Raw genomic sequence first — 230,686 nt, 5'->3', positions numbered from 1 at the left:
AAAATCAATTATAGAGCTGGCAAAAGTCACTAAAACATCAGTGATTGCAGAGGGTATTGAGCGGTTAGAAGAGCTCACTCTACTCGAAAAACTGGGCATAGTGCATGCACAAGGTTTTCTGTTGGCAAAACCCGCTCGCCAACCCCCACGTGCATTAGAAGCCAGTCAAGTCACTCAATTGAACTTACGTTCTCAAAGTAATCATAACGAAATGTCGATGTCGGTTGGGTGTTTAGCGCAAATTGAAGATGCAATAGGGCAAAGTACGCGCTGTAAAGACGCTCATAAACGGTTTGAACAGAATAAATCACTGATGAGCCTAGCAGTTATCAATGCGAAACAACAGCCTGTTGGGTTGTTGCATCGAGATCAGCTGACAGAAGTTTTTGCTGCGCCTTATGGTCACGCATTGTATGCTAAAAAGTCGGTTGTTGAACTGATGGATAAGCAGCCCCTTGTTGTCGATGAAAACGCCAAGCTTGATGTCGTAAGTCAGCAGATCACAGAACAAGAATTTGATATTCGACGCCATATTATTGTTACGAGAGATCTCAAGTACCTAGGACTTGCACCGCTGCGAGATATTTTAAAGCACATAACCGAAGAAAAAATACGTCATGCTCAACATGCAAACCCTTTGACTATGCTACCAGGCAACGTAGCCATTAATGAAGCAATTGAACAACGTTTACGCAGACAAAATACCTTTTCATTGGCCTATGTGGATTTAAATCATTTTAAGCAATTCAATGATTTATATGGTTATGCAAGCGGTGATAGTGTGATCAAGTTATTGGCCGATGTGACGGTTCAAGTGTGCGATCAAAGCAGCTGTTTTGTGGGGCATATAGGGGGAGACGACTTTATGGTGGTATTTGATGGTGATGATGCTGAGCGCTTATGTCATCAGATAATTAATCAGTTTGAGTTGCAGTCGAAAGCATTTTTTACATCTGAGCATGTTGAAGCTGGGGGGTATTGGGCGACAAATAGGGAAGGCCAAAAGCAATTTGTGCCTTTATTAACACTGTCAATCGGGTTAGTCAGACCTGATTTAGAAAGTTGTAATAACAGCCATCAGGTAGCTGCATTGGCGACGGATGCCAAAAAAGAAGCGAAACGCTACCGCAATAGTTATTTGTTTGTTTGCAATCGTCGTAAACCAGCGGCCCCGGTAGTGAGAATAAAAACGACAGTACACGAGTGTTCCGTTTAAATAGCTGTGTCGTCCTTAGAATGCATGATGACAGTTGATATATACTTTAGTAGGTAAATTCGATTTTTTATTCAATGCAGTCGATAAGCCTTGAGTAAATGTGACCTAACGTGTAGCTTAAATGAAAACAATTTTGGAGCGAGCATATGGGGAGATTCATATGGCTTTGCCTATTGTGTAGTTGGGCTAATACATCTTATGCGGTGTCGACTTTATATGTAGCGAAAGAGCAGCGCGTGCTTTATGACCGCGATTTATATTTGTATGAGTTACTTGATAGAGCATTAATTGCAGCGCAATTTGACACGAAAGTAGAGCATATTCAAGTTCACCCGCATCAACAGCGAACTTTACTTGCTTTAAGCCGAGGAGAGGTGGATTTACATTGGAGTATGACCAGTCCTGAACGAGAGCAACTGGCGATTGCTATACAGGTCCCGTTATTTAAAGGTTTTATTGGTAAACGAGCGCTATTGGTGAACCGTGCGCATTTGTCACGCTTTGAAAAAATACAAACAAAGGCTCAGTTAGCAAAATTGACCGCTGTTCAAGGGCATGACTGGCCTGATACGAAAATACTGGCATTTAATGATTTACCAGTACGGCCTATGTCTAAATACCAAGCTATGTTTGCTATGGTAGCGCGTGGTAAAGTTGATTATTTTCCACGCTCTTTTATTGAAGTAGGATCTGAGCTTGCTGAGCGACAGAGTGATGACCTCGTTATATTGCCCAATTTATATTTGTATTACCCGAGTGCATTTTATTTTTTTGTAAGTAAAAAGAAACCTGAGGTTGCTGACGCCTTGAAAAAAGGATTGGCGTTGATGCAACAAAATGGTGAATTTGACATGCTATTTGAGCAGTATTTTGCCGCTAAATTTAACGCATTACCAATGCAAGATGCACGAGTAATAACGTTGAGAAACCCGTACTTTGAAAATAATTAAACGTGCCATATTAAAGACAATAAAAAAGGAGGCAATTGCCTCCTTTTTTGAATATCTATTTCATTAGCACAGTAGTGATTCTGTCAGTACTGGACGAATTTCTTTAACCACTAGTTGGCAAAGCTTAGGTGAGCCACAAATAACGTTACCACTTTGGTTATAACCTGCACCACCAGCGAAGTCCATTACCATACCTCCCGCTTCTTTAACGAGTAGTTCACCTGCTGCGGTGTTCCACGGCTTTAAGCCTAGTTCAAAGAAACCATCAACACGACCTGCAGCAACATAAGCCATATCTAATGCAGGTGAACCTGCACGACGAATGTCAGCTGTATGAATAAACAATGTTTTGAACGCTTCTGTGTATGCGTCTAGGTGATGTTTTTGTCTGAATGGGAAGCCAGTGGCTAATACAGAACCTGCAATTTCGTTACTTTTAGTAACGCGGATGCGGGTATTGTTTAATTGTGCGCCTTGTCCACGTGATGCTGTGAATAATTCACTACGAATAGGATCGTAGATAACAGCTTGGTCTACGCGACCTTTTACTTTTAATGCAATTGAGACTGCAAAGTGAGGAATACCCTTGATGAAGTTAGTTGTGCCATCAAGTGGATCGATAACCCATTGGTAATCTGCATCAGAACCTGTAATTACACCTAATTCTTCACCCACTAAAGAGTGATCAGGGAAGGCTTTTAAAATCGTATCGCGGATGATCGCTTCAGCGTCTTTGTCGATGTTAGTTACAAAGTCATTGCTGCCTTTTTGTTGGGCTTCGACTTTTGATAAATCTTCACATGCACGTAAGATCACTTTACCTGCATTACGCGCAGCGCGTACCGCAATGTTTAACATTGGATGCATAGCATTACCTTTGGGTTGTAAAAGAACAGTATTATTTCAAGCCGGCGTATTTTAGCGACTTTTGATACAAAGTAAACAATAATTGTGAAATTAAATTGATGGTTTTTTGTACGCCCATGATCTTGTGGAACTAATTTTTTTACTGCGGGTTTTACTATGGAGCTGTTCACAAGCTGTGATAAACTCCCGCATTATTTTTCTCAGGGCTTATTAACATGGCATTAGAAGACATTCGCATTGTATTAGTAAATACATCTCACTCAGGCAATATTGGCTCAGTCGCACGGGCGATGAAAACAATGGGATTATCCAAACTCTATTTGGTAGACCCTGCTTGTGAAGTTGATAGTCATGCGAGTGCTTTAGCTGCGGGGGCAACTGATGTGCTTGGTGCTGCGAAAACCGTCAGTACGTTATCAGAAGCCATTGATGGTTGTGCATTAACGATTGGTACCAGTGCACGTTCGCGGACACTGTCATGGCCAATGGTAAACCCTCGTGAATGCGCCGAGAAATTAGTTCAAGAGTCAAATACAGGCCCTGTAGCCTTGGTTTTTGGTCGAGAGAATAGTGGCTTAACAAATGAAGAGCTACAGCTATGTAACTTCCATGTGTGTATTCCAGCAAACCCAGAGTACAGCTCTTTAAACTTAGCTATGGCAGTACAAACGTTAACATATGAAACACGTATGGCATTTCTTGCCACCCAAGATGCGGTAGTTGAAGAGGACGACGTAGTTTATCCGAGCGCAAAGCAAATGGAACTATTTTATGAGCATTTAGAAAGTACGCTCAATGAAACTAATTTTATTGTAAAGCAGCACCCAGGTATGGTTATGACTAAATTGAAGCGTTTATTTAATCGTGCACGTCCTGAAGATCAAGAGCTTAATATTTTGCGTGGTATTTTAACCTCGATAAATAAATCGACACAAAAATAACCATTGTGAGTAGGCTGTTCAGTCGAACACGATTTGCACAAGATAATACTTGACTAAATTACTCGGGTAATTACAATGTGATAATACTTGAGTACTTTGGTCGGGTATTTGGGCAATACCTGTGATTAGACTGGTATTACAAGTGAGTAATACTTGACTATCTTAGTCAGGTAATTAAAATTTGCGCTTTGGTAATCAAGCTCGGGGGCTTTATGAAATTAACATCGAAAGGCAGATATGCGGTAACAGCAATGTTAGACGTTGCGTTGCATACTAAAGCTGGTCCAGTCCCTCTTGCTGATATTTCTGGTCGTCAGGAAATATCTTTATCTTACCTAGAACAATTATTTGCTCGATTACGTAAACATGGGTTAGTGAGCTCAGTACGAGGTCCGGGCGGCGGCTATTTACTTGGTCGTGATGCGCAAGCAATCTCTGTAGGGGATGTGATAAATGCGGTCGATGAGTCAGTCGACGCGACACGTTGTCACGGAGAAGGGGGCGGTTGCCAAAGTGGGATGCGATGTTTAACGCACACACTGTGGTCTGATTTAAGCCAGCGTATCGAAGATTTTTTAAAAAACATTTCCCTTGCCGAATTAGTCGCGAATTCTGAGGTGCAATCTGTTGCATTACGTCAGGATAACAGCGTCAATAGTGCGATGAAGCAATTAGACAATATTCAAGTGAGCTGTCAACTTTAAGGTTGGCGTCAAGCGGAGAAACAAATGAAGTTACCGATTTATTTAGATTATGCAGCAACCACTCCGGTTGATCAGCGTGTTGCCGATGAAATGATGCAATGCCTGACAATGGAAGGGAATTTTGGCAACCCAGCATCTCGCTCGCACCGTTTTGGGTGGCAGGCAGAAGAACTTGTTGACCAAGCGCGTAATGATATCGCTGATTTAATTAACGCGGATCCGCGTGAAATTGTATTCACTTCTGGCGCTACAGAGTCAAACAACCTTGCAATTAAAGGTGCGGCTAACTTTTATCAGAAAAAAGGTAAGCATGTCATCACGGTAAAAACCGAGCATAAAGCGGTTATTGATACATGTCGTGAGCTTGAGCGACAAGGGTTTGAAGTAACCTATATGGAAGTTGAAGAAAATGGCTTGCTTGACCTTAAAAAGTTAGAAGCGACAATGCGCGAAGACACTATTTTAGTGAGCGTAATGCATGTAAATAACGAGCTAGGTGTTATTCAAGACATTGCCACTATTGGTGATATGTGCCGTGAACGCAAGATTATGTTTCATGTTGATGGCGCACAAAGTGCAGGTAAAGTTAAAATTGACCTGAAAGAGTTGAAAGTTGATTTTATGTCTTTCTCTGGTCACAAAGCATACGGGCCTAAAGGTGTTGGTGCACTATATGTTCGCCGTAAACCACGTGCTCGTCTTGAAGCACAAATGCATGGTGGTGGTCATGAACGCGGTATGCGCTCTGGTACTTTGGCAACACACCAGTTAGTTGGAATGGGCACAGCATTTCGTATTGCAAAACAAGATTTCGAAAAAGATCACGCACACATCAGTGCGCTTCGTCAGCGTTTGATTGATGGTGTGATGGGTGAAGATGGCATGGATGAAGTTTACTTCAATGGCTGTATTGAACAGTCGGTACCAGGTATCGTAAACATCAGTTTTAACTTTGTTGAAGGTGAGTCTTTGTTAATGGCCGTTAAAGATATTGCGGTATCATCAGGATCAGCCTGTACTTCAGCGAGCCTTGAGCCTTCATATGTATTAAGAGCATTAGGTCGTAACGATGAACTTGCACATAGTTCAATTCGTTTCAGTATTGGCCGCTTCACAACAGAAGAAGAAATCGACTATACCGTCAAGCTAATGAAAGAGTCGATTGGCCGCTTACGTGAAATGTCACCGCTTTGGGAAATGCATCAAGAGGGCATAGACCTAGACAGCGTTGAATGGGCACACCATTAAGCATTAAGCAATTTTTGTTTGTAGCTTAGTGCTATGAGCATATAGTGAGGAAAGTATTATGGCGTATAGTGATAAAGTAATTGACCACGTAGAGAACCCACGTAACGTAGGTTCTTTAGACAAAAATGATCCAAATGTTGCAACTGGTATGGTTGGTGCACCAGCATGTGGTGACGTAATGAAATTGCAAATCAAAGTATCTGATGGCGGTATTATTGAAGATGCTAAGTTCAAAACGTATGGCTGTGGTAGCGCCATTGCGTCTTCATCATTGGTGACTGAATGGGTTAAAGGTAAATCGCTAGATGAAGCTGCTGAAATTAAAAATACCGATATCACTGCTGAGCTAGAATTACCACCAGTGAAAATTCACTGTTCAATCCTAGCAGAAGATGCAATTCAAGCAGCAATTGCTGATTACAAAAGTAAACAAGCAAAGTAAGAGTAAATAGTTATGGCAGTGACATTAACAGACGCGGCAGCAGATCGAGTTAGAACCTTTTTAGATAATCGTGGCAAAGGGCTAGGTTTGCGTGTTGGCATAAAAACCACGGGCTGTTCAGGTCTTGCTTATGTACTCGAATTTGTTGATGAGTTAAGTGAAGGTGATGAAGTTTTCGAACACCAAGATGTGAAGGTCATTATTGATGCTAAGAGCTTAGTATATATTGATGGCACAGAACTAGACTACACAAAGGAAGGGTTAAATGAAGGGTTTAAATTCGTTAACCCTAACCAGAAAGATGAATGTGGTTGTGGAGAAAGCTTTACCGTTTAACTTATTCGTTTTACGGATGTAACATACCTGAAGAAATATTTTTGGGTATAGAGCCCTACTTTGGTGGGGCTTTATTGTATTTTAGCAAAGCCTTTTATAAGTGAATAAGTGATATGCGTTACTTTGAGTTGTTCGATATTCCAGTAGCCTACGATGTTGATTTAGTTAAAATTAATAAACAGTATTTAGATTTACAGCGTGTTATACATCCTGACAAATTTGCCGGAAAGAGCGAACGTGAAAAGCTACTTGCAGTGCAAAAAACAGCTGAAATTAACGATGCATTGGCTGTGTTAAAACACCCTCTGAAGCGTGCTGAATATATGCTTAGCGAGCGTGGCGTTGATATTCGAGCGGAACAACAAACATTGCAAGACCCGCTCTTTTTAATGCAGCAAATGGAATTACGTGAAATGCTCTCAGAGTTACCTGATAGCAGTGATGTTGAACAAGCCATTGAAGACTTCGAAGTTGAAATTGACGCATTAGATAAACAATATAGTGCGCAGCTATTTACGCAATTAGCCGATGACGCCAATGAAAGTGCATTGCAGGAAGCTGCTGACAACATTCGTAAACTTAAGTTTGTATTTAAATTACGTGACGAACTCGCACGTATTGAAGACAGTTTATTTGATTAATTTTACAGGCTGACCTTTTCGAAGGTGAGCTGCAAAGTGAAGAGCATAATGGCCTTATTGCAAATTGCTGAGCCGGGGCAGAGCGCGGCACCACATGAACATAAACTCGCGATTGGTATAGATTTAGGAACTACTAACTCATTAGTTGCTACGGTACAAAGCGGTGAAGCTAAAACGCTGACTGATGTATCTGGTGCAGCTATGTTACCTTCTGTGGTTAGGTATCACCAGCAGCAGATCGTTGTTGGTCAGCAAGCTCAGCAGGCATCTGTTGAAGACCCAACTAATACCTTAATTTCAGTGAAGCGTTTTTTAGGTAAAACGTTAGCAGAAATCGAGCAAAGTTACGGTCAGTTGCCTTATGAGTTTATTGAGCAAAGCGGTAACGTTGCGATTAATACTGTCGCCGGTGCAGTTAACCCAGTTCAAGCATCAGCAGAAATACTCAAAACATTGAATCAACGTGCAGTTGAAAGTTTTGCTGGTCAAGATATTCTGGGCGCAGTGATCACGGTGCCGGCCTATTTTGATGATGCACAACGTCAAAGTACCAAAGATGCAGCTGAACTTGCTGGGCTCAGTGTATTAAGGCTACTAAATGAACCTACGGCAGCTGCAGTGGCTTATGGCTTAGATTCAGGCCAAGAAGGCGTTATTGCGGTTTATGATTTAGGCGGCGGAACGTTTGATATTTCTATTTTGCGCTTAAACCAAGGCGTTTTTGAAGTCTTGGCAACAGGCGGTGATTCTAGTTTAGGTGGCGATGATTTTGACTCTATGCTGGTGTCATTGTTTAAATCAAAAGTGGGTATTGATGATTTAGACGCGCACGAATTACGCTTATTTATGAACAAAGCCAAAGCATGCAAAGAAGCGCTTAGTGGTTATAAAACGGTTAACGTTAAATTAGATATTAGACAGCAAACTCACACCGTAGCAGTGACACAAGGCGAATTTGCAGAATTAGTAATGCCGTTGGTGAAGAAAACCTTACGTGCTTGTCGTCGTGCTGTTAAAGACGCCGGTGTGACTAACGAAGAAGTACTGCAGGTTGTCATGGTGGGTGGCTCGACACGGATGCCGGTTATTCGTGAAAACGTGGAAAGCTTTTTTGCAAAACAGCCATTGACCTCTATCGATCCAGATAGGGTGGTTGCATTAGGCGCGGCTATTCAAGCTGATATTTTAGTCGGTAACAAGCCTGACTCAGATATGTTGCTATTGGATGTATTACCCTTGTCGCTTGGTCTAGAAACGATGGGTGGCTTAGTTGAGAAGATAATCCCGCGAAATACCACAATTCCAGTCGCGAGAGCGCAAGAGTTCACCACCTTTAAAGATGGTCAAACGGCGATGTCTCTGCATGTACTCCAAGGTGAGCGAGAATTAGTTGATGATTGCCGCTCTTTGGCTAAATTCAGCTTAAAAGGCATACCGCCAATGGCTGCGGGTGCAGCTCACATTCGTGTTACTTTTAAAGTGGATGCGGATGGCTTACTGAGCGTCTCAGCCACAGAAAAATCAACTGGTGTCCAAGCTGACATCCAAGTTAAACCTTCGTTTGGTTTATCTGATGATCAAGTTGCTCAAATGCTCAAAGACTCAATGAGTAACGCCAAAGAAGATATGCAAGCGCGTATGCTAAAAGAGCAGCAAGTAGAAGCGCTCAGAGTACTTGAAGCTTTGGAAGCCTCTTTGCTAACAGACAATAATTTATTAAATGAGCAAGAACTTGCTGATTTACGTGAAGCGATGACGAAGTTGACAAGCATGCGTGAGCAAGCAACGTCACCGGATCAAATTAAGAGTGCCATTGAACATGTTGATGCCGCAAGTAGCGAATTTGCATCACGTCGTATGGATGTATCAATTAAACAAGCACTGCAAGGGCAGTCTGTAGACGAGGTGTAATATGCCACAAATCATCTTTTTACCCCATGAAGAATTATGTCCTGAAGGCGCGGCTATTGAAGCACCTAAAGGGGAAACTGTATTAAACGTGGCATTGAAAAATGGCATTAGCATTCCCCATGCATGTGAGAAATCGTGTGCATGTACCACTTGCCACATTGTGGTACGTGAAGGGTTTGACTCATTAGATGAAAGTGACGAATTAGAAGATGACATGCTGGATAAAGCATGGGGATTAGAGCCCGAATCTCGCTTAGGGTGTCAGGCTATTATCACGGATGAAGATCTGGTGGTTGAAATTCCCAAGTATAATTTAAACATCGTAAATGAAGATCATTAATAGTTAGGGGCTGTTGATCTTTTAGGTTCATTTTTGCAGCAGTTTGATTGGCTTTTATACAAGGCAGAGGCTGCGTAGCATGGTTATTCCATGTGAGTCAGCCGATAACATAGTAGAAAAGCCAATCAAGCGCTGCCTACTGGTTCTTTTGAGCGCCCTTTTCTCTTTGTTGCTTAATATTCGCTTAGATCACTAAGCCACACATTAAGCGCCGCGATAAAAGCACGCTCAAAGAGAACAAAAATAGAACAGCAAAGATCAACAGCCCCTAGTCTCTGTCATTTATTATGATGAAAACCGTAGCCCATGAGCTGCGGTTTTTTGTTTGTAGCACTATAACTATGACATATTGACGGTCATAGGTAGATTGAAGGAATACCCGAATGCAATTGCTTCTTGAACATGAACACTCTTTTATCAATGGTACATCTTATCAAACGACTAATATATTTACCGTATTAAATCCGGCGAATCAAAATGTCGTGAAAGTGGTCTCGTCAGTGGATGAGAAAGGCAGTCAATTAGCTTTGCACGGTGCACAGCAAGCACTGAGGCAATTACGGTGTACGTCAGCTATACAGCGCGCTGAGGTTTTGAAGAAATGGTATGCTTTAATTTTGTCGCATGAACAAGCTTTGGCTGAGTTAATGGTATCTGAGCAAGGCAAACCTTTGCATGAAGCCATAGGTGAAGTACGTTATGCGGCGAGTTTTGTGGATTGGTTTGCACAAGAAGCAACGCGCAGTTACGGTGAAGTTATCCCAGCACCGGATGGTAAGCACCAATTAATGACGATAAAGGAAGCGGTGGGCGTGGTACTGGGCGTAACGCCTTGGAACTTTCCGTTAGCAATGATCACCCGTAAAGTCGCGCCAGCGTATGCCGCGGGGTGTAGTTTTATATTAAAGCCTTCGGAAGAAACGCCATTAAGTGCGATAGCGTTAGCTAAGCTCGCAAATCAGGCTGGTATGGAAGCTGGTGCTTTGCAGGTTTTATTAACGCAAGAACCTGCAGCGCTTATCGCTAAATACTGCCAGCACACAGCGGTTCGTAAGTTAACCTTTACTGGCTCAACCACAATCGGGCGAATTTTATTGGCACAATCTGCTGCAACGGTAAAACGGACATCCATGGAGTTAGGTGGTAATGCGCCTTTTATTGTATATAAAACAGCAAATATTAAAAGTGCTGTGTCTGGCTTAATGACTGCGAAGTTTCGCAATAACGGACAGGCATGTGTGGCAGCCAATCGGGTGTTAGTTGAACAAAGTTGTATGGTGCCCTTTATAGAGGAGTTAACTGAGGCGACGAAGAGGCTACGGGTAGGTGAGGGGATGGACCCAGCTACAGATTTAGGCCCTTTAATTACTTTAAAAGCGAAAAATAAAGTCATGGCACTGGTTGAGGCAGCTCTTGGCCAAGGAGCGAAATTACATTATAAAGGAGATGAACTAGGCGGCTTATTTATGTCACCTATTATTTTGACTGATGTATTGCCAGAAATGGATATTGCGCGACAGGAAATTTTTGGACCGGTTGTAACTGTGATGTCATTCGTAGATGAACAGCAAAGTGTGGCATTGGCGAACAATGTAGAGGAGGGGCTCGCGGCGTATTTTTACTCACAAGATGTTGCGCAGATCCACCGAGTGTCACGAAGGCTTGAGTATGGCATGATAGGTATTAATGAAGGGATGATCTCTAATTCAGCCACACCGTTTGGTGGTATAAAGCAGTCTGGATTAGGGCGTGAAGGTGCAAAACAAGGACTAGATGAATACTTAGAAGTGAAATATCTTAGCCAAAAGTTTGATTAACGCAAATTTTGCAATGACTTTCTATTATTTTAAAAGCGCTGTAAACTTGTTCGCCTGTTTATATTTTGTGGTCACATATGGTTGTTGGGAATACAAGAAAAAAAGGGCACTTACCGCTACTCGTTGTACTTGCAGGAGGTTTAGGCAGTCGTTTTGGTGGTAACAAGCAGATTGCAGAAATTCCTGGTTTAGGGCGATCTATCATGGAACTCAGCATTATCGATGCGCATAATGCTGGGATCTCTGAAATTGTATTAGTGATCAATGCTGCAATTAAACCTATTGTACAGGCGCATATTGTCCCGCGCTTGCCGCAATCATTAACAATCCACTTAGTTGAACAGTGCATTACCGATGTACCTACTCAGTACTTGGAATTAGTCGATAAACGGAAAAAGCCTTGGGGTACCGGCCATGCTTTGTTAGCAGCCAGAGCCTATATTACCAAGCCTGCCATTGTAATAACTGCGGATGATTATTATGGGCCACAAGCATACCATCAATTAGTCGCGCATTTTGCTAGCACATGTGGTGATGAGCAGCATATGGCTATGGTGGGATATCCGATTGGACTCACGCTGTCGAATCAGGGCGGAGTTAATCGTGGTTTATGCAAGCTGGATCGAGGCTCACTTTCATCCGTGGTTGAATGTCTTAACATCAGTAAACAAGGTAGTAAGCTTATTGGTGAGTGTGCGGGTCAGGTTACCGAGATTAGCAAAAGTACACTTGCCTCCATGACATTTTGGGGGATCACACCTATACTCATGATGCATTTGGCGGACGGGTTTTCACGGTTTTTAGATATTCATGACAACGTTGTCAAAAAAGAGTATTATCTGCCAGATTGTATTCAAGCCTGTATATCCTCGAATCAAGCTCACGTAACGGTTTATTCAGCCATGGATCATTGGTATGGCATTACATTTAAAGAAGAATTAGACACAGTGGCAGGAAAATTAAATGAATTACGTCAAGGATGAGGGGATCTCAGCCGCTTCAGAAACGCAGTTAATTAATGAGGTACGCATGAATAATACTGCGATAGCGCAATATTTATCGCAACAGTTTGGTTTAAACAGTGAGCTAGCTGTCATGAATCCGATTGGCAACGGTCATATCAATACCACAATGTTATTAAAAGATGGTCGGCGAGCGATAGTCGTGCAAAAGCTCAATACCGAGGTTTTTCCAAAACCAGAGCAGCTTGTTGAAAATGCTCGAGCAATAGAACAGCACTTATCGATTAAATCTGAGAAGGGTGAGTACCAATTAAATATAATTAAACACTTACCAACTATCGATGAAGGTTATTTGGTTGTACATAATGGTGATGTATGGCGTGCGTTAGAGTTTATTGGCGGCAGTTATAGCGAAGATGTGGTCAATAGTGCTTCTAAAGCACAAACAGCAGCGAATGCATTTGGTCAATTTGCGCAAGCTTTAGAGGACTTTAATGCGAGTGAACTGCATCATGTGATCCCTGATTTTCATAATTTAGCAAAGCGTATCGAGATGTTTGAAGAAGTGCTTGCACAAGACAAGCATAATCGAGCGCATAGCTGCTTAGCTGATATAGTATTTTGCCAAAGCCAATTTGACCTCGCCGATGAACTAAAAGCACTTTCTGGCGCTATTCCGCTGCGACCTTGTCATAACGATACTAAAATTAACAATATGCTGTTTTGTAATCAAAATGATTCAGGTAAAGCGGTTATTGATTTAGATACTTGTATGCCAGGTTACTGGTTGTTTGATTTTGGTGATATGGTGCGCACCTTTTGCTCTCCAGAAGCTGAAGATTCGACAAATTTAAATCGTGTTAAGGTAAGAGAAGATATTTTTGAAGCGATTGTAAAGGGTTATGTAACACCTTTGTCTAGCTTGATAACTGAACAGGAAAAACACAGTTTTTTATTAGGTGCTAAAGTGATGCCATTTATGATAGGCCTTCGTTTTTTAACCGATTATCTAGACGGCGACAATTATTTTGCAACGAAGCATGAAAACCATAATTTAGAGCGGGCTCAAAATCAGTTTACGCTTTATCAAGATGTGGTCGCGAAAGAGTTGACATTACAGAGTATAATTACTCAAAATTAAAAAAAGCGCTTCGGCGCTTTTTTTAATGTTTACCTGATTTGCTGGTCGCATCAGCTTACCCGTAATATATGGTCAAATGTAGTGGTAATATCAAAGGATAATAATAATGAAAAAATTTAACCGCCGTGATTTTTTAAAAGCAGCGAGCGCAACCGCCGCTGCAAGTGTGGTGGCTGGGTGTGCGCAAAAAAATCATACCTTACCAGAATTACCACCAGCACATGGTCAGTCAGTGATGGGGCTCGTTGTACCAAAAATGCCAATTGTTCGAGTTGGCTTTATTGGTGTTGGGCAGCGGGGTTATGGCCATGTGAAGCGTATGAGCCATATTGAAGGCACAAAAATTGTTGCGATCTGTGACACACATGATGCGGTTTTGGAACGTTCTTCTTATTATTTAGAGGAGAAAGGGTTGGAAAAGCCGTCGTTATACACAGGAACTGAGCACGCCTATCAGCAGATGCTAGCACGTGATGATATAGATATAGTGATCATTTCTACACCTTGGGCATGGCATGCACCGATGGCCATAGATACTATGAATAGCGGAAAACACGCATTTGTTGAAGTTCCTCTGGCATTGACTGTCGAAGAGATGTGGCAAATAGTCGACACAGCTGAGAGAACGCAGAAAAACTGTATGATGATGGAAAATGTCAACTACGGTCGCGATGAACTCATGGTTTTGAATATGGTTAGGCAAGGCCTATTTGGCGAACTTTTGCATGCAGAAGCGGCCTATATTCACGAGTTGCGCTGGCAAATGAAAGAGATTGATCATAAAACAGGATCATGGCGTACGGCATGGCATGCGAAACGAGATGGGAATTTGTACCCAACGCATGGGTTAGGTCCCGTGTCACAGTATATGAATATTAACCGTGGCGATCGTTTTGATTATCTAACTTCAATGAGCTCACCAGCATTGGGGCGCCGCGCATATGCACAACGTGAATTTTCTGCTGATCATCGGCGCAATCAGTTGGATTATATTGCGGGAGATATGAATACAACGATGATCAAGACAGTTAAAGGGCGCAGCATTATGGTGCAACATGATACAACAACACCGCGACCTTATTCTCGTCATAATTTGATTCAGGGAACGAATGGGGTGTTTGCTGGTTTTCCTAATCGCATTGCTTTGGAAAAAAATGGCACTAAGAGTTATCATGCATGGGATCACGAGATGGGATCGTGGTATGAGCAATATGATCATCCTTTGTGGCTGAAAATGGGTGAGGAAGCACAGCGTAATGGGGGCCATGGTGGTATGGATTTCCTGATGTTTTGGCGTATGATTTACTGTTTGCGTAATGGCGAGCCACTAGACCAGGATGTTTATGATGGTGCTGCATGGTCAGTGATATCGCCATTATCAGCAAAATCGGTAGCCGATCGAAGTAATGCAGTGGATGTACCTGATTTTACTCGGGGAGCGTGGAAAACGGCGAAGCCATTAGGTATCGTGAACATTTAAACAGTGTAGGGTGAAAATACCAATGACATATCATTTCAGAGCATACTTCGGTCTTGTCATGATGTGTTTATTGAGTGCTTGTGCGTCACGACCAAGCACTTCGGCGCTTTCCGTCATTGTTGACGATTATATTCAAGTGTACGGAGAACGTACTGATTTTGTACGCTTTATCGATTTTTATGCAACGGATGCCAAATTTGAGGATATGGTATATGGTCATACTGCATCCAATAGAAAAGCAATAGCAAATTTCTTTGATTGGACAGCAAATAAAGTAATAGTACTTGATAATAAAGCCGTTTTGGTGGTAACTGACAAACTTATAGATGTGCATTCAAAACACGTGATTTTGAGTGGGTATTTTAATCGTTTTCGTTACCAAGGCAATGAATTGGGCCCATGGCGGTTTTTGATCAAATTACAATTTGGATCTGACGGTAAAATTTTATATCAACAAGATTGGATAAACTACACGCCAAAGTCGCAATTTATGACGGGTGTTAATTTAAACCACCCATAGTAGTGGTCGCTAAAGAAGGTTACGACAGCTACAATAACTTTGTTTATGCCCCTAGAGAGAATACCAATGAAATTGTCAGTTGAGATCAGTAAGTACCCGCTTCACAACGATTACATTCCTTTTATTAAAGACTTTATTGAGCGCTTGAATCAACATTCAGGACTAAAGGTGATAACAAATAATATGTCAACGCAGGTCTTCGGAGATTACGATGACGTGATGCAAGTCCTGCAACGAGAAATGAAACGTTCATATATAGAATACGGAAAAATAGTCTTTGTATGTAAATTTATTTCGGGTGATTTGTCAGCCAATGATTGAATTTATAAGTAAAGCATTTTCAGGTTTTGTTGCGATGTCATACTGGGAATATATTGCGGTCTTTTTGTCTTTGGCTTATTTGCAATTAGCCATCAAAGAGAGTAGCTGGTGTTGGCCTGCCGCGTTTATTAGTACGTTTATCTATACAGTAATGTATTGGAATGGCGCATTATTGATGGAGTCTGCACTGAACTTTTATTATATGATCATGGCTGTAGTCGGTTGGCGAATGTGGCGGAAAACCGCAGAACAATCAGTGGTGCCAATTGTGTCTTGGTCGCTTCAGCGGCACGTGAAAATTATTATTATAACGGCAAGTGTAGCAATATTACTAGGGTATTTAACAGACACGTATACCCATGCAGAACTCGCATATTTAGATAGCTTTACAACGTGTTTCGCCGTTGTGACAACATACTTGGTGGCCAAAAAGGTGCTTGAGAATTTCCTTTATTGGATTGTGATCGATGCAGCGTCGATTTACCTTTATTTTGCGAAAGGTTATTACCCAACGTTAGTGTTATTTGTGTTTTATACCATTATGGTTTGCTGGGGCTATAAGCGCTGGTATGACGAGCACGAGCAACGTGAAGGGAAGTCACTACATCAATTAGAATATGACTGATAAGTATCTCAGAGCCCAACTGGAGGCGTTATTACCTGGTATACGAATTGATAACATTGTTCGCCTGCATAAAGGCTTCAATAATGATAACTTTTTGTTCAGTTCTGATCGAGGGGCATTGCTGATGAAGTGTTATAGAGGTGGCTTATCACAGCCTTTGTTAGACGCACAACATGCGCTAGCCGCACAAGGAATTACGCAAGCTGTGATAGCTTATAGCACAGAGGTGCATACTGCGATATTTGAATTCTTTACTCAAAAAAAACCATTTGTAAATCTAGATGAAAAAATAGTGAGGAGTTTAGTTAAACTTCATGAGTACCAAGGCTTTTTGGATCACGAGAAGCTGGATATAGTGCAACAAGTTATGCAACTAGACATGTGTCAGCTTATGTATGCAAAGGAGCAATGTGATAGGGCTGTATCAGTCATTAATTTACTGCCAGAAGATTTGGCATTTTGTCACAATGATTTGGTATATGACAACTTAATTAATGCAGACACCGGCGCGAAGATAATTGATTTTGAATATGCACAATACAATGATATTTATTTTGACTTAGCGGCATTGAGTTGTAGTTTTGATTTAGGTGAGATTGAGTGTGCGGTATTGCTACAGCAATACTACATGTTGCGTAATATCCATATGCCTGAATATGCGGGTACGAAATTAAAAGCTTACCAAATTGCGTATTTATTACTAAGCATCAATTGGTACCAAAACAAGGGAGCTCACACACATGCAAGCCCCTTAGAGAATAAACTAATGAGTCTACTAGATTAGATCCCGCCTAACCTTTGCGCCAGTTCTTTGTATTTTTCAACATCTGTTTTATCAAAGATAGGCTGACCATCAGCATCGTTATCTTTTGCGACAAGTAAATTCTCTCTAGCAAGTCTTTTTACACGCTCAACTTTTACGCCTAGAAATTCAGCAACTTGTTCAGTGGTCATCGGGGTCATAATAATAATCCTCTTGATATTTTTTAAGCACAATGCGGTTGTTGTTATCGAGTTACGACTTTATTGCACATTGCTCGATGAACATAAAAGGCATGTTACATCGACGAAGGTATAACTAAGCATAGTTAAATATCGTGTTTTTTGTGCAATGTATAGTGTTTTTTTGATTTTTAGATTAAAAATTAAGCATATAGCTCACAAACGCTAGTATTTAGCTATCGATAGCATTATTATAAACGCGATCAAAGAATACTGTGCTGCTCTCGTGGTGAAATGGATATCACGTGGCCCTCCGGAGGCTAAGTTGAAGGTTCGATCCCTTCCGAGAGCGCCATTGTATTTTGTTTTTTCGTATCATCCCCATTGCAATGTTGAAATCAGTGTTTCAAACCGTCGGTAGCTGAATCCAGCCCTTTAATCTATACCGGCGAAAATACGTTAATTTATCTAAGCAAGCGTGCTGTCTGCGTTTTTATTTACGCTTCTGTCACCATGTGAATATCTTTACGCTTGATATGATTGTATTTTACCCAGCTCAAAATGTATGCTTTAGTTAATGTGGTGGCAATTCTTAAGCGTTTACATTTTTTGAGCGAGTAACATGCAGTATTTAAAAACAGTTATTTATGTGGATAATGTGGAAGAGGTACTTGATTTCTATTATCAGGCGTTTGGCTTAAATGCGACGGAGTTAACTGAGTCGGCTGATTATGGTGAATTGAATACCGGAGAAGTTAAGCTCGGGTTTGCAAGTCATCCTTTTGCGCAAGCGCAATTTAAGCAAAGTTATATTCGAGCTCAGCCAAAGCAGCCTGCATTGGGGTTTGAATTAGCCATGCGATGTAAAAATGTGAGTGAGAGTTATGATAAAGCAGTGAATGCGGGCGCGGAGCCTTTAATGCCACCTTGCAATAAGAATGAGCACACACAAGCTTATGTGCGTGCTATTGACGGAACACTTATTGCGCTAGTCAGTGAGTGCACGCGCTAAGCCGGTAGGCTCAATCTCAAGACACACATTCTCATCGTTCCAATTTAGGCCTAGTAGTGCTTGGTCTTCATTTAAGTCTTCTACCCACTCATCTAGAAATTCATCAAGTGCGATAGGGGTTGGAGTATAACCTTGCCATTCATCTTTACATTGGTTTTGTGCTTTCTCTGCGCTATCCCAAACCAATAACACATCAGTTGTTTCAAATTGGTTTGATTCACACACAACCACACCACCATCGTCAGCCCCAAGTGCCCATACTTGAGCGCCGAGGCGAACTTTTTCAACGAAGGTGACAAGTTCTGATTCAATTTCAATGTCGCTCATGGTGTATACCTTATTAAATATGTTTATTTATGTGCGAGGATCGCTTTCTTGTACGCCAACACGCTCATTTTGATTCTTATGAAAGTGTAATAGGGCGGCAAAAGGATTTAGATCGGTTAGATCTCTAAATATTATCCAGTCTAGCAGGCAGTATAAACTGATCTGCAAGTACTGGCAGTCTAAAAATTCATTTTTAACACATTGTTCATTTAAGTCAGTTAATACTTCGCGAATACGCTCTCGCTGTAAGTTAAAGAACAGTACATCACTGTTGGTATCAAGCCCAGAGCGCTGAAAAATAAGAATTTCCACGAGAGAATCATTACATGCATTGATATTAGTCAATTGATTCTCTTGCCACCAGGTAAGCGTGGGCAGCGCATATTGTGTCGTTAAATAACGAAAAATGACGTTAGAATCGCTCACCTGGATATCACCATTCACTAAAAATGGGATTTTTCTAGCTGGGTTATGTTCGATAAGTTTAGCTCTACCTTGTACAGAAAAAATATCGAGATGGATATATTCAATATCGAGCTTATGTAAGGCAATAAAGAGTCGAATACGTCGAGCATAGGGAGATGAGTCTGAGCCAAAAAGTTGCATGGTAATGTTCCTTTAAAATATTCACAAAAAAAGCCGCATTTAGCGGCTTACTCTAATGTGCAACAGCTTTATTCAGTGCGACTGGTTACTTCTAGCAAGTGGTAACCAAATTGAGTCTGTACAGGACCTTGCACATCGTTCAGTGGTGCCGAGAATACCACAGTATCAAATTCAGGTACCATCATGCCAGGGCCAAATTCACCAAGAGCCCCACCATCTTGTCCTGACGGGCAGCTAGAGTATTGTTTTGCTAGTTCAGCAAAGTCTTCACCGGCAGCGATTCGTGACTTTAGGTCTAAACATTCCGCTTCACTATCTACTAAGATGTGCCTTGCGCTTGCAACTGTCATAACTTCTCCATATTTCGCTTGTGATTAGTTTTTATTCAGAATTTATTCTAATACAGATGTATTAAAAACTCACGATATCATTGTAATGCTTTTTCAACTGCACTCACCATTTCGTCTGATAAAGGCTTAGTGCGACTGTTAAAGCGAGTAATTGATTTTCTATCGGCGGAGACAAGGTACTTGTAGAAGTTCCACTTTGGTGAACTTGTTTGGTTTCCAAGATGTTTAAAAATAGGGTTAGCACTATCCCCTCGTACATCAGATGTTGCAAACATATTGAACGTCACGCCGTAGTTTACAAAGCAGACTTTTGCAGTATCTTGCTCATCGTCTTCTTCTTGAAAAAAATCGTCCGAAGGAAAACCAAGCACAACCAAACCTTGGTCTTTATACTTTTTATGGAGCTTTTCTAAATCCTCAAATTGGCCCGTAAAACCACAATTGCTGGCTGTATTTACGATAAGCAATGGTTTGTCTTTAAACTGGCATAAATTGAGGGTTTCTTTAGAACGCAATTTTCTTAATTCAACGTTAGTAAAGTCATCACAAGTAGAAGACAGCGTATAGGTGCTCATTAAGAGGCTGGATGCAAGTAGGCTCAGTTGCAGTAGTTTGTTAAGCATTGGCTTTCCTTTGTTAGTTGAACTTGCTTATGATACGTCAATAGACCTTAAATTGATCAATTTTATTACACTATGAATATACGAGTTGCTCGCGAGATAGATCTACCTGCTATTGTGTCAATTTATAATGAGACAATAGCCAGTCGAATGGTCACTGCTGAGACCGAGCCTACGACGGTTGAAGCGCGTAAAGCCTGGTTTTTTAGCCATAATGTTGAACGTCCACTTTTTGTGTATGAAGAGGCGGGAGAGGTGCTAGCTTGGCTAAGCTTTAAATCATTCTATGGTCGACCTGCTTATATTGGAACGTGTGAACTGAGTATTTATATTACCGCGCATACTCAAGGCAATGGACTTGGTACAACATTACTGCAATTTGCTGAACAGCATGCAAGGAATATTGCAGTAGATACATTACTTGGGTTTATTTTTTCTCATAATGAGCCCAGTATAAAACTGTTCGAGCGACAAGGTTATAGCCGTTGGGGAGAATTACCCGATATAGCTAAAATGGACCAAAAACGCTATAGCTTAGCTATATTTGGTAAACAATTATCTTTACCTTAAATCGCAAGTATTAAAATTCGACTACACTTTTGTGTGTTAGAACACGGAAATAGAAATAGACTATGTCGAATAAAGTACTAATTATAGACAGTAACAGCGTGCTTGCGATGCGCTTAAAAGTACTCTTTGAGCTGTTAGGTGGGGAAGTAGAACATATTCATTACAATATGCTCGATGAAGGTGTTCAATTCTCTAGTTATGATGTCATCGCGATTGCTCATGGGATCCCCAGTGACTATTTAACGGTTTTATTACCCTTAAAAGAACACTGTAAGTTAATTCTTTTAGCCCCAAAGCCTGATAACACTGAACATTTAGAGGTCTTTAGTCAGTTTAATAAAGCTTTGCCTAATGGTATTGTGATTTATCCGTTCTTTGCAAATAAGGAAATCACACATTTGCTAGAGCGGGTCTTAGAAGTGGGGGCCAATCAGCGTTTAGTCTTGCCAACTGTGCTGCTGGTGGATCACGCAGATGACCGCTTAGATGAGTTAGCGACTAGCTTAAGAGGGGCTCAATTGGTGGTATTTACAGCATGCTCTTTAGAAGAAGCTGTTACTGTCGCAGAAAAACAACATATTGATTTATTGATCAGTGACTTCAATCTTCAAGTGGGAACGGGTGTTGAGATATTCGTACAATTGAAAACACTGAACCCAAACTGTCGATGCCTACTGTTTACATCCCGAGCGAGCCAAGTTGATATGATGGAAGCAATTCGTCAAGGGGCTGAAGATGTCTTAACTAAGCCCTTTGATGAAAGTGAATTATTACAATCATTGCATAAGCTTTGGCAAACTGAGTTGCTACGGCGGCATAATCAAGAGCTTGTTGAACGATTGCAAGAAACCGTTGATGCATTAATTGAGCGCGACAGCTTATTGCGGGTGATTTATAAACATACACCGGATCCCATTGTATTATTTAAACGAAATGGCGCCATCATTGAAGCAAATGATGCTTCGATGCGGTTACTTAAATTGTCACAAAGCGAGATACAAGCGCGTTCTATCTATGATCTGTTTGCAACAGACTGTACTGACACATTAAAAGTAGCAATTAAGGAAGTTGGTATCCAGCGACATTTTAATTGTGAGTTAGTTTTGCCGCAAACATCGGGGGATATCCCCTTGATGGGCACGTTTAATGAAATTGACCACCATGGAGAGATTGCTTTTGCTGTTATTTTTAAAAATGTTGCGCATTTAAAGAAAAAACAACAAGTGCTTGAAGAAGCTAAAGAAGTTTTAGAAGCTGAAGTCCAGGCACGCACAGCACAACTGCAAAGTGCAAAAGAGGCCGCCGAAGCTGCGAATTTAAGTAAATCCGAATTTTTAGCGAATATGTCTCATGAATTACGCACGCCTATGCATTCAATTTTGAGTTTCGCTCGATTTGGTTTAGACAAGTTAAATTCTGGAGAGGCACCACTTGAAAAGCTACAGAAATACTTGTCGAGGATAGAGACCAGCGGTGAGCGACTGCTGCTTTTGTTGAACAATTTACTGGATTTATCTCGTTTAGATGCTGGGCGCTTTCCATTTAATCCCAGTAACCATAATTTCACAGGCATTTTGAAAACAGGCATTGATGATGTTGCAGGGAGCGCCTTAGCAAAGAAAATACAGGTCGAATTAAATGTGCCTGAAGCACCTATTTTATTGTATTGCGATCAAGAGCAAATAAATCAAATAGTCCGTAATGTGCTAGGAAATGCGTTGAAATTTAGTCCTGAGAATAGTCAAGTGATTGTTGATGTTACGCTTTCAGATAATAAGGTAAACGTTGCAATTAGTGATCAAGGAATGGGAATTCCTGACGATGAATTAGAGCAGGTTTTTTCTAAGTTTGTGCAAAGTAGTAAAACGAATAGTGGTGCTGGTGGTACAGGTTTAGGCCTGGCGATATGCAAAGAGTTTGTGTTGCTTCATAAAGGCTGTATTTATGTCAATAACAACGCATGTGGTGGTGCAACTGTGTTTATTGAATTGCCATTAAGCCAACATTAAACAGTTGAAGTAGTTAGCAATCACGAAAATCACGACTATAACTAAAGTTAGTGACAAACATACAAAAGGAATAGACATATGGCCCTTCAGCGTATTTTAGCCGTCGATGATGAACCGTTTAATTTAGAAATACTGGAAGAAATTCTAGAAGACCTGAATTTTGATTTGCTGACAGCCAGTAGCGGACCTGAGTGTTTAGAGATCATTGAAACATTTGACCCTCAGGTAATATTGCTCGATGTGAGCATGCCCCAAATGAATGGATATGATGTTTGTCGGGCGATCAAAGCGAATCCGGAGACTCACCATATTGTGGTTATGTTTGTTTCTGCAAGAGGTTCTGTCGAAGAGCGTATGGAAGGGTATGCTGTTGGTGCTGAAGATTATATCGTTAAGCCATTTGGCCAAGGCGAGCTCAAAAGTAAGCTGATGAACTTAAGTCAAATGTTATTAGATAAAGACATATTGGAACAGCAAGTAGAAGATGCGACATCAACCGCATTTGATGCAATGGCTACCAGTAGTGAAATGGGGCAAATCGTTAATTATATCGAACAAATTTCACAGGTTGATGATGTTTCCACATTAATTAATGCGATGATAAAGTGCTTATCTAGTTTTGGCTTGAACTGCAATGCTGAGGTGCGAGTTGATACACAACGTCACCACTTTGCCACCAGTGGCTTATGTTCACCAATTGTGGTGGAGTTATTTGATATATTAAAGTCAAAAGGACGCCTTCATGAATTCACCAGTCGTATACTGGTAAACTACGATTTGGTGAGTGTTTTGATTCTAAATATGCCTAGCGATGAAAATAAGCATGGTCGTATTCGTGACCATATTTGTTTTTTGGTTAGTGTGACAGAGCAGCAGCTACTTGCAATTATGACGCGCAAAGAACTTAACACACAAAAAGACAATTTAGATAATGCCCTCACAATGATCAATGGTAAATTTAAAAGTCTTATGGGTATGCTTAACACAAACCGGCGACAAAATGAGTCTGTGTTTAGATCACTACAAGAGCGTTTTGAATCTAAGATCCCGACAATGGGTTTAGATGAGGACCAAGAAATTTTCATTTTTAGTAATGTAGATGAGGCAATTCAAAATTCAGTGGCGCGTGAGGAGGCGATTGAAATGGTGCAAAGCGCTTTTAAAGAGATTGAAGGGGACTTATCATTATTAACTGATAAGTCTTAGCGCTATGCGTCTCGAGGCAGGCCTTTTTCAATAATCCTTATCAGGCGTGCTTGTTTTCGCTCGGTATTAACTTGTTTTTCATTCTGCTGGGAAATAGCCCACTCAATATGTTCTTGTACGAGCGGCGATGAGTGCTGATGCCGCTCAGTTAGTAGCTGAATGATAGCGGGGTTGTAGTCTGCATTACCCAACCCTACTGCAATATTACGGAGCCAGCGTTCATGCCCAATACGTCTGATCGGGCTGCCTTCAGTATTTTTTAAGAATGTTGCTTCGTCCCAAGAGAATAAGGTTATTAGATCTTGGTCTTTGATATTTTGACGAGGGTGAAAGTCTTGTTCATCAGTGAGTAGGCCAAAGCGGTTCCACGGACAAACTAATTGGCAGTCATCACAGCCATAAATTCGATTACCTAATAGTGCCCTATACTGTTCTGGGATTGCGCCTTGTAGCTCAATTGTAAGGTAAGAAATACATTTTCGAGCGTCAACCACATAAGGTTCAACGATTGCGCCTGTTGGGCATAAAGTGATGCAGGCATTACATTTTCCACAGCCTTCAGATTCGTTGGGATTATCAATGGGTAATGGGATACTGACAAACAACTCACCTAAGAAAAACCATGACCCAGCTTTTTTATTGATCAGTAAACTATTTTTCCCGCGCCAGCCAAGCCCCGCTTTTTCAGCAAGTTGGCGTTCAAGGACTGGTGCAGAGTCGACAAAAGGTCGGTATCCCAATTGTTCAACTTCACGTTCAATTTTTTGGCCTAGTTTTTTTAACCTGCTGCGCATTACTTTATGATAATCGCGACCGAGCGCATAGCGGCTGATGTAAGCTGTTTGTTTATTATTGAGCGCCTTGGCAAAACTGGCATCGGGAGGTAGATAATTCATTTTGACTGAGATGACGCGTTGGGTACCTGGCACAAGTTCCGCAGGGCGTGCTCGTTTCATACCGTGTGCGGCCATATACGCCATTTCCCCGTGGTACCCATTGTCTAACCAACGCTGCAACTGCGCTTCATGTTGGCTGAGATCAATGTCAGTGATACCAACTTCAGCGAAGCCAAGCTCTACGCCCCATTGCTTAATTTTTTTTGCGAGTTCAATATAGTCAATATGAGTGATAGTCACAGGAAATCGATCTTGGAAGCTAAATACCATGGTAATTTACCACAGTTTGCGTATACGGCCCAGCAAGTAAAGGACAATGAAGGTCAGGCTGCCAGCGAGATAGGCATTAGCTTATCGCACCTGATGGAGCGAGCCGCAGATGCGGTATTTTCTTTATTTGATCATGAGTTGCTGAATGCTGAACGCATTCTTATTCTTGCGGGTAAAGGAAATAATGCCGGAGATGCCTATTTATTGGCGCGTTTACTTCATATGACGGGCAGAGTCGTTTCGGTGATGAGTCTGTTTTCTCCGCAGTTATTAACTGGAGATGCACAGAGTGCTTATGAGAAAGCTGTATCCGCTAAAGTGCCTTTTATAGCAAACTTTGCTGAAAGAGGCAGCTATGATGTGATAGTTGATGGTGTTTTTGGCACGGGTTATTCTGGTGAATTGAGTGCATCAATCAAGACGATATTTGATTATTGCAATTGTAGCTCGGCAATGCGTTTAAGTATTGATGTGCCTAGTGGCATTGATGCGTCTTCTGGAGTGGTCGCTGAGGGCGCTTTTGAAGCCACAATTACGATGACTTTCATCGCGTTAAAACAAGGTATGTTGACAGGGAGAGCAAAACATTTTTGTGGAAAACTGCTATTTGCACCCCTTGGCATTGCGGAAATTTTTTCAGCACGTGTAAAAGCTGCCGTTCATTACAGTGCTCAGCAAACCTTTATGGCGCAGAGGCTAAATCGGGACCCAGATTGTTATAAAAACCAATGTGGTCATGTTTTACTCATTGGTGGGAATAAAGGGATGGGTGGCGCGATTCGATTGGCTAGTGAGGCATGTTTAAGAGCGGGTGCAGGTTTAGTGAGTGTATTAACACACGCTGATAATGTCGCATTGGTACAACAAGGACGTTACGAACTTATGGTTCATGGAGTGAGATCATTGAACAACGAGCAAGAAGCAATTGATAATTTATTTATCAAAGCTGATGTGTTGGTGGTAGGTCCAGGTTTAGGACAAGATGCATGGGCACAAACGCTGTTTAAGAGGTGTTTCGAATTTGAGCGGACGATCGTATGCGATGCAGATGGACTTAACTTATTAGCAAATACTCAGCAGCGTTTTAGTGATAGCGTGATCACACCGCATATTGGCGAAGCCAAGCGACTGATAGAAAATGATTCAGACATAGAACTGTCGGATAGATTCACGACAACGTCATTTTTAGCGCATGCATATCACAGTACGGTTGTACTCAAAGGTCCAGGCAGCATAGTTTATCACTGTGGCCGTATGAATATTAACCGTTCGGGAAGTTCAGCAATGGCCAGTGCTGGGATGGGGGATGTGTTATCTGGTATAATTGCGGGCTTACTTGCACAAGGTATGGAGAAATTTGCCGCAACGAGTTTGGCTGTGTATATTCATGGATTAGCAGCAGAAAAAGCGGCAACCGATGGTGAAAAAGGACTACTTGCCAGTGATTTATTTGAGCATATTAGACGTTTACTGGGGTGAACATGAATGATGTTTTTTGCCTACATTTAGCTGATGAAGCGGCAACGGTTAAAATGGGACAATGCTTGTCTCAAGTAATAAATAAAGGGGCTGTATTGTTCCTCCATGGTGACTTAGGTGCAGGGAAAACCACACTAAGTCGAGGTATCGTTCAGGGCTTAGGTCACACAGGTAAAGTGAAAAGCCCAACATATACGTTGGTTGAACCCTATGAGCTCAAAGATGTCTCAGTATATCATTTTGATCTATATCGACTTGGTGACCCAGAAGAGTTGGAATATATGGGGATTCGAGATTATTTTGCTGAAAGTGCAATTTGTATTATTGAATGGCCTGAAAAAGGGGTCGGCTTTATTCCAACCCCAGATTTAAATATAGAGATGAAATATCAAGATCAACAGCGCAGCGTGACAATTACAGCACAGAGTGAGCGCGGTAAAAATATTATCAGTAATTTGGAATAAAATGAGACGCTTTGTACATCATATTGTAGTGCTATGTGCTTTATTACTGTGTTTTATGAACAGTGCGGTAGTGTTAGCTAAAAATAAAATGGAAGGCGTTCGTGTATGGCCCTCACCAGATAGTACCCGAGTGGTTTTCGACATGTCGTCTAAGCCTGACTTTAGTTATTTTATGCTGAAAAACCCGTTGCGCTTAGTCGTTGATTTGCAAGGTACGCAGCAGGCAAAGTATTTACCGACTGTACCAAAAAAACATAAGTTAATTAGTAAATTGCGCTACAGTAAGCCAAAGAAAAAGAACAGTACACGAGTGGTGTTTGAACTAAGTGGTGCGGTTAAGCCTGTGATTTTTGCGTTGGCACCGACAGGGCCTTATAAAAATAGATTAGTTGTCGATTTATATTCAACAAATACAACTTCACGCAGTGCTGATAAAATCAATGCAAAGAAACGTACCCGCGTTGCTGACAGAGATATTGTCATTGCGATTGATGCAGGACATGGTGGAGAAGATCCTGGTTCGATAGGGCCCTCGGGCACGTATGAAAAAAATGTAACATTACAAATTGCCAAAAGGATTGCCCGATTAGTTGATAAAGAGCCAGGAATGAAAGCGCGTTTAATTCGTACAGGGGATTACTATTTAAAGTTAAATACCCGAACGGCACGAGCAAGAGAAAAACGCGCTGACTTCTTTGTCTCGGTACATGCAGACGCATTTTCGAGTCCTGGCCCTAACGGCACTTCTGTATGGGTTTTGTCATTGCGACGCGCGAATTCTGAAATAGGTAAGTGGTTAGAAGATAAAGAAAAGCATTCCCAATTATTGGGAGGTGCTGCTGGGCTAATTAAAGACACTGCTAATGAGAAATATTTGGCAAAAGCTTTGTTAGATATGTCGATGGATCATTCTATGAAAACAGCATTTCAAGTGGCTGATGAAGTTGTAAAAGAGTTAAGAAGTGTTTCTAAATTACATAAAAAGAAGCCACAAGCTGCTAACTTTGGTGTACTAAAATCACCAGATATACCTTCTATTTTGGTCGAGACTGGTTTTATTTCTAATCCGCGAGAAGAGCGGAAGTTGAATACGGCAGAGCATCAACAAAAGCTTGCTAGCGCTATATTTGTTTCTATTCGTAATTACTACAAACGAAACCCGCCAGATAATTCCTTATTTGCAAGTTTAAAAAATAATACACCGGTTAAGCATAAAGTGAAAAGAGGAGAATCTTTGAGTGTGTTGGCGAGTCGTTATGGCACCACCGTGACGGCCTTGAAAAAACACAACCGTTTGAAGAAAAATACCTTATACATTGGCCAAATTCTGACTATCCCAAAAGCGTAGAGTATGAGTATAGAAATCCTTCCAGCCCGTTTAGCGAACCAAATAGCCGCCGGTGAGGTGGTTGAGCGTCCAGCGTCAGTGGTTAAAGAGCTGGTTGAAAATAGTATAGATGCTGGCGCGACCAAAATTCATATTGATATTGAACGAGGTGGTCATAAGCTCATTCGAATTCGAGATAATGGTCAAGGGATCTATAAGGATGAGCTAACATTAGCGTTATCGCGACACGCAACCAGTAAGCTAAAAAGTCTTGATGACTTAGAGTGTATATCATCGCTGGGTTTCCGCGGAGAAGCGCTTGCATCGATTAGTTCGGTTTCACGGCTGACATTAAGCTCTAAACCACAGGAACAAGAAACGGCGTGGCAAGCATTTGCTGAAGGCCGAGATATGGCGGTTAAAATCCAACCCACGGCTCACCCCGCAGGAACGACCATTGAAGTGAAAGACCTTTTCTTTAATACGCCAGCTCGTCGTAAATTTTTACGAACAGAAAAAACAGAGTTTAGCCACATTGACGAGTTACTCAAACGGATAGCTCTGAGTCGATTTGATATTTCATTGACGTTAACCCATAACCAAAAGGTTGTGCGGCAATACCGTGCTAGAGAGAGCGCACACGGTGTTAAACGGGTGGCGCAAGTTGCTGGGAAAGAGTTTGAACAGTGTGCATCATTTATTGAGTCAGGTTCAGATGGCTTAAAACTGAATGGTTGGGTTATGCCTGTCGGCAGTAGTAATACCACGCAATACAGCTATGTAAATGGGCGTATGATGCGCGACAAACTGATACTGCATGCTATTCGACAAGCTTTTGAAGAGGTGGTTGGTGAACTGGCTTTGCCGGGGTTTGTGATTTATGTTGATATTGATCCACGACAGGTGGATGTCAACGTACACCCGGCCAAACATGAAGTACGTTTTCATCAGGCGAGATTAGTGCATGACTTTATTGTGCAAGCGATTAAGCAAGTTGTATTGCCCGCTGACCAAGCAGGGTCTTTGGAAGGCGAACAGGTTGGATTGGGTGATGAACCTTACGCTATGCAAACGCAGCATCAAGAGGATGAACAGCACCAAGCATATCGTAGTTCGCTGCAAAGCGTTAATGAAACGAATGGCGATTACGCTGATTTAGTGGGGAATCACAATTCTACAGACATGAGTATGAGCCAAAAGGGCTCAGAAGGTAGTTATCGTTCTGGTAGTGAACGAGGAGCAAGCGGAAAAAGTGATGAGGCGGGTTATGTCGCTCATTCTACGCAACCACAGCATAACGCTCGGAAATATAATGCAAATCAGCTTTATCAGGGGTTATCTCATCAACAGGCCAGCTATTTTGATAATGTTGTTGAGGTAGCAGAGTCAACGGTAAATTCCGTTAAGCCAATTTCTTGGTTGAGTATGCCCAATGGTGCGGTGTTAATTAAGCAAGGTAGCGATATCTGTATTTCGCACTTTGAATATGCTTTGACGATTTACTGGCAAAAAGTCATTGAGCAGGATGCTGCATTGTTGGGGAAAGCGTTGTTATTACCCGTTAGAGTTAACTTGGAAAAAGCGGACCTTGCAAAGTTGCATAACCAAAGTTCATGGTTAACCTTATTGGGGTTTGAAATTTCATTGTTTGAGCAATATGCAATGATAAAAAAAATGCCAATGAGCTTATACAGTGTTGATGTCGCAACATTTATGACGGAGCTATTGATTGGCTGTACAGCAGGCTCTGAGTCATTAGAGCAGTGGCTTGAATGGCTCAATAGCCATACACCCACACGCTATTTTGAATCGGAGCATTTTGCAAAGATTCAACCTGCAGTAGAAAAAAATACCGAATGTTTGGCGCGTATTCAGGAAAAAGCAGTTAAAATAGATCCCAGTATATTTTTGACGTTATTACAGCAAAGGTCTGAGAGTGAGTAATTTACCGGTTGTAACACTAATGGGCCCGACCGCCGCTGGAAAAACGGCGTTGGCCATAGCACTATGCCAACATTTAGATACACAAGTGATAAGTGTTGATTCAGCTTTGGTTTATAAAGGCATGAATATTGGCACCGCTAAACCTAACGCTGACGAATTATCTCTTGCGCCACATCACCTGATTGATATGTTAGATCCACTCGAAAGTTATTCTGTGGCCGATTTTCGTCGTGATGCGATTGAAAAAATCGATATGTTGCATAAGCAAGGAAAAGTACCTATCTTAGTTGGTGGTACTATGATGTATTTTAAGGGATTAATTGAAGGCTTATCACCATTGCCAGAGGCTGATACCGCAGTACGTAGAGAGCTAGAAGCGCAAGCAAAAGCGCATGGATGGGCTGCTTTACATCAAGAATTAACCAATATTGATCCTGATGCAGCAGCAAAAATCAGTGAAAATGATTCTCAGCGTATTAATCGTGCATTAGAAGTGTATAGGTTAACTGGGCAAACGATGACCGTTTTACAGAAGCAAAAACAGCCTACATTGCCGTATCAATTTCACCAATTCGCGATTGCACCACATGATCGTAAAGTATTGCACGGGCGAATAGAAAAAAGATTTAATATAATGTTAGATCAGGGGTTTAAAAATGAAGTTTTGACCTTATATCAGCGTGGAGACTTACACCCAGATTTACCATCGATACGCTGTGTTGGCTATCGACAGATGTGGGAGCATTTAGCGGGAAACTGCGATCATGACGAAATGGTATTCAAAGGGATTGCGGCAACCAGACAACTTGCGAAGCGCCAACTAACTTGGTTAAGAAGTTGGCCAAATGTGAATTGGTTAGAGACTGATGATCAAGAAAACTTGCAACGCGTACTAACTTCGCTAAGCTAATAGTAGTTGTTAAATCAATCTGTTCCGATTTGATGACAGCGAAATTATAATAACACCTAGAACGAAGGAAAAGAAAATGGCAAAAGGCCAATCGTTACAAGACCCATTTTTGAATGTCTTACGTCGTGAGCGCATTCCTGTTTCAATTTTTTTAGTTAACGGCATTAAATTACAGGGTAAAATTCAATCGTTTGACCAGTTTGTAATTTTGCTTGAAAATACAGTAAACCAAATGGTTTATAAGCACGCTATTTCTACCGTTGTGCCAGCGCGCGCGGTTAATTTTCAAAGTGCGCAAGGCAATGAAATTGCTGAGCAAGGCGATGAAGGTAGCTATCAATAAAAACTAGGAGCGTAATGCTTGTTTGACCGTTATGAAGCCGGCGAACAGGCAGTTTTAGTACATATCGAATTTCCTAATGAAGGAGATCGTGAAGATCTTCATGAATTGGAAATGTTGGTATCTTCTGCTGGTGTTAGTAGTTTGACGGTTGTGCAAGGCAGCCGTCAATCACCACATGCCAAACTATTCGTCGGTACGGGTAAAGCAGAAGAAATAGCTGAAACTGTCAAAATCCACAATGCAGACGTCATCATATTTAATCACCAACTCAGCCCTTCGCAAGAACGAAATTTAGAACGTATCTGCCAGTGTCGAGTGTTAGATAGAACGACGCTGATTTTAGATATTTTCGCCCAGCGTGCCAGAACGCACGAAGGTAAATTGCAAGTTGAGTTAGCTCAACTTCGTCATGTATCAACGCGATTAATTCGAGGGTGGACTCACTTAGAGCGCCAAAAAGGTGGTATTGGTTTACGAGGGCCAGGAGAAACTCAGCTGGAAACGGACCGTAGATTATTACGCGAACGAATTAAAAGTATTCGTAAACGCTTAGATAAAGTTGCGACTGTTCGAGAGCAGGGGCGCAGAGCGCGTACGAGAAATGAAGTGCCGACAGTCTCTTTGGTAGGCTATACCAATGCAGGTAAATCGACTTTGTTTAATCATATCACGGATGCTGACGTTTACGCTGCGGATCAATTGTTTGCAACACTTGATCCGACACTCAGGAAGCTACATATAGATGACATAGGTTCAGTGATATTAGCTGATACCGTTGGCTTTATTCGACATTTACCACATGACTTAGTTGCTGCGTTTAAGGCAACACTTACTGAGACGAGAGAAGCTGATTTACAAATTCATGTGATTGATGCGGCGGATAGTAGAAGAAAAGAGAATATAGAAGAGGTACAATCTGTTTTAACAGAGATTGAAGCAGATGAAATCCCGCAGTTATTAATATATAACAAGATAGATTTGTTGGATGATGTAAGGCCTCGAATCGATCGAAATGATGAAGGCATGCCGATTCGAGTATGGTTATCAGCACACAGCGGTGCTGGTGTTGAGCTACTTTCGCAAGCTATTTCAGAATTACTTGCGAAGAAGATTTTCTCAGAAAGTTTATGTATTCCAGCGAGTTTTGGGCGTCTACGTGGCGCACTGTTTAATCTCAGTGCGGTACAAAAAGAGAGCTTCGATGAGCATGGAAATTGGTTAATCGATGTGAGAGTACCGCATGTCGACTGGGAAAAGCTCAAGAAAGAGCAAGGCTCAGAGATAGAAAATTTTATCATAAAATAAAATTTTCACATTAAATTACAGTTTTGCACGCATTTTTGTATGAGATGCGTTCTATATTTGTTAGATTTATCTTAATTCATTTTAATTACAATGGAGTATAGCTATGGCCTGGAATGAACCGGGTAATAATGGCAATGATAACGACCCATGGAAAAACCGTGGTGGACGAGATCAGGGCCCACCTGACCTAGATGAAGTATTCCGTAAGTTCAGCAATAAATTTGGTGGTCTATTCGGTGGCAAATCCGGTGGCGGCGGCAATGGTGGCATTGGTGGTGCAGGGATTATTTTTGTTTTATTTATTGCGGCGCTTGTTTGGGCGTTGAGTGGAATGTACACCGTTAAAGAAGCTGAACGTGGCATAGTGTTACAATTTGGCAAATTTGATCGTATTGCTGAACCTGGTTTACGTTGGAAAATGACATTTATTGAACGTGTTATTCCGATTAATATTGAAGCGGTACGTTCATTATCAGCATCCGGCTTTATGCTTACAGAAGATGAAAATGTTGTGAGCGTTGAGTTTGAAGTGCAATATCGAGTGATGGATCCAACACTATATAAATTTAGTGTGACGGACGCGGACCACAGTTTACAGCAATCATTAGACAGTGCGCTTCGTTATGTTGTTGGTCATTCACGGATGGATCAAGTATTAACAACGGGTCGTGAATTGGTTCGTCAACGAACCTGGGATGAGCTAAACAAAATCATCGAACCCTATAACTTGGGTATCTTAGTCACAGATGTGAACTTTAAAGATTCGCGTCCACCATCAGAAGTGAAAGATGCTTTTGATGATGCAATCGCAGCACAAGAAGATGAAGAACGTTTTATTCGCGAAGCGGAGGCGTACGCACGTGAGATCGAACCAAGTGCACGTGGTCGTGTTACACGTATGACGCAAGAAGCTGAAGGTTATAGAGAACGTATTACTCTAGAAGCTCAGGGTGAGGTTGCTCGCTTTGAAAAGCTGTTACCTGAATATATTGCAGCGAAAGACGTAACACGCCAGCGTTTGTATATTGATGCAATGGAAGAAGTTTTAGGAAATAGCACTAAGGTGTTGGTTGACGTTGATGGGGGTAACAACATGATGTATTTACCACTAGATAAAATTATGAATCAATCAACGGGCACTAATCCAATGACCTTACCAAGTCAGAATGATATTAATCAACTTCGCAAGACCTTGGGTCAATCTCGTAACAGCACCGTGAATAGCAGTAATGATCGCTATACACAAGACAGATTCAACAATGGGAGGTAATCGCAATGAAGAACTTTAGTGTTGTGCTATTACTATTAGCGGTGATCATGTCTTTTTCATCTGTATTTGTGGTGACTGAGGGACAGCGAGCCATTGTTTTGTTGTTTAGTAAAGTACAAAAAGACAGTGATGATACAGCGGTAGTTTATGGGCCAGGGTTACATTTGAAAGTCCCATTCTTTAGCCAAGTTCGTCGTTTAGATGCGCGTATACAGACACTTGATGGTGCGCCAGATCGGTTTGTAACCAGTGAGAAAAAAGATTTGATCGTTGACTCGTTCGTTAAGTGGCGTGTTAATGACTTTAGCTCATTTTACTTGCGTGCTAGAGGGGATAAGCAGTATGCAGAAACCCTCCTTAAGCAAAAAGTAAATAATGGCTTAAGAACGAATTTTGGTTCTCGTACAATTCGTGAAATTGTTTCAGGTGAGCGAAGTGAGCTAATGGCTGAAGCATTGGTGCAAGCGTCTGAAAGTGCGCAAGAGCTGGGTATCGAAGTGTTAGATGTACGCGTTAAGCAAATTAACTTACCTAATGAAGTGAGCAACTCTATTTATCAACGTATGCGCGCAGAGCGTACTGCGGTGGCAAAAGAACACCGCTCTGAAGGTCAAGAAAAAGCGGAGACGATTCGTGCTGAGGTTGATCGCCGAGTGACGGTTATGCTGGCTGACGCAGAGCGAAATGCACGAGGCGTGCGTGGTGAAGGTGATGCCACAGCCGCTAAAATTTATGCGGATGCGTACAACAAAGATCCTGAATTTTTTGGTTTTGTCCGTTCTTTAGAGGCATATAAAAATACCTTTAGAAATAAAAATGATGTGATGGTGTTATCACCAAAAAGTGATTTCTTTAATTACTTAAAAGGGCCAAATGTGCAGTAGTACAAACTGACCTGAATAAAAAGCTCTGATTTTTTCAGAGCTTTTTTTGTTTTTAATTCAATGAGTTTTGCATATATAAAATTGAAAGAAGAAAAAATAATCTAAACAAGGTGATCTTGACCATGGTTTTCTGGTAAAATCTGCGCCTAATTTTTTCTAAGTGATTTTGCAATGGGTAAAAACGTCGTTGTATTAGGCACCCAATGGGGTGACGAAGGTAAAGGTAAGGTTGTTGACTTACTTACAGATAAGGCTTCTCTTGTTGTACGCTATCAAGGTGGCCACAATGCAGGCCATACATTGGTCATAAACGGTGAAAAAACCGTTTTACACTTGATCCCGTCAGGTGTGTTACGTGACAATGTACAGTGCGTTATCGGTAACGGTGTAGTTTTAGCGCCAGATGCGTTAATGAGAGAAATTGGCATGCTAGAAGAGCGTGGCGTACCAGTACGTGAGCGTTTGTTGATCAGTGAAGCTTGCCCTCTTATTTTGCCTTACCATGTAGCTTTAGACCAAGCACGTGAATTAGCGCGTGGTGAGAAAGCCATTGGTACAACTGGTCGTGGTATCGGTCCAGCATACGAAGATAAAGTTGCCCGTCGTGGATTACGTGTTGGTGACTTATTCAACCCAGAGCTATTCGCTTCGAAATTGAAAGAAGTTCTTGAGTACCATAACTTTGCCCTTGTTAATTACTATAAAGTTGACGCAGTAGACTTCCAAAAGACATATGATGATGCAATGGCTGTTGCTGAAATCCTAAAAGCAATGGTTGTTGATGTAACAGAATTACTTGATCAAAAGCGTGCTGCGGGCGAACACATCTTATTCGAGGGTGCACAAGGTACATTACTAGATATCGATCATGGTACGTACCCATATGTAACATCTTCAAATACCACTGCAGGTGGCGTTGCTACAGGCGCTGGTTTTGGTCCGTTAAACTTAGATTACGTACTTGGTATTGTAAAAGCATATACCACGCGTGTAGGTTCTGGTCCTTTCCCAACTGAACTATATGATGGTTTAGATAAGCAAGACCCTGTAGGTAAGCATTTAGGTGATAAAGGCCATGAGTTTGGTGCAACGACGGGTCGTTTACGTCGCACTGGTTGGTTTGATGCTGTTGCGATGCGTCGTGCAATTCAAATCAATAGCATTACCGGTTTTTGTTTAACCAAGCTTGATGTATTAGATGGCTTAGAAACAATTAAGATTTGTACTGGTTATCAGCTAGAAGATGGTACGGTAACAAATATCACACCATTGGCTGCTGAAGGTTATGACAAAGTAACGCCAGTTTATGAAGAAATGCCAGGTTGGACTGAGAATACATTCGGTGCAACGTCAGTTGAACAGCTTCCAGAAGCCGCTGTTAACTATGTTAAGCGTTTAGAAGAAATTACTGGTGTGCCAATTGATATTATTTCAACTGGCCCAGATCGCGTAGAAACCATGGTTTTACGTAACCCATTTGGCGAATAAACTTCACCAAATAAAAAAAGCTGCTTTTGCAGCTTTTTTTATACCTAAAATTTGATTGTTGGTATAGTCTTTGTATAAATATTTGAGTATGTGGTTATTGACGGCAAGGTACTTATGTTGAAAAAGTGGTGTAGTCTGAGCTTTTTACTCTGTTGGCAAGTGTATGCCGCGCAAGAACCAATTGAAGCGGTGCCCTTATATACACAAGCTGAGTTAATCGAACTCATAAAGAAAAATCAGCATTTACAGCGGGTAAAAAGCGATGAATGCCAATTAGTGCAAGATATCGAAGCAAGGGCTGAGACAATGGCGTTGCCTTCATACCAGTTCTTGTATGGCGATATGCTGGCATATGCAGTGTGTGTTGATAGAGACGTGGAGCTTGGCTTATATTACATGCGTAGCGCAGCTGAGCAAGGTTTAGCATCTGCGTTAGAGCAACTGGGTCGGTACTATGATGTGGGTCAGTTAGTTCAAGCAGACAAGGCAATGGCGATTACCTATTTACGAGAAGCTGCTGCACAGGGCAATTTAAAAGCGCAATTGCGTTTAGTCGGGCTATTTAATCAAGGGCATGGTAGCCCAAGAGATTATGAAGATGCTTACCGTTGGTTGTTTCATTCTGCTGTAGCAGATAAAGCCCAGCACAAGAAAATTGAGCGGGCGTTGAGTCAGCTTGCGCAGAAAATGCCACAGAGTGTCGTACGCCGAGCTCGATTACCTATGTGAGTATGAGTAAGCTCAGAAAAATCTAGCAATTATGAGATGTCTTCTGTCATATTTTAGCTTTCGATACTGGCTTGTTCATTCGTCTCCTTATTGATGCTTGGCTCTTTTAATATGGTCATTTTTGGAGGTTGCATCGCCACAATTTTCTCTCCTTCTTCAGGTGCTTTTTTCATATCCATAATAAAAGGTCTGATCATCAGAGGATCATCTTCTTTACTTCGCTCTGAAATTATAAATAGAGGGATTGCTTCTTTATTAACCTCAAGGTATTGATCCCAAGTGAACTCTTCAGACAATCGGGTGGCACTTACTTTACCTCCTTTCGCAATGAGGCTACTTAGTCGTGCATAATTTCCTTGTTCACCAAATAATATTTGCCGAGATAAAAAAGTAGCACTGTCTTTATTTGCTTTAGCGTGGTTAGTTGATGAGCGCAATGAAAATACGCTTTGCTCATTTAATAGGTGCGAAAAGTATTGCACTCCTAGCGCATTGTGGTGTCTGTTAGGTGAAAGTGCGATAACAGATTTTAGTTTAGTGAGAGGTAAGTATCTTTCAGCATGTTCTGACTGTGGGTTGCCGTAATAACATGGTAGTCCATCCATTCTTGCCATTTTACAGTTTTCCCAGGCAGGGTCTGATAGATGGACTTCAATGTTTTGATCCTTAAGACCACAAGCTATAGCTCTTGCAACGTGATTAGCCCCAATGATGAGTAAAGTATTAGGGCTAGGCTGTCGCACACCAAGTAATTTAGCCAAAGGGGTCGCGGTGAGGCTTTGTAAAACAACCGTGACAATAATCACCGTAAAGATCAATGGTACGATTTTATTCGCATCAGCGATACCGGATTCGTGCATGCTTAGAGCAAAAACAGATCCGACCGCAGCAGCAACAATGCCCCTGGGGGCAATCCACGAAAGTAGCAGGCGAGACTTGAATGGTAAGTCACTATTAAATGTTGAAATTGCAATACAGATTGGACGTGCGATAAATAGCACAATGGCTAAAAATATAAAAATATTGATATCTAACAGCATAAGGTCGCTGATCTGAAGTCGGGCGGCAAGCAAAATAAATAAACTAGAGATTAAGATCATCGATAGATCTTCTTTAAACTCTAATACAGAGTCGATTTCTAAATCATCTTGATTAGCAAGCCAGATCCCAAATACGGTGACTGCGAGTAATCCAGATTCATGGCTAAGAAAATTTGATAGCGAGAAACTAAAAAGTACGAGGGCCAAGATCCCAAATTTATGTAACTCATAAGGCAGCCACTCCCGCCTAATAAGTAAGCTTGTTAGCCAGCCGCTCACTATCCCAACGCTTAAACCGACGCCTAATGTGGTAAACAATGCAATCAATGTATGACTTAACACTTCTCCTTTACCCACAAAGCTAACCGCTTCAAATACTAATACGGCAAATAGCGCGCCAATAGGGTCGATCACAATGCCTTCCCAACGAAGGACTCGGTCAATATCTTGAGTTGGGCGCATTGCATTGAGCATTGGCGCTATAACCGTGGGCCCGGTCACTACGAGTACTGCACCTAACACACCTGCTACACGCCAGTCTAAATTTAATATAAAGTAACCACTGAGTGCGATTATTATAAACGTAGCAAGCATGCCGATAGAGCAAAGGTTCCGCACTATTTTCCCTATGCCTTTTAGCTCTCTAAAATGTAAAGTTAATGCGCCTTCGAAGAGAATTACGGCAACGGATAAAGAGACAATTGGAAACAGTAAATCGCCAAGCAAGTCGTCGGGGCTCAGTTGGCCAGAAATTGGACCAAGTAATAAGCCGACAAGTAACAGAAAAAGTATGGCTGGGACTTTAAATACCCACGCAAGCCACTGCGCAAAAACAGAACATAATGCGATTCCAGCAATATAAATAGCTGACATATCTTCTCCAGCTGACTTTAACTTCAGCAAAATTAATCATCAAACTTGCTAGCGGTTATAGCATAGTTAAGTGAATAGAAAACAATTTGATATTGTTTTTTTGAATAGATTCCTCCCTTTAACAATAGACCTTTTACTCGCACTTAGTAATGAAAATTCAAATGAAAATGGGGTTAAATGTATATTCAACTCAGGTGCAAGGTAAAGAAACGAAGATTTAACTATAAATAGGGACTAAGCCGTAGAGGGACAGCTGATTTTAAGATGAGTTTTTATCAGTTTGATATAGTTTCTCGTGATTTTAGCCGTTAACCAAGTTATAACTATAGGTCATTTGGTCGCCAGGCCTATGCTTTAGGGGAGATAGTCCGTAATTTTGGTGCAAAGCCATTATTAATTTGGGCGTTATTTTTTTGCATAAGGTCTTCATTACAAATAATAAACCGCTACAGTTAATTGATAAGTATCGGATGTAGCGTATTCAAAATTAGAGAAAGTATAATCATGAGCTTAATTACGGAGTTATCAGCAGAGGCTGCGTCGGCAGCAAAGCAATTGGCATTATTAAGTACAGAGAAAAAGAACACAGTCTTGTTAGATATGGCAGTAAGTCTACGACAGGAGCAAGCTGCTATTTTACTTGCTAATGAAGCTGATTTATCACGAGCAAGAGATAATCAATTACCGAATGCCATGATAGATAGACTCACCCTGACTCCTGAGCGGATAGAAAGTATGGCGCAAGGTATAGAAACGATTGCTGAATTAGAAGATCCGGTTGGGCGCTTAAGAGAATTTGGCACCAGACCAAATGGTATTCAAATTAATAAAATGCGCGTTCCGCTGGGTGTAATATGTATGATTTATGAAGCTCGGCCTAATGTGACAGCTGACGCGGGTGCGCTGTGCTTTAAATCTGGAAATGGCGTTATTTTACGTGGTGGTAGAGAGGCTTTAGGCAGCTCTCAAGCAATTGCGTCGGTAATGCATGACGTGTTAATACGACACGGACTACCTGCAGCCCTTATTTCGATTGTCCCAGACTCAGACCGAGCCTTGCTTATGGAGCTTATGCAACAAAAAGGACTGATAGACTTGATCATCCCAAGAGGTGGAGAGGGGTTGATAAATTTTGTGACGGAAAATAGTACAGTACCTGTTATTCAACACTTCAAAGGGGTGTGTCACTTATACATTGATAAAGCTGCTGATTTAGAAATAGCATTGAGCTTGGCTATAAATGGTAAGACACAAAGGACAGGTGTGTGTAACGCATTAGAAGCGATTATTGTTCATGAAGCCATCGCCACTCAGTTTATGCCGATGCTTGCCAGTGCTTTTGAGAAACAAAAGGTGAAAGTGAATGCTGGTGCGTCAGCAGCAAAGTACTTTAAACAGGCGGTAGTGATTAATGATGATGAATTTGGACAAGAGTATTTAAGTTTAGAAGTTGCCATTCGTATTGTCCCAGACTTTGCTGGTGCAATTGCACATATAGCACAGTTTGGCAGCAATCACACAGAAGTAATTTGTACTGAAGATAATACCGCGGCAGTATTGTTCCAAAGAAGTGTCGATGCATCGGTTGTGATGGTTAATGCGTCATCTCGTTTTTCCGATGGGGCAGAGCTTGGACTAGGTGCTGAAATTGGCATTGCCACTACAAAATTGCATGCGTACGGGCCAATGGGTTTAGAATCATTAACAACTGAAAAGTTCTTAGTTACAGGAACTGGGCAAATAAGAGAGTAGTTTTGAATAGTAGCTAAAAGGAGTTAGCTTATATTGAAATTTAAACGGAAAGTGGTGGAGCTAAGCAGGATCGAACTGCTGACCTCCTGCGTGCAAGGCAGGCGCTCTCCCAGCTGAGCTATAGCCCCACATTCCGTCAAAAGACGAAGCGAAATTTATAGCGTTTCTCTATAATAGTCAAGCGATTTCAATATTAAAAAATTGATATTTTTTACGTGAGCTTTGTTAGACTGCTATAAGCAGTTAATGGAGTAGATAATTTTGACTAAAAATCTGTTTGTTATTTTCAGTTGCATTGTATTAATGTTGGGTTGTAGTAGTGCACCAAAAGAAAGTTACAGTATCGAAAAACAAGTTTTGCATACTAAGAAATCTAAACAAGGTGATGAACTCTTTGCGTTCATAGTCACTGTTGCCGCAACTCCCATGATGAAAGTGAATAGCCAAAAACCAATGACGCGTAGAGAGTTAAAACGTTTCGCAGAGCATGAGCGAGTAGAGGACTCACCAGCATTAAAGTTAGCGCTTGAAGAAGAAGCCGTGACGTTGCTAGAAGCTGAACTTGAAACGCAGCAATATTGCCAGAGAGGGTACGAAGTGCATCAGGTATTTTGGCGAAATAGAAGTGTACAATTACGTGGTGCGTGTTCATGAATAAAGAACAGGTCAAGTTAAAAGCTTTATTGAGTACACTGAGTATTGAATTCAAAAGTTATGAGCATGAACCGCTACCTACTTGTACTGACGCACAGAGATTAGGGCTTAAGCGTTCAGGAGTGCAGATAAAAAACTTATTTTTACGTGATAATCGAGGTAAACAACATATTCTTTGTTTGACTCGAGCACAATTGAAAGTCAATCTTAAAGCGTTATCTAGCCAACAGAAGTTATCTCGCTTAGGGTTAGCATCACCAGAAAGGTTAGACAAATACCTAGGTGTTAAACCGGGTTGTGTCTCGGCTCTGTCGTTGGTAAATGATATTAACAATTCAGTAGAATTGTGGTTAGACAGTGGTTTATTGAATGAATTAGAATGGCAATGCCACCCATTAGAAAATGATAAAACATGGGTGATACAGCAATATGATTTGTATACATTTTGGCGTCATACAGGCCACTACCCCAAAGTGGTTGATATTCCTTGTTTATAGTTTTTATGAATCAAAAGAAGACCACATAGGCACAAAACAAATAAATTGATTATAAAGGCATGATACCCCAAATGTTCTATGACTAACCCTGGGAAATAAGAACCAAGCGCTCCTCCTGTATAATAAAACGACACATACGCACCATTGGTTACCGAAACGGGCGCTGTACTCAATACATTTGCTAACGGTGCCGCTGTAGCATGGATCATAAACATACACGCGCAGAAAAGTGTAAAAGCGCTGACAAAAATGCTGATGCTAGTCGTATCTAATAAGATAATTGAGCCACTATATACTGAAAAAATAACAGTTAGAAATAGCCAGTTATTGTACAGGTGGCGTTTTAGTAGTGGAGTAGTAAGTGACAATATAGCACCTACAAAATAGCCGCTATAAATCCAACCAATAAGCCGACTATCTATAATACTGAACTGTGTTGAAAGTATAAATGGGAGGTAATTTAGTAATGCGGAGAAACAGAAAAACATACAAAAGACAGCTAGGTACAACCTCAATAGAGTCGGTTCTTTAAGTGGTTTTAAGTACTCTCTAGGTGATGAAATACGGGGTGTGTGTTTTTCAAAAAGATGTACATTGATTGTTATCGCGAGCACGGTTAAAGCAGCGGCAATAACATAATAAAAACTTTCCCAACTGTAAAAACTAGCAAAGTTTGCTGCGAGCATCCGACCGAAATACCCTCCTATAATCGTACTGGCAATATAACGAGTCATATTTTTATGCAGCGTTTTACCTTGATACTGCTGACCAATATAGCTTGTCAGTGCTGTTAAAATAGCAGGTAAAATCAAGCCCTGAAGAAATCGTGTGAGCAACAGTAACTCAAAGTTTGGGACGTAAACGAATATGATGCATGTGGCTGCCAGCATCAGCATTGCATATTTCAGTATGTGTAAAGCATTGTGATGGGCAAATAATAGCCCATAAAAGATAGGGGCTATTGCCAAAGGGAGCATAGTAATAGACATTAAACTGCCACTGCTGGCAACACTCACCCCAAATTGTGTGGCAAACACCATGAGTAATGGTTGGGGAGCGTACAGTACAAAAAATGTAAAAATTGAGCAGCAAAGTAGCAATAATATGGGCATACATAAACCTAACAATTAAGTCGGTGGGGGAGTGCTCTCTAAAAGCATTGAGTGGCTATGATAACTTTAAATTAAATAGTAACCAATTAGTTGCGCTAAATCATAGTGTCAGGCATTGAACTTGTTAAATTATTGGCTGTGCCCAATATTGCAAATAAGCCGCAGAAAATTATATTTTGCGTCTGGTGAAAAAAATCAACTAGGTTAAAATATAGCGCATTATATTTTCATGGAGCATAGGATTATGGGGTCATTACAAGATCAGCTTTTGAAAGCAGGTTTAACATCAGAGCATAAAGCGAAAGTGGCTAAGTCTGAAAAGCGCAAAGCGCAAAAGAAAAAGAAGAAAGGGGCAACCAGCGACCCGAGTGATTTACAAAAACACATCGCGCAAACAAAATTAGAACAACAGCAAAAAGCTGAAGAGCAAAATGAGGCGAGAAAAGCTGAAATTAAAGAGCGTGAGCAAGTTGCACGGGTAAAACAAATCTTAGAGCATCATAATCAAGATAAAATCCGTGGTGAGCTAACATTTAACTTCACTTACAACAAGAAAGTAAAAGAACTCGATGTTGATGAGCCAACTAAAAATGCGTTATCAAAAGGGCGTTTGGCTATTTGTGTTTTAGAAGGGCAGTTTTTTGTTTTACAAGATGAACCTGCTAGAAAAGTTGCAGAGGTTGATGAGAAATACATCGTGTTTCATGTTGAAGATGATAGTCAAGGGCCAGATGAAAACGACCCATATGCAGATTATGAAATTCCAGATGATTTAGTCTGGTAATGCTTTAAGTCCCTGTATCTATGTTTCAAAGCGACATATTTTAATGCTGAGCTGTTAGGCCTTAACCTTTCTTGATAGACACAAAAGGCTGTAATTGAATGCTGCTGTGATGACCTTTTAACTTGATGTGTGCGTATGTGTAGTGAAAGTTATTGGTCTACACTATAAAAGATTTATCCGTTTATTAATAAAAAGAGTAAAGTTATGAGTAAGATGAAGCAAGTGATTATAGGGGCTGGTATCGCGATATTGACAATGGGGTCAGCGGGAGTAAATGCAGCTGACGGTGCCGCTTTGTATACAGCGAAAATGTGCCAAACATGTCACGGTGCAGAAGGGAAAGCACCTATTATGGGGATGTATCCAAAGTTGAATGGTCAAAACAAAGACTACTTAGTTGCGCAAATGAAAGACATCAAGTCGGGCAAACGTAATAACGGGATGTCTATGGCTATGAAAGCCATGGTAGCCAATGTGTCTGATGCAGAAATTGACGCGATTGCAGAGTATTTATCAAAAGTTAAGTAGCACTTAATTTAGTAAAAAATAAAAACCACCGCACGTCGGTGGTTTTTATTTTTAATTGAACAAAAGGCGCTAGTCATTTAGACTTCTAAACATCTATATATGGGTGTATTATTGAACGAAAAGGAACGTACATGTTTGAGCTACCAAAACTTGATCTTAAAGGTAAGGTAACTGAACAAGAGTGGCGGTTGAGAATTGACTTAGCTGCATGTTATCGACTGGTTGAGCACATGCGGTGGGGAGACTTAATCTACACGCATATGTCAGCAAGATTACCCGGTACAGATCACTATCTTGTTAATGCCTTTGGTTTAAGCTTTGATGAGGTCACTGCGTCTAACCTAGTGAAAGTTGATTTATCGGGTAATATTATTGATGACACGCCATTTGAAATAAACCCAGCTGGATTTACCATTCACAGTGCGATACATGAAGTTCGTGAAGATGCACATTGCGTGATTCATTTGCATACTAAAGAAACGATAGCTGTTGCAAGCTGTGAAGGAGGACTGTTGCCCTTAAGTCAGCACTCAATGTTTTCTCTTCCCTCATTGTCTTATCATGGCTATGAAGGGTTAGCAGTGAATGATGATGAAAGGCAACGCTTACAAGATGATTTAGGGTTAACAAACCACATGTTACTCGTCAATCATGGTGGTTTAACGGTTGGTCCCACTGTTGGAGATGCGTTTATGCGTTTTTATGATTTACAACGAGCGTGTGAAATCCAAGTGGCTATCCAGGCAACTGGACAGCGATCAGTACAAGTACCACAGCCCATTATTGACAATATTTATAAACAAGCAAGCGTAGTACATAGCGGCAGTACCGGAGGGCAGTTAGCCTGGCCTGCTATGCTAAGAAAGGCATATCGTCTTGACTCAGGCTTTGCTAAATAGGAGTTTACATGAAAGTTAATCGCGTCGAAGTATTTGATATTTATTGTCCAGAACGACCTGCTTGGACCCCTGTCTTTATTCGTATTCATACAGACGAAGGTATCTCAGGAGTAGGGGAGGCAGGGCTCGCGTATGATTTAGGGCACAGTGCTGCCGCTAGTATGATTAAAGAGATGGCTGAAGCTTTTCTGATCGGTCATGACCCATTTCAAACTGAATTACTCTGGTCGCGTATGCTTCGAGAGAGTTTTTGGGGATTAGGAGGGGGACCTGTCGTTTATGCAGCGATGAGCGCAATTGATATCGCCCTATGGGACATTAAAGGTAAGGCATTGAAATTACCTGTATACCAACTATTGGGCGGTAAGGTAAACCCTGAGTTACGAACCTATGCATCACAGCTACAGTTTGATTGGGATGATGAATTCAAGGCGCTTGTGCAACCTCAAGAGTATGCTGAAGCTGCTTTAAAAGCAGTCGCACAAGGGTATGATGCGGTTAAAGTTGATCCAATTATGTATGACAAGGCGGGTAACACGTATTATGACCGTACTAAGCTTATTTCACGTCCTGAGATGAAATTGTATCGGGCGCGTATGCAAGCAATACGTGAGGCTGTTGGTGATGAAGTTGACATAATATTTGAGTGTCATAGCTTACCAGGTGCAACCTCTGCGATTCAAATTGGGGAAATTGCACAAGAATTTGATTGTATGTTCTACGAAGAGCCGGTTAATTATCTTAATCACTCTTTACATGCAAAAGTGGCAGATAAAGTTGCTGTGCCAATTGCTGGTGGCGAACGTCTATATAATCGCTGGGGAGTTCGACCGTACTTTGAAGATCAAAGTATTGACGTATTGCAGCCTGATGTTGGCTTATGTGGTGGCTTTACTGAAACGAAAAAAGTATGTGATTATGCTGATATTTTTGATGTTCGTGTACAAGCGCATGTATGCGGTGGACCTGTTGCGACTGCTGCATCGCTACATTTAGAAACAGCGATTCCAAACTTTTTAATTCACGAGCACCATACCTATGCGATTAAAAAGTGGAATAGAGAGCTATGTATTCAAGACCCACAACCTGAGAAAGGGGTTTTCAAAGTATCAGAAGAGCCTGGAATTGGTATTGAGTTGAATGATGAAATCGTCATGCGTTCACAAAGGGTTGAAATTAAATAGCGATAGCAAAGTTTAAATAACGGGCCTGTTAGGCCCTTTATTTATCACAATCGCTTAGACGACCTTGATAGTAGGGTTGGTGTCTTAAAGCCATAATAGTCTTTGTAAGCCATTGCTAACAAGATGGTTATTAAAATAGCAGAGAAAGAATACACGATGTAACCGGATATCGAAAAAGAATAAAAGAAGAAAGCAATATCATAGTCTTTTGCATTTCGTAAATAATTTTCCACTAATGCAAAAACGCTGACGAATATACCAATAAGTTGTACCCACGGTAACAAGCTATCAGCAATGTTGTATTTAATTTTTGCTATTGGAAATAGTTTTTTAGATATTTCAACGCGATAAGTCATAGGTACTAGGACAATGACATCAATTACAAAGTGGGTACCAAAAATAATGCTGTTTTGTATTAAGCGATCACCATCCGATGACCTTAAATCAACTAGTCCAAAGCCAAAAATAATGAGCTCAGCCAGTGGTGATAGTGCGACTAAAACAATAATTGTGGCAATGTTAACATCACCAATTCTAAGAGCTAGAAATAAGGCCAATACACCCAGTGCAAACAGTGAATAGGTGAAAATAGCAGGGTCGTCCTTTACGATAAACAAAGTAACTATTGATACTGCATAAATCAATAGTAGTCGGTACAAGCTTTTCTCAGATTTCATCGTATTTAGCCACGTTTTTGACCGAGGTTACATTTCACTGGTTTGTGCGCTACGATTGGTTTCTCCGGAGCCCATATATTTGCGCCGCAGACTTTTTTACATAGATCTGTTGATAGTGTTTTCATCTTCGATATTCCTTCTAAAAAAGTTTAGCGCGAAAAGGTGGTTTTAAGTTACATAAAATCCCAAAATACTTAAATCAATCAGAATTACTGGTAGTATTGATATTTTTAAAATGAATAATATGTAACAACGACCTTCAAGCTTATAAGAATTTAACACTAAATAAACAAAAATAAAAATGAATTAATTAAACTTTTTTAGAAATGCCTATCTTTTTGATGAGCATTAATAAATATGTATTTAATCATTTGATTTTTTTTATTTTTTTCTAATAAGCTAAAGCACTACAATGTTAGCAGTGCTTTTATTCTGTCGGTAGTTGGTTAGGGGGCGCCAGTTTAATAACTGAATTTATCCATTTCTTGTTCTAATTTAGCCGTTAGCTCTTTGATGCTATCTGTTGCATGGTGAGCTTGCTGAGAAACGTTTGCTGTTTGCGAGGCGGTATCAGAAATAGTCACGATCCGTCTTGCAGTGTCCTCCCCTGCATCAAGTTGCTCTTTAGCTGCATGCGCAATTTGATGACTCATTTGTGATATTGCACCTAATGAGCTTGCAACACGACGTAACTCTTCGCTGGCTTCTTTAGACATAGTTACGGTTTTCTCACTTGTGGTAATACTCAATGATACTGAAGACTTGGCATCTTGCGTCGCTGTTTGAAGTTTACCAATCATAGTATGAATTTCTTCTGTACTCGTTTGCGTTCTTTGAGCAAGTTGCCTCACTTCATCTGCTACGACTGCAAATCCTCGCCCTTGTTCTCCAGCACGGGCGGCTTCAATCGCAGCATTCAATGCAAGTAAGTTGGTTTGTTCAGCAATACTCTGAATAACACTCAGTACATTGGCGATATTGTTCACTTCTTCATCTAGTAATTGGATGTTATTGCCGGCATTGTCAATTTGTTGCTCAAGCACTTCAATTGCCTCGGCTGCATTTGATGTCAACCTATCTGCATTTTGTCCCTGACTTTCAGCTTCTTGGACAGAATTAGCAGCTTGTTCAGCATGTTCCACTACCGTGTGGGCCGATGCCGTAAGCTCAGTAATTGCAGATGCAACCATTTGTGTTTCTTCGCTTAAGCTCTGTGTTAGCTGCTCTAGTTCATCTGAGCGTTTCTCACCATCAAAGCTCTGTACTTTAAGTGAATCACTGACAGTAACAATCCCCCCAACGACACCTTGTAAGCCTTTTTGCATATAATCCATCGCGGAAATCATACTGTCTCGATGCGCTGATAGCGTATTGATAGGTGATGTAAGGTTACCCCTAGAGACTTGATTGACGATCGTGAGTACATCATTTAGTTCACCGCCTAGCTTATTTGATAAGCCAATTCCGAATTTACTTAACGCAAATGTCAAAACCACCGCAATGATGAGTGAGAGTGTGAGTAACCATTGCGCGGTATTCCAGTACCTTTCATCGACTTCTTTATAACTGATGCCGGTACCGATATACCAGCCAAATTCAGTTGTTTTTTGTACTACAGAGGTAAGGTCAACTGTTTCATTATTGCGTACAGAATCCCAGTGATAGGTAATTATTTGATTGGTTTTTCTGCCAACAAGGCGTTCAACCATTTTTCCAATACTTTGCCCTTTGGCGTCTTTAAAGTCATTAAAGCTTGTGCCGTGTAATTGGGGATCATGTGGCGTTGCGATAAAATTCAGTTTTTCGTCAACAACATATACATATTCTGAATCATGATATTTGTTATTACGTAGCATTTCGATAGCGAGCTTTTTTGCGAGAGGTTCTGATAACTCGTTGCGCTTAACGTATTGCTCAAATTGCTCAACAATATTAACGGTGCTTTTCATTAGTTGATTGATGCGGGCAATATTATCGGCTTCACTTGCGTGACGTAATGATTGTAAGCCTAAAATTGCGACCAATAACAGTGAGAGAAAAAAAGCCGCTGCGAAAAATATTATTTTAATTCTTAAAGTAAATGATGAAAACACAAAAAACCCCTTTAAACATGCTTAGCTTTAACAACTATCATGTTTATCGTTATCATGTAAGTAAGATATAACGCATTTTTGGGGAAAATGAGATGATATTTACTCATAATCCCATAAAAATACGGTTACCTTGCATTGATTATGTTGACTTCATGCTCTGAAAGTAATCGGTATTCACCCGCTTCGAGTGTTGGATCAAGCTCGATGCCTGCAATATTTTCTCTATGTAATTCAACAACTTTATTACCAACAGCTGCTAACATTCTTTTCACTTGATGATACTTACCTTCATAAATAGAGAGGCGTAAGCTATAACTTGCAAGTTGTTCAACCAACGCTGGTGATGTTGGCATTTTTTCATTATGAAGTTGTACGCCATGGCGTAGCTGTTGTAATGAATCCTCGGTTATTACTTCTTTAGTTTCAACAAGGTAGGTTTTGTACTTTTGTTTTTTTGGGGACGTAATCTGATGCGACCATTCTCCGTCATTTGTTAGTAACACAAGTCCCGTTGTATCAAGATCGAGACGACCCGCAACATGAAAATCTTTTAAGTTTGTTTCATGTAATAAATCGAACACAGTTGCATGTAATTCGTCACTGTTTGCACACACATAACCTGCGGGTTTATTGAGCATAAAGTAGCGTTTTCCTAAGTACTTTATTTGCTCTCCTTGCCAAGTAATGACATCATCTTGAGTGATGGAATGGTCAAACTTAGTAATTGTTTCGCCGTTAACGGTGACTTTATTTTTTTTGATACCAGCTTTGACTTTAGTCCGTGGAAGCTCGGTTAGATGACTGACAAACTTGTCAATTCGACATGGAAATTTCATATAAACTCATTCGAAAATGTAACTAATGCTCTATTATACGATAGCTACCGACTCAGTTCAGTTTTTTCGATATATTTGTGGTATTAAATCGTAAATGTGAACACTTAATTGCCATTTGTCGGTCAGCTGTATTTGCAGTTGTTGAAATAAAGTGTCGCTGAGGTGCTGCTTTTGCTCGATAGTTCGACCAGTCATGATATGCGCTTGCACATGAACAAAACCGCACTTTTCATTACCAAGTTTGTATTGCTGAAATTGAATCAAGCGTGACTTTATCATGCTTGGGTCAAATAATAGCGTTGACGCAGCAGCATTATGTAGACTTTCTAATAGGTCATTGTCACAAATGGGCAAGTTATGAGAATGTTCAATGATCAGGTGTGGCATGATGACTTATTGTGTAGTTTATGCGTAAATGCCAATTATATTAAGTAAGTTAAGGAGCAAAGCCAAATGTTTAATTATAAACTGGTTGGGTTATTACTGTGCATTAGTACTTTATCTGCATGTTCAGATGATGCAGCGAAAGTAAGTCTAGGATTATTCACCACTAAAGATGTTGTTGTGTCAGCTCAGCAAGACCCGTTGGTCAGCGGCGTGACTTGTCATATTAGCCATGTTGAAGCAGATCTTGATTTTTCAGACCCCTCTGATATGTCTATTGCTTGCCGCCAAACAGGCCCAATAACTGCTGCGCAGTTACAGGAGATTGATTTGTCGAAAAGTGGTGAAATTGTCTTTAAAACTTCGAAAAGCATTTTATTTAAGTCACTCAAAGTGAGACGTATTTTTGACGCACCGACACGTAGTTTAATTTATTTATCGTATTCAACAAAAGAGACCAGTGGTAGTCACCACCATGCCCTGTCTACTGTACCATTGTACGGCACACAGGCATGGGAATGGGCAAATAAGGCAAAGTAAGTTATGTTGACACTTTTTAAATCACAACCATTATTAAGCGACTCAGAAGTTGAGTGGCTAATTGACACTTTTGTATGGGCATGTGAGCAGTTTGATGGCCAATATTTTATGACTGAAACTCAGATCATTGAGCCCACAGGCGCATTTTTTCCAGACCAAGTAACGAGTGTCGAACAGATGGCCAGTACCGTATTTAATCGAGTAAGCCATTATGCGGGCATGCAAGCATGGCCAATTAGTGTGGTTAACCCGCAACAACATATGCCGCAACAAAGTATGCCTATGTTTAGCTTTATTGATGAAATACGGGGTGAAAAAGCGAAATTAGTTAACCCCCCTGCACTGAATATGCAATTGTCTTATAACCCTAATCAGATCAATCAGCCACAAGATTTAGTTGCGAGCTTTGCTGGCTCGCTCGCCACTGTGATGATTTACCATCGAGGCGTGTTACCCCCAGGAGGTGAGGAGCAAATTGCCGCAGCAAGCGATGCGTTGGCTTGTTTTTTGGGGTTTGGTGTCATGATGAGTAATACGGTGTATCAGTTTAAGGGCGGATGTGGGTCATGTTATAATCCATATGCGAACCGTCAGGCAGCGTTGACTGAACCACAAACCGTTTTTATGCACGCGTTAATTTGTCATTTCAAACCTCAAGTTGATGGTAAAAAGCATTTGAAGCCTCACTTGCGCAGCGTTTACAAAAAAGCACAAAAGCAGTTGAAATTGTATATTAATGACACGCCAAACCCAATATTGTTGGCCCTTGAGGAGCAGCGTCATGCTCGCCTATCTTGATGAGTTTTTGCTGATAGCGATAGCGCATTTTTTTGCGGTAGCAAGCCCAGGTCCTGATTTTGCACTTGTGTTAAAACAAAGCGTCCAGCAAGGGCGCGCAAATGCTTTATGGACTAGTGCGGGGGTCGCACTGGGAATTCTTGTACATGTTACTTACTGTCTATTTGGTGTTGCTATTTTATTAGCTCAGTCAGAGACTGCCTTTAATGTTTTAAAATATGTCGCGGGTGCGTATTTAGCGTACATGGGGCTGCAAGCATTGCAGGCGCAAGCCAATACGAACTCTGTTGCACAGCCTCAGCATACTGCACATATTGAATCTAACTTTATGGCATTACGCCGCGGTTTTTTAGTGAATGCATTAAATCCTAAAGCAACCTTATTTTTCTTATCTTTGTTTACGTTAGTTATTTCCGCAGATACACCCAGTTATGTGCAGGCGATATATGGTGGCTATATGGCCATAGCCACATGGCTGTGGTTTTCTTTCTTATCGGTCATGCTAACTAAAGATACTGTACGGGCATTTTTTCACAAAGCGGGTCATTGGTTTGATAGAGGAATAGGCGTGATTTTAATTGCACTGGCGATTAGAGTCGTTATTTAATGAGTACTCAACAATGGAAATAGCGACTTATTATAATTTTGCGTTTGGCTCAAATATGTCGAGTAAACGACTGCTTGCGCGCTTGCCGCAGGCCAAAAAAGTGGGTGTCGCACAGTTGTATGGTTTTGAACTTAATTTTTCAATGTTAAGTACAGATGGTTCCGCAAAATGCAATATTCACCGAACCCATTCTGAGCATAGCGTGGTTTTTGGTGTGCTCTATGCCTTGAACGCGCAGGAACAATTGTTGCTTGATAATATTGAAGGGACTCGTTACGACCGAACTGAGATCTTGGTGCAGCTGATCTCAGGAGAACAGGTGAGCGCATATTGTTACATTGCAAATACGTTTATTGCGGATCAGCTGCCATTTGATTGGTATGTTCAGCATGTGTATACGGGCGCGTTGGAGCATGGCTTTCCGCTACCTTATTTAGAATACATTCAGCAACAGCGTAGTGTTGTTGATGTGCAAAAATGCCGTTCAGAGAATGAGCTTTCGATTTATAAAAATAAAGAAGTAAAAAATAATGAAACCTTTTAGAACGTTAGTCGCAACCGCTCTTCTGTTAGTGCAGAGCGAATTTGCAGAGGCGAAAGATCAGGTAACAGTGAATGTTGCCGATGTCGATAAAGCTGTTCATGCTGCGATGGCGCAATTTGATATTCCAGGTATTGCGATTGCTGTTGTGGAAAATGATCAGGTCGTATTGTCAAAAGGCTATGGTGTCAGAGATATCGTTTCGGGCGCTAAAGTAGATGAGTATACACTGTTCGGTATAGCTTCAAACTCTAAAGCATTTACTGCTGCTAGCATTGCTATGCTCATAGATGACGGAAAATTAAGTTGGGACGACAAAGTGACTCAACATGTACCTGAGTTTCGTCTGTACGATGAGTATGCAACAGCACATATGACTATCAGAGATTTATTAAGCCACCGTAGTGGGTTGGGGTTAGGTGCTGGCGATTTGATGATTTGGCCTGATACGGATAAATCAGTGCAAGATATTATCCAAGGGTTACAGCATATTCCTCCAGCTTCCAGCTTTCGTAGTGAATATGCATATAACAATTTAATGTTTGTTGTTGCAGGTGAAGTGATCGCTCGAGTATCTGGTGTAAGCTGGCGTGAATTTGTTGAGCGGCGCATTTTTAAAATATTAGGCATGCAAGCGTCGAAAGCGGGATTCTCACGTATCGAAAAGGATAATAAGAATTGGGCGACAGGTAATATCCCTGATAATGGCAAGCTAACGCCTTTTTTTGTCGACTATTTGCAAGACTTTCGTGGTGCCGGTGCAATTGCATCCAATGTAGATGATATGAGCAAGTGGTTGTTGACGCAATTAGCCGCTGGTAAAACACCACAAGGAGCGCAATTGTATAATGCCGAACATCAGGTGCAAATGTGGCACCCTCATATTATGAGGTTGCCCAAGCAGTCATCGTTTGATGCCTATCGTCAGCAGTTTCGAGGGTATGGTCTTGGCTGGGCTATCGAAGATTATTTTGGTTATAAAAAGCTAGGCCATGGTGGTGGGATCTTAGGGATGGTATCACAAGTGGCGATGATCCCAGAGAAAAAACTAGGTGTAGTGGTGTTATCAAATCAACAAGCATATCCAGCACTGACAGCGATAATCCATGAAGTATTTGAAGATGCTTTGGGGAGAACAGATAAAGATTGGGTTACATTATTAGCCACTGAATATAAGTCAGAGAAGGCGAAGTTGTACGCGGAGGCTGGGGTTGTTTCGCCAGCGGTAAAGCAAGCGCCATTACCGCTGCAATATTATACTGGGACGCTCACGAGCCAGTGGTATGGAGATGTTATTGTTGAATCACTGGACGGTAAGTTGCGTATCGATTTCACACATACCAAAATGTTAAAAGGCCAATTAGAACATGTTTCAGGCAATCAGTTTGTTATTCGGTGGGATGAGCAGCGCCTTGAAGCTGATGCCTATATTTATTTTCAACTGAATAAAGAGCAGACTGTCAGCCATGCCACAATGGAATTTGTGAATCCAGATATTTCGGATTTTAGCTTTGACTTTCACGATTTGAAGTTAAAGGCGAAATAAACTCGGGTCATTACACCAAAGTCGCAAAGTCCGGTGCAGGCGGCTTTGCTACACTGCATGTTAGAATATGAGTTGCTATCAAACTACTTAAAAGGAGCTAACATGCGTACAGCAGTGATCAGTCACCCATATTGCCGTAAACATAAGATGATAACTGAACATCCAGAATGTCCGGCTCGGTTAGATGCAATAGCTGATAGATTGTTGGCGTCAGGATTAGATATTGCTGTTGCACAAAAACAAGCACCTGCGGCAACGCTTGCACATATAGGCTTGGTGCATGATAGCGCGCTGATAGATAAAGTGTTGACGCAATTACCTACACAGGGTCTGAGTGAGTTAGATGGTGATACTTGGTTATGTCCGGATTCATTTAAAGCCATTGAGCGTGCTATTGGCGCAGGCCTTTTAGCTGTCGATGAAGTGTTAGCTGGTAATTTGGATGCTGCTTTTTGTAGTGTTCGCCCGCCAGGGCATCATGCTAACCAGCACACATCTGCTGGGTTTTGTGTATTTAACAATGTTGCCATAGCCGCTGCATATGCTAAACAACAGGGAGTAGAGCGGGTTGCGATTCTGGATATAGATGTTCATCACGGAAATGGCACACAAGATATTTTTAAAGCAGATCCAAATGTATTATTTTGCTCTTTGTTTCAATATCCTTTTTACCCAAATACAGCGATTGAAAATACAGATACAGTGTTAAATTCACCACTGCCAATTGCCAGTGATGGTCATGATTTACGTGCTTTATTTACTCAACAATGGTTGCCGAAACTGATTGAATTCTCTCCTCAGCTCATTTTTATTAGCGCGGGTTTTGATGCGCATTTAGAAGATGAGATGGGCAGCTTGAAGTTTATCGAGTCAGATTATCAATGGTTTACAGAGCAAGTTGTGCAATTTGTTAATGATAGTCATGCACTTGGTATCATCTCTTATCTAGAAGGTGGATATGATTTGTCAGCATTGGGGCGCAGTGCTGTCACGCATATTAAAGCGTTGGTTAATGGTTGAGTCAAAATAGAGAGATTACGAAATGCCTTTTAACAAAGGGAAAGCCTGAGAGGGTGAAGTTAAAAGTATTTTTTCAACGCAGCACTGACCTTCGTTAATAAGTGATTGTTGCACTAATTGGGTTAATGTGTCTAGGTTGATTGGGCTAACTAGTTGCTGTGATAAATTATAGCATTCGCCATTTTCGTATATCACAATTATATCTTTAAGTGTTTGTTTATCAATGTAATACAATGATATTTTCAAGCATTCTTCATTGTAAATAAAGTCAATACTCTCTGGAAAGCATAATATTAAAGGGTAGGATTTTATTGTCATTTTTTGTTCTTAATCAAAGTATGAATGATGAGCAACATTATACTGGTTCGGATTGCTAAAAAGCGAGACTGAGCTTATGGAAACTGATAACCGTCAATTACAAATTAAAGATATATTTTCTAATCGGTTACTCTCTTGTGGGCGAGACACACCTTTGGTTGATGCTGTAAAACTGATGAGAGCGGATAAAGTGAGTGCTATTTTTGTCACCGATAATGAGCGCATCGTTGGCATTTGGACGGAATCAGATAGTGTTAAATTGAACTTTGAGAATCCAACATTTTCTCTCACGCCGATAGGGGCATTGATGGCGTCGCCTGTGCACGACATTCGCATCAATAAAACCTTAGGAGAAGCGACAATCAAGTTTCACCAATTAGGGATAAGGCACCTTTTGGTGAAAGATGAAGATAATCAGGCCATAGGTGCGGTGTCTTTATCTGATATTGTGCGTAATCAGGGCTTAGATCACTACTTACATTTTCGATCGATCGCAGATCATTTTGAACGAAAAATTAGTGTACTAAAAAGCGATGACTGTATATCTGTCGCCATCAATGCAATGAAAGAAAAGCGTGATACTGCGGTGTTAGTGTTTAACGAAACACTAGCTGAATATGGCATTATTACACAACGAGATATCGCCTATATGGTGTTAAATCCTGACTGGCGAATGGTCTGTTGGCAACTAGCAAGTTACCCAATGTACTCTGTGACACCGGAAGACAGTTTGTTTGATGCCTACCGGTTAATGACATCTAAATCGATTCGGCACTTGGTTGTTAAAGATCCGAAAACAGAGTTAGTGATTGGATTGTTGGCACTTAAGAACGTTTTAACGGAAATTGAAACTGCTTATTGCAGTGAGCTTGAGAAGGTTTTAGCACAACGTGATGTTGCATTACAAAAATCAGAAAAGAACCTCTACTTAGCGAACCGCATCATTGATGCCTCATTAGATGGCATCATGATCACTCGATGTGATGGAGAGATCATTCAAGTAAACCCTGCATTTAGCATACTGACAGGTTATCAGGATTATGAAGTATTAGGTCAGAATCCGAGTTTGTTGAGTTCTGGGATACATGGTGCAGAGTATTACGAAAAAATGTGGATACAGCTTCATGATAAAGGAGTTTGGCAAGGTGAAATTTGTAACCGGAAAAAAAATGGCGATGTATATGTTGAATGGCTAACAATCATTGAGATCAAAGAGCCTTATAGCGAAGATGTTTTATATGCGGCGATTTTTAGTGATATTACCGAGCGTAAAAATGCAGAAGAAAAAATAGTAAGGTTGGCGTATTTTGATGAGCTAACGAGCTTACCAAATAGGCGTTTATTTCATGACCGCTTATCTATGGCGCTAGCCGGGGCGCATCGAGATAAGCAAACGTTAGCGGTTATGTTTATTGATCTTGATCGTTTTAAAGAAGTAAATGATTCATTAGGGCACAGTGCTGGGGATCAATTATTGATCCAAGTCAGTGAACGTATAAAGAAAAAACTCAGAGAAGGAGATACTCTGGCACGTTTAGGGGGAGATGAGTTTGTTATTTTGCTCACAGAAGTGAGTGATATTGACAGTGTTGTCGAGTTTGCAAATAAGATTTTAGAACAGTTGAGTGTGCCATTTGAACTGGGGGAAATATGTGTTACGGCTACCGCATCTATCGGCGCTGCAATTTACCCCGAAGATGGGTTGGACAGTGAAGCGCTACTGAAACATGCTGATGTTGCTATGTACCGTTCAAAAGAAATTGGTCGAAATTCTTTTCAATTATATAGGGCCTCAATGAATGCACGTTCGTTGGAACGCTTATCAATGCTTAGCCGGTTCCAGAGCGGACTTGATAACAATGAGTTTGAATTATATTTTCAACCATTGCAATGCTTAACAAGTAACAGGATCAGCAGTGTAGAGTGTTTACTGCGTTGGCATGATCCTAACTTGGGTATGATCTCACCAGCGCAGTTTATTCCGCTTGCCGAAGAATTGGGCCTTATAATACAGTTGGATAAATGGGTGATTAATCGAGCGTGTGAGCAAATGGCGTTTTGGCGATATCAGGGGGTAGATATTCGACGTATTGCAATCAATGTTTCCGCACAACATTTGTGTCAAGGGGACCTTACAATGACAGTTGCACATGCGTTAAATAAGCATAGTTTAAACGGTCGTTACGTGGAACTTGAGCTGACAGAGAGCAGCTTTATTAGCAACTTACATGATGCCAAAGCAGAGTTAAAAAAACTAAAAAACTTGGGGGTATCAATTGCTTTAGATGACTTTGGAACAGGCTATTCGGCGTTAAGTTATCTGACCAAGCTACCAATAGATATCTTAAAAATTGATGCCAGCTTTATTGCAAAAATCCCCGATGAATATGGCAATAGTGAAATTGTAAGCGCGATCATTGCGATGGCGAAAGCACTGAATTTACATGTTGTTGCAGAAGGAGTAGAAAAGCCAGAGCAACGTCAATTTCTACAAAAACTGGGTTGTCATACACTACAAGGCTTCTTGTTTTGTAAGCCTCTGGCTGCGACTAATTGGATTAATTTTTATAATTGCGCAAAGTTGACTTCATAAGAGGTGAACTTTCGAATATTGATCACTCCAGTGTCAAAGATTAAGTACTGTCCCTTGATCCCTTGTAACGTCCCACTGACCTCGGGGTTTTTGTCAAAGTTGAATGAGCTCACTTTTTTTGGGTATACGTCAACAGGAAATGAGAGGTCTACGATCTCTTCGTCGAGCAATTCAATGGCGGTTGCACCAAACAACTCGGCAAGTTCACTGAGTTTTTTCTGGATTTGTGGAATTAACTGTTCCGCTGCAGCTTTGAGATCGGCATCAACACTAATGCCTTTGAGCATGTTGCGCCAATTTGTTTTGTCCGCAATGAACTCTGCAAGTGCAACTTCTACCAGTCCTGATTGTAATCGGGTTTGTACTTTAAAAATCGGGAGAGCTTGTGTTGCGCCTTGATCTATCCAACGAGTAGGGATCTGGGTGTGTCGAGTAATACCCACTTTTAAACCTGATGTGTTGGCCAAATATACATAGTGAGGAGTGAAACAATTGTTTTCGCCCCACTCAGGCTCTCGGCAGGTTCCCTGATCATAATGGCAAGTTTCAGGCTTCATGATACACATGTCACAACTTGCGAGCTTTTTCATACATACAAAGCAATGCCCCTGAGAATAGCTCTTTTTGGTTTTTTTACCGCAATTGCTACAAAATATATTGCCTGTGTGGGTTAATGTAATATGCTTGCCGATAAACGGGTTAAGATCTATTAGTGCATCACCAACAGGTAATTGATACTGAATAGGATCTGTGAGTTGTGCTTTTAACTTACTCAAGGTACCTTGCATCTTTACGCCCCTAAAGATGTTATAAAAAAGCAATATTATCAAAGCGCAGGAGGGAGGGCCAACTTTCAGTTCGTTATTTATCGGAGCCAGTGTGAAAATGCATTAGCTAACATCTTCACACTTTTATATATCAATATTTTGCAGCTTCATCAGGATTAGGTAATGAAGATTGAATAAACTCACGCAATTCTTGATTTGATTTTTTAAGGTCAGCACGACGTAAGTACATCATATGCCCTGAACGATACCCTTTAAAACTTAATCTATCCCGCATTTTTCCACTGGGGTCTAGCTGCCAAAGAGTGTATTTAGCATCAAAATAATTAGTAGCGCCATCATAATAGCCAGCTTGAATCATCACATTCAAATAAGGGTTTTGAGCCATCGCTAATCTAAGTTGTTCACCTGTTTCATTATTACTGCGGTCCCAAGGGTAGACATCTCCAAACATATTATATTTAACGTCAGTTTTATAATTGAGCTCTTCTCTTAAGTAATAATTAATGGCTGGTGTAAATGAATGCAACCACGATGTCAGCTCTGGCCAATAGTCTGGACTGTCACCAGCATCTCGTTTATCAATACCTAAATAGCGCGAATCTAATCGGCCTAAGGTAAATCCTTTGCTCCTTAATAACTCTTTCCAAAAAGCGTCAGTGGGGATGTCTAGGTTATTTTGTGCTACGAACTTTTCAGATAGGCCACTGTATTTGGCTACCTGTGCTATGGTGCTTATTTTCTCTTTGGTACCAATAAAAGCGCCTTTGGCCAAAGCTGGTAAATATTGATTAATAGTATAAGTCTCTACCTCAGCTAATACTTCTAATAAATCTTTATTTTGTAAGCTGGGCTCCAATGCTTTGTGATACCACGCGGCTGCGGCAAAATACGGTAGGCGGTTAGCGGCTTTCATGGGGCCTTCGCGTTTGATGCCAATGTCAGTTGGTGATACTAAAACGACTCCATTAATATACATCCATTGTTGATTTTGTAATGCATGAGCTAACCCAGAAACACGGGTTGTGCCATAGCTTTCACCAATGAGAAATTTAGGTGAGCGAAAACGATTATGACGAGTGACAAAGGTGTTTAACCATTCACTGAGGTATTTAATGTCAGCATTGACCCCAAAAAACCATTTTTTCTGGTCCGCTTTGCTGGGCATAGTGCCATCTTTATTGGGGAGTACGCGAGAGTATCCGGTGTTGACTGGGTTTACGAACACAATATCTGCAACATCCAGCACTGAAAAAGGGTTGTCTTGTAAGCCATATGGCTGCACTGGGTACCCTTCATTATCTATTTTTAGAACTCTTGGCCCTGTATAAGCGATGTGCATCCAAACAGATGCAGAGCCCGGCCCGCCGTTGAATGAAATTAATAGCGGGCGTTTACTGTCATCTTTTACCTTGTCTTTTTTGTAGTAGGTATAATGTAATGTTGCAATGGGATGACCTTGTGTATTCCACACTGGCTGGGTGCCAGTGTTAACCGTATAATTTATTTTTTGATTATTAATAGTCGCTTTATGTTTAGTAATAATATGGCTATCAACATCAATAGCTCTGCTATTTTCAGTGGCTGATGCCACTGTGCTAATAAAGGTGACGATAAGCACCAATGCTTTAATGAGTTTCATATCAGTCCTACTTTTCACAATTGATCTATTAAATAAGGTTTGGGCCATTATTGCAAAGGATTTGAGTTTAATGGTGTGCTCAATGAGATTGTTGTAAGTAATAAAATAAGACTAGTTAAAAATGCTCAATTGATTGTAGTTTGTAACGTATTTGTGGTTTTTTTTGTAACAAAAATCGCGTATATTTACGACTTAATTATGTCGTATTAAAGTATTTATTTTCTTAAATTCTTGATCCGTTAAGTTTCTCTTAGTAGTAATAGAGCCTCATTCCCATGCAAAGAGTGTTAATTGTTGAAGACAGTAAAGTGGTGCAGCAAGTTCTGCGTCATTTGGCCAGCCTATATTTAGAGGTTGAGATAGATTTTGCTTGGTCTTTAAAAGAAAGCCAAGAATATTTAAACCAACATCAATATACATTGGCGTTAGTGGATCTCACATTACCAGATGCGATGGATGGAGAGGTTGTTCAACTGACATTAAGACAAAATGTACCTACCGTGGTTTTAACGTCTAAAATTGACGAATATAGTCGCCAACAAATGCTAGAACTGGGTGTGGTTGATTATGTAATCAAAGATAACCGAGACTCATACCTTTACGCCGTTAAACTGGTTTCGCGCTTGTTACGTAATCAAGGATGCAAGGCGTTGGTCGCAGATGATTCAATGATCAGCCGGGCAGTTATGAGGCAGATGCTGGAAAAGCAACTGTTTACTGTACTCGAAGCACAAGATGGTGAGCAAGCTTTGCATATGCTTAAAGAAGACTATGACATTAAGTTACTGCTTACGGATTATGCGATGCCAACGATGGATGGTTTTGAATTAGTGAAAGCTATTCGTAATAGCCGTGGACGTGATGAATTGGCCATAATCGGTTTATCAGGTGCGGGCAGTCATGGTCTCTCGGCTAAATTTATTAAATTTGGTGCTAATGATTTCTTAGCAAAACCTTTTATGAATGAAGAGTTCCATTGCCGCATTATGCAAACAATGGAGCAGCTAAATTTAATTGCTGAGATAAAAGAATATGCACACCGTGATTATTTAACAGGGCTTTATAACCGTCGGTTCTTTTGTCAACAAGCGGAAAAGTTATTTAAATCTAAACCTGAGCAATATATTTTAGCGTTACTTGATTTAGACTTATTTAAAAGCATTAATGATAAATATGGTCATGAGGGCGGAGATTCAATTTTAACTCAAGTTGCAGACTTATTAAAAAGTGCATTTAACCATTGTACGGTGGCGCGAATTGGTGGCGAGGAGTTTGCTGTTGTTTTACCTGGGAATAATATGCAAGTTGCAGAGCAAGCGATGAATGATTTTCGTCATAGGTTGGCAAAAACAGAGTTTGACATTAATGATGAAACCCTATTTTGTACTGTCAGTATAGGTTTGGCTTTTTGTAATTATGGCTCATTAAGCCAAATCATGCGTGCTGCGGATAAAGCCTTGTATCAAGCTAAGGCCCAGCAGCGTAATTGTGTTGTAGTGAACAGTTAATCTGTACGCACCAGTTCAGCCCAGCGATCTTAATAATGCACCTTACTGGTGCATTTTTTATGCAAATCATATTCCCTCGATAGTTAACTTAATGAAATAAAAAACAAAAAATTATTGGCATGAAGGTTGGATTGTTGTCACTACAGGATAAGCCTGTCCTAAGGGGACTAACAATGAAAATGATAAGTGCAATAATAAAACCATTTAAATTGGATGAAGTACGAGAAGCGCTGGCAGATCTGGGGGTGGAAGGGATGACTGTCATTGATGTAAAAGGCTTTGGCCGACAGCGAGGACATACTGAGCTCTATCGAGGTGCTGAATATCAGGTTGATTTTATTCCTAAAATTAAACTAGAGATTGCAACACACAGCGAAAATACACAACGTGTTGTTGATGTACTTACACGGGCTGCTCATACAGGGAAAATAGGTGATGGAAAAATATTTGTATACGAACTAGATCAGATTGTGCGGATCCGTACTGGTGAATTAGACGAAGAAGCTATTTGAGGACCAAACTATGGAAAACGCAATTATAGAACTTAAATTTTCGCTAAATACATTTTACTTTTTAATTTCAGGGGTACTGGTGATGTGGATGGCTGCTGGCTTTGCCATGCTCGAAGCTGGCTTAGTCCGCTCTAAGAACACCACAGAGATCTTGACCAAGAATATTGCATTATATGCCATAGCATGCACCATGTTTTTATTGATTGGGTACAATATTATGTATGTCGGTAACACGGAGGGTGGGGTAGTGCCTAGCTTTGGTGCTTTAATTGGTGCTGCGAGCGCTGAAGCAGATCATGCTTTAGAGGCCGACTTCTTTTTTCAGGTGGTGTTTGTTGCGACCGCGATGTCTATTGTATCGGGTGCTGTTGCTGAACGTATGAAATTATGGGCATTTCTTGCATTTACGGTGGTGCTGACAGGCTTTATCTATCCAGTTGAAGGCTATTGGACTTGGGGGGGAGGGTTTTTATCTAACTTAGGGTTCGTAGATTTTGCTGGCTCGGCTATTGTTCATGGAGCCGGAGCAGCAGCTGCATTAGCGGGGGTATTATTGTTAGGCGCAAGAAAAGGTAAATATGGTAAAAACGGTGAGATTTACCCTATACCGGGCTCAAATATGCCACTAGCAACATTGGGTACCTTTATTTTATGGATGGGTTGGTTTGGTTTTAATGGTGGCTCACAGTTATTCATCGCAGATAAAAATAATGCGATTGCGGTTAGCCAAATTTTGCTTAATACAAATGCAGCTGCTGCAACTGGCGCGATTGCAGCACTACTAGTGTGTAAGGCATTATGGCGAAAAGCGGACCTAACGATGGTGTTAAATGGTGCCTTGGCAGGTTTGGTTGTTATTACCGCCGAGCCAGCATCGCCGACCCCTTTACTGGCTTGTCTGTTAGGCGCATTGGGTGGTTCATTAGTGGTATTCAGTATTGTGTTTTTAGATAAGGCAAAAGTAGACGACCCTGTTGGTGCAATATCAGTTCATGGTACATGTGGCATGTTAGGTATTATGTTAGTTCCTCTTTCTAATTCAGATGCGACGTTTGGAATTCAGTTTATTGGCTTAATAAGTATTTTAGGGTTTGTATTTATTGTGTCGTATTTAGTATGGGCTTTACTAAAGAGCACGATAGGAATTCGTGTTGGAGAGGAAGAAGAAATCAATGGAATGGATCAGCATGACTGTGGTATTGACGCCTACCCAGAGTTTGTGAGTGTTCGCTCACAGTAACTTGCATCACGGTATCTCAAGATAACGGGCCTTTTAGGCCCGCAGTGTCTTTCAGGTCAGGTTAATCTGAGGTACTCTAGGCTTATCCACTATTTAACGCTCCCTCTAGTACGGTAGGCATGGCAGAAAAAAGCGCGGGTTCTAAAAAAAGCACTGATAAAACAGTTAAATCACCCAGTAAAAGAAACGTAAAAACGACAAAAGCAAAGCCTCGAAAAAAAGCGGCAAAAATGCCCTCTAAACACTCAACATTACAGCGTATTAAACAGCGCATTCTGAAAACAATCTGGAATCTAGTTTGGAAAGGCAGTTTGGCGTGTATTGTGATAGTTGCGTTTTATGTCGTGTATTTAGATGCCAAGATTACACGTCAGTTCGAGGGGAACAAATGGCAATTGCCGGTGCAGGTTTATGCGCGTTCAATGACGTTTTATCCCGACCAATACTTATCAGAGGACGAAGTTTTATGGGAATTAAAGCGCCTTAACTATTCGCATGTTAATCGACTCAATCGAACTGGACAGTATGTGCAACAAGGCCGCACGATTAAAGTACATCGACGAACGTTTAACTTCCATGATGGTGCTGAGCAAGCACAAATATTTACTTTAAACTTTGCAGGTAAAAAGCTTGCGAGTATTGTTGGTCAAGATGGTCGTAGAGTGAAATCGGCCAGATTAGAGCCAGTTCAAATAGCGCGCATTGGTAATGAAAGTAATCAAGATCGAGAGTTTGTTCCTTTAGATAAGTTCCCAAATATATTGAAGCAAGCATTACTTGTAGTCGAAGACCGAGACTTTTATGAGCATCACGGTGTGTCATTGTGGTCTATTATGCGGGCATTTTATACCAATATTAAAGTTGGCCGGACGGTACAAGGGGGCAGTACGTTAACGCAGCAGTTAGCTAAAAATTTTTACTTAACTCGAGAGCGCTCGATAATCCGCAAAATCAATGAGGCTTTTATTGCGCTGATCTTAGATTATCGCTACAGCAAAGATGAAATTTTAGAGGCGTATTTAAATGAAGTATATTTAGGTCAAGCATATAACCAAGGCGTTCATGGTATGGGGTTGGCGGCGGAGTTTTACTTTGCTAAACCAGTAGATGAACTTGAGTTTGATCAAATAGCCTTATTGATTGCGATGGTGAAAGGACCTTCATATTATAATCCAAGACGTTACCCTGAAAGGGTTCGAGAACGTAGAGATTTAGTGCTGCGTTTGCTGGTTGAATCAGGCCATATCACGACAAATGAATTTCGAGCGGCACTCGCCAGGCCAATAAAGATTCAATCGTTAAAAAATAGTTTGCACAAAAGCTACCCTGGTTATTTAGAGTTAGTGGATCGAGAGCTCAAAAGGTTACTTCCAAACCAAGAAATTATTCATGCTGGAGTGCGGATCTTTACTTATTTTGATCTACAAAAACAAACCGCAATGGAAGATGCTATTCGTGAAGGTTTGCCTTATTTAGAGCGACGTTTTAAAACAAAGCAACTTGAAACGGCTATGGTGGCAGTTAATGTAGAGAAGGGCGGTGTATCAGCTCTTGCTGCGGGTCGAGACGTGCGTTTTAGTGGCTTTAATCGGGTTTTAGACACTAAACGAAATATTGGTTCGCTGGTGAAGCCTGCTGTCTACTTAACGGCATTAGAACAACCCCAGTACAACTTAGGTACCTTATTAGAGGATGCGCCATTACAAGTCACAGATGAAGCCGGGGATACGTGGACACCTGAGAATTTCGATCATAAATTTCGTGGTAGTATGCCGCTGTTTAGAGCATTTAGTCGTAGTATCAATATCCCCGTTGTTAATTTAGGACTTGATATTGGCGTTCATAATGTGGCGAACTCACTTACAAAACTCGGCTTTGAAGGTCATGTTAGCCGGTATCCGTCTTTGCTATTGGGTGCCCTAGAGTTATCAAGCTTTGATGTAGCACAAATATATAGCACGCTTGCCCGTAATGGCGAATATAGCAAGTTAACCAGTATCTCGGCGATGACGAATGCATTAGGTAAAGTGATTTATGAACATCAAGTAGATGCCGAGAAACGTTTTTCTGATGATGCGAGTTATATGACGAAGTATGGTCTGAAGAGAGTGACAAAAGATGGCACGGCTCGACGCCTCAACGCGCATTTCCCTTCCATTCAACTTGCGGGGAAAACAGGTACAAGCAATGACTTGCGAGACAGTTGGTTTGCTGGATTTGACCATAATACAGTGACAGTGACGTGGTTAGGCCGAGATGATAACCGACCAACAGGTTTAACGGGAGCCAGTGGTGCACTTGAATTGTATATACGTTATTTAAAACCGCTTAACCCACAAGCCATTGCTGACAATCGACCAAGTGATATACGTTGGGCTTTTGTCAATGAACAGACAGGGAAACAAGCACCGCCAAGTTGTGGGAAAGTCATTCAGTTACCGGTGCGAGTGAGTGAATTTGAGCCAAGACCTAAGTGTTAGCTCTGTTGGGCTAAATAAATGTGCTTATGTTTTAAATTGGCTCATAGCACTTTGCAAGTGAGTTGCCATGGTCGATAATTTGTGTGCGCCATCTTGTGTTGCTTCTGCAGAAGTAAGTGTATGCTCCGCTAAGCTACTAATTTCACTAGAATCAGCAAGCGCTTGTTGGGTCGCGTTGGATTGTTGTTTAACTAGATCAGAAATTAAATGACCTTGTTTATCTATATCTATCATGCTCTGCTCAGCAGCTTGCAGGACTTGATTAGTTTGGTTAGCAGCGCTCACACCAAGTTCCATTTTTTCAACACTGTTGCGCATTTTACTTTGCGTGTCGTTAGAAGCACTTTGTAGGGAGCTAATAATGCTGTGGATCTCTTCAGTTTGTTGTTGTGTTCGCTTGGCAAGTGTACGTACCTCATCAGCGACAACTGCAAATCCACGGCCTTGTTCACCTGCTCGTGCTGCTTCAATGGCTGCATTCAATGCCAGTAAATTTGTTTGCTCAGCTATTTCGCTAATTGCAGCGCTGACTTTACTTATGTTTTGACTATCTTGTGCGAGCTTATCGAGTGCTCCGCGACTTTCTTCAAACTCTTGTTGTAGTTCAGTCATATGTTGCGCCAATTCAGTCGTATTCTTTGTCCCTTGTTTGACATGTTGGGCTGCGGTTGAGGCTAATTCGGTTGCATGTAGTGCCGATGTTTCAACAGAATCAGCAGAGTGCGCCATTTCACTTAGTGCTCCGTGAATTGTTTGGATCTTATTTTGCTGTTGGTCCACATCATCACGGGTATCTTGACTGATTTGGCTTAGCTGGTTTGTGGCTGTATGTAAATCACTGCTGGTAGTATTAACATCTTCTAGTATATGTACAAACGCATCAATCACTTTATTGTATTGTTCTACGATGATAGACATTTCATCTTTACCATGAGCTGTTGCTTTCGCGCTTAAATCACCATTGGCTGCTCTGGCTGCTGTGTGGGAAAAATTAGAAATGCTATCGGAAACAGCAAAATAAAAACCAAGCATTAAGTAAACAGCCATTAATAAGCTAACTAGCGCAGCAACAGCAACGGTGTTTCGTATCATTCGCTGTTGATCGAGCTTGTGCGTGAGTAATTCTTTTAACTGAGGTGTTGCTGAGTTAACGAGTGAGCTGACATCATCAAGAACGGTTTGATGAAAGCGCCTAAACTGATTTTGAGATAATTGTAAATCATCTGGTTCTAGGAGTTTATCTGTCACAGCGGCTTTATATTCATCTAAGCTTTTCTCAAGAGCATCAATATGTCGTTGTAATATTGTTCTTGTGCTTGGCATCGCTCGCAGTGCAACTTGTAATTTACTTTGTAATTGTTCATTAAAGGTGGGGAGCCCTTTATTGAGATTCGATAGTGCAATAAAACTATCAGGAGTGAATCGTCCTGCGCTGATGACTTTGTTTGCTTGCTCTGCTACTGCATTAATTTGTGACAGTAATCGAGGCGTTGATTCAACTAAAGTTCTATTTATATACGAGCGAGTTAAATTATCATCAATTGCCAATTTTGACTGGATTGATACGAGCTCTAAAACCGATGAATTTTCTTGAGCTGCAATTTTAAAGCCAGCCGCAGTGGCAACGCGTCGGTTATTTTCAGTACGCTCTTGCATTATATTTGAGAGCAATTTGGGGTAAATGCTTAAACCATGTTGTTGTTCTTTACTGACCCGAATTGAGTCTGACAATATATTTGTCAAAAAGAATAGGCTTAAACTCAATGGAACCAGCAAAATACCGAAAACTAAGCTAATTTTTGTTTTATATTTTAATTGCGCCATAAATTGTGTTGCAGGCGCGCTGAGCGTTCTTAATCCTTGCATATTGTTCACTTTTGAATGTTAAAAATATTCGAGAATAGTAGACCGTGTAAATGTTTATATTAGTTCAAAATAAAGTAAGTAGACATAAAAAAAGCCCTAATGGGCTTTAATTTAGTGATTTATTACGACTTTAAGTCGTGCACAGTTAGAGTTTTGCAAATACGCGTTCAGCTGCTGAAATGGTATTTTTAATATCTTCATCTGAATGCATTGTACTTACAAAGCCAGCTTCAAACGCTGAAGGTGCTAAATACACGCCTTCTTCAAGCATTAGATGAAAGAATTGTTTAAAGCGCTCTAGATCACACTGTGTCGCCTGTTGATAGCTCGTGACAGTTTCCGCCTCGGTAAAGAAAAAGCCATACATACCACCTGCAAAGTTTGTTGTGAGTGGAATACCTGCGGCATCAGCAGCTTGCTGAAAACCCTCGCATAACGCTTTACTTTTCGCTTCTAGCTCGTCATGCAAGCCATCTACAGATAATAGCTCCAGCGCTTTTAGACCTGCAGCCATCGCGATAGGGTTACCAGACAACGTACCGGCTTGATACACGGGGCCGACTGGGGCAATATAATCCATAATTGCCTGTTTACCACCAAAAGCACCTACTGGCATACCGCCACCAATCACTTTTCCTAGGCAAGTTAAATCAGGCTTGATGTTGTAATATGCTTGCGCACCCCCGAGTGCGACACGGAACCCGGTCATAACTTCATCAAAGATCAATACCGCACCGTGGGTATCACATACCTCACGTAAGCCTTCTAAAAAGCCAGCTTGTGGTGGAATGCAGTTCATATTACCTGCGACAGGCTCCACAATGATACACGCGATTTCATCTTTATATTCAGAAAAAATGGCTTTTACTTCTTCTAAGTCATTAAAAGAGACCGTAAGTGTATGTTTAGCAAAGTCCTCAGGTATACCTGGTGAATTGGGTACTCCCATTGTCAAAGCGCCAGATCCAGCCTTAACAAGTAAAGAATCTGCGTGGCCATGATAGCAACCTTCAAACTTTAAGATTTTATCACGTTGTGTGTACCCTCTAGCAAGGCGGATCGCACTCATGGTAGCTTCGGTACCAGAACTTACCATACGAACTTTTTCAATAGATGGTACAAGCGCTTTTACTTTTTCGGCCATGAGTATTTCGGTTTCAGTCGGCGCACCATAACTTAAACCGTTTTCGATCGCTTCCAGTACTGAGCGTTTAATTTCAGGGTGGTTGTGTCCCAAAATCATGGGTCCCCATGAACCTACATAATCGATGTAACGATTACCGTCAGCATCAAATGTAAACGGGCCTTCGGCTTTGGTAATAAATAAAGGCGTACCACCTACGCCATTAAATGCACGCACAGGTGAATTTACACCGCCAGGAATAGAAGCTTGTGCACGGGAAAATAAATCTTGGCTAATGGTCATTTTGAGTTCCTATTATTTAACTATTACGCTTGCGGCTAAACCAAGGTACATCGGCTTCATACTTGGTAATTTGGTTTTCAACACCGAGCGTTAACGCAAACAACGCCATTCTGATCAAGACACCGTTTTGTACTTGACGGAATATAGCGAGGTTGTCGTTATTATTGAGATCGTTGTCTAACTCATTTGCATCACTGCGGCTATCACGCGGCAGTGGGTGCATTAATACTGAGTTAGGTTTACAGTGCGCGTTATAAATGGCCTGGCTGATCCTAAAGCCACCGCGGTATTTGTTTGCTTCTTCTTGAGAAGGAAAGCGTTCTTCTTGAATACGCGTTTGATAGACGATATCAGCAGCTAAGTTACCTTCCATTTTTGACACGATTTCTATTTTATGACCTGCATTACTGACACTATCTAAAATGTAATCGGGCATTTGCAATCCATCTGGAGCAACCATGCTAAAGTGGATATCTTTATAATGACATAATAATTTTGATAAGGAGTGTACGGTACGACCGTATTTTAAGTCCCCCACTAACGCAATATGCATCCCATCAATACCACGCTCAAAACGTCCAAGCTCTCTATCGATAGTTAGTAAGTCTAATAATGCTTGGGTTGGGTGCTCATTGGGGCCATCACCACCATTAATTACGGGGACGTCTGAACCTGTTGCAAATTCTGACACTGAACCGGCGTCAGGATGACGCATTGCAACGGCATCGGCGTAAGCAGATATCACACGAGCAGTGTCGTATAAAGACTCACCCTTTGCCAATGCAGAGCTTTGCATGCCTGTTGTCTCTCGGACAATGCCACCGAGTAAGTTAAATGCAGTACCAAAGCTCACTCGGGTACGAGTACTTGGCTCAAAGAATAGGTTGGCTAATATAGCGCCCTCTAAAACACGCGTTCGCTTATGCTTTTTGGCATAAGGTTCCATTTGTTTTGCGACAGCAAAAATATGTTCAATTGCTTCTCGATCCAATTGATTCACGGAAAGAATGTTTTCACCTTGGAAACTTAACATGGGGTGGTTCCTAATCACAGATTGACAACGGGCTTGCGGCACAGCAAACCACCATGATAACGGGCATGCAGTCGCATGGTTATTTGGCGCGCCATTGTAACATAATTAAAGGCTTGGTTTGAGTACTGCGAGTAATACAATCGCAAGTAACATGAGCACAGGGAACTCGTTAAAATAGCGATAAAAGCGATCGCTACGTTTATTCCTATCATGTTTAAAGTCTGCGAGTAACTTAAAGCACAGACCATGGTAAAGGTATAGCACGATCACAAAGACCAATTTGTAATGTAACCACATGCTATGACGAAACCATTCTCGTCCGTATTCAACAATGGTGAGTACGCCAAAAACGAGCGTCAGTATGGCGAACGGTGTCACAAAAAATAAGAGGCGACGTTCCATTATTTTGAGCATAGCGCTGCATGACTTCTCTTGTGTCATAGCGTGATACACAAACAATCTCGGTAGATAAAAAATACCTGCAAACCATGCGATCATGAAAAAAAGGTGTAGTGCCTTATAAGTCAAAAGTAAGCTCATTGTGCCCTCAAATTTAAAGTAAGCTGTTTCGAGTGGTTAAAATATGGCGGATATGATCCCATCGTAATATCCCCATAATTTGTCGATTGTCTTTTTGGTTATAAATGTATACAGCGCCACTGCGTTTGTCTTTTAGGACATCAAATGCATCTGATAACGTCGCTTGACTGCTTAACCCTTGCAGAGGAATGTAAGAGATATTCATGTTTTGGTCGCTCATTAGATTGAGGTCGTACTCAGCTAACCGGTAACCATTTTCTTCATCAAATACAATGAGAGGGGTTTGACTATTTACTGCGCCAAGCGTTTCTTTTATCTGATCTTTGTCATCAGAGTAGAGTAATTTAAAGTGCTCATCCATGTCATCCATAATTCCGACTTTTTGTAGTGCTTCACTGGCAGGTGAAACTTGATACGGTAAGCCTTGGAAGTCAAGCTGCTGTAAAAAGATGGAGCGATTGCCAAACACTTGTAGTGCAGTGACATAGGCGGCGGAAATCACCAGCATGGCTGGTACAATGATTTCATGGCTTGATGTTAACTCCATCACCGCGGTTAAAGCGGCCAATGGCGCGTGTAATGTGGCAGCTAATAGTCCAGCCATGCCTAAAACGCCATATGTGCCACTGACATCGACACCTGGAGTAATAAATTGTGCAAAAAACGACATCAAAGTCCCCATGACAACGCCAAGCCCTATGACAGGGCCGATTAATCCCCCTGGTATGCCCAGCCCAATAGCAAATAATGTTGCAAGTAATTTGGCGATGAGTATGGTTGTGAGTAGCTGAATATTCTCAGGTGCATCAACAGCAATGGTAATAGCACTCATCCCAGAGCCCATGGCTTGGGGGACCATATAACCAATAAGGCCAGCAATTAACCCTGCTAAAAGTAACCTTGGTAACATGCTTAGAGGTTTAAATGTTTTTATTATGAGCATGAGGTTTTGATTGAAACTAAAGGCTACAGCACCAAGTATTACACCACATATAATTAAATAGGGATAGTGCCAAAAGCTCAATGGCGTGATGTTGATAAGCGCCAACTCAGAGCTGGCGCCAAATACAAACTGAGTGGCTAAGGCGCCTGTGACAGCCGCGAGCATAATGGGTACGAAAATATGTATTTTGTATTCCCTTAAAACGACTTCCATGACAAAAATTACAGCAGCAAGTGGCGTATTAAATGATGCGGCAATACCCGCTGCTACACCACACCCCGCAAGGGTACGAGATGCATTCATTGGTAAATGCAGTCGTTCAGCTAAAATACTTGCACCAGTGGCTCCCATATGAACGGAAGGGCCTTCACGACCAACAGAAAATCCACTAATAAGTGCGACGGCACCGCCAAAAAATTGATTTGCTGTGTTCCAAATTGGCATTTGTCCATAGTGATGTTTAATACGGTGTATCACGAAAGGAATACCTAGCCGGTAATGTCTAAAGCCAGTCAAATTAGCAAACAAAGCAATGAGTAATGCAGCAAACACCGGTAGTGCAACGCGTTGAAATTCAGGGAGTTGCGAGAAGTGATCTGGGGAGTCTAAGAAAGTAGACTGTATGAATATGATGGTCAGACGAAATAAGATGATCAGAATAGCCGCAATTAAACCAGCACATACGCCGAGTAAACACAGTTGTACAGATGTTTTGGGTTTGGCTAACCTACGCCGTAATGTATCCAGCGACATATCTTAATTCCATGTCATATTAAAGACTTAAGTCTATCAAAAAAATGTCACTTCGTCTTAGTGGCAAACCCAAATTTTGAGGGGGAATTTATATATTATGCTTGTTATAAATATTCACCTTAAGACTTAAGCTAGACATTGCCTTTGAGTCTACATTGATGTGGTGTAATTTTAATCAATTAAGGTACGATGACTATACTTGATTAAAATACTCGGGTATTAGATAATCCAGCTATAAAATGTACAAGGGTCGAATAGTATGTCTGAACAGTTACCAATTCAATTTAGTGATGCTGCGGCACATCGCGTAAAAGAGTTAATCGAAGAAGAAGAGAATCCTGAGTTAAAACTGCGTGTTTATGTAACAGGAGGCGGTTGCTCTGGCTTTCAATATGGATTTACTTTTGATGAAAAAGCCAATCCAGGTGATTTAGAAATTGAGAAAAATGGTGTGGTTATGGTTGTTGATCCCATGAGTATTCAATATTTAATTGATGGTGTAGTGGATTACACAGAGGGCTTAGAGGGAGCACGCTTTTTTGTGAGTAACCCAAATGCAACTACAACATGCGGTTGCGGTGCGAGTTTTAGTGTTTAGCTTTTCTAAGTTAGAGAAGAAGCCACGTTAATACGTGGCTTTTTTATTTTTTTGTCACGTAGATCATTAATGCAAAGAATGCTAATACAAAAGTGCTAAATGTTAGTATGTAGATAAATCCTCGCCTTCCTTTTTTCAGAGGAATATGGTTGCTTCTTAAAAACCAAAACCAACCAGCACATAATAAAATAGGTATTAAAAACAGTAGTCTAATCATAAATAATTCTCTATCATCAATTTATTCCTTAATCTGATTTTGTAAGTAATTGTTTTAAAAGTAAAAATAAATTATTTCATTTTCTGGTGCATTTTATAAAAAATTTGTTAAAGTTAATGCCTGTTAACGCTTGGATAAAAAGTCGGTAAAAAGTTAAATTTTAATTAGGTGTTAACAGAAATATAGTCTATACCTAATTTGGTACATAGGAACAAATGATAGATTTTCGTATCAAGCCTATGGTATACAGTACACCGCTGATGTGAGACGGGCAAATTTCATATTGGTATTAATTAAAGAAATCATCGAGTAGGAGATGTTTAATATGATGGGTAAAACTGTTTCTTCTGAAGAAAACGGTAAGTTAACTAAGTGGTTAAAATCGAAGCGTCACGAAAAAGGCCATACAATGCGTAGCTTAGCTCAAGTTCTGGGTACGCCACATTCTTTTATTGGTAAAATTGAAAACCAAGAACGTCGCCTTGATGTGATAGAGTTTTTACGCTACTGCGAAGCATTAGAAGTTGACCCTTATGAAGGGTTGAACTTAGTTAAAGAAGAAGACTAACATTTAACATAGCGTAAGAGGGTGCAAGGAACTGCACCTCAACTCTCTCATTCTTACCTATTTTTTGATGCATGATAAGACATTTCGATCTGAAACAATTTATTACGTATTATATAAAGCAATAATAGCGACGGTAATACCATTAATGCAGTAATAGCAAAGAAGATAGCCCAATTACCATGCAACCAATCATCAATGACTACGCCGCTATAACTCGACATCACCGTTCGTCCTAAACTCCCAAGCGATGCTAATAAGGCATAATGTGTTGCGCTAAATGCACGGTCACATAGCATAGAAATGAATGCAACCATTGCGACTAATGACCAAGCTTGTGTAAAACCATCGATGACAACTGCCATCGCATAAAGATGTTCTTGGGGGCCTGCTATGGCAATCCATGAGAACATTAAGTTGGATGCTGCCATTGCGATCCCACTGATGAATAACCCTTTTACAATACCGTATTTATGATTAAAAATACTGCCTAAAAATGCAAAAATAATGGTAATGACACCCGTCCCCAGTTTTGAGTATTGACCAATTTGGGTGTTGCTGAAACCAATCTCTTTATAAAAGACGATGGACATTCTCGCTAAAAATGACTCACCTATTTTAAATAAGAATATGAATAACAATAAAGCGAGCGCTGTTTTAACACCATTTTTGGTAAAAAAGCTTCTAAAGGGCTCGACCAATGTCACCGCAAACCAAGCGAATACTCGATTAAATACACTTTGTGAGTTGCCAAGTCTTGCTTGATATGCCAATTCCAACTGTTTATGAACATGATCTCTTTGTGAGCTAGGTTCTTTTGCAAACAGTGTAACCAACACTAATAAGCCCATAATAATGCCAAGCAGTAAGTAAATTTTTGGCCAATCAAAATAGGGAGAGTCAGCAAGGAAAAATGGAATAGCGCCCAGTAAAGCATATCCTGTCCACCAACCAGAGGTGGCCATTGCAGCAGCTGCGGTGGCTTTTTCACTCTCATTTTCAGGTAATATGTCAATTCTATATGCGTCTATAGCGATGTCATGTGTAGCAGATGCTGCTGCTATTAAAAAACACAATAGGGCGGCACTGAACAAGTTATCTTTTATAACAATATATGACATTGCGATGGTGGCCAGTGCGGTAATAACTTGGCATAAGGCAATCCAACTTCGGCGTTGACCTAATTGTGTCGTTAGAAAGGGGAGCTTGACACGATCGAGCAAAGGAGACCATAGAAAGTTAATGGTGTACGCACCAAATACAATCCCAAATAGACCGATCATACTTCGGCTTAAACCTTCGTCTTTTAGCCATGCGGACATGACTGAACCGATCAGAACCCAAGGGAAGCCACTGCTGATCCCTAGCATGAAAATAGTAATCAAACGTCGATCTTTATAATAACTTAAGTAGTCACTTAAACTCGCTTTGAGGATCATGTTTTATGCTTCTTTTAAATTAGAGTTCTATCGCTTTTAAGATTGCCACATCGTATATAATAACTGGTTTCTTTGGAATAAATGTATAGCCCAGTTTCTCATTGAACCCCGTTTCTACCTGCATTATTTTATCAAGTGTTTCGTACCCTTCAATCACATTACCAAATACAGCAAAACCCCAATCACGTCCCGGATTCAAGTGTTTATTGTTATCCATATTAAAAAAGAATTGTCTTGTTCCAGAATGCGGCTTGCTATCTTGATATGCCATAGCGACACTGTATATGTCGTTTTTCATGCCGTTACCACTTTCATTGAATATAGGAGGGCGTTCAAACATGCCATCGTACTCTTTGTCATAGCCACCACCTTGAATGACAAAGTCTTGTTCATTGGCCTCATCACGTTCAACACGATGAAATACAGAGCCTTTATAGTCACCATTAACAACGTAGGTGAGAAAGTTATTCACGGTAATCGGTGCTCTAGATCTATCTAACTCAAGAGTGATTACCCCTAAGCTCGTTGTGATTTCAACTCTAGGGAATAAGTTGTCTTTTTGTACAAAGCGGCCTTCCTTATTTGCAGCAAAAGATAGGTTTGAAAAAATAAAAATGGCGCAAGCAATGATTACTCGATTCATATTATTGTCCTTGTAAAAAATTGATAAGTTCTTGATCAGATACAATGCGAGTGATTATTTTCTGCGTCAAGTTATTCAATTGGCCTTCCACTTTTGCTTGTTCGTGTTTTAAAGGCCCTTTCAATTGTGATGTGCCGGTGTAACGTTTTTCAAAAGTACGTTCATTGTGTGATGCAAAGATCTGAAAATCAGCGGTTGCGTTACTTTCATGTTGGGTAATGCTTTCAGTAATCTTGCTATAAAAGGTATTGATTTGTAGAGCTACTTTTTTGTTTTCTGTGGTATCAAGCGTTGCACCATTACTGCGTAAAGCATCAAAAAAAATACGTTCTATTTTTATTGGTAAACTGGCATCAGGTAAATAAACAGCTGGCTCTTGATTGAGCACTTTAATGACAAAATTGGTTGTTCGATGATCAGAGACTCGTGCGTTTATGTGCGTATTGAAATGGCTGACTGCCTGAGCTGAGTAAGTTGGATTCAAAATGACAGACTTAGGCTGTGCTGTACATCCCGATAGTATAAAAACACCAATGGATATAAAGTAAGTTTTTAGCATGAATTAACCTCTTTTTGTGGCACTCAGTACGGTAAATTTTTTGTTGTTGCCGATAATTTTACAATTGCCAAATAGACGATGTAGCTTGTCTTGATAATCCAAATGTCGGTTACCGATAATACGCAATTCACCACCTTGCTTTAGCGTATGCTTTGCTTGTATAAACATTTGCCAAGCAATGTGATCAGTGATCGCCTGAGCTTGATGAAATGGGGGGTTACATAACACCAAGTCAACTGAACCTGGGGTGAAGTTGGTTAGGCAGTCATTTTGGTGAAATTCACAATTATCTATCTGTTCAGGTAAATTGTGCTGAATATTTTGTTTTGCACTTGCTACTGCCATCGCAGATTCATCAACAAAAATAAGTTTGGCATTGGGCATTTTTGCTAGAGTAAGTAAGCCAATCACGCCATTTCCACAGCCAAGGTCGATGACTTTAATTGGTTTTTTACCTTGAGGTAAATAGTTAGCAAAAAATCGAGCTCCGATATCGAGCGAGTCACGAGAGAACACATTGGCGTGATTAGAAATTGTGAAGTCGGTTTTTTCTAATGGCCAATCTGTAGGAAATTTATCATCGACCGGTTTGCAAGTGGTGTGTGTAAAGATGAGCCGTGACTTTTTTACTGCCAAACTGGTTGTGGGTGCTGATAAAAAGTGTGCAACGCTTTTTAATGTTGAGCTGTGTATTTCTTTTACTTTTCCAGCAAGAATGACTGGGATATTGGCTGGTAAATGACTTAACTGTGCGAGCTGATGTTGCAAAAAGCCCGCATTTTTAGGGACTTTCATTAGAATTAAGTCACAATCCAAAGGTAATGGCGCCAAACTATTTTGCAGGGTGAGGTGCGTCTTTGATAGCGTATTTTCAGCTAAATTATACTGGCAGGCTTGATGACTTACAAAAGAGTCTGACACCGTTGTCACTTTTATGGTTGGATGCTGTGCTATTAATGCTGCGGCCAATCCGCCGAAACTATCGTTGAAAATAAGTGCATGCTTTGGTGTTTCATAATTGGCGAAGGTATACTCTATTAAGTATTCATCAGCGGCATCCCAAGCTTGTAGACTGCGATTTTTTTGATCTAAAGGAAAACGGTGTAATGTCAGAGGGTGAGTACCCAAAAAAGCTTCTGTGGTCATATCAATAAATAGTAGCAGTCAAAGAGAATAAAGAGATGGTATCATGACATTGCAAAACCCTGAACAGCTGTTACCGAATGGATTTGACTATATTGCGCAAGTAATGAGTCACTCCAAAGCAATGTCCCTCTATACGTATTTGACTGAGATTTTGAATTGGCAACAACCTGAAGTCAACATTTTTGGCAAGCATCATAAAATCCCGCGTTTGCAGTGCTTTATTGCTGATAAGCAGGTTAATTACAGCTACTCTAATCAGCCTTTAGTTGTTGAAAACTGGCCAGAACCTTTAAAGGCGATGCGTCGACGGTTGCAGGAGCATTACGGATATAGCTTTAATGCCTTGTTAGTTAATTGGTATAGAAATGGTCATGACAGTATGGGGTGGCACAGTGATGATGAAAAAGAACTCGGGTGTCAACCATTTATTGTGTCTATTTCACTTGGCGCATCCCGAAAATTTACAATTCGAAATTCGCATTCTAAACAAACACAAAATCTGATGCTAGACAATGGCAGCTGCTTATTAATGCATGGACAGAGCCAAAGTCATTACCAACATGCTCTACCAAAACAAATGAAAGTGAATAGCGGGCGTATAAATTTAACCTTTCGCACAGTTGGTCAATAGCAAGCAAAAGCGTATAGTAGCCTCTAATCGCAACTTAAATGAAGGGCTTAGCATGTCCATGCAGCAGCAGATCCACAGCAAATTAGCCGACGCAATTGTTTGTAAGCACCTAAACGTCGTGAATGAAAGTCATATGCACAGCCGAGGTGAGGAATCTCACTTCAAGGTGGTGATTGTCAGTGAGACGTTTTTAGGCAAGCGTTTGTTGCCTCGTCACCGCCTTATCAATGAAGTGCTAAAAGATGAACTTGCTAATCATATTCATGCGTTATCAATTCATGCTTACACTCCTGATGAGTATAGCGAAAAGAATGGACAAACACCTGATTCACCAAGTTGTTTAGGTGGTTCGAAGTTTGATAACTAGCTGATCAGACCTGTATTTGTCTGATCAGCCATTAAACTATGGCAGTTTTTGAAAAATAAATAGGATTTATCATGGTCGTTAAGCCGAAAATTCGTGGTTTTATTTGTACCAATGCACATTCAGCTGGTTGTGCTGCTCATGTTCAAGAGCAAATTGATTATGTAAAAGCCCAAGGTCCCATTGCAAATGGCCCTAAAAATGTATTAGTTATTGGTGCTTCAACAGGGTATGGGTTGGCGTCCCGAATTACAGCAGCTTTTGGTGCTGGTGCAAAAACTTTGGGGATTTTCTTTGAGAAAGAAGGTACTGAGAGGAAAACAGCTTCAGCTGGGTGGTATAATACCGCTGCTTTTCAGCAGGCCGCGGATGATGCAGGTTTATGGTCAAAAAACATTAATGGCGACGCGTTCTCTGACGAAATTAAGCAAAAAACGATTGCAGCAATAAAAGCTGAAATGGGTAAAGTCGACCTTGTTATTTATAGTTTGGCATCACCACGTCGTACAGATCCAAAAACTGGGGAGGTGTTCTCTTCAACATTAAAGCCAATCGGCAAAGATGTTACGACGAAGAACCTCAATACCTCTCAACGTGCAATTGGTGATATTACTGTTGAAGCGGCAAACGAGGAGGAAATCGCGAATACCGTAAAGGTAATGGGTGGTGAAGATTGGGAACTATGGGTCGATGCGCTTAAAGAGGCAGATGTACTCGCCGAGAACTTTAAAACAACCGCTTATACATATATTGGTAAGGAGCTGACGTGGCCGATATACGGTCATGCAACGATTGGCAAAGCGAAGGAAGATTTAGACAGAGCAACTGCAGCGATAAAAGCGTCTACGGCTTCGATAAACGGTGAAGCTTATGTTTCGTCTTTAAATGCTGTTGTGACACAAGCCAGTTCTGCTATTCCAATTATGCCGCTTTATATTTCTGCATTATTCAAAGTGATGAAAGCGGATGGTACTTATGAAGGTACTGTTGAGCAAATTAATGGTTTATTCCGTGAAAGTTTGTATGGTGAAACTCCACGTTTTGATGACGGCGGTCACTTATTTCAAAATTACAAAGAACTGGAAGATGATGTTCAAGCTCGGATCCAAGGCATTTGGGATTCAGTTACCACAGAGACAATTGACGAATTAACTGACTATGTTGGTTATCATAATGAGTTTCTGCGTTTGTTTGGTTTTGGCATAGAAACGCTTGATTATGATCAAGAAGTTGACTCAATCGTAGCGATTAATCACCTATTGTAATGGCATGATTAATGAGGGCTAGGCGCTATTTTTTATAGGCCTAGTTCACTTATTCTACACTTTTAATAATATCTAGCTTTATTTTTGCACAAAACCCTTCTATATTTTTCATCAATTCGACTTTGGTCTATGTTGAGATAATCACAAGACCCATAACTACATAAAAACCATTGTAAAGACGTATTAATTTAATATTTCTCCTCGCATAGTCCGTAGGATTAATGTTAAAATCTCGGCAATATGTGAGAACACGACTACGATGCTTGTTTCAGTACTTGGACAGGTGGCTCTTTTATACCTGACGAATATGAGGCAACAAGCGCCGTGGTAATTAAAGATTTTTCAATTTCTTTCCGTTAATGTAATGCAAGTGCGTATGATCAACATAAAAAAAGGTCTGGACTTACCCATAGAGGGCGCACCTCAGCAAGTTATTCATGATGGCTCTGCCGTCAAACGAGTAGCTGTGCTAGGTGAAGAGTTTATTGGTATGCGTCCAACCATGCATGTTCGTGTGGATGACCAAGTCAAAAAAGGCCAAGTTCTTTTTGTAGATAAAAAGAATCCTGGCGTCAAGTTTACTGCACCAGCTGCTGGTGTAGTTAAAGAAATCAACCGTGGTGCTAAGCGTGTACTGCAATCCGTCGTGATTGAAGTGCAAGGCAATGAGCAAATCACTTTTGACAAGTTTTCGGCTGCTGAATTAAGCAACCTTGAGCGTGATAAAGTCAAAGAGGTGCTTGTTGAGTCTGGTCAATGGCCAGCGCTTCGTGTTCGTCCTTTTAGCAAAGTTGCGGCATTAGAGGCTAACCCTAGCTCTGTGTTTGTAACTGCAATGGATACTAATCCGTTAGCTGCTGATCCTGCTGTGGTCATCGCTGAAAATGTGGAAGCATTTGAAGCGGGTCTTGCTGTGGTATCTCGCTTAACTGATGGTAAAGTATTCGTTTGTAAGCAAGCTGGTAGTCAAGTACCTAGTTCGTCGCTTTCTCAAGTAGAAGTGCACGAGTTTGGTGGTTTACATCCTGCGGGACTGGTTGGTACTCATATTCATCATCTAGACGCGGTTTCTGCAAGCAAGCAGGTATGGCATTTAGGCTACCAAGACGTTATTGCCTTTGGTCAGTTATTTTTAACTGGCGAGATAAATGCAGATCGTGTTGTTGCCCTTGCTGGCCCTCGTGTGAAAAACCCGCGTTTAGTGAAAACTCAATTAGGAGCATCGCTAACTGATCTAGTTGCCGGTGAGCTTGAAGACGGTGATAACCGAGTCATTTCTGGCTCTGTGTTAGCTGGTAAAACAGCAGCCGGACCTCATGCTTTCTTAGGCCGCTACCATGTTCAAGTATCTGTTTTACTTGAAGGTCGCGAAAAAGAACTATTTGGTTGGATTGCCCCTGGTAGTAATAAGTTTTCTGTAACTCGAATGTTTATTTCTCACTTTACACCGAGTCGTTTATTTAAAATGACAACGTCTACGGGTGGTTCTAAACGTGCCATGGTGCCAATCGGTAACTATGAACGTGTTATGCCACTCGATATCTTACCAACACCTTTGCTACGTGACCTTATTTCAGGTGACTTAGATGGTGCGATTACCTTAGGTGCGCTAGAGCTAGATGAAGAAGATTTAGCATTGTGTACTTTTGTGTGTCCTGGCAAGTATGAGTACGGTTCAATCCTTCGTGATTGCCTGAATACTATCGAGAAGGAAGGTTAAAATGGCCTTAAAGAAATTTTTAGAAGACATTGAACCTCACTTTGAAGCGGGTGGTAAACATGAAAAGTGGTACGCTTTGTATGAAGCGATAGCAACTGTTTTCTATACGCCTGGTTATGTTAACAAAGGCGGCACGCATGTGCGTGATAACATCGACCTAAAACGCATCATGATTTTAGTGTGGATGGCTACTTTCCCAGCTATGTTTTTTGGTATGTTTAACATCGGTCATCAAGCAGCATTAGCGCTTGGTAACGGTTTTGAAATAGCCAACACATGGCAAGTCGCAATTTTCCAAGCGCTAGGCGGTGAGTTAACTGCACAAGCAGGTTGGGGGGCGAAGATGTTCTACGGAGCATGTTTCTACTTACCTATCTACGGAACCATTTTTTTAGTGGGTGCTTTTTGGGAAATTTTGTTTGCTTCTATTCGTAAGCATGAAGTAAACGAAGGCTTCTTTGTTACATCAGTATTATTTTCACTTATTCTTCCTTCAACCATTCCGTTATGGCAAGCCGCGTTAGGTATTACTTTCGGTGTTGTTGTTGCTAAAGAAGTGTTTGGTGGTACAGGTCGTAACTTCTTAAACCCTGCTTTAGCTGGCCGTGCATTTTTATTCTTTGCTTACCCTGCTGATATTTCGGGTGACACAGTATGGACAGCCGTAGATTCATTCTCGGGTGCAACTTACTTAGGCCAAGTAGCACAAGGTGCTGTTGATTTTAATAATATGGTTCTTTGGTGGGATGCATTTTATGGCTTCATCCAAGGTTCTATGGGTGAAACATCGACACTGGCTATTATGCTAGGTGGTTTATTCTTAATTTATGTGCGTATTGCGTCATGGCGTATTGTTCTAGGTGTTTTCCTGGGTATGGTTATCATGTCGTTGTTACTTAACTTAATTGGCTCAACAACAAACCCTGCATTTGCTATGCCTTGGTACTGGCACTTAGTGTTAGGTGGTTTTGCATTCGGTATGTTCTTTATGGCGACTGACCCAGTTTCTGCGTCTTTCACAAATAAAGGTAAATTCGCATACGGTGCATTGATTGGTGTAATGGTTGTGTTAGTTCGTGTGGTTAACCCTGCTTACCCAGAAGGCATGATGTTAGCAATTCTTTTCGCTAATTTATTTGCGCCACTATTTGACCACTTTGTTGTGCAGTCAAACGTTAAGAGGAGATTAGCACGTGTCTAGTAACAATGAATCTATAGGTAAAACGTTAGGCGTTGTTGTTGGTTTATGTTTGGTATGTGCGGTTGTTGTATCGGTAGCTTCTGTGCAATTACGTCCATTACAAAAAGCAAACAAAGCGCAAGATGTACAGCGTAATATTCTTGCCGCTGCTGGTTTTAATGATGTAACCAATGTTGAAGAAATGTTTGGTCAAAACATCGAAGCACGTGTTATCAATATGGAAACAGGTGAGTTCGTTGAGCAAGACCATACAACGTTTGACTTTGAAAGCACAAAGTTTGATGCAAAGCGCAGCTTTAAATTAGACAAAGCAGACGATAAAGCCGGCATTCAACGTATGACGGATCATTCACCTGTTTACTTATCTAAAGATGCAAGTGGCCAAGTATCGACTATTATTTTACCCATTCAAGGCTATGGCTTGTGGGGTATTATGTATGGTTTTATCGCATTAGATAAAGATACTGAAACAGTTAAAGCTATCAAGTTTTATAAGCACAATGAAACGCCGGGTCTTGGTGGTGAAATTGAAAATCCAAAATGGACGGCAACTTGGGCTGGTAAGTCTTTACCAATTACGTTAGTGAAAGGTACAGCCGGCACTGACAAGCATAAAGTTGATGGTTTATCTGGTGCCACACTGACTTCGGTTGGTGTAGGTAACACAGTCGATTTTTGGACAAGCAACAAAGGTTTTGGCCCATTCCTTGCGAATGTACGTAATGGAGCATTGAACTAATGGCTAATACAAAAGAAATGAAAGACGTCTTGTTTGGACCAGTATTCGCTAACAACCCAATTGCACTACAAGTGTTGGGTATTTGTTCTGCGTTAGCTGTAACTTCAAGCCTTAAAAATGCGTTAATAATGTCAATAGCTTTGACGCTAGTGACAGCATTCTCAAGTCTGTTTATCTCAATAATTCGTAACCATATTCCTTCAAGCGTACGTATTATTGTGCAAATGACCATCATTGCTTCTTTGGTTATCGTTGTTGATCAAACATTACAAGCGTTTGTTTATGCAACTGCGAAAGAGTTGTCTGTATTCGTTGGCCTAATTATTACAAACTGTATTGTAATGGGTCGTGCAGAAGCATATGCAATGAAGTCTCCACCACTTATGTCATTTTTGGATGGTATTGGTAATGGTTTAGGGTATTCAGTCGTGTTACTTACCGTTGGCTTTATCCGTGAGTTAGGTGGTTCAGGTACATTGTTTGGTGCTGAGATTTTACCTTTGGTTTCTGAGGGTGGTTGGTACCAGCCTATGGGTCTACTGATCCTGCCGCCAAGTTCTTTCTTCATTATTGGTTTCTTCATTTGGGTACTGCGTACTTATAAGAAAGACCAAGTAGAAGCAAAGGCGTAAGGGGAGAGAGATGGAACATTATATTAGTTTATTCGTTAAAGCGGTTTTCATTGAAAACTTAGCATTATCTTTCTTCTTAGGTATGTGTACATTCTTAGCAGTATCTAAGAAAGTAACCACTTCACTTGGTTTAGGTGTTGCTGTTGTATTTGTATTGGGTGTTGCTGTTCCAGTAAACCAATTAGTATATAGCGCAGTATTAGCACCAGGTGCGTTAGAATGGCTTGGTTTTCCTGAAGCAGATTTAAGCTTCTTGAAGTTTTTGACGTTCATCGGCGTAATTGCAGCACTTGTACAGATCCTAGAAATGGCTTTGGATAAGTTTTTCCCTGCGCTTTACAATGCTCTGGGCATATTCTTACCTTTGATCACTGTAAACTGTGCAATTTTCGGTGCGGTAGCCTTTATGGTTGAACGTAACTTAAATTTCACTGAATCAGTGGTGTTTGGTATTGGTTCAGGTGTAGGTTGGGCGTTAGCAATCGTATTGCTTGCTGGTATTCGTGAGAAAATGAAGTATTCAGATGTACCAGATGGTCTACGTGGTTTAGGTATTACCTTTATTACTGTAGGTTTGATGGGTCTTGGCTTCATGTCATTCTCTGGTATTTCACTGTAAGGTAGCGAGGAAAAATCATGCTTGAGGTATATTTAGGCGTAGGAATGTTCATTGCTATCGTTGTACTACTTGTTTTAGTCATAATTGCGGCTAAATCTAAGCTAGTAGCGAGCGGTGATATATTAATTAATATTAATGGTGATCCTGAAAAGGGCATCAAAACATCAGCTGGTACTAAACTACTTGGCGCGCTTTCAGACGCGGGTATTTTCGTATCATCTGCATGTGGTGGCGGTGGTTCATGTGGCCAGTGTCGCGTACATATTCATAACGGCGGTGGCGATATCCTACCTACCGAGCTTGACCATATTTCAAAAGGTGAAGCGCGAGAAGGGTGTCGTTTAGCATGTCAAGTGAATGTGAAGACAGACATGGATATTGAGTTAGAAGAGTCAATTTTTGGTGTTAAGAAATGGGAATGTGAAGTTATCTCTAATGATAATAAAGCAACTTTCATCAAGGAGCTTAAATTAGGTATCCCTGATGGCGAGTCTGTGCCGTTTCGTGCTGGAGGTTATATCCAAATTGAAGCCCCAGCTCACCATGTTAAATATGCTGACTTTGATGTACCTGATGAGTATCGTGGCGATTGGGAACGTTTTGGCTTCTTTAACCTTGAGTCTAAGGTTGATGATGAAACAATTCGTGCATACTCAATGGCTAACTACCCTGAAGAAGAGGGTATCATCATGCTCAATGTACGTATTGCTTCTCCGCCGCCAAATAACCTAACACTGCCTTGTGGTAAGATGTCATCTTACATTTGGTCATTAAAAGCGGGTGATAAGGTAACTATTTCAGGTCCATTCGGTGAGTTTTTTGCAAAAGACACGGATGCTGAAATGGTATTTGTTGGTGGTGGTGCTGGTATGGCGCCAATGCGTTCGCATATTTTTGACCAACTTAAACGTCTTAACTCTAAGCGTAAGATGTCTTTCTGGTATGGTGCTCGTTCTAAACGTGAAATGTTCTACGTAGAAGATTTTGATGGCTTAGCAGCTGATAATGAAAACTTCGTATGGCACACCGCATTGTCTGATCCACAACCAGAAGATAACTGGGAAGGTTACACAGGTTTCATTCACAATGTATTGTTTGAAAACTATTTACGTGACCATGAAGCGCCTGAAGATTGTGAGTACTATATGTGTGGTCCTCCAATGATGAACGCAGCAGTTATCAACTTGTTGAAAGATTTGGGTGTAGAAGAAGAAAACATCTTACTAGATGACTTCGGTGGCTAATTAGCACACTTAATTCTATAAGCATATGTTGAAATATATGTTAGCCCTCAAGTCATGGACTTGAGGGCTTTTTGTTTATTAGGGAGCTGTAATTTAATGAAAAGTATAAGTGGGATATTTGTATTATCGTTGGGATTATTTTTAGCTGGTTGTGATAATTCAGCAAGTCGCTCAGTCGAACCGCTTACGTTGCACGGGAATACTATGGGTACAACGTATAATATAAAAGTGTTTACTAGTGGAAAAGAAATTGAAGCGGGAGTTTTACAGCAGCAAGTAGACGACACGCTCATTGCTGTAAATGCATCGATGTCTCCTTGGGTTGAAAACTCTGAAATTAATCAGTTTAATGGCTTGGAAGCCAATAAATTTATGGCGATCAGTGATGATTTTAGAGCGGTTGTAGCTGAATCTATTCGGTTAGGTCAATCCACAAAAACACTCGATATCACCATGGGACCGCTCATTGACTTATGGGGGTTTGGTCCTGATAAGCGACCTACAAAAAAACCAAGTCAGGAACAACTCGATGAGATGCGTACACGTATTGGTGTTGAAAAACTCGTGCTTAATGAGCAAGGCCTTACCAAAACATTACATGGTTTAGAGTTGTCGTTTTCGGCAACGGCGAAAGGGTATGGTATTGATAAGGTCGCGATGTTACTAGAGCAGCAAGGCTTGAGCAATTATATGGTGGAAATTGGTGGGGAGCTGAGAATTTCAGGCACTAAAGCGGATAACCAGCCTTGGCGTATTGCCATTGAGCAACCTGATGCGCCGATGGGACAGCGACAAATTCATAAAATTATTGAACCTGGGAATAATGGTCTTGCAACCTCTGGAGATTATCGGATTTTTTATGAAATGGATGGTGAGACATTTACACATTTAATTGATCCAGCGACAGGGATGCCAGTGAAGCATGAATTGGTATCTGTAACCGTGCTGCATCCTTCAGCAATGACCGCTGATGGATTGGCAACCGCACTCACTGTAATGGGAACAGAACGAGCTAAGGCTTACGCAGAAAAACATAACTTGGCTGTATATTTGATAAGCAAAAGTGATACTGGATTAGTTACTTATGCCAGTGAACAGTTTAAACCTTATTTGTGAGTAAGGAATAACCGCGTTATAATGAGGGGTGTTTTATACCGTCGTCAGCTCAATAGTTGAGTTGTTTTTTTGTATTTTAAGAGGCCTGTGCAATGTCGCTGTTTTTACTTACATTTGGTTTACTGATTTTAATTGTTACGGCAATGGCAATCGGTGTGATTGTTCAGAAGAAATCTATGGCAAGTAGTTGTGGTGGCCTTGGTTCTGTTGGTATTGATAAAGCATGTGACTGCGATGATCCATGTGATCGACGCAAAAAGCGCTTAGCTAAAGAGCAAATTTGGAAAGAAAACCAAATTTTATAATATGCTAATAAAATGACGTTAGTAGCAGGTTGTTGCTAATTTTAATGCGAGCGATAGGCTCGCATTTTTGTATCTGAGTTTTGGGAGGAGGGGTTATGCAGAGCACATGGTATTTTTTGCGTCATGGTGAAATCGTCGAGCAAGGTATATTATGTGGCCGTTCTGATATAATTCTCAGTCCTCTCGGTTGGCAGCAACTAGAAGATGTAACGAAAGGTATTACCGCAGTAACGCAAATCTTCAGTTCCCCACTAGTTAGATGCAGTAAGTTTGCGACAAAAATTAGCGAACAAAGGCAATTATCTGCTGAGATAGTTGATGATTTGCAAGAAATGGACTTTGGTCTGTGGGATGGCAAGCCTTTTGAGTGGTTATGGTGCAATACTGATAAACCGAGCATCGGTGATTTTTGGGCTGATCCTTGGTCACATACGCCACAAGATGCGGAGTCTATGACGAATTTTCATTTACGAGTTCAAACTTGGTGGCAATCACAGCTAGCGATCCCAAACGATGAGTGTAGCTTGGTAATAACCCATGCAGGTGTTATTAAACAGTTGTTGGCTATGATTCTGCAGTTTCCTAGTAATAGCGTGAAACAGCTTAGTATTTTTGATGTTGGGTATGCTAGCGTAATAAAAGTGCAGGTGTACTATGATGAACAAGGTGTCGCTTGGCCTAAAGTTGTATTTTAGACGTCTAGACAGCATAATACGGTTGTTTGTTGGTACTTCTTGGGAATGAACTGAAAATGTTCAACTGTCCTCGCAACTGTAAAGTACTGTGAGTACGAAAGTCAGATACCAAGACCAACAATTTTCTCATGAGCGGGCGTACTCTGAGTTGTTCAATATGCTTCATAATACCCATATTTCAAATGATATGATGGGTTGTCCTTTATATTGCTCACCTTGATATAACGCGTACACTGCTGATTTATTCAATCGCTTGTTAAAGCTTAACTGATGCTAAAGGGGCACTGTGAAAGACGCTAAAAAGTGCCAAACGAAAGTTATTGAAGTACGTGATCTTGCGCTGAAAATTGATGATAATCAGATACTCAGTGATATTAACTTCTCGATTGATACAGGCAAGTTTGTTGGCTTAATTGGCCCTAATGGAGCTGGAAAATCTTCGTTGTTACGAAGCCTATATCGATATACAACCCCAACGACGGGAGAAATTGTCTTTTTAGGCAAGTCTTTATGCCATTACTCAAGACAAGACTACGCAAGGCAAGTCGCAGTGGTGTTACAAGAGATCCCAGACCAATTTAATTTGAGTGTTTTTGATGTAGTGGCAATGGGGGTATTACCTCACAAGTCATTATTTAGTGCTGTGAGTTTACAAGATAAATTAGCTGTAGCCAGTGCTATCGATAAAGTAGGTCTCAGTGATAAAACTCGCCAGCCATTTTCTTATCTTTCCGGTGGTGAAAAGCAACGGGTATTAATTGCGCGAGCGATAGTACAGCAGCCTGTGTTTTTGATTATGGATGAGCCAACGAGCCACCTTGATGTGAAGTATCAAATTCAAATAATGGAGCTTGCTAAATCACTCAACATCACAGTACTCGCTTCTTTTCATGACTTAAATCTTGCAGGTGCATTGTGCGATGAAATACTCGTTTTAAAGGAAGGTGCTTTAGTTGCACATGGAAAACCACTCGACGTGTTCAATGCACAATTGTTGGCGGATGTTTATGGCGTATGTGCATCGGTAAGTTCTGTGTCATGCCCTTATGAAGGCATCGAGCAAGTCCCACATATTCGGTATCATTACGGATATGCATTATGAAGCGTATCGTTACAATATGTGTACTGTTCTTTGGTTGTGTATTCAGTTTTTTTATGGCGCTGAAGTTGGGAGCAATTGATATTACGGGGGAGCATGTCTTTAATGCACTGTGGCAATATCAAGCAAATGACTTCTCACAAAAAATTGTGTTTGAGCTACGTTTGCCACGCGTTATTCTCGCATTTATTGCAGGTAGTGGCTTAGCATTGGCTGGACTCATTTTACAGACGGTGACTCGTAACCCTTTGGCTGATCCTTATCTTTTTGGTATTTCATCTGGCGCATCTTTTGGGGTTGTATTACTTTTCGCACTGACAGGCATTCAAGCTGGTCTTGCGCTTTCAGGGGCAGCGTTTGCCGGTAGCTTGTTGGCCATGACGCTCTTGTTGTTGATTGCAAAAGGGCGAGGCTCTGCTCAAGTAGAGGCGATGTTATTGGCTGGGGTTGCGTTGTCCTTCCTATTCAGTGCGTTTACAAGTTTATTATTGTATTGGAGCGATCCTCAGGCGATCAGCGCTATTTTATTTTGGAACTTAGGCAGTTTTAGCAGAGCCGATTGGCAGTGGCTATGGTTACCCTCTTTTGTGGTCTGTGCTTGCATGTTGGTGATGCTGCTGTTACGCCGTTCAATCAATGCCCTTTTACTGGGTGATGAAAGTGCTACGACTCTAGGTGTGAGCGTTGAAAAGCTACGTTTAGGTATGTTGCTGTTGAGTTCGTTGTTAACGGCTGTGTTAGTCGCAATGTGTGGTGGCGTCGGGTTTGTAGGATTGATGATCCCACATATTGTACGTTTTTTTGTGTCTCAAGCGACCACTTTAGGGCTGTTCGCAACAGCGTTGAGTGGTGGGTTGTTAATGATTTGGGTTGACGTTATTGCACGGGTCGCATTAGAAAATCAAGAGTTACCGATTGGCGTGATCACTTCAGCAATTGGCAGTGTCTTTTTCTTAGGTCTGCTGATGTTTCGAAAGCGGTCAGCCTAGTTGGGTTGTGAAATACATAATGAGAATAGACATATGGTAAAGCCATTAGATAATAAATTTTCAGCACAAATAAAACAAAAGATTGATTTAAAAACCAAACCACTCGGCGCATTAGGGCAGTTAGAGAGTGTTGCTTTTCAGCTGGTGAGTATTTTTTCTCAACACACATCAGATACTGAGTTTTTATCAAAAAAATGGGTTGTTATAGCACCCCAGTTAATCGTATTTGCAGGGGATCATGGTATTGCCTCACAAGGCGTATCTATAGCACCGAGTGAGGTGACGGGGCAAATGGTGGCTAACTTTGCAGCTGGTGGCGCGGCGATTAACGTTTTGTGCCGCCAATTTGGTTGGCAATTGAGTGTTGTAGATTGTGGTATTTTGAATGTACCAGAAGCTGATTTAGGGGTAATTTCTCAACGATTGGGCAATATAACTCAAGCATTCCATGAATATGAAGCTATGAGTGAATCACAGCTTGAGCAAGGTCTTAACCTTGGCGCGCAAATACTGATATTACAAAGTCAAAAAGGTGCAAATGTATATGCATTTGGAGAGATGGGAATTGGCAATACTAGCTCAGCGGCTGCTATTTTTTCCGCGCTTTCGGGATTGCCTCCAGAAGAAACGGTAGGAAAAGGAACTGGAGTGAGCGGTGAAGTTGTTATTAAAAAGCAACAGCTACTGGCGCAGGCGCTGGTGCTTCATGAATCGAAGCTCACCAATGCGCGTAACATTTTACGTTGTTTAGGTGGCTTTGAAATCTGTCAAATGGTGGGCGCTATGCAGCAGGCAGCACGGTTGCAAGCTGTCATTGTGGTCGATGGGTTTATTGCCACTGCTGCGGCCATGATTGTGATTGCGCTATCACCTAATGCTCAGCAATATATGATTTTTGCACATTGCTCAGGTGAGCAAGCTCATGCAAAAATGCTGGAGTATTTAAATGTAAAACCGTTACTCAATTTAGGTCTGCGTTTAGGTGAAGGTAGTGGCGCCGCCCTCACTTTACCCATTATGCAAAGTGCTCTGGCTTTATATAATGACATGGCCAGTTTTGAAGACGCGCAAGTTACTCAGGTTGTACAAGGTGAATAGGCAAGGATTGTTATTAGCGGTGAGTTTTCTAACGCGAATACCGGTAAACATTGAGATGCCGATTGCTGATAATGCGTTGAACGAAGCGAGTCGCTATTTTGCCATTGTGGGTGGTGCTATTGGTGCGGCATTGGCGTTATTGTATTGTGGGTTACAGTTTTTATTTCCTGATTCAATGGCGATTATCATCGTGCTTGCGAGCGGGTTAATATTAACAGGGGCCTTCCATGAGGATGGCTTTGCGGATGTATGGGATGGTTTTGGTGGTGGTTGGTCTGTCTCACAAAAACTGACCATTATGAAAGATAGTCGCTTAGGTACCTACGGTGCAACATCGCTGGTGTTACTCTTATTAGCTAAATATGAACTACTTATGTTGTTGGCCGATCATTGGCTATGGGTTAGCGCAGCACTGATTTGTGCTCATACGTTAAGCAGAGCAATGGCGACCAGTATTATTGGCAGGTTAGCTTATGTACAAGAAGATGCACAAAGTAAGGTTAAACCGGTTGCAAAAGCTTTATCTCGGCAAAGCCTAAAGGTTTTATATTGTAGCGCTGGTAGCCTTTTATTGGTGATGTGGTTAACTCAGTTGTTTTCTTCTATCGAGTGCTTGTTGTTGATCTGTGTGTTATGGCTTACTCGTTTTCTGTGTATTACCTGGTTTAAAAGTCAATTAAGAGGCTATACCGGAGATTGTCTCGGTGCAGCACAGCAAATCGCTGAATTGGTTATTTACGGTTTTTGCGTTCAGGTATGGTTATGAATGAAAAAATAGTATTGATGTTAGGCGGAGCTCGTTCAGGAAAGAGCCGTTTGGCCGAGCGCCAAGCAGAGCAATGGCTGCATAGTAATTTGGTATCCCAGTTAGTGTATGTTGCCACGGCACAAGTAAAAGATGAAGAAATGGCGCAACGGGTTAAACACCACCGCGTTTCAAGGTCTGAGGATTGGTCAGTGGTTGAAGAACCATGGTCATTACCTGAAGTTATAACGGATGCAGATAAGAACACCTGTATTTTAGTAGATTGCTTAACACTTTGGTTAACGTATGGTTTATGCGAACAGGGGGTGGACGCTTTTTTGCAACAAAAATCCGCGCTTTTAACAGCGCTGGAGAAAAGCCAAGCGCGCATTATTTTAGTGAGCAACGAGGTAGGACATGGCATTGTTCCCTTAGGTGAGCTGAGTCGTGTATTTGTCGATCAGTCTGGGTGGTTACACCAAGATATTGCACAGTTAGCGGATAGAGTTGAATTTATTATGGCCGGCTGTGCCTTACGCATTAAATAGAGATAAAACGATTGAAAACTTTGATGGTGCAAGGCACCACATCCGATGCTGGTAAAAGTACCCTTGTCGCGGGGTTATGTCGTGTTTTTGCTAGGAAACATCGTAAAGTCGCACCTTTTAAGCCGCAGAATATGGCACTAAATAGTGCAGTGACGCCATGCGGTGGGGAAATCGGTCGAGCACAAGCTCTACAAGCTGTTGCAGCGAAAGTTCCGCTTGATACGGATTTTAATCCAATCTTACTGAAGCCCAACAGCGATACTGGCGCACAAGTGATTATTCACGGCAAAGCCATTAGTAATATGGAAGCCACGAAATATCATGATTACAAAAAAGTGGCTATGCAGGCTGTTTTACAATCGCATACTCGCTTAATGACCTCATTCGATATGATTATGGTGGAAGGCGCAGGGAGCCCCGCAGAAATCAATTTACGAGAAAATGATATTGCAAATATGGGGTTTGCTACTGAGGTTCATTGCCCAGTTATTATTATCGCAGATATCGATAAAGGGGGCGTATTTGCACATTTGGTAGGCACGCTAATGTTACTCAGTGAGCAAGAGCAAGCCCTCGTAAAAGGGTTTGTGATCAATCGCTTTCGCGGAGATCTCAGCTTGTTGCAATCTGGCCTTGATTGGTTAGAAGCGCGCACAGGAAAACCAGTGTTAGGGGTATTGCCGTATTTACATGCATTAAATTTAGATGCCGAAGATGCGGTTGCTATGGATAATGTCGTCGAAGATAAACAGCTCACTATTGCTGTATTATTATTCCCTCATATTAGTAATCACACTGACTTTGACGCGCTGCGTCTACACCCCAATGTGGATTTGCGCTATATACGTCATACTCAACAGATTGGTAATGTTGATCTGATCATTCTTCCAGGTAGCAAGAACGTGATCAGTGATTTGGCTTTTTTACAGTCAGAAACTTGGTCACAGGAGATTAAGCGCCATTTACGCTATGGTGGTAAAGTGCTCGGGGTGTGCGGCGGGTTGCAAATGTTGGGTGAGTCCATCAGTGATCCGTTAGGGATAGAGTCAACAGTAACAGAAATTAAGGGGTTAGGATTAGCACAGTTCAAAACGGTATTAACCGCGGATAAAGTGTTGACTCAAGTCAGCGGAAAATGTCATCTAGATGACGAAAAGGTGAGTATTTCGGGTTATGAAATCCATTGTGGGTACAGTACTGGCCCTGCGATGTGTCAGCCTTTTTTATCTTTTACAGATCATCCCAATGGTTACGAGCATGATGGTTTTATTTCTGATGATAATCTGATGGTGGGTACTTACTTACATGGCTTGTTCGATAGTGCCTGCGCTGCCCAATCAATATTAGGCTGGGCGAGCAATGGCCAATTACAAAATACAATGTTTGATCTCAATACGCATCGCGAGGCACAACTAGAGCGTCTTGCTGATGTATGTGAACAATATTTAGATATACCAAAAATCACCGCCATAACATATGGTCAATAGAGGGCTTTATGAGTACAAATAAGCAAGAGAATACACAACAGTCGCAACAAGAAAGGCATGATAAGCACCAGAAACGTCAGCAGAAAGTAAAAGAAAGTGTTGATGCAAAAGTGGCGGCTGCACAAACAGAGCAAGGTATATTTCAAGTGATTACTGGCAATGGTAAAGGCAAGTCGACTTCTGGGTTTGGTACGGTAGCCCGTTGTGTTGGCCATGGTATGAATGCGGCAGTAGCACAATTTATTAAAGGTATGTGGGAGTGTGGAGAGCGCAACTTACTGGAAAAAGCGGGGGTGCCATTTTCGGTGATGAAAACAGGGTTTACTTGGGAAACGCAAAACCGTGTGACCGACACGAAAGCAGCACAAGACACCTGGATTCAAGCGAAAGCTTGGTTAGCTGATGACAGTATAGATCTGGTCTTACTTGACGAATTGACTTATATGGTGACCTACGAATATATTGATTTAGATGAGGTCATTACTGCAATTGAAAATCGTCCTAAAATGCAGTCAGTGATAATCACAGGCAGAGCGGCACATCGGCGTTTAACAGATCTTGCTGATACGGTCAGTGAAGTTCGCAACGTAAAGCATGCCTTTGAAGCAGGCATAAAAGCGCAAAAAGGGTTTGATTTTTAATGCAACGTTACAGCTCGTTACTTTTGATGTTATTACTCATCAGCCTTAATAGCCAAGCTGCTGAGGCAAAGCGTATCGTCGCTTTAGCGCCTCATATTGTTGAAAACTTATTCACGGTAGGCGCGGGTGATTTAATCGTGGGGACTGTTGACTACGCTGACTTTCCTGCGCAAGCAAACAAGATCCCGCGAATTGGTGGTTATAATGGCATTCAACTTGAAAAGTTATTAGCGCTTAAACCTGACCTAGTCATTGCTTGGCAAACAGGCAGTAAAAAAATTGATTTAGAGAAAGTAGCAAAGCTGGGCATTAAAGTGGTGTATAGCGAAGCCAAAGACATCAATAAGGTCGCAGACGAACTGCGTTTATTTGGTCAGTTGACGGGAAACGTTCAACAGGCAGAGGGGGCGGCACGTGCTTTTACAGCGCAATTTAATGCGATAAAAGGGCGCTACGCAGACACACTTTCTCTTAAAGTGTTTTATCAACTTTGGCCTGAGCCTATGATGACGGTGAATAAAAGCACTTGGATCCACCAATTATTGACGGTGTGCGGTGTAGAGAATGCATTTGCAAATAATGCCACTGATTACCCACAAATCAGTATCGAGAATGTGATTAAAGCAAGCCCTCAAGTGATCTTTGTCCCTGATGAAAAAACCAAGAAGCAGGTTGAAATGGTGGATTGGCATAAGTGGCCGGAGATCCCCGCAGTAGCGTATGACCAATTTATAACGGTGAATGCCGACTTATTACACCGTTATAGCACGCGTGTGCTTGATGGGGTGACAGATATGTGTGATAAAATTTTGGCATCAAAGGCTTTTTATCAAGCACAGGTGAAATAAGGTGATCAGCTTTGGTTGTACACTTTATAAAAGAAGGGGGTATTAATGAATAGCTGGCAAGCGTTACTGGCACATGAACAGGCACAACCTTATTTGCAAGAGACGTTGGACTATGTGGCTCAGCGTCGTGCGGAAGGTGTGATTGTTTATCCGCAGGAGCAGCATGTTTTTGAGGCGTTAAATGCCACCGCACTAGAGCAAGTCAAAGTCGTTATTCTTGGGCAAGACCCTTACCATGGACCGGATCAAGCACATGGCTTATGCTTCTCAGTACTACCAGGTATAAAGCCGCCACCTTCATTGGCGAATATGTATAAAGAACTCGCGCAAGATATTAATGGCTTTACGATTCCCCAACACGGTTACTTATTACCTTGGGCAGAGCAGGGGGTATTGTTACTCAATACCGTATTAACCGTTGAGCAAGGTGCTGCGCATTCTCACAAAAAGCTAGGGTGGGAGCGTTTCACCGATGCAGTTATCGCACACCTTGATGAACACACCCAAGGTACAATTTTCTTATTATGGGGTGCGCATGCCCAGAAAAAGGGCAAAAAAATTGATACTGACCGTCATCATGTACTGCATGCGCCTCATCCATCCCCTTTGTCTGCACATCGAGGCTTTTTCGGGTGTAGCCACTTTTCTAAAACGAATCAGTTGTTGGTAAAGATGGGTAAAAAACCGATTGATTGGCAAGTATGAAGAAGCTAGATAGGCTGATTTTTAGGTTTTTAGTATTAAAAAAGGCTCCTTGGGAGCCTTTTTTATCGACTTAAACCAAGTCTAAATCGTCTAAGTCTAGGTTGTCTGCAAAGTAGTCTAATTCCTGTAGTTCTTTGCGAAGACGCTGTTTGTCTTTCAGCGCTTCGATTTCACGCCACTTTCGTTTTTTACTTTTTTGAGAGGCACGTTTTTTTGTTTCAGGACCTTCTAGTAGTTCAATCATATCGTCTAGGCTATCCATGAATATCTCCTAATTGATTATTAACCTCAATAACGCGAGCTCAGTGTGCATGCCTGCACTACAAGCAACTTTGGTATATCACAACACGGCTAAAAATAAAACAACTATGTGTCATCTAGGTTAAAATAAAGTGACAGTTTGATGAAAGTCAAAATGATAGAATAAAAAAACGCTGCATAAGCAGCGTTTTTTTGAGGTAGATAAACTGGGTGGTTTATAGCGCTTTAAAGCGTGTCTCAAGTGTTTCTTGGGCATCTGCGAATGAACGAATGCCTTCAGCCAGTTTTTCAGTCGCCATGGCATCTTGGTTATGCAACCAGCGGAATTGGGCTTCAGTTAGCGGCGCAGGTTTAGCTTCCACAGGGTAATTGTTTTCTAGCAAGTATTCTTGTGCATCGGTTAGGTTGCCAAGTTCTTCAAGTAGTCCAGGGCTGATGGTGAGCTTGTCGCATCCGGTAAGTGCAATGATTTCGCCAGTATTACGGAAACTAGCCCCCATAACCACGGTTTTATAATCATGGCGTTTATAGAATTCATAAATACTACAAACAGATTGTACACCAGGATCGTTAAGTGGATCGGTAGGCTTCTCAAGACCATTCGCCACATACCAATCTAAGATTCGACCCACGAAAGGTGAGATTAAAAATACATTTGCATCGGCACAGGCACGGGCTTGGGCTTGGCTAAATAATAACGTTAAATTACACTTAATACCTTCTTTTTCAAGTTGCTCTGCGGCTTTAATACCTTCCCACGTTGATGCAATCTTGATCAGTATTTTATCTTTGCTCACACCCTCTTGTTCATACAGTCTTAACAAGGTGTTGGCTTTATTGATCATGGCTTGTGTATCAAAAGACAAGCGAGCATCCACTTCGGTAGATATATAGCCTGGCACAATCTCGGCTATTTCTTTACCAATCAATACTGCGAAGTAATCGCAAGCGAGCTCTAATTGTTGTCGAGCATCTGATTCGTTTGTTTTAGCAAAGTCCCATGCTTTTTGTAAATACGCTTGGTATGCAGGCATTTCACTTGCTTTGAGTAATAGCGATGGGTTGGTCGTTGCATCTTCAGGCTGATGCTTACGTATGGCTTCGATGTCGCCGGTGTCGGCAACAATGGATGAATACTGTTTAAGCCTATCTAGTGCTGATGTCATTAGCTGTCCTCATTCCTATTTGCAGCAAATATAAAAGTGTAATTCCGCTATGTTGCAATACTGTGATTAGCTTTAATAGGTCAATTGTCCGTATCTAAACAGATACAGACCAAGGTAAGCGCAACCAGAAGGAGCTAGCGGGTCATTACACGAATTTAGGGCTATCCCTTAGAGATTCAAGGGTTATTCAAAGCTTGAAGTCCTGCGGGGATAGTGTTGAAATTGACACTAAACAATTTTCAAGTCAATAGGCTAGCCATGATCACGGTAATATCTCCTGCAAAAAATTTAGATTTCGATACTCCTGCGCATATTTCACGCTATACACAAGGGCAATTACTCGATCATAGCGAAGAATTAATGGCAGTATGTCGAACCTTGTCGCCGCAGCAGATAGGCAGCTTAATGAAAATTAGCGACAAGCTATCAGGGTTAAATGCCGCGCGATTTAGTGAATGGTCGCAACCATTTACTGCAAATAATGCGAAACAGGCCGTACTGGCATTTAACGGTGATGTTTATACCGGATTAGATGCGACGAGTTTGAGTGATGACGCGCTTAATTATGCGCAAAACACTCTCCGTATATTGTCTGGCTTATATGGAGTATTGCGGCCACTGGATTTAATGCAGCCGTATCGTTTAGAAATGGGCACAAAATTAGAGAATAGCCGAGGGAAGAACCTGTATGAGTTTTGGGGCACGACCATTGCTGAAAATTTAAATGCAACATTGGCAGCGCAGCAAGCTTCTCAGTTGGTCAATTTAGCATCCAATGAATATTTTAAAGCCGTCAATAAAAAAGTGCTCAACGCGGAAATTATTACGCCTATTTTTAAAGATTGCAAAAACGGCCAATTTAAAGTGATTAGCTTTTATGCAAAGAAAGCACGAGGCATGATGGCACGCTACATAATCGAACAAAATATTACGAGCTTAGAAGCACTAAAAGCGTTTAATGTAGCAGGGTATTACTTTAGTGAAGAAGCGACGGTGAAAGGTAACGAACCTGTATTTCTAAGAGCGGAGCAAGCATGATAAAACACAGTGTCATAGTCATATTAATGTTGGTAGCGGTCATGGGATGTAATGCTCAATTTGGCACGTCAGTCTCCAATGGCACGATAAGTTGTGAACAAGCACATGCGAATTGTGTTAACTATTGTCGTGATGACACGTCGATACCTGGTGCGCAGCAAAGTAGCTGCCTAAATAAGTGTTTTGAAGAGCAGAACCGTTGCCGTGTATCCCCGAATGATCCGAATAACCCATCGGTGCCAACTGTGAGTTGGTAGTGTACTTGCCAAGTGGTGGTATAGAGTGAAATGAATAAAAATGTGTTGATATTGGCTATGTGCTAAGGGTTAATTACGACGGGTAATATTTTGTTAGTCACTATTGCAGCTTTAGTGGGGCAAGCTCTGAGTCCGTCAGCAGCATTAACAACTTTGCCAGTTGCTACACAAATGTTCGGGTTATTAATCGCGACGATTCCAGCATCGTTGCTGATGGCGAAAATAGGCCGTCGCTGGGGATTTAGCTTTGGCAATCTCATTGGGCTTATTGGCACATTTTTGGGTTATGTCGCATTGAGCCAAAGTGCATTTTTATTATTTTGTGCCGCGACGTTGTTAATCGGGGTGGGAATTGGATTTGCGACCTTATATCGTTTTGCAGCAATAGAATCGAGCGATAATCCCGCAACGGCAATATCTACAATAATGGCCAGTGGCGTCGTTGCCGCAGTACTTGGGCCCAATTTAGCCGTTTGGGTGACCAACCACTTCCCAAGCATCAATTATGCAAATGTCTTTATATCATTGAGTGGTTTGTATGTGTTAGCACTGTGTTTACTACAAGCCGTGACGTTTAATGAGGTAATTCGAACGCGCAGTGATGCAACCGCTAGGTCATTAAAAGAGATAGTGGCTCAACCTCAATTTATTACTGCGGTCGTGATTGCTATGTTGAGTTATACCATCATGAATTTATTGATGACGGCTACGCCGTTGGCGATGCATCGCCACGGGTTTGATTTGGCGGAGTCTGCATTGGTTATCGAGTGGCATGTATTGGGGATGTTTGTACCTTCATTTTTCACAGGTAAGTTAATTGAGCGATTTGGTCCAGCCAAAATAATGGCGGTGGGTGCATTGATTATTTTGCTGTGTTGTATAGTTAATTTACAAGGTGTGAGCCATGAACATTTTCTGTTTGCCTTGTGTTTACTGGGAATAGGATGGAACTTTATGTTTATTTCTGCCACACAGATGGTCAGTGAGACATATCACCCTTGTGAGCGAGCAAAGGCACAAGCAAGTAATGAATTTTTGGTATTTAGTATGGTGGCAATATCATCTTTAGGTGCGGGATGGCTAGAAGCTGTCGTGGGATGGCAAACGCTAAATATGTGGACAATTCCTATCATGATATTAGCGCTTGGTATTATATATTGGTTTAGTACTGTGCAGCAAAAGGTGCTTGAGGTAGCTTAAACACCTTTTGGTAATTGGCTATATGCAATAACAATGTTGTCTCTAAATGACAGGTCTAAATGTAATGACTGTGCCCTATATTTTTGACAAAAAGTCACAGCTTGACCTTCTGATGTAAGTAGTTGTGTTGCAGCGTGTTTTGTCAATAGTGCTTGCCATTTGTTACGAATATTCATAGGTAGCTGAGGTAGGTTATTTAAAATATCTTCAGATGCTTTAAATTCGCTTTGCATTGCTAAATTGAGCATGTCGTCATTGGCAGCGGCAAGCCAACTTACGTTATTCTTTCCGACACATACGATAGGCAGAAAAGGAGCCAATGCAGGGCAAACGTCATTTCGATATAAATCTACTTGCCAGTATGGCCGGGCAATATTGGCAAATTGGGTAAAGCTGGTGATGGGGCCAAATCCAGCATGAGATGACAAAACCATTTCGACTCTTGGCTTATTTGCATCGACCGTATCATTGGCCACATCTATATACCATTGCTCAATTATCATGGCATTTTGAAAATACTCGTCACGCAGTGAACCCCACACTTTTTTTATGTTTGGATACGCTTGCCCCTGTGTTTTGAGGTGGTTTAAAACGGGATGTTTTTTGTAGCTATTCTGGTCTTTTAACAACAAATACACTTCATCACGAATTTCTTTACAGCGACCAAGTGGGTATGGTTTGCCTGCAAATGTAGGGTATTTGGGCGCTAAGATTAAATCAGCCTGTAAACGTAACTGTGCAAGTGCACCACACAGTAAATTTAATTGGTGGCTAGAAATTTCCATATTTTATGTTGTCCTTAGGATTTTATATCATCATTTCAGCTGGCTAATATACCGCGTAAACAGTGATAAATAATAGTAAATCAAGATCTAGATCAACAAATCGCAACAAAGTTAATTTTACGTAATTAATGTGTTTGTTTTTTGTTTTTGTTGTTATTAATCTGCGCATCGAAGAGTAAATTAAAATTTATTCAAGATAATTTATTTAGCAGAGGCAAGTTATGAAATGTTTAAGGCGAACAAAGGACATTACGCCCATCACATCACCGTCATTTGAAATAACCGTAAATCATCAAAAGGTTGCGGTAAGCGAAGGGGAAACTATTTTATCGGTTTTGCTTGCAACGGAGCATAAGGAGTTGATGGTGAATGACCATCATGGTGTTTCAGGGGCGTATTGTGGCATGGGCGTATGCCATTGCTGTCATGTAAAAGTGAACAAACGATTTAAAAAGCGTGCTTGTCAAACGGTTGTTCAGCCACAAATGACAGTCGAGACGCTGGTGAATCGATTTTTCGAAGAGGGTATAAAATGACACATAATCACCCTGTGGTAATTGTCGGCGGCGGCCCCGCTGGTACCGCGACAGCTGCCCATCTAGGAAAGTTTGGTATTACGAGTACAGTCGTGGATGAAGCATCAAAAATTGGCGGGGTGATTTATCGAGGGCCATTACGTAGCACACTAACATTGCCGCATCTAGACGATAATTTAAAACGCGCCATGGTGGCCTTACAAAGGCGTTATGATAATAATGTGAAACATATTAGGTTATTGACAAATACACGAGTTTTGGGGCCTGAAGGCAAGAAAAACTTACTGGTAAGCAAAGATGAGAGATTAGAAAATTTAGCCTACGAAGAGCTTGTGGTAGCCACGGGCTGTCATGAAAGGAGTATTCCGTTTCAAGGGTGGCAGCTACCGGGGGTGATGTTGATGGGAGGAGTGCAGTTACAACTCAAAAGTGGGTTGGTAAAACCAGGTAGTAAAATGGCATTGGTGGGAACGGGGCCTCTATTACCGTTAGTTGCGTGTCAATTACATAAATCAGGGGTTGAAGTCGCTGGTGTCTATGAAGCAAGTCAATTTGGTAAATTGGCCAAAGAAGCCGTTGCTTTACTCAATAAACCCAAGCTCACTTTATCTGGTTTAAGCATGATGGGGTATTTGAAAAAGCACGATATTCCTTTTCACTATGGCTGGGGGATTGTTAAAGCACTAGGAGACCATTCAGTTAGTAGCGTGGTTGTTGCGCCTTACAATGCTCAGTGGCAAGCCGATTTGCAAAATACTAAAACCATAGAAGTCGACGCTGTTGGGGTTGGCTATGGTTTTGTTGCGCGTAGTCAATTGGCGATGTTATTGGGTGTTGAGCATGAATATAGTAATGTCAGTGGCAGTATTCCGATTCTAGATCGCTGGCAACATAGTAATGTAAAAAATGTATATATCGCTGGTGATAGCAGTGGGTTATTGGGTGCTGATGCCGCGATTTGTGAAGGACAAATCGCAGCCATACGAATTGCTGAGCGCAGAGGGGTGCTCAATGCGAAACAGGCGGCACAGCATGCTGGAAAGGTGATGAGGAAGTTAGATCGAATTAAGCGATTTCGTTATGGTTTTGATCGATTCTCAGCGCGGCAAAAAGGTTTAATGGCACTTGCCCAACCGGAAACGATTGTGTGTCGATGTGAAAAAACAACACGTGCACAAGTCGATATTGCACTCGCTCAAGGTGTTAAAGATATTACAAGCTTGAAAATGCGTACTCGCATTGGCATGGGAGATTGCCAAGGTAAAACGTGTTCAAGTTATGCGGTAGATAGATTACATCAAGCAGGGTGTATAGATGATATTGGGACTATTAAACCACGTTTCCCGTTAGATCCAATCCCATTTACTTTTTTGGAAGAGCACGAATGAGAAAATTCGATATTGTTATTGCAGGAGGCGGTGTGATTGGTGCCGCGTGTGCCTATTTTTTAAGTCGAGATACGGATTTGAAGATTGCACTCATCGATATAAAAAAACCGGGGAACGCGTCGCGAGCTTCTGCTGGTGGATTATGGGCTATTGGTGAATCTGTTGGGTTAGGTTGTGGCGTTATTTTTTTCAAAACCTTATCTAAGTTGCAAAGTGAAGCAAAAGGCAAAGAGATCCCTGTTATGCGGCCTCACCAGTTGCCAGATTGTTTCTTTGAGTTCGCCTTGACTTCAAACGCCATGTATCCGGCACTTCATCAAGAAATGCTTGAGCGACATGGTGTCGATTTTAAGTTTGAACGCACGGGGCTAAAGTTCATCATGTATAACGAAGATGATCGTATTTATGCCGACCAAATTACCAGCGGTATTCCTCATCTTGCTGATCAAGTTCGGTGGTTAGATGCAGCACAGTTAAAAGCCGAAGAGCCTTATGTCACACCGGATGCGATTGGTGCAATAGATTTTATTTGTGATCATCAAGTAAATCCTTATCGGCTAGTGGATGCGTACATCGAAGGGGCAAGACAAAATGGTGTTGAACTAGTTTTAAACAATGAAGTGACATCGGTTTTACGTGAGGGAAATCGTGTCACTGGTGTGACGACCAATGAAGAAACGTATCTATGCGACACGCTCATTAATGCTGCTGGTGCATGGGCTGATACGTTGTTTAATCAGGCAACTGGGTTGCACATGCCAGTATACCCAGTGAAAGGGCAAATTGTTCTGTCTGAACGTTTACCGAAAGTACTCAATGGTTGTATCAGTACCAGTGACTGCTACATTGCGCAAAAAGATAATGGTGAAATTTTAATTGGCTCTTCCACGGAAGAAAAGGGCTTTGATACGACAAATAGTTTGGATAAAATTACCGAACTGTCCCAAGGGGCATTAAAATGTTTACCTATCTTAAAAGAAAGTAATATAAAGCGCTGTTGGGCTGGGTTACGCCCTGGTACGCCAGATGAGTTGCCGATATTAGGTCATGTCCCTGGCATTGCAGGATACATTAATGCATGTGGACATTTTCGAACAGGCATTGTGACTTCAGCTATCACAGGTCAGTTGATCACAGAGCTGGTAACAGGACAAGACACCACATTAGATTTAACGCCATTTAGTGTGACGCGTTTTTTTACTGCAGAATAAAAAAGGCCTCATAGAGGCCTTTCATATTTATTTCTTTTTCTTGACCTTGGCTTTTGCTTTCTTTTTCGCTTTCATTTTGAGTGGATCTTTCTTCTTCTTCGGTGGGCGAGCTTCTTTATTTTGCGCTTCTAAGCCTTTTATCACTCTTCGTTTAAGGCCTAAGTCAATATAACGCTCAATTTTGGCTAAAATGGCTACGTCATGGGCTTCGACAAATGAGATGGCTGTGCCTTTTTTACCAGCTCTAGCAGTACGACCAATGCGGTGAACGTACACATCTGCTGTGCGTGGCAAATCAAAGTTAATAACATGCGTAATGTCAGGAACATCAATACCACGGGCTGCAACATCGGTTGCAATCAAAATACGCGTGCGGCCACTTTGGAAATTGGCCATGGCGGTCATACGCTTATCTTGTGGCATTTCACCGCGTAGCCATGTGGTTTTTACGCCATGCGTATAGAGCTCTCCAACAAGTTGTTCTAAGCGTTCTCGGGTCTTTACAAATACGATGGCTTTTTGTACTTCAGTTTCACTTTGTAATAAATGCAGTAGTAATTCTAGTTTATGGGTATAGTTATCCGCTAAGTGCACCCATTGGTGTATTTTGGCTTTTTCTTTGCGAGATGATTCTGCCTCCAGTAAAGCCGGATCATTTAAAATACGTTCAGCAAATAATTCAACGCTATCGCCTTCTAATGTTGCAGAGAATAAAAAGCACTGACGACGATTTTTGGCTTCTTCACAAATACGGAGCATTTCTTTTTTGAAACCAAGGTCAAGCATGCGGTCAGCTTCGTCTAGAATCAACAGTTCAACATTTTCTGCGTGGAAGTTTTCTGTTTCAAGGTATTCCATCAACCGACCAGGTGTTGAGATCAAAATGTCATTGTTCTTTTCAAAGATCTCTTTATGTGTACCATAGTTTATGCCTCCTGTTACCACACCAATTTTCAAGTGTGTGTTTGCAGCGAGTAACTGGCATTGTTCATGTATTTGATAAGCAAGCTCTCGTGTTGGTGTCATTATTAACACACGTGCAAAACCAGGGTCTTTACGAGGAAAGTCAAGCAAATGCTGAATTGCAGGGATTAAAAATGCAGCGGTTTTTCCTGTACCAGTTGGGGCGGAGGCTAATATATCACGCCCGATTAACGCTTCAGGAATTGCCAGCTGTTGTATACTGGTAGCGGATTGATAACCCATTTTGTCAATCGCGTTCAACACTTTGGTATCAAGATCAAATTCAGAAAATTGCATAGCACATCATAAATAAAGGACAATGGTCTCAATTATACGCGTGATGGTGATTTTCGAAAAGGTGAATAATGACTAGCTTTGCATTTAAACAGTTTAAGGTTCAACAGAACAATAGCGCCATGAAGGTATCAACTGATGGTATTTTGTTGGGGGCATGGGCTAATTTAGTAGGTGCACAGCGTTTATTAGACATAGGAACAGGCACTGGGTTATTGGCGCTGATGTGTAAACAGCGTAATCAAGACTTAATCATTGATGCTGTTGAAATTGATGCGGAGGCAGTTAATGATGCGCGGCATAATATTTCACAGAGTCCATGGCCTGATATTATGGTTCATCAATGTGCAATTCAAGTATTTGAATCAAATCATACATTTGATTGCGTTATTAGCAACCCTCCATATTTTAATAACAGTCTAAAAAGCCCTGATAAGCAAAGAAATAAAGCGCGACATACTGATGGCTTGAGTTTCAGTGAATTACTCAGTGCTTATATTCAAGTGAGCCATGCAAAGAGTACTTTGACGATTATTTTACCTTGTTCTGAAGCTGATATTTTTATCGAATGCGGCCGTGTGATGGGCTTATATTTACACAGAGTCTGCAATGTAAAAATGACACCAAATAAACCAGTGAGTCGTCGCCTTATGGAGTTTTCATTAACGTCGTGTGATACAGCACTGATGAGTGCGCTATGTGTGCGTAATAGCAATAATACCTATACACCGGAGTATATTGCATTATGTCGGGATTTTTACTTGAAGATGTAATGATGACGCTATTCTATTTAACCTCAGGTTTGGATAAAGATTTTGGAATAGGAAGTATTTTGTAAAATAGCTTTATTGGGCAAGTTCGCTTATCCAGAGCTGAGGTTATTTATCATCAATAACACTGAGTAAATATAGAAGAAATAATTTTAGATAACTTGTTTTTATCTAAAATTACAGCATCTTACAATGACTATATTTATAAGAGAAAGTGCTTCAAAATAGCATAGAATGCGAATTTTGATTGATAACGTGAAGGGGATATTTGATGGATCAGACCATACGCAAGATTTTGACATTTTTAGAAACTATTGAGGTACCCTTTCAGCTGAGTCATTTAACAAGTGATACGTTTTTACCCGGTTTGAAGTTACAGCAAGGTGTATTACTGATTGATGTTGAAAAGTTGAGTTATGCCGGTGATATATTACATGAGGCTGGGCATATCGCCGTATGTGAGCCGACTGAGCGTCACTTGTTAAGTGGTGATGTATACAAAAGTCGCAGTAATAAAAACTGGATGAAGGGTGAGGAAATTGCGGCAATCGCATGGTCCGTGGCTGCTATTCAACATATCGGTCTGCCAACCAGTGTCGTATTACATTCAGGTGGTTACAAAGGGTCCAGTGAGAATCTGATTATGGTTTTTGAAAAGAATGAATTGTACGGCCAACCTTTGTTAGCCGCATGGGGGATGATTGATTCTATTGAAGACTTTCCTGCACTCAAGACTTGGATCCGAGAAGTATCATGGGCGGATCCCGCTACGGTTTAACTGCATTGGGAGACGTTAGATAAAATGGCCCGAATGTATGACAGAATGAAAAGCCGTTCAGTGAGAGAGCTATAGTGAATCGCCGTATTGGGTCATTATCAGTTCTATCCAGCTGGCGATTCGTTCGTCGCTTTTTTCATACTGACTGTCTTCATCGAGTGCCAATCCCACAAAGTGACTCGCATCTTCAGTGAGTGCTTTTGATGCTTCGAATTCATAGTCAGCTGTATTGGGCCAATAACCAATAAAATTAACACCTTGAGGCTGTATTTTATCATGTAGCATGCCTAAAGCGTCTTGAAACCATTGACCATAACCTTGTTGATCACCCATACCGAATAACGCAATGGTTTTGCCTGTAAGGTTTACAGTTTCAATGTCATCCCAGCTAGACTCCCAATCTTCTTGAAGCTCTCCGAAATCCCATGTAGAAATGCCTAAAATTAAAAAGTCATATTGCTCTGCATTTATTAATGGCTCATCTTTGATGTTATGTAATGAAATTGTATCTTCACCAATAATGTCACGAATCTTTTCAGCTGCCATTTCTGTATAGCAGGTTGTTGAACCATAAAATAACGCTATTTGCATTGTATTTATCACTTTCTAATTGACTGTTATGATAGGCACGAAGTCTACCCTATGATGTTAAAAATTGATACAGGAAGCCTGTGAGCGAATTTCCCAACGACAATACCCATATATCGAGTAATGATAACTATATAGAGACATTCTTAGATACCTTGTTTTTAGAACAGGGGCTGAGTGACAATACTTTAGCAGCATACCGATCTGACTTAGGCAAGTTTACCGAGTTTTTGATTAAGTCGCAGCGAGACATTTCTTTGATGGAGGTGCAAAGTAGCGATATTGAAGCATATTTAGCGTATCGAGTTGACCTAGGGCTGAAGTCACGTAGCACAGCACGGTCAATTAGTGCACTAAAACGATTTTTTTTATATTGGGTAAAAGAACAAAAAATAACAGCGACGCCATTGCTTAGTATTGCGCAACCAAAAATAATACAGTCGCTACCTAAAACATTAACAGAGCTCGAAGTGGAAGCTTTGCTTGATGCTCCTGAGGTTGATGAACCTTTGGGTCTCAGGGATAAAGCGATGCTGGAGCTCTTATATGCTACGGGATTACGCGTAACTGAATTGGTAGGGTTACGTATTGAACAAGTGAATTTGCGACAAGCCGTTGTCTTGGTTCGAGGAAAAGGCGGTAAAGAACGATTGGTACCTATGGGCGAAGAAGCATTGCATTGGATCGAACAGTTTTTGAAGCTGGGTCGACCGCAAATGATAAAACATGCGACTGACTTCGTTTTTCCATCAAAGCGAGGAGTTGGTATGACTCGACAAACCTTTTGGCATCGTATTAAACACTATGCTATTTTGGCTAATGTAACGTCGCCATTATCACCACACACGTTGCGTCATGCTTTTGCAACACATTTGCTTAATCATGGTGCGGACTTACGTGTCGTCCAAATGATGCTAGGTCACAGTGATTTATCGACGACACAAATTTATACCCATGTTGCCAGTGAACGGTTAAAATCGTTACATCAGCAACATCATCCCAGAGCATAGTGGAATTTTTTAGAGGTTTTCCGGTCTTAGTGGGTAACCGCATAATAATTAATGAGCAGAATATGAAAAAACTAATTTTAGCTGCCGCATTGGCGTGTAGCTTTTCAACTTTAGCGAATACGATACCAGAAACACCAACCCCATTGTTGGCTGACCCTATTATTGAGCAGTTTTCTGGTTTAGGTGTGACAGTTAAAAGTATATCAGATAGCCCAATCCCAAGTATTAAAACAGTGATCACCGATAAAGGTGTTTTATATGCGAGCGCGGATGGTAAGTACCTTATTCAGGGCACGGTGATTGACCTTGAAAACCGTGAGAACTTGACGGAAGGGGCGTTGAGTGGATTACGCAAAGAAGGTGTTGCCGATTATCAAGATTCTATGATTGTGTATAAAGCTGAAAATGAAAAACACCAAATAACGGTATTTACAGACATTACATGTGGCTATTGTCGTAAGTTACACCGTGAGCTAGATGATTATTTGGCCGCAGGTATTACGGTTAAATATATGGCGTTCCCACGGGGAGGCTTACGTGGGTCAGGTTATGAAGACTTACGCAATGTTTGGTGTGCAAAAGATGCAGCACAAGCACTGACAGATGCTAAAGCAGGACAAACAGTTGCTAAAGTTGAAAACTGTAGTGCGCCGGTTTCGGAGCATTATGAACTAGGCCAAAGCTTTGGTATCACAGGTACGCCTGCGATTATTTTAGAAGATGGCTCGTTGATCCCAGGCTATCAGCCTGCAGCAGCACTGTCTAAAGCGTTAGAAGAGAACAGCAAAAAATCTTAAGTTTGGTATACTCATTCTATAATTAGAAAAGGCCGTAAGGCCTTTTTTGTTGCCTAAAAAATTTGAGATGTTAAATGAACACAGAGATCCGTACTCGCCCATTTGTAGAAGATAGTCATTTACCCGCCCACTTACATCCTGTTATCAAACAAATTTATGCAACGAGAGGCGTTTTAGACGCAAGTGAATTAGATAACAGTGCAAAAACGTTACTTGATTTTAAGTTATTTAAAGATATGGATAAGGCCAGCAATATCCTTGTAGAGATGTTGGCTAGAAACGCGACCGTATTGATTGTGGGGGATTTTGATGCGGATGGCGCAACAAGCACCGCAGTATTGATGGAAGGGCTTCCCCAATTTGGTTTTACGCATGTCGATTACTTGGTACCAGATAGATTTAGTTTAGGGTACGGATTAAGTCCTGCTTTAGCAGAGCAAATCGTGGCGCTTAAACCTAATTTAGTGATCACAGTTGATAATGGTATTTCGTGTATTGCAGGTATTGATCTTGTTAAACAAGCAGGGATCACCGTGATCGTAACGGATCATCACTTACAGGGAGCGCACTTGCCTAATGCAGATGCCATTGTGAACCCAAATCAACATGACTGTGGATTTCCATCTAAATCAATCGCCGGTGTGGGAGTTGCCTTCTATTTATTAATTGCGCTGCGTAATAAGTTGAGAGAGCAGGGTTATTTTGCAACAAATACTGAACCTAATTTGGCCGCATTATTGGACATTGTTGCGTTAGGGACCGTTGCGGATGTGGTCGCACTTGATGCAAATAATCGTACGTTGGTATATCAGGGGCTTGCACGGATCCGAAGTGGTAAAACCAGGCCTGGCATTCAAGCATTGATTGAAGTTGCCAATCGTAATGCCGCGCGTTTAAGTGCAAGCGATTTTGGTTTTTCACTTGCGCCGAGACTGAATGCTGCAGGTCGATTAGATGATATGAGTTTGGGTATAGCGTGTTTGTTATCAAAAGATATGAATCAAGCCCGTCGTATCGCGGGTGAACTTGATGGTTTAAACCATGAGCGTCGTGAAATAGAGCAAGGTATGCAGCAAGAAGCTCAAGCAGTGCTTGAACGATTGGTATTAAGCAGTAAAAGCGTACCTGATGCGGTGTGTTTGTATCAAGATGATTGGCACCAAGGGGTGATAGGTATTTTAGCAGGCAGGTTAAAAGAAAAATATCATCGACCTGCGGTGATTTTTGCACAAGGTGATAATGGTGAGATAAAAGGGTCATGCCGCTCAATAGAAGGTCTACATATGCGAGACTTATTAGAGCAGCTTAATACCCAGCAACCAGATCTTATTTTAAAGTTTGGTGGTCATGCTATGGCCGCTGGTTTAACCATTCTCGAAGCCAACTTTGCGCAATTCAAACAGGCGTTTGAATATGGCGTCAGTGAACTGTTATCAGAGGAACATAAACAGAGTGTTTTATTAACTGATGGCGCGTTACCGGCAGAGTGTTTTTCGATGGACTTCGCTCAACTTTTGCAACAAGCTGGCCCATGGGGGCAACACTTTGCTGAACCTATATTTTGTGGTGAGTTTGAGTTGGTTCAGCAGCGCATCGTGGGCGAAAAGCATCTAAAGTTGGTATTAAAACACCCTAGTGGCAAGTTAGTCGATGCGATTGCATTCAATGTTGATGTTAGGGCATGGCCGAATAATCAAGCACAGTTAGCGCAAGTTGCCTATCAACTCGATATCAATGAGTTTCGCGGGAAATTTTCATTGCAATTAATAGTGCGAGAAATCAGCGCAATTACTGCATAAAGACATTTATAGCAGGGACAAATTTTGTTAATATGGTGCGTTTAACAATTGGGTTATTGCAGATCGTCGTTGCGTTAACGCGGTAGCCCATTACCGTAGTAAAATTTTGGAGTAATGTGCATGTTTGAAGTGAATCCTGTGATTAATCAAATCAAGGACATTCGCGAACGTACTGAGCTGCTTCGGGGGTACCTTTGACTACGCTCTTAAACAAGAGCGCTTAGAAGAAGTTAACGCTGAACTTGAAGACTCGGCAGTATGGAATGAGCCAGAAAGAGCGCAAGCACTAGGCCGTGAAAAGTCCGCATTAGAAATTGTCGTTGAAACGATAGATAACCTTGTTGCTGGTGCAGATGATGTGGAAGGGCTGGTGGAGCTTGCTGTTGAAGCTGAAGATCAAGACACGTTTGATGAAGCTGAGCAAGAGTTAGCAGGGCTCGTTGCGAGCCTTGAAAAGCTCGAATTCCGTAGAATGTTCTCAGGCCCACACGATGACAATGATGCATATCTCGATTTGCAATCCGGTTCAGGCGGTACTGAAGCGCAAGACTGGTGTAACATGTTGCTGCGTATGTATTTACGTTGGGGCGAAGCAAAAGGCTTTAAAGTTGAGCTGGTTGAAGCTACCGATGGTGATGTGGCCGGTATTAAAGGCGCTACGGTACGTTTCAGCGGTGAATATGCCTACGGTTGGCTACGCACAGAAACAGGCGTACACCGTTTGGTGCGTAAAAGCCCATTTGACTCAAGCGGCCGCCGGCACACTTCATTTGCGTCAGCGTTTGTTTACCCAGAAGTTGATGACAACATTGAGATTGACATTAACCCAGCTGAGTTACGCATTGATGTATATCGTGCCTCTGGCGCGGGTGGTCAGCACGTAAACACCACTGAATCAGCAGTACGTATTACCCACTTACCCACCAATACCGTGGTACAGTGTCAGAACGAACGTTCACAGCATAAAAACAAAGCACAAGCGATGAAGCAATTAAAGGCCAAGTTGTTTGAGCTTGAAATGCAAGCACAGAACGCTGAAAAACAGTCACAAGAAGATGCCAAATCAGACATTGGTTGGGGCAGTCAAATACGTTCTTACGTACTAGATGACTCGCGAATCAAAGATTTACGTACAGGTGTCGAAAATCGAAATACGCAGGTTGTACTCGATGGTGACCTAGACAAATTTATCGAAGCTAGCCTGAAATCAGGCCTTTAATCAACAAGCTAAACTAAGAGCTAAAAAATGACAGATCAAATCCAAGACGAAAATAAACTCATTGCTGAGCGTCGTACTAAGTTGGATGCGATTCGCGAGAATTGCAGTGCCAACGGCCACCCTAACAGCTTCCGCCGCGAAGATTACACGGCAGATCTACAAGCTAAGTTTGGTGATAAATCGAAAGAAGAGCTTGTTGAATTAAACCAGCAGGCGTCAGTAGCTGGGCGTGTCTTAGCAAAACGCGGTCCTTTTTTAGTACTGCAAGACATGAAAGGCCGCATTCAGGCTTATGCGTCAAAAGATGTGCAAAAAGATTTAAAAGCAAAATATGGCCAGCTTGATATTGGCGATATTATTGGTGTAACTGGACCTGTACACAAGTCAGGCAAAGGCGATTTATACGTTGATATGGTTCAATATGAATTGTTGACTAAATCATTGCGTCCGCTACCCGAAAAGTTTCATGGTTTAACAGACCAAGAAGCCAAATACCGTCAGCGCTATGTTGATTTGATCACCAACACAGATACGCGTGAAACATTCCGTATCCGCTCTAAAGTGATTGAAGGTATTCGTCGTTTTCTTGCTGAACGTGAGTTTATGGAAGTTGAAACACCTATGCTACAGGTTATTCCTGGTGGTGCGACTGCTCGCCCGTTTGCGACACACCATAACGCCCTAGACATTGATATGTACCTGCGTATTGCACCTGAACTTTACTTAAAGCGTTTAGTGGTAGGTGGCTTTGACCGTGTATTTGAAATAAACCGTAACTTCCGTAACGAAGGTTTATCAACACGTCATAACCCTGAGTTCACCATGATTGAATTCTATCAAGCGTATGCAGATTACAATGACTTGATGAACTTAACTGAAGATATGTTACGTACTGTGGCACAAGATGTGTTGGGTACGACGACCATTGTTAATACGACTAAAAATGCGGAAGGTGAAGTTACTGATAGCGTTGAGTATGACTTTGGCCAGCCGTTTGTACGTTTAACCATGGCTGATGCAATCATTGAGCACAGCGAAGAGGCGGCTAAGCAAGCTGAGATCTTCCAAGACCCTGAAAATCATTTTGAGGCGCTTAAAGCGTTTGCTAAACAAGTTCACGTTAAAATCCCTGAAAACTGTGTATGGGGACCTGGTAAGTTCTTATGTGAAATTTTTGAAGAAGTGGCTGAACATAAGCTTATTCAACCAACTTTCATTACTGCATATCCATGGGAAGTGTCTCCGCTTGCACGTCGTAACGACGACAATGCATTTATCACAGACCGCTTTGAATTCTTTGTTGGTGGACGTGAATTGGCTAACGGTTTCTCTGAATTAAATGATGCTGAAGATCAAGCCGCACGCTTTGCACGTCAGGTTGAAGAGAAAGATGCGGGTGATGATGAAGCAATGCATTATGACGAAGATTACATTCGTGCATTAGAGTATGGATTACCGCCTACGGCAGGTGAAGGTATTGGTATTGACCGTTTAGTGATGCTATTTACTGATTCATCAACGATTAAAGATGTGATCTTGTTTCCTCATATGAGACCGCAAACGGACTAAGTACACCAGAGAGTGATACGATTGAGAAAAGCGCCTTCATGGCGCTTTTCTGTTATTTGCGTGCGATATATCTCAGTATGCGACTTTAGTCTAATGCTAATTAGATGAATTACTCAAATAAAACAACTGGCTAGTCTATGCAGATGAAATACGTACTGCATATGCCATTAAATCTAGAACTGGCAAGTCTTTGATTGTTTCCTATACTGCTGGAGCGCGGTTAATGGATAATCATAAAAATGAAAGAACCACAAAAATATCAACCTTCAAAAGATGATAATGATGAGTTGAGAATGGAATATTGTCGGATGTGTATTTGCGAATTCCAGCGTTTAGGATATCAAGATGCTTATTTAGCTGAATTGAAAGACTCTAAAAAAGCACTCATTGATAGGCATACCCTCAGTCGTTTTCAAGACCATGATTAATTCTAGGACCTATTCAAGTGAGGATTTCAACCAAGCTGGTTAATCTATCACCATACGGCCTGATTTTACAAGAAAAGTGTTTGACATATTTTTTCTAGCCTATATTATACGCCCCACGACACGGAGAGGTGGCCGAGTGGCTGAAGGCGCTCCCCTGCTAAGGGAGTATAGGGTTTGTAGCCCTATCGAGGGTTCGAATCCCTCCTTCTCCGCCATTTATTTATAAATGGTATGTCTTATCGATAAAGTTCGATATAAATAAAAACTTCATAACGGACGCGTAGCTCAGCTGGATAGAGTACCTGGCTACGAACCAGGCGGTCGGAGGTTCGAATCCTCCCGCGTCCGCCACTTTTCTCTCAGTGGATAAACAAAGAGATATCTAAGTAAGATATAAAATTACCAACACGAACATGTAGCTCAGCTGAATAGTTTATTTGGCAGTGATGGTTACGGGAAAAGTTCGCATCGAAGCAGTATCGATGAAAATAAAACTGAATAACGGACGCGTAGCTCAGCTGGATAGAGTACCTGGCTACGAACCAGGCGGTCGGAGGTTCGAATCCTCCCGCGTCCGCCACTTTTCTCTCAGTGGATAAACAAAGAGATATCTAAGTAAGATATAAAATTACCAACACGAACATGTAGCTCAGCTGAATAGTTTATTTGGCAGTGATGGTTACGGAAAAAGTTCGCATCGAAGCAGTATCGATGAAAATAAAACTGAATAACGGACGCGTAGCTCAGCTGGATAGAGTACCTGGCTACGAACCAGGCGGTCGGAGGTTCGAATCCTCCCGCGTCCGCCACTTCTTTTTAGAAGTGGAACAAACAACCGATATGATTATGTATAGTCAATCGGTTTTTTTGTGTCTGAAATTTATAAATTACGTTCCTTAGGTGTTTTCTCAAGGCGAGTGAGTACACCATTTGAAGGTGCCACAGCAGCTTCATTTAAATTAGTAAGGCATCGCCTTGCTCTTGCATCGTCTAACTTTCTCCGCCATCATGAGCCAAATTTTTTTCTTCATGATAACTATGCGTTTCTTCTTTCTTGTTTGTTTATGTATATTCACCGTTAACTGTTGGGCATTGCAAGTAGGGGCTGAACGTTACGAGCACTATTTACCTTTATTAAAGCAGCAGCGTGTGGCCTTGGTCGTCAATCAAACTGCACGCACAAAACACGGACATTTACTAGATAGTCTATTGTCTAAAGGGGTTGATGTACGTGTGATATTTGCACCTGAACACGGTTTTCGTGGGGACCACGATGCTGGGGCACATGTATTATCGGGCACTGATATAAAAACGGGAGTGCCGATTGTATCGTTATATGGCAAGCATAAACGCCCATCAAAACAACAGCTCCAAGATATTGATGTGATCATTTTTGATATTCAAGATGTGGGGGTTCGATTTTATACTTACATCAGCACAATGCACTATATGATGGAAGCTGCAGCAAAATATGGCAAAAATTTTATTGTATTAGACAGACCTAATCCAAATATTGCGTTTGTAGATGGTCCAGTTTTAGATCCCAAGTTTAAATCATTCGTAGGTATACACCCAATTCCGGTTTTACATGGTCTCACAGTGGGCGAGTTGGCAAAAATGATTGTTGGTGAAAATTGGTTGGCGGTGGATAAAAAGTTGCAGTTACAAGTGATCCCCGTTGAAAATTATAGTGTGAATACCAAGTATGAGTTACCAATAAAGCCAAGCCCTAACCTTCCTAATAGTCAAGCAATTGCGCTTTATCCCTCTTTGTGCTTTTTTGAAGCTACACCTGTATCTGTTGGTAGAGGGACTGATTTTCCTTTTCAAGTCTACGGATATGATCCCATAAAACTTGGAAAGTTTTCATTTACGCCACGGTCAATTAAAGGTGTGGCTGCGAATCCAAAGTTCAATGGGAGATCCGTATTCGGGGTTGATTTAAGGCAATATGAAAGTGACGGGTTGGACTTAAGCTGGTTTATTAATGCGTATAAAAAGCTATCTAGTGACGGGATTGTGTTTTTTAAACATGCGGGCTTTATGGATAAACTCGCAGGGACAGACCAACTCAGAATCGCGATTGAGGCGGGTAAGTCGGCTGAAAAAATAAAGCAAAGTTGGCAGCCATCATTGCAACAGTATATGCAGCGCCGCCAACCTTATTTACTTTACCCACGTTAACTGTGACGTAACTCGCTCATATATTCATTGGCACGTTCAGCACGTTTTTGCCAATGTAAATTTGATTGTGTCAGACCAATGAAAAGTACATCAATTAAGTAGCTTTGTGATGTGCGTGTTAAAATCGATGCGTGTTTAACTGGCTCATGATCAATGACGGTGAATAGTTTAGTATGCGCTAGATCACTGAGTGGATTACTACCATAGCGAGACATGGTAATAATATTACATTCATTGATAGCTGCTTGCTTGGCAACTTTTAATACCCCTTTACTTTGCCCTGAATCACTAATGGCGATTAACAAGTCATCTTTGCTCATCGTTGCGACGTAACTAGCAGCAGACATTTCATCTATTTGGGCAATGGCCGGTAAACCGAGCTTTTGCAGCTTGAGTGCAAAGTCTTGTGCCATTGTGTAGCTGCCACCAACTGCACATATCATAATTTTCTTTGCTGATTTTATGGTTTGAATCGCATTCTCAAATTGATTTGGGGTATTGAGTTTGTGCGTTTCTGATAAAATGGCATGCTGATTTGATAGTAATTTATCGGCTATGAGTTCGAGTGGGTCATTACTGTTGATGATTCCTGTTGCGGGCTGAGGGTGCTGGCTTTGCAAATTAAGGTCATCTACAACAGCCAGTTTAAATGCTGGAAAGCCTTTATAGCCAAGCTTTTGCGCGAACTTGACTACGCTTGATTGGCTAACACCTGCAGCTCTGGCCAGTTCCACAGATGAAAGCGCTCTAATCTTGGCACTTGAATTTAACGTGAAATCTGCAAGCTTAGCCTCACTATTTGAGAGACTTGGCCGCAAAGCTTTTATTTTTACGAATGTCGACATGCGGGATACTTCACCTGTAACTAATTTGTAATTGTACTTATTATAGGTGCAATCGGAACGTTGCGATAGTGTTTCCAGTTATGATTATTGCTATTTTTTCACACATTGTACCAGTATAGGTACTAATGTTGCATTATTGACTTTGGTTTAACTGAAAAGCTTGGTTTTTAGCATTTTACTCATTAAGCTGTTCGGTCGAATTCATTATTTTCTATTGTTGCTGTTGCGACCTGTAAGGAAGCTGTATGACTTGGTACTCTATATTGCCACCATTAATTGCCATATTAGTGGTGTTTTGGCGTAAGGAAGTAATTTTAGCGCTTGTGTTGGCGTTGCTTAGTTCGGAGTTTTTATTGGCCTTACAAGGAGAGGGAAGTAGCGTATTCATGACGCTGGTTAATAGCATTGAGCGTGTTATTTCTGTGGCGACGTCAGCTGGTAATAGTCGGATCCTTATTTTTAGTTTGGTGATTGGGGCATTACTGGCCTATATCAGAGAATCCGGTGGCGTAGCGGCAACCGTCAGTGTTTTGATGAACAAAGGTGTAGCAAAGAGTAAGCGGCAAGTTGGTTTACTTACTATGTTCACTGGAACGGCAGTATTCATTGAATCGAATATGAGTGTTTTAACGTCTGGTATTGTTTCTAGAGGCTTGTTCGATAAATTTAAAATGAGTCGAGCGCGATTGGCGTACATAATCGATAGCACCAGTGCCCCAGTTTGCATTTTGATTTTATTAAATGGGTGGGGAGCGTATATTCTAGGTCTATTAAGTAACTATGAATTAGAGCAATCAGCTGTCAGCATATTATGGGGAAGCGTTGCTTTTAACTATTATGCAATTATTGCTCTGTTGATTGTGCTTTACACCATTGTGTTTGATAAAGTACATGGTCCAATGAAGTTCGCAGAACAACAGTTAAGTAAGAGAAATGTAGACGTTGATACAGGGCCAACCGCAACGAAGGCAAGGTTTATGTTGGTACCACTGCTGACATTGATCATCAGTATGGTCGGTTTTATGTTTTGGACTGGGGGCGGTGAGTTGGCAAAAGGCAGTGGCTCTAAGTCCGTGCTTTATGCGACTATACTGGCGTCGGCCGTGGCTTATTTATTATTATTAACACATAAGCGTTTTACACATCATCAACTTGTGGATGTAGGTTTTAAAGGAATTGGAGAGCTTTTACCGTTAGTGAGTATCGTACTGTTATCACTCACTTTAGGTGCGAGTTTAAAGGTGTTAGGCACCGGTGTATTTGTCGCATCATTAGTCGGTGATTACTTGCCACTTTACGCAATTGTACCAGTATTGTTTTTAACTGGGGCAGTAATGTCATTTACAACAGGCACATCATGGGGAACATTCGCTATTTTGATCCCGATTGGCGTGCCACTGATCCAAACGCTTGGACTCCCGCCTGAGCTGGTTATTGGCGCCATTTTAAGTGGTGGTATTTTTGGCGATCATTGTTCACCAATATCAGATACCAGTGCAGTGTCCGCACTCGCATCAGGATGTGATTTATTAACGCATGTAAAAACCCAACTGCCATATGCTTTAGTGGGCGGGGTGCTGGCGTTAATCAGCTTTTTCATTGCAAGTATTCTACTTATTTAATTTTATGCTCTATTTATCATGGCACATCAAGCACTGATATATTATGGGCAACTATAGATTTGTTGCCCTCTTTCGATGCCACTTAAGCCAATAATGTGCCCTGCGCTGTTTTGATTGAGAGCCAAATAACGGCCGACAAAGGAAGGTTGTGTTTTCCAGTTAGGAACTAATTGTGCTAATAAGCTTTGCTCAAGGCTTATCAAAGTTCTTTTCTGACAATCTGCGATGAGCCATCTATCTACGTGTTGTTCAATGACCTCACCATGGGAAATGGTTGCTTTTCGTATCATTTGACTGTGTTTCAACTGTAAATCTAACCGCTGTTTTTGGATGACAATTTCACGTTGATATTCACCCTGCTGTACGCGATGTATTTCTATATTGTCATACTGCGTGGCACTTTTCATAGTGATGGTTGTATGCTTATCGCTGGGGGTCGCTATAAAAAGTTGAATGCATAAAAATACCACTCCAGAGCAAGCCAAAAGCCACTGTACTCGCTGCCATGATACGTACTTTTCATTTTTTGCACAGGCCTGTTTGTATTTATTAAGTTGGCTCGTATTTACTGGCTCTTTACACTTTTTGTATGCCTGTTTTAGGACTTTTTCAAATTGCTCTTGGTTATCCATCGTTAGGCTCCATGGTTGCTTTTAAATGTTGCTTGGCATATCGCAAACGGGTTTTGATGGTTTCGTGATTTTGATGTGTAATATGCGCGATTTCTTGCAATGAAAATCCTTCCAGCTGGAGCATTAAGGCTTCACGCTGCAAAAATGGCAACTGTGTCATTGCTTGATATAGCGTATCTATATGTGAATTATCAGACTGTGCTGCAATCAGCGTTGTATCATCTAATTGTACGATTCTTTTTGTTTTTCGCAGTTCATCAATTAACGCATTGCGCGCAATGGAGAATAACCACGCTTTAGGCGTATTCTGTTGGTTATATGTGTGACGCTTTTCGACGACGGTTAGCCAAGTTTTTTGGCAGATATCCTCGGCTAACACACGATTACTTTGACTGCGAATAAAGTGGAATATATCACGGCTATAGGTATCAATGGCTTGCTCAATATAGTAGCTTTGGCCCGTTTTTTTGTATTCATAGAGCGGGTCATCAGCACGGGTATTTAATTTTAGCCATGATTTTAAGGCTATTAGCATAGGCTTTCCTCACAGATATTGGGTAAATACAGTTTGATATTTACCCAATAAAGTTACTGATTTAATTTAAACTCTAGCACAACATTTTGATTTGGTTGCGCGATGGCTTGTCCGTTCACTATTTTAGGTCTGTACTTCCAACGTGTTATGGCACGTAATGCTTCCTTATTAAAAATGCGCTTTGGTTCTGCGTTGACTACTGTCGCATTGATTACTTGTCCATGAGATGAAATGGTGAAGTTGAGCTGTACCCATCCTTCAATGCCATCTCGGGCTGCGGCTATAGGGTATTTTGGCTCTGAGCGAACAATTGCTGTTGCCCCCGTATCTTGTTGGCTCAATATTGGAGATGCGTGTTTTATTGGTCCAAGCGAGAGTGTTGGGGTAAATATCAAACCGATATCAATAGCTGCAACTGATGTGCGCTCGATAGCTTTCGGAGGTTGTGGTTTTAGTGTTGGTGGTGGAGGTAACTTCTGCATCGGTTGCGGTGCACTATCTTGCTTGTTTACAAAAAAGGATAAATCGATCACTTCAGGCGTAGTTGATACTCTTATTTGCTCTTGGCTGATCAACTTATCCATAAATACAAAAGCAGCAAATGTGACCACTAATGCTCCGGCTGTCGAAAGCAATACTTTGGTGATTGAAGCGGTTGGGAAGTGTGTGAGTGCAGACATCGCATATTCCTTTTATAGGTGAGTTATTTCATATAACGAAGTTGGATCAAAAAAGGGGTGATTTTTTATTTTTTTTGTTTAGAAATTACGAGTACAATCCGCAGCAGTGTACTTTTAGGATAAGCAGATGCTGTTAGAGGCGATAAATAAAGCAAGATATCGTAAACACCTTAACTATGTTATTGGTGCGTGTGTCGTGGCGTTAACGGGCGGAAGTTTAGGAGTTGCGCAGTGCCTTATTGCATTATTCCCTGACCCTGATGGGAGCCACTTTCATTGGAATTTACTGGGGGTGATTGTGACCAGTTTAATGATTGCAATGGTGTTATTAAAAGTAAGGCGTCACTCGTACATGTATGAAGTGGTTTATGTTTGGGATTTAAAACAAGCCCTGAATAAAGTTACACGCAAAATGACCAAGCTCAAGATTGCTGCAGAACAAGGCAATGTTGATGCCATGCTTGCGATTCAGTTTAGTTATACCGCATCTAAGCAATTATGGGAGCTGGATGATAACTTGATCACGATGGATGATTTAGCGACTTGGCAAGCGCATTTAGATACGTTGCTCAAGCAATACAATGTTACGTTGGACATAAAGGAATATAATGCCGTGTTGTTGAAGCAATTTTAGAGTGCTCTATAAAGTCATATCTGATAAAAAGCAAAACTGTTTTTGCTGGTTCTTTTAATTGTGTACATGGCGATATCGGCACACTCGACCAGCGTTTTAAGTGTGTTTGCATGATCTGGGTAACGGGCAATTCCGAGACTTGCGCTGACAATAAGGGTGTGCTCTTGTCCCGATTTATAATATTGCATTGGCGTGGTAATGACCTTCGAGAGTGTGGTTGCAAGGTCTTTTGTTTCTTGTTCGGTGATATTCGCTAATGCAATCAAGAATTCATCGCCACCCCAACGACAGATCAAGTCATCAGTACGCACGTTAAGCTGAAGTTGTTGTGCCACATGTTGCAGCATTGAATCACCTGCATTGTGGCCATGAATATCATTGATGGGTTTGAATTCATCTAAATCAAGTAGCATTAAGCTAAATGGGCGCTGTTGGTCTAACCATTCAAGTAAAATTAGTTCTGCACCGTATCGGTTACTCAATCCAGTTAATGTATCAAACTGCGCTTTTTGTTTTAATTGCGTGATCATAACTTTTTTCATCGTAATATCGTTGATAAATACTTGTAAGTACGATTGATTATCACTTTCGGTATTTATGATAATAATATTGAGCCACACTGTTTCTAAGGTGAGCTGGTTGTTAAATTCAAATTCTGACTGCATGACTTGTTTTTGGTTAATACTATTGCTGGTAAAGGTATATAGAATATCCGGTGTTTTACAGGCCTTGCCTAAGGCATGAGGAAAGCGCTCTTCTAAATCTATGCCTAGCCCAGCGAGTAAATCTTGTGCTGCCTCGTTAATTAATAAAATGTCGCCTTTGTCTTTTACCAGTAGCGTCGGGGACGATGACTTTTCAAACATAAGCCGAAAGCGTTTTTCAAATCGTTCAATGTCTTTTCTTAAACTGCGCTCTTGCAGAAAGAGCGTTTCGGTTCGAGACAGTAACTTATTTATATCACCTGAAATAGTCCCTATTTCGCTGTGTCTGTGTGTGGTGGGAATGACAATTCGTTGCCCTTTACCCGGGCTTATTTTGGCAAGCTGACAGCTCAAATAATTAAGAGGTTGGGTGATAAGAGCATACACAAGTATGGCAAAGATGATGAGCATAGGCAAGATGACAACCAATAAGGTTTGTACACTTGATAAAGCAAGTGTTTGTGCGCTTTGTTCAATAAATATTGTATTAGGTTCTATGTAAATGGCACCAATTTGCTCACCAATAATAAAGGGATTACTTAACACAAATGTAATTGGTAACTCTGTTTTATATAGAATGCTTTTAGCAAGCACACTTTGCTGACCATTGAGTTGAGCAGCGAGAATAACATCGTTGCTAACTAATCCGTTTAGCACTTCATTTGCGAGATCTTTGTCTTCTAAATACGCGGCGATAGAAGCTGTGGCTGACACTGTTTGACCAATTTGTAATATGGTGTTGTTTGAGCGCTGCATTTCAGTATCGAATACGTTGCTGTAGTGCAGCTTGGCATAGATCAAGGCGAACACCATAGCGGAACCTGAAACGATAATTAACAGTCTGGTAATTAAACTATGTTTATTGAGCAATTTTATATACCACCTTTACGTTATGTGTCACGGTGTGAGCCGGAACATAGGCAATGGCATTTGATGTATTTGCGACTTTATCGAGGATACTCACGACATCGTCGAATATCTGTGGAGGTGACGCTTTACCACTAAAACGTACGCGCGACCAATAAGCATTTATTTGGCTGATAGGGCGTCCAGTTATGGCACTTAAAAAAGAAGAACGAATTTGGCTCTCTTTTTTATAGTCACAGGTCAGTGCTATCACTCCATTCGGAAAAGCTAAGTATTTCCCCATGAACATATCAACAACCGCTTTGTGGGTTAAGCTATTCACGGGGTTATCTTTGTGCACAATGACAACCAGATCTTGCTGAGCCAAACACGAACATGCGAAACAAATGGTGAGCGCTGAAATTGTTTTTAACATCAGAATACCCAGTTCAGGCTAATGCCTAAGGTATTAAACTGATTATCGGGAGTGGTTGTGTGGTTGTGCAAATATAATGCAGAGGGGAGACGCCCAACATTTGTATGATCCCATTGCAGTTTTAACGCTGATACATCACTTAATTCAACCCTCCAAGTCATAGAAACAGTGTATTGATCAATTAAGTAAAAATCGGTGTGACGGACAATATTATTGTATATAAAATCTAGTTCAGGTGTTGATATAAGTGGTTTTTCTGGTGTTTCATTATTAGATTTTGCGCGAGAGAAGGAAGCCATTAAAGTATGGTTGCCGATGTGCTTTCCGACACTAATATAGTAACTTCTTAAGTGGTTTAGTACTTCCGAATTAGAATTTATATAAGATAATTCAGATTGAGCAATCCAGTTAGTATCATCGAACCGAAAGCCAATGGCACTGTAGTCGAAACGTTTCCCAACGATATCTAATGATGTCAATAGTTGCGGTTGGCTAGGCCAAACTTGTGGAGAAATGTGTTGTATCGCCTCTTTTAACATCTGTTGTTGTGCATTTTCGTTTCCAGATTTAGATTGTGTGTAGTTTGCTCTAAGTAACCAGTTGTTATTTTCTATCTCAACAGTCAGGCCAGCAATATCTTTTAATTCGGCGTTCCAATAAAAGTTATTATCGCTCACGATAGATGCTTTAGAACGGCCAATAAATGCCCGTATACTCGTTAGCCCGAGTTCAGTTGGGGTTTTATAGCGTAAATCTAAGCCATCGATATTTTGGTGGGGAATAATGGCATAAAACTCAGTTGGTAAATGTTCTTGTGTAAACGAATAGCCAATATCTCGATATTCAGTCATCATGAATAAATCAAGACCGGTGCGCCCGAGGCGTATAGTCCAGTCGGCATTAGGCATATAGCGAACGAAGGCCAGTTGTGTCAGCGTATTGATATCGTATTTCTTTTGATCTTTTATAACTAACTGGCTAACGATTTGCCAAGCAGATGAGGCTTGCCATTCAAATTGCACGCCAAGTGAGGAATTATATAAAGCAATGTTACTGTTCGATACACCATGTGGTTGGGAAATTAGTTGCCTGACTTTCGCTGTTTCAGAGGAACTACTACTGAGACTGATATTGGTAAAACCATCAAACTTTAAAGTTGAGCCGTCAGCCATAAAGTGAGGGATTGATAGTAAGGCAACCAGTAATCTCATTGTTCGTTCCGAGGATGCGCGTGGTTCTGTATCTTGTCTTAATCTAAGATTAGCTGGTGTTGCTTGTAATTCAACAGTCAACCATCATCTAGACAGATTAATTGCAAAATTTTGCACATGTACGATAGGGCTTGCATATAACGAGCTTGTTTTTTCTGATTTGAACACCATATCTATATTATTGCATATAAATATTGTGATAGTATCACGTTTAATTTACTGAGTAGGTCCTGAAGTCGTGGCAGATGTAAGAGCGAGAGTTCAGCTGAATGTGGGACAGCATAGTCATATTCCCGCGGAAATTGTGTCCTTTAGTGGTTTGCAAGATGGCCAAGAGCACGTTGCTTTAATTTTTAATGAAGCGGAATCGCAACAATCAGTACCCCTTATTCGAATGCATTCTGAGTGCCTGACCGGAGACGTATTCCATTCGTCTCGGTGTGACTGTGGTGAGCAGTTAAATGAATGTATAGAGACCATGCATAAACAAGGTGGGATCCTGCTATATTTACGCCAAGAAGGCAGAGGAATTGGCCTGTATAATAAAATTGACGCGTATGTATTACAATCACAAGGGATGAACACTTACGAGGCAAATAATCATTTGGGTTTTGATGATGATTTACGCGATTTCTCAGATGCGGTTTTGATGTTGAAAGCGATGGGGCTGTCGCATGTTAAATTAATGACAAATAATCCAAATAAGCTCAATGCACTGAGAGATGCCGGTATTACCGTCGACGAGGTTGTAGCAACTCAGGCACATGTTAAATCAGGAAATGTCGGTAACCGGAGTTATTTAGAGACTAAGGTAAAACATGGTTCACATATGCTGGATATAAAGAAAATTTCAAAACCACAATAGTGTAACATCCGAGTTTATTTAAGAGTGCGACATCTTCTGTCGCATTTTTGCTTTTTAGAGAAGCAGAATCGATTGATAAACTCGCAATTTTGTTCCTCTTGGGTATAATCTCCGTGTTTTTATTAGCTTTGAGCCGTTATGTCATCAGAATTTAGAGTATTTAAAGCAGCCATGGGTATTCAGTGGCTAAAGGCTGGTTGGAGCATTTTTAAGACTCAGCCCATGACGTTTGTTTTCATGTATATTTTCATCATTATTGTGGCGCTTGTGCCCCTCGTGGCACCTTTGCTGCAATTATTAGCGGCTTTTGCATCGCCGTTTTTGACTGCCGGTATGTATATGGCCGTGTTGAGTAAGCAGCAAGGTAAAACCATTAGCCTTGCTGATATCTTAGCGCCTTTTTCCGCAAAAGGGCGACGATTACACCTGTTTCGCCTAGGTTTATACCAAATGGGGGCGATTATTTTATTGACCTTGTTAGCGGATTTCTTATTTGCTGATGCATTTGCGATTATGCAAGAAGCGTCATCAACTCAACAGCCAGATGAGTTAATAAATGCATTACTCGCGAGTATTTCAATGTCTGATATTATGGTGTTTGCGATAGCACATTGCTTTAATCTAATGGCATTTGCGTATGCATTACCTCTGGTGTTTTTTAAAGGTGAAACACGTATTTTTACGGCGATTAAACAATCGCTCAAGGTATTTCATAAAAACATGGCCCCGCTGGGGGTGTATGGCTTAGCGATTGCTTTGTTAATATTGGCGTCAATGCCACTAAGCATGATCCCTTTATTGGTGATTATTCCTATTTCATATATTAGCTTTTTTGTTTCTTTCCAAGCGATTTTTATGCCGGTTGTTAAGGTGCAAAGTGAGCATGATGAGAGCACGGAAACAGTGCAACAAGATGGTAACGATACGGGCCGGTTTGACGCTTAAATGGATGATACTAGTAAGCAAAAGCTAAAAAACTATGTATTGTGGTTACTGGCTAGGCAAGAGTACTCTCACAAAGAGTTGATAAAAAAGCTCAGAGCCAAAGAGGCGCCAGAGAGCTACATCGAAGAGTTATTAGTATGGTGTGAGCGGCTCGGTTATATCGATGAAGCTCGTTATTGCGATAGCTTTTTAAGAAGACAGATTAATAAAGGTTTTGGCCAAAAAAGAGTGTTGGCTGAGGCGATGAATAAAGGGGTTGACCGCGCGCAATTACTGCAACTAATCGAGACGCTCGAAGTCGATTGGTTTCAATTAGCGCAAGATGCTTATGTAAAAAAGTACGCAGTAACTGCGCCTAACCTTGATTATAAAGACAAAGCAAAGCGAGTCAGATACATGATGTATCGCGGCTTTAGCTATGAAGAAATAGATTTTGCAATGCAAGCAGCAACAATGGGTGAATAATCACATGCAGCACATGACTACCGCACAGATCAGGCAAGCGTTTTTAGACTACTTTGCCACACAACAGCACCAAATTGTCCCGTCAAGCTCGCTCATTCCAGGTAATGATGCGACTTTGTTATTTAACAATGCAGGTATGGTGCAGTTTAAAGATGTATTTTTAGGGGCCGAGTCTCGCCCTTACACTCGTGCAACAAGCTCTCAACGTTGCGTACGTGCTGGTGGTAAGCATAATGATTTAGAAAATGTAGGCTATACCGCTCGCCATCATACTTTCTTTGAAATGCTAGGTAATTTCAGTTTTGGTGATTATTTTAAGCAAGAAGCGATTACATTTGCATGGCAGTTTTTAACGGATGTTGTGAAATTGCCCAAAGAAAAGCTACTTGTCACGGTTTACCATACGGATGAAGAAGCGTATGAGTTTTGGTCAAAAGATATAGGACTGAGTGATGACAAAATCATTCGTATTGATACGAATGATAATTTTTGGTCTATGGGTGATACAGGCCCGTGTGGACCATGTTCAGAAATATTCTACGATCATGGTGAGCATATTTGGGGAGGCCCTCCAGGATCTCCTGAAGAAGACGGCGATCGTTTTATTGAGATCTGGAATCTTGTATTCATGCAATACAACCGTCATGCTGATGGCACAATGGAGCCATTACCAAAGCAATCGGTTGATACGGGGATGGGCCTTGAGCGTATTGCAGCTATCTTGCAAGGTGTACACTCAAACTATGAAATTGATTTATTCCAAGGTCTAATAAAAGCTGCCGCATCAGTAACGAATGCGAAGGATTTAGAAGATAAATCTTTACGTGTTGTTGCTGACCATATTCGTTCATGCGCATTTTTAGTCTCTGACGGGGTTATGCCATCCAATGAAGGCCGAGGTTACGTACTGCGCCGTATCATCCGTCGTGCTGTGCGCCATGGTAATAAGTTAGGCGCTTCGGGTGCTTTTTTCTTTAAACTTGTGGCTGCATTGGTTGAGCAGATGGGTGAAGCATATCCTGAACTGGCAAAACAACAAGCAATTATTGAGAAAGTATTACGAATAGAAGAAGAGCAGTTTGGTAAAACGCTCGATAGAGGTTTGGCTATATTGGAAGAAAGCTTGGCCGATATTAAAGGGGATGTGATCCCTGGTGAATTGGTATTTAAACTTTATGATACTTATGGTTTCCCTGCTGATTTAACTGCTGATGTTGCTCGAGAGCGCTTCATGACGATTGATGAGCATGGCTTTCAAGAGTGCATGGATGTGCAACGTAAAAAAGCGCAGCAAGCAGGTAAGTTTGGCGCTGATTATAACGAACAACTTAAATCAGAGAAATCAACGGATTTTAAAGGTTACGACGCGGAGCATTATACGGGCACAGTTATTGAGCTATTTTTCGAAGGACACGCGGTTAATGTACTTGAAGATGGGCAAGAGGGCATTGTTGTTTTGGATAGAACGCCTTTTTATGCTGAATCAGGTGGCCAGGTTGGTGATTCAGGCACCCTGACTGTGTCTGGTGGTGAGTTTTCGGTCGTTGATACGCGCAAATTGGGTAATGCATTTGCCCATCACGGAAAAGTACAGGGTCGTATTGGCATTAATGATAAAGCTGATGCGCAAATTGACAGTGAGCGCCGCGATAGAATTAAGAAAAATCATACAGGTACGCACATTCTACATGAAGCGCTTCGTCAGCTATTGGGCGATCATGTTGCTCAAAAAGGCTCACTCGTGATGCCTGATAAATTGCGTTTTGATTTCTCCCATTTTGAAGGGGTAACTAAGGCGCAGTTGCGTGAACTAGAAGACGCTGTTAATACTGAAATACGTCGTAACTTTGCGCTTGATACGCAGCTAATGGACATTGACGAGGCTAAAGAAAAAGGGGCTATGGCCTTGTTCGGCGAAAAGTATGATGACGAAGTGCGCGTTGTTTCTATTGGGGAATATTCTATTGAACTATGTGGCGGAACACATGTTCAGCGTGCAGGTGATATAGGCCTGTTTAAGATTGTCTCTGAAGGAGGTATTGCAGCAGGTGTTCGTCGTATTGAAGCCGTAACGGGTGAAGATGCTATTGCTTATGTTGCACAACAAGAACAGCAGTTAGCAGACATAGCAGCGTTAGTAAAAGGTGATAGTCTGAATGTGCTTGAGAAAGTGAGTGCCTTACTAGAAAAAGCCAAAGGTTTAGAAAAGCAGGTATCCCAGCTTAATGATAAATTAGCAAGTGCTGCGGGAGCATCATTACTTGATTCTGCAGTTGACGTTAACGGAATTAAACTATTGGTTGCCAATGTCGCCGGTACCGAGTCAAAAGCACTGCGTGGTATGGTGGATGATTTAAAGAATAAGATGGGCTCAGGTGTGATTGCACTGGGTGTAGCAAATGGCGACAAAGTGAGTCTGATTGCTGGCGTAACCAAAGATCTTATTGCTCAGGTGAAAGCGGGTGAGCTCGTTAATCATATGGCAGCACAGGTTGGCGGAAAAGGTGGTGGTCGTCCAGATATGGCTCAGGCAGGAGGCTCAGAGCCGCAAAATCTTGAGGCTGCGTTGGCAAGTGTTAATGCTTGGGTTACTGAGAAAACGCAGTAACAGGTGGCATTATTTGTACAAAAGTTTGGTGGCACTTCGGTTGGTTCGCTAGAGCGTATCGAAGCTGTCGCCGATTTAGTCGTTAAAACAACTCAGCAAGGCCATCAAGTTGTTGTTGTTTTGTCAGCCATGTCAGGAGAAACAAACCGTTTAATTGAGATGGCAACACAACTCGATGCGCGCCCGAATAGTCGTGAACTCGATGTGCTAATGACCACAGGGGAGCAGGTCAGTGTTGCGTTGCTTGCTATGGCGATTATTAAACGGGGCCACTCTGCAATAAGTCTACTGGCTGATCAAGTCGGGATCCGAACTACCAACCACTTTGGTAAAGCTCGTATCGAACATATCCAAACAGCACGTTTACAGCAAGAGCTTGAACATAACCGCATCGCAATTATTACGGGTTTTCAAGGTCGAGATTATGAAGGTAATATTACAACTTTAGGTCGTGGTGGAACGGATACAACTGCGGTTGAACTCGCTGCGGTATTAAAAGCTGATGAGTGTCAGATCTTTACAGATGTTGATGGCGTATATACAACTGATCCGCGTATTGAGTCTAAGGCAAAGCGTTTAACGCATATTACATGTGCTGAAATGCTTGCTTTAGCAAGTTTAGGTGCGAAGGTTCTGCATCTTCGATCGGTTGAAGCAGCTGGAAGGTATAAAGTGCCACTGAGGGTACTATCTAGCTTTTCTCCTGACATTGGTACTCTCATTACGTATGAAGAAGAGTCGATAGGGCATAGTCGTATAGCGGGCATTGCCGCTTCGCGTAATGAAGTGGAAATAAAGGTGCTAGGATGCGAGCAAAGTTTTAGCTGTCTTGGTGAGATCAAAGCATTGTGTGCTGAACAGCAGATTGAAATAGATATGATCGCGCAAACTCATCAACATAGTGGAAAAATAGACTATGCTTTTACAGTGCAGAGTAATGATCACTTACAGGTGATTGAGATATTGCAGTCAAACTTAAGGTACATACGAGCACATAGCGTTGAAAGTAACGCGAATGTTGCTAAGGTTTCTGCGGTAGGGGTGGGCATAAAATCAAATTGCGAAGTGACCAATCAATTTTTTAGTGCTTTAACTCAAGAAGGTATAAAAACACTATTAGTTTCTAGTTCTGAGATTAAAGTCTCAGTATTAGTGGAAGAAAAATATCTAGAATTAGCTGTAAGGACGTTACACGCTACATTTTTCTCGGAAAGTACTGAGTAAGGACGATTTTTGCTTACTTTTACTGTAACTTTTCATTAAAATGAAAAAGACGCGGAATCTTTTAATTTTTGGAATAACAGGAGCAAGAGAATGCTAATACTAACTCGTCGAGTAGGTGAAACGCTGATGATTGGTGATGAAGTTACTGTAACTGTACTTGGTGTGAAGGGTAACCAAGTGCGTATTGGTGTAAATGCACCTAAAGATGTTTCAGTTCACCGTGAAGAAATCTACATGCGTATTCAGGCTGAAAAGTCTAATCCAACGACTGGCAATATCTGATCAGCACATAAGAATTTGTGAAAATAGCCACTCATATGTGGCTATTTTTTTGCTTGAGATAAAATAAATGCGCGTGTATCTTCGCTGATAGAGTGATTAGATAGGTATTGCATTCGCTGATTGCTTTTTAACACCAATCCTTTATTTGTTTCAATAATAGAGTCAACGTTTTGCCATGTTAACCGATAATGCTTATACGGGTTTTTGGCCTCAATTTGCGTCTCGTCAATATTCAGTTCAACTGTGCTACCACTTGCTCGGCTCAACATTTGACGTGCGACCCACCACGGTCGACGGTAGTAAAATGCCAAGCACTCTACGACAGCGAGTAAAATGAGAAAATTTCCTACATAGTGTTTTTCTAGCCCGTAAATACTAAATAGTCCCAAAGTGATGAGCAACCCGAGTAAAAAATACTTGGGCTTATTATGATCGCCAAGCTGAATTGATTCATCAAAACATTCTTGGAAATACGGCTTATCTAATACGAATCTTTCTGTGTACATATACGCTCCTAATGCTTAGCACATTGTACCGTATTGCTAAGAACCACGCACCAACCTTGCTAGATACACCTATTTGAAGAATAGAGCTGCTATTCATGCATTTTAATAAATTGCACTTTTGGTATTACCAATTTGTTTTTACTCTTATAGTGACAGTTGTAAGGTGATTTAGGTGTTATAACTTCGATATTCTCCCCTTTTATTTTGAATATTTTTCATGTTTATGCTGTTTTAGAACCAAGAGTTTACTTGTTTTTATTTTAACTCATTGATATTTAGTAGTAACCTTACTTTGGTATTACCAATTTACAATGTTATTTACTTGTGAGAGGGTTTTGGTATGATGGATGAATAAATATTTATAAAAAACGATTATTAACGCAGGTTGTATTTGTCGAAAGACTAAAGGGGAGAGTTATGGATATAGGCGCATTGTTAATAGAGGCTGCCAGCTTGATGCTAACAGGCATGATTGGAGTCTTTGTGTTTTTATCTATTCTAATTTTGGCCGTGACGAATTTGTCTAAACTGGCCAAGTCTGACACAGAAGTTCCAATCGTTCCGACTAAACACCGTCAGTTATCAAACGGGGTGCCCAGTGCTCATATTGCCGCAATAAGTGCCGCAATCTCGCAATACCGAACAAAACAATAATAGGGGTCTTTCATGTCACAATTAAAGCTAACAGAGCTCGTTTTACGAGATGCACATCAATCTTTGCTGGCAACACGTATGCGCTTAGAAGATATGCTGCCTATCGCCGAAAAACTAGATAAAGCAGGTTATTGGTCGGTTGAGTCGTGGGGAGGAGCCACTTTTGATTCATGTATTCGTTATTTGGGAGAAGATCCATGGGAGCGTATTCGTGCATTAAAAGAAGCGATGCCCAATACAAAACAACAGATGTTATTGCGAGGTCAAAATTTACTGGGCTATCGGCATTATGCCGATGATGTTGTTGAAAAGTTTGTTGAGCGAGCGCATAAAAATGGCGTTGATGTTTTTCGTATTTTTGATGCAATGAATGATGTTCGTAACTTAGAAACGGCTATTAAAGCCGCAATTAAAGTGGGTGCACATGCCCAGGGGACAATCTCTTATACGGTAAGTCCGGTACACACCTTAGATATGTGGCTAGAGCAAGCAAAACAGCTCGAAGCTATGGGATGTCACTCAATATGTATTAAAGATATGGCTGGGTTACTTAAGCCATATGATGCAGAACAATTAATACTCGGTTTGAAAAGTACGGTATCAGTACCAATTGCCATGCAGTGCCATGCGACTACAGGGTTAAGCACTGCAACTTATCAAAAGGCCATTGATGCGGGTATTGATATGTTAGATACCGCGATCTCTTCGATGAGTATGACATATGGACACAGCGCAACTGAGACGATTGCAGCTATTACGGAAGGTACGGCACGAGATACAGGGTTAAACTTGGCTGAACTTGAAGAAATTGCAAGTTACTTTCGTGAAATTCGCAAAAAGTATGCTGCATTTGAAGGGAGTTTAAAAGGCGTTGATGGTCGGATCCTATTGGCACAAGTACCTGGTGGTATGTTAACTAACATGGAAAACCAGCTCAAAGAACAAGGTGCAGCAGATAAGTTGGATGATGTACTTAAGGAAATTCCTAACGTTAGGAAAGATTTAGGCTATTTACCTCTGGTAACACCAACGTCGCAAATAGTGGGGACGCAAGCGGTACTCAACGTGTTGACGGGGGAGCGTTATAAAACCATCACGAAAGAAACTGCGGGCGTATTAAAAGGTGAATATGGCGCAACACCTGCACCAGTTGATAAAGCACTGCAGTTGAAAGTACTCGATGGTGCTGAAGAAATTCAATGCCGACCTGCAGATCTTATCAAACCTGAACTAGCAAGTTTACATACTGAATTACTTGATAAAGCGAAAGATGAGGCGATTGAGCTTGCGTCGGAACAAATTGATGACGTATTAACCTATGCGCTATTCCCTCAAGTTGGCCTAAAGTTCTTGAAAAACAGGCACAACCCAGATGTGTTTGAACCAAAGCCGACCTTAGTAGAGTCAAGTCAGTCAAAAGTACAGAATAAGCCAACGCCAAGCAAAGCGAGTCCAGAGCGATATAGTGTGCAAGTTGATGGCAAAGTATATGACGTTGTGGTTGCGGCCGGTGGAGAGCTAAAAGAAGTTAAGGTGAAAGACAGTGAGCTGATCCCACAGTCCGCATCGGTGAGCTCTTCAGAGACGTTAAATGCACCACTGGCTGGTAATATTTTCAAATTGAAAGTGCGTCCAGGGGAGCGAGTCGAGCAAGGTGATGTTGTCTTGATTATGGAAGCCATGAAAATGGAAACGGAAGTCAGAGCGACTTCAAGTGGGACCATCTCTGAAGTGTTGGTATCAGAAGGTGACTCGGTCTCGACTGGCGATGCCATGATAGCGTTGGCTTAGGAGTTGGTATGGACGGGTTATTAAATTTATGGCAAGCCACAGGCATTGCCAATTTTACGATTCCAGCACTGATAATGATGGCCGTTGGGTGCGGCTTACTCTATTTGGCAATAGCCAAAGGGTTTGAGCCATTACTATTAGTACCGATTGGTTTTGGTGCTATTTTAACAAACATCCCTGTCGCTGGGCTTGCTGAACCAGGGGGCTTATTATATTACGTTTATTATATTGGTATCGACAGTGGCGTGTTTCCATTACTGATATTTATGGGCGTTGGCGCAATGACTGATTTTAGTGCGTTGATTGCTAATCCGCGTATGCTGTTGCTTGGCGCGGCTGCGCAGTTTGGTATTTTTGCGACATTATTTGGTGCGATTGCGCTAAATTACGTGCCCGGTTTCGAATTTACATTAAAGGATGCGTCGGCGATTGCGATTATAGGTGGAGCTGATGGCCCAACGGCTATTTTCTTAGCATCTAAACTCGCTCCTGAACTGCTAGGCGCCATTGCAGTCGCGGCTTATTCTTACATGGCATTGGTACCAATCATTCAGCCTCCAATTATGCGTCTGTTAACTACACCGCAAGAGCGCTCTATTGCAATGCCACAATTAAGAGTTGTGTCGAAAAAAGAAAAAATACTATTTCCATTAATGGTACTTAGTCTCACTATTTTATTTCTGCCGTCGGCAACACCGCTTGTTGGTATGTTTTGTTTAGGAAACTTAATGCGAGAGTGTGGTGTGGTTGATAGATTGAGTAACACAGCGCAAAATGAGTTAATTAACATAACAACCATATTCTTAGGTTTGGCTGTTGGTTCAAAGCTTGCCGCAGAGCACTTTTTGACTGTAGAGACCTTAGGTATTTTGTTACTGGGGGCACTTGCTTTCTCTATTGGTACCGCATCGGGTGTTTATATGGCAAAAATAATGAATCGTTTGTCGAGCAACCCGATAAACCCACTGGTTGGCGCTGCTGGAGTATCGGCGGTCCCGATGGCTGCTAGAGTCGTTAATAAGGTAGGTCTTGAAAGTAATCCACATAACTTTTTATTAATGCACGCAATGGGCCCAAATGTAGCGGGTGTATTGGGCAGCGCTGTTGCCGCAGGTATTTTACTTGCTTTAGTAGGCTAAGCGAAACAAAACAAACAATAAGACTCCAACCGACTGCGCAGTTCAGGCTGCGCTTTTTTTGTACCTGCTATTTATGATATAACAGGCTCATTATATTTTTGTGAGCATTACCATGAACATATTCGTTATCTTAGGTGGTTTATTTGTTGCTTTGTTGGTATTGGTGCCATTGTTGGAGAGGTACCAACAGAAGGTGGGCTTAGATAAAATGCAGCGTTATAGCAAATATATATTCCCGCTTGTTATGGTGTCGCTGGTGATAAAGCTACTCTATATGCTTTGGTATGAATAACTGAATGTGTGCATGTACAATTTTAATAAAATATAACGCATTAAATCACGTGTTCCGGTATTAATACTTGCGCATATAGACAGAGCATATACCAAAATTTAGTCGAATTTCTAAGCCATTCAGCTATTGCAATATGTTGGGTTAATTTGGTTTGAACGAAAAGGCGCGGTTAAGCGCCTTTTGTTTATCTTGGGTAGCGTGTTTATTCACTCATTGCAGCTTGCTGTAAATGAGATTGAATAAATGCAGTGGCCTCTGCGTAGTCGTGGTCTAGCCTGTCCCGCAACGCAATTAATTGATCCGCGGATAAGTCATTTTCTTTACATTGACGTTCAAACTCGATTGCCGTCTCGGCAACCTTTTCAGCACCAATGGTGTTTGAAATGGATTTAAGTTGATGGCATGCTTCAACAATACTGTTTTGATCCATAGAGATCACTGCACCATTGACTTCTCTTGTTAACATGCTGCTTTGTTCTAAATACATCCGGAAAAATCTAAGCTGCTTGGCTTCGTCATGGTTTACGTATTTATTTAGGGTTTCTAAGTTAACCGGGGGAGCGCTTTCACTAAGCGCCGCTAATTCGTTAATATTGTCACCTTGCGACATGTCAACGGTATCCTCGGTGTTCACACTCGCAGATTCATTTTCAACCGACGTGGATTGAGCTGCTGGCGTAGGCAAGTCTTTTGCGTGCTTTTCTTGCCACTTCAATAGGGTGGCCTCTAATACATTTAATTCAACTGGCTTGGTAATATAGTCATTCATGCCTGTTGCAATGCAGCGCTCCCTCTCACCTTTTAATGCATTAGCAGTCACAGCAATAATATACGGCTGAGCATTGATATCTGCACTTTGCTCGGCAATATCTCTGATCTGCGTGACCATGTCATATCCTGACATTTTTGGCATGTGTAAATCCGTGAGAATAATCGGGAAGTTACCTTTTTGCCATACTTCTAAACCTTCTTCACCGTTTTCAGCAACTTCGACACCATAACCCAGTAAATGTAGTTGGTCTGTTAACACTTGCTGGTTAAGTACATTATCTTCAACCAACAGTACTAACTTGTTTTCAGCACGTGCTTGGTCGACGTTCAGGTAAGTATTCATACTTTTTGAAGGTTTCAATGCTTTAGGCTTATGGAGCCCTGCGGCAACCATGACTGACGTCATAAATGAGCTTTTACAGAGTGGCGCCGCATTAAGGTAGAAAATATTTTGATGATTGACTGCGGCTTCATCCATAGTACTAAGCACAATAACTTGCTGTTTGTTATTTTCCAACGAATACAGTAAAGACCGTAATTGATCGTTGACCGGAGCCATACCTTCGAGTCCATCTAAAACCCAAATAACTTTTTCTTGATATTGAAACTCATCAAATTCGTCCATTGAGCCCAGAGCAACGGTGTTTGCGCCCATGAAAGATAAATAACGACACAATATATTACGCCTATCATTGTTGTTCGTCAGAACAACAACTCTGCGTTGCTCAAGTTTGCTCTTATGCGCGTATTCCACTTTACCTTGTGTGCTAAATGGCAGTTCAACAACAAACTCACTGCCCATACCAATATCGCTGTTTACCTGTATAGAACCGAGCATTAATTCAATGAGACTTTTACAAATTGATAAACCCAGACCTGTGCCCCCAAATTCACGGGTGATAGACCCTTCAGCCTGAATAAATGGGTTAAATATTTCACGTAATTGAGTTTGCGTCATACCTTTACCATTATCCGTTACGCGAAAACGCAAGGTGTAATGTTCCGATGTATTTTGCGCAACTTCGACGCTGATTTTGACAAACCCTTGGCGGTTAGCTTCAGTGGTGGTGAACTTAATTGCGTTACTGCACAGGTTATACAAAACTTGGCGGACGCGGACGGTATCACCAACTAGGTTATTGGGAATATCAGGTGCGATAGCCAGTTCCAAGTCTAGTTTTCTTTTTTTAGCGACAGATGATAATACACGAGCCACTTCTTCTATTGTTTCTGAGACAGAGAATACGCTATTGTCTATTTGGAGTTTGCCGGCTTCAATTTTAGAGAAATCTAAAATGTCATCTAAGATCCCTAGCAGAGAAAACGCTGAATCACGGATAATCGTGGTTAATCGGTGCTGAGCACCATCTAGTTCAGTTTGACGCAGCAGATCGATAGTACCAATTACGCCATTCATTGGTGTTCTGATCTCGTGGCTCATTGTCGCTAAAAATGTGGTTTTTGCGTCATTGGCACGCTCAGCGTTGAGCGTGGCTTTTTCTAATGCAAGCGTACGAGCTTGAACTTCTGTTTCAAGGCTAGTTTGTAATTGTTTTAGCTCTTTTTGTGATTCTTGATTGTTATCAATCACAGACTGCACTTGATGTAAAACATTGTTGATAGCGAAAGCAATACTTTCGAGGCCGAAACCTAAATCACTATTTAAATGTACACGGTAGTCTTGTTTATCAACGACAAGCTTTAATTCGGCTTCTAGCTTCTTAGTATCACCATTAAGTTGCGAGACAATACGTTTTTTAGCCACCACAGCCAGTATAAAAGCACATATCAGTGCCAATACAAACAGAATATACCCTATTAGCGGGCTTTTCGTTGCTGCGTTTGAGTGGTGACGTAAAATTAACTCGCCAATAGCTTGGCCATCTAATTTCAGTGGTTTATATATTGTAATTGTACCACCTTCGGCGATTTTCTTTTGCTGTGAAATCGCGGCCACGGGAACATTGCTGGTTTGAAAAATCAGAGAGGGTTCAGCCATACCGGTTGAGCTATATAGATAGATATCTATATTGGGGGCGCCCTCTTTGATGGCTTGTAAAATTTGCTTTGCTTGGCCAAAACCTGTTTTCATCATTATATTGGCAAGCGGTAATGCGAGTTCGTCGGCTTGTTTTTGTATATTGGGTGCCGTGACTATGGTTGCTTTTGGCATCATATAGGCCGCTGTAGCGCAAATAGCCCCAGTGATGACTGCAATCATAAGTATCAGAGGCAGTAGCCCTGCTATTTTTATTGATGAAGAATTTTGCATGAAATGTTCCGATATTTCGCGACACGATCTTATAGCGAACTTAAGCTTAATATACCGCCAATCCTACCACTGTCTGATGGTTTTTTCTCTACGTTTTTGCGATATATCGGATGTTTTCATCAGATAATGAGGTTAACTTAACGAATGTTATTGCAAATAACTTTGTTTAAAACTCCGCCAATTCGGCTAAGAAATAAAAAGCTTTGTTTGAAAAGTATTCAATCAAACAGAAGTTTGAAAAAAAAGTTGACTTAAAAGGGCAAAACCCGTTTAATACGCCGCACGCCCAGATAGCTCAGTCGGTAGAGCAGAGGATTGAAAATCCTCGTGTCGGTGGTTCGATTCCGCCTCTGGGCACCATTTTTGGTGCGCCGACTTAGCTCAGTTGGTAGAGCAACTGACTTGTAATCAGTAGGTCATCCGTTCGACTCGGATAGTCGGCACCATTTCCTCGCTAGGAATTAAAACACAAGCAACAATTTTTGCCCAGATAGCTCAGTCGGTAGAGCAGAGGATTGAAAATCCTCGTGTCGGTGGTTCGATTCCGCCTCTGGGCACCATTTTTGGTGCGCCGACTTAGCTCAGTTGGTAGAGCAACTGACTTGTAATCAGTAGGTCATCCGTTCGACTCGGATAGTCGGCACCATTTCCTCGCTAGGAATTAAAACACAAGCAACAATTTTTGCCCAGATAGCTCAGTCGGTAGAGCAGAGGATTGAAAATCCTCGTGTCGGTGGTTCGATTCCGCCTCTGGGCACCATGATTAAGTGTGCCGACTTAGCTCAGTTGGTAGAGCAACTGACTTGTAATCAGTAGGTCATCCGTTCGACTCGGATAGTCGGCACCATTTAATTAGGCTTAAGCCAAAAAATTTGCCCAGATAGCTCAGTCGGTAGAGCAGAGGATTGAAAATCCTCGTGTCGGTGGTTCGATTCCGCCTCTGGGCACCATATTTTAAACCCTAAACTTCGTTTAGGGTTTTTTTGTATTTATTACGCCTTAAATTCTCCCGATGCTGTGTTGCTTGCATGCCAAATAACATGTCTTGCCTAAGCCAATGGTAAACTAACGAACACCTCAGTACCTAAGTTATCATCGGTTCTATATTCAATAAACCCTCCCTGGATTTCTGTGAGTAATTTGGCGGTATAGGTACCAATTCCGGCATGATCTGGTTTGCCATAAGTCACAAATTTATCAAAAAATTGCCCTCGTATTGGTTCTGGAACCGGATCAGGATTATGTATTTTAAATACCACATATTTATCATTTTGTGTTGCACTGAGTTGTATGGATGGATCGCTGCGTGTACCTTCCAGTGCATTTTTTAGCAAGTGCGTAAGTAAGGCGTGGGTGATTGCGTATTCGCCATTAAAGTGACAGTCAGTATTCTCGGTATTGTGTACTTTTATCTGTTTACGCTTCACTATTTCGGAAACGTGTCCTAATGCATCTTTTAATACGGTAGTGAAGTTTTGCTTTTGTGGTTTGAATTGATACTCTTTACGTTCTATTTTGTTGAGCGAAGCAGTGCTATCAACATGGAGTTGCAATGCTGCACAACTTTGTTGAATGAAATCGATATATTGCTGTGCTTTTTCTGGCTCGTGTAAGTTGGCAGCCAGTTGTGAGGTTGAGTGTTTAATGTCAGCGACGGGTTTCACTAATTCTGTTTGGTTAACAGAGTCAAATTCATCACGTAAACGTGCATTTTCTAACATGGTATCTATTTGTGCGCGCATCAGGCGATTCGATTCAATACTACGACAATGTGCCTGTACTCTTGATTTAACAATCGCGGGATTTGCTGGTTTTGTGATGTAGTCTACCGCACCCAATTCTAACCCTTTAACGATGTGTTCAGTCTGCTCAAGTGCAGATAAGAAAATCACGGTAATATGTTGCGTACTTGGGTCGTCTTTCAAGCGTCGACAGACCTCTAACCCATCCATGTCAGGCATCATGATATCGAGTAGAATAATATCGGGTTGAGGGTCTTTCGCACAAATTTGCAGGGCCTTTTTACCATTCAATGCAGCTTTTATTTTATAGTCTTTTCGTAAGATATCGCTAATGATTTTAATATTGTCGGCGACGTCATCCACAATGAGCACATGTAGATCATTATTTTGTTCCGTCGATTCTGTTGATTCAGGCGCTTCTTTACATGGGCGAACCGGTTTTGTTAGGGCTCTTTGTAATCGGGATTTGAGGATTTTGCTTGAGAAAGGCTTAACTACGTATTCCGATACACCGCATTGAATTGCTTGTACAACATGGGATTGTTCAATCGTCGCTGAGGTCATAACAAAGGGGATTTTGGCAGTTCGAGTGTTAGTACGCACTTTTTTTAAAAATTCGATACCCGAGAGCGTTGGTAATTGCCATTCAGCAATGATCAATCCAATGTCGTTGTATTCCAGTTTTTCTAATGCATCGCTAGCATTCGAGCTTTGAATAATCACGATATTTGAAAGTTGATTGAGCACATTCGCTATCATGGTTCTAATAGTTTCAAAGGGCTCGACAATGAGTACCGTCAGCGGCTGTGATGATTGAATATTGACCATAAAATGCTCCGTATAGGTCTGTTCATGGCATGTATTTACATGCGGAATCTATAATATTTGAACTACTCGACGGCTTAACTGAGCAATTGATAGGCAATTTTTACTTGGTTTTATTTTGCACATGTTATTATTATGTGTCTATAGGTGTAACGCGATAGTACGAATAACAGAATAATATTATTGCAAGTAAACCGAAGTTAATCATAACTTTAGTTGGTGATGCTGATTTTGTACATAGATGCAAAGTGAGCGTAAAGCAGTTCATCAACATGACAAAGTATAAGGAATGTAGTGAATGAAACTGCTTTTGCGTTTTAATATAGCACTGGTCTGTGCATTGTTGTTGACAACGTATGCATTTGGTCTACAAAAAGGCTCGAATTACGCACCAAAGATAGAGAACATTTCAACCTATAATGGCTTAACTAACCCTCAAATTTACGCCGTCACTAAAGATCATCAAGGGTTTATGTGGTTTGGGAGCGCTGATGGTATTTTGCGTTATGATGGGTATCAGTTTACCTCTTTCAAACACGACCCTGAATATGCAGCTTCGTTATCGGCCAACAGTGTGGGTGTGCTGCTATTCGACAGTAAAAGGCAACTGTGGGCGGGTACTTGGGGAGGAGGGTTAAATCTATTTAAAGGAAAGCGTGATTTTCAGCATTTTAAGTATGATCCTAACAACCCCAATTCATTGGGAGCTGATAAAGTACAATCTTTGTTTGAAAGTCGTGATGGGACATTATGGGTTGGGACTAATGGCGGTGGATTAAATCGCTTTAGTCCAGAGTACGGTAGCTTTCAACGTTTTACACATGATGAACAAGATGCCAATAGTATTGGGAACAACCGTGTGTGGAGCATTACCGAAGATCTGCAAGGTGGTATTTGGGCAGGAACGTCGAATGGCTTGTATCGATTAAATAGAAAAGACAATACATTCACTGGATTTAATGTCGCATCGGGATCTTTGGATCATTCTGAAGTCAGGCAAGTCTCTGTTGATTCGTTAGGACAACTTTGGGTTGCCACACGCAGCAGTTTCGGGCTATTTGACCCTACAACGGGTGATTATCAAACCTATAACTTGGCAACGCAAGGGTTGCCAAGTGTGACAAGTTTACTGCACCATGAAGGTGATATTTTACTAAGTACCTTTGCTGGAGTGTACCGATTTTCTCCAAGACAACGTAAGTTTATGTCGGATGCATATTCGGGGGCTGAGGCGCAGTTGCATAATCGAGATATACGACAAGTGTTGGTGGATGATACCGGTTTGTTGTGGGCCGCTACACGTTACTCTGGCGTTATTAAAGTTTTTCCACATCCCCCTGCTTTTGTTTCGCATAAAAACTATCTACAAGATTATTTGCTTTCTGGACTTTTTAACCAAGTACTCTCAATGGCGACGGCTCAACAAGGTGGAGTTTGGTTGGGAACTGGACGTGGGCTTGTACATTTTGATGGTAAATCGCAATTTACGCCTTTTGCCACGCGTGAAGCGTTAACAGGGAACTATCGATTACGAGTACACAGCTTAGCACGAAATAAAAAAGGAGATTTATACGCGGGAACTAATTATGGACTATATCGGGTGGATGAAGTTAATAATAAGTTGCAGCAAATTCCTTTGTTTTGGCTTAAAAATCAACGGCATTCAGTAGAGCAAATTAGTTTTGACAAACTGGGGTATGCGTGGCTAGTTATCTCAGGAAATAATCGCGTTGTGCGTTGGGATTTAAGTACACAAGAATACTCTGAGCATTTGCAAAATATCGATCCTAGTTTTGTCTTTAATGATAGCCAGCAAAACACATGGGTCGGTACTGAGGGCGACGGTGTGTTCATGCTTGATCATGCAAAAGAGACGCAACGCCAATATATTATGCAAAAGGATGAGCATAGTTTAAGTGACAACTACATTAATTTTGTAATGCAACATGAGAGTAAAATTTGGTTCGCCACTAACAATGGGATAACCAGTTTTGATTTGTTATCTAAGCAATTTCAGCGCTATTCGAATACAACGTCAGAGTCGAGCTTTTCTGTACAATCTATAGTGGCAGATAATGCAGGCTTTTTGTGGCTGGCCACCTCAAGCGGGGTGTTAAAACTAGATACCGTCAATGGTGTATTCCATCAGTTTACAACCAATGATGGTTTAGCAAATAATCATTTTTTAACAAACTCATTGGTGTTTTCACAAGGACATATTTTATTTGGCAGTATTGATGGGATCACGCGCTTTGAGCCTCAAAAAGTCACAGTTAATACGGCGGCACCGCAACTGGTGTTTACACAAGTAAAGGTGGATGGGCAGGTCGTTAATCATGCAAAAATGCCGCTGATGTTAGAAGCCGAGCATAGTTCAATTACCATTCAATATGCTGCTTTAGACTATCAAGCAACGGAAGACAATCGATACCGAGTCTGGTTAGAAGGGTATAACGATGGCTGGAGTGATGTTTCTGCAAGTCATATCGCCAATTTCCGAGACTTACCGCCAGGCGAGTATCAGTTTAAAGTTCAAGGCAGTAATAACCATGGTGTTTGGAACCGTGATGGAATAGCCTTGCATATTATTAAGGTACCAGCGTGGTATCAGACGTTATGGTTTCAAATATCATTGCCGGTTGGAGTCAGTTTGTTGCTGATTGGGGCATTTGCATTGCGTTTGCATCGATTACGCAAAGCAAGTTTGAAACTAGAGTACAAGGTGGCACAACGGACCAAGGATATTGTTGTGCTGGGTGAGGTTGGAAAAGAAGTTGCTGCAACGTACGATATGCAGGCAATTTGTGAAACGATTTATAACCACTTAACCAAAACACTCCCTTGTGATTTTTGTGCCATAGGTATTTATCATAAGGAGCAACAATACATTGATTACATCTTTGCAGTGCAAACAGGAGAACCATTTGATGCGTTAATTTCCCAGACTAATGTGACTCACAGCGCAGATGCATATTGTGTGAGTCATGCTGAAGAGTTTTATGCTGATAATGGCACGAAGTGGCAAGGTTATGGGTTACAGCCGAGTATTAGTTTAAACGGAGAACATACCAAAACGGTGTTTTGTGCACCTTTGATTGTAGAAGGTCATGTGCTCGGGGTGTTCACCGTCCAATCAGATATTGAGTATGCTTACAAAGAAACGCAGCTAAGTATTTTACGGGTAGTCGGTAATCATTTAGCGGTGGCATTGGCTAACTCGTTGTCTTATAGCGAGTTGAAAGAAGCAGAGCAACGATTAGAGCTTGCTATGCAAGGTGCGAATGCCGGTACATGGGAATGGGATTGCCACAGTGGGTTGCTTGTTACTAATAGTATATGGTCAACAATGCTTGGTTACCTCGATGGGGAATTAGAATCTCGTTTTGGTACAAGTATCGCGCGCTGGCGCCAGTTAACCCACCCAGATGATATTGAACACGCTGAAGCGGCGTTAAATGATCATATTAAAGGCAAAACGGATACCTACCGATGTGAGTTTAGAATGCGCACGGCAACAGGTGAGTGGAAGTGGATGTTAGGTATTGGTCGTTGCGTCGATTTGCAAACAGGGCTGGGCAGAAAGGAAGTATTTGGGATCAATATGGATATCTCAGATGCGAAGCAACTCGAAGTAGCGTTAAAAAAAGCCAAAGAAACCGCAGAAAGTGCGACACAGGCTAAGTCTGATTTCTTATCGAATATGTCTCATGAGATCCGCACACCTATGAATGCAATAATAGGTATGAGTTATTTGGCATTAGAGACAGAATTGGATAGAAAACAGCGTAACTATGTTGAAAAAATTCATCGTAGCGGAGAGTCTCTATTAGGCATTATTAATGATATTTTGGACTTTTCTAAAATAGAAGCTGGTAAATTGGATATTGAATGTGTGCCTTTTTGTTTAGAGCAAACGGTTGCTGATAGTGTTGATTTATTGAGTATAAAAGCGAGAGAGAAGGCGCTTACTTTTAATGTATTGCTGGATCCTATTTTGCCTGAGTATGTTAAAGGAGATCCGCTTAGGATCACCCAAATACTCCTTAACTTAGGCAGTAACGCCATCAAGTTCACGCCTAAGCAAGGGGAAGTGACCATCGACATAAAATTGGTTGAGCAAGGGCATGATACAATTGATGTAGCGGTTGCTGTAATCGACTCGGGAATTGGTATGACTGTTGAACAGCAGCAGCGATTATTTCACTCGTTTAGTCAAGCGGATACATCGACAACACGTAAATATGGCGGCACGGGGCTAGGACTTGCTATTTGTAAAAACCTTGTAGAATTGATGGGGGGGCAAATTAGCTGTCAAAGCATTGTTGAAATAGGCAGTACATTTTCATTTAACGTTCAATTGCAAGTAGACCCTTCACAAAACCGTAATCTAACAAAGTTGCCAATAAGTGGCGCTCTCATTTTAGATGATAATCAGTATTCGGGAAGAGCAACCAGTTTGTATTTACAACAACTGGGAATCGCGGCGCGGTGTGCAGCGCCAGAAGAATTGCAAGAGCTCACAACACAGATATTATCAACCGAATTATTATGTATCGACGAACAGGCCCAAAAACAATATGACATCATTGAATTCTCGAGGTCACTGTGCCCAACTTTGCCGATAATAATTATGTGCCAATATGACTGCGACCATGCAGAACAGCAGTTCTCCAGCTGGTCCAATATTGCATTTATCACGAAGCCCATTTTTGCTACTGCGTTGCGTAAAGTGATCTATCAATTACTGGATATCCCGATTGAAAGTACAGTACAAAGCGGCGAGAAAGCGGTTGTCCCATCATTAAGGGGGGCAAAGTTATTGTTGGTTGAAGATAATGATTTAAATCAAGAACTCGCAGTTGCATTATTGAATAAGCAAGGAATAGACGTATGCGTGGCAGAGCACGGGCAGCAAGCTCTAGAGATGCTAGAGGGACAAGAGTTTGATGGGATTTTGATGGACTGTCAGATGCCTGTTATGGATGGTTATGAAGCAACACGGGCGATTCGACTTCAAGCGCAATACGCAGCATTACCTATCATTGCTATGACTGCCAATGTGATGAGTGAAAGTCAGCAAGAGATTGTTGAATGTGGCATGAATGACATAATTGTTAAGCCAATCAATGTTATTAAAATGATAGATACTTTAAGCAAATGGATCCAAGTAGACAGCTCAAAAACCGGCACGCTTGAAACCGCTGTTGAAGGGGACGATGTATCTTACTTATTTGCGCACATTACGACATTAGATTACCAAGCAGGTATGGCGATTTCATCGGGAGACAGTGGCCTATATCAAAAATTACTAAAACGATTTTATGATAAACAGCAGCATTTCTCAGCGGCGTTTGCCGCTGCTCTTAACGATGTTCATACGGGGAAGGACTGTCAGTCGGCCTTGCGCTATGCACATACATTAAAAGGAACGGCTGGAAATATAGGGGCAACACAGGTTCAACATGAAGCCAGTAATTTGGAAACTGCGTGTACACAGCACAGTGCAACACTAGAGCCTTATATTCTCGCTGTTGAGAAAGCATTAGCATCTTTATTGCCCGAATTAGCTGATGTTTTGAAAGTACTTGAAGCTGAGGTTACATATAACCAGAAAGAAAATCCAGGGTTAAAAGACATAAGTCTAGATGAGTCGCAAGTACAAACACTCTTGGCTCAGTTAAACGATTTAATAGTTGAGTCCAACATTGAAGCATCTGATAAAGTTGTGGAGTTAGCGACCCTGTTACAATATACCGACTACAAGATACCCTTACTAAAAATAGGTGAGGTGATTGATGAATATGATTTTGATGAAGCAAAGGAGTTACTTTCGGCTTTTGAGTATTGCCATGAAAAGGTTGAACTTGAATAGACGCTGCATGCAGATACGCATTGTATACCTATCATGACGCCAGAGTAAGGCATGATAGGTATAAATGCATCGATAGAACCTAATATCGCATTATACAATATGAACTTTGAGTAAATCGGTGGATATATTTACTCATCTGCAGATTGTGGGTAGCAATCATTTAGCTTATACATGTGCCTAGGGCTGACGGGGAGTCGCTCATTACTGCTTACATACACTTTCAATTTTCCTGATGATTTTTCAACTTTAGAGATAAATTGCGTATTAACGACATAGGAGCGATGTATTTGAATAAAATGCTCGCTCGCTAATTCATCTATGACTTTAGCGAGTGTTTTTCGTATGGTGTACCTTACTTTTTCTCCTGCAATATAAGTCCATAAGTAACAGTAGTTCTCTTCTACTTTAATGTATTCAATACACGACAGTTCAACTTTTTCATCTATGCCATTATTTTTAATTCGTATGTAAGTTTTAGATGGACTCTTTACCGATGATTTTTCGGTTTGAGTTCTTTTATTAAATAACTTTACAGAATTTATAGCGAGTAGCGAAACAAAAAATGCGAGCAGTGCGCTGTTCGCAAAATTAGCGACATATCTGCCTTGTAGGGCATGCTTTCTCTCAATTTCGAATAATAAAGGGCTTAGTTCAAAGATGAATTGGCAAATAAGGTCAACGCATGCAAAAGAAATGGCAAAAAAAACACTGATTTGCCAAATTTTGTAATGTTTAATAAATGATGAAGATGTCATTTTAAATCTAAAATAGAGCTCTATAACCATACAGCTCAGTACAACTTTGAGCATGAGTAAAGCTGAGTGAATGGCATATTCTACTTTCTTCATGTAGGAGAAATCATTGCTATGTACTACATAAAGGAAAAATGAGCTGAACAGGAAACAAAATAGGTAGTACAAGAATCTATCATTAAGAAATTTAAATAAAACTGGGTTTTTTTTGATGTAAGTCAATAACGGTATTTGATTCATAATATCCATATCCAGGAGCTCTTTCATTGGAACTACAATGTGCAAAAATAATATATCTACCACGGTTGGGTGTCAATAAAAGGTAAGTAAGGTTGGTGTTTTGTATGTTGATTATTACTTTTAATAACAAGTAACTGTTTTTGTTGATATTGTTGATTTTTTTAAAATTATTTCCCACTAATTATTATATGAGGTTTTATTTAGCAAAGTTAAAACTGTTTTGATACTTGCAATAAGGTTAGCTGGTTTTTCTGTTTTTTAGATGTTAATAGTGATTATTTATAGAGTTGATGACATTACACTTTAAATTTGTATACATTATTTAATTTGGTTCTTTGGATTATAAATCTGCTTGTTCTATATCTATTCTTTGAAGCAGTTATTAAGGGTTTCTTGCCACATAAATAAAAAGTAATTGGCTAGATTGTGAGTGGCGTATATGGCACAGATTGTATTTATATTTGTTGCTATTTATTTCATAAAAATCAATGGTTATTTTTCTTTTTTGATTCAACTTTAATTTTAATCTTTTATTTCAATGGTTTGAATGGTCTTCTTGGTGAGTCGATTACATCCCTACTAGACATTGTTGCAAGTGTTGCTGTATTTGCTACATCAATTTTTGTGTTGGGGGGAGTTGGTTTTATCAATAAATCACAATTGAAGTCGTTTCATCACAAAAAAATATACATAAATATTAATTTTATTCATATTGCTTCCAGTTCGAAATTGTACCTTTTTATAAGTCGTGTTCTAGCGTTGCTTTTGTAAATGGGATCATTAATCGTTAAGTGGGAGTTTGTTATGAGTATGAGAGTTTCATTAGTTGCGAAAATAGTTTTTGTTTTACTGTTTTCATTCGTTTTCCTATTTCTAGTCGGGTGTTCTTCAGCAATTAGCAAAATAGATTACTCTAATGTATTTAACCGAAAAGGTTGGAATCATACGGATGAGGTTATAAAGAAACTTGATATTAAGAAAGGGGATGTTGTTGTCGATCTAGGAGCTGGTGATGGCTACTTTAGTTTTTACCTAGCGGAAGCTGTCGGGAAAAACGGAAAAGTATATGCAATAGATTTATCAAAAAGCGAAGTGAATAAAATTAAGTCCAGAGTGGAAAAAGAAGGAGTGGGCAATATATACCCAATCTTGGCGAGTGAGAAAAACCCTAACATTCCCACGAATGATGTTGACCTAATATTTATGTCAAATTCATATCATCATATATCAGAAAGAGTTGAATACTTTTCAAATATTAATAAGCACATAGATATTAATGGAAGAATTGCTGTTCTTGATACGAAGAAAGGAACCCCTTTCTTCGTTATTCCTCATGGTGTGCATTCTGAACAAATAAAAAAAGAGCTTAAAGATGCTGGTTATCAATATATAACTGGTTATGACTTCTTACCATTTAACAACTTCGAGGTTTTTTCTAAGTAGTCAATTTGGTCCTATAAGGGATTGTATTTATGTCGGCTAAAAAAATAGGCTTGATAACTGCTGTGTCCGTTATTGTTGGTAATTCAGTTGGTAGTGGAATATTCACTACCTCTGGATTCCTAGCGCGGGATATTGGCGACCCTGTGACCATATTATTAATGTGGATCGTGGCAGGGGGAATCGTTTTATGTGGTGTTCTAACTTATTACAGATTGTATTTGAAGTGGCCTGAATCAGGTGGGGAGTTTATATATATAAGTAAAAGATTTGGGCCATTAGCCGGCTTTTTATCAGGTTGGACTTCATTTACTTTTGGGTTTGGAGCTGCGATTGCAGCATCTGCTATTAGTTTTGGCTATTTCTTAGATGGTGCTTTGTCTAGTTATTTAAATATAGGTAGTGAAGATGTTGTTGGCTATTTAAGTAATGATGGGGATATCGGTGCTGGTTTTTTTGTTATTAATCCAATCGTTGTTTCTGTGATATTAATATCGATTATTACTCTTTTGCATACGGTAAGTGTGTCAATTAGCGGACGAGTTCAATTTTACCTCACGCTCATTAAGGTTTTAGTTATAGTCTCGATATTTTTTATGGGGTTTTACATAATATATGATGATTATAATAGTCAAAGGTATACAAGTTATGGTGGGCTTTTTATAGATAACTTCGTGAATGGTTCTGTTAATGATGATGTATCTATATTTGACATGGCAATAGGTATGGTTTTCATTATGTATGCTTATTCAGGTTGGAATGCGATTAATTATATAAGCGAGGAAATAGAAAACCCGAAGGAAAACATGCTGAAAGCTATGGTTTTTAGTGTAGCTATAATTGTGTTTTTATACGTTTTTCTTAATTTTATTTACTTTTCCTCGCTTTCTATTGAAGTATTATCGGCGGAACCAATTGTACCTGTTGCAGAGAAGTCCCTTAGGGCATTACTGGGAAATAGTGTCTCAATTATATTTAGCTTGATTTTATGTGTTTCAATAATGAGCTCTATAAGTGCAATGGTCTGGGTTGCTCCAAGAGTTTATTTAAAAATGTCTAAATATAATGATCGAGTACCTAATTTTGTAGGAAAAGAAAATAAGAACAGTATACCTATCAACTCAATGTTTGCTCAGTCTACGTGGGCTGTGATTATTTGCTTAAGTGGAACTGTTGAAGAAATACTCATATATAGTGGTTTTCCATTGCTTATTTTTAGTGCTTTAGCGGTGTTCTCTAGTTTTGGAAACAGGTTTAGTGGCGAGTCTAAATTGAGTTACTTTCTATATAGTTCTTGTTCATTTGTATTTATTGTTTTTGTATTTTTTGCAATGGTTATGGTGTTTATTGAAAAGCCGTATATATCAGCTTTATCTATATTTACGGTGTTGTTAGATGTTCTATTCTATTACTTTAGGGAAATTAAAAGCTTTGCTTTTTATTTTTATAATAAATAACTGGTGGTTTTATGAGTGCTTCAAAAAATTATAGTTTTGTTGATTTTATAATAAACAATCCTATTAAATCTATTTTTTCATCTTTAATGATGTGTTTTTTGCTGATTTCTGGAGTTAGATACATCCAAGCTGATTTTTCATATCGAGCATTTTTCTCTGAAGGCAATCCGTTGCGCGTTGAAATTGAAGGTTTTGAACGGGAATTTAGCAATGATGATTCCATCGTTTTATTGGTTAAGAGTCCATCAGGTATTTTTGATAAAGAAACATCGGAATTAATCGTTAAACTAACAGAGGAAATGTGGCAGGTTCCAGATGTGATTCGCGTTGATTCTCTGAGTAATTATCGTTGGGTGCATGCCTCTGGAGATGACATTGTTGTTGAAGCATTAATTCCTGATAATGGACCATATACAACAAAGTTGCTCGAAAAGCGTAGAGCAGTTGCACTCTCCGATGAAATAATTCCCGAGCTATTGGTCGACTCAGATGCTACGACAACCATGATTGTAGGATATATGAGGCCTACTATCACTTCTGCAGTGGACGCAGCCCCAGTTGTTAATGCAGTCAGAGCACTCGTTAAACAGTATCAAGTTGGTGACCATGAAATTCATATCACTGGCCGGACGGCTATTATGCAAGGTATGAAAGAAAGTTCCCAAGCAGATATCAAGTCACGTTTACCTATTGTTCTAGCCGTTATTATTCTTGTACTGGCTTTTCGTTTCAAACATCCAGTTGGTGTTTTCCCTGTCATTCCAGTGATTGTTTTAAGTGTTGTTGCAACAATGGGGTTAGCGGGTTGGACTGGAATTAAAATCAGTAATATTACGGCCTTGATCCCACAGTTTATTATCGCTATCTGTGTTGCCGATGCAGTTCATATATTAACCAGTTACTTTTTTTATCGACGGAAGAACTATGACGGAAAGTTGGCAATAAGAATTGCACTAAATGAAAATGTCTTGCCCACATTATTAACAACTATAACGACTTCAGTGGCATTCTTTAGTTTCATGAGCTCTCAAATAGGGGCGGTTTCTGAATTAGGTTTATTGGTTGGCATAGGCACCATTATTGGATGGTTTATGTGTTACTTTTTTTTAGGTGCCGTTTTATCCAAGGTCCCTAATAGAAAATCAAATGAGAAACTAATCTTAATTCATACTGAGTACGAAGAAAGTAATGAAGAAAACAAGAACTCATTTGTTTTTAAATATACCAAAAAAGTATGTGCTAATGCTCATTTAATTACTTTTGTTTTTCTAGGGTTATCAGTAGGTAGTATTTACGTCGCAGGTCAGAATGAAATTAATGCGAATCCATTTAAGTATTTTGCTGAAGGTTTTTGGTTAAGAGATTCAAATGATTTCGCTGAAGACAACCTGAAAGGTTCGCAAGGTATGGAAATTGTTGTTAATAGCGGTTTCTCTGACGGTATCAAATCACCTGATTTTTTAAAGCAAGTGGAATCTTTTCAACAATGGATTGATAGTACACCAGGTGTTGTTAGAACTTATTCGATTATCGATATTATTAAGCAGTCTAATCGCTCATTACATGGAGATGATCAGAAATATTATACATTACCAAAGACTAGAGAGGCGGCCGCAGAATTAATCTTTTTATATTCAATGAACTTACCACAAGGTTTGGATCTCTCGAATCGTATCAGTATTAATAATGACTTAGTTAGGATCAGTGTAAGGTGGACAAATTACGACTCAGCATTAGCGACACGGTTCGCAGATGAAATAGTTCAATATGGTCAATCTCAGGGCTTAAATGTACATGCGACCGGAAAAATGCTGCTGTTTCAACGTATGAATGGATACGTAGCCACATCATTTTTTGTAACGCTTCTTATTACTATTTTAATAATCAGTATTCTTCTTGTTATTACTTTTAAATCTATCAATTTGGGATGGATAACACTCGTTGCGAACTTATTCCCACTCTGTTTTGGCATGGCCATTTTATATCTTAGTGGTAACGCAATAGATATTGGCGCTGTCATTGTGCTGAGTGTGTGTCTAGGTGTGGCGGTTGATGACACGATTCATTTTGTGAGTCACGCGCAGAGATTATTGAATGCAGGAAAAGAAATAGGCTTTGTTATACGCGACAGCTTGTTAAAAGTTACACCAGCAATAGCAATCACAACGCTTATATTAACGATCGCATTTGGTTCTTTTATGAGCGCTGATTTTGTCCCAAATGCAAACTTTGGCCGTATGGCTGCTGCAATACTAAGTACAGCGTTAATAGCAAACGTCACATTGTTACCGGCATTATTATTCTTAATACATAGAAAGAAGGAGGTTGCAGTTTTTAATATGAATGAAGCAGAAAATATTAAAAGTTAAAAAATAATTTGTTTAGTTTTTAATCAAGGATTGGATATGAGTGAAATAGTAGAATATAAAAATAATAATTTTTTATTTTTAACACCAGCAGACCAATGTTTAAACTCCTTTTGTGAGATCGTTGATCATTGGGCTGAAAAAAAACCAAATAGTTTGGCTGTGCAGTTTTTAAAAAAGGGCAAGGAGCTAGACAGCTTAACATTTGAAGAGCTGAGAGAAAGGTCTGTAAGTATTGCAAATAGGTTATTAGAATCTGTTGAGCCAAAAAGTCGCGTTATTCTAATGTTTGACCAAGGGGTAGATTATTTAACATCATTTCTTGGCTGTTTATATGCCAATATGGTTGCGGTTACAGCTTTTCCACCGCAAGATCCAAGAAGAAATGAACGATTGTCGGCGATTATAAATGACTGTGGTTCAAAGTTAATATTAGTTAATGATAAAACAAAAAATGCATTGGCGGGTGATGACGTTGTTCAGTCTGGAAATGTTGAGTTAGTGAATGTTTCAGATGTAGATATTGATTATTTAAATTATCAAACAGTTCCTGAAATAAAGCTAGATGACTTGGCTTTTTTACAATATACATCAGGATCAACAGGGTCGCCAAAAGGGGTGATGGTTTCACATTATAACCTTATTAATAATGTGGAATTGCAAAGATCAAGCATGGGTTTGGACGAAAAGAGTGTTTTTGTGTCTTGGCTACCTCTTTATCATGATATGGGATTAATATTAATTTCATTATGCTCAATTTATAATGGAACACCATTATATTTTATGGCCCCTGATGATTTTGTTCGCAGTCCAAAACTATGGCTAGAAGCGATTAGCCGTTATAAAGGCACGGTGAGTGGCGCGCCTGATTTCGCATTTAGAATGTGTTGCGACAGAATCAAAGACCTATCAGAGGATATTAATTTATCGTCTCTTGAAATCTTGGTGAATGGCTCAGAGCCTATTCGTCAAAATACGGTAGAGCGGTTTTATAAACAATTTTCAAATAATGGATTGCGTCAGACAGCGATGCACTCTGTTTATGGCTTGGCCGAGTCTACGGTATATGTTTCTGGTGTTAACATCTTGAAACACAAAAAGTGCTTTTCATTGGATGCATTAGAAAAGGGTCAAGCAATAGAACAAAACACAGATATGAGAGTGTTGGCCAGTTGTGGGCGTTTAGACACAGAGTTCTCCCCTGATATTAAAATTGTAGACCCATCAGTGTTGTATGAAATGGCAAATGGGCTTGTGGGTGAAGTATGGATCGCGAGTAAGAGCAACGGATCTGGGTATTGGAATAAACCTGAATTGTCTGCAGAAACGTTCGACAATGTGTTGAGCACCGATGGTAAGACATATTTAAGAACGGGCGATCTTGGGTTTGTATATGATGATCATTTATATGTATGTGGACGAATAAAAGATGTGATTATCATTCGAGGTCGCAATATTTACCCCTCAGATGTATGTTCCAGTGTTGAATTTTCTCATGAATCTTTGCGATCTAGACCAATTTCTGCGTTTAGTATTGATACACCAGATGGTGAACGACTCGTCGTCGCTATTGCAAATAAAGGGTCTGAAGAAAGCTTCGAAGAGGTCATTACGAGTATTAAGAAAAAGGTACTGAATGATTTAGGGGTGGACGTTTCTGGGGTCATATTTGTCAGTAATCAAAACTTGTATCGAACAACCAGCGGAAAAATACAGCATGTTAAGCTGAAATATGAATTTATTAATGACGAACTATGTTATAGGCATCGTTATCTCGATGCAGATCTGCAAAGGTATGTCAGTGATCAAACAGTAACAAGGCACAGTACGATTACTGATATAGAAGAAGCCGCGATTGAATTTAAGCATCATATTGTTGGTGATACCCTGCAAAAGTGGATAGCTCAATTATCGAACATCTCAACACAGCTAGACTTATCTCAGAATTTATTTGAATTAGGACTAGATTCACTTAGGGTTTCTCAGCTTCTTGAAAAAATAGAAGAAAGTTACGGTATCAGTATTGATTTAAGTGATTTTAGTGAGGCGCCAACGCTGTCATTTTTAATTACGACCGTTGAGGTTAGGTTTCGGGCATTGTTAGACATCGATGTGAATGACGAATGCCAAGTTGTGGAGGTGGAACTATGAACGAGTTTCATCCTCATTTATATGAAAATGCAGAAAAAATTTACACGGAATTAACGGCCCAGGGTGTGGCAGTGCAATTGGTAGACAATAAAATAAAAGTGTATGCCAAAGAAAACACCCTCAATGAAAGGCAAATAGCAGATTTAAAAAACAATAGGTTACAGTTCATTGAGTTTTTAAGTGGTAAAAGAAAGTTACCCACAATTATCGCTGATGATGCCGCAAGATATGAGCCTTTTCCACTCACGGATATTCAAAGGGCTTATTGGGTTGGTCACCAAATGGAAGTTGAACTGGCGGACGTCTCTATACATTATTATTCAGAAGTGAGCTGTGCGCCGTTTGATATTGCCGCATTTGAGTCTGCCATCGATAAAACGGTGATGCGTCATGACATGTTGAGGGCGGTCGTTGATACTGATGGAAATCAACAAATTTTACGTTCACTGCCACCATATCAAGTCAACTTTACCGATTTATCAGATTTGAGTGAGCAGCAACAAAACACTTGGTTGGAAGCGTATCGGGCGACCATTTCGCACTCTCAACGTAAACCGGATCAGTGCCCTAGTTTTGGGTTTAGTATTGTTAGGTTAAATGAACGCGTTGATATCCTGTTTGCAAGCGTAGATTTATTGCATGTCGATGGTGGCAGTTTGATGATTTTGTTTGACGACCTTTTTAGGTTTTATAACGATGCAAGCTATGATCCATCACCAATTTCCATTTCATATCGAGACTATGCGCTAGCGGAATTTAGCATTCATGGCAGCGCACTTTACAATGAAGGTCTGACGTACTGGCGCAATGAAGTTAAAGGGTTACCACCAGCACCAGAGCTTCCACAACTGAAGAGTAAACCGGCTTCAACTAAATTCGTTCGTCATCAGTTTGATATATCCAATAAACTCGGCAGTTTGTTAAAACAACGCGCTGTTGAATTGAAAATAACACCGACCGTTTTTGTAATGATGGCTTTTTCAGAAGTGTTGAAGCAGTGGAATAGCGCACAAGACTTTACATTAAATGTCACGGTGTTCAACCGTTTACCTATGCATGCTGATGTCAATAAATTGATTGGTGACTTTACTTCAATGCTGTTATTGCCGGTGTGCCACACTGCAACGGAAACACTAGCCGATAAAGCATTGAGAATGCAGAACAAGTTGTGGGAGTCGATGAAGTATCGCCACGTTAGTGGCGTTACAGTATTGAGTGAACTTGGTAAACATACTGGTAATCAAGGCAATGTACAAATGCCCATTGTTTTTACAAGTATGTTGGACCTTGGTGGACAAGGGCTCCCTTCTAATTGGCTTTCATCTTTTGGTACCGAGCGGTTCACACTCACACAAACGCCACAGGTGTCTTTTGATCATCAGATAACGCAATTAGAAACAGGCGAAATGCGTTTTAGCTGGGATATTATTGACGAACTTTTCCCTGCCACAATGGTGGAGGATATGTTTGAAGTTTATGAAAAAATGGTCATGCAGCTTATTACACAGACCGGTGTATGGCAGCAAACGGCACTAAACATTTTACCCGAACAGCAAATCGATATGTTGCAAAGCGTGAATGATACAGCAATAGACTTTGGTGGCGCGAAGACCTTACTTGATTTAGTTCAGACAAGTGTGACGAATACCCCTGATAATTGCGCGGTTAGCGCTCAAAATGGTGATTTAACCTATCGGCAGTTAAATGATGCGGGGCAATTTTATGCCATTAAATTAACAGCCGCTGATGTTCAACCTAACGCAGTGGTTGCAATATTGATGGAGAAGGGGTGGGAACAAATTGTTGCCGTACTCAGTATTCACCACAATGGCTGTGCGTATTTACCAATCGATGCAGAGCAACCAGATAGTCGTATAAAGTATCAATTAAAAAATAGTGACTGTGATGTGATTTTATGTCAGTCACATTTACGGCAACGCGCTACAGATTTAATAAATGGTGGGTTAACGATTGTTGTTGATACATATACAGACATCGCAGTCGACCAGCATGATTTGGCGTTATTGCGTCAGCGCAAACCATCACCAGAATCTCTATCTCATATCATTTATACCTCTGGTTCAACAGGCAAACCCAAGGGAGTGATGGTTCAGCACCGCCAAGTAGTTAACCGGATGTTGGACATCAATTTGCGCTTTAATGTCTCTCAACAAGATAAAATTATTGCATTAACTGCACTGCATCATGATTTATCGGTTTATGATATTTTTGGCATGCTAAGTGCGGGTGGTCAGCTTATTATACCAGCTCAGGAATTACGGCTAGACCCAGAACACTGGTTGGCGTTGTGTAATGCGCACCCTATCTCTTTGTGGAATTCTGTTCCTGCTTATTTGGCTATTTTTTTAGATTATTTAGACGCTCAAGCAATGAGTTCTGTCAGTAAATCACTCCGCTTTTTCATATTGGCCGGCGATTGGATCCCCGTTAATCATCCACAAAGAGTCGCTAAATATTGGCCAGACGCGACCTTTGTTGCTTCAGGTGGTCCTACAGAGACAACTATTTGGGATATTTACAATGTTGTAGATAAACAAGAAACGTTTCAGGAGTCAATTCCATATGGTAAGCCACTGGCTAATAGTCAATATAAAATTTTGGACTGTTATGGTAATGCTTGCCCCACTTGGGTTGCGGGTGAAATGTACATTTCAGGCGCAGGCGTTACGCCAGGGTATATCAACCAACCAGAAATAACCGATGAGAAATATGTCACATTAGGTAATGACGACACTCGCTATTTTAAAAGTGGAGATTTAGGTCGCTATTTGCCAAGTGGTCAGATTGAGTTTGTTGGGCGAAATGATCATCAAGTTAAAATTAGGGGGTTACGGATTGAATTGCCTGAAATTGAGGCGGTTGTATCTACGTTACCTGAGGTTGATAGAGCCGTTGCGCTGGTGACGAAAACTGAACATGGACCTAAATTACGTTTATGGATCGCGAGCGATGTCGTTACACATGGTGATGTTGTTGAAGACAGTAACTCTAATCATTTTGATAATGAGGAAGCTGACTTCGCACAGTCCAAAATGGCCATTTCAGATGTCAGTGAACGATTGAGTAAAAAGTTAGAATATAGCGCACTAAACCCCCGTCAAGATACCTTATTAAAGCCATTATTAGACCAAACACATAATGCAGTCGAAAGCTTATGTAGTTATCGAGACTTTTTACCTCGTCCGATCACAGAGCAAGAGCTAAGCAGTATGCTTGCTTTACTACGTGCGCGTTTTAAAGAGGGAGAATTGAAGTGTGGTTATGGCTCAGCTGGGGGATTGTTCCCAGTTCAAGTGTATATGCATGTGAAAGCGAATAGGGTTGAGAACTTAGAAGCGGGTTTGTATCGCTATTATCCTATTGAGCATGCGCTTGAGTTTATAAATGACACTCAAGTACCTGATAAAATACACTTTAGCCACAATAACATGACATATGAGAATGCGGCTATTAGCATGTATTTTGTATTATATGAACCCACAATAGTGCCTCTATACGGTGATTTTGCAACGTCAATGGCTTACATTGAAGTGGGCATGATGGCGCAACTGTTGCGAAGTGAAGGCGCAAAACAAAACATTGGGATTTGCCAAATTGGAGGGTTTAAGCATCAAGATAAATTAGAGGCAACACTTAATTTAACGCATGACCAAGTGTTTCTTTCTTCTTTATTATTGGGATTAACCCCCCCCATACATGATGAGCCGTCACAAGTAAGAAGCAGTGATGAATTAATAGACAAAATTAAGGCTCACCTAGCGACACAATTACCCAAATACATGGTACCTGAAGAGATTGGCATTATTCCTAAGCTTCCTCTTACACCGAATGGAAAAATCAATAGGCAATCTTTACTCGAGTTAGAAATCAAGACAGCAAGTCGTGATGAAATAAGCTTGCCTAAAAATCATTTAGAGTCTGAATTAGCAGAAGTATTTAAGCAAATATTAAATATTGAACATATCAGTACGACTGAGCGGTTTTTTGATATGGGGGCAAACTCAGCGTTGTTGGTAAAAGTATTCCATGCCTTTAAGAGTCGTGTGGATTTAGACTTTAAATTAATCGCTATGTTTCAACACCCTACAATATCGGGTTTGATTGAGCATGTCAGTGTCAAAGCAGCCTCAAACAACAGTGATATAGACGCCACAGAAGTGAAGCGTCTTTCAATTCGACGTAACAAATTAAAAAAAGCACGTAGCAAGGATTCATCATGGAATTAGAAAATGCAATTGCAATTATAGGACTATCGGCTCGGGTACCGGGCTCATCTGAGTTATCGGAGTTTTGGTCAAATTTATGTGAAGGGAATACGGCATTTCAGGCTTTATCTGATGAGGATATTAAAGCGCAGGGTATTCATGAGAAATTTCTGTCGCAAGAGAATTACATTAAAGTGGGAACAGGCATTCCTGATACCGATAAGTTTGATGCCGCTTTTTTTGATATTCCAGCAAGGGAAGCATGTGTGCTCGATCCACAGCAGCGGGTTTTTCTTGAAGGATGTTGGGAGGCATTAGAAAGTGCAGGGTATGCAACCGAGCGAAGTAATCGTTCTGTTGGGGTGTTTGCTGGCGCAAGTATGAATTCGTACTGGATGCGAAATTTGGCATGTGAGCCAGAATATGTATCTTCTAATAGCGGTTTTCAAAGTTTATTAGGGAATGATAAGGATTACCTGGCAACTCGGGTAGCTTATAAACTTAATCTGCATGGTCCAGCGGTAACATTACAGACCGCATGTTCTACCTCTTTAGTCGCAGTGCATATGGCATGCCAAAATATCTTGCTAGGTGAATGTGACATGGCATTGGCTGGTGGCGTGTCAATTAAGGTGCCGCAAGAAGCAGGTTACTTCTATCAAGAGGGGATGCCCTTTTCAAAAGATGGGAAATGTTTGGCATTTGATAAAGAGGGAACAGGCACTATTTTCGGTAGTGGTATGGGGGTTGTTTTACTTAAATCTTACGAGCAAGCCGTTGTCGATAACGACGATATTTTAGCTGTAGTACGAGGTTCTTCATTCAATAATGATGGTAACAGAAAGGTTGGCTTTACCGCACCAAGTTCAGAGGGACAAGTTGCTGCGATAAAAAGAGCGTTGGCTGTCGCTGAAGTTGATCCGAAAACGATTAGCTATATTGAAGCCCATGGTACGGGTACTAATTTAGGTGACCCCATTGAGTTTCAAGCAATTGAAGAAGTATATGGTCAAGGTAAGTTGCCATGTCGTATTGGTGCTTTGAAGGCCAACATCGGGCATTTAGAAACCGCTGCGGGTATTGTGGGGTTAATCAAGTCAGTGCTCATGTTACAACATAAAAAAATCCCTCCAGTTGCGAATTTTACTTCAATAAATCCACATATTGATATTGACCCAACCCGTTTTTCTTTTAATACAAAATTGGAAGCGTGGCATTCAGAGGGGCCAAGAAGAGCAGGGGTGAGTTCTTTTGGTATGGGGGGGACAAATACCCATATTATTCTAGAAGAAGCTAATTGCGATAAAGTATGTCCTGCTGAGAGTGCGGATATACATCGAGAAATCATCACCCTTTCAGCAAAAAGTAGTAAATCATTAGAGAACATGACAGAAAATTTGGCGCATTGGTTAGCGTGTAATCCCGAAGTGAGTTTGCAGCATGTGGTTGCAACATTACAAGAGCGTCGACAGGATTTTACATTTCGCAGAGCGATTATCGCCAAAGATGTTGCACAAGCACTCGATGTTATGACTAATCAGCCGCAGAAACAGATGACGATGTCGAGTGCCTCAAGAGAAGATATCGTCTTCTTGTTCCCTGGTGCGGGTGCACAATACGTCAATATGGGGCGGGATTTATATCGAAGTAATCAGGTGTTTCGCCAAGCAATCGATGTCTGTTTAGATAGATTTGATGCGTTATTGAATCATCCAATTCGACAGTATTTAGATGCACCTGATGAGCAAGTTGATGCATTGATGGTTGATTTACAAAAACCAAATTTGATGTTTCCAATTACGTTCACTTTCCAATATGGGTTTGCACAATTATTTAAGTCTTGGGGAATTCATCCAAAAGGGCTGTTAGGGCACAGTCATGGGGAATATATCATTGCGCACTTAGCGGGTGTCATGGATTTTGACACTGTCACTTTATTAGTCGCCAAGCGTGCTGAATTAATGATGAAGCTTAAAGTCGGCGGTATGCTTGTTGTGCCCCACAGTTATGACGAAGTAGCGCCTTTAATTCGCGGTAATCATATTTCTGTTGGCGCTAAAAACAGCAAGAGAAATACGGTACTTTCCGGTGAAAAAGGGCAGTTAAATAGTGTGAAAGACTTGCTTGAAACACAACTGAACTGCGAAGTGAAGTGGTTACACATTGACGCCGGTTTGCACAGTTATTTAGTCGATGAAATATATGATGAATTTTATCAAGTTGTCGATAGCTGTAAATTACACACGCCGCAGTTAGATTGGGTTTCTTCAATTAGTGGTGATTGGGTGTCTGCCTCTGAGGTTACAGCGGCAAAGTATTGGGCCGAACATATGCGTAATACTGTGGAATATGCAAAAGCCAGTGCAACACTCGTTGAGAAGTTTGGCAATGCTGTATTTGTTGATTTAGGTCCAAATCAAGTTGTAGGAGAGTTACTGAGAGAGAACCATGCAGAGAAAAATCTCGCTATTGTGTCGGTTGCACGCAGTGTGCGTCAAAAAGAATCAGACTATGACATATTACGTGATGCATTAAGTAAAGTGTGGCTATTTGGTTACCCGCTAGATTGGCAAGCAATGGGAACGACCACACAGCAGCTAATGCCATTACCATTGCCCACTTATGCTTTTGATAGAAAGACGTACTGGATCGAACCTAAAGCCGATTCAAAGGAAGGGGCTGATTTTGAAAATATGACGTTTATTAGTGGAGTTGATGAGCAAGAAAGCGATGTCAACACGCTGGGGAATCGACCGAATTTAATGACGCCATACACAGCACCGGCTACAGCAACTGAAGAATCAATAACGGATATTTGGCAAAAGTTCTTCGGTATTAACCCTATTGGCTCATTTGATAATTTTATTGAATTGGGCGGGACTTCATTACTTGCAACGGAAGTCATTGGTGAAATTAACAAATCTCACAAATGCAAAGTCACTCTGTCTGATTTTCTAGCGGGTGGAAATATTAAGCTCGTGGCGGCACTTGTGAGTCAGTGGCATGCAAAAAATGAAGAACAACTTAAGTTAGAAATTCTTAAAGAATTAGAGCAAGAGTTAGCTAATTAGTAACCCTAATGGCCAGCATTGCACATGTAGTTGCTGGCCGAATTGACTTAAAAATTACAAAAATTGGAAATATACGTAATGAATGATTTAGATACACGGATTGATAATCTATCACCAGAACAAAGAGCAAAATTTGAAGCATTGTTAAATGAGAAGAAAAACCAACAGCAGCTTGCTACAAATGAATTGGAAATGCCGCAAATAGACCCTCAACCACAAGACAGATATAAGCCATTTCCATTGACTGATATTCAGCAAGCACAGTGGTTTGGTCGAAGCGGGATTTTCAGTATTACTGTTGCAGGACATGGCTATGCTGAATTTGACTGTGCTGGAAAAGATCTCGACTTATTAGAAAAAGCATTCAATCAAATTATTGATGAGCATGAGCAAATGCGCATGTTAGTGTTACCTAACTTACAACAGCAAGTGCTAGAAAGTGTTGATTATTATCGCTTTAAGCGATACGACATGCGAGGTAAATCAGAGCAAGAATTACAAGTATCGTTAGATGCAGTTAGAGAGCGAATGTCTCATGAGATTTTACCCTCTGATGTGTGGCCTATTTTTGAAGTGTGCGCAACCCTATGGGATGATAACTTAAGATTGCACTTTAATTTTGACTTATTGGTTGGCGATGCGTGGAGCTTTAGGGTAATTATAGATGAGTGGGCGCGTATATATGATGATCCTGACAATTATCGACCAAGTCCAAAAACCCTATCATATCGTGATTATGTCTTAGCGTTAGAAGAATTAGAGTCTTCACCATTATTTGAACGAGATCTCGCCTATTGGCAAGAGCAACTTGTGGATCTGCCACCGCCACCGATGCTCCCTATGATTGCGACTCCAGAAGAGATAACAGAAGTCACCGCAGAGCACTACTCAATCGTACTTGATGAACAACAATGGACGGACTTAAAAGCGGTAATACAGCAGAAGAAGTTAACACCATCTGGTTTTTTTGCCAGCGCGTTTTCTGAGGTTATCTCTTTGTGGAACTCAGTATCACAACATACCTTAAACATGACAGTTTTTAATCGCTTACCTTTACACCCTGACGTGAATCAGTTGATGGTCGGTGAGTTTAATTCATTTCAATTAGTGAAAGTAGACAATAAAGGCGAGCGTTCGTTACAAAGTCGCGCTGTCGAAGTTCAATCTTTGATGTGGCAACACCTTGAGCATCGCAGTATTACAGGTGTTCGGCTCATGCGTGAGTTGACTCAAATGACGGAAAGCTCGGTTGGTGAAGCGATAATGCCAGTGGTCTTTACCAGCACCTTGGCACACCACGAAGGCGAGACTGATATGCCAACGTTGGCTCCGGGAAAATGGGTTTACGAAGTATCTCAAACACCTCAAGTTTGGATGGAGCACCATTTATGGGAAGAAGACAGCGAATTAGCACTGCATATTGATGTGGTGGCTGGACTATTTCCAGAGGGCTTGATGGAAGACTTTGTTGCGACATATGAGAGTCTCATACAGCGCTTAATTTACGATGATTCCGCGTGGCAAAGAAGCAGTGCTGATTATTTACTCCCTGATTATCAAAGCGCATTATGGGAAAAATATAACGAAACGAAGGAAGTACAACCTACGGGGTTACTTCATAGTGCGATAAGTAAAACTGCAAAAGTGTATGCAGATAAAGTCGCAGTATTTTCAAGTAGAGGCGACCTAACGTACGGACAGCTTGATGACATATCTTCGCAGCTGGGGAATTATCTATATGATCAGGTTGAAGTAAATGAGTTAGTTGCGATTGTTGTACCAAAAGGTTGGGAACAAGTCGCCGCTGCTATTGGGATCTTAAAGTCAGGTGCGGCGTATTTACCAATAGAGCAGGATCAACCCACAGATCGTTTACATGAGATTTTAGCCAGTGCTCAAGTGAAACATGTTGTGACGACTCGAGCACTTATGGCAGAAATTACCTGGCCGGAGCAGGTGCAATGTATTAGTTTTGACTGTGATGCCGTTACGCAACAATCAACGGTTGCAGCGCCGCAAAGGCAGACGCAAGAAGATGTGGCATATGTGATATATACCTCGGGATCAACGGGTAAGCCAAAAGGGGTGACGATAGATCACCTTGGTGCATTGAATACCATTGTTGATATGAACGACAGATTTAATGTTACCCATGATGTGTTATTTTTGCGATATCAGCACTGAGTTTCGACCTGTCTGTGTATGATATATTTGGTTGTTTAGCAGTCGGTGCGACGTTGGTTATGCCGCAAAGTCAGTTACCAGATCCTAAGCATTGGTTGAGTTTGGCGGAGCAACATCAGATCACGGTGTGGAACTCAGTGCCCGCATTATTAGAGATGTTTGTAGATTATGCAGAAGAGCAAGCGGAAACGATCCCTGATTCATTACGCCTATCTTTGTTAAGCGGTGACTGGATCCCATTGACCCTGCCAGATAAGCTGCAACTTGTTAATTTTGATATGGACGTTATCAGTCTCGGCGGCGCAACCGAGGCATCAATTTGGTCTATTTATCATCCAATTAAGCAGGTACATTCGAGTTGGAACAGTATACCTTATGGTAAACCTCTGAAAAATCAAATGTTTTATGTTCTTAGTGATGACTTGGAAGTATGCCCTCTTTGGGTTACGGGCAACCTTTATATTGGTGGGATCGGGGTCGCTAAGGGTTATTGGAATGATAAAGAGCGCACAGATGCTGCATTTATAATACACCCAAAAACAGGTGAGCGTTTGTACCGAACAGGTGATATGGGGCGTTTAAGGCCAGAAGGCTGGATTGAGTTCATGGGTCGTAATGATACACAGGTTAAAATTCGCGGTTTCCGTGTTGAGTTAGGAGAAATTGAAAGTGTGCTATCACAAATAGGATCACTTAAGCATAGCATTGTCGTGACAGCGGGCGAGTCTAATCAGAATCGTCAATTGGTTGCCTATTTAGTCGCACATGATGTGGTTGAAAATACGATTGAGTTTATCGAATCAATTAAAGATCAATTACGCGCTAAGCTACCAGATTACATGATCCCAGAGAACGTCCAGTTGCTCGATAGCCTACCTTTAACTGCAAACGGCAAGGTAGATAGAAAGAACTTACCCAAATTTGATAGCTTAGAAACTGACACTGTGTACGTTGCGGCTTCGACAGATGTTGAAATTCGAGTGGTAGAAATTTGGCAGCACCTCCTTAAAGTTGACAAAATCGGTGTACATGATGATTTTTTCAGGCTCGGTGGGAATTCATTGGTGGCGAGCAACCTTTTATATAAATTAAATGAAGTATTCAGTGTCGATTTGCCGCTTTCAGAACTGTTTGAAGCAACGACCGTCGCACAAATTGCAGCACTGATTGAGCAATCACTCATAGCACAGCTAGAAGCAATGTCAGATGACGAAATTGAACTTCTGGAAGATTTTTAAGGAGGCAACATGTCTGATTTAGAAAAAATGCTCAGTCGTTTGTCTCCAGCAAAACAAGCGATTTTACGCAAGCGTATGAAAGGTAAGGCGGTTGAACTTGATGATCAACAGTCAGTACAAACCTTGGTTCAGACGCCAAATGAACAGTATGTACCATATCAACCTCGGGCCTTTCAGCAAGCACAGTTAGCTGCGGCCACAGAGCATGGGTTTTGTGCATGGTTTTATATGGAAACACACCGCGTTGGTTTGGACGTAAGCTTGTTTACGCAAACGATTCAAGTACTGGTTAACCATCATGCCATTTTACAGTCGAGATTTGTTGGTGATGAAAGTGAAATATGTCTTAAGCAAGACAAAATTACTGACTGGCAAGCCCAAGTGATAGATTTACGAACAGTCAGTGCACATGATGCAAGCGCACAACTGGCAGCTCTCAGGGAGGCATTTCGCCGCCCGAGAACAATCAAAGAGAGCGAGTCTTTTAAAATTACAGTCTGTCAACTGCCGAACGAAGAACTGAGGATCTTTTTAGGGGCAGATTTAACACTCTTAGATCTGGTGAGTGTAGAGTTCTTAGCTCTGCAATGGCGACAGCTTTATGAAGGGCGCAAAGTTCTCACTGACTTTGGTGCTTTGACATTCAGAGATTATTCTCACACTGAGCGAGTATTTCAGGAGAGTAGTCGTCAATGGAGTACCTCTAAAGACTATTGGTTGAGTAAGTTAGATGAATTGCCGCGTATATTGACGGTCGATGATATAGCTGAAAATTCGCAAAAGTTGGATATATTTGATGATCAACGTTTTGACTATCGGGTCGATTTACTGCCTAAGTCGTTATGGACAAAGTTAAAACGCTATGCCAGTGAGCAAAAGCTAACAGGTTCAATGGTTGTCTATAGTTTATTTACATTGGTGCTGTCGGAACTTTCAAAGATACGCAGGTTCTCTCTTGAAATGAGGTTATTTAATAGAATCTCTTTTGATACCAAGGTGAATGACATTCTTGGCCAATACAGTTCAGGCATTTTGAGTTCAGTCGATTTAAGTCGCCAGCAAAATCTACAAGCGTATTGTCGAGCCATCGAAAGTCAAACCTGGACTGATTTAGATAATGGTTTTTATGATGTAGTAAGCGAGCAAGCATTATCTGGTAAACAGAAAAAACCTGGCATTGTATTTACCAGTACTATCTCTCGATACAACGAGTTTGTTGAAGAGGGCAGTATTCCACCGATGAAGTGGTTTGGTGCGATGCAAGATGGTGTCGCACATGTGCCGAATCAGGCACTAGAGCTTTTGATTGTTGAAAATGACGGAATGTTAGAATTGCATTGGTTTTGCGATTATAGCCGTTCAGGCAATGCATTGACGTCAATTATGCAGCAAACAGAGCAATTAATTTTACGTGTTGCTCAAGATCCTGCTTTCGCGTTCGATACACCGCTCAATGATCTACAGCGTATATTACGAGAAAGTAATCAGCTTATGGAGTCGGCAATATGACTCCAGCATTTTTGTCACCAGAAAAAAATAGGGTGTTTATCACCGGTGTTACAGGGTATTTGGGGGCGCATTTAGTGGCAGAATTACTCGCGCTTCCATGGGTTAAATTGACATGTTTCGTGCGTGCTCCATCGCAACAAGCAGGACTAGCAAGGCTTCGTACTAGCATGACTGAATTCGGTATATGGGAGACGGGTTTCTCAGATCGAGTCACGATCATAATAGGAGATTTGGGCAAACCTAAGCTAGGTCTCAATACGACACAGTATGCCCAATTACTGAATGATGTGGATGTGGTCCTTCATAATGGAGCCGCTGTTAATTATGTATTGACCTATGCGCAACTAAAAAATACCAATGTTAATGGCACGCAAGAGATCCTTAAATTGGCACAGGAGCAAGACATTGCCTTTGTGAATGTATCGACTTTGCGTTTGTTTGATGCGCGCTCTGATGGACAGCCTATTCGAGAAACAGATGCAGTAGATGAGAAGTCCACGAGCTATTCTGGGTATTCACGGTCTAAGTGGATCAGCGAAAAGTTGGTTGCAGCAGCGGGCAAGCGTGGCATGCCATATTTTGTGGTCCGCCCTGGATTAATATGCGCTGGAAAAGGTTATAACTCGCCAAATATCAATGATGCTTTAGCTAAGCTAGTTACGGGTTGTATTCAATTAGGCGCAGCGCCTCAGAGTCAATTCCAGTTTAATTTAACATCGTTGGATTACGTGGTTAAGGGGCTCGTTGAGCTTATGCTGGCTTCAGATACAAATGGGAAGACATTTCATTTAGTGAATGATACGCCGACGTTATGCAGCCGTATTTTGGAAACGGCGCGTACTTTAGGGTACCCAGTAGAGATGTGTGGTTACCTGCAATGGGTTGCGAAACTGAAAGCCATTGCCTCAACCAGTGATAATGCCTTGTTGCCATTATTGGATTACTTTGAAGATGACTTACCACAAAAGAGTCAGGGGAGAGTTTTTGATAGTAGCTTAACGCAATCGTTTATATCGGATAGACCTGTTGAAGATGCGCAAATTGATGATGCCGCATTGATGCGAGTTATTGAAGGGTTTAGTCAATTCCAGTTATTTCACAAGCCAGCATAATAATAGAAGGGCTCCCGCTTGATTATTAAGTGGGAGCGTTAAAGGAGTAATCATGAGTAAGAATGGATTTAGTCTTAAATCAGCCAGTGATGTGCTGAAGCAATTTTGTCAGCAGGCAGTCAAACAAAACATCGCCTTGCGTGATCAACAGCAGTATTTAGACGAAGAAATAAAGCAGTCGTTAATTGATGCAGGCTTGATGGGCATTGAGATTAACAGAGATTACTTTCAGCGTAGTGATAAAGCACTATTTGATGATGCTTTGCCTTTTTCTGGTGCTGTATTAATGATTCAGGAAGTGTCAAAAGTAGACCCAGGTGTCGCCGTTTTTTTGCATGTACACAATATTTTATTTAATAAAATATTGCAGCAATTTGGTAGTGATAGTCAAAAATCACAATGGCTACCAAAAGTGGCTACAGGTGCTGTCGGTGCATTTGCCGTGACGGAGCCTCAGGCTGGCAGTGATTTATCTTTGATGGAGACAAGCGCCAAGAGAATCGATGCTGGTTATGAAATAAATGGTGTTAAAACCTGGATCACAAACGCTGGTGAAGCACAGGTGATGCTGCTTATCGCCAATACCGAACTAGAGTGTGGTCGCAAAGTGCCGAGTGCTTTCTTAGTGGATACGGCCTTACCGGGTATCAGCATATCTCAGAATATACCGAAAATGAGTGTGAGAGCGAGTTCAACGTGTCGCGTTACGATGGATCAGGTGATCGTACCTGAATCAGCACTCGTTGGCGCGCAAAATCAAGGAATTGATATTGCCAATTATGGCTTGTGCATGGGACGAATTGGCATTGCAGCACAAATGCTGGGTATTTCAGAGGGGGCATTGTCTTTGGCTGTGGAATACGCCAATGAACGTGTAGCGTTTAAGCATAAAACTTCAGAATTTCAAGGTGTTAGTTTCCCGTTGGCTCAGGTGTGTGCCGAAGTGAGCGTACTGAAACCTTTTATATATCAATTGGCTAAAAAAGCGGAGCTTGGTCATTCAAGTACGCAATTATTAGATGAGGCAAATAAAGCGAAGCTGGTTGCCTCGCAACTTGCAGATAGAGCAACGTCTGCGGCCTTAGAGACATTGGGTGGCAATGGTGTGGCACTGGACTATGACGTGGAAAAACTATTTCGAGATGCAAAAGTTGGCAAAATCTATGAAGGCACGGTGAATATATTGCTGAGAAGCATCGCTAGCCGGATGTTTAATTGTTAACACCTTAAAACACGAGCCATGTTATGACATGAAGGAAAAGGACATGACAGTAAAAAGCACAGGCAAAGCACAGCCTTGTCCAGTAGAAAAAGCAGGGTCTTTGGACACTTGGTACCGCAGAATCTTACAAAATCCTGAAAAAGTGATACAGCCATATGTGTATGCAGGCATGCACGTTATGGATATAGGGTGTGGCCCAGGTTATTTCACATTGCCGCTGGCAACGAGAGTTGGCAATTCAGGTAGGGTGGTTGCCGTCGATATGCAGCAAGGCATGCTGGATATTGTGCAGCAAAAAGTACAATTAAGTAATGAGCCGAGAAATAACATTGAATGCATATTGTGCAGCGAAGACTCATTGGGTATTTCAGGGGAGTTTGATTTCATACTGGCATTTTATATGTTGCATGAAGTGCCTGATATTGAAGGTTTTTTATCCGAGCTTTATGCGCTATTAAAGTCAGGTGGGGGGGTATTAATTGGTGAACCGGCATTTTTTGGTATCAGTTTTTCACACTTTGCATCGACGGTAACTGTATGTGAAAAACTGGGTTTTGCTGTTGAGCCTGTCCACGGAATTTTCATGACAAAAGCGATTTATTTAAAGAAGTTGTGAGTGAATATGATGAATAATGAAGATATTTGGTTTTTGCAGCGAAAGCAATCAAAACCCGTAAAACAAAATTTGTTTTGTTTTCCTTATGCTGGTGGTAGTGGTCAGATGTACCTTGATTGGGATGATAAAGTCCCCGATGGGTGCCAAGTGTTCGGTGTTGAATTTCCTGGAAGAGGAAGGCGTTTTAGCGACCCATTACAAGCAAACATTACCGATTTAGTAGACATGTTATATGCCAATATTAAGTCGAAGCTCACCAGACCATTTTCATTTTATGGCCATAGTAATGGGGCTTTAGTGGCATATGAATTAGCAAAAAAGATATCAAGAGAGCTGGGGTTAACCCCTAAAAATTTGTTTATCTCAGCAAAAGTAGCACCGCAACTTGGTACAGAGTACCCCTTACATAAATTATCCGAAGATGAGTTTATTGAAGTACTCAAAGATTACAAAGGCACCCCGGAGTTGGTTTTTAATAATCCCGAATTGTTAGAAGTTTATACCCCTATATTACGCTCTGATTTTGCACTGAGCGAAAACTATAAATTTGTTGAGCAGGGCAAACTCAATACCGACATTGTCATTTTAGCCGGCGAGGATGATGAGGTCGTTGAACCGGACAATGTGTTTGCATGGCAGGCGTTATTTAATGGCAAGGTGCGTAAAGAGTTAATGAGGGGTGATCATTTTTTTGTTCATAGTGAAGAAACTGCGCTTATCAACATAATCAACAGTGAGCTATAGAGAAGGAGTTTTTATGAAAAATAAAGTATCAATACTGAGTCAATTGTTAGTGGTATCGATGACATTACTGTTGGCACACAATACCTATGCATCATCTGAGCAATTAAATGCTGAGGAGTTAATGGGGAAGCGTAAGCAGCATAATTCAGGTTGGCGTTCTAGTGAGGTTGCCTTGAATATGGTTTTGACCATGTCTAACGGTCAACAATCAAAACGATCATTGCGTGCCAAAGCGCTAGAAGTGATTGGTGATGGTGATAAAAGCTTAAGTGTGTTTGATACACCTCGTGATGTAAGTGGTGTGGCCTTTTTAAATCATTCACATGTAGATAAGTTGGATAACCAATGGCTTTACCTGCCGAGCTTGAAACGTGTAAAGCGCATATCTTCAAATAACAAGTCCAGTTCGTTTATGGGAAGTGAGTTTTCATATGAAGATATGAGTTCTTTTGAAGTAGAAAAGTATACTTACGGGAGCGCGGTGATAGCAGAGCTTGAAGGTAAACAAGTCTACATTGTGGAGTCCATACCAAAAGCGAAAAGCTCGGGGTATAGCAAACTAAAGACTTGGTTAGATACGACGCATTATCAACCACTGAAAGTGGAGTTTTTTGATAAACGCGGCGGCTTGTTAAAAAACTTAGCGTTAAGTGGTTATAAAAAATATGACAATGGTGTGTGGCGAGCACATCAGTTACGGATGAAAAATATACAAAATGCACGGGAAACCGAATTATCTTATCAACCATTCAATTTTAACATTGTTTTAAATGATAAAGATTTTAATAAAAATGTACTTAAGCGAGTACGTTAATAATCAACAGTGAAGCAGTGCGTTGTAAAGCAGTGAAAGCCCGTAGCTGACTCGGGCTTTATATTTCGAATGATTAAAAAGGATTTCTATATTGAAATATTATTTTGTCTTATTTTTAGGCTGGAGTGTGCATTTTGCACAAGCGTTTGAGTTAAGTGGGCAAGTTGATCTTGAACATCGTCAATTCTCATCACATGGCAACAAAGATAATCAGGTACATCAAACATCGCTTAAGTTGGAACCTGAGTTTTACTTCGATGATATTTTTTCTAATACCAGTTTGCTTGTTGCGCCATTTTTGCGTGTTGACTCGCTAGATAGCACCCGTACACATAGTGATATACGAGAGTTCATGTTCTTGCATCTGGCAGATGAATATGAGTTTAGAGCGGGTATTGGTAAAGTTTTTTGGGGAGTGACTGAATCATTGCACTTAGTCGATGTCATTAATCAAACAGACTTGTTAGAGGGGGTTGATTCAGAAGATAAGTTAGGTCAACCAATGTTGAATCTCACTTTTTCGAAAGAGTGGGGCACTGTTGGGATATTCGTTTTGCCTTATTTTCGTCAGATGGAATTTGCGTCTGAAGAGGGGCGGCTTGGGCTACCATTTGACGTAGACAATACGGACCCAACATATGAGTCAAGCAAAGCAGCACGACACATAGATACTGCACTAAGGTACAGCCACTACTATGATGATTGGGAAGTGGGAGTTAGTTACTTTTCAGGAACGAACCGAGAAGCATACTTTATGCAACACACCGATGGTGTAGCGATTCCACATTATGCACAAATGACTCAGTTTAGTATTGATTTTCAGGGGGTGATTGATAGTTGGTTGTTGAAACTCGAAGCCATACAGAGAAACTCTATCGCAACACATCACGCGTATGTTGTTGGAGTCGAGTATAGTCATTCGCAAATATTAAATACTAGAATGGATTTTGGGACGATAGTCGAATATCAATTTGATAGCCGAAATGGCGTCAGCGCACCGATGGGACAAAATGATATATTTTTGGGCGGGCGCTTGACGGTTAATGATATGGCTGGCACGGAAGTATTGGCTGGTATCAGTTTGGATTTGGATGATAGCGGAACGTCTGTATTTAAGCTTGAGGCTTCACAGCGGCTCAGCGATGTATTACGAGTTGCAGTAGAGGGGTACTTATTTAGCTCTGATGAACCGACTAATGTTGTGTATGTGCGTAACAAAGAAGACTTTTTACAATTGACTTTAGAGCTCTATTTTTAGCAAGTATCATTTTTATTAATGAATAACTCCTATTGGCTGCTTTTTTGCCCTGTACAAAACAGGTATAATTAAGAAAATTATCACTTGAGCCAGTACATTTTCGTGTTGGCAAGCACAGGTAAAAGCAGCTTACATGTCAAACTTAGTTACTGAAACCCAAAAGCGACGTACATTCGCTATTATCTCGCACCCGGATGCGGGTAAAACCACCATCACTGAAAAAGTTTTATTATTCGGAAAGGCGTTGCAAAAAGCCGGTACTGTAAAAGGTCGAGGTTCAAACCAGCACGCTAAATCTGATTGGATGGAGATGGAAAAAGAGCGTGGTATTTCAGTTACAACCTCTGTAATGCAGTTCCCTTACAATAATGCCCTTGTAAACTTACTCGATACACCGGGACATGAAGATTTCTCTGAAGATACGTATCGTACATTAACAGCGGTAGACTCGTGTTTGATGGTTATCGATGCGGCAAAGGGGGTCGAAGACAGAACTCGCAAGCTGATGGAAGTAACCCGTTTACGTGACACACCAATTGTAACTTTTATGAACAAGCTTGACCGTGATATTCGCGATCCGATGGAAGTACTGGACGAAGTTGAGACCGAGCTAAATATTGCATGTGCGCCAGTAAGCTGGCCAATCGGCTGTGGTAAAGAGTTCAAAGGGGTTTATCACATTCATCGTGACGAAACGATTTTGTATCAAACAGGCCAAGGTCATACGATTCAAGAAAAACGTATTATTAAGGGGTTAGATAACCCTGAGCTTGATACCGAAATAGGCTCTGAGCTGGTTGAGCAGTTGCGTGAAGAGTTAGAGTTGGTGATAGGAGCATCACATGAGTTTGATCATGAGTTATTTCTGAAAGGGGAGCTAACTCCGGTATTTTTTGGCACTGCACTAGGTAACTTTGGTGTGGATCATATGCTAGATGGTTTAACTGAATGGGCGCCAACGCCTATGCCACGTCAAACTGAAGAGCGCGAAGTCAAAGCGGATGAGGACAACTTCTCTGGGTTTGTATTTAAAATTCAAGCGAACATGGATCCAAAGCATCGCGACCGTATCGCATTTATGCGTATTGTATCGGGTAAATATAGCCAAGGTATGAAAATGAATCACGTTCGCTTGGGTAAGCAGATCAGTATTTCTGATGCAGTGACCTTTATGGCAGGTGACCGTGAGCGTGCGCAAGATGCTTATGCCGGCGACATTATTGGTTTACATAACCATGGGACGATTCAAATTGGCGATACCTTTACGCAAGGCGAAAAGCTAAAATTCAGTGGTATTCCAAATTTTGCGCCAGAACTCTTCAGACGCATTCGCCTAAAAGATCCGTTGAAGCAAAAACAATTGCTGAAAGGCTTAGTGCAACTGTCAGAAGAAGGCGCTGTGCAGGTGTTTAGACCATTGGCAAACAATGACCTGATTGTGGGTGCTGTTGGTGTGTTGCAGTTTGATGTGGTTGTCGCACGTTTAAAAGCAGAATATAACGTCGATGCAATTTATGAAAGTGTGAACGTTCAAACGGCTCGTTGGGTAAACTGTAGTGATGAGAAAAAACTGGCAGAGTTTAGACGTAAATGCGAAGTGACTTTAGCGCTAGATGGCGGTGATAACTTAACCTACGTTGCACCTAGTCGTGTGAACCTAAACTTGTCTATGGAACGTTATCCCGAAGTAGAGTTTCACCATACACGCGAACATTAATAGGCACTAAGCCAAATGAAATGGCTTTAACCATGTAAGTTATGTGATAGATTTATAGTGTGCTGGGTAGTTGAGCAAGCTCCTAAGCAGCACATAATAGGACGAATAATGAATATTAAAACGATATTAATTGAAAAAGCGAACGCAGCAATGGTTGCAGCTGGCATTCCTGAGGGCTCGAACCCAGCCGTAACGCAAAGCACACGTCCACAATTTGGTGATTACCAAATTAATGGCGCAATGGGCGCAGCTAAGGCACTAAAAACCAACCCTCGAGAGCTCGCACAAAAAATCATTGATAATTTAGATGTGTCTGAGCTGGCCGAAAAAACAGAAATAGCGGGTCCTGGATTTATTAATATCCATTTGAAATCGCAATTTTTATCAAAGAGTTTGGAAGCGGCTAACCAAGATGACAAGCTAGCGGTGGCTGAGCATAGTCAGCCTCAGAAGGTGGTTGTGGACTTTTCTTCGCCTAATTTGGCGAAAGAGATGCACGTAGGACATTTACGCTCAACCATCATTGGTGATTCAGTGGTGCGTGCTTTAGAGTTTCGCGGTGATACGGTAGTGCGTCAAAATCATATGGGTGATTGGGGTACACAGTTTGGTATGCTCATCGCACACTTGGAAGACTTGTTAAATCAAGGTGTTGATTTAGAGTCTGTGGCATTGGCTGACTTAGAAACATTTTATCGTGATGCCAAAAAACGTTTTGATGACGAAGAGGGCTTTGCTGATAAAGCCCGTGATTATGTTGTAAAGTTACAAAGTGGTGATACGCATTGTCAGAAATTGTGGACTTTATTTATTGATACATCAGTGAAGCATTCAGAGGAAGTGTATCAGCGTTTGAATGTGACATTAACTCGTGATGACATCATGGCTGAAAGTGCTTATAACAGTGAACTGAGCAACGTGATTGCATTACTAAAAGAGAAAAGTATTGCGGTTGAAGACCAAGGTGCACAAGTTGTATTTTTAGACGAGTTAGCAAATAAAGATGGAGAGCCATCGGTATTTATTGTACAAAAGTCTGGGGGGGGCTTCTTATATGCAACCACTGACTTAGCAGCCTGTGATTATCGTTCAAATAAATTGGGTGCAGACCGTATTTTGATTTTTGTTGACGCACGTCAAAGTTTACACTTTAACCAAGTTGAATTAACAGCACGTAAAGCTGGATTCTTAAGAGATGAGACCAGCTACGAGTTTAGCCCGTTTGGCACTATGATGGGCAGTGATGGCAAACCATTTAAAACGCGTACCGGTGGCACGGTGAAGCTTGCTGATTTACTTGAAGAAGCCATTAGCCGTGCGACAGATAAGTTGGCTGACCGAGAGTCTGGTTTGACTGATGCTGAGCGTGGTGAAATTGCCCGCAAGGTGGGTATTGGCGCGGTTAAATATGCAGATTTGTCAAAGCATCGTACCAGTGACTACATCTTTAATTGGGATAGTATGCTGAGCTTTGAAGGCGCTACGGCACCGTACTTACAATACGCTTATACACGCGTTCGGAGTATTTTCCGTAAAGCCAATATTGATAGCGACGCATTAACTGCATCGATTAATATTGAGCAGCCACAAGAAAAAGCGCTGGCAATTAAGTTGTTACAGCTTGAAGAAGTATTAGATCTGATGATCAGTGAGGCCACGCCGCACGTATTGTGTGGTTACTTGTATGAGTTGGCTAGTTTGTATATGACGTTCTATGAAGCGTGTCCAATCTTAAAAGATGATGTGGCAGCAGATGTACGAGATAGCCGTTTAGTACTATGTAACTTAGTGGCAGATACTTTACGTACAGGCTTAGATTTATTGGGTATTGAAGTTATGGAACAAATGTAATTTACATTTGTTGGCATTGGGATACCCCCTGAAACGATTAATTAAAGCCGCATTTCAACGTAGTTGGTGCGGTTTTTTTGTAAGGAAAGATGATGAAGCTTGAAGATATTCGTCGTGAATATAGCAAAGGTGGGCTGCGTCGCGAGATGCTGGCGGATGATCCTATAACGCAATTTGAAATTTGGCTACAACAAGCCGTTGACGCCAAATTTAGCGACCCTACGGCCATGGTAGTGGCGACGGTTGATGACACTGGGCAGCCATCACAGCGTATTGTGCTGTTAAAGCATTTAGATGAACAAGGTTTTGTATTTTTTACCAATACGGGCTCACGTAAAGCGCAAGAGTTACAAGGTAATAATAAGATTAGTTTACACTTCCCGTGGCATGCAATTGAACGTCAAGTCATTGTCTATGGAGAAACAAAGCCGCTTTCAACGGCCGCGGTTGCAAAGTATTTTTTGTCGCGTCCTGAAGAAAGCCAATTGGCTGCTTGGGCTTCTCAACAATCGCGACCTGTATCATCACGCAAAGTGCTGATGGAAACGTTCCAGACAATGAAAGCGAAATTTTCGAAAGGTGAAATTCCCTTGCCAGATTTTTGGGGGGGGTACTGTGTAGAACCAACTAAAATAGAGTTTTGGCAAGGTGGAGACCATCGTTTACATGATCGCTTTATGTATGTTAAACAACCCACTGGCTCGTGGAAAATTGAACGATTGAATCCTTAAGCGTAATAAGGGGGTAATATGCGTTTTATCGATAGTCACTGCCACTTAGATTTTCCAGAATTATCCCCAGATTTAGCGCGGTATATTACTAATGCCAATGCTGTTGGTGTTTGTGGTTTTGTGATCCCTGGCGTATCTTTAGCGCAAAGCCAGAAGTTACTTACCTTCAAGCAAGAACATGCAGGATGTCATATTGCCGTAGGGTTGCACCCTTATTTTATTACACAACATCAGTCGCACCACTTTGAGGCCTTAGCGCAATATGCCCATGAACATCAGGGAGATTTGGTTGCGATTGGGGAATGCGGTATTGATGCAACTTGTGAACAGTTAACGTATCAGCAAAGCTTGTTTCAACAGCATATTCAACTTGCAAATGCACTCAAGCTGCCATTGATCATTCATCATCGACAAAGCCACCATTATATAGCACAAGCATTTAAGCAAACGCCGCCTTTATATGGTGGCGTGATCCATGCTTTTTCTGGGTCACTGCAACAAGCCAATTATTATATTGCGAAAGGGTTTAAGTTAGGTGTTGGTGGGACTATTAGTTACGAGCGAGCCAATAAAACCAAAGCAGTATTTGCGACTGTTGCTTTGCAGCACCTCTTATTAGAAACAGATTCCCCTTCAATGCCTTTGTTTGGTCATCAAGGGCAAATTAATTTGCCCGAGCGAGTGGTAGATGTGTTTAAATACTTATGTCAATTGCGTCATGAAACGCCGAGTGAGATAGCGCAGCAGCTTTATGATTCGTCCTGTACACTTTTTCGAATTTGACGCTTTACTTCCCAGCGTTTTAGCGCTCTGCCAATTTGCCAAGTGAAAACTCCGGTGATCACTAACATTAAAAGTACCATACGGCCCAGTTCATGAAAGTGCTGGTGGCTTTGGCTCATTGCTGATTCAGTGAGATAGACGGTGTTAACGAAGCCTATCGGTGTTTTTTCATTATCTATGACTTGCACTACAATGGGGGTTTTTATTTTGCTTATTCCTGGCAGTGCGCTTGGCAGTGCATTGAGGGGTTGTCGCGGAGTGAAACCATCATTACTAATTTTCAACTTACCTTGTTGATTGTATATGCTTACCCCCATGACAAATGGATCGCTGGCAAGGTGGTTAGCCAATTGTCTCAGTGCTGGTAAATCGTTTCGTTTGAGGGGTTGTGCAGCATTGAGTGCCAATTGTGCGGTAAGGCTCCTAGCGGTATTATCGGCTTGTTTATGCAAGAGTTGATGTGATTCAAAGCTTGTTGTAAATGCAATGTGCGTTAACAAGAGAAAACATGCAGCCGCAATTAATAGACGTACCAACCGTCTACCTGTCGATGACTTTAATAATTCAATAGCTTGTGTATTTTTCATAGTGCCCCTGATGTTTGCTGACAGGTTACACCTTAGATGGTAAAAAGGGTCTGCAAGTTACTTAGGAGCCAAACATGTCAACCGTCAGCCTTACTCACCTTAGTGAAAAACCATTGTCACAAGTACTCACCTTAGCAAAATGGTATCAAGTTGAAAATGCCCAATTGATCGAGAGTCAAAAAATACCTTCACGGCATAACGGGTTGTTTATCACGCTATTTGGCGACGAGTTAAGCGCAATAAGCTTAGTGACGGTATTGACCTTTGCACACCAGCATAACGTTAAGGTGCAATCTGTCTGCCTTTATCAGCCTGATGAGGAATTAGAGAGTGCGTTGGCGCTTTACAGTGATGTTGAAATGACGGAAGCAACACTGCATGATTTTCGAGCTGGTTTGAGGCGTATCGGCGCAGATCAACAGCTGCAAGCTGCATGTATTATGAATCCAGCCAATAATCAGCAGCCAGGATTATTGGTGATGGATATGGATTCAACAGCGATAAAAGTTGAATGCATTGACGAGATAGCACGGTTAGCTGGGGTTTATGAAGAAGTAGCTCATATAACAGCACAGGCTATGGCTGGCAAACTGGCCTTTAATGACAGTTTAAACCAGCGGGTGGCTAAGCTTGAAGGGGTGGAGCTGTCTCTTATTCAAGCATTAAAGGACGACTTACCATTGATGGAGGGGATCCAAGCACTATGCCATCACTTAAAAAACAATGGCTGGCATTTGGTCATTGCATCAGGTGGCTTTTCATGGTTTGCACAAGCGTTACAAAAACCACTTCAGTTGGATGAGTATTATGCCAATGAGTTGGAAATAGCAAATAATAAGTTAACTGGTAAAGTACTTGGACAGGTGGTTGATGCACAAAGTAAAGCAGCAATATTATCTCACTTGCGGTTGCAATTGGGCTTACCTAAAGCACAAACAGTGGCAATAGGTGACGGTGCTAACGACTTATTAATGATGGCTGAAGCGGGAACCGGTATCGCAGTCCATGGAAAACCCAAAGTTGTTTCTCAAGCGGATGCGGCTATTTGTCAGGGATCATTATTACAGGTGCTTTATATACTCAGCATACCTGCACAGTAACGATTTTTAGATTTGATAAATACGTAAAATCAGCCATGTGATATGGCTGATTTCGGACTAACAACATGAAAGGAAAATGTCTTAGCGAGTTAATTTTTCAATAAGTTACCAGAACTAATCGCTATTTTTCTGGGTTTAAGTGCTTCAGGCACTTCTCGCTGTAAATCGATAAGCAATAGGCCATTGTCTAATTCAGCACTGAGTATTCTAACATGGTCACCTAATTGAAACTTCCGTTCGAAGTTACGTTCTGCAATACCTTGATGAATGAATGTACGCTCAGTCTTTTCATCTTTGCTGAGTTTTTCGCCTTTGACGACAAGGGTATTGTTTTCTGACTCAATGGACAGTTCAGCATCGCTGAAACCAGCGACAGCCATGGTAATTTGATATCGGTCGTTATCTAATGCTTCTATGTTGTATGGAGGGTAACTGGGTTGTTTTTCACTGTTACGCTGTGCTGCATCCATTAACGATGATAAATGGTCAAAACCAATGAATGAACGGTGTAGTGGTGTTAAGTCGATTGTTCGCATATTTGAATCCTCATAAAGCGATTAATGGTGATGTTTATTCTTTTTATAAAGCAATAAACACCAATATAAACATATGGTTAATTTCGTTCTAGGACCCTTTCGGCGTCCTAAATATGATGTATGGACAAGAAGATATTTTTTCAAGGAGGGTAGGTGATTTTATTTTATTTTTCTGCTTTACACTTTATTCAATGGAGGCAATACAGCTTTTGCACAGTTCTAAATAAGCGTGAATATTGTCTCCTGCCCATAGCTGTTTTCGTTTTTGATCTTGCAATATAACGGCTTTAAATTCAGTGTAAGGGACATCTGAAAAATTAGAAATGTAGTATTCGAACGCTTTTCTGACGGTGCGATTATCTAAAGCTGCATCGCTGATCACGGAATCACTGGCGTCGATTAATAGACTGGTACAGACCACAAAACGCTCGTTTGGGGAGCTATCTTTCTGGACTTTAGCCATACGCTCTTTGAGCATTAACTGCTCTTCTTTTGCCAGTTCCATAACAATACCACCAAGGTGTGTTTTTTGGCGACTGGTAGATTCCAATTTAGCGTTGGCTCTTTTAAGATCTCGTTTAATGTTTTCACCTCTGACGAAAAGTAGAATCATTAAAAAGACTGAAAATACAATCCCACCGACGACGGCCATTGACATGTAACACCTCTAGTGACTTCAGATCTTGACTTAATTATTGTTTATAAGAGCGCTTATTACAAAAAGGTACGTAGGGAAAAACAAAATAGTTTGAATGACTGACATATTAATTTTAAAATGACTAACTGGTCAGACCTTTTTTATATCACTTCTCAAATGTATATTTTTGTATAAAGTTTAGACTCTAGTTTGTGCTTGTCTAAGGCAATAATCCGCAGATTTTTGACAGTACAGCTTGATTTTGATACCGTATTGTCCAAATTTGGTATGACCAATTTACCTTTTGGTTTTAATACTCCAACTTACTGATGGTTTCAGCGGTTGGCAATACACCTAAATTCGGCGATTGATTAATGTCTTTAAAGATAAAAGCAGCTAAGTTATCAGATGTTATTTTGGAACAACTCGAAAACATGATCTTAGAAGGGTCATTGATGCCGGGTGCTAAGTTGCCGCCAGAAAGAGAGCTTGCCAAACAGTTTGATGTGTCTCGCCCTTCATTACGAGAAGCGATTCAAAAGCTAGAAGCGAAAGGACTGGTTACACGGCGTCAAGGTGGCGGAACGTATGTAAAGAACCAATTAGAAGAAGGGCTTACTGATCCTTTATTTGATTTGATCAGTAAACACCCTGAATCTCAATTTGATTTGCTTGAGTTTCGTCATGCGCTGGAAGGGATTGCTGCTTATTATGCCGCATTACGTGGCACAGGCACTGACTTTGAAAAAGTACAACATAGTTTTGATCGTATTGCCTCTGTTCAAGGTGATTTAGCACAAACAGCTGCCGCGATTAACACATTTCATTTTACCGTAGCAGAAGCGTCACATAATGTGGTGTTACTGCATTTAATGCGCGGAATGCAAACGTTATTGGAACAAAATGTATTGCAGAACTTAACGGTTCTAGTACAAAAATCAGACGTCAGTGAGCAGCTGGCTGAACATCGTAAAGTTTTAATGGATGCTGTGATCAATGGCAATCCAGAGCAAGCGCGGTTAGCGAGTAATGCACACTTGGCGTTCATTGAAGAAGCCTTATTACAAGCAGGTAAAGAGCGCTCTCGAATAGAGCGAAGCCTAAGACGGACCAAGCAACAGTAATTAAGTTGGTTTGTTAAAACTGAATAAATAAATTCGTATTTTAAACATAAGGAACACTCCATATGTCTGAAGTCAATAAATTTGACGTAGACGCGTTAGAAACCAAAGAGTGGTTGCAAGCGCTTGAGTCGGTAGTAAAAGAAGAAGGTGTAGAGCGCGCTCAGTTCTTGCTAGAGCAAGTATTAGAGCAAGCACGTCTTGATGGCGTTGATATGCCAACTGGCATCACGACTAACTATGTAAACACAATTCCAGCGGACAAAGAGCCAGCTTACCCAGGCGATGTAAACATTGAACGTCGTATTCGCTCTATCGTTCGTTGGAATGCGATTATGATCGTATTACGTGCGTCAAAGAAAGATCTTGAGCTTGGCGGACATATGGCGTCTTACCAGTCGTCGGCAGCATTTTATGAAATGTGTTTTAACCATTTCTTCCGTGCTCCAAATGAAGTAGATGGCGGTGATTTAGTTTATTACCAAGGCCATATTTCACCAGGTATTTATGCACGCGCTTTCCTTGAAGGTCGTTTAACTGCAGAGCAGCTAGATAACTTCCGTCAAGAAGTGGATGGAAAGGGTATTTCTTCATACCCTCACCCTAAGCTGATGCCTGAATTCTGGCAGTTCCCAACGGTATCCATGGGCTTAGGTCCAATTGCATCAATTTATCAAGCGCGCTTCTTAAAGTACCTTGATGGCCGTGGTATGAAAGATACCTCAGCACAGCGTGTATATGCGTTCTTGGGTGATGGCGAAATGGATGAGCCAGAATCACGTGGCGCAATCTCGTTTGCTGCGCGTGAGAAGCTAGACAACCTGTGTTACTTGATCAACTGTAATCTACAGCGCCTAGATGGGCCAGTAATGGGTAACGGTAAAATTATTCAAGAGCTAGAGGGCCTATTTAAAGGTGCTGGTTGGAATGTGATCAAGGTTGTGTGGGGGTCAGGTTGGGACAAGCTTCTAGCTAAAGACACAACCGGTAAGTTGCTTGAGTTGATGAACGAAACTATCGACGGTGACTATCAAACTTATAAAGCAAAGAATGGCGCGTACGTACGTGAGCATTTCTTTGGTCGTTACCCTGAAACAGCAGCATTGGTTGCTGATATGACAGATGACGAAATCTTTGCCCTGAAACGTGGTGGACACGAGCCATCTAAATTGTTTGCAGCTTTTAAAGCTGCACAAGACGAAAAAGGCCGTCCAACGGTTATCCTAGCTAAAACCGTTAAAGGTTATGGCATGGGTGAAGCGGCAGAAGGCAAAAACATTGCACACCAAGTTAAAAAAATGGACCTAACGCACGTTGAGCATTTACGTTCACGTCTAGGGCTAGAAGACTTGGTCACTGATGAGCAGCTTAAAGATTTACCGTACTTAACGGTAGAAGAAGGCTCTAAAGAACATGAGTATCTTCATGCTCGTCGTAAAGCGCTACATGGTTATACTCCACAGCGTTTACCTAACTTTACGCAAGCACTGACGCTACCTGAAGTTGATGCATTTGCGCCATTACTGCAAGAGCAAAAACGTGATATCTCTACCACGATGGCTTTTGTTCGTGCGCTTAATGTGTTGTTAAAAGACAAAGGCATTGGTAAAAACATCGTGCCAATTATTGCCGATGAAGCACGTACGTTTGGTATGGAAGGTTTATTCCGTCAAATCGGTATTTATAACCCGCATGGCCAAAACTATACGCCGCAAGACCGTGATATTGTTTCTTACTACAAAGAAGAAACTTCAGGTCAGGTATTGCAAGAAGGTATCAATGAGCTCGGTGCTATGTCTTCATGGGTTGCTGCTGCTACGTCTTATAGCACCAGTGATTTACCGATGATCCCATTCTATATCTACTACTCTATGTTCGGTTTCCAACGTGTTGGTGATATGGCATGGATGGCGGGCGATCAGCAAGCTCGTGGCTTCTTATTAGGCGCGACAGCGGGTCGCACAACACTAAACGGTGAAGGTTTACAGCATGAAGATGGCCACAGTCATATTCAAGCTGCAACGGTTCCTAACTGTATTTCTTATGACCCAACATTCGGTTACGAAGTTGCGGTAATTATGCAAGATGGTATTCGTCGTATGTACGGTCCTGAGCAGGAAAACGTGTTCTACTACTTGACGCTAATGAACGAGAACTATCATCAGCCAGCAATGCCTGAAGGTGCTGAAGAAGGCATTCGTAAGGGTATCTACAAGCTAGAATCTAACACGGGTGAAAAAGCCCATGTTCAGTTACTGGGTTCAGGTACTATCTTAAACGAAGTACGTAAAGCGGCTGTTATTCTAAGTGAAGAGTACGGCGTTGCTTCTGATGTTTACTCGGTAACCTCATTCAATGAGTTAGCGCGTGATGGTCAAGCGGTTGAACGTTTGAACATGCTTAACCCGCAAAACGATGCGCAAGTGCCATATATCGCCACTGTGCTAGGTGACTCACCAGCCATTGCTGCAACAGATTATATGAAAAACTACGCTGAGCAAGTACGTGCCTTTATGCCAAGCACTTCTTACAAAGTGTTAGGTACTGATGGTTACGGTCGCTCAGACAGCCGTGAGAATTTACGTCGTCACTTTGAAGTGAACGCGGGTTACGTTGTGGTTGCTGCGCTAACAGAGCTTGTTAAGCAAGGCAAAGTTGAATCATCAGTGGTTGTTGAAGCGATTAAGAAGTTTGATATCGATACAACAAAAACTAACCCACTTTACGCATAAGAGGTTTAATCATGACAATCGAAATTCATGTTCCTGACATTGGCGCGGATGAGGTTGAAGTAACCGAGATCCTAGTAAGTGTGGGTGATACAGTAAGTGAAGATCAATCTTTACTTACCGTTGAAGGTGATAAGGCTTCTATGGAAGTGCCTTCTGCACATGCAGGCGTAGTGAAAGAAATAAAAATTTCAGAAGGTGATACGGTTGCAACCGGGTCGTTAATTATGGTCTTTGAAAGCCAAGGTGCAGCGCCTGCTGCCCCGGCAGCTGAAGTAGCTACTCCTGCTGTAGCGGCAGAAGTCGCTGTCCCAGCGGTTAGCGCTGAGCTAAAAGAAGTCCATGTTCCAGATATTGGTGGTGACGAAGTTGAAGTGACCGATATTATGGTTGCGATTGGCGATACGGTTAGCGAAGACCAATCAATCTTAAACGTAGAAGGCGATAAAGCCGCTATGGAAGTACCTGCACCATTTGCGGGTACTGTTAAAGAGATCAAAGTCAACGTTGGCGATAAAGTATCAACGGGCAGCTTAGTATTTGTTTTTGAAACAGCTAGCTCAGCGCCTGTTGCAGCTCCTGTGGTTGAGGCAGCAGCGCCTGCGGCTCCAGTTGCTAATGCAGATAAAGAAGTGAATGTTCCTGATATTGGTGGTGATGAAGTTGAAGTGACCGATATTATGGTCGCTGTTGGCGATACAGTCAGCGAAGACCAATCAATCTTAAACGTAGAAGGCGATAAAGCAGCTATGGAAGTACCTGCACCATTTGCTGGTACTGTGAAAGAGATTAAAGTAAACGTTGGCGATAAAGTATCAACGGGTTCATTGGTATTTGTATTTGAAGTAGCAGGCAGCGCGCCAGTTGCAGCAGCTGTGCAAGCAGCACCAACGCCTTCTTCAGCAGCACCTGCCGCTAAACCTGCCTCAGCGCCAGCGGCTTCTAATGTTAAAGAAGAATTTGAAGCGAACGCATCTTATGCACATGCATCTCCGGTAGTGCGTCGTTTAGCGCGTGAGTTTGGTGTAAACCTAGCGCGAGTTAAAGGCACTGGTCGTAAAGGGCGTGTAGTTAAAGAAGACGTACAAAACTATGTGAAAGAGCTGGTTAAGAAAGTTGAATCAGGTCAAATCTCTAATAACAACAATTCTGGCGGTGGTGAGCTTGGTCTTATCCCTTGGCCAAAAGTTGACTTTGCTAAGTTTGGCGAAGTGGAAGAGAAGAAGCTATCTCGTATTCAGAAAATTTCAGGTGCCAACTTGCATCGTAACTGGGTGCAAATTCCACACGTAACCCAATTTGATGAAGCAGATATCACAACGCTTGAAGCATTCCGTAAAGAACAAAATGTATTGGCTGAGAAGAAAAAGCTTGGCGTTAAGATCACACCACTTGTGTTTGTGATGAAAGCGGCTGCAAAAGCGTTGGAAGAGTTCCCAACGTTTAACTCGTCACTGTCGCAAGACGGGGAAAGCCTAATTCTGAAGAAATATGTCAACATTGGTGTTGCCGTTGATACGCCAAATGGCCTAGTTGTTCCGGTATTTAAAGATGTGAACAACAAAGGCATTATTGAGCTATCACGTGAGTTGATGGACATTTCTAAGAAAGCTCGAGATGGTAAGTTAACTGCATCAGACATGCAGGGCGGCTGTTTCACAATTTCAAGCTTAGGCGGTATTGGTGGTACGGCGTTTACACCTATCGTCAATGCGCCTGAAGTGGCTATCTTAGGGGTTTCTAAATCAGAAATGAAACCTAAGTGGAATGGTAAAGAATTTGAGCCGCGCTTAATGGTGCCGCTAAGCTGTTCATATGATCACCGTGTAATTGACGGTGCATTAGCAGCACGCTTTACTGTGACACTCGCTAACTACTTAAGCGATATCCGTCAGTTAGTAATGTAATTTAATGTCCCGCCTCGTAAATAGGCGGGACATCTTTTTGTGTGAATGATACAATTTTTAAACTCTCTCTGCCTTGTACCAATTATTGAGTATGTGGCAGGCATTTTGGTACGGATACTCTTTTTGAGTACAGTCCCGTTCGAATAATAGTTAAGGTAATAACATGAGCAACGAAATCAAAACTCAAGTTGTTGTACTAGGCGGTGGTCCTGGTGGTTACTCAGCAGCATTCCGTGCTGCGGATCTAGGTTTAGACGTTACACTAATTGAATCTCGCAACACCCTAGGTGGTGTATGCTTGAACGTTGGTTGTATCCCTTCAAAAGCATTACTTCATGTTGCTAAAGTCATTGATGATGCAGCTGAAATGTCTTCACACGGTGTTACGTTTGGCGCACCGCAAATTGACTTAGATAAAATCCGTACGTGGAAAGAGTCTGTGATCGGTCAATTGACTGGTGGTTTAGACGGCATGGCTAAAATGCGTAAAGTAAGCGTAGTGAGTGGCTATGGTAAATTTACTGGTTCTAACACTATTGCGGTTGAAGGCGAAGCAGGTACTACAACAGTTACTTTTGACAATGCTATTATCGCAGCCGGTTCTCAGCCAGTTAACCTACCTTTCATCCCTGAAGATGATCGTGTAATTGATTCTACTGGTGCTTTAGAGCTGAAAGACGTACCAGAGAAACTCCTTGTATTAGGTGGTGGTATCATTGGCCTTGAAATGGGTACGGTTTATCGTGCACTTGGCTCTCAAATTGATGTGGTTGAATTTGCTGATCAGCTAGTGCCTGCTGCAGACAAAGATATCATTAAGATTTACCAACGCTACGTGAAAGACAAATTCAACGTGATGTTGTCGACTAAAGTTGTTGCTGTTGAAGCGAAAGATGATGGTCTATATGTGACGTTTGAAGGTAAAAAAGCACCTGCAGAACCAGTGCGTTATGACAAAGTATTAGTGGCTGTTGGCCGTACGCCAAATGGTAAACTATTAGATGCCGATAAAGCTGGCGTAAATGTTGATGAGCGCGGCTTTATCAATACTGATAAGCAAATGCGTACCAATGTGAATAACATCTTCGCAATCGGTGATGTTGTTGGCCAGCCAATGCTTGCACACAAAGCGGTGCATGAAGCACATGTTGCTGCTGAAGTGATTTCAGGTCAGAAGCATTTCTTCGACCCTAAATGTATTCCTTCAATTGCATACACAGACCCAGAGATTGCATGGGTTGGTGTTACGGAGAAAGAAGCGAAAGAGCAAGGCCTAAGCATTGAGACTGCGGTATTCCCGTGGGCTGCATCTGGTCGTGCTATCGCGTCTGCGCGCACTGAAGGTTCTACAAAGCTTATCTTTGATAAAGAGTCTGGCCGTGTTATCGGTGGTGCAATGGTGGGGATTAATGCTGGTGAAATGTTAGGTGAAATTGGTCTAGCAGTTGAAATGGGTGCTGATGGTGAAGACCTTGCGCTAACAATTCATGCTCACCCGACATTGAATGAGTCTATTGGACTTGCTGCTGAAATATTTGAAGGGTCAATCACTGACTTACCAAATAAAAAAGCAGTAAAGAAAAAGTAAGTCTTTTTCTTTAAATTGAAAAAACCCAGCACCTGCTGGGTTTTTTGTTTTTTAGCGAGAGCTGTTAACAACAGAGTATCAGTGCTGTCGTATGTGCTATTTTTTATTTTTCCTATACTTTACGAGTTCGTAATCAAATTCATCGGGATATACGATTAAGCCATCTTGATCTGGAATGGGGAATACTGCAATAGCAAGTTCGTCTTCTGCTAGGCCGTCAGTCCATTTAGCATGCCATTTCTTAAGTGAAATTGACTGAGGTTTACAGTCTTGCCAGTCGCCAGTGGCCCATAATATGGCAAACTCTTCATTGGGCCAAATAGGTACACAATCCTCATCATCACTATTTAGCATAACGCAACCGTGTTCGTCAGTTAGGATCCATACAAGTTCTGTGCTTAAGACTTCTTTGATTAAGTATTTGTAACGTTGTGTATTGTCATTGCTGAGAATAGAGTTCATGCGTTGTTGATCAATAGAGTGTGTCATGACATACCTCTTTTAAATAGTTGTGTGCTGATATTCATCATTATTTTAAGCTTTTGCGATACAGTACGGCATCATGATCGCCACAAGAGTCGTTGTAAATATAGTTTTTGATATATTTCATTCCAATGTTTTTCATCACTTTTAAAGAACCATGATTTTCCACAAGGGCCGTTGCAGAAAGAGCTTGTAACTCAGGGTGTACTTTACAAATGGTATTGGCAACTTGTTGAGCGGCTTCTGTTGCATATCCTTTGCCCCAAGATGATTGCTTGAAGCGCCAACCAAGCTCTAAATCTAAAGTATTTTTATTACCTTCAAAGAAGCCCATAGGTCTGACTAGGATCCACCCTATGAATTCGTTATTTGATAATAGACTGGTATGCCAGAGCCCCCAGCCTTTTTCTTTGTGTGTAAATGAGATAAGCCGAGGAATATAAATCTCTTGTATATCAGTCATTGAATTGGCTATACCGCCGTTGATGTGCGCCATGACGGCAGGGTCTTGATCGAGCTCATACAGTAACTGTGCGTCATTTTTAGTCATAAGGCGAAAGCCTAATCTTGCTGAGTTTTGAATATTCATCGTGGCTCCTTACTGTTTTTGTATCTTAATTTTATTACAATACACACTTAACTGTTTTGAGGGTATCGAGTGAGTAATTCTGTATTGGCGCTACGCCAACGACAAATCGCGGTTGCAAGGCGTGAGTATAAAGCCAGAGGATCAAGGTTAAGCCGATGTGAAGCATGTTTACTTGCACAGCATTTGTGTATTTGTGATGGCATTAATGTGGCGCATAGTTGTCAAAGCGCAGTCTGCCTCATTATGTATCATAATGAAAGCTTTAAACCATCGAATACAGGCCGTTTGATCGCTGATATTATACCAGATAATCACGCTTTTCGATGGGACAGAACAGAACCTGATCCAAAATTGATTGAGTTGATCAATGATCCGCATTATTACCCTGTCATTGTTTTTCCGGTGGATGATAGGGAGTCTGAACTAGCGAGAGTGATCAAGAAGGTTGAAGGGGGTAAGAACAAAATACCTTTGTATATTTTCTTGGATGGGACTTGGCGAGAAGCTAAAAAGATGTTTCGAAAAAGCCCTTACCTTGATAATTTGCCAATTTTATCGGTATCGCCTGAGTCTTTATCTGATTATCAATTACGTGTAGCGGCACATGCGCATCAATTGAGTACCGCAGAAGTAGCGTGTGTGGTGCTAGAGCAAAATAAAGAAGGTGCTGCTGCTGAAAAGCTGACTAGCCATTTTATTGATTTTAGAGATGCGTATCTTAAGAGCAAGCGAAAAAAGTTTTAATCGAAGAGAATGGCGTATCCGTTAATTTAGTTATTGTGAATAAATGAAAGTACAACAATAGAAAAGCGCGCGACTCATAAGAGCCGCGCTGACGGAATCTTCTAAACGCATCCTGCAATGTTGATCTGATCAACTCCTAAAACTGTCCGCATCCATGGCTTCGCTAAGTGTTCTATTTCTGCGAAATTCAGCGTCACTGCTAAGGTCCTTTAACTGTCCTTAAACACTATATCATCCGGTGAACGTGGCTACCTGCCGCTGGTCCGTAATATACGATATATCGTCTATTAACGATGGAGTCTGTTTCAAGGCTTACCGCATGTCCTAGTTTAGTCCATTAAAAGATACTTCCAGTATTACTCCTAACCACTTCCTGTGATTGGTCCCTTTTAGCCACAGCATCCTGCTGTTTGTCCATGTTGTGTTATATCCTATAACGTTTCCTTAAAGCCACAGCGTCTTGCTGTTTGTCCCTTTCCTTACAATAGTTGCTACATCCAGTAGCATGTTCCTTAAAGCCACAGCGTCCTGCTGTTTGTCCGTTTCCCTATCATCGTTGCTACATCCTATAGCGTTTCCATAAACCACAGCATCCAGCTGTTTGTCCCTTTCCCTGTCATGTTTGCTATATCCTATAGCGTTTCCATAAACCACAGCATCCGGCTGTTTGTCCCTTTCCCTGTTATGTTTGCTACATCCTATAGCGTTTCCATAAACCACAGCATCCGGCTGTTTGTCCATTTTCCATGTAATATTTTCTACATCCTATAGCGTTTCCATAAACCACAGCATCCAGCTGCTTGTCCCTTTCCCTGTCATGTTTGCTACATCCTATAGCGTTTCCATAAACCACAGCATCCGGCTGTTTGTCCCTTTCCCTTTAATGTTTGCTACATCCTAAGCGTTTCCATAAACCACAGCATCCGGCTGTTTGTCCCTTTCCCTTTAATGTTTGCTACATCCTATAGCGTTTCCATAAACCACAGCATCCGGCTGTTTGTCCCTTTCCCTTTAATGTTTGCTACATCCTATAGCGTTTCCATAAACCACAGCATCCGGCTGTTTGTCCTTGGTAATTGCATCTCGCAATTTTAAATAAGCTACACTCAGTGTGATCTTATTTATTTCTTAGTCACCATCTCCTTGACTACGAGATATATTATAGAGAGTTTTGGTGGGTACAAAACCAGTGGAAATGCTTTTAATTATTCTAGTAAAACTAAAAGTTAAACTTAATTTGTTTTAAAACAGTAGCTTAAGTTAATTTTGGTGTTATTTTCAGCAAAGGGATCATTGATCTCCACATAAGAAGTAAGATATTTCTCACAAGCAACTTCTGATTTGGTGATACAGTTATTTGCAACAACATAAAGCTAGTTTTATTCAGAGGGTGTTTTTTAACACCATAAGAGATATTATTAGCTGATAATAATTATTGTTTTTATCTGGAGGCTTTAATGAAAAAAGCATTAGCGATTGTTCTTACATCTTTAAGTTGTTTACCGGCATTGGCAGCAGACGAAGTTAATATCTACTCTTTTCGTCAGCCGTTTTTAATCCAACCGATATTAGATGACTTCACCAAACAAACAGGTATAAAAACTAACGTTGTTTTCGCTAAAAAAGGGCTTATTGAGCGTGTTAAGCGAGAAGGAAAGCATAGTCGGGCTGATTTAGTCCTAACTTCTAATTTTAGTGCATTAATGCAATTAGAAGATATGAACTTAACGCAAAAGATAAGTAGTGATGTGGTTAATCGTAATATTCCGGTTGCTTTCCGAGACCCTGAAGGTGAATGGGTAGCACTTACTAAACGGGTACGTAACGTTTACTCATCAAAGGAACGAACAGGTAAGCTTTCAGCCTTAGGGTATGAAGATTTAGCTTCAGCAACTTACAAAGGAAAAATTTGTATGCGCTCGGGTAAGCACCCATATAATTTGGGATTGATTGCATCGATGATTGCGCATCATGGTGAAGCGGATACGAAACAGTGGCTTAAAGGTGTAAAGAGTAATTTAGCTCGAAAACCACAAGGTAATGACCGTGCTCAAGTCAAAGCGGTAAAAGAAGGTTTGTGTGACATTGCTCTAGGTAACAGCTATTACTTTGGAAAAATGCTGCAAGATAGCAAACAAAGAGCATGGGCTGATTCAGTCTATATTAATTTCCCCAATCAAAAAGACCGTGGTGCCCATTTGAATGTTTCAGGTGTGGTAATGACCAAATATGCTAAAAATCCAGAAAATGCCTTGAAACTTATAGAGTTTATGACCGACAATAAAGCACAGAATATGTATGCGTCAATGAATATGGAATACCCAGTAAAATCTGGAGTAGCATTGTCGAATTTGGTGGCATCATGGGGCACGTTTAAGGAAGACGCATTACCATTGTCTGAAATTAGTAAATATCGTCCATTAGCACTGAAGCTGATCGATGAGGTTAAATTTGATCTTTAATGCAAGTACCGTTTTCTCTGTCTAAATGGCAGATATTTGCGTGGCTGATAGGCATTTGTTTATCTGCCCCGCTCGCTTTTTTAATCTTTGAATCTTTGCAAGGAGATTCAGAGGTATTCTCCCATCTATGGAATACCGTTCTTTGGGACTACACCTCTAATACTATTTTACTTATCCTTGGTGTTATTTCACTCAGTTGTTTGATTGCTTTGCCTTTAGGCTGGCTTAGCGCATATTGCCAGTTTCCTGGTCGGAAAGTATTTGAGTGGGCATTAATGCTGCCTCTGGCAATGCCGACTTATATAATTGCCTACATTTATACTGATTTATTGGATTATGCTGGGCCCGTTCAGGTGGCGCTGCGAGATTGGTTTGGTTGGCAATCACCGAATGATTACTGGTTTTTTGATATTCGTACATTGCCAGGTGCCATAATAATGATCGCTTTGGTGCTCTATCCTTATTTATATTTAATATTTAAAACCGCGCTCAGGGAGCAATCATTTAAATTGGTTCAGGCAAGTCAGCTGATGGGAATGAGCCCTCGTCAGAGCTTTTTTAAGGTGAGCCTTCCGTTAGCTCGGGGAGCAATTGTTGCTGCACTTGCTTTGATAAGTATGGAGACAATGGCTGATTTTGCGACGGTACATTATTTTGCTGTAAGTACGCTCACAACCGCAGTTTATGATACGTGGCTTGGCTATTACTCACTCACTGCAGCGGCAAAAATATCAGGAATTATGCTGTTATTTTTGTTTGTGTCACTGATGTTAGAACGACTAAGTCGTAAAAATGATACGGTGCATGAACGCCAAGCATCTGTTAACGATACAGCGTTATATGTGCTTAAAGGTAAAACAGCGTGGGCCGCTTCTGCGTATTGCATCTTTATATTACTGGTTGCTTTTGTGTTGCCAGTGGGTATTTTGTGTGGCTATGCAATTGATTATTTTGACGAGGCTTGGAATAGCCAATTCTTTTTATATGCTTGGCAGAGCTTGAAAGTGTCTTTGTGGGTCAGTGTTATTGCGATATTCTTTAGCGTTCTCGTGGTTTTTTACCAACGTATAGGTAGTGAAAGAACTAAATCCATTCCTGGGCGCTTCGCAAGTACGGGATATGCTCTGCCTGGTACGGTATTGGCGATTGCTGTTTTGCTGCCTTTAACTTTGCTGGATACGGCACTTAATGACTGGTTTTCGCAAACTAGTTTTGAACCTGGTTTATTGTTAAGTGGTAGTATTTTTGCGATGATTTTCGCATATGTCGTGCGATTCTATGCGATTGCACATGGCGCAGTTGAAGCCAGTTATGTGCGGATCAGCCCGTCGCTAGATATGGCCAGCCAAAGCATGGGGAAGGGGTTTTTACAAACCCTAACCTTGATTCACTTTCCGTTATTACGCCGAGGCATTCTCACGGCAGCTTTATTGGTTTTCATTGAATGTATGAAAGAGCTCCCCGCAGCGTTATTGTTACGACCTTTTAATTTTGAAACTCTGGCGACACATGTATTTCAGTATGTGAGTGATGAGCAGTTAGAACTTGCGTCAGTATCAGCCTTGTTTATTGTTTTAGTTGGGCTAATTCCGCTATATTTTGTTAATCGATCTATGGAGCAACACAACTAATGAGTAGTTTGCTATTACAAAATTTGTCGTATCAGTATGACGGTCAATCAGTTATTAAAGCGCTTAATTTAGCCGTCGAACAAAATGAAATAGTCTGCTTGTTAGGGGCTAGTGGTTGTGGGAAAACAACAACTTTGAAAGCCATTGCGGGGCTTATTCAACCGCAGCATGGATCGGTTGTGATTAATGGCCAGTGTATGAGTGATGAGCGCCACTTTGTCGCGCCTCAGCACAGAAATATAGGGATGATGTTCCAAGATTATGCGTTGTTTCCTCATTTAACGGTTGCGCAGAATATTGCGTTTGGTCTAAATAAGCTTGATAAACCAGAGCGCTTAAAGCGCGTTGATGAAATGTTGGAGTTAGTGCACTTAAATAATTTTAAGTCACGTTATCCTCATGAGCTTTCGGGGGGGCAACAGCAACGTGTTGCGATTGCAAGAGCGTTGGCGTACCGTCCAAACTTATTATTGCTAGATGAGCCGTTTTCCAATATAGATGCGCAGGTTCGATATCAGCTTATTAATGACATTCGAGCGATTATTAAAGATCAGCAAGTCTCAGCTATATTTGTCAGTCACTCAAAAGATGAGGCGTTTGCATTTTCGGATAAGTTAGCGATTATGCATGAAGGTCAAATCGCGCAATTAGGGTGTGCGAAAACTTTGTTCCAACAGCCCAGTAATAAAGTTGTAGCTGAGTTTTTAGGTCAAGGAATTTATTTAAAAGCGACTCGTTATAACGGTGCCGGTGTTAGCACTGATTTTGGTGACGTGAGCTCAATGGTTCCTTTGTTGCAATCTCAGCAGCAAGGACAAATTTATGTGCGACCACAGCACTTAGAGTTGGTTAATGACCCAAATGGGCAAGTGCGAGTTGAACAACAGCGCTTTGTGGGCACTGAATATGTTTATCGGGTACGTTTTGAACAGCAACAGTTAGAGGTTCCTGCGCCCACAGACAAAACAATTGATACTGATTTACCTGTCTCTTTTAAAATTAAAGCACATGCGGTAAATTTCTTTTCTGAGCAAGAGCTGAATTAAGTAAGGAAAAAAGCATGGCGCAAGCGCAATCAGGAGTCTGTGCTGAAGCAAACCTCCATGGTTTACATTTGTTTTTTAATGTACTAGATGGGCATGATGAGGCTGTGCGTGCTACATTGGCACATTGTGAACGATTACAAAATGAACTGAGTGACCGTTTCTCGGAGTCGATGGTGAGTAGCTTTGTGGCCATTGGAGCACAATATTGGCCGCATATTTATCCTGAGTATATTCCTCCTGAATTAAAAAGCTTTCCTCATGTAAGCAGTGCTGAACACTTAATGCATAGCCAGCCTTTTGATTTAATGTACGTGATCCGTTCAGATAGAGAAGATGTTAATCACCTTTTTGCACAAAGCGTATTGCACATGCTTGCACCTAGTGTTGAGCTAGTGGCGAATGTTAGAGGCTTTCGGTTTTTAGATGGCCGAGACTTTAACGGCTTTATTTATGGTGGAAATGCACCTCATGGGCGCTTTAAACGTCAAGTAGCTTTAGTCGATAACCCGCAGCATGATGATAATCAAGGAAGTTATGTGCATGTTCAACGAGTGAAGTTTGACATTGACACATGGCAAATATTAACACTTGATGAGCAGGAACAAGTGATGGGCCGAACGCGCTTAGATAACACCCTGATTTCTCCTCAAAAAGAAAATAGTCATGCAACTTTAGCGGAGTTAGTAAACGAAGACGGTTTAGCGACCTTACTTGATCAAAGCATGCCGTTTGGGGATGTATTTGAGCAAGGTAGTTTGTGGGTGAGTTGTTCGGCACATGGCCAAGCTTTTGAAGATGTTCTAATGTCTCGTTTAGGCACTCCAGATAAATATGACCTATGGTTGGATTATAATCAGGCAGATATGGGGGCGGCATTTTTTGCACCATCGGTCCAATTTCTTAGTACGATGGCACAAAGTTGTGAAGAGTGATTTTTAGGCCGGCCTAAACGTTGTCAAATAACGTTTTTACTCGCTCAAGCGTTGCATCAATTTCTGAAATTTGGGCTGGGGCTATAAATATGGTGTCATCACCGGCAATTGTGCCGAGTACGCCATCTGCAGTTCCTAACGAATCAAGTAATCGCGCAATAAGTTGTGCGGCGCCGGGGCTAGTTCGAATAATTATCATCATTTCATTATGGATAATATCAATGACCAATTGGCGCAGTGGGCTTTTGGCTGTCGGCACTCCCATCTCAGCAGGCAAACAATAGACCATTTCTTGTTTTGCATTACGGGTTCGTACCGCACCGAATTTACTGAGCATGCGTGACACCTTGCTCTGACTCACATTGTCAAAGCCTTGGTCTTTTAAAGCGTCAACAATTTCTCCTTGTGAACCAAAGTTTTCTTCTTTGAGTAAAGCTTTAAACGCTTTAACCAGCGCTTCTTGTTTTTCTTGAGGCTGCATAACGATCCATAATTCAAATGGTGATGTTGGGATTCTACACAAAACTACGTTGTGACCCAAATTTTACTGTGCTGATATTCAGGTTCTGTCACACGCGTAAAGCGCCAGTGCTGTTAGCTTTACAACTATAGTCGAAAAAATCATGAAAATAACTCGGATTAATTTGTTTTTACCTGCGCTTTTCATTATCTTTACTGCATTCTTGGGTATGTTTGTCTTTTTTAGCTGAGTTTGCAGTAACTAATATGGGTTTATTATGCTGTTGAGTACACATAGAACGTAAATTTGTGTATGAAAGTTGATTATAATTCATGTGAAATGGTTACTTTTAATTGTCATGTTAGCGCTTTTGTTGTGTATTCAATGTCACCTAATGGTGTTGGGGTTTACGCATTATGTATCTGATTGCTGAGATGGTATTTAAACTTAGATTTTAATTGAGGGACGCACCCTAAATTTACCTTCAATTTATGGAGTATTCACATGAAAGTTGCTGTATTGGGTGCCGCTGGCGGTATTGGTCAAGCTTTATCACTTTTACTTAAAAACGGTTTACCTGCAGGTTCTGAATTATCTTTATACGACGTTGCACCGGTAGTACCAGGTGTTGCTGTTGACCTTTCTCATATCCCAACGGCAGTTAAAGTAGCTGGTTTTGGTGCGGATGACCTAGACGCTGCACTTGCTGGTGCTGATATTGTATTGATCCCAGCTGGCATGCCTCGTAAACCAGGTATGGACCGTGCTGATTTATTCAACGTAAACGCAGGTATTATTAAAACACTTGCTGAAGGTATTGTACGTAGCTGCCCTAAAGCGCTAGTGGGTGTTATCACTAACCCAGTAAATGGTACTGTGCCAATTGTTGCTGAAGTATTCAAAAAAGCGGGTACTTATGAAGCATCTCGCGTATTTGGTGTTACAACATTAGATGTCATTCGTTCGGAAGCATTTATTGCTGAATTGAAAGGTGTTGATGTATCTGAAGTGAAAGTACCAGTTATTGGTGGCCATTCAGGCACTACCATTTTACCACTTCTTTCACAAGTTGAAGGCGTTTCATTCACTGATGAAGAAGTTGCAGCACTTACACCTCGTATCCAGAATGCAGGTACTGAAGTGGTAAATGCAAAAGCAGGTGGCGGTTCAGCGACACTTTCAATGGGCGCAGCTGCAGCACGTTTCTGCTTCTCACTTGTTAAAGGCTTACAGGGTCAAGATGTTGTAGATTACGCGTATGTTGCCGTTGAAAATGGCGACGCACCATATTTTGCGCACCCTGTCCGTTTAGGTAAAAACGGTGTAGAAGAAATTCTGTCTTACGGTGAGTTAAGTGCATTTGAACAAAAAGCAAAAGAAGATATGCTTGCAACACTTAACAAAGACATCCAAGAAGGTGTTGATTTCATGTCTTAATAGACGATGAAATTAAAAAAGCCGCGTACGTCGCGGCTTTTTTGTGTCCAAATTAGACGTTGACCATACCATTAAGTCAGTACTTTTATCGCTTTACTTATACCGTCTAATGTTAATGGGTACATACGGTTGTGCATTAGTTCAGCAATGATATCTATTGACTGGTAATAGGGCCAGTGGGTTGTGGGTTGTGGGTTTAACCAAGCAATTTTTTCAAAATGCTGAGTGAGGCGTTGAAGCCACACACTGCCAGCTTCATGGTTCCAATGCTCTACGCTACCACCAGAATATGTGATCTCATAGGGCCCCATAGTGGCATCACCCACAAAAATAAGTCGATAGTCTTTACCGAAGCGGTTGATAAGCTGATATGTGTCAAGCGACTCGCTATCGCGTCTTTGGTTATCTTGCCAAACTTGTTCATAAACACAATTGTGAAAATAAAAAAACTCCAAATGCTTAAATTCACTGTGTGCAGCACCAAATAGCTGTTCGCATAAATGAATGTATTCATCCATTGAACCACCAATATCAAACAGCATAATGACATTAATGGCATTATGTCGTTCAGGGACCATTTTGACATCGAGCATACCGCCTTGTTTTGCCGTTGCAGCTATCGTTTCATTAAGATCCAATTGCTCGCTGGCACCACTTTTTGCAAACTTTCTGAGCTTTTTCAGTGCAAGTTTCATGGTTCGGCTGGTCATTTCAGTGTTAGCGTCTAAATTGCGATATTGACGCTTATCCCACACTTTAACGGCTTGGCGCTGTCGGTTCCCTTCTTGGCCAATTCGGATTCCTTCAGGGTTATAGCCATACGCGCCAAACGGAGATGTGCCACCAGTGCCAACCCATTTATTGCCACCTGCATGGCGTTCTTTTTGCTCGGCTAATCGTTGTTTTAGCGTTTCTAATAACTTATCTAATCCACCGAGCGCATCTAATTGTTGTTTTTCTTCATCGGATAAGCTTTTTTCGAACTCTTTTCGTAACCAGTCATGGGGGAGTTCATTGTTAGTCTGTAATTGCGATAATAAGTCGATAGATTCAAGACCTTGAAAGTAATCGGCAAAAGCGCGGTCAAATTTGTCAAACTGGGTTTCATCTTTAACAAAAATAATTTTACTGAGGTCGTAAAATGCATCGATGTCAGCAAACGCTAAACCTTTGTTTAGTGCGTTGATACAGTCAAGCAGTTCTCGAGGACTGACTTTTAAGCCGTAGCGTTTTAATGTAAAGAAAAATTCGATAAGCATCAGTTAACGCTTACTTATAAAGGCCAGCTTCTCAATTAAGCTCACATCTTGTTCATTCTTAAGCAAAGCCCCAAATAATGGCATTAAACCACCTTGATGCTGTTTATCATGTAAGGTTGTACTCTCGATATCTTCAGCCATTAGCAACTTTAGCCAATCTAATAATTCACTGGTACTTGGTTTTTTCTTAAGCCCTGGCACATCCCTGAGTTTAAAAAAGCTTTCTAATGCTTGTTGTACCAAGCTAGCTTTGATATTAGGATAATGAACATCAATGATTTTTTGCATCTGCTGGGTGGAAGGGAAGTCGATATAGTGAAAGAAACAGCGTCGCAAAAAAGCATCAGGGAGCTCTTTCTCATTATTCGATGTAATAATGACTATCGGGCGGACTTTTGCTTTAACACGTTCACCTGTTTCATAAACATGAAACTCCATTTTATCGAGCTCCAATAGTAAATCGTTGGGAAACTCGATATCAGCTTTGTCAATCTCATCAATGAGCAGCACCGGACGTGAAGGATCCGTGAAGGCTTGCCATAATTTACCTTTTACAATGTAATTATTAATATCATGCACACGTTGTTCACCGAGTTGACTGTCTCTTAGTCGAGATACTGCATCGTATTCATACAGCCCTTGTTGTGCTTTTGTGGTTGATTTGATATGCCATTGAATGAGGTTGGTATTGAGGCTTTTTGCAAGTTCTTCTGCGAGTAGTGTTTTACCCGTGCCTGGTTCTCCTTTAATTAAAAGCGGCTTTTCTAATATAATTGCAGCATTTACTGCTTGTTTTAATGCACTACTAGCAATGTAATTGTTTGTACCTTGGAAGTTCACTTTATACCTAATGACTGGTCTGAGGAGAATGAGTTATCTTGCCATAAAAAGGTGACCTGCCGCTAGGGGTTATGAAGTATCTTATTTATCACCTAGGTATTTAAAGCGTGGAGTTTCAATGCCATCACATGTGACGTTTTCAACAAACATCGTGAAAGGACGAACCCAAAAATCGAAATCACCATAGAGGGTTTGATAGACGACCATTTTTTCTTGTGTTTCACTGTGAGTTGCGATGTGGAAGACACGATATTGCTGACCTTTGTAATGCTGATAAATACCGGGTTTTAGTGTTTGCTTCATTGTTCGTTCCGTTTAGTGTGCGGTATACTGCGCGTTAATATTTGCCAGACTGGGCTGTTGTATGAATTATATTGCGCTTGATGAGTTTAGAAAAGCATGGGTTTTTAAACATCAAGATTTACCGATCTCAGAACAAGATCTTGCGGCGATTAAGCCAATGACGAAAGCGCGAGCGGCAGTATTGTGGAGTACCATGATAAGCCGAGATCAAGATCACCCTGATTTTTTTAATCCATCTGAGTGGGTAGGAAAAGAGGATAGCTGGTCTGAAAATGTTGATTGGGAAAAGCCTTGGGAAGCCGGTGAGGAATCGCTTCCTGACGTAATTACATCGCATTTGGGGTGGGAAGCCAATACCACTGTATATTTTTGTATGTCACGTGAACAAGTTATCGAGACAAATTTTGCAGTTTTTCAGCGTTGTTGGCAAAACTTCATGTTTTTATGTGACGGCAGCTTATTGGTTGGTAAAAAACGAACCGGCGTCGTGCAATTTATGGAAAATGGTGAAGCTCGGCTTGGAGAAAAGCCGAAAGGCTAGCTTGCTTTAATCTGCCATGCTATAACTTTCACAGTGACTGGGAGGTAGCGTGGGCGAACAGTATATAGCAATGTCAAACGAGCAAAGCAGTTTATGGCATGACGAACGTGAACGATTACAATTTGCTGAGTTAGTTAATGTATTTTATGCACGTGAAATTCCAGCTTTGACAGAAAATGCAACTGCTGAGCAGTTGCCGCGGGCTTTATTAAGTTTACCTTACTATGTTGAGCGTGCAGCGCGAGATATAGTGCAAGGAAGTGTGCCCTTGCAATTAGACAGTCAAAATGGCACTTGGTTAAGTCCGCAAAAAGCGCAACCTAAATGGCAAATGGACGTGTGTAATCACTATTTTTCTCGCTATGGGACGGTTGGGTTAGTTGTGCCTGTGATGCTGTCTCACAAGGGATTGACACGTATTGTCATAGACACCATAGATCAAGTAAGAGACAATATGATTCATTGCAATCAACATGGATGGTTTGATTGTTCAGGACAAAGTCAGAAGGGAGTTTCTACAATCATGTTTAAACCCGCAAAAGCCTTAATGGTTGCGGCATGCTGTGGGCATCAGTGGCAATATAGTAAAGCAATTGGACCTAGAGTTTTGAGCTTAAGAGAAATGTTGTTAGCCAGTATGATTAACTGGAAAAATGTCAGAATAATAAAAAAACGCCCACGTTAATCTCGTAATATGTACAATAAACAGTAGGAACTAAACAATGCGCTTATTTCAGTTTGCTTTAATTTGTTTAGCGGCCTTTATTCAATATCAGCTTTGGTTTGGCCATAATGGATTACAGGATTACACGAGATTGAAAAGTGCAGTAGATGCACATCAAAATCTTAATGAAAAGCTATTAAAACGCAATAAGCTATTAAAAGCCGATATTGAAGACTTAAAGCTTGGCTTAGAGGGCGTTGAAGAGCGTGCTCGACATGAGTTAGGTATGATAAAACCCAATGAAACATTCATCAGAGTTCTTCCGAAAAAAACACCATGAATAAACTACCTAAAATAGCCATCGTTGTTCCCGCTGCGGGGGTGGGCAGTCGAATGCAACTATCTCATCCAAAACAATATTTAAAGATTGAAGATAAAACAGTATTGGAGCACACCTTAAATAAAATGATGGGGGTGCCTAATGTCTGCGTTATTGCTGTTGCGGTGAGTGATAGCGATACAGTTTTTGATAAACTTGCTTTTTGTAGTGAGAAGTTAATTAGAACCTCAGGTGGCAAAGAACGTGCAGAGTCGGTGCTTAATGCGCTTGATGCATTACTAGAATACAAACCTGATTGGGTATTAGTCCATGATGCAGCTCGTCCACTAGTTGATATTACTGATATTGAAAACTTAATTTCACACTGCTTAGAGGCGCAACAAGGTGGTATTTTAGCTGCTAAAGTAAAAGATACGATAAAACGGGGTAGTAGCCATAGCTCTGGTACAGTGCCAAGAGATGATTTATGGCAAGCATTAACGCCACAAATGTTTCCGTTTATGACGTTACGTTCAGCATTGAGTTGTGCGTTACAACAAGGCGTGACGATCACCGATGAGGCGTCGGCAATGGAGTGGCAACAGCAGCCCGTTCAATTAATTCCAGGACGAACAGATAATATAAAAATAACGACGCCGGAAGATTATGACTTGGCATGTTTTCTGATTTCAAAACAGCATAAGAGAGTGTGAAATGATAAGAATTGGTCATGGATTTGATGTACATAAATTCGGTGGAGAAGGTCCATTGATGATTTGTGGTGAGAAAATCCCCTTTGAACATGGCTTTATTGCGCACTCAGATGGTGATGTGGCTGTGCATGCCTTATGCGATGCATTGCTTGGCGCTTTAGCACTTGGCGACATTGGTAAGCATTTTCCTGATACAGCGGCAGAATTTGAAAACATAGATAGTCGAGTTTTGCTGCGACAAGTGATGAAGCAAGTCAAAGACAAAGGTTACCAACTAAGCAACTGTGATGTAACGATAGTCGCTCAAGCACCAAAAATGCGACCCCATATTGATGCAATGCGTGCAAACTTGGCTGTCGATTGTAGTGTCAGTATTGATCAGGTCAATGTTAAAGCCACGACCACTGAAAAGTTGGGTTTCGAAGGGCGAAAAGAAGGTATTTCAGCGCATGCTGTTGTACTGGTGATGAAGCAATGAAAAATTTGAATTACTTGTATGGTAAACCTCAGTCGTCGGCGGATTACAAATCGTGCGCTGAAGATTTTGTTGTTGATGAATTGCTGGATATTGAGCTGTCGGGTGAAGGTGAACACGTATGTTTGCACGTTATAAAAAAAGGTGAAAATACGCAATACATTGCGAAGATGTTGGCAAAGTTTGCAGGGGTCGCACCAAGAGATGTGAGTTATGCGGGGTTGAAAGACAGGCATGGCGTGTGTAGTCAATGGTTTAGCGTGCCAGTACCCATTAAACAACATCTCGACTTTACCGAGCTAAACAGTGATAGTGTGTTTGTTATTAAACAAATCAGACACAATCGCAAATTACGTACAGGGTGTCATTCAGGTAATAAATTTGAGATCACTTTACGTAATGTCAGTGCGCCATTAGATATTCTTTCTCGTATTAATGCTGTACGACAAGGGGTGCCAAATTATTTTGGAGAGCAGCGTTTTGGTCATGATGGGCATAATTTGCAAATGGCTGAGCGGATGTTTTCAGGAGAGCGCATCCGAGATAAAAAGTTGCGTGGTATTATTATATCCGCGGCGAGATCACATATATTTAATGAGATTGTTAGCAAACGCGTTGCTGAACATGGATTGGCTAAGACATGGCATCAAGAAGTATTCATGCTCAGTGGCAGTAATGCATTCTTTGAAGAAAATATCAGTGATGACACGATTGAACGCTTAACCAGTGGGGATATCTTATTGTCAGCACCGCTAGTTGGCAAAGGAGATAAAGGGTTAACTGAGCAAGAGCGAAACTGGTTAGTGCCTTTTAGTGCTTGGCAAGCGGGCTTAGCTGAATTAGGGTTAAAGAACGAAAGGCGCGCATTGAGATTAATTCCAAAACACTTACAGGTGAAAACAGTCGATGATACAACGATAAAGTTGACCTTTACTTTACCAAAAGGGACTTTTGCAACGGCCTTGCTAAGAGAGTTAGTGATACATAGAGATGCATCGAAAGATAACTTAATGGATAGTAACCAAGATGAGAATATTACTCAGTAACGATGATGGGGTTGATGCAAAAGGCATTGCGGTTTTATATCGAGCATTGTGTGAAATTGCTGAAGTAATTGTGATTGCGCCAGATAGAAATTGTAGTGGGGCTAGCCATTCTTTGACATTGATGAACCCATTACGAGTTTCCACTTTAGATAATGGATTTTTATCAGTAAATGGCACACCCGCGGACTGCGTGCATATCGGTGTTAGCGAGTTAATGGCTGACTTACCAGATCTTGTTGTCGCGGGTATAAATAAAGGTGCTAACTTAGGTGATGATACATTGTATTCAGGGACTGTTGCAGCCGCAATAGAAGGTCGCCATATGGGACTACCAGCCATTGCTGTGTCACTATGTTCTAAATATGAAAATCATTATGATACCGCTGCTCAGATCACGATAGACATTATTAAACAATTACAGTCACACCCGTTGCCCAAAGATCAAATAATCAATATCAATGTGCCAGATATTCCGCTAGATGAATTGAAAGGGGTAAAGGTGTGTCGGCTTGGCAAACGTCACAAAGCGGAAACAATGACAAAACAAACTGATCCTTGGGGTAGAGAGATATTTTGGTATGGTACATTGGGTCATGAAAGTGATGCAGGTCCAGGCACGGACTTTCATGCCATTAATCAAGGTTATGCGGCTGTAACGCCGTTAAAAATAGACATGACAGCTCATGAGAGTCTTGATGCAATGGCTTGTTGGTTAAAGAGATAGGGGATAGGGTGCTAAACAATTATGTGCGTAGTGCAAGTGCTTTAATTGAGCAAATTAGGGCACAAGGAGTAACCGACCGAAAAGTCTTGTCTGTATTGGAAAATACGCCAAGACATGTATTTGTGGATGATGTATTAAAGCATAAATCATATGAGAATACCGCGTTGCCAATAGGTCAGGGGCAAACTATTTCTCAGCCATTTATTGTCGCGAAAATGACGGAGATCTTAAGACAGGTGGGGGTATCGGGTAAGGTGTTAGAAATCGGCACTGGATCTGGTTATCAAACCGCGATTTTGGCACAATTATTTGACGATGTTTTTACTGTCGAGCGGATAAAGAGTTTACAATGGCAAGCCAAACGCCGTTTACATCAGCTCGACTTATATAATGTTGCAATGAAACATGGGGATGGATGGCAAGGCTGGTCATCGAAAGCGCCTTTTTCAGGGATTATTGTTACCGCAGCTGCGAAATCAGTGCCACAATCATTGTTACATCAATTACAAGACGGAGGCGCATTAATTGTTCCGTTAGGTGAGCAAGAGCAGATTTTGACGTTGTTTGTTCGTCAAGGTGAGCAATTTATTGAACACCCTTTAGCTCCTGTAAAGTTTGTCCCTTTAGTTGCTGGTGATATCATCTGAGTTTAGCCTTATTTTTTATATTAAATATTACAAATAGATGAAGTAAATATTATGGCAAAAAATCAAAGATGATTAAAATAAACATACAGATACTATTTTTAGTCATCTTATTTTTGAGTGCTTGCTCTACGAACCATAAACCTGCGCCTGTTACTAATCTATCATCAGGTAAGACCTCTTCGAAGCATAAAATTCACATTAAAAATAATCAGTATAAAGTACGAAAAGGTGACACCTTATTTTCTATTGCTTTTAGTGCAAATAAAGATGTACGTGCTGTCGCTAAAATTAATAATATAACCCCACCCTATTTGATTTATCCGGGGCAGAAAATCTACCTAGAGAATTCTAAAAATAAAAATAAAAAGGTTAAAAAACACGCAGTAAAAGTCGTTAACTCTAAAATAAATATACAAAAAAGTAACAAACAACAGAAAAAAGAACTTGATAAGCCAAAACAACGGGAGTATGTTCAAAAAGAACAGAAAAGCAGTGTCAAAGTGCCTAAGCAGATGATTTCTAAAAAGGTACAGTGGCGAAAGCCTGTTATTGGCAAAGTAATTAAGCGTTTTTCTGTTAAGGAAAATGGTTATAAAGGATTACTAATTGCTAATAAACATGGAACACCTGTAAGAGCCGCCGCAGCGGGCACTGTGGTTTATGCGGGCAGTGCATTAAGGGGTTATGGTAACTTAATCATATTAAAACATAATGATGATTACCTAAGCGCTTATGCACATAACTCGAAATTATGGGTCAAAGAGCAACAAACAGTTAAAGTTGGACAAAGAATTGCCGACATAGGTAATACAGATGCCACTGAAACTGCACTACGCTTTGAGATCCGTTATAGAGGGCAAGCTGTAAACCCACTTAGGTTTTTACCTAAGGATTAAGACACTGACAGACAGTATGATGATTTTATACCATTCATTCGCTTGGGAGGATGCATATGGCTCAAACTGCAAATGTTAAGACCAAAAAAACGGACGATTTTGAAGAAAAAAATGAGGATGTCACTTTAACAAACTCTAAAACTGAACTTTTAGAGAACATTGAAGAAGAAGATATTTTCGCGAAAGATGAAACAGTAAAAAACTTAGATGCAACTCAGTTATATTTAGGTGAAATTGGTTTCTCACCGCTGCTTAGTGCTGAAGAAGAAGTGTATTTTGCACGTAAAGCTTTGAAAGGCTGTGAAGCGTCTCGAAAAAGAATGATTGAAAGTAATTTGCGTTTAGTTGTAAAAATAGCGCGCAGATATAACAATCGTGGCTTAGCGTTACTGGACCTCATCGAAGAAGGTAATTTGGGTCTTATTCGTGCAGTTGAGAAGTTTGATCCAGAACGAGGTTTTCGCTTTTCTACGTACGCCACATGGTGGATCCGTCAAACCATTGAACGTGCGATAATGAACCAAACTCGTACCATTCGCTTGCCTATCCATGTTGTGAAAGAGCTTAATGTATATTTGCGTACGGCGAGAGAGTTAACGCAAAAGCTAGACCATGAGCCAACAGCCGAAGAGATAGCCGAGTGCTTAGACAGGCCAGTTGAAGATGTCACAAAAATGTTGCGCTTGAATGAGAAAATCACTTCAGTTGATACACCAATTGGTGGTGAAAATGACAAAGCGTTATTAGATATTATTGCAGATGAAAAGGGCCATGGTCCAGAAAATGAAGTACAAAGCAATGATATTAATAAGCATATTGTTGATTGGCTTGGTGAGTTGAATCCTAAGCAGCGTGAGGTGCTTGCAAGACGTTTTGGGCTTTTAGGATATGAACCGTCTACGCTTGAAGATGTTGGGCGTGAAATTGGTTTAACACGTGAACGTGTTCGCCAGATCCAGGTAGAAGCATTACGGCGCTTGAAAGATATACTACAGCATGAAGGTTTGAGTACAGATAGCTTATTTGAGCAATTGTAAGCGATATAACCTTTAATAAAAAAACCACTCATTGAGTGGTTTTTTTATATCATTACTTTTTATACAAGCTTTTTCAACTGATATAAAAGTGAGAGTGCTTCTCGTGGTGTTAATTCGTCAGGGTCAAGCGTTTGGATTGATGTTTCAAGCTCTGATGGTCCATTGTTCAGAACCAATGTTTGCTGTGTGGGCACATTTAAATCGACGACACTCTGGTGATTTTCTAACATCGCGAGTTTTTGTTTGGCAACCTTAAGTACTTCTTTTGGCACTCCTGCAAGTCCAGCAACTTGTAAACCAAAACTTTTACTTGCTGCGCCTTCTAATACCGTATGTTTAAACGCAATGGTGTCGTTATGCTCGACTGCGTCAAGGTGGACATTGACTAGTCCACTTTGCTGATCGGCAAGTTCAGTGAGTTCAAAATAATGTGTTGCAAACAAGGTTTTGGCGCTAATTTTTCGAGCAAGATAATCTGCAGTCGCATAAGCCAGAGATAAGCCATCATAGGTGCTGGTGCCTCGGCCAATTTCATCCATTAATACTAATGATTGGTGTGATGCATTATTCAGTATTGTGGCAGTTTCGGTCATTTCAACCATAAAAGTAGAGCGGCCCGATGCCAAGTCATCACTGGCACCAATGCGGGTGAAAATACGATCTATTTGCCCGATAATCGCGTGGCTTGCAGGGACATAACTTCCAATATGCGCCATTAATACAATTAAGGCCGTTTGACGCATGTAGGTTGATTTACCACCCATGTTAGGGCCAGTTATAACTAGCATTTTACGTTGTTCACTGAGGTGTACTGGGTTGGCAATAAAGGGGTCTTTGCTGACTTGCTCGACAACAGGGTGGCGCCCTGCTTCAATGGAGATTTCATCTTCCTCAGTTAACTGCGGTTTGCAATAGTCAAGTGTTTGCGCCCTTTCCGCTAATGTATTTAACACATCTAAATCGGCCAGTGATGCAGCCATGATCTGTAATTGCTCCAAATAAGGGGCGATAAATTCAAATAATTGTTCATATAATTGCTTTTCTAAAGCAAGTGCTTTGCTTTGACTACCCAGCACTTTATCTTCGTGTTCTTTGAGCTCAGGGATGATGTAACGTTCATTATTTTTTAATGTTTGTCGGCGAATGTACTCAACAGGTACTAGATGTGAGTTGGCGCGACTTATCTCAATGTAGAACCCGTGAACTCGGTTATAGCCAATTTTTAATGTGCTGATCCCTGTGCGTGCACGTTCTCGTTCTTCTAATTGATCTAGAATATCAGTGGCACCTTGGCTTAATGCTCGCCATTCATCAAGGTCAGGGTTGTAGCCTGTTGCAATTACCCCTCCGTCTCGGATCAGTACAGGCGGGTTATCAATAATCGCGCGCTCTAAAAGGTCTTGTAATTTAGGTAAGGAAGGTGATTGTTCGCAAATCTGTGTAATACGGGGGTCATTACATTCCGAGAGTATGCTGTGGAGCGGCGCAATAGCCTGCAATGCGCTGCGCAATCGGGTTAAATCTCGGGGGCGCGCATTACATAGTGCCAACCGAGCAACGACACGTTCAACGTCACCAATTTGCTTTAAGGCATCATACACTTCGATACTAAGCTGTGCTTCAATTAAGCTTGAAATTGCAGATAATCTTGCATTGAGTTCCGGACGGTTACGAATGGGTGTGTGAATTCGGCGTTTTAAAAGCCGTGATCCCATTGGGGTTGATGTTTTATCAAGGACTTGTGCAAGTGTGTTGTCGATACTCCCTGACAGATTAACCGTTAACTCGAGATTTTTCCGAGTTGCAGCATCTAAAATAACCGCATGCTCATTTTTTTCTAGTGTAATCGCGCGAATGTGCGGCAGTGCCGTGCGTTGAGTATCTTTTATGTATTGCATGACACAACCAGCAGCAATTAGCCCTGAGTGTGCATTTTCAACACCAAAGCCAACTAGATCTTTGGTATTAAATTGCTGGCATAATAAGTGTTTGGCTGTGTCTAAGTCAAACTCCCACTCAGGGCGACGACGACAGCCTTTAATTGGCTCGATTAACAATAAATTTTGAAATGATTCAGGGTAGAGCAATTCAGCAGGTTGTAATCGTTGCAGTGTTGAACTGAGTGCTTCATCTGTCTTTAGCTCAACGATATTAAAACTACCGGAATTTATATCTAAATATGCAAGGCCATAATGACCTTGTTTATTTTGCCAAATACTGGCGAGTAAATTGTCTTGGCGCTCTTGCAGTAGCGCCTCATCTGTCACGGTGCCAGGTGTTACAATGCGGACAACTTTACGTTCGACAGGACCTTTACTGGTCGCTGGGTCGCCAATTTGTTCACATAGTGCGACAGACTCTCCCATTTGTACCAAGCGGGCTAAATAGTTCTCAACTGCGTGATAAGGTACTCCCGCCATTGGAATTGGTGCGCCACCGGCTTTGCCACGATGAGTCTGAGAGATATCTAATAGCTGCGCAGCACGAATTGCATCATCGAAGAATAACTCATAGAAATCGCCCATGCGATAGAATAATAAGATATCTTGATGTTCTACTTTAATCCTAAGATATTGCTGCATCATAGGAGTTTGTTGTTTTATAGTATGTTCAGAATATAAATCTATCGACATGCATCTACCTAAAAGGGTGAATATGGAGCTACAACAAGAGATCACAACTCTCGCAGCACAATTGGGCGCTATTTTAACGGATAAACGTCAGACAATCACTACTGCTGAATCATGTACTGGAGGGGGAATTAGCTATGCGTTGACTGACACGCCAGGCAGCTCTGTTTATGTTGACCGTTGTTTTGTTACTTATAGCAACAGTGCGAAGCAGGAATTATTGGGTGTATCTGATCAGACGTTAGCTCAATATGGTGCTGTGAGTGAGCAAACGGTACAGGAAATGGCTTTTGGAGCAGCGACACAAGCAAATGCAGATGTTGCAGTGGCGGTTTCAGGGGTTGCAGGGCCTGGGGGAGGAAGTGAAGAAAAACCGGTTGGATTAGTTTGGTTTGGCGTGGTAATAAACGGGAAATTACAGAGCAAAAAACAAATTTTTTCAGGTAATAGAGCTCAGGTTAGGATGCAAGTTATTGCTTTTGCGCTGAATATTATAATAAATGAATTAAAGTAAAAAATATGCTTGATACTGTGATTCCATACAGTATACTTACTCGCATCACGCAAGATTGGAGAAGCAAATGAACGATAACAAACAAAAAGCGCTAGATGCTGCATTGTCACAAATTGAACGTCAATTTGGTAAAGGTTCGATTATGAAGTTGGGTGATAGCCAGGCTTTAGATATTGAAGCTATCTCAACAGGCTCACTTGGAATTGATATTGCGTTGGGTATAGGCGGTTTACCAACAGGGCGAATAGTGGAGATTTATGGTCCTGAGTCATCTGGTAAAACAACCCTAACATTGCAAGTTATCGCGGAAGCACAAAAGAAAGGCAAGACTTGTGCCTTTGTTGATGCTGAACATGCGCTTGATCCAGTCTACGCAGAGAAGTTAGGTGTAAATGTGGACGAACTACTCGTATCTCAACCTGATACTGGTGAACAGGCTTTAGAAATTTGCGATATGCTTGTACGTTCAGGTGCTGTTGATGTGGTAATTGTCGACTCCGTAGCAGCCTTAACGCCAAAAGCAGAAATTGAAGGCGATATGGGTGATCACCATGTTGGTTTACAAGCGCGTTTGATGTCTCAGGCTTTGCGTAAATTAACAGGTAATATTAAGCGCTCAAATACGTTATGTATTTTCATTAACCAAATACGTATGAAAATTGGTGTTATGTTCGGTAACCCTGAAACAACTACAGGTGGTAATGCGTTAAAGTTTTACTCTTCAGTACGTATTGATATTCGTCGTATTGGCTCAGTAAAAGATGGTGATGAGGTTGTTGGTAACGAAACCCGTGTGAAAGTTGTTAAAAACAAAGTGGCGCCACCTTTCAAACAAGCTGAGTTTATTATTATGTACGGCCAAGGTATTTCTAAGCATGGAGAGTTAATTGACCTTGGCGTTAAGCATAAGCTTGTCGAGAAGGCGGGTGCTTGGTATAGCTATAAAGGCAGCAAAGTTGGTCAGGGTAAATCTAACTCAATTAAATTTTTGAAAGAAAACCCAGAAATTGCGAATGAAATTGAGAATAAGTTACGTGAAATGTTATTGCTGCAAGCAACAATAACTCCTGAAGATGGTGAAGATCAAGGCCTAGCTGCGGCAGACGCCGAAGCATAAAAATCGCGAGCGATAACTAAAAACCCAGTAAATACTGGGTTTTTTTGTGGGTGAATAGCATCAAAGTGTTATTTAAAGAACCTCAGATTTGGGTCAGGGTTTTGGAATAGAAAAGGTTTTGTAAACGAACTTACGTACAATTCAATGATGATATTTTGTTCAATATCAAGGCGCTTTTATGCAGTAAAAGCGGGCTATTACAAATGAAAGCAACGCCGAGAGTGAGAAAAATAGCTTTATTGGGCAAATTCGCTTATCCAGAGCTGAGGTTAAAATAGTACAAGTGCAATCGTTGGTTAATAAAAAAGCGACAAAATTGCCGCTTGAAGTGGTTACTGATATAGGTATGTAATAAGACACCTATATCAGTGTTGGAAGATGTTTAATATTTAGAAGGCATATTTCGCGGAAAGTTGTAAACGGTTGATATCGCCGTCTAAGCCACTTTGTGTTTCTCGAGTACCGACTTTATATTCAGCACCAAATGTGAGTTTTTTTACTGGAGAATAAAGGAGGTTTGCACTGTAGCTCATGCTCGATTCGGTCGGGTCGCCAGTGATTGTCAGTAAGCTTGTTTCATTGTCAGCAGAAAAGAACGAATATAAAAAAGTAGAACGTAATTGTGTATTCCAATGATGCTGATAACTAATGAAGCCAGAGGTTGAGTCAATGGCGTGTAAATTTGTGCCATCATACACCGCACCATTGGCAACGTTTAGCCCAACATACCGGCCAAGCCCCTTACCTTGTGTGATCATGAATTTGATATTGTTTTTACCTAAATTAACTCGACCGGATGCACTAACGCCGAGCGAAGTTTCACTTTCGTCAGCCTCGCCTATCTTGTAAGTAAGTTGGCGAGCTAGGGCACTGATAACAATATTTCCCCAATCTGCTTGATGGTTATACCTAGCTGTAAAATCGGGCATACTCGCATCATCGGTAACAACTCTTCCTTTGTCCGCAGTAGTGATGGTGCTTTCGGGGTTTTCTGCTGAAAAAGACCAATTACCGACCGAGTACTTCGCCATTGCTTGGCGTACGAATACAGTCCCTTCTCCTGGGCCGACAAAATCGAGCGTTTCAGGTAATGCGCCCACATTTTGGAAGTTTGACCATGCTTGACCAAATAGCCAGCCTTTGTATGTTACAAAAGCTTGCCTTAAACGTGGTGAGTAGGAATTACTCACGCGTTCATTACCGCCAGTTGAAACAATAAAATCTAATTCGATTTTAGTTTTTATCTCACTCCCATCAGTAAGCTTTGTTGCTGTACCAAAGTTGAATCTAGATTGACGAGCATGCATATCGAATACGGTATCTTCAGAGTGTGTTGCTGACACGGGGGTTGTACCAGGCACGTAAAAATCTCTTCCTATGTGTGCACTAGGTAATGTGCCATCAGAAAAGTCACTCCATATGGCATCTAACTTTACATATCCGCCATAATTGACTGTGGTATCTCCAATGGCCGCCGCATAAACCGGTGCACTCAATGCACTAGAAACAGCGAACGCTGTAAGGGTTTTTATTGTTAAATTTTTTATTGTCATAATGATTGTTCCTTATAGCCACGTTGGTAGACAACGACGCTTAATATAGTAACGGTTCATCATCACTTTTGATGAACCATGCGCTTTACTCAATTATCTATTGGTCTATTAGACTAAGGTGGCAAGGTTGAGTTGAAGTGGATTATACCTATTTAAGGGACGATGGATATCATATAAAATTATGTGATTTATCAATATTGTCGTGTAATTCGCATTATTATGATGTTTGAAATAGTAAAACGTGTAGAGCGGTGAAGTTGTTAAAAAATTCACTTCATATACAACTAAGGTCTAATACTCTCCTGTGCGCTGCTGAGTGATCCTTGATGAAAGCCGTTTGGCAAGTAATTTACCTTGGAGATGACTATGTCACAGAGCATTTATCCTGTTCCTGAATCAATCAAGAACGCCGCACTTATTGATAATGATCAATACAATGAAATGTATCAGAAATCGATTGATGATCCGCAAAGTTTTTGGGCTGAGCATGGGCAGAGATTAGACTGGTCTAAACCCTATTCTAAAGTAAAGAACACCTCATTTGATAAGGGGCATATTGCGATTAAATGGTTTGAAGATGGGGAATTAAATGCATCTTTCAATTGTATAGATCGTCATTTGGAAGATAAGGCTGATAAAATTGCCTTGATTTGGGAAGGTGACAATCCTGATGATGGTGAAAATATAACGTATCAGCAACTTCATGATGAAGTTGCTAAATTGGCAAATGGTTTGAAGAAGTTAGGCGTTAAAAAGGGTGACCGTGTCGCTATCTATATGCCTATGACACCTCAGGCTGTTTATGCAATGCAAGCATGTGCACGAGTTGGCGCGGTGCATTCTGTTGTATTTGGTGGTTTCTCTCCTTCTGCAATTGCTGACAGAATTAAAGATTCGGGCGCTAAGATTGTCATTACATCAGATGAAGGTCGTCGTGGTGGTAATGCAGTGCCACTTAAAGCCAACGTGGATGAAGCTGTTGCACAAGAAGGGCTGACAAGCGTCGAGCACGTGATCGTACATCAGCTTACAGCAGGTGAAGTTGAATGGCATGCACATGATGTGTGGTGGCATGATCTAGTGGCCGATCTGCCCGCTAGTTGTGAGCCAACTCCAATGAATGCAGAAGACCCTCTTTTTATACTTTACACATCTGGGTCAACAGGCCAGCCGAAAGGGGTTGTCCATACGACTGGAGGGTACTTGGTTTATTCTTCAATGACACATGAATACGTTTTTGATTTAAAAGAAGATGATGTTTACTGGTGTAGCGCTGATGTTGGTTGGATCACCGGACACAGTTATATTGCATATGGACCTTTGATTAATGGGTGTACACAGGTTGTGTTTGAGGGGGTGCCAACATATCCAACAGCAGGTCGTATGGGAGAAATTGTAGATAAACATAATGTGACAATTTTATATACAGCACCCACCGCGATCCGTGCGCTCATGGCCAAAGGAGATGAACCCACAGCCACTTCGCAGCGCTCCAGCTTGCGAGTTTTAGGTTCTGTAGGTGAGCCAATTAACCCTGAAGCATGGACTTGGTATTATGAAAGTATCGGTAACAGCCAGTGCCCAATTGTTGATACTTGGTGGCAAACCGAAACGGGTGGCATCATGATCACACCACTGCCTGGCGCGACAGATATGAAGCCAGGATCTGCAACTCGACCATTTTTCGGTATTGCACCTGCATTATTTGATGCGCAAGGTGATACGTTAGATGGGGCAACGGATGGTAATTTAGTTATTTTAGACTCTTGGCCGTCGCAAGCTCGAACGGTTTATGGCGATCATGAGCGTTTTGAGCAAACCTATTTTTCGGCTTATCCGGGGGTTTATTTTACAGGTGATGGTTGCCGCCGCGATGAAGATGGTTACTACTGGATCACAGGACGTGTGGATGATGTGCTTAATGTATCAGGTCATCGCTTAGGAACTGCAGAAATAGAAAGTGCACTGGTAGCACATGAAGCTGTTGCTGAGGCCGCAGTGGTTGGCTATCCACATGAAATTAAAGGCCAGGGTATTTACGTTTATGTGACGCCAAATGAAGGAATAGAAATTAATGAGGCGTTAACCAAAGAGGTTAGAAATTGGGTGCGTAAGGAGTTAAGCCCTATCGCGTCGCCAGATATGATCCAATGGTCACCTGGGCTACCAAAAACACGTTCCGGTAAAATTATGCGCCGAATTTTACGGAAAATAGCAGCAAATGAATATCAACAGTTAGGGGATACGTCTACACTTGCTGATCCGAGTGTAGTAGAGGAACTCATCGAAAACAGGTTAAATCGTTAATAATGCGTTAAAAACTTGAATTTCATTGGATTCTAAACGTACTATATCGGCTGTCCTCTTTAAGGTGACAGCCGAATTTTTAGGAGTAAAACATGAATCAATTTTTAATCGCAGATGACCACCCCTTATTTCGGGAGGCTTTGAAAGGTGCGCTTCAAACTCAATTTGAAGGGTTGGAAGTTTTTGAATCTGAAAACTTTGAAACAACTTTATCGGTTCTTTCTGTGCAAGAGGAGCTAGATTTATTACTGCTAGATTTACATATGCCAGGCAGTGGTGATTTGTATGGTTTGATCCGAATTAGAGAAGATTACCCAAGCTTGCCTGTTGTGGTTATTTCAGGCAGTGAAGATTTGGCAATTATTTCTAAGGTAATGGGTTATGGCGCTATGGGGTTTATTCCTAAAGCATCATCTTCACAGGATATTGCCAGTGCGATAAAGCAAGTGCTGGAAGGAGACAGCTGGCTACCCGAGGCCATTAAAGACAAAGTTGCGGGTCTCAAAAGCGAAGAGCAAGAAGTGGCACAGCAGGTCGCCTCATTGACACCTCAACAATATAAAGTGCTACGATATTTACATGAAGGTTTATTGAATAAACAAATTGCTTTTGAATTACATATATCAGAGGCGACAGTGAAAGCGCATATAACGGCAATATTTCGAAAGTTAGGGGTATATAATCGTACTCAGGCTGTGCTCATTGCATCGAAATTGCAATTGGAACCAGTTGAAGCGTTAGCTTAATGCGAAATCAGGAATGAGCTCAGTATCACTCCTGCCATAATTAGTTAAAAACGACGGTTTTATTGCCGTTAATGAAAACTTTGTGTTCTGATGCTAATTGCAACGCTTTACAGAACACCGTTTTCTCAACATCTCTGCCCATTTTAGCCATGGCTTGTGCGGTATCTGCATGACTTACTTGTGTTACATTTTGCACAATAATAGGCCCTTCATCGAGTTCATCATTAACAAAGTGCGCTGTTGCACCGATTATTTTTACGCCGCGTTCAAATGCTTGGTGGTAAGGTTTCGCGCCAATAAAAGCCGGTAAAAATGAATGATGAATATTAATTATTTTTTTGTTAAAGCGTGCTACAAAATCGGGACTCAAGATGCGCATGTATTTGGCTAATCCAATAAGATCAGGGTGATAGCTCGCAACCAAATCACCAGTGACTTTATCATGTTGCTCTCTGGAGAGGCCGTCATGAGATACGCAATGAAATGGTACACCGAAGCCTTTAACGAGAGGTTCCAAATCTGGGTAGTTAGCAACAACCGCTAATATTTCAATATTTAACGCTTGCTCGAACTGTTTAAGCAGCGCACCTCCTAAGCAATGCGCTTCTTTGGTCGCGAGTAACACTAATTTGGTTTTTTCATTATTATGTAAAGCAACATCAGCGCCATTGGGTAGCTGTTGACGTAATTGATTTAGGAAGTTATCACTGGGTTGCCCTGTTAATTCAGTGCGCATAAAAAAGCGAGCCCCGGCTTTATCTACGAATTCGTTGTTACGCGTAATGTTTAGGTTGTGCTCAAAACATAAGTTGGTGATTTTGGCGATTAAGCCGACATCATCCGTACATTGTGTGGTTAATATATAATTCATCAATCCTCATTCCTATATGATGTGTGTGTATGTTTTTAAAATCAGCAAGCTAATATAGAATAATTATTTCAACCAAAAAACCTTTCATTCACTTTTTATTCTATGTTTTGCGTCATGGATATCAGTCATTAACGACGATGGTTTAATAACGCTTTCAGTTTTGCAGGCTTAATCGGTTTTGACAAATAATGGATATTAAGCGCTTTGACTTGTGCTTTTAGCTCTACATCGCGCATTGCTGTAATTAATATTGCCGGTACACGGTGTTGCCAAATTTCCCGTAAAGTTTTAATAAGTGTAATACCGTCACATTCAACGCCCAGTTGGTAGTCCATTAATATCATGTCAGGTGCTTTATGCTCTTTTGCAAAAAGTAAAACGTCATTAACTTGCTCAAAGAGCTGGTAGTGAACTTGCCATTTCTTTAAGAGACTTGCCATCGCGGCTAGATTGTTAGGATCATCGTCTACTGCAATGACAGAGAATGGGTGCTGGTTACTATGATTATGTTGTAATAGTGAACCTAGTTCTTGGCGCTGAGGTGAGAGTAATTCATCGCCATAGGGCACTTCAATGCTAAAACGGCTTCCAGTACCAGGAATTGAGTGAACTTGAAGGGTAATACAAAGTAGATCACATAGTCGCTTTACCACACCAAGTCCCAATCCTACCCCTTTATTATCGTGGTTTTGTATTCGATAAAAATCATTAAAAATTTTGTTAAGTTCCAATTTATTTATGCCTGGGCCTGTATCCCAGACTTCTAATCGCAGGCTATGTTTACGAGAGCGACAAGCAATCAATACTTTGCCTGAAGCGGTATATTTAACTGCATTAGAGACTAGGTTTTGAATAATTCGGCGTAAATAAGTGGTGTCGCTATGTACAATATGATGTGCGCTGCGTACTTTGAGCTGTAAACCTTTTTCTTTGGATAGCATGGCATATTCATTTGCAAGCGGCGTGAGAATATCTCCAATATCAAAGTGTCTTGGAGAGGGTTTCATCGCACCTTGTTCCAGCTTAGCAATATCAAGCAAGGCAGACATTAGGTGGACTGTAGAATCTAGGCTGTCTCCGAGTTTATTAAAGTTTCCTTGATCGTGGGGTGTTAAGGTGTGCGCATTTATGGCTGCTAGATAGAGTCTTGCAGCATTGAGGGGCTGCAAAATATCATGACTGGCAAGTGCTAGAAAGCGGGTTTTACTATCATTTGCACGTTCGGCTTCTTTTTTTGCGCCCATCAGAGCATGCTCGGTTTCTATCCGGCTGGCAATTTGTGCTTCTAAATCAGTATTGATTGTTCTGATCTCTTGGGTGCGTGCTTCAATTCTATTTTCGAGATCCATATTGATTTCTTCTAATGCATTTTGGGTGGCTATGTGCATTGTGATATCAGAAAAGCTGGTAACAAATCCGCCTTCTGGTAACGGATTACCAATCATCTCATATACTTGGCCATCTTGGCGGTGACGGATGAAGTGATGTGAAGTCCCATTGCGCAAGTGTTGAACTCGTTTCTCTACTTGGCGCTCTATTTCACCTGGGCCACATTCTCCGCGTTTGGCATTAAATCGGATAACTTGCTCAATCGGTAGCCCAACCTCTAGAAAGCTTTCAGGATAATCAAACATTTCACTATAGCGTTTATTCCAAGCAACGAGTTTGAGTTCTTTGTCTACTACGGAAATACCGTGGCTGAGATTTTCTAGTGAGGTGAAGAGCAGATTTTGGTTAAACTGTAAAGCTTGCGTCGTCTCGTCAAAGAAATTGACCACTTCTTCGAATGCCATTTGCTTTCCTGAAGCGACGGTGTGTATGAGTGCTTGTGCTGATGATGCACCCAGTACACCGGTTAGCGAACGTTCACAATACGCGATAAATTCGGGAGGGGGATGGGCATTGTTATCATCAATATCATGACTAAGCATGTAATGGCTTAGCAGTTGGTTTGAACGTTGGACACCTAGAAAGGTTTGTAATAGTACTTTAAAATCATAGATGGTCGCTTTGACATTTTTATTTAAGCGTTTAGCCAGTGTGGCTTGTTCTTTTGGATTAACAAATGCTGCAGCTTGAATTTTATCGATTAAACGTTCATGCGCAGCTAAAGAAAAGCTCACGTAGCAAAAAATGTTTGCAAATAGAGCGATAAGTGTCCCCTGAGTGATAACACTTTGGCGAAAGTCATAACTCATTACTGCACCAGCATCCAGTACTGGCAACATTAAAAATAATACCCAGCAAATGAATCCAGCAAATAAACCTGCGTAGACACCATAAGCATGACCTTTACGCCAATACAAACCGAAAATAATAGCGGGTAGTAATTGAGTCACTAAGGAAAAGGCAACGAGTCCCATACTGGCAAGTGCTTCTCCATGGCCAAACCACTGTTGGTACAAATAGGCAAGCAGCAAGATAGCTGCGATGATAAATCGGCGAATAAGTAGAATTTGTGACTTATAGTTTTTGGTTAGCGTATTGAGCTTAAATTTACGTTTTAATAGAAGTGGTAAAACGACGTCATTGGACAGCATGGTACTGAGTGTCAGTGTTGCAACAACAATCATGGCTGTTGCCGCAGATAAGCCACCAATGAATACAAAGGTGGTAATAATGGGATGTCCTTGCATTAAAGGAAGTGCCAATACGAAACTATCAGCAGCGACGCCTACGCCTATTTGAGGGTGTATGGCGGCTGTTGCGATGGGAATGATCATGGCAGCTGTAAGCATAAGGTATAAAGGGAATGCCCAACGAGCAGTATGTAAATGACGACGATCTTGGTTGTCAACGACAGTGACGTGGAATTGACGGGGCAAACAAATAATGGCAGCCGCGGCCATCAAAGTTTGACCGATGAAGTTAAAATTCACCAAATCAAAGTTTTGCCAATGTATCAACAAAGAGGACAGTGTATTGGGTTGTTTGTATAATGTGACAAACGCCAATACTGCGACAGCCGCCAATGCAATGAGTTTGATTAAAGATTCAAACGCGACTGCCAGCATTAAACCAGAGCGATATTCTGTGACATCAACCTTTCGCGTTCCAAAAAATATTGCAAATAAGGCCATAATTAAGGTGCCACTTAACGCTAGAATTGTGCCAGAGATTTTTTCACCTTGCTGTAACAATAAAAAACTACTGCTGAGTGCCTTTAATTGTAAGGCTATGTAGGGGATCGTCGCTAATAAAGCAATGAGGGTTACGAGTACGGCTGTGCTTTGGCGTTTGCCGTAGCGAGCGGAAATGAAGTCAGCAATTGTGGTAATATTTTGTTTTTTGCTCACCAACACCAGCTTTCGCAAAAAACCGTGGGCGAATAAAAATAATAATGCAGGGCCCAACAAAATGGGTAAATAATGCCAACTACTAGCTGCGGCAGTACCTACCGAACCGTAATAAGTCCATGAAGTACAATAAATTCCTAATGATAGCGCATATACAAATGGGTGGTGGCTAATCTTTAATGCACGCGGAGTTGTTTTATCACCCCAGTTTGCAATCCAAAATAGGGCACCTATGTAGCAAAGTGCTACCAATGTTAAAGCTGCTGTCATGGCTATTCTTATTCTATGAAGGTATTTTTAGCTTATCACATAAGCAAATTATGTCTGCAATCTCATTCACGACAACTATATTTAACTTTTTGTTTTATAAGGCTATGTGGCATTTTAGGACGATATTTTAGACTAATGTCTTATAACCAATGTTGTGATTAGTTCATCAATGTGATTTTTTCGTCATTCATTGTAAGTTTATGTTATCTATTAACTTTATTAATAGATAAAGCTGGTTATCTTACAGTTTACGTAAACGTAAGGTTTGCGTTACGACTAAGGTCTCAATTTAATATTGCAGTGACGTTGCTAAGGTAAATAGTGACAATTAACACCAATACAGCCTGGCTGTGAAGAAGTGAAAGGGGATACAAATGGCTTTTAAAGACGAAGAACAAGCAAAAGCATACTGGTCAGAAAACCTCGCGCTAATGTTTAAGTTATTGGCAATCTGGTTTGTAGTGTCATTTGGTTTTGGCATCTTACTGGTTGACGTACTAAATGAAGTCCGTTTTTTTGGGTTTAAATTGGGTTTTTGGTTTTCACAACAGGGCGCTATTTACACCTTTGTCGCTCTGATTTTTGTCTACGTATTCAAAATGAATTCGCTTGATAAAAAGTATGGCGTAGACGAATAGGAGCAAGAAGATGGACGTACAAAATCTCACATTTATTATTGTCGGTTTGAGCTTTGCGCTTTATATCGGTATTGCAATTTGGGCTCGTGCAGGCTCAACGAATGAATTTTATGTGGCGGGCGGAGGCGTGCCACCATTTGCCAATGGTATGGCAACTGCTGCGGACTGGATGAGTGCAGCATCATTTATTTCCATGGCTGGGATCATTTCTTTTGCTGGATATGATGGTGGGGTATATCTAATGGGCTGGACGGGGGGTTATGTGTTGTTAGCCTTGTGTTTGGCACCTTATTTGAGAAAGTTTGGCAAGTTTACTGTACCAGACTTCATCGGTGACCGTTATTACTCACAAGTAGCACGAATTGTCGCTATTCTATGTGCTATCTTTATTTGCTTTACGTATATCGCAGGGCAAATGAGAGGTGTCGGCGTCGTGTTTTCAAGATTCTTAGAAGTTGATATTGAAACCGGCGTTTATATCGGTATGGTCATTGTGTTCTTTTATGCGGTACTAGGGGGTATGAAGGGGATCACTTACACGCAGGTTGCACAATATTGCGTATTGGTATTCGCATATTTGGTACCCGCAATTTTTATCTCTTTGATGATGACTGGACATTTCCTACCACAAACAGGGTTTGGAGCAACATTGGCTGATGGCTCCGGTATGTATGTATTAGATAAGCTCGATGGACTCAGTGCTGAATTGGGGTTTGCACAATATACTGAAGGTTCCAAAAGTATGATAGATGTATTCGCTATTACAGCTGCTTTAATGGTTGGTACAGCGGGTTTACCTCATGTTATTGTTCGATTTTTTACGGTTCCAAGAGTGAAAGATACGCGTATTTCAGCTGCTTGGACATTGGTTTTTATCGCCATTGTTTATACGACGGCACCTGCTGTTGCATCATTCGCTCGAGTAAATATGGTTGATACCATTAATGGCAAAGATGGTAGTGGCACGCTGTATAGCGAAGCTCCTGCATGGGTAAAAAACTGGGAAAGGACCGGCTTAATCACGTTTGAAGATAAAAATGGTGATGGAAAAATGTCTTATTCTGCGGGTAAAGTTAGCGATCCAAATAGTGCCAATGAGGTAAAAATTGACCGTGACATTATGGTATTGGCAAACCCTGAAATAGCAGACTTACCAGCATGGGTTATTGCGTTAGTGGCGGCAGGTGGCATTGCGGCAGCGTTATCGACGACAGCTGGTTTGTTATTGGTTATCTCTACGTCGGTATCTCATGACTTATTGAAACGAACACTCAAGCCTGATATCAGTGATAAACAAGAATTACTCGCTGCACGGCTCGCGGCCATGGTTGCTATTGTGATTTCAGCATACTTTGGTATTAATCCCCCTGGATTTGTCGCATCCGTGGTTGCCTTTGCATTTGGCCTCGCGGCAGCGAGTTTTTTCCCTGCTATTATCATGGGGATTTTTTCTAAACGTATGAATAAAGAGGGCGCTATTGCAGGTATGGTGTCAGGGATCACCTTCACAGCAGCTTATATCATCTATTTCAAATTTATCAGCCCTGAATTAAATACACCGGCAAATTGGCTGTTCGGTATTTCACCTGAAGGGATTGGCATTGTTGGAATGGCCGTTAACTTCTTAATTGCTGCAGTAGTATTGAAATTGACCGCTGACACGCCAAAAGAAGTGCAAGATATGGTGGAGAGCATCCGCAATCCAAAAGGATCTCTCGCGGCGCATGCACATTAAAGAGTAAAAAAGCCGTTGGCCCAGAGTCTCTTCTGGGCCAACAATTTTTAGTAAAGTGAAGCGTATATACGCATCAGTATTTTCCTGAAAATTGTTTATAAAGGAATGAAATATGGCGGCACAAGTACAGGATGTTGTGGAATTTAGTCATAAACAAATGCCGTTTAGTCATTTACCTCATGGTGCAACATCCTATTTTGCTCGTCATTTGCAAGTTGTATATTTAACCCGAGAAAATCAAATGCAATGGCTACAGACTGGGGAGGTCAATTTATATTTAGTCCGTTCTGGTGTGTTTGATTTGGTCTCTATACACGGTGATACCATTACACGCTTAACTGAAGGTGATTATTTTGGTTTTCCTTCATTATTAACTGGCGATAAAATACAAAGCCATTTACAGGTTGTTACTGCGGGTTTACTTTATGTATTAGATCAGCAAAGTTTTGACTATTTACGCAGAGAGTATAGGGGATTTGAACAACATTTTGTGAGAGCTCATGCCAACCGGTTGCTCAGTTCTCAATATAAAACACGTGACCAAAGCTGGTCTGAGCGTAAAATCAGTGAACTCATGTCATCGAATATTATTACCGCTAGTGCTCAAGTGAGTATCACAGAAGCAGCCATGAAAATGCGTCACTATGGGGTATCATCGTTAGTTATTACTGATGAAAATACGTTACTTGGGATTGTAACGGATCGAGATTTACGTAATCGTGTTTTAGCTTCAGACATTGCGCCGAGCACGTCAATCCAATCGGTCATGACTAAAAACCCAAAATCTATTTTCGAGAATAACCGAGCATTTTCAGCCTTACATTTAATGCTTAAACATAATATTCATCACCTCCCAGTACTAGATGAAGCGTATAAGCCGTTAGGTGTTATCACCAGTACAGATCTATTGCGTCAACAAAAGAGTGATCCAGTACAACTTATTGGGAAAATTTACAAAGCAAGCAGTGTGGCGGAAGTGAAGCGTTATTCAAGTGACATTCCGGAGTTACTAAAGCAGTTTTCAAACAATATTGAAGATATTTCGGTTATTGGAAAATTGTTGAGCGGATTAACCGATGCATTAACCGCTCGATTAGTGCATTTGTATCAATTAGAACACGGCCAAGCGCCTTGCGCGTTTAGCTGGATTTGCTTTGGCTCACAAGCTAGAGAGGAGCAAACACTGCACTCAGATCAAGACAATGGTATCTTGTTGGATGCAAACATCACAGCGAAACAGCGAGTGTACTTTGCACATTTGGGGGCAACGGTATGCGAGCAGTTAGTTGAGTGCGGGATCAAACGTTGTCCCGGCAATATAATGGCCAGCAATGAAGCCTGTAGAGGCACTGTTACACAATGGCAAAGCCGGTTTGTTACTTGGATTAAGGAGCCGACTCCTAAAGCGATGCTTAATTGTAAAATCTATTTTGATCTACGCCTGATTGATGGATCAAAGTCGCTTTATCAAGATTTATGCGCTGCATTAGATATGATCCGTAGAGATGAGTTGTTTTTTGCAGCTATGGCTACAGACATTAATACGAATTCAGTCCCTATTGGGTTATTTCACCAATTTAAACTAGAAAAAGGGAACACTCAACATAAGCATCTCGATCTAAAGCGACGTGGCATTGTGATCATTAATGATCTTGTCCGCCTTTATGCGTTAAATGTTGGCATTTATAAAGCAAACACGTTGGAGCGATTGGATGCTTTATTAAAATTTGACGTATTGAGTAGTAACGATGTGTATGACCTGAAAGACTGTTGGCGTTACCTGACACAACTTCGCTTGAAAACTCAGATAAAACGGGAAGGGCTGCCGAGTAATTGCATTGATCCAAAGACTTTAACGTCATTGGAGAAGCATCAGTTAAAAGAAGCTTTTCACTTAGTGCGACATGCACAGCAAGCGAGTGCATTCAAATTTGCTAGGGCGAGCTTGTGATGGGGCTGTATCCCTGGTTGCTGAGGTACTTGAGAGAGTATAAGTTAAAGCAGAGTTATTTTGATCAGCAAAAATACGTAATTATTGATTTAGAATTAACGGGGTTAATCCCTGGTGAGCATGAAATTGTTTCAGCTGCATGGTTAAATATGCGTGCCTCTAAAATTGATTTATGCACGGCAGGTTATATGTTGAACAAAGAAGTGCAAGATTTGTCGCAGAGTACGATTTACCATGGTATTGATGATGACGCTTTGCTGGAAGGGAGCAGTTTAAGAGGACTTATAGCGTCTTTGGCGACAGCAATTAATGGTCACGTATTAGTGTGTCATAATGCTGTACTTGATTGGGGGTTCATTCAACGAGTCGCATCAGTGTATCAATATCGAATTACGCCTAAAGCGATTATTGATACGATGAAGATAGAAAAGCGGCGTTTGTTAGCACAAGGAAGACCATTAACTCAGGATAGTTTGACATTATCTGCATGTCGTGCCCGTTATGGCCTGCCCGAATATAAACAACACGATGCATTATGTGATGCATTGGCAACTGCAGAACTACTGTTAGCTCAATATTCGGCTATCAGCATGGGTCGCCGAGAAAAACTGAGTATAATTATTTAAAAATATTGCCATTTCCCTTAGACATTTTTCCTTGGTCGATTACAATAGCGCCATCTCAAAAGGGAACATCCCTATCATCTATGCTAAAGGCTGGATTTTCAATTCAATGGCAATCAAACTGGCTATAAATGGTTTTGGTCGTATAGGACGTAATATTGTACGCGCCCTGTATGAATCTGCTCGTCAACACGAGATCCAAATCGTTGCGATAAATGAGCTGGCGGATCCCAAAGGGGTTGCGCACCTACTTAAATACGACACGTCGCATGGTCGCTTTGCCTTTGAGGTGGAATATGAGGCCCCATATTTGAACGTTGCTGGAGATCATATTCAGTTGTTTTCAGAGCCAGACCCTGGAAATTTGCCTTGGCAAGCATTAGATGTTGACGTGGTATTGGAATGCACTGGTGTATTTCATTCACGACAAGATGCAAACGTTCATTTAAAAGCGGGTGCAAAGAAAGTACTTTTTTCTCAACCAGCAGATGCCGATGTTGATGCGACCATTGTTTATGGCATTAATGATGATGAGTTATTAGAAACAGACAATATTGTTTCGAATGGCTCATGCACAACCAATTGTATTGTACCCGTGATAAAAGTGTTAGATGATGCTTTTAGTATCGAGTCAGGCGCAATAACAACGATTCATGCATCAATGCATGACCAACAAGTGATTGATGCCTATCATAGCGATTTACGACGGACACGAGCTGCGAGTCAATCAATTATTCCCGTTGATACAAAACTCGCGCGGGGTATTGAGCGTATACTTCCTAAATTTCATGGACGTTTTGAAGCAATTGCGGTGCGTGTTCCGACGATAAATGTAACCGCAATGGATTTAAGTGTGACGTTAAACCAAGATGTGGAGTTATCTTCCATTAATCAAGTGCTAGAAACCGCATCCAGTGGCCGCCTTGATGGAATTTTAAGCTACACCGAGGAACCATTGGTCTCAGTAGATTTTAATCATGATCCGCATTCTTGTATTATTGATGGCACACAAACACGTGTTAGTCATAAACGACTCGTAAAATTATTAGTGTGGTGTGATAACGAGTGGGGGTTTGCTAACCGTATGCTCGACACTGCTGTAGCCATGATGGTTGCCAAATAAAGAGTTCATATTCATAAGTATCGTTTAGTAAGGAGATGTTAATGTCAGTCATTAAAATGACGGATTTAGATTTAAGCGGCAAGCGCGTTTTAATTCGTGAAGATTTAAATGTGCCTGTTAAAGGAGGTAAAGTGACCTCTGATGCACGGATCCGCGCATCTTTACCCACTATAAAATTAGCGTTACAGCAAGGCGCTAAAGTAATGGTTATGTCTCATTTAGGGCGTCCAACTGAAGGTGAGTATGATGAGCAATATTCATTACAACCAGTTGTTGATTATCTAAACGATGCACTTGAGCAACCAGTGCGTTTAGAGAAAGATTATTTAAACGGCGTCGAAGTAAGTGAAAACGAAGTTGTTGTATTTGAAAATGTTCGTTTTAATGTTGGCGAGAAAAAAGACGATGAAACGCTTGCCAAGCAATTAGCAGCATTGTGTGATGTGTATGTTATGGATGCGTTTGGTACAGCACATCGTGCTCAAGCATCAACACATGGCGTAGGCTTATTTGCCGAAACAGCATGTGCAGGCCCGCTTTTAGCCAATGAACTAGAAGCGTTAGGAAAAGCACTTGATAACCCAGCGCGTCCTTTAGTTGCCATTGTAGGTGGCTCTAAAGTCTCTACAAAATTAACTGTGCTAGATTCGCTTTCTACGGTCGTTGACCAGCTGGTCGCTGGTGGTGGAATTGCAAATACGTTTATCGCAGCTGCTGGAAACCCGGTGGGTAAATCCTTGTATGAAGCTGATTTAATTGCTGAGGCTAATAAGCTTACTGCAGCTGCAAAGTTGAACAATGGTGAGATCCCAGTACCAACTGATGTTGTCGTTGGCAGCGAATTTTCTGAGTCAGCAGTTGCAACAATAAAAGATGTTGCTGATGTGACTGAGGAAGACATGATATTCGATATTGGTCCAGATACAGCGAACACGTTAGCAAAAATTATAGAAAAAGCGGGTACAGTGGTTTGGAATGGCCCTGTTGGCGTATTTGAATTTGATCAATTTGGAAATGGCACAGAGGCAATTGCAAATGCCATCGCAAAGTCTAATGCATTTTCAATAGCCGGTGGTGGAGACACACTGGCAGCCATTGATAAATATGGTGTAGCAGATAATATCTCTTATATCTCAACTGGTGGTGGTGCCTTTTTAGAGTTTTTAGAAGGGAAAAAATTACCAGCAGTAGCTATGCTTGAGAAAAGGGCAAACGCTTAATATGAATTTTGGCCAGCGATTGCTGGCCTAATTATTTACTAAATGTCGCTCTCACATTTGATATTTGGTACTTAAATATTGTCTGAAACAGACAATGTGATGTAAATCACACACAAATTATCCCGTTCAAACTAGATGATAATGACTGTCATCGACTATTGGAGAAAGCAATATGGCTTTAATCAGTATGCGTCAATTACTTGATCATGCAGCAGAGTATGGTTATGGCGTTCCTGCCTTCAACGTAAACAACCAAGAGCAAATGCGCGCCATTATGGAAGCAGCAGACAAGACAAATAGTCCTGTTATTGTTCAAGGTTCAGCTGGTGCACGCGCTTATGCTGGTGCACCATTTATTCGTCATATGATCCTTGCGGCCGTTGAAGAGTGGCCTCACATTCCAGTAGTAATGCATCAGGATCATGGGACATCACCTGGAATTTGTCAGCGCTCAATTCAACTTGGTTTTTCATCTGTGATGATGGATGGCTCTTTGCTTGAGGATGGTAAAACGCCTTCAAGTTACGAGTATAATGTAGATGTTACGCGTCGCACAGTTGATATGGCACACGCATGTGGTGTTTCGGTGGAAGGTGAACTAGGCGTGCTTGGTTCATTGGAGACCGGTGAAGCTGGTGAAGAAGATGGTATTGGTGCAGTTGGCAAGTTAAGCTTAGATCAGTTACTAACAGATCCTGAGGAAGCAGCTGATTTTGTAAGTAAAACAGGGGTTGATGCGCTTGCAATTGCTTGTGGTACATCTCATGGCGCTTATAAGTTTACACGTCCGCCGACAGGGGACATTTTAGCGATTAACAGAATCAAAGATATCCATTCACGGATCCCTAATACACACCTTGTAATGCATGGTTCTTCTTCAGTTCCCCAAGATTGGTTAGCCGTGATCAATGAGCATGGTGGCCAAATTCCTGAAACGTATGGTGTGCCAGTAGAGCAGATCATCGAAGGGATTAAGCACGGTGTGCGTAAAGTGAATATTGATACCGATTTACGTTTAGCTTCAACGGGGGCAATTCGCCGTCATTTAGCAGAGAATCCTGCTAACTTTGACCCACGTAAATACTTAGCTGAAGCAACGAAAGCAATGACCGCAATTTGTGTTGACCGCTATGAAGCATTTGGTACAGCAGGAAATGCAGCTAAGATCAAACCAATTTCATTAGACGATATGCACTTGAAGTACTTATCGGGTGAACTTGATCAACAGATCAAATAATAACTA

At 41.1% G+C, this 230,686-nt stretch carries 207 protein-coding genes, 13 tRNA genes and 1 riboswitch (1 of these 221 running past the window's edge); of the genes, 165 read left to right on the top strand and 55 right to left on the bottom strand.

Annotated elements, in window-relative coordinates:
* A protein-coding gene (locus tag J8M01_RS01395) for a bifunctional diguanylate cyclase/phosphodiesterase (protein WP_211056764.1) crosses the window boundary here: on the top strand, positions 1 to 1,216 show its 3' portion. The gene continues 599 nt to the left of window position 1, outside the view; the window shows 1,216 of its 1,815 coding nt (coding positions 600-1,815); its start codon lies off the left edge, out of view; it ends in the stop codon at positions 1,214 to 1,216.
* A gap of 146 nt (positions 1,217 to 1,362) precedes the next feature.
* Positions 1,363 to 2,166 (top strand): transporter substrate-binding domain-containing protein, encoded by an 804-nt coding sequence (locus tag J8M01_RS01390; RefSeq protein ID WP_211056763.1) that lies wholly within the window; start codon positions 1,363 to 1,365, stop codon positions 2,164 to 2,166.
* Positions 2,167 to 2,229: 63 nt separating this feature from the next.
* Here J8M01_RS01390 and suhB read toward each other — a convergent pair whose 3' ends face one another.
* The gene (gene suhB, locus J8M01_RS01385) at positions 2,230 to 3,033 is read right to left on the bottom strand and encodes an inositol-1-monophosphatase (RefSeq protein ID WP_210995718.1); all 804 of its coding nucleotides are present in this window, start codon (positions 3,031 to 3,033) and stop codon (positions 2,230 to 2,232) included.
* Between the two features lie 215 nt (positions 3,034 to 3,248).
* Here suhB and trmJ point away from each other — a divergent pair, with 215 nt between their 5' ends.
* From trmJ to J8M01_RS01305, 16 genes are all read left to right on the top strand, one after another.
* On the top strand, positions 3,249 to 3,974 hold the full coding sequence (trmJ, locus tag J8M01_RS01380) for a tRNA (cytosine(32)/uridine(32)-2'-O)-methyltransferase TrmJ (RefSeq protein WP_210995717.1): 726 nt from the start codon (positions 3,249 to 3,251) through the stop codon (positions 3,972 to 3,974).
* 212 nt (positions 3,975 to 4,186) lie between these two features.
* Complete coding sequence (iscR, locus tag J8M01_RS01375; protein WP_010362763.1) at positions 4,187 to 4,678, top strand: Fe-S cluster assembly transcriptional regulator IscR; 492 nt, start codon at positions 4,187 to 4,189, stop codon at positions 4,676 to 4,678.
* A gap of 24 nt (positions 4,679 to 4,702) precedes the next feature.
* On the top strand, positions 4,703 to 5,926 hold the full coding sequence (locus J8M01_RS01370; protein WP_210995716.1) for an IscS subfamily cysteine desulfurase: 1,224 nt from the start codon (positions 4,703 to 4,705) through the stop codon (positions 5,924 to 5,926).
* A 58-nt stretch (positions 5,927 to 5,984) separates the two neighbouring features.
* Positions 5,985 to 6,368 carry a Fe-S cluster assembly scaffold IscU gene (iscU, locus tag J8M01_RS01365; protein ID WP_010362765.1) on the top strand — a complete coding sequence of 128 codons (384 nt, stop codon included), beginning with the start codon at positions 5,985 to 5,987 and terminating at the stop codon, positions 6,366 to 6,368.
* A gap of 12 nt (positions 6,369 to 6,380) precedes the next feature.
* Entirely contained in the window at positions 6,381 to 6,704 is a 324-nt protein-coding gene (gene iscA / locus J8M01_RS01360) for an iron-sulfur cluster assembly protein IscA (protein ID WP_119861623.1), read from the top strand.
* Between the two features lie 113 nt (positions 6,705 to 6,817).
* Complete coding sequence (gene hscB, locus J8M01_RS01355; protein WP_211056762.1) at positions 6,818 to 7,345, top strand: co-chaperone HscB; 528 nt, start codon at positions 6,818 to 6,820, stop codon at positions 7,343 to 7,345.
* 48 nt (positions 7,346 to 7,393) lie between these two features.
* Positions 7,394 to 9,256, top strand: coding sequence for a Fe-S protein assembly chaperone HscA (hscA, locus tag J8M01_RS01350; RefSeq protein WP_211056761.1), 1,863 nt, complete (start codon positions 7,394 to 7,396; stop codon positions 9,254 to 9,256).
* A 1-nt stretch (position 9,257) separates the two neighbouring features.
* Positions 9,258 to 9,596, top strand: coding sequence for an ISC system 2Fe-2S type ferredoxin (gene fdx / locus J8M01_RS01345; protein WP_010362769.1), 339 nt, complete (start codon positions 9,258 to 9,260; stop codon positions 9,594 to 9,596).
* A gap of 383 nt (positions 9,597 to 9,979) precedes the next feature.
* Positions 9,980 to 11,413, top strand: coding sequence for an NAD-dependent succinate-semialdehyde dehydrogenase (locus J8M01_RS01340; RefSeq protein WP_211056760.1), 1,434 nt, complete (start codon positions 9,980 to 9,982; stop codon positions 11,411 to 11,413).
* Positions 11,414 to 11,490: 77 nt separating this feature from the next.
* Positions 11,491 to 12,396 (top strand): NTP transferase domain-containing protein, encoded by a 906-nt coding sequence (locus J8M01_RS01335; RefSeq protein WP_210995712.1) that lies wholly within the window; start codon positions 11,491 to 11,493, stop codon positions 12,394 to 12,396.
* A 46-nt stretch (positions 12,397 to 12,442) separates the two neighbouring features.
* Positions 12,443 to 13,516 carry an aminoglycoside phosphotransferase family protein gene (locus J8M01_RS01330; protein WP_210995801.1) on the top strand — a complete coding sequence of 358 codons (1,074 nt, stop codon included), beginning with the start codon at positions 12,443 to 12,445 and terminating at the stop codon, positions 13,514 to 13,516.
* A gap of 106 nt (positions 13,517 to 13,622) precedes the next feature.
* Positions 13,623 to 14,996: a Gfo/Idh/MocA family oxidoreductase gene (locus J8M01_RS01325; protein ID WP_211056759.1), complete on the top strand. Its 1,374-nt coding sequence runs from the start codon at positions 13,623 to 13,625 to the stop codon at positions 14,994 to 14,996.
* Positions 14,997 to 15,018: 22 nt separating this feature from the next.
* Complete coding sequence (locus J8M01_RS01320; protein WP_211056758.1) at positions 15,019 to 15,516, top strand: nuclear transport factor 2 family protein; 498 nt, start codon at positions 15,019 to 15,021, stop codon at positions 15,514 to 15,516.
* Between the two features lie 66 nt (positions 15,517 to 15,582).
* The gene (locus J8M01_RS01315) at positions 15,583 to 15,837 is read left to right on the top strand and encodes a YkoF family thiamine/hydroxymethylpyrimidine-binding protein (protein ID WP_192508827.1); all 255 of its coding nucleotides are present in this window, start codon (positions 15,583 to 15,585) and stop codon (positions 15,835 to 15,837) included.
* Complete coding sequence (gene pnuC / locus J8M01_RS01310) at positions 15,833 to 16,462, top strand: nicotinamide riboside transporter PnuC (protein ID WP_211047537.1); 630 nt, start codon at positions 15,833 to 15,835, stop codon at positions 16,460 to 16,462. The genes J8M01_RS01315 and pnuC overlap by 5 nt, the downstream gene beginning before the upstream one ends.
* Positions 16,455 to 17,246, top strand: a complete 792-nt coding sequence (locus J8M01_RS01305; protein WP_211047467.1) for a phosphotransferase — start codon at positions 16,455 to 16,457, stop codon at positions 17,244 to 17,246. The genes pnuC and J8M01_RS01305 overlap by 8 nt, the downstream gene beginning before the upstream one ends.
* On the opposite strand, the gene J8M01_RS01300 is transcribed toward J8M01_RS01305, so the two are convergent.
* Positions 17,243 to 17,425: a helix-turn-helix domain-containing protein gene (locus tag J8M01_RS01300; RefSeq protein WP_192508825.1), complete on the bottom strand. Its 183-nt coding sequence runs from the start codon at positions 17,423 to 17,425 to the stop codon at positions 17,243 to 17,245. The two genes, J8M01_RS01305 and J8M01_RS01300, sit on opposite strands and share 4 nt — an antisense overlap.
* Positions 17,426 to 17,684: 259 nt before the next feature.
* Between J8M01_RS01300 and J8M01_RS01295 the strand changes: the two genes are divergently transcribed.
* Positions 17,685 to 17,759 (top strand) — tRNA-Arg (locus J8M01_RS01295).
* 267 nt (positions 17,760 to 18,026) lie between these two features.
* Positions 18,027 to 18,416 carry a VOC family protein gene (locus J8M01_RS01290; RefSeq protein ID WP_192508824.1) on the top strand — a complete coding sequence of 130 codons (390 nt, stop codon included), beginning with the start codon at positions 18,027 to 18,029 and terminating at the stop codon, positions 18,414 to 18,416.
* Here the strand turns inward: J8M01_RS01290 and J8M01_RS01285 are convergent.
* The 4 genes from J8M01_RS01285 to J8M01_RS01270 form a co-directional block, all read right to left on the bottom strand.
* Entirely contained in the window at positions 18,393 to 18,743 is a 351-nt protein-coding gene (locus tag J8M01_RS01285) for a DUF2750 domain-containing protein (protein WP_210995708.1), read from the bottom strand. The genes J8M01_RS01290 and J8M01_RS01285 overlap by 24 nt on opposite strands.
* Before the next feature lie 27 nt (positions 18,744 to 18,770).
* A complete protein-coding gene (locus tag J8M01_RS01280; protein WP_211056757.1) occupies positions 18,771 to 19,349 on the bottom strand; it encodes a glutathione S-transferase family protein in 579 nt (192 codons plus the stop codon).
* A gap of 68 nt (positions 19,350 to 19,417) precedes the next feature.
* Positions 19,418 to 19,699 (bottom strand): peptidylprolyl isomerase, encoded by a 282-nt coding sequence (locus tag J8M01_RS01275; protein ID WP_010362781.1) that lies wholly within the window; start codon positions 19,697 to 19,699, stop codon positions 19,418 to 19,420.
* Positions 19,700 to 19,776: 77 nt separating this feature from the next.
* The gene (locus J8M01_RS01270) at positions 19,777 to 20,322 is read right to left on the bottom strand and encodes a glutathione peroxidase (RefSeq protein ID WP_211047470.1); all 546 of its coding nucleotides are present in this window, start codon (positions 20,320 to 20,322) and stop codon (positions 19,777 to 19,779) included.
* A gap of 72 nt (positions 20,323 to 20,394) precedes the next feature.
* On the opposite strand from J8M01_RS01270, the gene J8M01_RS01265 reads away from it, so the two are divergent.
* The 3 genes from J8M01_RS01265 to J8M01_RS01255 all read left to right on the top strand — a co-directional run bounded on the left by J8M01_RS01265 (position 20,395) and on the right by J8M01_RS01255 (position 24,104).
* A complete protein-coding gene (locus tag J8M01_RS01265) occupies positions 20,395 to 20,889 on the top strand; it encodes a GNAT family N-acetyltransferase (protein ID WP_211056756.1) in 495 nt (164 codons plus the stop codon).
* Positions 20,890 to 20,951: 62 nt separating this feature from the next.
* Positions 20,952 to 22,898: an ATP-binding protein gene (locus J8M01_RS01260; protein ID WP_211056755.1), complete on the top strand. Its 1,947-nt coding sequence runs from the start codon at positions 20,952 to 20,954 to the stop codon at positions 22,896 to 22,898.
* Between the two features lie 78 nt (positions 22,899 to 22,976).
* Positions 22,977 to 24,104, top strand: coding sequence for a response regulator (locus tag J8M01_RS01255; protein ID WP_211056754.1), 1,128 nt, complete (start codon positions 22,977 to 22,979; stop codon positions 24,102 to 24,104).
* A 2-nt stretch (positions 24,105 to 24,106) separates the two neighbouring features.
* Here J8M01_RS01255 and queG read toward each other — a convergent pair whose 3' ends face one another.
* Positions 24,107 to 25,270 carry a tRNA epoxyqueuosine(34) reductase QueG gene (gene queG / locus J8M01_RS01250; RefSeq protein WP_211056753.1) on the bottom strand — a complete coding sequence of 388 codons (1,164 nt, stop codon included), beginning with the start codon at positions 25,268 to 25,270 and terminating at the stop codon, positions 24,107 to 24,109.
* Here queG and J8M01_RS01245 point away from each other — a divergent pair.
* The 11 genes from J8M01_RS01245 (at position 25,253) to J8M01_RS01195 (ending at position 37,413) form a co-directional block, all read left to right on the top strand.
* Positions 25,253 to 26,749: an NAD(P)H-hydrate dehydratase gene (locus J8M01_RS01245; protein WP_211047475.1), complete on the top strand. Its 1,497-nt coding sequence runs from the start codon at positions 25,253 to 25,255 to the stop codon at positions 26,747 to 26,749. The genes queG and J8M01_RS01245 overlap by 18 nt on opposite strands.
* Before the next feature lie 2 nt (positions 26,750 to 26,751).
* A complete protein-coding gene (gene tsaE, locus J8M01_RS01240) occupies positions 26,752 to 27,213 on the top strand; it encodes a tRNA (adenosine(37)-N6)-threonylcarbamoyltransferase complex ATPase subunit type 1 TsaE (RefSeq protein ID WP_211047476.1) in 462 nt (153 codons plus the stop codon).
* 55 nt (positions 27,214 to 27,268) lie between these two features.
* Positions 27,269 to 28,561, top strand: a complete 1,293-nt coding sequence (locus J8M01_RS01235; RefSeq protein WP_247670926.1) for an N-acetylmuramoyl-L-alanine amidase — start codon at positions 27,269 to 27,271, stop codon at positions 28,559 to 28,561.
* Between the two features lie 3 nt (positions 28,562 to 28,564).
* Positions 28,565 to 30,484 (top strand): DNA mismatch repair endonuclease MutL, encoded by a 1,920-nt coding sequence (gene mutL / locus J8M01_RS01230; protein ID WP_211056752.1) that lies wholly within the window; start codon positions 28,565 to 28,567, stop codon positions 30,482 to 30,484.
* Positions 30,477 to 31,394 (top strand): tRNA (adenosine(37)-N6)-dimethylallyltransferase MiaA, encoded by a 918-nt coding sequence (gene miaA / locus J8M01_RS01225; RefSeq protein WP_211056751.1) that lies wholly within the window; start codon positions 30,477 to 30,479, stop codon positions 31,392 to 31,394. The genes mutL and miaA overlap by 8 nt, the downstream gene beginning before the upstream one ends.
* A gap of 76 nt (positions 31,395 to 31,470) precedes the next feature.
* Positions 31,471 to 31,737, top strand: coding sequence for an RNA chaperone Hfq (gene hfq, locus J8M01_RS01220; RefSeq protein ID WP_192508811.1), 267 nt, complete (start codon positions 31,471 to 31,473; stop codon positions 31,735 to 31,737).
* Positions 31,738 to 31,755: 18 nt separating this feature from the next.
* Positions 31,756 to 33,042, top strand: a complete 1,287-nt coding sequence (gene hflX, locus J8M01_RS01215) for a ribosome rescue GTPase HflX (RefSeq protein ID WP_192508810.1) — start codon at positions 31,756 to 31,758, stop codon at positions 33,040 to 33,042.
* Positions 33,043 to 33,145: 103 nt separating this feature from the next.
* Positions 33,146 to 34,312 (top strand): FtsH protease activity modulator HflK, encoded by a 1,167-nt coding sequence (gene hflK / locus J8M01_RS01210; RefSeq protein WP_192508809.1) that lies wholly within the window; start codon positions 33,146 to 33,148, stop codon positions 34,310 to 34,312.
* Positions 34,313 to 34,317: 5 nt separating this feature from the next.
* Entirely contained in the window at positions 34,318 to 35,196 is an 879-nt protein-coding gene (gene hflC / locus J8M01_RS01205; protein ID WP_192508808.1) for a protease modulator HflC, read from the top strand.
* A 171-nt stretch (positions 35,197 to 35,367) separates the two neighbouring features.
* Positions 35,368 to 36,684, top strand: a complete 1,317-nt coding sequence (locus tag J8M01_RS01200; RefSeq protein ID WP_192508807.1) for an adenylosuccinate synthase — start codon at positions 35,368 to 35,370, stop codon at positions 36,682 to 36,684.
* Positions 36,685 to 36,798: 114 nt separating this feature from the next.
* Positions 36,799 to 37,413, top strand: coding sequence for a tetratricopeptide repeat protein (locus tag J8M01_RS01195; protein ID WP_192508806.1), 615 nt, complete (start codon positions 36,799 to 36,801; stop codon positions 37,411 to 37,413).
* Between the two features lie 53 nt (positions 37,414 to 37,466).
* On the opposite strand, the gene J8M01_RS01190 is transcribed toward J8M01_RS01195, so the two are convergent.
* Positions 37,467 to 39,326 (bottom strand): sodium:proton antiporter, encoded by a 1,860-nt coding sequence (locus J8M01_RS01190; RefSeq protein WP_192508805.1) that lies wholly within the window; start codon positions 39,324 to 39,326, stop codon positions 37,467 to 37,469.
* Positions 39,327 to 39,830: 504 nt separating this feature from the next.
* Here J8M01_RS01190 and J8M01_RS01185 point away from each other — a divergent pair.
* Positions 39,831 to 41,078, top strand: a complete 1,248-nt coding sequence (locus tag J8M01_RS01185; RefSeq protein WP_211056750.1) for a glutamate-5-semialdehyde dehydrogenase — start codon at positions 39,831 to 39,833, stop codon at positions 41,076 to 41,078.
* Positions 41,079 to 41,130: 52 nt separating this feature from the next.
* Here the strand turns inward: J8M01_RS01185 and J8M01_RS01180 are convergent.
* Positions 41,131 to 41,206 (bottom strand) — tRNA-Ala (locus J8M01_RS01180).
* A 133-nt stretch (positions 41,207 to 41,339) separates the two neighbouring features.
* On the opposite strand from J8M01_RS01180, the gene J8M01_RS01175 reads away from it, so the two are divergent.
* Complete coding sequence (locus J8M01_RS01175) at positions 41,340 to 41,732, top strand: hypothetical protein (protein WP_247670925.1); 393 nt, start codon at positions 41,340 to 41,342, stop codon at positions 41,730 to 41,732.
* Positions 41,729 to 42,229 carry a prolyl-tRNA synthetase associated domain-containing protein gene (locus J8M01_RS01170; protein WP_192508803.1) on the top strand — a complete coding sequence of 167 codons (501 nt, stop codon included), beginning with the start codon at positions 41,729 to 41,731 and terminating at the stop codon, positions 42,227 to 42,229. Before J8M01_RS01175 ends, J8M01_RS01170 begins: the two co-directional genes overlap by 4 nt.
* Here J8M01_RS01170 and J8M01_RS01165 read toward each other — a convergent pair.
* Entirely contained in the window at positions 42,196 to 43,341 is a 1,146-nt protein-coding gene (locus J8M01_RS01165; RefSeq protein WP_211056749.1) for an MFS transporter, read from the bottom strand. The two genes, J8M01_RS01170 and J8M01_RS01165, sit on opposite strands and share 34 nt — an antisense overlap.
* Positions 43,342 to 43,585: 244 nt before the next feature.
* On the opposite strand from J8M01_RS01165, the gene J8M01_RS01160 reads away from it, so the two are divergent.
* From J8M01_RS01160 to J8M01_RS01145, 4 genes are all read left to right on the top strand, one after another.
* Positions 43,586 to 44,125 (top strand): DUF2058 domain-containing protein, encoded by a 540-nt coding sequence (locus tag J8M01_RS01160; protein ID WP_192508801.1) that lies wholly within the window; start codon positions 43,586 to 43,588, stop codon positions 44,123 to 44,125.
* A gap of 204 nt (positions 44,126 to 44,329) precedes the next feature.
* On the top strand, positions 44,330 to 44,653 hold the full coding sequence (locus J8M01_RS01155) for a c-type cytochrome (RefSeq protein WP_192508800.1): 324 nt from the start codon (positions 44,330 to 44,332) through the stop codon (positions 44,651 to 44,653).
* Between the two features lie 131 nt (positions 44,654 to 44,784).
* Entirely contained in the window at positions 44,785 to 45,552 is a 768-nt protein-coding gene (locus J8M01_RS01150; RefSeq protein ID WP_211056748.1) for a class II aldolase/adducin family protein, read from the top strand.
* Between the two features lie 8 nt (positions 45,553 to 45,560).
* Entirely contained in the window at positions 45,561 to 46,736 is a 1,176-nt protein-coding gene (locus J8M01_RS01145) for a mandelate racemase/muconate lactonizing enzyme family protein (protein WP_211056747.1), read from the top strand.
* Between the two features lie 44 nt (positions 46,737 to 46,780).
* Here J8M01_RS01145 and J8M01_RS01140 read toward each other — a convergent pair whose 3' ends face one another.
* From J8M01_RS01140 to J8M01_RS01125, 4 genes are all read right to left on the bottom strand, one after another.
* Positions 46,781 to 47,413: a hypothetical protein gene (locus J8M01_RS01140; protein WP_192508797.1), complete on the bottom strand. Its 633-nt coding sequence runs from the start codon at positions 47,411 to 47,413 to the stop codon at positions 46,781 to 46,783.
* Between the two features lie 461 nt (positions 47,414 to 47,874).
* Positions 47,875 to 49,506: a methyl-accepting chemotaxis protein gene (locus tag J8M01_RS01135; protein ID WP_211056746.1), complete on the bottom strand. Its 1,632-nt coding sequence runs from the start codon at positions 49,504 to 49,506 to the stop codon at positions 47,875 to 47,877.
* Between the two features lie 125 nt (positions 49,507 to 49,631).
* Complete coding sequence (locus J8M01_RS01130; RefSeq protein ID WP_192508795.1) at positions 49,632 to 50,342, bottom strand: pseudouridine synthase; 711 nt, start codon at positions 50,340 to 50,342, stop codon at positions 49,632 to 49,634.
* A gap of 57 nt (positions 50,343 to 50,399) precedes the next feature.
* Complete coding sequence (locus J8M01_RS01125; RefSeq protein WP_192508794.1) at positions 50,400 to 50,729, bottom strand: 5-carboxymethyl-2-hydroxymuconate Delta-isomerase; 330 nt, start codon at positions 50,727 to 50,729, stop codon at positions 50,400 to 50,402.
* A 66-nt stretch (positions 50,730 to 50,795) separates the two neighbouring features.
* On the opposite strand from J8M01_RS01125, the gene J8M01_RS01120 reads away from it, so the two are divergent.
* The 7 genes from J8M01_RS01120 (at position 50,796) to J8M01_RS01085 (ending at position 58,689) form a co-directional block, all read left to right on the top strand.
* Positions 50,796 to 51,266, top strand: coding sequence for a CreA family protein (locus J8M01_RS01120; RefSeq protein ID WP_211047493.1), 471 nt, complete (start codon positions 50,796 to 50,798; stop codon positions 51,264 to 51,266).
* Between the two features lie 3 nt (positions 51,267 to 51,269).
* Positions 51,270 to 52,064 carry a hypothetical protein gene (locus J8M01_RS01115; protein WP_192508792.1) on the top strand — a complete coding sequence of 265 codons (795 nt, stop codon included), beginning with the start codon at positions 51,270 to 51,272 and terminating at the stop codon, positions 52,062 to 52,064.
* Positions 52,048 to 52,671 (top strand): LysE family transporter, encoded by a 624-nt coding sequence (locus J8M01_RS01110; protein ID WP_211056745.1) that lies wholly within the window; start codon positions 52,048 to 52,050, stop codon positions 52,669 to 52,671. Before J8M01_RS01115 ends, J8M01_RS01110 begins: the two co-directional genes overlap by 17 nt.
* Positions 52,643 to 53,215 carry a gamma-glutamylcyclotransferase family protein gene (locus tag J8M01_RS01105; RefSeq protein WP_247670924.1) on the top strand — a complete coding sequence of 191 codons (573 nt, stop codon included), beginning with the start codon at positions 52,643 to 52,645 and terminating at the stop codon, positions 53,213 to 53,215. Before J8M01_RS01110 ends, J8M01_RS01105 begins: the two co-directional genes overlap by 29 nt.
* Positions 53,202 to 54,758 carry a serine hydrolase gene (locus tag J8M01_RS01100; protein ID WP_211056743.1) on the top strand — a complete coding sequence of 519 codons (1,557 nt, stop codon included), beginning with the start codon at positions 53,202 to 53,204 and terminating at the stop codon, positions 54,756 to 54,758. The genes J8M01_RS01105 and J8M01_RS01100 overlap by 14 nt, the downstream gene beginning before the upstream one ends.
* Positions 54,759 to 54,860: 102 nt before the next feature.
* Positions 54,861 to 55,778 carry a histone deacetylase family protein gene (locus J8M01_RS01095; RefSeq protein ID WP_192508788.1) on the top strand — a complete coding sequence of 306 codons (918 nt, stop codon included), beginning with the start codon at positions 54,861 to 54,863 and terminating at the stop codon, positions 55,776 to 55,778.
* Between the two features lie 394 nt (positions 55,779 to 56,172).
* Positions 56,173 to 58,689 (top strand): EAL domain-containing protein, encoded by a 2,517-nt coding sequence (locus tag J8M01_RS01085; protein WP_211056741.1) that lies wholly within the window; start codon positions 56,173 to 56,175, stop codon positions 58,687 to 58,689.
* Here the strand turns inward: J8M01_RS01085 and J8M01_RS01080 are convergent.
* Positions 58,662 to 59,477 carry a DUF2797 domain-containing protein gene (locus tag J8M01_RS01080; RefSeq protein WP_211056740.1) on the bottom strand — a complete coding sequence of 272 codons (816 nt, stop codon included), beginning with the start codon at positions 59,475 to 59,477 and terminating at the stop codon, positions 58,662 to 58,664. The two genes, J8M01_RS01085 and J8M01_RS01080, sit on opposite strands and share 28 nt — an antisense overlap.
* A gap of 130 nt (positions 59,478 to 59,607) precedes the next feature.
* The gene (locus J8M01_RS01075; protein WP_211056739.1) at positions 59,608 to 61,116 is read right to left on the bottom strand and encodes a carboxypeptidase; all 1,509 of its coding nucleotides are present in this window, start codon (positions 61,114 to 61,116) and stop codon (positions 59,608 to 59,610) included.
* A gap of 275 nt (positions 61,117 to 61,391) precedes the next feature.
* On the opposite strand from J8M01_RS01075, the gene J8M01_RS01070 reads away from it, so the two are divergent.
* The 4 genes from J8M01_RS01070 (at position 61,392) to mrcB (ending at position 66,856) form a co-directional block, all read left to right on the top strand.
* Positions 61,392 to 62,624 carry a diguanylate cyclase gene (locus J8M01_RS01070; protein WP_211056738.1) on the top strand — a complete coding sequence of 411 codons (1,233 nt, stop codon included), beginning with the start codon at positions 61,392 to 61,394 and terminating at the stop codon, positions 62,622 to 62,624.
* A gap of 173 nt (positions 62,625 to 62,797) precedes the next feature.
* A complete protein-coding gene (locus J8M01_RS01065; protein ID WP_192508782.1) occupies positions 62,798 to 63,136 on the top strand; it encodes a P-II family nitrogen regulator in 339 nt (112 codons plus the stop codon).
* 10 nt (positions 63,137 to 63,146) lie between these two features.
* Positions 63,147 to 64,376: an ammonium transporter gene (locus tag J8M01_RS01060; RefSeq protein ID WP_211056737.1), complete on the top strand. Its 1,230-nt coding sequence runs from the start codon at positions 63,147 to 63,149 to the stop codon at positions 64,374 to 64,376.
* Between the two features lie 119 nt (positions 64,377 to 64,495).
* On the top strand, positions 64,496 to 66,856 hold the full coding sequence (gene mrcB, locus J8M01_RS01055; protein WP_211056736.1) for a penicillin-binding protein 1B: 2,361 nt from the start codon (positions 64,496 to 64,498) through the stop codon (positions 66,854 to 66,856).
* A gap of 24 nt (positions 66,857 to 66,880) precedes the next feature.
* Here the strand turns inward: mrcB and J8M01_RS01050 are convergent, their stop codons facing one another.
* From J8M01_RS01050 to J8M01_RS01030, 5 genes are all read right to left on the bottom strand, one after another.
* Positions 66,881 to 68,722, bottom strand: coding sequence for a methyl-accepting chemotaxis protein (locus J8M01_RS01050; protein ID WP_192508779.1), 1,842 nt, complete (start codon positions 68,720 to 68,722; stop codon positions 66,881 to 66,883).
* 145 nt (positions 68,723 to 68,867) lie between these two features.
* On the bottom strand, positions 68,868 to 70,148 hold the full coding sequence (hemL, locus tag J8M01_RS01045; protein WP_211056735.1) for a glutamate-1-semialdehyde 2,1-aminomutase: 1,281 nt from the start codon (positions 70,146 to 70,148) through the stop codon (positions 68,868 to 68,870).
* A 16-nt stretch (positions 70,149 to 70,164) separates the two neighbouring features.
* Positions 70,165 to 71,181, bottom strand: a complete 1,017-nt coding sequence (locus J8M01_RS01040; RefSeq protein ID WP_192508777.1) for an aspartate carbamoyltransferase — start codon at positions 71,179 to 71,181, stop codon at positions 70,165 to 70,167.
* Between the two features lie 105 nt (positions 71,182 to 71,286).
* A complete protein-coding gene (locus J8M01_RS01035; protein WP_192508776.1) occupies positions 71,287 to 71,721 on the bottom strand; it encodes a CopD family protein in 435 nt (144 codons plus the stop codon).
* Between the two features lie 13 nt (positions 71,722 to 71,734).
* Positions 71,735 to 73,417: a chloride channel protein gene (locus tag J8M01_RS01030; RefSeq protein WP_192508775.1), complete on the bottom strand. Its 1,683-nt coding sequence runs from the start codon at positions 73,415 to 73,417 to the stop codon at positions 71,735 to 71,737.
* 259 nt (positions 73,418 to 73,676) lie between these two features.
* Between J8M01_RS01030 and erpA the strand changes: the two genes are divergently transcribed.
* Positions 73,677 to 74,015: an iron-sulfur cluster insertion protein ErpA gene (gene erpA / locus J8M01_RS01025; protein WP_010362831.1), complete on the top strand. Its 339-nt coding sequence runs from the start codon at positions 73,677 to 73,679 to the stop codon at positions 74,013 to 74,015.
* 542 nt (positions 74,016 to 74,557) lie between these two features.
* Positions 74,558 to 74,800, top strand: coding sequence for a helix-turn-helix transcriptional regulator (locus J8M01_RS01020; RefSeq protein ID WP_192508774.1), 243 nt, complete (start codon positions 74,558 to 74,560; stop codon positions 74,798 to 74,800).
* 53 nt (positions 74,801 to 74,853) lie between these two features.
* Here J8M01_RS01020 and J8M01_RS01015 read toward each other — a convergent pair whose 3' ends face one another.
* Genes J8M01_RS01015 through J8M01_RS01000 form a run of 4 tightly spaced genes read right to left on the bottom strand, consistent with a single transcriptional unit; the run spans position 74,854 to position 78,584 of the window.
* Positions 74,854 to 76,236 (bottom strand): MFS transporter, encoded by a 1,383-nt coding sequence (locus tag J8M01_RS01015; RefSeq protein WP_192508773.1) that lies wholly within the window; start codon positions 76,234 to 76,236, stop codon positions 74,854 to 74,856.
* Between the two features lie 19 nt (positions 76,237 to 76,255).
* Positions 76,256 to 76,879 carry a peptidylprolyl isomerase gene (locus J8M01_RS01010; RefSeq protein ID WP_192508772.1) on the bottom strand — a complete coding sequence of 208 codons (624 nt, stop codon included), beginning with the start codon at positions 76,877 to 76,879 and terminating at the stop codon, positions 76,256 to 76,258.
* Between the two features lies 1 nt (position 76,880).
* Complete coding sequence (locus J8M01_RS01005; RefSeq protein WP_192508771.1) at positions 76,881 to 77,438, bottom strand: YajG family lipoprotein; 558 nt, start codon at positions 77,436 to 77,438, stop codon at positions 76,881 to 76,883.
* A gap of 3 nt (positions 77,439 to 77,441) precedes the next feature.
* Positions 77,442 to 78,584 (bottom strand): methyltransferase, encoded by a 1,143-nt coding sequence (locus tag J8M01_RS01000; RefSeq protein WP_192508770.1) that lies wholly within the window; start codon positions 78,582 to 78,584, stop codon positions 77,442 to 77,444.
* A 43-nt stretch (positions 78,585 to 78,627) separates the two neighbouring features.
* Here J8M01_RS01000 and J8M01_RS00995 point away from each other — a divergent pair, with 43 nt between their 5' ends.
* From J8M01_RS00995 to ung, 21 genes are all read left to right on the top strand, one after another.
* Positions 78,628 to 79,215 (top strand): alpha-ketoglutarate-dependent dioxygenase AlkB, encoded by a 588-nt coding sequence (locus tag J8M01_RS00995; RefSeq protein WP_211056734.1) that lies wholly within the window; start codon positions 78,628 to 78,630, stop codon positions 79,213 to 79,215.
* A gap of 52 nt (positions 79,216 to 79,267) precedes the next feature.
* The gene (locus J8M01_RS00990; RefSeq protein ID WP_192508768.1) at positions 79,268 to 79,582 is read left to right on the top strand and encodes a BolA family protein; all 315 of its coding nucleotides are present in this window, start codon (positions 79,268 to 79,270) and stop codon (positions 79,580 to 79,582) included.
* A gap of 71 nt (positions 79,583 to 79,653) precedes the next feature.
* A complete protein-coding gene (gene fabV / locus J8M01_RS00985; protein WP_211056733.1) occupies positions 79,654 to 80,844 on the top strand; it encodes an enoyl-ACP reductase FabV in 1,191 nt (396 codons plus the stop codon).
* Between the two features lie 376 nt (positions 80,845 to 81,220).
* A complete protein-coding gene (locus J8M01_RS00980) occupies positions 81,221 to 82,564 on the top strand; it encodes a Na(+)-translocating NADH-quinone reductase subunit A (protein ID WP_211056732.1) in 1,344 nt (447 codons plus the stop codon).
* 1 nt (position 82,565) lies between these two features.
* Entirely contained in the window at positions 82,566 to 83,765 is a 1,200-nt protein-coding gene (locus J8M01_RS00975; RefSeq protein WP_211056731.1) for an NADH:ubiquinone reductase (Na(+)-transporting) subunit B, read from the top strand.
* The gene (locus tag J8M01_RS00970; RefSeq protein ID WP_211056730.1) at positions 83,758 to 84,504 is read left to right on the top strand and encodes a Na(+)-translocating NADH-quinone reductase subunit C; all 747 of its coding nucleotides are present in this window, start codon (positions 83,758 to 83,760) and stop codon (positions 84,502 to 84,504) included. Before J8M01_RS00975 ends, J8M01_RS00970 begins: the two co-directional genes overlap by 8 nt.
* Positions 84,504 to 85,136, top strand: coding sequence for an NADH:ubiquinone reductase (Na(+)-transporting) subunit D (locus J8M01_RS00965; RefSeq protein WP_192508763.1), 633 nt, complete (start codon positions 84,504 to 84,506; stop codon positions 85,134 to 85,136). Before J8M01_RS00970 ends, J8M01_RS00965 begins: the two co-directional genes overlap by 1 nt.
* Before the next feature lie 10 nt (positions 85,137 to 85,146).
* Positions 85,147 to 85,755: an NADH:ubiquinone reductase (Na(+)-transporting) subunit E gene (gene nqrE, locus J8M01_RS00960; protein WP_192508762.1), complete on the top strand. Its 609-nt coding sequence runs from the start codon at positions 85,147 to 85,149 to the stop codon at positions 85,753 to 85,755.
* Between the two features lie 17 nt (positions 85,756 to 85,772).
* Entirely contained in the window at positions 85,773 to 86,999 is a 1,227-nt protein-coding gene (nqrF, locus tag J8M01_RS00955) for an NADH:ubiquinone reductase (Na(+)-transporting) subunit F (RefSeq protein ID WP_192508761.1), read from the top strand.
* A 96-nt stretch (positions 87,000 to 87,095) separates the two neighbouring features.
* Positions 87,096 to 88,115 carry an FAD:protein FMN transferase gene (locus J8M01_RS00950; RefSeq protein ID WP_211056729.1) on the top strand — a complete coding sequence of 340 codons (1,020 nt, stop codon included), beginning with the start codon at positions 87,096 to 87,098 and terminating at the stop codon, positions 88,113 to 88,115.
* Positions 88,116 to 88,207: 92 nt separating this feature from the next.
* A complete protein-coding gene (gene nqrM, locus J8M01_RS00945) occupies positions 88,208 to 88,420 on the top strand; it encodes a (Na+)-NQR maturation NqrM (protein ID WP_192508759.1) in 213 nt (70 codons plus the stop codon).
* A 95-nt stretch (positions 88,421 to 88,515) separates the two neighbouring features.
* Positions 88,516 to 89,115 carry a histidine phosphatase family protein gene (locus tag J8M01_RS00940; RefSeq protein WP_211056728.1) on the top strand — a complete coding sequence of 200 codons (600 nt, stop codon included), beginning with the start codon at positions 88,516 to 88,518 and terminating at the stop codon, positions 89,113 to 89,115.
* 27 nt (positions 89,116 to 89,142) lie between these two features.
* Positions 89,143 to 89,278, top strand: a riboswitch (adenosylcobalamin-variant (AdoCbl-variant) riboswitch).
* Between the two features lie 123 nt (positions 89,279 to 89,401).
* Positions 89,402 to 90,217, top strand: coding sequence for an ABC transporter ATP-binding protein (locus J8M01_RS00935; RefSeq protein WP_211056727.1), 816 nt, complete (start codon positions 89,402 to 89,404; stop codon positions 90,215 to 90,217).
* Positions 90,214 to 91,203, top strand: coding sequence for an iron ABC transporter permease (locus J8M01_RS00930; RefSeq protein ID WP_210995661.1), 990 nt, complete (start codon positions 90,214 to 90,216; stop codon positions 91,201 to 91,203). The genes J8M01_RS00935 and J8M01_RS00930 overlap by 4 nt, the downstream gene beginning before the upstream one ends.
* Before the next feature lie 33 nt (positions 91,204 to 91,236).
* Positions 91,237 to 92,301: a nicotinate-nucleotide--dimethylbenzimidazole phosphoribosyltransferase gene (gene cobT / locus J8M01_RS00925; protein ID WP_211056726.1), complete on the top strand. Its 1,065-nt coding sequence runs from the start codon at positions 91,237 to 91,239 to the stop codon at positions 92,299 to 92,301.
* Complete coding sequence (locus J8M01_RS00920) at positions 92,294 to 93,067, top strand: adenosylcobinamide-GDP ribazoletransferase (RefSeq protein WP_348772703.1); 774 nt, start codon at positions 92,294 to 92,296, stop codon at positions 93,065 to 93,067. The genes cobT and J8M01_RS00920 overlap by 8 nt, the downstream gene beginning before the upstream one ends.
* Complete coding sequence (cobU, locus tag J8M01_RS00915) at positions 93,064 to 93,594, top strand: bifunctional adenosylcobinamide kinase/adenosylcobinamide-phosphate guanylyltransferase (protein WP_210995658.1); 531 nt, start codon at positions 93,064 to 93,066, stop codon at positions 93,592 to 93,594. Before J8M01_RS00920 ends, cobU begins: the two co-directional genes overlap by 4 nt.
* Positions 93,595 to 93,605: 11 nt before the next feature.
* Positions 93,606 to 95,081 (top strand): cobyric acid synthase, encoded by a 1,476-nt coding sequence (locus J8M01_RS00910; RefSeq protein WP_211056724.1) that lies wholly within the window; start codon positions 93,606 to 93,608, stop codon positions 95,079 to 95,081.
* Positions 95,082 to 95,089: 8 nt separating this feature from the next.
* Entirely contained in the window at positions 95,090 to 95,722 is a 633-nt protein-coding gene (cobO, locus tag J8M01_RS00905) for a cob(I)yrinic acid a,c-diamide adenosyltransferase (RefSeq protein ID WP_210995656.1), read from the top strand.
* Entirely contained in the window at positions 95,722 to 96,570 is an 849-nt protein-coding gene (locus tag J8M01_RS00900) for a cobalamin-binding protein (RefSeq protein ID WP_211056723.1), read from the top strand. Before cobO ends, J8M01_RS00900 begins: the two co-directional genes overlap by 1 nt.
* A gap of 45 nt (positions 96,571 to 96,615) precedes the next feature.
* A complete protein-coding gene (gene ung, locus J8M01_RS00895) occupies positions 96,616 to 97,275 on the top strand; it encodes a uracil-DNA glycosylase (RefSeq protein ID WP_211056722.1) in 660 nt (219 codons plus the stop codon).
* A gap of 70 nt (positions 97,276 to 97,345) precedes the next feature.
* On the opposite strand, the gene J8M01_RS00890 is transcribed toward ung, so the two are convergent.
* Together J8M01_RS00890 and tal are read right to left on the bottom strand one after the other, a co-directional pair.
* Positions 97,346 to 97,537 carry a DUF3545 family protein gene (locus J8M01_RS00890; protein WP_210995653.1) on the bottom strand — a complete coding sequence of 64 codons (192 nt, stop codon included), beginning with the start codon at positions 97,535 to 97,537 and terminating at the stop codon, positions 97,346 to 97,348.
* Between the two features lie 214 nt (positions 97,538 to 97,751).
* The gene (tal, locus tag J8M01_RS00885; protein ID WP_211056721.1) at positions 97,752 to 98,702 is read right to left on the bottom strand and encodes a transaldolase; all 951 of its coding nucleotides are present in this window, start codon (positions 98,700 to 98,702) and stop codon (positions 97,752 to 97,754) included.
* 258 nt (positions 98,703 to 98,960) lie between these two features.
* Between tal and yaaA the strand changes: the two genes are divergently transcribed.
* The 3 genes from yaaA to J8M01_RS00870 all read left to right on the top strand — a co-directional run bounded on the left by yaaA (position 98,961) and on the right by J8M01_RS00870 (position 101,197).
* Complete coding sequence (gene yaaA, locus J8M01_RS00880; protein ID WP_211056720.1) at positions 98,961 to 99,740, top strand: peroxide stress protein YaaA; 780 nt, start codon at positions 98,961 to 98,963, stop codon at positions 99,738 to 99,740.
* Positions 99,737 to 99,997 (top strand): hypothetical protein, encoded by a 261-nt coding sequence (locus tag J8M01_RS00875; RefSeq protein ID WP_211056719.1) that lies wholly within the window; start codon positions 99,737 to 99,739, stop codon positions 99,995 to 99,997. The genes yaaA and J8M01_RS00875 overlap by 4 nt, the downstream gene beginning before the upstream one ends.
* A 90-nt stretch (positions 99,998 to 100,087) precedes the next feature.
* The gene (locus tag J8M01_RS00870) at positions 100,088 to 101,197 is read left to right on the top strand and encodes an MFS transporter (protein ID WP_247670923.1); all 1,110 of its coding nucleotides are present in this window, start codon (positions 100,088 to 100,090) and stop codon (positions 101,195 to 101,197) included.
* On the opposite strand, the gene J8M01_RS00865 is transcribed toward J8M01_RS00870, so the two are convergent.
* The gene (locus J8M01_RS00865; protein ID WP_211056718.1) at positions 101,194 to 101,982 is read right to left on the bottom strand and encodes a hypothetical protein; all 789 of its coding nucleotides are present in this window, start codon (positions 101,980 to 101,982) and stop codon (positions 101,194 to 101,196) included. The two genes, J8M01_RS00870 and J8M01_RS00865, sit on opposite strands and share 4 nt — an antisense overlap.
* A gap of 221 nt (positions 101,983 to 102,203) precedes the next feature.
* Between J8M01_RS00865 and J8M01_RS00860 the strand changes: the two genes are divergently transcribed.
* Genes J8M01_RS00860 through J8M01_RS00850 form a run of 3 tightly spaced genes read left to right on the top strand, consistent with a single transcriptional unit; the run spans position 102,204 to position 105,117 of the window.
* The gene (locus J8M01_RS00860) at positions 102,204 to 102,518 is read left to right on the top strand and encodes a 2Fe-2S iron-sulfur cluster-binding protein (RefSeq protein ID WP_211056717.1); all 315 of its coding nucleotides are present in this window, start codon (positions 102,204 to 102,206) and stop codon (positions 102,516 to 102,518) included.
* Positions 102,515 to 103,906 (top strand): FAD/NAD(P)-binding oxidoreductase, encoded by a 1,392-nt coding sequence (locus J8M01_RS00855; protein WP_211056716.1) that lies wholly within the window; start codon positions 102,515 to 102,517, stop codon positions 103,904 to 103,906. Before J8M01_RS00860 ends, J8M01_RS00855 begins: the two co-directional genes overlap by 4 nt.
* Positions 103,903 to 105,117, top strand: coding sequence for an FAD-dependent oxidoreductase (locus J8M01_RS00850; RefSeq protein ID WP_211056715.1), 1,215 nt, complete (start codon positions 103,903 to 103,905; stop codon positions 105,115 to 105,117). The genes J8M01_RS00855 and J8M01_RS00850 overlap by 4 nt, the downstream gene beginning before the upstream one ends.
* Positions 105,118 to 105,144: 27 nt before the next feature.
* Here J8M01_RS00850 and srmB read toward each other — a convergent pair whose 3' ends face one another.
* Positions 105,145 to 106,377 (bottom strand): ATP-dependent RNA helicase SrmB, encoded by a 1,233-nt coding sequence (gene srmB / locus J8M01_RS00845; RefSeq protein ID WP_211056714.1) that lies wholly within the window; start codon positions 106,375 to 106,377, stop codon positions 105,145 to 105,147.
* A gap of 68 nt (positions 106,378 to 106,445) precedes the next feature.
* Here srmB and J8M01_RS00840 point away from each other — a divergent pair, with 68 nt between their 5' ends.
* Positions 106,446 to 107,147: a methyltransferase gene (locus J8M01_RS00840; protein WP_211056713.1), complete on the top strand. Its 702-nt coding sequence runs from the start codon at positions 106,446 to 106,448 to the stop codon at positions 107,145 to 107,147.
* Between the two features lie 268 nt (positions 107,148 to 107,415).
* Complete coding sequence (locus J8M01_RS00835; RefSeq protein WP_211056712.1) at positions 107,416 to 107,922, top strand: hypothetical protein; 507 nt, start codon at positions 107,416 to 107,418, stop codon at positions 107,920 to 107,922.
* A 69-nt stretch (positions 107,923 to 107,991) separates the two neighbouring features.
* On the opposite strand, the gene fldB is transcribed toward J8M01_RS00835, so the two are convergent.
* Positions 107,992 to 108,513, bottom strand: a complete 522-nt coding sequence (fldB, locus tag J8M01_RS00830) for a flavodoxin FldB (protein ID WP_211056711.1) — start codon at positions 108,511 to 108,513, stop codon at positions 107,992 to 107,994.
* Between the two features lie 80 nt (positions 108,514 to 108,593).
* Here fldB and xerD point away from each other — a divergent pair, with 80 nt between their 5' ends.
* From xerD to J8M01_RS00775, 11 genes are all read left to right on the top strand, one after another.
* Entirely contained in the window at positions 108,594 to 109,520 is a 927-nt protein-coding gene (xerD, locus tag J8M01_RS00825; RefSeq protein WP_211056710.1) for a site-specific tyrosine recombinase XerD, read from the top strand.
* Positions 109,521 to 109,582: 62 nt separating this feature from the next.
* Positions 109,583 to 110,317, top strand: a complete 735-nt coding sequence (gene dsbC, locus J8M01_RS00820; RefSeq protein WP_192508734.1) for a bifunctional protein-disulfide isomerase/oxidoreductase DsbC — start codon at positions 109,583 to 109,585, stop codon at positions 110,315 to 110,317.
* 74 nt (positions 110,318 to 110,391) lie between these two features.
* Complete coding sequence (gene recJ, locus J8M01_RS00815) at positions 110,392 to 112,116, top strand: single-stranded-DNA-specific exonuclease RecJ (protein ID WP_211056709.1); 1,725 nt, start codon at positions 110,392 to 110,394, stop codon at positions 112,114 to 112,116.
* A 120-nt stretch (positions 112,117 to 112,236) separates the two neighbouring features.
* Positions 112,237 to 113,335, top strand: a protein-coding gene (gene prfB / locus J8M01_RS00810; protein WP_119861044.1) for a peptide chain release factor 2 whose coding sequence is annotated in 2 segments (ribosomal slippage) — positions 112,237 to 112,311 and positions 112,313 to 113,335 — 1,098 coding nt in all. Because the reading frame shifts where the segments join, the coding sequence is not laid out codon by codon here.
* A gap of 27 nt (positions 113,336 to 113,362) precedes the next feature.
* The gene (lysS, locus tag J8M01_RS00805; protein ID WP_211056708.1) at positions 113,363 to 114,904 is read left to right on the top strand and encodes a lysine--tRNA ligase; all 1,542 of its coding nucleotides are present in this window, start codon (positions 113,363 to 113,365) and stop codon (positions 114,902 to 114,904) included.
* 239 nt (positions 114,905 to 115,143) lie between these two features.
* Entirely contained in the window at positions 115,144 to 115,332 is a 189-nt protein-coding gene (locus tag J8M01_RS00800; protein WP_192508730.1) for a hypothetical protein, read from the top strand.
* Positions 115,333 to 115,454: 122 nt separating this feature from the next.
* Positions 115,455 to 115,547, top strand: a tRNA-Ser gene (locus J8M01_RS00795).
* Between the two features lie 59 nt (positions 115,548 to 115,606).
* A tRNA-Arg gene (locus J8M01_RS00790) sits at positions 115,607 to 115,683 on the top strand.
* Positions 115,684 to 115,835: 152 nt separating this feature from the next.
* Positions 115,836 to 115,912 (top strand) — tRNA-Arg (locus J8M01_RS00785).
* Positions 115,913 to 116,064: 152 nt separating this feature from the next.
* Positions 116,065 to 116,141 (top strand) — tRNA-Arg (locus J8M01_RS00780).
* A gap of 229 nt (positions 116,142 to 116,370) precedes the next feature.
* Entirely contained in the window at positions 116,371 to 117,516 is a 1,146-nt protein-coding gene (locus tag J8M01_RS00775; protein ID WP_247670922.1) for a DUF1343 domain-containing protein, read from the top strand.
* Here the strand turns inward: J8M01_RS00775 and J8M01_RS00770 are convergent.
* Positions 117,513 to 118,361, bottom strand: a complete 849-nt coding sequence (locus J8M01_RS00770; RefSeq protein ID WP_192508729.1) for a MurR/RpiR family transcriptional regulator — start codon at positions 118,359 to 118,361, stop codon at positions 117,513 to 117,515. The genes J8M01_RS00775 and J8M01_RS00770 overlap by 4 nt on opposite strands.
* Positions 118,362 to 118,606: 245 nt before the next feature.
* Here J8M01_RS00770 and J8M01_RS00765 point away from each other — a divergent pair, with 245 nt between their 5' ends.
* Positions 118,607 to 119,983, top strand: a complete 1,377-nt coding sequence (locus J8M01_RS00765) for a Na+/H+ antiporter NhaC family protein (RefSeq protein WP_192508728.1) — start codon at positions 118,607 to 118,609, stop codon at positions 119,981 to 119,983.
* Between the two features lie 41 nt (positions 119,984 to 120,024).
* Here the strand turns inward: J8M01_RS00765 and J8M01_RS00760 are convergent, their stop codons facing one another.
* Genes J8M01_RS00760 through J8M01_RS00750 form a run of 3 tightly spaced genes read right to left on the bottom strand, consistent with a single transcriptional unit; the run spans position 120,025 to position 121,830 of the window.
* Positions 120,025 to 120,615 (bottom strand): hypothetical protein, encoded by a 591-nt coding sequence (locus tag J8M01_RS00760; RefSeq protein WP_192508727.1) that lies wholly within the window; start codon positions 120,613 to 120,615, stop codon positions 120,025 to 120,027.
* Positions 120,608 to 121,150, bottom strand: coding sequence for an RNA polymerase sigma factor (locus J8M01_RS00755; protein ID WP_210995636.1), 543 nt, complete (start codon positions 121,148 to 121,150; stop codon positions 120,608 to 120,610). The genes J8M01_RS00760 and J8M01_RS00755 overlap by 8 nt, the downstream gene beginning before the upstream one ends.
* A gap of 53 nt (positions 121,151 to 121,203) precedes the next feature.
* Entirely contained in the window at positions 121,204 to 121,830 is a 627-nt protein-coding gene (locus J8M01_RS00750; protein WP_211056706.1) for an energy transducer TonB, read from the bottom strand.
* Between the two features lie 127 nt (positions 121,831 to 121,957).
* Here J8M01_RS00750 and J8M01_RS00745 point away from each other — a divergent pair, with 127 nt between their 5' ends.
* Positions 121,958 to 122,464 (top strand): DUF3087 domain-containing protein, encoded by a 507-nt coding sequence (locus J8M01_RS00745; RefSeq protein ID WP_211056705.1) that lies wholly within the window; start codon positions 121,958 to 121,960, stop codon positions 122,462 to 122,464.
* A gap of 14 nt (positions 122,465 to 122,478) precedes the next feature.
* On the opposite strand, the gene J8M01_RS00740 is transcribed toward J8M01_RS00745, so the two are convergent.
* Genes J8M01_RS00740 through J8M01_RS00730 form a run of 3 tightly spaced genes read right to left on the bottom strand, consistent with a single transcriptional unit; the run spans position 122,479 to position 125,661 of the window.
* On the bottom strand, positions 122,479 to 123,981 hold the full coding sequence (locus J8M01_RS00740) for a diguanylate cyclase (protein WP_247670921.1): 1,503 nt from the start codon (positions 123,979 to 123,981) through the stop codon (positions 122,479 to 122,481).
* Between the two features lie 46 nt (positions 123,982 to 124,027).
* Complete coding sequence (locus J8M01_RS00735) at positions 124,028 to 124,450, bottom strand: hypothetical protein (protein ID WP_211052267.1); 423 nt, start codon at positions 124,448 to 124,450, stop codon at positions 124,028 to 124,030.
* Positions 124,450 to 125,661, bottom strand: a complete 1,212-nt coding sequence (locus tag J8M01_RS00730; protein WP_211056704.1) for a hypothetical protein — start codon at positions 125,659 to 125,661, stop codon at positions 124,450 to 124,452. The genes J8M01_RS00735 and J8M01_RS00730 overlap by 1 nt, the downstream gene beginning before the upstream one ends.
* Positions 125,662 to 125,899: 238 nt before the next feature.
* On the opposite strand from J8M01_RS00730, the gene ribA reads away from it, so the two are divergent.
* From ribA to csrA, 6 genes are all read left to right on the top strand, one after another.
* Positions 125,900 to 126,526 (top strand): GTP cyclohydrolase II, encoded by a 627-nt coding sequence (gene ribA / locus J8M01_RS00725; RefSeq protein WP_192508720.1) that lies wholly within the window; start codon positions 125,900 to 125,902, stop codon positions 126,524 to 126,526.
* 138 nt (positions 126,527 to 126,664) lie between these two features.
* Positions 126,665 to 127,471, top strand: coding sequence for a BPSS1780 family membrane protein (locus tag J8M01_RS00720; RefSeq protein ID WP_211056703.1), 807 nt, complete (start codon positions 126,665 to 126,667; stop codon positions 127,469 to 127,471).
* On the top strand, positions 127,472 to 127,936 hold the full coding sequence (locus J8M01_RS00715; protein WP_192508718.1) for a regulatory protein RecX: 465 nt from the start codon (positions 127,472 to 127,474) through the stop codon (positions 127,934 to 127,936).
* Positions 127,937 to 127,940: 4 nt separating this feature from the next.
* Complete coding sequence (alaS, locus tag J8M01_RS00710) at positions 127,941 to 130,544, top strand: alanine--tRNA ligase (RefSeq protein ID WP_211056702.1); 2,604 nt, start codon at positions 127,941 to 127,943, stop codon at positions 130,542 to 130,544.
* 3 nt (positions 130,545 to 130,547) lie between these two features.
* On the top strand, positions 130,548 to 131,768 hold the full coding sequence (locus J8M01_RS00705; RefSeq protein WP_211056701.1) for an aspartate kinase: 1,221 nt from the start codon (positions 130,548 to 130,550) through the stop codon (positions 131,766 to 131,768).
* A gap of 90 nt (positions 131,769 to 131,858) precedes the next feature.
* Positions 131,859 to 132,050 (top strand): carbon storage regulator CsrA, encoded by a 192-nt coding sequence (gene csrA, locus J8M01_RS00700; protein ID WP_010362895.1) that lies wholly within the window; start codon positions 131,859 to 131,861, stop codon positions 132,048 to 132,050.
* 41 nt (positions 132,051 to 132,091) lie between these two features.
* Here the strand turns inward: csrA and J8M01_RS00695 are convergent, their stop codons facing one another.
* Positions 132,092 to 132,556, bottom strand: coding sequence for a YcxB family protein (locus tag J8M01_RS00695; protein WP_211052280.1), 465 nt, complete (start codon positions 132,554 to 132,556; stop codon positions 132,092 to 132,094).
* A 417-nt stretch (positions 132,557 to 132,973) separates the two neighbouring features.
* Between J8M01_RS00695 and J8M01_RS00690 the strand changes: the two genes are divergently transcribed.
* The 4 genes from J8M01_RS00690 (at position 132,974) to J8M01_RS00675 (ending at position 136,432) form a co-directional block, all read left to right on the top strand.
* A complete protein-coding gene (locus tag J8M01_RS00690; RefSeq protein WP_192508714.1) occupies positions 132,974 to 133,210 on the top strand; it encodes an OadG family transporter subunit in 237 nt (78 codons plus the stop codon).
* A 12-nt stretch (positions 133,211 to 133,222) separates the two neighbouring features.
* Positions 133,223 to 135,001: a sodium-extruding oxaloacetate decarboxylase subunit alpha gene (gene oadA, locus J8M01_RS00685; protein ID WP_211056700.1), complete on the top strand. Its 1,779-nt coding sequence runs from the start codon at positions 133,223 to 133,225 to the stop codon at positions 134,999 to 135,001.
* A gap of 8 nt (positions 135,002 to 135,009) precedes the next feature.
* Positions 135,010 to 136,140 (top strand): sodium ion-translocating decarboxylase subunit beta, encoded by a 1,131-nt coding sequence (locus J8M01_RS00680; protein WP_210995625.1) that lies wholly within the window; start codon positions 135,010 to 135,012, stop codon positions 136,138 to 136,140.
* Positions 136,141 to 136,252: 112 nt separating this feature from the next.
* Entirely contained in the window at positions 136,253 to 136,432 is a 180-nt protein-coding gene (locus J8M01_RS00675) for a hypothetical protein (protein WP_211056699.1), read from the top strand.
* A 202-nt stretch (positions 136,433 to 136,634) separates the two neighbouring features.
* Here J8M01_RS00675 and J8M01_RS00670 read toward each other — a convergent pair whose 3' ends face one another.
* The gene (locus J8M01_RS00670) at positions 136,635 to 139,475 is read right to left on the bottom strand and encodes an ATP-binding protein (protein ID WP_211056698.1); all 2,841 of its coding nucleotides are present in this window, start codon (positions 139,473 to 139,475) and stop codon (positions 136,635 to 136,637) included.
* Positions 139,476 to 139,759: 284 nt separating this feature from the next.
* Between J8M01_RS00670 and J8M01_RS00665 the strand changes: the two genes are divergently transcribed.
* From J8M01_RS00665 to J8M01_RS00635, 7 genes are all read left to right on the top strand, one after another.
* Positions 139,760 to 139,835: transfer RNA gene (locus J8M01_RS00665), tRNA-Phe, on the top strand.
* Between the two features lie 10 nt (positions 139,836 to 139,845).
* Positions 139,846 to 139,921: transfer RNA gene (locus tag J8M01_RS00660), tRNA-Thr, on the top strand.
* Between the two features lie 38 nt (positions 139,922 to 139,959).
* Positions 139,960 to 140,035 (top strand) — tRNA-Phe (locus J8M01_RS00655).
* A gap of 10 nt (positions 140,036 to 140,045) precedes the next feature.
* A tRNA-Thr gene (locus J8M01_RS00650) sits at positions 140,046 to 140,121 on the top strand.
* 38 nt (positions 140,122 to 140,159) lie between these two features.
* Positions 140,160 to 140,235 (top strand) — tRNA-Phe (locus J8M01_RS00645).
* An 11-nt stretch (positions 140,236 to 140,246) separates the two neighbouring features.
* A tRNA-Thr gene (locus tag J8M01_RS00640) sits at positions 140,247 to 140,322 on the top strand.
* 27 nt (positions 140,323 to 140,349) lie between these two features.
* Positions 140,350 to 140,425 (top strand) — tRNA-Phe (locus tag J8M01_RS00635).
* A gap of 99 nt (positions 140,426 to 140,524) precedes the next feature.
* On the opposite strand, the gene J8M01_RS00630 is transcribed toward J8M01_RS00635, so the two are convergent.
* Positions 140,525 to 142,045 (bottom strand): response regulator, encoded by a 1,521-nt coding sequence (locus tag J8M01_RS00630; protein ID WP_247670920.1) that lies wholly within the window; start codon positions 142,043 to 142,045, stop codon positions 140,525 to 140,527.
* Between the two features lie 295 nt (positions 142,046 to 142,340).
* Here J8M01_RS00630 and J8M01_RS00625 point away from each other — a divergent pair, with 295 nt between their 5' ends.
* Positions 142,341 to 147,914 carry a two-component regulator propeller domain-containing protein gene (locus tag J8M01_RS00625; protein ID WP_211056697.1) on the top strand — a complete coding sequence of 1,858 codons (5,574 nt, stop codon included), beginning with the start codon at positions 142,341 to 142,343 and terminating at the stop codon, positions 147,912 to 147,914.
* Between the two features lie 128 nt (positions 147,915 to 148,042).
* Here J8M01_RS00625 and J8M01_RS00620 read toward each other — a convergent pair whose 3' ends face one another.
* Complete coding sequence (locus J8M01_RS00620) at positions 148,043 to 148,762, bottom strand: LytTR family DNA-binding domain-containing protein (protein ID WP_211056696.1); 720 nt, start codon at positions 148,760 to 148,762, stop codon at positions 148,043 to 148,045.
* A gap of 948 nt (positions 148,763 to 149,710) precedes the next feature.
* Between J8M01_RS00620 and J8M01_RS00615 the strand changes: the two genes are divergently transcribed.
* From J8M01_RS00615 to J8M01_RS00525, 19 genes are all read left to right on the top strand, one after another.
* Positions 149,711 to 150,349, top strand: a complete 639-nt coding sequence (locus J8M01_RS00615; protein WP_211056695.1) for a class I SAM-dependent methyltransferase — start codon at positions 149,711 to 149,713, stop codon at positions 150,347 to 150,349.
* A gap of 29 nt (positions 150,350 to 150,378) precedes the next feature.
* The gene (locus J8M01_RS00610) at positions 150,379 to 151,803 is read left to right on the top strand and encodes an amino acid permease (RefSeq protein ID WP_211056694.1); all 1,425 of its coding nucleotides are present in this window, start codon (positions 150,379 to 150,381) and stop codon (positions 151,801 to 151,803) included.
* Positions 151,804 to 151,814: 11 nt separating this feature from the next.
* Complete coding sequence (locus tag J8M01_RS00605) at positions 151,815 to 154,172, top strand: MMPL family transporter (RefSeq protein WP_211056693.1); 2,358 nt, start codon at positions 151,815 to 151,817, stop codon at positions 154,170 to 154,172.
* 36 nt (positions 154,173 to 154,208) lie between these two features.
* Entirely contained in the window at positions 154,209 to 156,320 is a 2,112-nt protein-coding gene (locus J8M01_RS00600) for an AMP-binding protein (protein WP_211056692.1), read from the top strand.
* The gene (locus J8M01_RS00595; protein ID WP_211056691.1) at positions 156,317 to 160,567 is read left to right on the top strand and encodes a non-ribosomal peptide synthetase; all 4,251 of its coding nucleotides are present in this window, start codon (positions 156,317 to 156,319) and stop codon (positions 160,565 to 160,567) included. The genes J8M01_RS00600 and J8M01_RS00595 overlap by 4 nt, the downstream gene beginning before the upstream one ends.
* The gene (locus tag J8M01_RS00590; RefSeq protein WP_211056690.1) at positions 160,558 to 163,617 is read left to right on the top strand and encodes a type I polyketide synthase; all 3,060 of its coding nucleotides are present in this window, start codon (positions 160,558 to 160,560) and stop codon (positions 163,615 to 163,617) included. The genes J8M01_RS00595 and J8M01_RS00590 overlap by 10 nt, the downstream gene beginning before the upstream one ends.
* 78 nt (positions 163,618 to 163,695) lie before the next feature.
* On the top strand, positions 163,696 to 165,801 hold the full coding sequence (locus tag J8M01_RS00585; protein ID WP_211056689.1) for an AMP-binding protein: 2,106 nt from the start codon (positions 163,696 to 163,698) through the stop codon (positions 165,799 to 165,801).
* Between the two features lie 14 nt (positions 165,802 to 165,815).
* A complete protein-coding gene (locus tag J8M01_RS24125) occupies positions 165,816 to 167,039 on the top strand; it encodes a non-ribosomal peptide synthetase (protein ID WP_211056688.1) in 1,224 nt (407 codons plus the stop codon).
* A 9-nt stretch (positions 167,040 to 167,048) separates the two neighbouring features.
* Positions 167,049 to 168,548, top strand: a complete 1,500-nt coding sequence (locus J8M01_RS00575) for a condensation domain-containing protein (RefSeq protein WP_211056687.1) — start codon at positions 167,049 to 167,051, stop codon at positions 168,546 to 168,548.
* Positions 168,545 to 169,660, top strand: a complete 1,116-nt coding sequence (locus J8M01_RS00570) for a thioester reductase domain-containing protein (protein WP_211056686.1) — start codon at positions 168,545 to 168,547, stop codon at positions 169,658 to 169,660. The genes J8M01_RS00575 and J8M01_RS00570 overlap by 4 nt, the downstream gene beginning before the upstream one ends.
* A gap of 52 nt (positions 169,661 to 169,712) precedes the next feature.
* Positions 169,713 to 170,882, top strand: coding sequence for an acyl-CoA dehydrogenase family protein (locus tag J8M01_RS00565; RefSeq protein WP_211056685.1), 1,170 nt, complete (start codon positions 169,713 to 169,715; stop codon positions 170,880 to 170,882).
* Between the two features lie 43 nt (positions 170,883 to 170,925).
* Positions 170,926 to 171,498: a class I SAM-dependent methyltransferase gene (locus J8M01_RS00560; RefSeq protein ID WP_211056684.1), complete on the top strand. Its 573-nt coding sequence runs from the start codon at positions 170,926 to 170,928 to the stop codon at positions 171,496 to 171,498.
* A gap of 6 nt (positions 171,499 to 171,504) precedes the next feature.
* Positions 171,505 to 172,242, top strand: a complete 738-nt coding sequence (locus tag J8M01_RS00555; protein WP_210995603.1) for a thioesterase domain-containing protein — start codon at positions 171,505 to 171,507, stop codon at positions 172,240 to 172,242.
* Between the two features lie 13 nt (positions 172,243 to 172,255).
* Positions 172,256 to 173,056, top strand: coding sequence for an outer membrane lipoprotein-sorting protein (locus tag J8M01_RS00550; protein WP_211056683.1), 801 nt, complete (start codon positions 172,256 to 172,258; stop codon positions 173,054 to 173,056).
* Positions 173,057 to 173,147: 91 nt separating this feature from the next.
* Positions 173,148 to 174,314, top strand: coding sequence for a hypothetical protein (locus J8M01_RS00545; protein ID WP_211056682.1), 1,167 nt, complete (start codon positions 173,148 to 173,150; stop codon positions 174,312 to 174,314).
* Positions 174,315 to 174,447: 133 nt separating this feature from the next.
* Entirely contained in the window at positions 174,448 to 176,031 is a 1,584-nt protein-coding gene (gene prfC, locus J8M01_RS00540) for a peptide chain release factor 3 (RefSeq protein WP_211056681.1), read from the top strand.
* 108 nt (positions 176,032 to 176,139) lie between these two features.
* Positions 176,140 to 177,882: an arginine--tRNA ligase gene (gene argS, locus J8M01_RS00535; RefSeq protein WP_211056680.1), complete on the top strand. Its 1,743-nt coding sequence runs from the start codon at positions 176,140 to 176,142 to the stop codon at positions 177,880 to 177,882.
* A gap of 89 nt (positions 177,883 to 177,971) precedes the next feature.
* On the top strand, positions 177,972 to 178,613 hold the full coding sequence (gene pdxH / locus J8M01_RS00530; protein WP_211056679.1) for a pyridoxamine 5'-phosphate oxidase: 642 nt from the start codon (positions 177,972 to 177,974) through the stop codon (positions 178,611 to 178,613).
* Positions 178,614 to 178,631: 18 nt separating this feature from the next.
* Complete coding sequence (locus J8M01_RS00525; protein WP_211056678.1) at positions 178,632 to 179,396, top strand: TatD family hydrolase; 765 nt, start codon at positions 178,632 to 178,634, stop codon at positions 179,394 to 179,396.
* Here J8M01_RS00525 and J8M01_RS00520 read toward each other — a convergent pair.
* Complete coding sequence (locus tag J8M01_RS00520) at positions 179,363 to 179,983, bottom strand: AhpA/YtjB family protein (protein WP_192508689.1); 621 nt, start codon at positions 179,981 to 179,983, stop codon at positions 179,363 to 179,365. The genes J8M01_RS00525 and J8M01_RS00520 overlap by 34 nt on opposite strands.
* Positions 179,984 to 180,057: 74 nt before the next feature.
* On the opposite strand from J8M01_RS00520, the gene serB reads away from it, so the two are divergent.
* Entirely contained in the window at positions 180,058 to 181,083 is a 1,026-nt protein-coding gene (serB, locus tag J8M01_RS00515; protein WP_211056677.1) for a phosphoserine phosphatase SerB, read from the top strand.
* 89 nt (positions 181,084 to 181,172) lie between these two features.
* On the opposite strand, the gene J8M01_RS00510 is transcribed toward serB, so the two are convergent.
* Both J8M01_RS00510 and J8M01_RS00505 read right to left on the bottom strand, forming a co-directional pair.
* Entirely contained in the window at positions 181,173 to 181,619 is a 447-nt protein-coding gene (locus J8M01_RS00510) for an Hsp20 family protein (RefSeq protein ID WP_192508687.1), read from the bottom strand.
* Positions 181,620 to 181,803: 184 nt separating this feature from the next.
* On the bottom strand, positions 181,804 to 182,277 hold the full coding sequence (locus J8M01_RS00505; protein WP_211056676.1) for a hypothetical protein: 474 nt from the start codon (positions 182,275 to 182,277) through the stop codon (positions 181,804 to 181,806).
* A gap of 353 nt (positions 182,278 to 182,630) precedes the next feature.
* Between J8M01_RS00505 and pdhR the strand changes: the two genes are divergently transcribed.
* The 4 genes from pdhR to lpdA all read left to right on the top strand — a co-directional run bounded on the left by pdhR (position 182,631) and on the right by lpdA (position 189,601).
* Positions 182,631 to 183,380 carry a pyruvate dehydrogenase complex transcriptional repressor PdhR gene (gene pdhR / locus J8M01_RS00500; protein WP_010367773.1) on the top strand — a complete coding sequence of 250 codons (750 nt, stop codon included), beginning with the start codon at positions 182,631 to 182,633 and terminating at the stop codon, positions 183,378 to 183,380.
* A gap of 62 nt (positions 183,381 to 183,442) precedes the next feature.
* Positions 183,443 to 186,109 carry a pyruvate dehydrogenase (acetyl-transferring), homodimeric type gene (aceE, locus tag J8M01_RS00495; RefSeq protein ID WP_210995594.1) on the top strand — a complete coding sequence of 889 codons (2,667 nt, stop codon included), beginning with the start codon at positions 183,443 to 183,445 and terminating at the stop codon, positions 186,107 to 186,109.
* 11 nt (positions 186,110 to 186,120) lie between these two features.
* Entirely contained in the window at positions 186,121 to 188,013 is a 1,893-nt protein-coding gene (gene aceF, locus J8M01_RS00490; RefSeq protein WP_211056675.1) for a pyruvate dehydrogenase complex dihydrolipoyllysine-residue acetyltransferase, read from the top strand.
* A gap of 163 nt (positions 188,014 to 188,176) precedes the next feature.
* A complete protein-coding gene (gene lpdA, locus J8M01_RS00485; protein WP_192508682.1) occupies positions 188,177 to 189,601 on the top strand; it encodes a dihydrolipoyl dehydrogenase in 1,425 nt (474 codons plus the stop codon).
* A 96-nt stretch (positions 189,602 to 189,697) separates the two neighbouring features.
* On the opposite strand, the gene J8M01_RS00480 is transcribed toward lpdA, so the two are convergent.
* Both J8M01_RS00480 and J8M01_RS00475 read right to left on the bottom strand, forming a co-directional pair.
* Positions 189,698 to 190,090 carry a DUF2750 domain-containing protein gene (locus tag J8M01_RS00480; RefSeq protein ID WP_211056674.1) on the bottom strand — a complete coding sequence of 131 codons (393 nt, stop codon included), beginning with the start codon at positions 190,088 to 190,090 and terminating at the stop codon, positions 189,698 to 189,700.
* Positions 190,091 to 190,130: 40 nt separating this feature from the next.
* Positions 190,131 to 190,673, bottom strand: coding sequence for a GNAT family N-acetyltransferase (locus J8M01_RS00475; RefSeq protein ID WP_211056673.1), 543 nt, complete (start codon positions 190,671 to 190,673; stop codon positions 190,131 to 190,133).
* Between the two features lie 69 nt (positions 190,674 to 190,742).
* On the opposite strand from J8M01_RS00475, the gene J8M01_RS00470 reads away from it, so the two are divergent.
* Positions 190,743 to 191,417: a DTW domain-containing protein gene (locus J8M01_RS00470; protein WP_210995590.1), complete on the top strand. Its 675-nt coding sequence runs from the start codon at positions 190,743 to 190,745 to the stop codon at positions 191,415 to 191,417.
* A gap of 444 nt (positions 191,418 to 191,861) precedes the next feature.
* Here J8M01_RS00470 and J8M01_RS00465 read toward each other — a convergent pair whose 3' ends face one another.
* Positions 191,862 to 192,158: a hypothetical protein gene (locus tag J8M01_RS00465; protein ID WP_211056672.1), complete on the bottom strand. Its 297-nt coding sequence runs from the start codon at positions 192,156 to 192,158 to the stop codon at positions 191,862 to 191,864.
* A 716-nt stretch (positions 192,159 to 192,874) separates the two neighbouring features.
* On the opposite strand from J8M01_RS00465, the gene J8M01_RS00460 reads away from it, so the two are divergent.
* Genes J8M01_RS00460 through J8M01_RS00445 form a run of 4 tightly spaced genes read left to right on the top strand, consistent with a single transcriptional unit; the run spans position 192,875 to position 197,488 of the window.
* Positions 192,875 to 193,879, top strand: coding sequence for a Fe(3+) ABC transporter substrate-binding protein (locus tag J8M01_RS00460; protein WP_211056671.1), 1,005 nt, complete (start codon positions 192,875 to 192,877; stop codon positions 193,877 to 193,879).
* Positions 193,879 to 195,510: an iron ABC transporter permease gene (locus J8M01_RS00455; protein ID WP_192508677.1), complete on the top strand. Its 1,632-nt coding sequence runs from the start codon at positions 193,879 to 193,881 to the stop codon at positions 195,508 to 195,510. The genes J8M01_RS00460 and J8M01_RS00455 overlap by 1 nt, the downstream gene beginning before the upstream one ends.
* Positions 195,510 to 196,556, top strand: coding sequence for an ABC transporter ATP-binding protein (locus J8M01_RS00450; protein WP_211056670.1), 1,047 nt, complete (start codon positions 195,510 to 195,512; stop codon positions 196,554 to 196,556). The genes J8M01_RS00455 and J8M01_RS00450 overlap by 1 nt, the downstream gene beginning before the upstream one ends.
* 14 nt (positions 196,557 to 196,570) lie before the next feature.
* Positions 196,571 to 197,488 (top strand): Dyp-type peroxidase, encoded by a 918-nt coding sequence (locus J8M01_RS00445; RefSeq protein WP_192508675.1) that lies wholly within the window; start codon positions 196,571 to 196,573, stop codon positions 197,486 to 197,488.
* 13 nt (positions 197,489 to 197,501) lie between these two features.
* Here J8M01_RS00445 and argR read toward each other — a convergent pair whose 3' ends face one another.
* A complete protein-coding gene (gene argR / locus J8M01_RS00440) occupies positions 197,502 to 197,969 on the bottom strand; it encodes a transcriptional regulator ArgR (protein ID WP_192508674.1) in 468 nt (155 codons plus the stop codon).
* A 483-nt stretch (positions 197,970 to 198,452) separates the two neighbouring features.
* On the opposite strand from argR, the gene mdh reads away from it, so the two are divergent.
* A complete protein-coding gene (mdh, locus tag J8M01_RS00435; protein ID WP_192508673.1) occupies positions 198,453 to 199,385 on the top strand; it encodes a malate dehydrogenase in 933 nt (310 codons plus the stop codon).
* Between the two features lie 71 nt (positions 199,386 to 199,456).
* On the opposite strand, the gene J8M01_RS00430 is transcribed toward mdh, so the two are convergent.
* From J8M01_RS00430 to J8M01_RS00420, 3 genes are all read right to left on the bottom strand, one after another.
* Complete coding sequence (locus J8M01_RS00430) at positions 199,457 to 200,644, bottom strand: VWA domain-containing protein (RefSeq protein ID WP_211056669.1); 1,188 nt, start codon at positions 200,642 to 200,644, stop codon at positions 199,457 to 199,459.
* A gap of 3 nt (positions 200,645 to 200,647) precedes the next feature.
* Positions 200,648 to 201,484: a MoxR family ATPase gene (locus tag J8M01_RS00425; protein ID WP_211056668.1), complete on the bottom strand. Its 837-nt coding sequence runs from the start codon at positions 201,482 to 201,484 to the stop codon at positions 200,648 to 200,650.
* Between the two features lie 81 nt (positions 201,485 to 201,565).
* Positions 201,566 to 201,787, bottom strand: coding sequence for a DUF1653 domain-containing protein (locus J8M01_RS00420; protein ID WP_211056667.1), 222 nt, complete (start codon positions 201,785 to 201,787; stop codon positions 201,566 to 201,568).
* Positions 201,788 to 201,848: 61 nt separating this feature from the next.
* Here J8M01_RS00420 and J8M01_RS00415 point away from each other — a divergent pair, with 61 nt between their 5' ends.
* The 10 genes from J8M01_RS00415 to rpoS all read left to right on the top strand — a co-directional run bounded on the left by J8M01_RS00415 (position 201,849) and on the right by rpoS (position 208,849).
* Positions 201,849 to 202,328 carry a DUF2947 domain-containing protein gene (locus J8M01_RS00415; protein WP_210997267.1) on the top strand — a complete coding sequence of 160 codons (480 nt, stop codon included), beginning with the start codon at positions 201,849 to 201,851 and terminating at the stop codon, positions 202,326 to 202,328.
* A 49-nt stretch (positions 202,329 to 202,377) separates the two neighbouring features.
* Positions 202,378 to 203,013 (top strand): hypothetical protein, encoded by a 636-nt coding sequence (locus J8M01_RS00410; protein WP_348772702.1) that lies wholly within the window; start codon positions 202,378 to 202,380, stop codon positions 203,011 to 203,013.
* Positions 203,014 to 203,050: 37 nt separating this feature from the next.
* Positions 203,051 to 203,332: a cell division protein FtsB gene (gene ftsB, locus J8M01_RS00405; RefSeq protein WP_192508668.1), complete on the top strand. Its 282-nt coding sequence runs from the start codon at positions 203,051 to 203,053 to the stop codon at positions 203,330 to 203,332.
* The gene (gene ispD / locus J8M01_RS00400; protein ID WP_211056666.1) at positions 203,329 to 204,024 is read left to right on the top strand and encodes a 2-C-methyl-D-erythritol 4-phosphate cytidylyltransferase; all 696 of its coding nucleotides are present in this window, start codon (positions 203,329 to 203,331) and stop codon (positions 204,022 to 204,024) included. Before ftsB ends, ispD begins: the two co-directional genes overlap by 4 nt.
* A 1-nt stretch (position 204,025) precedes the next feature.
* Positions 204,026 to 204,502 carry a 2-C-methyl-D-erythritol 2,4-cyclodiphosphate synthase gene (gene ispF / locus J8M01_RS00395; protein ID WP_211056665.1) on the top strand — a complete coding sequence of 159 codons (477 nt, stop codon included), beginning with the start codon at positions 204,026 to 204,028 and terminating at the stop codon, positions 204,500 to 204,502.
* Entirely contained in the window at positions 204,499 to 205,545 is a 1,047-nt protein-coding gene (locus tag J8M01_RS00390) for a tRNA pseudouridine(13) synthase TruD (protein ID WP_211056664.1), read from the top strand. Before ispF ends, J8M01_RS00390 begins: the two co-directional genes overlap by 4 nt.
* Positions 205,526 to 206,269, top strand: coding sequence for a 5'/3'-nucleotidase SurE (gene surE / locus J8M01_RS00385; protein WP_211056663.1), 744 nt, complete (start codon positions 205,526 to 205,528; stop codon positions 206,267 to 206,269). The genes J8M01_RS00390 and surE overlap by 20 nt, the downstream gene beginning before the upstream one ends.
* Positions 206,270 to 206,277: 8 nt before the next feature.
* Entirely contained in the window at positions 206,278 to 206,916 is a 639-nt protein-coding gene (locus J8M01_RS00380) for a protein-L-isoaspartate(D-aspartate) O-methyltransferase (RefSeq protein ID WP_192508663.1), read from the top strand.
* 77 nt (positions 206,917 to 206,993) lie between these two features.
* Positions 206,994 to 207,812 (top strand): peptidoglycan DD-metalloendopeptidase family protein, encoded by an 819-nt coding sequence (locus J8M01_RS00375; protein ID WP_192508966.1) that lies wholly within the window; start codon positions 206,994 to 206,996, stop codon positions 207,810 to 207,812.
* A 56-nt stretch (positions 207,813 to 207,868) separates the two neighbouring features.
* Complete coding sequence (gene rpoS, locus J8M01_RS00370; RefSeq protein ID WP_192508662.1) at positions 207,869 to 208,849, top strand: RNA polymerase sigma factor RpoS; 981 nt, start codon at positions 207,869 to 207,871, stop codon at positions 208,847 to 208,849.
* 59 nt (positions 208,850 to 208,908) lie between these two features.
* Here rpoS and mutS read toward each other — a convergent pair whose 3' ends face one another.
* Complete coding sequence (gene mutS / locus J8M01_RS00365) at positions 208,909 to 211,482, bottom strand: DNA mismatch repair protein MutS (protein WP_211056662.1); 2,574 nt, start codon at positions 211,480 to 211,482, stop codon at positions 208,909 to 208,911.
* Positions 211,483 to 211,504: 22 nt separating this feature from the next.
* Here mutS and J8M01_RS00360 point away from each other — a divergent pair, with 22 nt between their 5' ends.
* Complete coding sequence (locus J8M01_RS00360) at positions 211,505 to 211,993, top strand: CinA family protein (protein WP_192508660.1); 489 nt, start codon at positions 211,505 to 211,507, stop codon at positions 211,991 to 211,993.
* Between the two features lie 67 nt (positions 211,994 to 212,060).
* Positions 212,061 to 213,110 carry a recombinase RecA gene (recA, locus tag J8M01_RS00355; RefSeq protein WP_192508659.1) on the top strand — a complete coding sequence of 350 codons (1,050 nt, stop codon included), beginning with the start codon at positions 212,061 to 212,063 and terminating at the stop codon, positions 213,108 to 213,110.
* 389 nt (positions 213,111 to 213,499) lie between these two features.
* On the opposite strand, the gene J8M01_RS00350 is transcribed toward recA, so the two are convergent.
* Positions 213,500 to 214,663, bottom strand: a complete 1,164-nt coding sequence (locus J8M01_RS00350) for a DcaP family trimeric outer membrane transporter (RefSeq protein WP_211056661.1) — start codon at positions 214,661 to 214,663, stop codon at positions 213,500 to 213,502.
* Positions 214,664 to 215,029: 366 nt separating this feature from the next.
* Here J8M01_RS00350 and acs point away from each other — a divergent pair, with 366 nt between their 5' ends.
* Both acs and J8M01_RS00340 read left to right on the top strand, forming a co-directional pair.
* Positions 215,030 to 216,970, top strand: a complete 1,941-nt coding sequence (acs, locus tag J8M01_RS00345) for an acetate--CoA ligase (RefSeq protein ID WP_211056660.1) — start codon at positions 215,030 to 215,032, stop codon at positions 216,968 to 216,970.
* A 92-nt stretch (positions 216,971 to 217,062) separates the two neighbouring features.
* Complete coding sequence (locus J8M01_RS00340) at positions 217,063 to 217,716, top strand: response regulator transcription factor (protein WP_192508656.1); 654 nt, start codon at positions 217,063 to 217,065, stop codon at positions 217,714 to 217,716.
* A gap of 40 nt (positions 217,717 to 217,756) precedes the next feature.
* Here J8M01_RS00340 and purU read toward each other — a convergent pair whose 3' ends face one another.
* Positions 217,757 to 218,587: a formyltetrahydrofolate deformylase gene (gene purU, locus J8M01_RS00335; RefSeq protein WP_192508655.1), complete on the bottom strand. Its 831-nt coding sequence runs from the start codon at positions 218,585 to 218,587 to the stop codon at positions 217,757 to 217,759.
* 128 nt (positions 218,588 to 218,715) lie between these two features.
* Entirely contained in the window at positions 218,716 to 222,153 is a 3,438-nt protein-coding gene (locus J8M01_RS00330; RefSeq protein ID WP_211056659.1) for a PAS-domain containing protein, read from the bottom strand.
* Between the two features lie 374 nt (positions 222,154 to 222,527).
* Here J8M01_RS00330 and J8M01_RS00325 point away from each other — a divergent pair, with 374 nt between their 5' ends.
* The 7 genes from J8M01_RS00325 to fba all read left to right on the top strand — a co-directional run bounded on the left by J8M01_RS00325 (position 222,528) and on the right by fba (position 230,680).
* A complete protein-coding gene (locus tag J8M01_RS00325; RefSeq protein WP_010362403.1) occupies positions 222,528 to 222,791 on the top strand; it encodes a DUF4212 domain-containing protein in 264 nt (87 codons plus the stop codon).
* Between the two features lie 10 nt (positions 222,792 to 222,801).
* Entirely contained in the window at positions 222,802 to 224,526 is a 1,725-nt protein-coding gene (locus J8M01_RS00320; protein WP_211056658.1) for a sodium:solute symporter family protein, read from the top strand.
* Between the two features lie 112 nt (positions 224,527 to 224,638).
* Entirely contained in the window at positions 224,639 to 226,477 is a 1,839-nt protein-coding gene (locus J8M01_RS00315) for a DUF294 nucleotidyltransferase-like domain-containing protein (protein WP_211056657.1), read from the top strand.
* A complete protein-coding gene (locus tag J8M01_RS00310; RefSeq protein WP_192508965.1) occupies positions 226,477 to 227,103 on the top strand; it encodes a 3'-5' exonuclease in 627 nt (208 codons plus the stop codon). The genes J8M01_RS00315 and J8M01_RS00310 overlap by 1 nt, the downstream gene beginning before the upstream one ends.
* Before the next feature lie 106 nt (positions 227,104 to 227,209).
* A complete protein-coding gene (gene epd, locus J8M01_RS00305) occupies positions 227,210 to 228,223 on the top strand; it encodes an erythrose-4-phosphate dehydrogenase (RefSeq protein WP_192508651.1) in 1,014 nt (337 codons plus the stop codon).
* Between the two features lie 41 nt (positions 228,224 to 228,264).
* Positions 228,265 to 229,443: a phosphoglycerate kinase gene (locus J8M01_RS00300; RefSeq protein ID WP_192508650.1), complete on the top strand. Its 1,179-nt coding sequence runs from the start codon at positions 228,265 to 228,267 to the stop codon at positions 229,441 to 229,443.
* A 172-nt stretch (positions 229,444 to 229,615) separates the two neighbouring features.
* Positions 229,616 to 230,680, top strand: a complete 1,065-nt coding sequence (gene fba / locus J8M01_RS00295) for a class II fructose-bisphosphate aldolase (protein ID WP_192508649.1) — start codon at positions 229,616 to 229,618, stop codon at positions 230,678 to 230,680.
* Positions 230,681 to 230,686: the final 6 nt, after the last annotated feature.

The sequence above is a fragment of the Pseudoalteromonas sp. MMG005 genome (genome assembly GCF_018101015.1).
Lineage (GTDB): Bacteria > Pseudomonadota > Gammaproteobacteria > Enterobacterales > Alteromonadaceae > Pseudoalteromonas > Pseudoalteromonas aurantia.
Note: the sequence above shows the minus strand (reverse complement) of the source record. Positions and strands in the feature narration are given on the sequence as shown.

Excerpts from the sequence above, each read along its gene's own strand:
- J8M01_RS00730 (WP_211056704.1), bottom strand. The coding sequence starts at position 125,661 with ATGAGATTACTGGTTGCCTTACTATCAATCCCTCACTTTATGGCTGAC.
- J8M01_RS01160 (WP_192508801.1), top strand. The coding sequence starts at position 43,586 with ATGGGGTCATTACAAGATCAGCTTTTGAAAGCAGGTTTAACATCAGAG.
- iscA (WP_119861623.1), top strand. The coding sequence starts at position 6,381 with ATGGCAGTGACATTAACAGACGCGGCAGCAGATCGAGTTAGAACCTTT.
- J8M01_RS00475 (WP_211056673.1), bottom strand. The coding sequence starts at position 190,673 with ATGAATATTCAAAACTCAGCAAGATTAGGCTTTCGCCTTATGACTAAA.
- fabV (WP_211056733.1), top strand. The coding sequence starts at position 79,654 with ATGGTCGTTAAGCCGAAAATTCGTGGTTTTATTTGTACCAATGCACAT.
- J8M01_RS01050 (WP_192508779.1), bottom strand. The coding sequence starts at position 68,722 with ATGCAAGGATTAAGAACGCTCAGCGCGCCTGCAACACAATTTATGGCG.
- fldB (WP_211056711.1), bottom strand. The coding sequence starts at position 108,513 with ATGCAAATAGCGTTATTTTATGGTTCAACAACCTGCTATACAGAAATG.
- J8M01_RS00775 (WP_247670922.1), top strand. The coding sequence starts at position 116,371 with ATGCGTTTCTTCTTTCTTGTTTGTTTATGTATATTCACCGTTAACTGT.
- epd (WP_192508651.1), top strand. The coding sequence starts at position 227,210 with ATGGCAATCAAACTGGCTATAAATGGTTTTGGTCGTATAGGACGTAAT.
- iscR (WP_010362763.1), top strand. The coding sequence starts at position 4,187 with ATGAAATTAACATCGAAAGGCAGATATGCGGTAACAGCAATGTTAGAC.
- J8M01_RS00320 (WP_211056658.1), top strand. The coding sequence starts at position 222,802 with ATGGACGTACAAAATCTCACATTTATTATTGTCGGTTTGAGCTTTGCG.
- csrA (WP_010362895.1), top strand. The coding sequence starts at position 131,859 with ATGCTAATACTAACTCGTCGAGTAGGTGAAACGCTGATGATTGGTGAT.
- J8M01_RS01145 (WP_211056747.1), top strand. The coding sequence starts at position 45,561 with ATGAAAGTTAATCGCGTCGAAGTATTTGATATTTATTGTCCAGAACGA.
- J8M01_RS01060 (WP_211056737.1), top strand. The coding sequence starts at position 63,147 with ATGGAAAACGCAATTATAGAACTTAAATTTTCGCTAAATACATTTTAC.
- J8M01_RS01035 (WP_192508776.1), bottom strand. The coding sequence starts at position 71,721 with ATGAGCTTACTTTTGACTTATAAGGCACTACACCTTTTTTTCATGATC.
- surE (WP_211056663.1), top strand. The coding sequence starts at position 205,526 with ATGAGAATATTACTCAGTAACGATGATGGGGTTGATGCAAAAGGCATT.
- J8M01_RS01330 (WP_210995801.1), top strand. The coding sequence starts at position 12,443 with ATGAATAATACTGCGATAGCGCAATATTTATCGCAACAGTTTGGTTTA.
- J8M01_RS00565 (WP_211056685.1), top strand. The coding sequence starts at position 169,713 with ATGAGTAAGAATGGATTTAGTCTTAAATCAGCCAGTGATGTGCTGAAG.
- J8M01_RS00575 (WP_211056687.1), top strand. The coding sequence starts at position 167,049 with ATGTCTGATTTAGAAAAAATGCTCAGTCGTTTGTCTCCAGCAAAACAA.
- J8M01_RS01115 (WP_192508792.1), top strand. The coding sequence starts at position 51,270 with ATGTTGACACTTTTTAAATCACAACCATTATTAAGCGACTCAGAAGTT.
- argS (WP_211056680.1), top strand. The coding sequence starts at position 176,140 with ATGAATATTAAAACGATATTAATTGAAAAAGCGAACGCAGCAATGGTT.
- pdhR (WP_010367773.1), top strand. The coding sequence starts at position 182,631 with ATGTCTTTAAAGATAAAAGCAGCTAAGTTATCAGATGTTATTTTGGAA.
- J8M01_RS00445 (WP_192508675.1), top strand. The coding sequence starts at position 196,571 with ATGGCGCAAGCGCAATCAGGAGTCTGTGCTGAAGCAAACCTCCATGGT.
- J8M01_RS00750 (WP_211056706.1), bottom strand. The coding sequence starts at position 121,830 with ATGTCTGCACTCACACACTTCCCAACCGCTTCAATCACCAAAGTATTG.
- J8M01_RS00585 (WP_211056689.1), top strand. The coding sequence starts at position 163,696 with ATGAATGATTTAGATACACGGATTGATAATCTATCACCAGAACAAAGA.
- J8M01_RS01010 (WP_192508772.1), bottom strand. The coding sequence starts at position 76,879 with ATGAATCGAGTAATCATTGCTTGCGCCATTTTTATTTTTTCAAACCTA.
- J8M01_RS01320 (WP_211056758.1), top strand. The coding sequence starts at position 15,019 with ATGACATATCATTTCAGAGCATACTTCGGTCTTGTCATGATGTGTTTA.
- srmB (WP_211056714.1), bottom strand. The coding sequence starts at position 106,377 with ATGCAATTTTCTGAATTTGATCTTGATACCAAAGTGTTGAACGCGATT.
- recJ (WP_211056709.1), top strand. The coding sequence starts at position 110,392 with ATGAACACAGAGATCCGTACTCGCCCATTTGTAGAAGATAGTCATTTA.
- J8M01_RS00480 (WP_211056674.1), bottom strand. The coding sequence starts at position 190,090 with ATGACACACTCTATTGATCAACAACGCATGAACTCTATTCTCAGCAAT.
- J8M01_RS00420 (WP_211056667.1), bottom strand. The coding sequence starts at position 201,787 with ATGAAGCAAACACTAAAACCCGGTATTTATCAGCATTACAAAGGTCAG.
- J8M01_RS00560 (WP_211056684.1), top strand. The coding sequence starts at position 170,926 with ATGACAGTAAAAAGCACAGGCAAAGCACAGCCTTGTCCAGTAGAAAAA.
- J8M01_RS01125 (WP_192508794.1), bottom strand. The coding sequence starts at position 50,729 with ATGCCACACCTGATCATTGAACATTCTCATAACTTGCCCATTTGTGAC.
- J8M01_RS00555 (WP_210995603.1), top strand. The coding sequence starts at position 171,505 with ATGATGAATAATGAAGATATTTGGTTTTTGCAGCGAAAGCAATCAAAA.
- J8M01_RS01290 (WP_192508824.1), top strand. The coding sequence starts at position 18,027 with ATGCAGTATTTAAAAACAGTTATTTATGTGGATAATGTGGAAGAGGTA.
- J8M01_RS01170 (WP_192508803.1), top strand. The coding sequence starts at position 41,729 with ATGAATAAAGAACAGGTCAAGTTAAAAGCTTTATTGAGTACACTGAGT.
- hscB (WP_211056762.1), top strand. The coding sequence starts at position 6,818 with ATGCGTTACTTTGAGTTGTTCGATATTCCAGTAGCCTACGATGTTGAT.
- recA (WP_192508659.1), top strand. The coding sequence starts at position 212,061 with ATGAACGATAACAAACAAAAAGCGCTAGATGCTGCATTGTCACAAATT.
- J8M01_RS01075 (WP_211056739.1), bottom strand. The coding sequence starts at position 61,116 with ATGAAACTCATTAAAGCATTGGTGCTTATCGTCACCTTTATTAGCACA.
- J8M01_RS00570 (WP_211056686.1), top strand. The coding sequence starts at position 168,545 with ATGACTCCAGCATTTTTGTCACCAGAAAAAAATAGGGTGTTTATCACC.
- J8M01_RS00850 (WP_211056715.1), top strand. The coding sequence starts at position 103,903 with ATGAGAAAATTCGATATTGTTATTGCAGGAGGCGGTGTGATTGGTGCC.
- acs (WP_211056660.1), top strand. The coding sequence starts at position 215,030 with ATGTCACAGAGCATTTATCCTGTTCCTGAATCAATCAAGAACGCCGCA.
- J8M01_RS01285 (WP_210995708.1), bottom strand. The coding sequence starts at position 18,743 with ATGAGCGACATTGAAATTGAATCAGAACTTGTCACCTTCGTTGAAAAA.
- J8M01_RS00740 (WP_247670921.1), bottom strand. The coding sequence starts at position 123,981 with ATGGTGTTCGCCTTGATCTATGCCAAGCTGCACTACAGCAACGTATTC.
- cobU (WP_210995658.1), top strand. The coding sequence starts at position 93,064 with ATGAATGAAAAAATAGTATTGATGTTAGGCGGAGCTCGTTCAGGAAAG.
- J8M01_RS01200 (WP_192508807.1), top strand. The coding sequence starts at position 35,368 with ATGGGTAAAAACGTCGTTGTATTAGGCACCCAATGGGGTGACGAAGGT.
- J8M01_RS01140 (WP_192508797.1), bottom strand. The coding sequence starts at position 47,413 with ATGAAATCTGAGAAAAGCTTGTACCGACTACTATTGATTTATGCAGTA.
- prfC (WP_211056681.1), top strand. The coding sequence starts at position 174,448 with ATGTCAAACTTAGTTACTGAAACCCAAAAGCGACGTACATTCGCTATT.
- queG (WP_211056753.1), bottom strand. The coding sequence starts at position 25,270 with ATGGTATTTAGCTTCCAAGATCGATTTCCTGTGACTATCACTCATATT.
- mutS (WP_211056662.1), bottom strand. The coding sequence starts at position 211,482 with ATGTCGATAGATTTATATTCTGAACATACTATAAAACAACAAACTCCT.
- ispD (WP_211056666.1), top strand. The coding sequence starts at position 203,329 with ATGAATAAACTACCTAAAATAGCCATCGTTGTTCCCGCTGCGGGGGTG.
- J8M01_RS00980 (WP_211056732.1), top strand. The coding sequence starts at position 81,221 with ATGATCAACATAAAAAAAGGTCTGGACTTACCCATAGAGGGCGCACCT.
- J8M01_RS01260 (WP_211056755.1), top strand. The coding sequence starts at position 20,952 with ATGTCGAATAAAGTACTAATTATAGACAGTAACAGCGTGCTTGCGATG.
- rpoS (WP_192508662.1), top strand. The coding sequence starts at position 207,869 with ATGGCTCAAACTGCAAATGTTAAGACCAAAAAAACGGACGATTTTGAA.
- hemL (WP_211056735.1), bottom strand. The coding sequence starts at position 70,148 with ATGACCATTAGCCAAGATTTATTTTCCCGTGCACAAGCTTCTATTCCT.
- J8M01_RS00860 (WP_211056717.1), top strand. The coding sequence starts at position 102,204 with ATGAAATGTTTAAGGCGAACAAAGGACATTACGCCCATCACATCACCG.
- J8M01_RS01015 (WP_192508773.1), bottom strand. The coding sequence starts at position 76,236 with ATGATCCTCAAAGCGAGTTTAAGTGACTACTTAAGTTATTATAAAGAT.
- J8M01_RS00670 (WP_211056698.1), bottom strand. The coding sequence starts at position 139,475 with ATGCAAAATTCTTCATCAATAAAAATAGCAGGGCTACTGCCTCTGATA.
- J8M01_RS00505 (WP_211056676.1), bottom strand. The coding sequence starts at position 182,277 with ATGTCAATGGCCGTCGTCGGTGGGATTGTATTTTCAGTCTTTTTAATG.
- J8M01_RS00755 (WP_210995636.1), bottom strand. The coding sequence starts at position 121,150 with ATGCTAATAGCCTTAAAATCATGGCTAAAATTAAATACCCGTGCTGAT.
- tsaE (WP_211047476.1), top strand. The coding sequence starts at position 26,752 with ATGAATGATGTTTTTTGCCTACATTTAGCTGATGAAGCGGCAACGGTT.
- J8M01_RS00770 (WP_192508729.1), bottom strand. The coding sequence starts at position 118,361 with ATGTCGACATTCGTAAAAATAAAAGCTTTGCGGCCAAGTCTCTCAAAT.
- ung (WP_211056722.1), top strand. The coding sequence starts at position 96,616 with ATGAATAGCTGGCAAGCGTTACTGGCACATGAACAGGCACAACCTTAT.
- nqrF (WP_192508761.1), top strand. The coding sequence starts at position 85,773 with ATGCTTGAGGTATATTTAGGCGTAGGAATGTTCATTGCTATCGTTGTA.
- J8M01_RS00765 (WP_192508728.1), top strand. The coding sequence starts at position 118,607 with ATGACTTGGTACTCTATATTGCCACCATTAATTGCCATATTAGTGGTG.
- J8M01_RS00360 (WP_192508660.1), top strand. The coding sequence starts at position 211,505 with ATGGAGCTACAACAAGAGATCACAACTCTCGCAGCACAATTGGGCGCT.
- suhB (WP_210995718.1), bottom strand. The coding sequence starts at position 3,033 with ATGCATCCAATGTTAAACATTGCGGTACGCGCTGCGCGTAATGCAGGT.
- hflK (WP_192508809.1), top strand. The coding sequence starts at position 33,146 with ATGGCCTGGAATGAACCGGGTAATAATGGCAATGATAACGACCCATGG.
- J8M01_RS01000 (WP_192508770.1), bottom strand. The coding sequence starts at position 78,584 with ATGACCACAGAAGCTTTTTTGGGTACTCACCCTCTGACATTACACCGT.
- J8M01_RS00590 (WP_211056690.1), top strand. The coding sequence starts at position 160,558 with ATGGAATTAGAAAATGCAATTGCAATTATAGGACTATCGGCTCGGGTA.
- J8M01_RS00720 (WP_211056703.1), top strand. The coding sequence starts at position 126,665 with ATGTCATCAGAATTTAGAGTATTTAAAGCAGCCATGGGTATTCAGTGG.
- J8M01_RS00550 (WP_211056683.1), top strand. The coding sequence starts at position 172,256 with ATGAAAAATAAAGTATCAATACTGAGTCAATTGTTAGTGGTATCGATG.
- J8M01_RS00605 (WP_211056693.1), top strand. The coding sequence starts at position 151,815 with ATGAGTGCTTCAAAAAATTATAGTTTTGTTGATTTTATAATAAACAAT.
- ispF (WP_211056665.1), top strand. The coding sequence starts at position 204,026 with ATGATAAGAATTGGTCATGGATTTGATGTACATAAATTCGGTGGAGAA.
- tal (WP_211056721.1), bottom strand. The coding sequence starts at position 98,702 with ATGACATCAGCACTAGATAGGCTTAAACAGTATTCATCCATTGTTGCC.
- J8M01_RS01300 (WP_192508825.1), bottom strand. The coding sequence starts at position 17,425 with ATGACCCCGATGACCACTGAACAAGTTGCTGAATTTCTAGGCGTAAAA.
- iscU (WP_010362765.1), top strand. The coding sequence starts at position 5,985 with ATGGCGTATAGTGATAAAGTAATTGACCACGTAGAGAACCCACGTAAC.
- J8M01_RS00950 (WP_211056729.1), top strand. The coding sequence starts at position 87,096 with ATGAAAAGTATAAGTGGGATATTTGTATTATCGTTGGGATTATTTTTA.
- purU (WP_192508655.1), bottom strand. The coding sequence starts at position 218,587 with ATGAATTATATATTAACCACACAATGTACGGATGATGTCGGCTTAATC.
- J8M01_RS00800 (WP_192508730.1), top strand. The coding sequence starts at position 115,144 with ATGAAAGAACCACAAAAATATCAACCTTCAAAAGATGATAATGATGAG.
- J8M01_RS00330 (WP_211056659.1), bottom strand. The coding sequence starts at position 222,153 with ATGACAGCAGCTTTAACATTGGTAGCACTTTGCTACATAGGTGCCCTA.
- J8M01_RS01265 (WP_211056756.1), top strand. The coding sequence starts at position 20,395 with ATGAATATACGAGTTGCTCGCGAGATAGATCTACCTGCTATTGTGTCA.
- J8M01_RS00520 (WP_192508689.1), bottom strand. The coding sequence starts at position 179,983 with ATGAAAAATACACAAGCTATTGAATTATTAAAGTCATCGACAGGTAGA.
- J8M01_RS00930 (WP_210995661.1), top strand. The coding sequence starts at position 90,214 with ATGAAGCGTATCGTTACAATATGTGTACTGTTCTTTGGTTGTGTATTC.
- J8M01_RS01315 (WP_192508827.1), top strand. The coding sequence starts at position 15,583 with ATGAAATTGTCAGTTGAGATCAGTAAGTACCCGCTTCACAACGATTAC.
- argR (WP_192508674.1), bottom strand. The coding sequence starts at position 197,969 with ATGCAGCCTCAAGAAAAACAAGAAGCGCTGGTTAAAGCGTTTAAAGCT.
- J8M01_RS00610 (WP_211056694.1), top strand. The coding sequence starts at position 150,379 with ATGTCGGCTAAAAAAATAGGCTTGATAACTGCTGTGTCCGTTATTGTT.
- J8M01_RS01305 (WP_211047467.1), top strand. The coding sequence starts at position 16,455 with ATGACTGATAAGTATCTCAGAGCCCAACTGGAGGCGTTATTACCTGGT.
- J8M01_RS00680 (WP_210995625.1), top strand. The coding sequence starts at position 135,010 with ATGGACGGGTTATTAAATTTATGGCAAGCCACAGGCATTGCCAATTTT.
- J8M01_RS00875 (WP_211056719.1), top strand. The coding sequence starts at position 99,737 with ATGATAAAACACAGTGTCATAGTCATATTAATGTTGGTAGCGGTCATG.
- J8M01_RS00325 (WP_010362403.1), top strand. The coding sequence starts at position 222,528 with ATGGCTTTTAAAGACGAAGAACAAGCAAAAGCATACTGGTCAGAAAAC.
- J8M01_RS00450 (WP_211056670.1), top strand. The coding sequence starts at position 195,510 with ATGAGTAGTTTGCTATTACAAAATTTGTCGTATCAGTATGACGGTCAA.
- J8M01_RS00865 (WP_211056718.1), bottom strand. The coding sequence starts at position 101,982 with ATGGAAATTTCTAGCCACCAATTAAATTTACTGTGTGGTGCACTTGCA.
- J8M01_RS01325 (WP_211056759.1), top strand. The coding sequence starts at position 13,623 with ATGAAAAAATTTAACCGCCGTGATTTTTTAAAAGCAGCGAGCGCAACC.
- J8M01_RS00390 (WP_211056664.1), top strand. The coding sequence starts at position 204,499 with ATGAAAAATTTGAATTACTTGTATGGTAAACCTCAGTCGTCGGCGGAT.
- J8M01_RS01085 (WP_211056741.1), top strand. The coding sequence starts at position 56,173 with ATGGAAACTGATAACCGTCAATTACAAATTAAAGATATATTTTCTAAT.
- nqrM (WP_192508759.1), top strand. The coding sequence starts at position 88,208 with ATGTCGCTGTTTTTACTTACATTTGGTTTACTGATTTTAATTGTTACG.
- J8M01_RS00965 (WP_192508763.1), top strand. The coding sequence starts at position 84,504 with ATGGCTAATACAAAAGAAATGAAAGACGTCTTGTTTGGACCAGTATTC.
- J8M01_RS01340 (WP_211056760.1), top strand. The coding sequence starts at position 9,980 with ATGCAATTGCTTCTTGAACATGAACACTCTTTTATCAATGGTACATCT.
- J8M01_RS00695 (WP_211052280.1), bottom strand. The coding sequence starts at position 132,556 with ATGTACACAGAAAGATTCGTATTAGATAAGCCGTATTTCCAAGAATGT.
- fdx (WP_010362769.1), top strand. The coding sequence starts at position 9,258 with ATGCCACAAATCATCTTTTTACCCCATGAAGAATTATGTCCTGAAGGC.
- alaS (WP_211056702.1), top strand. The coding sequence starts at position 127,941 with ATGCAGCACATGACTACCGCACAGATCAGGCAAGCGTTTTTAGACTAC.
- J8M01_RS00735 (WP_211052267.1), bottom strand. The coding sequence starts at position 124,450 with ATGTTAAAAACAATTTCAGCGCTCACCATTTGTTTCGCATGTTCGTGT.
- J8M01_RS01370 (WP_210995716.1), top strand. The coding sequence starts at position 4,703 with ATGAAGTTACCGATTTATTTAGATTATGCAGCAACCACTCCGGTTGAT.
- J8M01_RS00975 (WP_211056731.1), top strand. The coding sequence starts at position 82,566 with ATGGCCTTAAAGAAATTTTTAGAAGACATTGAACCTCACTTTGAAGCG.
- mdh (WP_192508673.1), top strand. The coding sequence starts at position 198,453 with ATGAAAGTTGCTGTATTGGGTGCCGCTGGCGGTATTGGTCAAGCTTTA.
- J8M01_RS00300 (WP_192508650.1), top strand. The coding sequence starts at position 228,265 with ATGTCAGTCATTAAAATGACGGATTTAGATTTAAGCGGCAAGCGCGTT.
- J8M01_RS00715 (WP_192508718.1), top strand. The coding sequence starts at position 127,472 with ATGGATGATACTAGTAAGCAAAAGCTAAAAAACTATGTATTGTGGTTA.
- yaaA (WP_211056720.1), top strand. The coding sequence starts at position 98,961 with ATGATCACGGTAATATCTCCTGCAAAAAATTTAGATTTCGATACTCCT.
- J8M01_RS01155 (WP_192508800.1), top strand. The coding sequence starts at position 44,330 with ATGAGTAAGATGAAGCAAGTGATTATAGGGGCTGGTATCGCGATATTG.
- J8M01_RS00595 (WP_211056691.1), top strand. The coding sequence starts at position 156,317 with ATGAACGAGTTTCATCCTCATTTATATGAAAATGCAGAAAAAATTTAC.
- J8M01_RS01095 (WP_192508788.1), top strand. The coding sequence starts at position 54,861 with ATGCGTACAGCAGTGATCAGTCACCCATATTGCCGTAAACATAAGATG.
- J8M01_RS00600 (WP_211056692.1), top strand. The coding sequence starts at position 154,209 with ATGAGTGAAATAGTAGAATATAAAAATAATAATTTTTTATTTTTAACA.
- erpA (WP_010362831.1), top strand. The coding sequence starts at position 73,677 with ATGTCTGAACAGTTACCAATTCAATTTAGTGATGCTGCGGCACATCGC.
- pdxH (WP_211056679.1), top strand. The coding sequence starts at position 177,972 with ATGATGAAGCTTGAAGATATTCGTCGTGAATATAGCAAAGGTGGGCTG.
- J8M01_RS00455 (WP_192508677.1), top strand. The coding sequence starts at position 193,879 with ATGCAAGTACCGTTTTCTCTGTCTAAATGGCAGATATTTGCGTGGCTG.
- fba (WP_192508649.1), top strand. The coding sequence starts at position 229,616 with ATGGCTTTAATCAGTATGCGTCAATTACTTGATCATGCAGCAGAGTAT.
- oadA (WP_211056700.1), top strand. The coding sequence starts at position 133,223 with ATGTCACAATTAAAGCTAACAGAGCTCGTTTTACGAGATGCACATCAA.
- J8M01_RS00855 (WP_211056716.1), top strand. The coding sequence starts at position 102,515 with ATGACACATAATCACCCTGTGGTAATTGTCGGCGGCGGCCCCGCTGGT.
- J8M01_RS01080 (WP_211056740.1), bottom strand. The coding sequence starts at position 59,477 with ATGCAAGGTACCTTGAGTAAGTTAAAAGCACAACTCACAGATCCTATT.
- mrcB (WP_211056736.1), top strand. The coding sequence starts at position 64,496 with ATGGCAGAAAAAAGCGCGGGTTCTAAAAAAAGCACTGATAAAACAGTT.
- J8M01_RS00940 (WP_211056728.1), top strand. The coding sequence starts at position 88,516 with ATGCAGAGCACATGGTATTTTTTGCGTCATGGTGAAATCGTCGAGCAA.
- J8M01_RS01030 (WP_192508775.1), bottom strand. The coding sequence starts at position 73,417 with ATGTCGCTGGATACATTACGGCGTAGGTTAGCCAAACCCAAAACATCT.
- hflC (WP_192508808.1), top strand. The coding sequence starts at position 34,318 with ATGAAGAACTTTAGTGTTGTGCTATTACTATTAGCGGTGATCATGTCT.
- J8M01_RS01270 (WP_211047470.1), bottom strand. The coding sequence starts at position 20,322 with ATGCTTAACAAACTACTGCAACTGAGCCTACTTGCATCCAGCCTCTTA.
- J8M01_RS01100 (WP_211056743.1), top strand. The coding sequence starts at position 53,202 with ATGAAACCTTTTAGAACGTTAGTCGCAACCGCTCTTCTGTTAGTGCAG.
- lysS (WP_211056708.1), top strand. The coding sequence starts at position 113,363 with ATGACAGATCAAATCCAAGACGAAAATAAACTCATTGCTGAGCGTCGT.
- J8M01_RS01390 (WP_211056763.1), top strand. The coding sequence starts at position 1,363 with ATGGGGAGATTCATATGGCTTTGCCTATTGTGTAGTTGGGCTAATACA.
- J8M01_RS00675 (WP_211056699.1), top strand. The coding sequence starts at position 136,253 with ATGAACATATTCGTTATCTTAGGTGGTTTATTTGTTGCTTTGTTGGTA.
- aceF (WP_211056675.1), top strand. The coding sequence starts at position 186,121 with ATGACAATCGAAATTCATGTTCCTGACATTGGCGCGGATGAGGTTGAA.
- hfq (WP_192508811.1), top strand. The coding sequence starts at position 31,471 with ATGGCAAAAGGCCAATCGTTACAAGACCCATTTTTGAATGTCTTACGT.
- J8M01_RS01335 (WP_210995712.1), top strand. The coding sequence starts at position 11,491 with ATGGTTGTTGGGAATACAAGAAAAAAAGGGCACTTACCGCTACTCGTT.
- J8M01_RS01065 (WP_192508782.1), top strand. The coding sequence starts at position 62,798 with ATGAAAATGATAAGTGCAATAATAAAACCATTTAAATTGGATGAAGTA.
- J8M01_RS01130 (WP_192508795.1), bottom strand. The coding sequence starts at position 50,342 with ATGAAATTTCCATGTCGAATTGACAAGTTTGTCAGTCATCTAACCGAG.
- J8M01_RS00525 (WP_211056678.1), top strand. The coding sequence starts at position 178,632 with ATGCGTTTTATCGATAGTCACTGCCACTTAGATTTTCCAGAATTATCC.
- J8M01_RS00350 (WP_211056661.1), bottom strand. The coding sequence starts at position 214,663 with ATGACAATAAAAAATTTAACAATAAAAACCCTTACAGCGTTCGCTGTT.
- hscA (WP_211056761.1), top strand. The coding sequence starts at position 7,394 with ATGGCCTTATTGCAAATTGCTGAGCCGGGGCAGAGCGCGGCACCACAT.
- J8M01_RS00995 (WP_211056734.1), top strand. The coding sequence starts at position 78,628 with ATGACATTGCAAAACCCTGAACAGCTGTTACCGAATGGATTTGACTAT.
- J8M01_RS01120 (WP_211047493.1), top strand. The coding sequence starts at position 50,796 with ATGTTTAATTATAAACTGGTTGGGTTATTACTGTGCATTAGTACTTTA.
- cobT (WP_211056726.1), top strand. The coding sequence starts at position 91,237 with ATGGTAAAGCCATTAGATAATAAATTTTCAGCACAAATAAAACAAAAG.
- J8M01_RS00900 (WP_211056723.1), top strand. The coding sequence starts at position 95,722 with ATGCAACGTTACAGCTCGTTACTTTTGATGTTATTACTCATCAGCCTT.
- J8M01_RS01005 (WP_192508771.1), bottom strand. The coding sequence starts at position 77,438 with ATGCTAAAAACTTACTTTATATCCATTGGTGTTTTTATACTATCGGGA.
- lpdA (WP_192508682.1), top strand. The coding sequence starts at position 188,177 with ATGAGCAACGAAATCAAAACTCAAGTTGTTGTACTAGGCGGTGGTCCT.
- J8M01_RS00760 (WP_192508727.1), bottom strand. The coding sequence starts at position 120,615 with ATGGATAACCAAGAGCAATTTGAAAAAGTCCTAAAACAGGCATACAAA.
- J8M01_RS01150 (WP_211056748.1), top strand. The coding sequence starts at position 44,785 with ATGTTTGAGCTACCAAAACTTGATCTTAAAGGTAAGGTAACTGAACAA.
- J8M01_RS00340 (WP_192508656.1), top strand. The coding sequence starts at position 217,063 with ATGAATCAATTTTTAATCGCAGATGACCACCCCTTATTTCGGGAGGCT.
- J8M01_RS01255 (WP_211056754.1), top strand. The coding sequence starts at position 22,977 with ATGGCCCTTCAGCGTATTTTAGCCGTCGATGATGAACCGTTTAATTTA.
- nqrE (WP_192508762.1), top strand. The coding sequence starts at position 85,147 with ATGGAACATTATATTAGTTTATTCGTTAAAGCGGTTTTCATTGAAAAC.
- mutL (WP_211056752.1), top strand. The coding sequence starts at position 28,565 with ATGAGTATAGAAATCCTTCCAGCCCGTTTAGCGAACCAAATAGCCGCC.
- J8M01_RS00465 (WP_211056672.1), bottom strand. The coding sequence starts at position 192,158 with ATGGACAAACAGCCGGATGCTGTGGTTTATGGAAACGCTATAGGATGT.
- J8M01_RS00840 (WP_211056713.1), top strand. The coding sequence starts at position 106,446 with ATGACTAGCTTTGCATTTAAACAGTTTAAGGTTCAACAGAACAATAGC.
- J8M01_RS01275 (WP_010362781.1), bottom strand. The coding sequence starts at position 19,699 with ATGACAGTTGCAAGCGCAAGGCACATCTTAGTAGATAGTGAAGCGGAA.
- J8M01_RS00745 (WP_211056705.1), top strand. The coding sequence starts at position 121,958 with ATGCTGTTAGAGGCGATAAATAAAGCAAGATATCGTAAACACCTTAAC.
- J8M01_RS00460 (WP_211056671.1), top strand. The coding sequence starts at position 192,875 with ATGAAAAAAGCATTAGCGATTGTTCTTACATCTTTAAGTTGTTTACCG.
- J8M01_RS01195 (WP_192508806.1), top strand. The coding sequence starts at position 36,799 with ATGTTGAAAAAGTGGTGTAGTCTGAGCTTTTTACTCTGTTGGCAAGTG.
- J8M01_RS00510 (WP_192508687.1), bottom strand. The coding sequence starts at position 181,619 with ATGCGAACAATCGACTTAACACCACTACACCGTTCATTCATTGGTTTT.
- J8M01_RS00990 (WP_192508768.1), top strand. The coding sequence starts at position 79,268 with ATGTCCATGCAGCAGCAGATCCACAGCAAATTAGCCGACGCAATTGTT.
- J8M01_RS00415 (WP_210997267.1), top strand. The coding sequence starts at position 201,849 with ATGAATTATATTGCGCTTGATGAGTTTAGAAAAGCATGGGTTTTTAAA.
- aceE (WP_210995594.1), top strand. The coding sequence starts at position 183,443 with ATGTCTGAAGTCAATAAATTTGACGTAGACGCGTTAGAAACCAAAGAG.
- J8M01_RS00615 (WP_211056695.1), top strand. The coding sequence starts at position 149,711 with ATGAGTATGAGAGTTTCATTAGTTGCGAAAATAGTTTTTGTTTTACTG.
- J8M01_RS01020 (WP_192508774.1), top strand. The coding sequence starts at position 74,558 with ATGATGGGTAAAACTGTTTCTTCTGAAGAAAACGGTAAGTTAACTAAG.
- J8M01_RS01040 (WP_192508777.1), bottom strand. The coding sequence starts at position 71,181 with ATGTTAAGTTTCCAAGGTGAAAACATTCTTTCCGTGAATCAATTGGAT.
- dsbC (WP_192508734.1), top strand. The coding sequence starts at position 109,583 with ATGAAAAAACTAATTTTAGCTGCCGCATTGGCGTGTAGCTTTTCAACT.
- J8M01_RS00890 (WP_210995653.1), bottom strand. The coding sequence starts at position 97,537 with ATGGATAGCCTAGACGATATGATTGAACTACTAGAAGGTCCTGAAACA.
- J8M01_RS00835 (WP_211056712.1), top strand. The coding sequence starts at position 107,416 with ATGGATCAGACCATACGCAAGATTTTGACATTTTTAGAAACTATTGAG.
- cobO (WP_210995656.1), top strand. The coding sequence starts at position 95,090 with ATGAGTACAAATAAGCAAGAGAATACACAACAGTCGCAACAAGAAAGG.
- J8M01_RS01185 (WP_211056750.1), top strand. The coding sequence starts at position 39,831 with ATGAGCTTAATTACGGAGTTATCAGCAGAGGCTGCGTCGGCAGCAAAG.
- serB (WP_211056677.1), top strand. The coding sequence starts at position 180,058 with ATGTCAACCGTCAGCCTTACTCACCTTAGTGAAAAACCATTGTCACAA.
- J8M01_RS00690 (WP_192508714.1), top strand. The coding sequence starts at position 132,974 with ATGGATATAGGCGCATTGTTAATAGAGGCTGCCAGCTTGATGCTAACA.
- J8M01_RS01280 (WP_211056757.1), bottom strand. The coding sequence starts at position 19,349 with ATGCAACTTTTTGGCTCAGACTCATCTCCCTATGCTCGACGTATTCGA.
- J8M01_RS00310 (WP_192508965.1), top strand. The coding sequence starts at position 226,477 with ATGGGGCTGTATCCCTGGTTGCTGAGGTACTTGAGAGAGTATAAGTTA.
- J8M01_RS00625 (WP_211056697.1), top strand. The coding sequence starts at position 142,341 with ATGAAACTGCTTTTGCGTTTTAATATAGCACTGGTCTGTGCATTGTTG.
- J8M01_RS01190 (WP_192508805.1), bottom strand. The coding sequence starts at position 39,326 with ATGTCAGCTATTTATATTGCTGGAATCGCATTATGTTCTGTTTTTGCG.
- trmJ (WP_210995717.1), top strand. The coding sequence starts at position 3,249 with ATGGCATTAGAAGACATTCGCATTGTATTAGTAAATACATCTCACTCA.
- J8M01_RS01110 (WP_211056745.1), top strand. The coding sequence starts at position 52,048 with ATGCTCGCCTATCTTGATGAGTTTTTGCTGATAGCGATAGCGCATTTT.
- J8M01_RS00620 (WP_211056696.1), bottom strand. The coding sequence starts at position 148,762 with ATGAAGAAAGTAGAATATGCCATTCACTCAGCTTTACTCATGCTCAAA.
- J8M01_RS01235 (WP_247670926.1), top strand. The coding sequence starts at position 27,269 with ATGAACAGTGCGGTAGTGTTAGCTAAAAATAAAATGGAAGGCGTTCGT.
- J8M01_RS00630 (WP_247670920.1), bottom strand. The coding sequence starts at position 142,045 with ATGGTCAATATTCAATCATCACAGCCGCTGACGGTACTCATTGTCGAG.
- ftsB (WP_192508668.1), top strand. The coding sequence starts at position 203,051 with ATGCGCTTATTTCAGTTTGCTTTAATTTGTTTAGCGGCCTTTATTCAA.
- J8M01_RS00315 (WP_211056657.1), top strand. The coding sequence starts at position 224,639 with ATGGCGGCACAAGTACAGGATGTTGTGGAATTTAGTCATAAACAAATG.
- J8M01_RS01165 (WP_211056749.1), bottom strand. The coding sequence starts at position 43,341 with ATGCCCATATTATTGCTACTTTGCTGCTCAATTTTTACATTTTTTGTA.
- J8M01_RS00430 (WP_211056669.1), bottom strand. The coding sequence starts at position 200,644 with ATGCTTATCGAATTTTTCTTTACATTAAAACGCTACGGCTTAAAAGTC.
- J8M01_RS01070 (WP_211056738.1), top strand. The coding sequence starts at position 61,392 with ATGCAAAGAGTGTTAATTGTTGAAGACAGTAAAGTGGTGCAGCAAGTT.